Genomic DNA, 175,734 nt, shown 5'->3' on the forward strand with positions numbered 1-175,734 from the left:
GCTCGCTCGCGTGCGGGGTGGAGCGGCCGCACATCCGCTGGTCGAGGAGCACGATCCGATACTTCTCCGGGTCGAACAGGCGGCGGTGGGTGGCCGAGGCGCCGGCGCCCGGTCCGCCGTGCAGGAAGACGACGGGCTTGCCCTCGGGGTTGCCCGAGGCCTCCCAGTAGATCTCGTGGCCGTCGCCGACGTCGAGCATTCCGGTGTGGAAGGGCTCGATCTCGGGGTACAGAGTGCGCATGGGCCGCACACTACTGACGATCAGGGACGGGGGCCGCGATTTCGACCGGCCCGGCCCCGGATGCGCGCGGGGGGTTGCGCTTCCGGGACAGCGTCAGGCCTGCTCGAGGACCGCCTCGGCGCGCTGGTCGTCGCCCTCGGCCAGGCCGCGGTCGATGGCGCCGCGGGAGGCGAGCCAGAGCACGGCGCCGGCGACCAGGACGAGCGCCTCGGTGACGGTCAGCGCCCAAATGATGCCGCCGAGCCCGAACCAGAGGTTCCCGAGCAGCACGACCGGGACGAAGAGGACGCCCTGGGTGAGCGACATGGTGGTCGCCGCGAGCGCGCGGCCGGTGGCCTGGAACAGCGAGGTCAGGAGCCCCGCGAAGCCGTTCGCGATCATCGCCACGAGCTGCGCCGCGAGCACGATCGCGCCGAGGGTCAGCACGGCGGGGTCGTCGGCGAAGATCGCCAGCACCGGCTCGTGCAGCAGCCAGAGCGCGGCGGCCGCGAGCACGGTGACCGTCCCGACCGCGACGGCGGCGCCGCGGACGGCCGAGCGCAGGCGCCCGCGGTCGCCCTTGCCGTAGGAGTAGGCGAGCAGCGGCAGCACGCCGAGGGTGATGCCCATCACCAGGAACTCGGGGACCTGGGCGATGCGGACCGCGACGCCCATGGCCGCGAGCGGTCCGTCGCCGTAGGCCGCGGCGAGGTTGTTGAGCACGAGCGCGGTCACGATCAGGAAGCCCGACTGCAGCAGCTCGCCGGCACCGACGCCGAAGACGGGCTTCAGCACGCTCGCGCGCAGGGTGAACCAGCGCGGCGAGAGGTCGATGTGCTCGCTCCGGCGCTGCAGCCAGAGGGCGAAGTAGCCGACGACGAGGAGGTTCGCGAGGCCGACGGCGAGCGCCGCCCCGGCGACGCCGAGGTGCAGCACCAGGATGAAGAGGACGTCGAGGACGAGGTTCGCGACGGTCGAGAGCAGCAGGCCGATCATGACCTGGCGGGCCGCACCCTCCGCCCGCACCAGCTGCTCGAGGCAGAACGAGGCGGCGAGCACCGGCACGAAGGCGAGCGTGACCGCGGTGAAGGCGCCGGTCGCGGCCGCCGTGGTCGGGTCGGCGCCGAGGAGCGCGACCAGCGGACCGAGCAGGAGCAGGCCGACGCCGCCGAGGACGGCGCCGGTGAGGATCGAGCCCCAGAGCGCGAAGGAGGCGACGTGCTTGATCTCGCCGGCCTGCGCGGGGTCGCGCTCGGAGGCGCCGAGCAGGCGCGAGATGAGCGCGCTGCCGCCGACGCCGAAGACTCCGCCGACGGCCATCACCAACCCGAGCAGCGGGGAGCCGAGGGTGATCGCGGCGAGCAGGGTCGCGTCGTGCAGCGAGCCGACGACGCCGGCGTTGATGACGCTGTAGACGGCGGAGACGATCATCGCGGCGGCCATCGGCACGCAGAGGTGCACGAGGGCGCGGACGATCGGGGCGGAGGAGAGGTACCAGCGGTCGGAGCCGGGGGCGGCGGGGCGCGAGGTGGGGGTGATGGACGTGTCGGTGCGGGGGTCGTCGGTGCTGGGGGTGTCGGTGCTGGACATGGGCGGGCTTCTTCCGGGCAGGGTCGAGCGCGCGCCGAGGGTCGCCGGCACGGCGCGAGGAGGGAGGGCGCGGTCGGGGCACCGCGAGGGCGCGGTGAGGAGGCGCGCGAGGGAGCGGCGCGCGCGGAGGGGCGGAGCAGGAGGCGGGGCTGAGCGCCCGATCGCCTAGCGGGTGGGGGGCGGGAGGACCGCGGTGATCTTGGTCAGGAGCGCCTGCAGGGTGGCGCGCTCCTCGGGGTCGAGGGGGGCGAGGAGGGTCTCGTCGGCGGCGAGCATGGCCTCCTCGAACCCGGCGATGAGCTCGGCGCCCGCGGGAGTCGCGTAGACGCGCTTGCGGCGGTCGTCGCCCCCCTCGGTGCGGCGCTCGACGAGGCCGCGGCGCTCGAGCCCCTGCAGGAGGCTCGTGACACTCGCGGGGCTCGTGCGGCTGACCTCGGCGATCTCGCGCTGGATGACGCCGGGCGTCTGCGCGAGGTAGCCGAGGACGAAGGCCTGCTCGTGGCTGAGCTCGCGCGCGCGGATCCAGTCCTCGCCGGCCTTGCGCTGCGCCCACGCGAGCCAGCGGACGAGCTCGAGTCCGGAGGTGGGGCGGTCGCGGGGTTCCTGCATGCTCAGAACTCTAATGGTTAGGTATCTAACGGTCAAGGATCGAAGGGGTGGGGTCTCGATACGCCGCGTGCCGCGGCTACTCGACCGACATGTACGGGCAGCGCGGCGGCGAGGGAGAGCGACGGCATGCACGGGCACGAGAGGAGAGCGCGGCGACAGCCGCTCCCTTGCTGATCGAGTAGCCCGCGGAGCGGGCGTATCGAGATCCGCCAGCGTCAGAACGGGAGTCTGCAGAGCTGACCGCGGACGACGGTGGGTCTCGATACGCCCCTGCGGGGCTACTCGACCAGCATGACGCGGCGCAGCCGCCTCCTTTCCCTCACCACCGAGACGCGAAGCGGCTTCCGCGCTCGAGACGCCGCGTACCGCGGCTGCTCGACCGGCATGCGCGGGCGCGAGAAGGAGAGCGCGGCGACAGCCGCTCCTTTGCTGATCGAGTAGCCCTCCCTGCGACGGTGGTGCCGCGGCTGCTCGACCGGCATGCGCGGGAGCGCCCCCGACCCCGGAGGGTCGAGGGCGCTCCCCCGGTCGGCCGTGCGTCAGGAGCAGGGGCGCGCCGCGTAGGGGGCGCTCACCTCCGCGGTGGCGGGGGTGCCGTCGATCGTCGCCGTGGCGCCGACCGTCACCGCGCCGGCGGGCAGGTCCACCTGCCGGGTGGTGAAGGCGTGCGAGACGGTCTTGCCGGCGGCGACCGACGCGAACGTCTTCGTGCCGTAGGCGGTCGTCATGGTCACCGCGGCGGTGGCGTCGGACTCGTTCGTCGCCTGCGCCGTGATGACCGCCTTGCCCGCGATGCAGCGGGTGGTGGCGCTCGCCGCGAGCTCGAGGGCCGGAGCCGCCTCGCCCTCGGTGAAGGCGAAGGTGTCGAGCTCGAACAGGTCGCCGCTCGGGCCGGAGTAGCTGAAGTACACGTCGTGCACTCCGGTCGCTCCGGTCAGCGTCGCGCTCAGCTCGGCCCACTCCCCCGTGGCGCCGGTCACCGCGAGCGTGCCCGCGACGGGCCCGGTCTCGGAGTCGAGGCGCACGGTGATGCTGCCGCCGGCCTGCAGGGCCTTCGCGCGGGCCGAGAACGTCGCCGCTCCCGTGTCGCCGAAGTCGACGGCCGACAGTGCGGTCCAGTCGCCGCTGTCCAGGTCGCGCAGGGCGAGGTTCTGCGTCGCTCCGGCGCTGGGGGTGCCCAGCGGCGCGGTCGCGATGCCCTTGCTCCAGCCGATGGTCTCGGCCGGGAAGGTGCGGAACGGGTCGAAGTCCTTCACCTGGTCGACGCCGGCGTAGTCGCCGACGACCTGCTGGACCGTGCCGTCCGCGTTGAACTGCAGCTCCTGGATGTGCGGGCTGCGGTAGCCCTGGGTGGTGTCGCCGTTGATCCGCTTGTTCAGCGTGGGCGCGTGGTAGGTGAAGTAGTACTTCCCGCCGAGCTCGAAGACCGACTGGTGGTTGTTGCCGCCCGTCCCCGCTCCGAAGAAGCGGCTCTGGTTCGGGAACATCACTCCGGCGTACGCCTCCTTGGGCCACGACATCGGGTCGTCCGAGATCATGTAGCCGATCTCGCCGCCGCCCGGGTAGCCGGGCTCGCGGGTCTGGTTGCCGCCGAAGTCGGTGCCGCCGAAGTGCGACGAGTAGGAGAGGTAGTACTTGCCCTCGCGCTCGAAGACCTGCGCCGCCTCGAACGCCACCGGGGCGTCGACCACGGCGGCCGTGCCCTCGGTCGAGATCATGTCGTCGCCGAGCTCGATCACGCGGATGTTCTTCGGGTTGTTGAAGCGCTCGGCCGCGGGGAGGGCGGTCGAGGCGGGTCCGCCGCCGAAGAACAGGTAGCCCTGGCCGTCGTCGTCGATGAGCGGCGCCGGGTCGAACTTCCACGACACGTTCGCACCGGGGGTGCTGTCGTTGATCAGCGTGCTGGTGCGCTGGCTCGTCCACGGGCCGACCGGCGAGTCACCGGTGATCACGTTGCTCGAGCCGCCGCCGTTGGCGTAGTAGAGGAAGTACTTGTCGACGCCGTTCACGGTCTTCTTGGCCATGCCGGGTGCCCAGGAGTTGCCGGTGAAGGGCGCGACTCCTGCCGAGCCGGCGACCTGGATCTCGCCGTGGTCGGTCCAGTTGACGAGGTCGTCGGAGGAGATCACGGTGATCTGGTTGATCTTGCCGTAGTCGATCCCCGCCGAGACGCCCGTCGACGCGTTCGGGGCGTAGCCCTGGGTGTCGTTCGTCATGTACATGTACACGCGGCCGTTCTCGACGAAGCCGAAGCCGTCGGCTCCGAACTTCCAGCCGATGAGCGGGTTGTGGTCGCCCGGCAGCTTGCCGACGACCTCGATGGTCTTCGACGCCGGCGCGGGAGGCGCGGCGCCGACGAGCGAGACGTCGTCGAGCTTGTAGTCCATCAGGTGGGTGTCGGGCGCTGCCGACGGGGTGGCCGTCCACGGCGTCTCGAAGAAGAGCCGCGCGGTGGCGACGCTCTGCCCCGCGGGGATGGTGAAGGAGCCGGTGATCGACGCCCACTGCCCCTTGGTCGCGGTGACGCTCGCGAGGTTGGTGTAGGTGCCTCCGCCGTAGTGCATCGTGGCGAAGAACTGCTTGGTCGCGGGGCCCGCGGCGTTCTCGTACTTGATCTGCGCCTTCACCTGGTAGGTCTGACCGGCGGTGACCTTGCCGGTCAGGTCCTGCATGGCTCCTGCGCCGGTCGTGGTGCGCCCGGTGACGAGCGCGGCGCTCGCCCCCGTCTTCGCATCCGCCGTCGTGGCGATGCTGCCGGCGTCGGCGGCGTTGCCGTTGTTGACGAACCAGTTCGCCACGCCGTTCTCGAACCCGCCGTTGACGATGAGCTCCTGCTCGGCGGCGGACGAGGTCTGGGCGGCGAAGGGCGCCACCAGCAGTGCAGTCAGGGCCGCTGTGGCCAGCAGCCTCAGCCGCAGCCGGCCCTTCGGGGCGGCTTCTTGTCGTGATCTCACGAATCCTCCTTGATCGCGTCGTTCTGGGTGTCGTCGTCGGCGGCGAGCGCCGGCGACGGGTCGGGGGTCGCGGGCGGCCGGTCGCGAGGGCCGGCCGCCCGCGAGCATCAGCCGCAGGTCGCCGCCGGGTGCGGCGCGCGGACCGTTGTGCTGACGGGAGCGCCGTCGACGACGGCGGTCGCGGTGACCGTCGCCTCGCCGGCCGGGATGCTCGTCGCGCGGGTCGTGAACGCGTGGCTCGCGTTCCTCCCGGGAGCGACGGCGTCGAACGACCTGCTGCCGTGCAGGGTCGTCATCGCGATCGCGACGGGCACCTGCTCGCGGTTGGTCGCCTTCACGGTGACGACGACCTTCCCGGCGATGCAGCGGGTGGTCGCCTCGGCGGTGACGTCGAGCGCCGCCGCCCTCTGCGTCCCGAGGCGGGCCAACTGGTAGCTGAGCGCGCGCTCGGGGGCGTCGAGCCGGTTCTGCGTGCCCGCGGTCGTGACGGCCTGCGCCTTCACGAGCACCGACCGCATCGCGGACCACGCCTCGGCCGGGTAGTCGGCCTCGCGGAGGGTCGCGGCGTGCGCGATCGCCGCGTCGAGCCGCGAGCGGTCGAGCGCCTTCCCCTCCGAGGAGAGCGTGTCGCTGAGCAGGAACTCGTCGACGTCGACGTGGCCGCCCGTCGTCTGCGTGGCGTAGCTGAACAGGCCGAGCCGGTGGCCCATGAAGTGGGTGAGCGTCCCGTCCAGCGTCTGCGGGCCCACGCGAGCACCGAGCCTCGTCCACGCCGTGCCGTCGAGGCTGTAGGAGAAGGTCGTCCAGAGCTGGCCAGCAGGGTTGTTCAACTCGAGGTCGGCCTTCAGGTGCACCTCGGCGCCGGCGGGCAGCACGGCGGTGGACCCGGGGAGGAACGCCTCCACGGCCGCCTGGTCGAAGGTCTGCGCGAACGGCTGGCCGCGGTTCACCACTCCGACCGTGTTCACGCCGTCCACCCGCTTCACCGCGACGTACGAGAAGCCGCGGTTGTAGGCGGCGAGGCCGGCGACGTCCCCGTCCTTCATCCCCGACACGTCGAGCATCGCCTCGGCCGACTGCTTCGGCGCGACGATGCGCTGCGAGAGCGTGTTGCGTGCCTCCTCGAGCCAGGTCAGCTCGGGCGAGTTCGAGAGCTTGGTGTGCTGGTACGCGCCCGTGACGACCTTGCCGTTGGTCAAGCGGAGCCAGCCCTCGCGCTCGGTCAGCGACCAGTAGCGGTTGTCGGGGGCGTGGTTCCACTGCCAGGCCGGGTCGAGGCGCGAGCCGTTGGGCTCGATCTCGGCGGCGGTCGGCTGCTCGGTCGTCGGAGCGGCGCCGATCATCGACACGTCGTCGAGCAGGTACTCGACGCTGGAGGACGCCGGCTGCGGGCTGCCCCACGGCGTCTCGACCGCGAACTTCACGCTCGAGACGCTCGCGTTCTGCGGCACGGTGTAGCGGCCCGTGATCGTCGTCCACTGCCCCTGCGGAACGGCGGCCGTGACCATGGTCTGCGGCCCGGCGCCGAAGTCGGCGCAGAGGTTGAAGCGGACCGAGGCGGGGCCGCTGGTGTATCTCACTTTCGCCGAGACCGTGTACGTCACTCCGGGCTGGAGCTTCGCGGCCAGGATCTGGCTGGGTCCGGAGCCGTTCAGGGTCCTCGTGCCCACCTTCAGCGCCGCGGCGCCCGAGGCGGGATCCGTGCTGTCGGCCGTGAGCGTCGCGCCGAACTGGCCGGCCCACGGCGCCGTGCCCGACTCCGCCCCCGGGTTCTGCAGCAGCTCGACGCCGATCAGCGCCGGGTCGATGCTCGGGGCGGCCGGGATCGTCCACTCCTCGTCCTGGTAGGCCTTCGCCGGCGCGTCGTTATCGAAGTCGTCCGAGACGACGAGGCTCTTCTGGCTCTCGAACAGCTCCTCCTCCGGGCTGAGGCGGATCGGCTTGGGGAAGCTGCCGCCGACCGGGACCGAGCCGTTCGTGCCGAAGGTCGGCCAGCCGTCCTTCCAGGTCGCCGGGATCAGGCCCGGAATGCGGCCGGTCGGGAAGCTGTCGCGGAAGAACATCCCGTGCCAGTCGGTCGTCCCGTCCGCGCGGGCGATCGGCACGAGGCTGCCCTGCGCGAAGCCGCTGGAGTTCAGCACTCCGCGGCCCTCGTAGGGGTTGCTGCCGTCGGCGGTCGCGTAGCGGCCGAGCAGCTCGGAGGAGCGGAACAGCGCGACCTGCCGGCCCTGACCCGAGGGCCAGGTGATGATCACGATGTAGTACTGGCCGTCGATGTACTGCACCTGCGCGCCCTCGAACAGGCCGCCGAGGTAGCCGGCGCCCGGGTAGTCGGCGGTGCGGAGGATGTTCGGGTACTCCGCGACGACGGTGGTGAGGTCGTCGCTGAGCTTCACCGCGCTGGTCGAGCCGGAGCCGTAGAAGATGTACGGGGTCCCGCCGTCGGCGTCGTCGAAGAACAGCGACGGGTCGTGGAAGGCGCGGCCGAGCGCCGTGCGGGTCCACGCTCCGTTCTCGACGTCGTCGGTCGAGTAGAGGTAGGAGCCGCCGAGGTTGTTGGTGTTGAAGACGACGTAGTACCGGCCGTCGTGATATCGGAGCGACGACGCCCACTGGCCGTTGCCGTACGAGCTCTGGCCGTTGCGGAGCGAGAAGCGGTCGCCGATCTCGAGCCGGTCGAAGACGTAGTTCACGATCTCCCAGTTCACGAGGTCGTAGGACTTCATGATCGGGGCCCCGGGGCTCAGATGCATCGTCGTCGAGATCATGTAGTAGAGGTCGCGGCCCTCGTCGTTCTCGGCCGCGGGAACCCGCTCGACGCTGACGTCGGGCACGTCCGCGTTGAGCAGCGGCACGCTGTAGCTGCCGTCGCCCCTGTCGGTCGAGGTGTACGAGGGCTTCGGCGCCCAGGCGTCGGCGGCGCTCGCCGGGGCGGCGGAGGCGAGCAGCCCCGTCGCGAGCAGGGCGCCGACCGCGGTCGCGGCGAGCGCCCTCCTCCCCGTCGATCCGCTCATTCGAAGAGCGAGAGGGTCAGCACGGAGGAGTAGTCGCCGGGAGCGACGTCGGCCTCGGTCTTGAGCGTGAGGCCGGCCTTGACGGTCCAGGAGCCCTCGGCGGCGACGCCCTGGGAGTCGAGGGCGATCGCGAGCAGCTCCTGGTCGACGAGGCCGACCGCGTCGGGGCCCTCGTCGAGCACGGTGTCGACCTGGTCGCCCTCGGCGACGAGGCCGGAGTCGCCGCCGTCGACGAGCTGCGGCGTCCAGCCGAGGTGGTCGGCACCGATCGGCTCCTGGCCGGTGGCCCCGACGAAGTCGCTCGACGAGCCGAGCACGTACCAGCCGGCGCCGTCGGGGATCTCGTCCGCGGCACGGGTGTCGGTGACGGTGACCTCGGGCAGCTCGCCGGTGAACTGCCGCACGGTCGGCGTGGACCCGGCCTCGGTCAGCGCCGCCGCGGTGCCGTCGACGGTCATCGCCAGCACGCCGGGCTGCTCGAGCCCGGCGATCGAGACGCTCACGTCGACCTCGCCGTCGCCGTACTCGGTGTCGGCGAAGGCGGCCGCAGAGCCGACTCCGGTCAGCAGCAAGCAGCCGGCCAGGGCCGCTCCGGAGCGGACGAGCCAGGGAGTGGAAGGACGTCGCTTGTCCATGGGGTCTTCCTCCTCGATCGGCAGCGTCGCCGATCAGTTCGAGCGCCGGGAGGGCGCGAGTGCGGAGCACCGGGAGCGGTGCGGGAGGACAGCGCGAGAGGGCGTCCGAGAGGCGGGCGCCGCGGCTGTTCCGACGATGAGGGCGGCGTCGTGCGATCGGCTCCTGCGCAGCAGCTTCCACAGCGTGCCTGCGCGAGCAGCAGCCGTCGATCCCCGTCAGCACTGAGGGGAAGGAGGCTGTTCCGTCGCTTGCCGTCCTCGACCGCTGAGTGGATGTTCAGCTAGTCTTGCCGCAATGTTACCGGGAACATTCGGGAGCGCAAGGGTGCGATCCGGATCCCGGAGCGGGGTGGGCGGGGCCTTCGACGGCGCCCACCGCGCGACGAGCAGCACGCGGCCGGGACGATCCGGACCAGCGGGAAGGGTGACCCACGTGCCCAGGGGGAGACTGCCGAGCTCGGGCTCGGCGACGGTGCTCGACGACGGAGAGGGCGGCAGCGCGGCGGCGGCGGTGCGGCCCGGGCTGATCGGCGTCGTCCTCGCCGACGTCGAGCCGTTCAGCGCCGAGGTGCTCAAGGGCGTGGCGACGGCGCTGCACGGGACGCGCTTCGACCTGCTCGCCAGCACCGGATCGAGCCACCAGGACTCGCCGGGCTGGGAGCGCGACTCGCTGCTCCGGCTCCGCGACGCCCGCGTCGAGGGCGCGATCCTGGTCACGCCCGCCTCCGTGATCGACTGCCCCGGGCTGCCGCTGGTCGTCATCGACCCCCTCACCGCGCAGACCGAGCTGCACTCGGTCGGCTCGGACGACTTCGGCGGCGCGGTGCTCGCCGTCCGGCACCTGATCGAGATCGGGCACCGGCGCATCGGCTTCGTCGCCGGCCGCCCGGATCTCGAGTCGTCGCATCGGCGCGAGGCCGGCTACCGGCGGGCGCTCGCCGAGGCGGGGATCGCCTTCGACGCCGGGCTGGTGCGGGTCGGCTGCTACCACTACGAGCCGTCGGTGCTGGCGGCGACGGAGCTGCTCGCGCTCGCCGATCCGCCCACCGCCGTCTTCGCGGCGAACGACGTCTCGGCGATCGCCGTCATCGAGGTGGCCCGCGGGCGCGGCGTCGCGGTGCCGGAGAGGCTGTCGGTGGTGGGGTTCGACGACGTCCCGGAGGCGTCGCGCCTCGTCCCGCCGCTCAGCACCGTGCGCCAGCCGATGCACAAGGTCGGCCGCGCGGCCGTGCGCGTGCTGCTGGCGCTGATCGACGGGCGGCCGGTCCCGGAGCGGCAGCAGCACCTGCGCAACCGCCTGGTGCTGCGCGGCTCGACGGCGGCGCCCGCCGCGGACTGAACCCCACCGCTTCATGCTGGTCGAGCAGCGCGGAGCGCGTATCGAGCGGCGAAGCCGCTTCGCGTCTCGGTGGCGGGGGGAAGGACTTGGCGGTGCCGCGTCATGGTGGTCGAGTAGCCCCGCAGGGGCGTATCGAGACCCGCCACCACCAGCAGGGCGGGTCTGCAGACTCGCGTTCTGACGGTGGTGGATCTCGATACGCCCGCTCCGCGGGCTACTCGATCAGCATGATTTCCCCATACGTACTAGGTGATCTTTCCTAGGAGACCCGCCCACCGAACGACGGGGGATCTCGATGCGCCCCCTGCGCGGGCTGCTCGATCAGCAGGGAGCGTCCACTGTCCGCAGAGCGCTTCCGATGCGGCGCGCAGGCGTCCGGACTAGCGTCGGCCGCATGAGCATGCAGCGCGTTCCCGTCACCGTCGCCGTCACCGGAGCGGGAGGCGCGATCGGCTACGCGCTCCTGTTCCGCATCGCCTCCGGGCAACTCCTCGGGCCCGACGTCCCGGTCCGGCTCAGCCTCCTCGAGATCCCCGCCGGCCTCCGCTCCGCGGCCGGCACCGCGCTCGAGCTGCAGGACGGCGCGTTCGGGCTGCTCCGCGGGATCGAGGTCACCGACGACCCCGCCGCCGCTTTCGACGGCGCGAGCGTCGCCCTACTCGTCGGCGCCCGCCCGCGCTCGGCCGGCATGGAGCGCGCCGACCTCCTCGCGGCGAACGCCGGCATCTTCGGCCCGCAGGGCGCCGCGCTCAACGCGCACGCCGCCGACGACATCCGCGTGCTCGTGGTGGGCAACCCGGCCAACACCAACGCCTGGATCGCCCGCGCGAGCGCCCCGGACATCCCGGCCGGGCGCTTCACCGCGATGACCCGGCTCGACCACAACCGCGCCGTCGCGCAGCTCGCGGCGAAGCTCGACGCTCCGGTCGACGCGATCTCCGGCGTCACGATCTGGGGCAACCACTCCGCCTCGCAGTACCCGGACGTCACCCACGCCGTCGTCGACGGCCGGCCCGTCACCGAGCTGATCGACGCCGCCTGGCTGCACGAGGAGTTCGAGCCGCGGGTCGCCAAGCGCGGCGCCGAGATCATCGAGGTGCGCGGTGCCTCCTCCGCCGCCTCCGCCGCGTCCGCCGCTATCGACCACGTGCACGACTGGGTGACCGGCACCGAGTGGACCTCCGCCGCCGTCGAGTCCGACGGCTCCTACGGCGTGGAGGAGGGGCTCATCTCCTCGTTCCCTGTCCGCTCCGTCGACGGCGAGTGGCGGATCATCCCGGACCTCGAGATCGACGCTCACTCCCGCGCCAAGATCGACGAGTCCGTGCTCGAGCTGCGCGCCGAGCGCGACGCGGCGCTGGCCTTCCTGGGGCGCTGACGCCGGCCGCGAGATGCCACTTGTGCACGCGTTTCACGGCGTGTCGCGTGCACAAGTGGCATCTCGCGGAGGGGGTCAGCGCTTCGGCGACTTCTCGGGGGTGGGGAGGGTGCCGGCGGCGCGGGCGGCCTCGTACCAGGCGTGCGCCTCCTCCTGGCGGGTCGCCTCGGCGCCGCTCGCGATCGACGCGCGGATGTGCTCGGGGCGGTAGCCGAACGCGGCGACCAGGTCGCCGGCGTGCGGGCGCAGGCGCGCGAGCAGGCGGTCGATGTAGGAGGTCACCGCGAGCGCCCGCTGCGAGGAGAGCCGGCCGTGGATCAGGTGCCAGTCGAGGTGCTTCTCGATCAGCTCGAGGCCGAACAGGTCGCGGAGCCAGGTCAGCACCGTGCGCGTCCCGTCGTCCTCGATCGCGGCGAGCGCCTCGGTGAACGCCTCCCACTGCAGCAGCTCGGCGTGCGCGCGGGCGGCCTCGATCAGCTCGCTCTGGTGCGCGTTGAAGAGGCGGGCGGCCTCGTCGGCGGGCAGCTTCGACGCCGAGCGCAGCCGCGACGCGACTCCCGAGACCATGCTCTCGACGCGGTCGGTCAGCAGCTCGCGCTGCTCGTCGCGGAGCTGGCCGACGGAGCGGGCGGTCGAGCCGCGGTCGGCGACGACCTGCGCGAGCCGTCGCAGTCCGGAGTTGTTGACCGTCGCTCCGGCGACCTGGCCGACCGCGTAGCGGGCCAGCTCCCCCGGCTGCGCGTTCTTGAACCGGCGGCCGACGTCGGTCAGCAGTCGCTTGGCGACGAGCTGCAGCAGGACGGTGTTGTCGCCCTCGAACGTCGCGTAGACGTCGAGGTCGGCGCGCAGCTGGGTCAGGCGGTTCTCGGCGAGGAAGCCGGCGCCGCCGCAGGCCTCGCGCGCCTCCTGCAGGGTGTCGAGGGCGTGCCAGGTGGACAGCGCCTTGAGACCCGCGGCGAGCGTCTCGAGGTCCTGCCGCGACTCGTCGGTGTCGTTCTTGCCGGAGAAGACGTCGTCGAAGGCGCGCAGCAGCCTGTCGTGCGCGAAGCCCGCCGCGTAGGTCGTCGCCAGGCGCGGGAGCAGTCGGCGCTGGTGCCGCTGGTAGTCGAGCAGCACCTCCTCGCGGTCGCCACCGCCGGTGAACTGCCGGCGCTGGTCGCCGTAGGTGATCGCGATGGTCAGCGCGATCTTCGACGCGGCGACCGAGGCGCCGTCGAGCGAGACGCGCCCCTGCACGAGGGTGCCGAGCATGGTGAAGAAGCGGCGGCCCGGGCTCGCGATCGGCGAGGAGTAGCTGCCGTCGGCCGCGACGTCGCCGTAGCGGTTGAGCAGGTTCTCGCGCGGCACGCGGACGTGGTCGAAGTGAAGGCGGCCGTTGTCGATGCCGTTCAGCCCGCCCTTCAGGCCGTCGTCCTCACCGCCGACGCCGGGGAGGAAGGCACCCTCGTCGTCGCGGATCGGCACATAGAACGCGTGCACGCCGTGGTTGACCCCGCGGGTGACGAGCTGGGCGAAGACGACGGCGGCCCGGCCGTCGACGGCGGCGTTGCCGAGGTAGTCCTTCCAGGCGGCGCGGAACGGGGTGGTCAGGACGAAGTCGCCGGCCTCCTCGTCGAAGGTCGCCGAGGTCGCGATCGAGGCGACGTCGGAGCCGTGCCCGGTCTCGGTCATCGCGAATGCGCCGGGGATCTCGAGGCTCATGATGCCGGGCAGCCACTTCTCGTGGTGCGCCTGCGTGCCGAGGTGCAGGACGGCGGCGCCGAAGAGCCCCCACTGCACGCCCGACTTGATCTGCAGCGACGGGTCGGCGGTGACCAGCTCCTCGAAGCCGGCGATATTGCCGCCGTGATCGGCGTCGCCGCCGAGCGCGACCGGGAAGGCGCGGTGCACGCCGCCCTCCGCCGCGAGGATGCTCATCTGCTGGGTGACCCGGGCGCGGTGCTCGGCCATCGGCAGGCCGTCGGTCCGGTGCAGCTCGGGTCGGGAGGTGAGGGCGCGGGTGGCGAGGCGCTGCTCGCGCCAGTCGCCGAGGAGCAGCTCGCAGAGGGCCGCGACGTCGACGCCGGGGGCGCCGTCCTCGTCGAGCCGGGCGTCGACCTCGCTGCCGAGCACGTCGACGGGCGGGGTCGGGGTGATCGGGCCGGAGCGGGAGCGGCGGACCCGGGAGCGCGATCCGGCGCGATCGGCGGCGTCGGCGGCGGAGTGGGGGCGGGGCGCTGTGGTGCTCATGAGGAGGATCCCTTCGACCGTCTTCGGCTCGGACCGCTCGCGATCGGCCGGAACGGAGGATCGAGCGGTCGATCCCGTCGCTGCAGTGCGTCGGGAGGCGGTGCTCCTGCACGGTAGGTCGGGCCGGTGGATCGCGGAAACGTTCCGTCGCGCGACGACAAAGGGCGCCGGGCGCGGGCGGGGGCGGGTTGTCGGAAGGGACCAGCGGGGGGGATGCTGGATCGGTCTCGGGCCTCGGGTCTGCAGACATGGCCTGCTGACGGGGGTGGGTCTCGATACGCCGCCTGCGGCGGCTACTCGACCAGCATGTGGAGACGCCACTGCAGGATCACGGGAGCAGCATGGAGGGGGCCGATCATGCTGATCGAGCAGCCCGCGGAGCGGGCGTATCGAGATCCGGTGGCGCCGACCGGCTGGTCTGCAGACCCGGCCTGCTGGCTGCGGTGGGTCTCGATACGCCGCCTGCGGCGGCTACTCGACCAGCATGAGCCGGATCCCATCATGCTGATCGAGTAGCCCGCGCAGCGGGCGTATCGAGATCCACCCGCATGCGGGGTGGTGCTCCTTCGTCTCCACCGCTGCCCTGGGGTGGCGGGAGGGGCGTGGCTAGGCTCGGGGCATGAGCGAGCCGCAGCTGCCTCCGCCCCTGCCGCCCCGCCGCGAGAGCCGGCCGGACTGGCGGCCGCCCACCTCGATGGAGTCCGTGCAGGCCCTGGAGTCGGCGCGGCCCTCGGGGCCCGGCACGCCGTGGACCGCGGCGCGGCAGCGACGCCCGGTGCGCGTCTGGGACCTCGTGCTGACCATGACGCTGATCCTGTGCGCGCTCGGGGCGACGCTGCTGCTGTCCTACTTCGGGCTGTTCTTCGCGATGGCGAGCGACGCCTGCATGGGTGCGAACGACTGCAACGGCGACCTGATCGGCTGGGGCGTGCTCGTCGCGGCGGGCGGGGTGTGGGTCCCGTTCCTGGCGGCGATCGCCGTGTCGATCGTGCTGCTGGTGGTGCGGCGGATCGCCTTCTGGGTGCCGATCGCGGGGCTCGCCCTGTCGTTCTGCTGCACCCTGCTCGGCGGCTGGATGGCCTCGACCGGCGCGGACGGCTGAGCGAGGGCGCTCAGGCCGACCCGCGGGGTCGTCGCCGACGCGGGGTCGTTGCCGACGTGGGGGTCAGCACCGCCGCTGAGTCAGCGGGCGGTGTTCGAGAGCCGCCGCGGCTCAGTAGCTGTCCCAGCCGGGGTCCTCGTCGGGCTCCTCCGGCGGGACCCAGTCGTCCTCCGGCGGGGCGGAGGAGACCGGCGGGCCGGAGCGCTCGCCGCCGAAGGACGGGCGTGCGCCGGGCGATCGGCCGGCCGTCGCCCGGGCGGCGGGCTGGCGACGCGCGGGAGCAGCCTCCTGGTTCGCGTCGGGCTCGGCGATCTCGGGCGTCTCGCCCGCGACCACGGCGAGCACCGCCGCGCCGTAGGTGATCAGCTTCTTCTGGCCGACACCGCCGATGACGCTGAGGGCGTCGATCGTGGTCGGCTCGACCGTGGCGATCTCGCGGAGGGTCGCGTCGTTGAAGACGACGTAGGCGGGAACCGACTGCGCGCGCGCCTGGGCGACGCGCCACTCCCGGAGCCGCTCGAACAGGGGCTGCGCCTCGGCGGAGAGGTCGGAGACGGTGGAGCGGCCGGACCGCGACGAGCCGCTCGAGCGCGCGGGTCGCTCGGGTTCCTGCCGCAGCTCGACCTTGCGCTCGCCGCTCAGCACCGACGCCGACTCCGGCGTGAGCACGAGCGTGCCGAAGCCGTCGTCGTTCACGCCGAGCAGGCTCTGCGCGAGGAGCTGGCGGGCGACGCCGCGCCACTGGGTGTCGCTGAGGTCGGTGCCGATCCCCCAGGTGGCGATCGAATCGTGCTTGTGCTGGGTCGTGCGCGGAGTGGTCTTGCCGCGCAGGATGTCGATGATGTGGCCGGCGCCGAACTGCTGGTTGCGCTCGCGCTTGAGCCGGACCACCGTCGAGAGGAACTTCTGCGCGGCGACCGTGCCGTCCCACGAGGCGGGCGGCTCGAGGCAGGTGTCGCAGTTGCCGCAGGGGGTGCTCTCCTGGCCGAAGTAGGCGAGGAGGTTCACCCGGCGGCACTGCACCGTCTCGGAGAGGGCGAGCATCGCGTCGAGGTGCGCGGACATCCGTCGCCGGTGCGCGAGGTCGCCCGGGGACTCGTCGATCATCCGGCGCTGCTGGACGACGTCCTGCAGGCCGTAGGCGAGCCACGCCGTGGAGGGGAGGCCGTCGCGGCCGGCGCGACCCGTCTCCTGGTAGTAGCCCTCGACCGACTTCGGCAGGTCGATGTGCGCGACGAAGCGGACGTCGGGCTTGTCGATGCCCATGCCGAACGCGATGGTGGCGCAGACGATGACGCCCTCCTCGCGGAGGAAGCGCGACTGCGCGGCGGCCCGGACCCGGGCGTCGAGACCCGCGTGGTAGGCGACCGCGTCGAAGCCGGCGGCGCGCAGGGCCTCGGCCGTCGCCTCCACGCTCTTGCGAGAGAGCGCGTAGACGATGCCCGCGTCGTCGGCGTGCTCGCGCTTGAGGAAGTCGATCAGCTGCTTGCGCGGCTCGACCTTGTTGACGATGCGGTACTGGATGTTGGGGCGGTCGAAGCTGGAGATGAAGTGGCGGGCCGCGCCGAGGTGCAGGCGGGTGGTGATCTCGCGGTGCGTCGCCTCGGTGGCGGTCGCGGTGAGGGCGATGCGCGGGACGTCGGGCCAGCGCTCGGCCAGCTCGCCGAGGGCGAGGTAGTCGGGGCGGAAGTCGTGGCCCCACTGGCTCACGCAGTGCGCCTCGTCGATCGCGAACAGCGCGATGCGGCCGCGGGCGAGGAACTGCTTGGTGCCCTCGTTGCCGAGGCGCTCGGGGGCGACGTAGAGGAGGTCGAGCTCGCCGTCGAGGTAGGCGCGCTCGACGCGCTGGCGCTCACCCATGTCCTGGGTGGAGTTGAGGAACTCGGCGCGGACGCCGTTCGCGCGGAGGGCGTCGACCTGATCCTGCATCAGGGCGATCAGCGGCGAGACGACGACGCCGGTGCCCGGCCGGACGATCGAGGGGATCTGATAGCAGAGCGACTTGCCGCCGCCCGTGGGCATGAGCACGACCGCGTCGCCGCCGCCGATCACCTGCTCGACGATGGCCTGCTGCTCGCCGCGGAACGAGCCGTAGCCGAAGACCCGCTCGAGGATCTCCTGGGCCGCGGCGGAGGAGCCGGCCGGGGCGTCCGCGGTCGGGCGCTCGGCGGTCGAGAGGGCGGTCGCGGTCGGCTCAGTCACCCGTGGAACTCTACCCGCCGCCTCCGACGCGGCCCCGGGCGAGCGGCGTTCTGGGGAGGGTCGCGGCAGGTGCGGGGCTGGGGAGGAGGGGCGGGCGCGGTGGCGCGGCGGCTGCTCGGGCACCTCCGGCACGCGGATCGATCCTCGGCTCGCCGGAATCCGTCGGTCTCACGAGCCGAAGGTGGAATCGCGAGCCGGACGTGCGGGGAAAGCACCCCCGGCTCGCGGAAGCACCTCGGGCACGCAGAAACGCGGCGATTGCGCGAGCCGGAGCCGACATCGCAAGCCGAACCTGGTGGGAGAGACCTCCGGCGCGCGGGAACACCTCGGGCACGCAGCAACCGACCGAAATCACGAGCCCGAGCCGACATCACGAACCGAACATGAAGCCGGAGCACCCCCGGCACGCGGGGACACCTCGGGCACGCAGAAACCGACCGAAACCACGAGCCCGAGCCGACATCACGAGCCGGAGATGGAGCCGGAGCACCTCCGGCGCGCGGACAGACCCTCGGCACGTGGGGTCCGGCCGGATTCGCGAGCCGGGGGTGGAATCGCGAGCCGAGGGCGCCGGCGTCGGGCGGGTCGAGGTGGGGCGGGCGGGTCAGAGCTCGGTGATCGTCTTGGTGTCGCCGTTCCAGAAGCGGATGCCCGCGAGGCCGACGGTGAAGGGCTCGCCGAGGAGCGGGACGGCCTGGCCGAGCTGCTCGGCGCGGAGGCGGCGGGAGATGCTGACGTGCGGGGTCCACGACTCGCGGAGCGAGGTGGGCACGGCGCCGGGCATCAGCCCGGTCGCGCGGGCGTGCAGGGCGTCGAAGGCGGGTGTGCGCACCGCTCCCCAGGCGAGCACGAAGCGGCCGGCGTGCGGGAACAGCAGGACGGCGCTCAGCTCGACGGAGGCGGGGAGCGGGCCGAGCGCACCGGTTGGCGGCGGTGTCAGCTCGGGGCCGGCGAGGAGGGTGAGGTGCGGGCGGTTGCTGGCTGAGGTGTGCAGCGCGAGGCTCGGGATGCCGGCCGCCTCGAGCGCCTCCCACTGGCCGCGGATCCGGGCCTCCGACTCCGGGTCGAGGAGGACTTCGAGGCTGCGCATGCCCCCATCCTGCCGCGCCGGCCGGCTCGCTCTCGGCCGCTCGCCCGGCCCGCGCCCGCGCGGCCGCGCCACCCTCCAGAAGTTGCGGTAGTCGACGCCGAGTACCGCAACTTCCGCGTACTCGACGCGCCCCGACGGTCCCGGGCGCCCGGCGCGCTCCGCCACCCTCCAGAAGTCGCGGTAGTCGACGCCGAGCACCGCAACTTCTGCGTACTCGATCAGCTCACAGCGCGCGGGCCACCGGAGGTCGTCGAATGCGCAGAAGTCGTCGTACCAGACGTGCGAACACGACGACTTCTGGAGAGCGGGAGGGCGAGGCGATCCGGCCCGCGTGCGCGCGACTCTCCAGAAGTTGCGGTAGTCGACGTCGAGTACCGCAACTTTTGCGTGCTCGACCGGCTCGCAGCGCGCGCGCCGAGGAGGGGGCGAGTGCGCGGAAGTTGTCGGACCGGACGGGCGAGGACGACGACGTCTGAAGAGCGGAAGACGTCAGACGGGTGTTCCGTACCCGTGCGGCCGCGATTCTCCAGAAGTTGCGGTAGTCGACGCCGAGTACCGCAACTTCTGCGTGCTCGAGGGGCTCGCAGCGCGCGCCGAGGAGGGGCGAGTGCGCGGAAGTCGTCGTACGGGGCGCGCGAGTACGACGACTTCTGGAGAGCGGGAGAAGGGACGCGGGACGGGCCGTGCCCGCGCGGCCGCGACCCTCCAGAAGTTGCGGTAGTCGACGTCGAGTACCGCAGCTTTCGCGTCGTCGACGCGCGCCCGCCCGGCCCGGGGCCTTGGGGGCCGCGCGAGCCTCCAGAAGTTGCGGTAGTCGAGCGCGACTACCGCAACTTCTGGAGGATGGAGGGGGGATGGGCGGGGGGATGGAGGGGGGGATGGGCGGCGGCGGGCGACGGCAGCCGCGCGCGTCAGCCGATGGTCACCAGGGCGGCGAGCAGCTCCGGGGCGCGGCGGTCGAGGATGCGGCCGCCGACGCGGACGCCGACGAGGGTGAACGCCGTACCGAGCACCAGGGCGGCGGCGAGCGCGCCGAGACCGAGGCCGACGCTCCCGCCGACCAGCGAGATCGTGCCGAGGACGAGCGAGGGCAGCGACAGCGCGGCGGTTGCGGCCATGCTGCCGAGCATCACGACGCTCGAGATCATCCCGGAGCCGGGCGGGGTCTTCAGCGGACTGTCGCCGGGGGCGGGCACCGGGTACACGACCAGCGCGGAGGCGACGCTCGAGACGCCGAAGCCGCTGAGCACCAGGGCGAGCGCCATCCCGAGGACGGCGGGGATCGACTCCGGCCGAGCCGCGTAGAGGCAGGTGCCGACGGTGACGATCAGGACGGCGGGCACGCCGATCAGCCCGGCGGCGATGACGCGGCCGGCGCGGTCTGCCGAGCCGGCGACTCCGGAGCTGACGTGCGCGGCCCAGGCGGTGCCGTCGTAGGAGACGTCGGCGCAGAGGGTCACGCCGAAGATCAGCGCGATGAAGAGGGAGGAGAGGACGACCAGCATCGAGCCGCCGCCCTGCAGCGCGCTGTAGAAGACGGCCAGCACGACCACGGCGGGGATGACCAGCAGTCCGCGGCTGTAGCGCGGGTCGCGCCACCAGTAGCCGAGGGCCCGCGCGGCGATCGCGCCGGTCGGGGTGCCGGGGAAGCGGCCTAGCAGGCCGATGCCCTGCGCGCCCGAGGCGGCCTGCGAGGAGGACGCGGCCGGCTCGGCCAGTGCATGCCGCAGCGCGCGGGCCCAGAGCCACACGACGGCGGCGAGGGTGGCGACTCCGATCGCGAAGCGGCCGAGGGCGACCGCCCACTCCCCCGCGACGATCGCGCCGGGGACGCCCCAGATCGCGCCGAGCGGTGACCAGCCGAGGGCGGAGGCGACGACCGGGAGCACGTCGAGGCCGTCGCTGATGACGTTCGTCAGCCCGATGACCAGCGGCCCGAGCAGGATCACGACGACCAGCACGACGCCGCCGATCACCTCGCGGTAGCGGCGGCTCGAGCCGAGGCCCGTGGTCAGGGCGCCGATGAGGCGCGAGGCGACCACGCAGGTCGCGACGCCGATCACCGCCGAGACGAGGCCGGGGAGGATGCCGACCGGGTTGCTCCACCAGGCCGCCGCGGAGGCGAGCGCGCCCAGCGAGGTGACGATCCCGGGGATACCGGCGAGGCCGGCGGCGGCGAGGCCGAGCATCAGGGTGCGCAGCGGGATCGGGAAGGTCGCGAGGGTCGGCAGGTCGAGGCTCTGGTCCGAGCCGGAGACGAAGATCGGCCCGAGCACCCAGCCCAGCAGCAGGGCCGAGCCGGCGAGGATCAGGGCGACGTTCGCGAACGCCGGGTCGGAGGCGCCGAGCGCGACCAGCCCGACGACCACGAGACCGAGGACGACCACCGCGTAGAGCCCGCCGACGATCACGCCGATCAGCTGCCAGACGTTGCGGGTGAGCGTGTTGCGCAGCAGCAGCAGGCGCAGCCTCAGGAGATGCGCAACCATGCCGGGCCCTCCTGGTGGGTGCGGCCGCCGACGAGGTCGACGAAGCGCTCCTCGAGGCTGGAGCCGGCGCGGACCTCGGCGAGCGTCCCGGCCGCGAGGACCCGGCCGTCGGCGATGACGGCGACGCGGTCGCACATCCGCTCGACGAGGTCCATGGAGTGGCTCGAGACGATGACGGTGCCGCCGGAGGCGACGTAGCCGGTGAGGATGTCGCGGATGTTCGCGGCCGAGACCGGGTCGACGGACTCGAACGGCTCGTCGAGCACCAGCAGGCGCGGGGCGCGGACCAGGGCGCAGGCGAGCGCGATCTTCTTGGTCATGCCGGCGGAGTAGTCGACGACGAGGGTGCGGTCGGCCGGATCGAGGCTGAGCAGGGCGAGCAGGTCGTTCGCGCGCTCGAGGACCGTCGGGCGGTCGATGCCGCAGAGCAGTCCGTAGTAGGTGATCAGCTGCAGGCCGGTGAGGCGGTCGAAGAGCTTGACGCCGTCGGCGAGCACGCCGATCAGGCGCTTGGCGGCGAGGGTGTCCTGCCAGACGTCGACGTCGTGGATGGTGACGGTGCCCGCGTCGGGGCGGAGCAGGGCGGTCGCCATCGAGAGGGTGGTCGTCTTGCCGGCGCCGTTGGGGCCGACGAGGCCGAAGAAGGAGCCGGCCGGGACATCGAGGTCGATGCCGGCGACGGCCTCCTTGTCGCCGAAGTGCTTGCGGAGGCCGCGGATCCGGAGGGCGATCTCGTCCTGGCGGCCGGTGGCGTCCGGGGCGGCCCAGGCGGGGGCGGGGGCGGCGGTGGCCGGGGTCGCGGTACTCGGGCTCGCGACGGCCGCGGTCGTGTCGTGCCGATCGACGCCGTCCTGCGGGGAGTCGGTCGCGTGCTGCGGGGTGCCGGTCGGCGTCGTGCCGTTCGTCCCGTCCATGGGAGTCCCTTCGGTGCATGTGTCCTCGGGGCCGCGGTGGGCGGCCGCTCCTCCACGGTAGCGACGGGCGGGCCGCACGGCATCAGTCGCGGGGAGGAGCGAGCGGGGCCGCCGGGCGGAGGACCTTCGGCTCGTGGATTCGCGCTGGGCTCGCTGGAATCGGCGGATCCCGCGAGCCGGAGGTGGGGCGGGCGGCGCGGAGGAGGGGCGGAGGGGGCGTGTCTAGGCTGAGCCGCATGCCCACGCTCCTCCTCGTCCGTCACGGGCGCACCACGGCCAACACCGCGGGGATCCTCGCCGGACGCACCGCCGGGGTCCGCCTCGACGACGTCGGACGCACGCAGGCCGCGCGCACCGGGGAGCGACTGGCCGCGGTCCCGCTCGCCGCCGTGGTGTCGAGTCCGCTCGAGCGCTGCCGGCAGACGGCGCGGTACCTGCTCGAGCGGCAGGACGGCTCGCCGGCGACGCCGATCGAGAAGGGGATCACGGAGTGCGACTACGGCGAGTGGCAGGGGCGCTCGCTGCGGGACCTCGCGAAGGAGCCGATGTGGTCGGTCGTGCAGAACCAGCCGTCCGCCGCGGTGTTCCCGGGCGGCGAGGGGCTCGCCGGGATGCAGGGTCGGGCGGTCGCGGCGATCCGGCGGCACGACGCGGCGGTGGCGGAGGAGCACGGGGCGAACGCGGTGTGGGCGGCGGTCAGCCACGGCGACATCATCAAGGCGGTGCTGGCCGACGCGCTCGGCATGCACCTCGATCTCTTCCAGCGGCTGTCGGTCGGGCCGGCGTCGGTGTCGATCATCCGCTACGGCGCGGGGCGGCCCGATGTGATCGCGATGAACACGGAGGCCGGCGACCTGGGCTGGCTGCGGGCACCGGCGCCGGTCGAGGCCGAGGCGCCGGTCGGCGGCGGGGCGGGGCACGAGTAGCGGCGCAGAACATCAGCTGAGAGGGGTGGGCCTCGGCTGTGGGGGGAGGGACACCACTCTCAGCTGATGTTGTGCGGGGGTGGATCTCGATACGCCCGCTGCGCGAGCTACTCGATCAGCATGCAAGTGCCCGCTGTCGGCACATGCTGGTCGAGTAGGCGCGGAGCGGCGTATCGAGACCGGACGTCGGCGGACGTGGATCTCGATACGCCCGCTCCGCGGGCTACTCGATCAGCATGCAGCGCCCGCTGCGCGGGCTGCTCGATCAGCATGCAGGCGCCCGCTGCTCGATCGGCATGCAGCAGTCCGCGTGCAGGGGCGGGCCAGGCGGGCGCTCGTAGACTGGGGGCATGCCCATCGTGCACGGATTCGACTGGCCCGACCGCGTCGTCGTGGGGACGATCGGCTCCCCCGGCTCGCGCTCCTTCTACCTGCAGGCCCGCACCGGGCCGCGCGTCGTCAGCGTCGGGCTGGAGAAGCAGCAGTCGGCGCTGCTCGCGGAGAAGATCGACGAGATCCTCGACCAGCTGATGTCGGCGGAGGGCAACCCGGCGAGCGTGCCGCCCGGCACGCCTCCCGAGCTCGTCGACAACGAGCCGCTCGACCAGCCGGTCGCGGCCGAGTTCCGTGTCGGCAGCCTCAGCCTCGGCTGGGACCCGTCGACCGCGCAGGTCGTCATCGAGGCCTACCCCGTGGTCGAGGGCGACGACGAGGACGACCTCAGCATCGACGACTCCCCCACGCTGCCCGACGAGATGCTGCAGGTGCGCATCCCCGTCGGCACCGCCCGCGCCTTCGCCAAGCGGACGCTCGAGATCGTCGGCGCCGGCCGTCCGCTCTGCCCGCGCTGCGGGGAGCCGATGGACCCCGACGGGCACGACTGCCCGCTGACATGACCGACGCGTCCGAGCCGGCCGCCGAGCACGAGCTGCCCGGCGCCGAGCTGTCGAGCACCGAGCAGCCGGCCATCGAGCTGCCCGTCGACGCGGAGCTGCAGAGCGGCGAGCTCGAGCTCACCGGCCGGATCACGGTCGCCTCCAACGCGACGTTCCTCGGCAGCATCGGCGGCACCTCCGTCGTCTACAAGCCGGTCGCCGGGGAGAAGCCGCTCTGGGACTTCCCGGACGGGCAGCTCGCGGGCCGCGAGGTCTCGGCCTACCTCGCCTCCGAGGCGCTGGGCTGGAACGTCGTACCGCGCACCTGGCTCCGCGAGGGTCCGCTGGGCGTCGGCATGGTGCAGCTCTGGCAGGACATCGATCCGGAGCAGGACGCCGTCGACCTGGTGCCCGCCGACGCGGTGCCCGAGGGCTGGCGGCACGTCCTCGACGGCAGCGATGCCGAGGACCGCGACATCTCGCTCGTGCACGAGGACTCGGCGGCGCTGCGGCGGATGGCCGTCTTCGACGTCGTGGTCAACAACGCGGACCGCAAGGGCGGGCACGTGCTCGAGATGCCGGGCGGGCACCGCTACGGCGTCGACCACGGCCTGACCTTTCACGTGGAGCACAAGCTGCGGACGGTGCTCTGGGGCTGGGTCGGCGAGCCGCTGACCGGCGACGAGCTCACGGCGCTGAAGCGGCTGCGCTCGGCGATCGACGGTCCGCTCGGCGCGGCGCTGTCCGAGCTGCTGCTGGAGGAGGAGATCGCGACCTTCGCGAAGCGCTGCGACCGGCTCCGCTCCTCCGGCCGCTTCCCCGGGCCCCGCGGCGGGATGCCCGCCGTGCCGTGGCCGCTGTTCTAGCCGTGAACGGCGGAGCGGGCTACCGGCCGCACCAGGCGACCGGACACCAGACCCTCTAGAAGCCCCAGCCGCGGCCGAACAGCTCGTCGCCGGGCGGTCGCCCGCCCGGAGCCGCCCCGCGCGCACCGAGGTACGACGACACGACGGCCGCGCCGAGGTCGTCCGCCTCGGGGTTCACGACCGAGCCGCCCACGCGCCGCGCCAGCGAGTCGATGAAGCGGGCGAGCCCCGGGTCGTCGCCCAGCCGGAAGAACGTGGTGTGCGCGCCGAGCCGGGTGGAGGCGTCGAGCTCGCGGACGGAGACGGCGACCGTCACCGGGTCCGGCGGGTAGTCGAAGTAGATCTGCCCGTCCGGCTCGAGGTGCGCGGTCGGCTCGCCGTCGGTGACGATCAGCAGCACCGGCTGCGCGCTGGGGTGCTTGCGGAAGTGCCGGTTGGCGAGCAGCAGGGCGTGGTGCAGATTGGTGCCCTTCTCCCACTCGGCGTCGAGGCCGACGAGCTGCTCGACGTCCATCACCTCGGCCTGGCGGCCGAACGCGATCAGCTGCAGCTCGTCGCCGCGGAACCGGCTCGAGATCAGGGTGTGCAGGGCGAGCGCGGTGCGCTTCATCGGCACCCAGCGGCCGTCCATCGCCATCGAGAACGAGGTGTCGACGAGGAGGGCGACGCAGGCCTGGGTCCGCGCCTCCGTCTCCTGCACCTCGACGTCGCCGATCTCGATCCGGACGCCGGAGCCGGTCTCGCGGCCGTCGCCGGCGGTGCGGGTCAGCGCGTTGGTGAGCGTGCGGGTGACGTCCCACGCCTCGGTGTCGCCGAACTCCCACTGCCGGGTCGCGCCGGAGCGCTCGCCCGCGGCACCGGCCCGGCGCACGTCGCGCGCACCCTGGCGGCCGGACATCGTGTCGGCGATGTCGCGCAGCAGCGCCTTGCCGAGCTGGCGCATGGCCTTCGGAGTGAGGGTGAGCGCGCCGTCCGAGCCGCGGCGCAGGGTGCCGGAGTCGCGCAGCGCCTTCTCGAGGCGCTTGAGGGTCTGCGCGTCGACCGCCGCGTCGTCGCCGAGGCGGCGGGCGAGCAGGTCGAGGTCGAGGTCGTCGAGGTTCGAGCGCTCGTGCGGCTGCGCGAGCTGGTCGGCGAGCGCGTCGAGGTCGGCGAGCTCCTGGAAGACGCCGGTGCCGTCCCCGAGGCCGAGGCCCTGCTCGCCGTCCATCCGCTCGGAGCCGCCCCAGTCCTCGCCGGGGCGCAGGCCCCGCAGGGTCTCGTCCAGCTGCCCGAGCGACTGCATCAGCTCCGGCGTGCCGAAGGCCTGCTGGGCGAGGGCGTCGAGCTCGTCGCGCTGCTGCTGGGTCATCGAGTTGCGCATCCGCTGGGCCGCGGCGGCGCGAGCGGCCAGGGCATCGATCAGCTCGTCGACGGTCTCGGGCCGCTCCGGGAAGTACTCGCCGTGCTGCGCCATGAACGCGTCGAACTGCTCGGGGGTGTCCTCGCCGCGGGCGTGCGCCTCGAGGAGCTGGTTGAGGTCGCGGAGCATCGCGTCGATCGCCGCGCGGTCCTCGTCGCTCGCGTTCTCGAGGGCCTGCTTCATGCCCTCGAAGCGCTGCTCGAGCATCTCGGCGCCGAGCAGCTCCTTGATCTTCTCGAAGTCGGCGCGCGCCTCCGGACTCTGCCAGCGGTAGTCCGAGAGCTCGGAGACCGCGGCGGCGGGCGAGGGCGGGAGGCTGTCGAGCTGGATCTCGGCGAGGGCGCGGTCGCCGTCGTCCATCTGCGTGTCGCGGGCGAGCTGCTTGCGCTCGGCGAGGACGGCGCGGTCGAGCAGCTCGCGGACCTCGCGGAGGGTGCCGTCGAGGCCGTGCTTCTGCGTCAGCTCGCGGCGGCGCTCGGCGACGCGGGCGGCGAGGTCGTCGAGACCCTGGCCGTCGCGGCCGCCGCGGCGGAGGAACTCGCGCATCGCGCGCTCGGGCGAGGTGCCCGCCATGACGTCCTCGCCGATGGCGTCGAGCGCCTCGGCCAGGTCGACCGGCGGGGCGAGCGGGTCGGGGCCGCCGTCGTAGCGGGAGTAGCGGGCGTCGCGCCCGAGGCGGCGGTTGGACCTAGGCACGGGCGGGCCCACCGGTGAGAGTCGACGAGCCGGTCCGAGCCGACAGGCCGGTGCGCAGCGGCTCAGCCATAGACGGCCTCGCCCCCGCCCGTCTCCTTGCTGAGCTTGCGCGAGAGGTAGAGGCCCTCGAGGGCGAGCTCGACGGCGCCCGCGCGGCGGCCGGCGCCGACGGCCTCGAGCCGGTCGGCGATGTCGTCGTAGAGGGTCGACTCGCCGAGCAGCGGCAGCGCGGCGAGGAACTCCTTCGCGGTCACCTGCTCGCCGGTCGTGATCATCGCGCCGTTCTCGACGGCGGTCACGAGGGGGGTGAGGTCGAGTCCGCGGAGGTGCGCGCGGACCGTCTCGGCGGTGGCCTGGCGGAGGAGGTGGTCGAGGATCTCGTCCTCGCGGCCCTCCTCCCCCGACTCGAACTCGATCTTGCCGCCGAGGACGTCGACCGCGGTCTCGAGGTCGATCGGGCGGGCGACCGCCTCCTCCTCGCCGCGGCGGGTGGCCCGGTGCAGCGCGGCGGCGGCGATGGTCTCGGCGCCGGCGATGGCGAAGCGGGCGCTCACTCCGCTGCGCTGGTCGACCGAGGACGACTCGCGCAGGGCCCGGGTGAAGCGGGCGAGGATCTCGATCAGCGTGTCCGGGACGGTCGCGACGAGATCGGCCTCCTGGCGGATCACGGCGATCTCATCGACCAGCGCGGTCGGGTAGTGGGTGCGGATCTCGGCGCCGAAGCGGTCCTTCAGCGGGGTGATGATCCGGCCGCGGTTCGTGTAGTCCTCGGGGTTGGCGCTGGCGACCACGAGCACGTCGAGCGGCAGGCGCAGGACGTAGCCGCGGATCTGGATGTCGCGCTCCTCCATCACGTTGAGCATCGCGACCTGGATGCGCTCGGCGAGGTCGGGCAGCTCGTTGATGGCGACGATGCCGCGGTGGCTGCGCGGGATGAGGCCGAAGTGGATGGTCTCCGGGTCGCCGAGGCTGCGGCCCTCGGCCACCTTCATCGGGTCGACGTCGCCGATGAGGTCGGCGACGCTCGTGTCGGGGGTGGCCAGCTTCTCGACGTAGCGCTCCTCGCGGCTGCGCCAGGCGACGGGCAGCTCGTCGCCGAGCTCCTCCGCCCGGCGTTTGCTGATCGAGGTGATCGGCTCGTAGGGGTGCTCGCCGAGCTCGGAGCCGTCGATGACGGGGGTCCACTCGTCGAGCAGGCCGTTCAACGTGCGGAGGAGGCGGGTCTTGCCCTGGCCGCGCTCGCCGAGCAGCACGATGTCGTGCCCGGCGATCACCGCCCGCTCGACCTGGGGGATGACGGTGTCCTGGAAGCCGTGCAGGCCGGGCCAGGGGTCGCGGCCCTCGCGGAGGGCGTCGAGGAGGTTGTCGCGGATCTCGGTGCGGAGGGTCTTCTGCACGTGCCCGGAGGCGCGCAGCCGGCCGAGGGTGCTGATCTGGGGGCGCATCACCTCTGCAACGCTACGCCGCGGGTGCGACATGCGGTGGGGGTGCGCGGGATCCGCGGGGGTGCTAGCGGCGGCGGGGGGTGGGGGCGATCATGCGGCCAGTGCCCGGCAGAGCTCGGGTCTCGAGACGCCCCTCCGGGGCTGCTCGACCAGCATGGAGGCCCCGAGTCCGATTCATGCTGATCGAGTAGCCCTCGTAGAGGGCGTATCGAGATCCACGCATCGAATGACGGCGGGTCTCGATACGCCCCTTCGGGGCTACTCGACCAACATGAAAGCCACCGGTCCCTGCGAAGGAAGCAGCCCGCGCAGCGGTCCTTCATGCTGATCGAGTAGCCCTCGCAGAGGGCGTATCGAGATCCACGCACCGAGTGACGGCGGGTCTCGATACGCCCCTCCGGGGCTACTCGACCAGCATGCAAGGCACCGGTCTCTGCCGATGGAGCAGCCCGCGGAGCGGTCCTCTCCGGCGGAGCGCGGGTCTCGAGACGCCCCCTCGGGGCTGCTCGACCCATGGAAGTGAGAATTCTCGAAGGTTCGGCGGGCAGCCTGGGGCGATGACCGGTTCCGTCCTCCGCTCCGCCCTCGTCGGCGCGACGCTCGCGCTCGGCGTGGGGCTCGCCTCCTGCAGCACGACTCCCGCCGCTCCCGGCCCCGATGCGCGCGAGCTCGTCGGCGCGAGCAGTGTCGCGGAGGGGCTCGAGGCTCCGTGGTCGGTCGTCTTCGTCGACGACGGCACGGCGCTCGTCAGCGAGCGCGACAGCGGACGGGTGCTCGAGCTCGCGGCGGACGGCAGCACCCGTGAGGTCGGCGTCGTCGAGGGTGTGGTCGCCGAGGGCGAGAGCGGGCTGCTCGGGCTGGCCGTCGACGGCCGGACGCTGTTCTCCTACTCGACTGCGGCCGACGGCAACCGGATCCAGCGGGTCGCGCTCACGGGCGAGGCCGGGTCGTACGCGCTCGGCGAGCCGGAGACGATCCTCGACGGCATCCCGGCCGCTCGCACCCACGACGGCGGGCGGATCGCGATCGGCCCCGACGGCATGCTCTACGCGACCGTCGGCGACGCCGGGCGGCGCGAGGCGGCGCAGGACCTGCGCGAGCTCTCCGGCAAGATCCTCCGGATGACGCTCGACGGCGCCGTGCCCGACGACAACCCGTACCCGGGATCGCTGGTCTGGAGCAGCGGGCACCGCAATCCGCAGGGCCTCGCCTGGGCGGAGGACGGCACCCTCTTCGCGAGTGAGTTCGGGCAGGACACCTGGGACGAGCTGAACGTGATCGAGCCCGGCGCGAACTACGGCTGGCCCGAGGTCGAGGGGATCGCCGGCGAGGACGGCTTCGTCGATCCGGTGCAGCAGTGGGAGCCGAGCGCGGCCAGCCCGAGCGGGATGGCGCAGCTGGACGGCGTGCTCTACCTGGCGAACCTGCGCGGCGAGGTGCTGCGCGCGGTGCCGGTCGCGGATCCGTCGGCCTCGACCGACTACGCCGTCGGCGAGTACGGACGGCTGCGCGACGCGGTGGCGGCTCCGGACGGCGACCTGTGGTTCGTGACGAGCAACACGGACGGCCGCGGGTCGCCGCGCGAAGCGGACGACCGGATCGTGAGCGTGCCGCCGCCGGGTTGACGCGCGCGCGAGACGTCCCGCTCCGGTCGAGGCGTCCCGGTGCTGCGGGACGCCTCGACGGTTCGAGGACGCCTCGGCGGGCGCGTCACGCGCCGGGGGTCAGCAGGCCGCTCTCGTAGGCGGCGATGACGAGCTGGGCGCGGTCGTGGGCCGAGAGCTTGGTCATGATGCGGTTGACGTGGGTCTTGGCGGTGTGCGGGGAGATGACGAGGTCGTCCGCGATCTCCTGGTTGGAGCGGCCGCGCGCGACGAGCAGCAGGACCTCGCGCTCGCGGTCGGTGAGCTGGGCGAACTCCGGCGGCTCGACGAGCGGCGGCGATGCCTGCGGGGCGAGGACGTAGCGGGTGATCAGGCTGCGGGTCGCGGCGGGCGAGAGCAGGCTGTCGCCGGCGTGCACGGCGCGGACGGCGGCGGCGATCTCCTCCGGCTCGGCGCCCTTGCCGAGGAAGCCGCCGGCGCCCGCGCGCAGGGCGGCGATCAGGTACTCGTCCTCCTCGAAGGTCGTGAGGATGAGGACCTTCGTCGCGGCGAGCTCCGGGTCGGCGCAGATCAGGGCGGTGGCGCCGATGCCGTCGAGCTCGGGCATGCGGATGTCCATCAGGACGACGTCGGGGCGCAGGCGGGTCGCCAGCTCGACCGCCTCGCGGCCGGTGCGCGCCTCGCCGACGACCTCGATGCCGCTCTCGCCGCTCAGGATGTCGGTGACGGCCTGGCGGATCAGGGGCTGGTCGTCGACGACGAGGACGGTGGTCATCGCGGGTCCACCTCCGGGGACGATGGGGTCGGCGGGAGTGACGCCGCTGGCACGACCGCCGCCTGCGGCAGCGGCAGCGACGCCGCCACCCGGTAGCCGCCCGGTGTCGCTCCCGTCACCACCGTGCCGCGGACGGAGGCCACCCGCTCGCGGAGGCCGAGCAGCCCGTGCCCGCTGCCGCGCTCGCGGTCCGGACGCGCGACGGCCGCGACGGGGTTCGCCACGACGATCTCGACGCGGTCGTCCGCCACCGCGACGAGGACGTGCGCGCGGTGCTCGGCGCCGTGCTTGTGCGCGTTGGTGAGCGCCTCCTGGACCACGCGGTACGCGACGAGATCGGCCGCCCCCTGGACGCGGTCGAGCGCGCCCTCGGTGCGGACGGTCACCTGCAGGCCGTCCTCGCCGAAGCGGCGGACGAGCTCGCCGAGCCGGTCGAGGCCGGGCTGCGGCGCCGTGCCGTCCGCCTCGTCGGTGCGGAGGACCTCGAGGAGGTCGCCGATCTCGCCGAGGACCGAGCGGGCCGCGCTGCGGATCGTGCTGAGCGCCTCGCGCGCCTTCTCGGGCCGGGAGTCGAGCGCGGAGGTGGCGACTCCGGCGTTGAGGCTGATCACCGAGATCTGGTGCGCGACCGCGTCGTGCAGGTCGCGGGCGATGCGCAGCCGCTCCTCGCTGACGCGGCGCCGCGCCTCCGACTCCCGGGTCTGCTCCGCCCGCTCCGCCCGCTCCGTCACCGCGACGATGTACTCGCGGCGCGAGCGCGTCGCGTCGCCGGCGGCCGCGGCGAAGAGGACCGTGACGGCGTACTGGACCGCCCGGGCGTCGAGGGGGCTCACCGCCGCGCCGATGACGCTCAGAAGCACCACCGCGACCACCGTGACCGCGGCCACGACGAGACCGACCCGGCGGGGGCTGCGGTTCGTCACCGCGAACATCGCGATCGCCGTCGCGAGGACGACGCCCGGCGCGAGCAGACCCAGGACCGCCGCGGCGGCGGACAGCACGACGATCGCCGCGAGCACCGGGATCGGCCGGCGCCGCCGCAGTGGCAGCAGGACCGCCGGCGCGAGCACGATCGCGAACTCGAGCAGGCCCGAGGGCCGCTGAGCGGACCCCTGGAACGGCGCGAACGCCGCGGCGACGATGATCGCGGCCGCGAGGGCGTCGCCGAGCCCCGACCGCAGCCGCGGGTGGGCCTGCATCCGCGGCGTCATCCCCACATCCTGGCGGAGTGCGCGCACCGCGGCGTCACCCCGCCGCGGTGCTCCGCCTACCGCGACCGCGGTACGGCGGGGACACCCTGCGAGGGACGCGCGATCGAGCGGCGCCGCCCAGGCTGGAGGGGCCGCCCCGGAACCCGCCGGGCGGCGGAGGGAGTCCCATGAGCACGCCCATCATCTCGGTGAGAGACGTCCGCAGGTCGTACGGCCGAGGCCAGAACCGCTTCGAGGCGCTGAAGGGCGTGAGCTTCGACATCCAGGAGGGCGAGAGCGTCGCCATCGTCGGCAAGAGCGGCTCGGGCAAGTCGACCCTGATGCACCTGCTCGCGCTGCTCGACGCCCCCAGCACCGGCGTGGTCGAGCTCGAGGGAGTGGACACGAGCACGCTCAAGGGGCGCCGGCTCGACGTCACCCGCAACCGCACCTTCGGCTTCGTCTTCCAGCAGTTCTTCCTCACGCCGAACGCGTCGGTGCTCGACAACGTCGTGCTGCCGATGAAGATCGCCGGGATCGGCCGGGCGGAGCGCAAGCGCCGCGGCCTCGCCGCACTGGCCCAGCTCGAGCTCGACGACAAGGCCGGCAGCAAGGCCGTCGACCTCTCCGGCGGACAGAAGCAGCGGACGGTCATCGCCCGCGCGCTCGTCAACAACCCGCGCATCCTCTTCGCGGACGAGCCGACCGGCAACCTCGACACGACGACCGGCGGGGTGGTCGAGGACATCCTCTTCGCGCTCAACCGCGAGAACGGCATCACCCTGATCGTGGTCACCCACGACGAGGAACTGGCCGCGCGCTGCGACCGGCGCCTGATGATCCGCGACGGCTTGCTGGTCGAGGACTCCGCGGCGGTGGCCGCATGAAGACCGTCGACCTGATCGGGACCGCGATCGCCAACACCTTCCGCTCCCGGACGCGCACGCTCCTGACGATCCTCGCGATCTTCGTCGGCGCGTTCACCCTGACCCTCACCAACGGGCTCGGCACCGGCATCAACGCCTACATCGACGACACGGTCGACGGAGTCGGCGCCTCGGACGTGATGACCGTGTCGAAGACCTCCGAGTCGGCGACGGGCCTCGGCTCCGGGCCCGTCGAGTACGACCCCGACGCAATCGCGAGCGGGGCGGCGGGGCCTCCCGGGCAGACCGTCGTCGCGCTGACCCCGGCCGACCTCGACACGCTCGCCGGAGTCGAGGGCGTGCTCGACGTGCAGGCGGTGAAGTCGATCTCGGCCGACTACGTGGCGGCCGGCGACGACGGCGCGAAGTACGTGATCGGGATCGGCAGCCTCGTGGAGGGGCAGACCGTGCAGCTCGCCGCGGGGGCCGGCCTCGACGACGCGTCGACGCAGCTCCAGGCGGTGCTGCCGGTGTCCTACGTCGAGCCGCTCGGCTTCGCGGACGATGCGGCGGCCGTCGGGACGACCGTGTCGATCGGCATCACCGACGCGCAGCGGACGCCGCACGTGGTCGAGGCGACGATCGTCGGCGTCGCGGAGGAGAGCATCGCGGGAGCGGGCGGGGGCCTCGTCACGAACGACGCGCTCACCGACGCGCTGTTCACGACGCAGAGCATCGGTGTGCCGGCGGACCAGGTCGACCGCTTCGCCCAGGCCAGCGTGCGCTTCGACGCCGCGGCGGACGACGAACAGGTCACCGCGCTGAAGGACCGCCTCGCGGACGCCGGCTACACCGGCACCACGGTCGCGGACCAGCTGGGCACCATCAAGGCCGTCGTCGACGGGATCGTGCTGGTGCTCAACGCCTTCGCGGTGATCGCACTGCTGGCGGCGAGCTTCGGCATCGTCAACACGCTGCTGATGAGCGTGCAGGAGCGGACCCGCGAGATCGGCCTGATGAAGGCGATGGGCATGGGCAGCGGACGGGTGTTCGCGCTCTTCAGCATCGAGGCGGCGTTCATCGGCTTCCTCGGCAGCGCGATCGGCACGCTGCTGGCGGTGGTGGCGGGGACCGGGCTGAGCGGGGTGCTCTCGGGCTCGCTGCTCTCGGACCTGCCGGGGCTGACCCTGATCGCGTTCGACCCGGTGTCGATCCTGACGGTGGTGCTCGTGGTGATGGTGATCGCGTTCGTGGCGGGGACGCTGCCGGCCGCGCGGGCGGCGCGGGCGGATCCGGTGCAGTCGCTGCGCTACGAGTAGCGCGCTGCCGAACCGGCCTGCGTCACTGCAGAACATCGGCTGAGCGTGCGGCTCATCGCCGATGGGCGATGACCAGGCGTCTCAGCTGATGTTCTGCGGGCGTCAGCGGTCCTCGGCACCGCTGCCCTCGTAGTCCGCGTCGGTGATGTGCTCGGCCCAGGCCGTGGTCGTCGACGGGTCGTCGGCGGCCTCGAGCACGGCGAGGTGCTCCATGAAGACGCCGGGCGCGGAGGCGTGCCAGTGCTCCTCGCCGGGCGGGGTGTAGAGGGTCTGGCCGGCGTGCACCTCGAGGATCGTGCCGTCGCGGCCGCCGAAGCGGGCGACGCCCTGGGTCACGTGCAGGTACTGGCCGCGGGCGTGCGAGTGCCAGGCGGTGCGGGCGCCGGGGGCGAACCGCACCCGGGCCATCGTGGTGCGCTGGTCGGCGTCGTGCGGCATGACGATCGTGTCGAGCCAGACGTCGCCGGCGAACTGCTCGGGCGGGTTCTTGACGGAGGGGGTCGTCGGTTCGATGTTCACGGGGTCCTTCTTCCGGAATGGCGGGGCCGGCGCGCGCGGGCCGGGCGGGCGGGCCGGGCGTCCGCCTCCGTCGCCACGCTAGGCCGGAGTCGGCGCGCGGGACAGGCCCTGGCGGTACACCTTCCAACGAGGCCTCGCTCGCGCGGGCGCCGCTCGTAGGGTGGTCCCGGAACGACCTCGACGAGCGGAGACGATGATGACCCACGCGCACGACGACGAGCGCCGCCAGGCGGTGGCGGGCCCGACCCGCTTCTTCGGCGACGAGGCGTTCGAGGACGACGGTGGCACGACGCTGCGCTGGCTCGGCATGGCCGGGTTCCTGCTCACCTCGCGCGGCACCTCGCTGATGATCGATCCGCTGCTCGGCGGCTTCGACATGCCGGTGCTGATCGACTTCCCGATCGCCGCGGCCGCCGTGCCACGCCTGGACGCGGTGCTGGTGACGCACAGCGACAACGACCACTTCAGCCGGCCGACCTGCCGCGAGCTCGCGCCGGTCACAACCGCGTTCCACTCGACGCGCTACGTCGCCTCGGAGATGACCGCCGAGGGGCTGCCGGCGCACGGGCACGGGATCGACGACGCGTTCGAGGTCGGCGGCGTCGGCGTCCGGCTGACCCCGGCCGACCACGCCTGGCAGAACGCGTTCCCCGAGCCGGGGCAGCGCTTCTTCGAGGAGGAGGACGCCTGCGGCTTCTGGCTCGAGACTCCCGACGGCACGGTCTGGGCGCCGGGCGACTCGCGGCTGATCCGCGAGCACCACCTCACCGGGCCGAGCCCCGACGTGATGCTCTTCGACTTCTCGGACAGCGAGTGGCATTTCACCTTCGAGGGCGCGACCGAGATGGCGGACGCGCATCCGACGTCGCAGCTGCTGCTGCACCACTGGGGCTCAGTCGATTCGCCGGACTTCGCGCCGTTCAACGGCGACCCGGCGGACGTGCTGCGCGCGGTGTCGCATCCGGAGCGGGTGCACGTGCTGGCGCCCGGGGAGCCCTTCCGGCTGGGCTGAGGGGTCCGGCTGGGCTGAGCAGCGGCTCGCGGTCGGGGTCGCCGCGCTCAGACCGCCGGCTGCGCCGCGGGGAGCACCAGGGCCGAGCGGCGGCCGAGCAGCCAGACCGTGAGCGCGAAGCCGCTCAGCACGGCGCCGGCGACGCAGACCGCGCCCCAGCCGCCGTGGGTCCAGAGGAAGGACGCGAGGGCCGAGCCGATCGCTCCGCAGACGAAGTTGGTCGTCACGAACGCGGTGTTCAGCCGGCTGCGCGCGGACGGGTCGACCTGGAACATCCGCGACTGGACCAGGATGTTGTGGCCCTGGATCGCGACGTCGAGCACCAGGATCGCGACGATGACCGCGACGATCGAGCCGCCTCCGACGCCGGCGATCACGAACGACAGCAGCACGGCCGCCCAGGCGACGCCGATCGTCGGGAGCGCCAGGCCGCGGTCGTGCAGGTGCCCGGCGCGCTGGGCGGCGATCGCGCCGGCGAGGCCGATCAGGCCGAAGAGCCCGATCGTGCCGACGTCGAAGGAGAACGGCGGGGCGCTGAGCAGGAAGGTCAGCGAGGTCCAGAATATCGTGAAGACGGCGAAGGACGTGCCACCGAGGGCGAGGCTCCAGCGCACCGAGCGCTCGCGCCGGACGATGGCGAAGACGGAGGCGATCAGGGCCGGGTAGCGCAGGCGGGTGCGCGGCGGGAGCGACGGGATCGCTCGGGCGAGCAGGACCGCGAGCACCACGCCCGCGACCGCCGCGACCACGTAGACGGTGCGCCAGCCGGCGGCCTGCGCGATGAGGCCGCTGATGGTCCGCGAGACGAGGATGCCGGTCAGGATGCCCGAGACGACGGTGCCGACGACCCGGCCGCGGGTGGCGTCGTCGGCGAGGTCGCCCGCGAGCGGGGCGAGGATCTGGCCGGCGACGGTGGTCAGGCCGACCAGCGCGAGGGTGGCGACGAGCACGGCGAAGGTCGGGGCGAGTGCGCAGGCGAGCAGGGCGAGGGAGGCGCAGAGCATCGCGGCCGGGACGAGGACGCGGCGGTCGAGCACGTCGCCGAGCGGGACGAAGAGGAGCACGCCGAGGGCGTAGCCGAGCTGCGTCGCGGTGACGAGCCAGCCCGCGGATCCGGTGCTGGTGCCGAGGTCGGTGGCGAGGAAGTCGAGCAGCGGCTGGGCCCAGTAGAGGTTGCCGACGGCGACGCCGCCCGCGATCGCGAAGAGGAGGGTGGTGCGGCGGTTCACTCGGCGGTCCTGTCGGCGGGGGCGGGGTGGTGGGCGGCGGGGCTGGTCCGGGTCGTCTGCGCGGTCTGGGTCGTCTGCGCGCTCTGCGTCGCCGACCAGCTCGCGAGCAGCTTCAGGGCGTCGTCGCTCGGCGAGCCGGGGTCCGCGCTGTAGATGAGGAAGTCGAGACCGGGGTCGCCGAGCGGCTCGAACGCCTCGTAGCTGAGATGCAGGTCGCCGACGATCGGGTGGTGGAAGAACTTGCTGCCGCTGGCGTGGTGGCGCACCTCGTGGGCGCCCCAGCGGGTGCGGAACTCGTCGCTCCGGGTGGAGAGCTCGCCGACGAGCGCCTGGAGGTCGGCGTCGTGCGGGGCGCGGCCGGCCTCGGTGCGGAGGATGCCGACGGTGATGTCGGCGGCGGTGCTCCAGACCGGGTAGAACGCCTCGGCCAGCTCGCGCTGCAGGAAGGCGAAGCGGGCGAGGTTGACCGGGCGCTCCGGGAGCGCGTAGAGGTCGGCGTAGAGCGCACGGAACAGGTCGTTCTCGACCAGGACGTCGAGGCGGCCGTTGCGGACGAAGGCGGGGGCCGAGGTGATCGACTCGACCGCGAGCCGCATGCTCGGGCGGACGGCCGCGGGCGCACGACGGCGGGAGCGCAGCGGCGAGCGCTCGGCGGCGCGGGCGAGGTCGAAGAGGTGCTCGCGCTCGGCGCGGTCGAGGCGGAGGGCGTCGGCGAGCGCCGTCAGCACCGATTCGGACGCCCCGCGGAGGTCGCCGCGCTCGAGCCGCGAGTAGTACTCGATGCTCACGCCGGCCAGCTGGGCCACCTCGCTGCGGCGCAGGCCCGGGACCCGCCGGTGGCCGCCGGCGGGCAGCTCGACCTGCTCGGGGGTCAGCCGGGCCCGGCGGGAGGTCAGGAAGTCGCGCGCCTCGGGGTCGTTCGTCATGGTTGTCACGCTACGGCGCGGAAGCGCGGCGAGGGATGCCCTGCGGGGGCACCGGTGCCGCGGGCGGGGGCGACCTGGGGAGCGGCGGCGAGCTTGCATGCTGATGGAGTAGGCCGCGAAGCGGGCGTATGGAGATCCACCACCGTCGGAAGACCGGTCTGCAGACACGCCCTGCTGGGATGCGTGGGTCTCGATACGCCCCTGCGGGGCTACTCGACCAGCATGTTCTGCGGGCGTCTCTTCCAAGTAGATCCACCCGCATGCGGCACCACTGCTGGAGGACGTGGGTCTCGATACGCCCCTGCGGGGCTACTCGACCAGCATGGGAGGGCCTGCGGGCACACGCGCGGAGGGAACCGCCCCATGCTGATCGAGTAGGCCGCGAAGCGGACGTATCGAGATCCACCACCGTCTGAAGACACGCCCTGCTGATGACGGCGGGTCTCGATACGCCCCTGCGGGGCTACTCGACCAGCATGCAGGGGGCATGGGCGGCCTCCGCCGACGTCGTGCGCCGGCGAAGGCGTCAGGGGCGGTCGAGGCGGGGGGCGGCGGCCAGCAGGCGGCGGGTGTAGGCCTCGCGCGGGGCGCCGAGGACGGCGGCGGCCGGGCCGGACTCGACGAGGCGGCCGTCGCGCATCACGGCGATGCGGTCGCTCATGTGCGCGATGACGCCGAGGTCGTGCGAGATCAGGAGCAGGGCGAGGCCGTGGCGGCGCTGGAGGTCGTCGAGCAGGTCGAGGATCTGCGCCTGGACGGAGACGTCGAGGGCCGAGACCGGCTCGTCGCAGATCAGGACGTCGGGGCGGGTCGCCAGGGCGCGCGCGATCGAGACGCGCTGGCGCTGCCCGCCGGAGAGAGTGCGCGGGGAGCGCCGCTCCAGCGACGGCGCGAGGCAGACGCTCTCGAGCAGCGCCGGCACCGACTCCGCGCCCGCGTCGCGCAGCAGCCGGCCGACGCTCCAGCGCGGATCGAACGACGACAGGCTGTCCTGGTAGATCGCGCCGATCCGCGGGCGGAGCGGTCGCCGTGCGCGCTCGGTGGCGGCCGACCACGGGCCGCCGTCGAACTCGACCGAGCCCGCATCCGGGCGCCGCAGCGCGAGCAGCAGCCGGGCGACCGTGCTCTTGCCCGAGCCGGACTCGCCGACGAGGCCGAGGGTCTCGCCGCGGCGCAGCTCGAGGCCGACGCCGTCGACGGCCGTGCGGGTTCCGCCGCCGGGGCGGGGGAAGCGGGTGACGAGGTCCGTCGCCCGCAGCAGCAGCTCGCCGGGTGCCGCGGGCGGGACGACAGGCGCGTCCGGATCCGTCAGCTGCGACCCGCGCGGCCGCCCGGCCGGGACCGCGGCGACGAGCGTCCGCGCCGGGACCGACTCCGGCGCGCGCAGCACCCGCGCCGCCGGGCCGTCCTCGACGACCCGGCCGTCCGCGAGCACCAGGATCCGGTCGGCGAGCCCGGCGACGACGGCGAGGTCGTGCGAGACCAGCAGCAGCGCCCGGCCGCGCGCCTTCTGCTCGGCGAACAGCTCGAGCACGCGCGCCTGCACGGTGACGTCGAGGGCGGTGGTCGGCTCGTCGGCCACCAGCAGCGGCGGGTCGAGCGCGATCGCGGCGGCGAGCAGCGCCCGCTGGCGGAGCCCCCCGGAGAGCTCGCCGGAGCGGTCGCGCATCCGCTCCTCCGGGTCGGGCATGCCGACGCTCGCGAGCACCTCGGCCACCCGCGCCGACGCCTCCGCCGCGGACAGCCGCGAGTGCAGGCGCAGCACGTCGCCGATCTCGCGGCCGACCGGGCGCAGCGGATCGAGCGAGAGCAGCGCGTCCTGCGGCACGAAGCCGACGCCGGCACCGCGGAGGCGGCGCAGCGAGCGCGCGCCCGCACCGATCACCTCCTGGTCGCCGACCCGGACGCTCCCGGTCGCCGCTCCCCCGCTCAGACCCAGCAGCGCCCGCGCGGTCACGCTCTTGCCCGAGCCCGACTCGCCGACGATCGCGACGCACTCCCCCGGCTCGATGCGGAAGGACACCCCGTGCACGACCTCGACGCCGTCGAAGGTGACGCGGAGGTCCTCCACCACGGCGACACTGCCCGCACGCGCGGCGCTCATCGCGCACCCCGCAGCCGGCCGCCGAGCACCGTCGTCGCGAGCGTGGTCAGCACGATCGCGAGCCCCGGGAAGACCGTCAGCCACCAGGCGCTCGAGAGGTAGGTGCGGCCCGCGGAGAGCATCGCGCCCCACTCCGGCGCCGGCGGCTCGGCGCCGAGGCCCAAGTAGCTCAGCGCCGAGGCCCAGACGATCGCCTGCCCGACGCCGAGCGTCGCCAGCACCGCGAGCGGGCCGAAGGTGTTCGGCAGCACGTGTGCGAGCAGGATCCGCGGCGAGGAGTGGCCGAGCACGCGCGCCGCCTCGACGTAGCCGGAGTCGCGGATGCCGAGCAGCTGCGTCCGGAGGATGCGCGCGTAGCCGGGCGCGGTGGAGAGGCCGACCGCGACCGTCGCGGGAACGACTCCGGGGCCGGTGACCACGATGACCAGCAGCGCGAGCAGCAGCGCGGGGAAGGCGAAGAGGACCTCGAGGACGCGGCCGATCACGCCGTCGACGAAGCGGCCGCCGAACGCCGCGGCGACGCCCAGCACGGCGCCGAGCACCAGGCCGATCGCGGTGGCGCTGACGCCGATGAGGAGGGAGGCGCCGGCGCCGGAGATCAGGCGGCTGAGCACGTCGCGGCCCGACTCGTCGGTGCCGAGGAGGTGGCCGGCCGAGGGCGGGTCGAAGGCGTCGCGCGGGGCGATCGCGAGCGGATCGAAGGGGGCGAGGAGGTCGGGGGCGACGGCCGCGAGCAGCAGGAGGACGACGAAGGCGAGGGCGAGCAGCTCGCCGACGCGGAGGCGGCCGGCGGCCCGGCGCGAGGGGCGGGCGGCGCGCAGCTCGAGCTCGCTCACGCGCGGGCCTCCTGCGGGCGGGCGGCGGCGAGGCGCGGGTCGACGAGGCGGGCGACGAGGTCCGTCGCCAGGGTGACGACGATGTAGGCGAGGGCGGTGACGAGGACCACGCCGGTGACGACGGGCACGTCGCGGACCGTCACCGCGGCCAGCAGCGTCCGGCCGAGGCCGGGCCGGGCGAAGATCGTCTCGACCACCACCGCGCCGCCGATCAGGTAGCCGAACGCCCAGCCCGAGAGCGAGACGCCCGGCAGCACCGCGTGCCGGAGGGCGTGCCGGAGCCGGATGCCGAGCTCGCCCTCGCCGCGAGCGCGGGCCGCGAGCACGAACGGCGACTCCAGCGCGTCGAGGAGGGAGCGGCGCATCACCTGACCGAGGAAGCCGGCCAGCGGGATCGCGAGGGTCAGCGCGGGCAGGACGAGGCCGTTCGCGGAGCCGGTGCTGACCGGCGGGAACCAGCGCAGCGCGGTCGCGAAGACGGCGATCAGCACGGTGGCGAGCCAGAAGTGCGGGAGGGCGGCGGCGGTCAGCTCGAGTCCGGAGCCGATCGCGGCGGCCACGCGGCCGCCGCGGGTCGACCAGAGCGCGGTGGCGAGGGCGAGGACCCAGGCGAGGGTCAGCGCGAGCGCGGCCAGGAGGAGGGTGCCCGGCAGCTGCTGGGCAAGCAGGTCGGCGACGGGGGTGCGCAGGGAGTAGGAGGTGCCGAGGTCGCCGCGGGCCAGGCGGCCGAGCTGGGTGAGGTACTGCACGAGGAGCGGCTGGTCGAGGCCGTACTGCTCGCGGACCGCGGCGAGAGCCTCCGGGGACGCCTGCGAGCCGGGGCCGCCGAGGATCGCCTGCGCGGGGTCGCCGGGGATCAGGCGGATGAGGAAGAACACGGCCGTCGCGACCGCCCAGAGCACCACGAGCGCGCCGCCGAGGCGCAGGAGGAGGCGGCGGATCATCGGGGGCTCCTTCCGGGGTGCGGGTTCTGGCGGGTGGGTCTCGATACGCCGCTTCGCGGCTACTCGACCAGCATGCGACCCATGTCGATCGAGTAGCCCGCGGAGCGGGCGTATCGAGATCCACCACCGTCAGGACGCTGAGTCTGCAGACCCGCCCTGCTGGTGGTGGCGGGTCTCGATACGCCCCTGCGGGGCTACTCGACCAGCATGGTGGAGGAGGCTGCGCCGCTCCTCCGCCAGCGGGCGATCCATGCTGATCGAGTAGCTCGCGGAGCGGGCGTATCGAGATCCACCGTGATCAGGACGGTGGGTCTCGATACGCCGCTCCGCGGCTACTCGACCAGCATGCAGGGCCACTCCGCGGCTACTCGACCAGCATGCAGGGCCACTCCGCGGCTACTCGACCAGCATGCAGGGCCGCTGCGCGGCTACTCGACCAGCATGCTCCGGGCGCGAGCCTCGGAAGCAGAGCGGGCGCCGAGGGTCAGAGCCAGGCGTCCGCGAACCAGGGGGTCGAGACGGTGGCCAGTGCGGCGACGCCCTGGACGGCGGAGCGGTGCAGGTAGTGGTTCTGCTGGTCGTAGAGCGGCAGGATCCAGTAGCCCTCGAGCACGATCCGCTGGGCCTGCGAGTAGAGGTCGGCGCGCTCGGTCTCGTCGACGGTCGCGCTCGCCTGCTCGAGCAGGGCGTCGAGGGCGGGATCGTTCACCTGGGCGTGGTTGGCGAAGTAGCCGCTCGGCGCCGGGGTGATGCCGGAGGACGCGTAGAGGGTGCGCAGCACGTCCGGTCCGACCTTCGTGTACGGCGCGCTGACCAGCTCGTACTCGTTCGCCGCGAGCGCGGTGTACCAGCTGGAGAGATCGAGCAGGCTGATCTGCACGTCGAAGCCCGCGACCTTCGCCGACGCCTGGATCTGCTCGAACAGCGACTGCTCGGCCGGGATCGACTGGTTGGTGCTGACCGGCAGGCGCAGGACGAGCGGCGCGCCGTCCTTCTCGCGGATGCCGTCGCCGTCGGAGTCGGCCCAGCCCGCGGCCGTGAGGAGGTCCTCCGCGGCGGCGATCTCGTCGTCCGAGCCGGCGTCCTCGAAGAGCGACGGGTCGGAGTAGGCGGTCGCCTCGCTGCTCGACAGCGGCGAGTACGAGCGCTCGGCGGTGCCGAAGAAGAGGGAGTCGATCGCGTCGTTGACGCCGACGGCGCGGATGAACGCCTCGCGCACGCTCTGGTCGTCGAAGGGCGCCTGGCCGGAGTTGAGCTCGAGGCGGTTCACCGAGCCGGGGCGGGGCGCGTCGATCTCGACCAGGTCGGAGGCGTCGGTGGCGGCCGCGAGAGTGTCGGGCTGAGCGTTGTCGATCACGTCGACCTCGCCCGCCTGCAGTGCCGCGTAGCGGGTGGCGGAGTCGGGGATGAAGCGCCAGGTGATGCTCGAGAGGTAGGCGGGGCCGTCGTGTCCCTCGCCGGTCGGGCCGGTCGCGGCGTCGTAGTCGTCGTTGCGGGTGAGGGTCACGTGGTCCTGCTTGACCCACTCCGTCACCGTGAACGGGCCCGTGCCGACGGGCGCCTCGCAGTTCGCCTCCTCGCCGCGGGCGATGCCGGTGGGCGACTCGATCGCGGTCCACGGCTGCGAGAGCGACTCGAGCAGCGCGCTGTCGGGGGCGCTGAGGGCGAAGCGGGCGACGGTCGGCGAGACGGCGGTGACCGACTCGACCTTCGCGACGGCGAGGTAGCCGGTGGAGGACTTGGTCGCCGGATCCTGCAGGTGCGCGATGTTCGCGGCGACCGCGTCGGCGTCGAGCGGGGTGCCGTCGGTGAAGGTCAGGCCCTCGCGGAGGGTGAAGTCGTAGCTGAGCGCGTCGTCCGAGACGGTCCACGACTCCGCGAGCCACGGGGTGATCGTGCCGTCGTCGCTGCGCGAGACGAGCGACTCCAGCACCTGGGTCGCGAGCAGCGCCTGCGGGTAGTTGCCGCCGACGTGCGGGTCGAGGCAGGTGGGCTCTGCGTCGCCGGTCGCGTAGGTGAGGACGCCGTCGGCGACCGGGGTGCTGGAGCCTCCCCCGGTGTCGCCGCCGTCGGCGGTGCAGCCGGTCAGCAGGAGGGCGGAGGCAGCGAGGGCGGCGAGGGCGGAACGGCGCAGAGTCATGGCGGCTTTCGTCAGGAGGGGGAAGCCGCGTTTCTTGGACCCGGCCCACTAAACGCTACCAGCGCGCTCAGCCTCCGGACGGAGGTCCCCCGTTCTGCCTCCCCTCCGCGAGATGCCACTTATGAGCGCGACACGCCGAGAAAAGCGTGCACAAGTGGCATCTCGCAGAAGGGGGCGGACGGGTGGGTCAGCCGGCGGTCGAGGCGCGGACGACGAGCTCGGGCTGGAAGACGACCTGGCGGGGCTCGGACTCGAGGAGCAGCTCGACGGCGGTCGCGCCGATCAGGGCGCTCGGCTGGCGGATGCTCGACAGCGGCACGATCGTCGCGGTCGCGAAGGCGATGTCGTCGTAGCCGATCAGCGCGACGTCCTCCGGCACCCGCAGCTCGCCGAGCAGCATCAGCCCCTGCAGCACGCCGACGGCGAGCAGGTCGTTCGCGCAGAAGACGGCGTCGGGGCGCTCGGGCGCGTCGCGCTCGGCGAGCGCCCGCCCCGCGGCCCGGCCGTCCAGCACGGTCAGTCCCGGCGTCGGCAGCACCTCGAGCGTCGCGCCCGGCACCGCCGCCACGGCCTCGCGCGCGCCGGCGAACCGGTCCGCGACCTGGCGGATCGACTCCGGCCCGCCGACCACGGCGATCCGCCGGCGCCCGAGCCCGAGCAGGTGCTCGACCGCGAGCCGCCCGCCGGCGACGTCGTCGACCGCGACCGACGAGAACGCGCTGTCCCCCGACTCCCGGTCGACCAGCACGCAGGGGATGCCGTGCGCGCGGAGCCGGTCCAGCCGCGCCGACCCCTCCCCCTGCGGCGAGATCAGCACCCCGCTCACCCGTTGCTCCTCGAAGAGGTCGAGGTAGGAGTCCTCGCGGTCGGCCTCGGCGTCGGTGCTCGCCAGGAGCACGGAGAGCCCGGCCTCGGCGGCGCGGGCCTGGGCGCCGCGGGCGAGCTCGGCGAAGAACGGGTTGCCGGCGTCGAGCACGACGAGGCCGATGCTGCGGCTGCGGCCGGCGCGGAGCTGGCGGGCCGCGTCGTTCCGGACGAAGCCGAGCTCGGCGATCGCGGACTGCACCCGGCGGACGGACTCGGCGCCCACCTTCTCGGGGCGGTTGAGCACGTTCGAGACGGTGCCGACCGAGACTCCGGCGCGAGCGGCGACCTCGCGGACACTGATGGACGCCACATCGTCTCCTCTGGTCGTCGCGGATCGCAGGGCTGCGCGCGATCCGGGAATCATCTCATCCGGCGGCACCGCGGCGGGTGTCCCCCTCAGCAGGCCTTTGACAGCCCGGGAAGCGGAGCGATACGCTCGCCCCACGGCGCTGTGAAACGATTCATACGGTGCCGCCCGGTCGGCGCCACTCGCGCTCGGCCGGATCGCCCCGCACAGAAGGACCCCCACCGTGACCGACCTCAGCCCCGACGTCCTCCGCCAGCTCGAGCAGCAGGCGATCGAACTGCCCTCGTGGGCGTTCGGCAACTCCGGCACCCGCTTCAAGGTGTTCAGCACGCCGGGCACCCCGCGGACCATCGAGGAGAAGATCTCGGACGCCGCGAAGGTCAACGAGCTGACCGGCCTCGCCCCGAGCGTCGCGCTGCACATCCCGTGGGACAAGGTCGACGACTACGCGGCGCTGGGCGAGTTCGCCGCCTCGAAGGGCGTCGCGCTGGGCACGATCAACTCGAACACCTTCCAGGACGACGACTACAAGTTCGGCTCGCTCACGCACTCCGACCCGGTGATCCGCCAGAAGGCGATCGACCACCACCTCGCCTGCATCGACATCATGGACGCGACCGGCTCGCGCGACCTCAAGATCTGGCTCGCCGACGGCTCGAACTACCCGGGCCAGCAGGACATCCGCGGCCGCCAGGACCGCCTCGCCGACTCGCTCGCCGCGATCTACGAGCGCCTCGGCACCGAGCAGCGCCTCGTCCTCGAGTACAAGTTCTTCGAGCCCGCGTTCTACCACACCGATGTTCCGGACTGGGGCACCTCCTACGCCCACGTCGCCGCGCTCGGCGACCGCGCCCTGGTCTGCCTCGACACCGGACACCACGCGCCGGGCACCAACATCGAGTTCATCGTCGCCCAGCTGCTGCGCCTCGGGAAGCTCGGCTCGTTCGACTTCAACTCGCGCTTCTACGCGGACGACGACCTGATCGTCGGCGCGGCCGACCCGTTCCAGCTGTTCCGCATCCTCTTCGAGGTGGTGCGCGGCGGCGGTTACGGCCCGGACTCGCCCGTCGCCTTCATGCTCGACCAGTGCCACAACGTCGAGGACAAGATCCCCGGCCAGATCCGCTCGGTGCTCAACGTGCAGGAGATGACGGCGCGCGCGCTGCTCGTCGACCGCGCGGCCCTCGAGGAGGCGCAGCTCGCCGGCGACGTTCTCGGCGCGAACGGGATCTTCATGGACGCCTTCTACTCCGACGTCCGCCCGGCCCTCGCAGCCTGGCGCTCGGAGCGCGGGCTGCCGGCCGACCCGATGGCGGCATACGCGGCGTCGGGCCACGCGCAGGCTCTGGCGGAGGAGCGCGTCGGCGGCACGCAGTCGAGCTGGGGCGCGTAGGTCTCGGCGGGTGCGCGTGCACAGCTGAGGCTGGAAGGGCCGATCCGAACCGTTTTTGACGGATTCGGGATTGCAGCCTGAGTTGTGCACGGCAGCGGGGTGTGATCGGCCTGCGAGCGGGGTCCTGAGCGCCGTCCGGAGCGGACTCCGGGGGCCGATCGGGCCGTTCGGCTGACAGAGATGCACTCCGGCACGCGGAATCGCGGCGTTTCGACGAGCCGAAGGTGCTTCCGCGAGCCCGACGTCGCTTCGGCATGTTCCGGCACGCAGAAGCAGCTCCGGCTCGTGGAATCGCGCCGTTCTCGCGAGCCGGCAGCGATTCATCGAGCCGGAGGTCGCGTCAGGGGTCAGAGCGCCGCCCGGAGGCCCTCGACCAGGTCGTGCTGCGCCTCGTGGCCCGCGCGGGTCGGCACCAGCGGGTAGACGTGCAGCTGGCCGACCGCCTCGTGCAGCTCGAACGGGACACCGGCCGCCGCCGCCTTCTCGGCGAGGACGTGCGCGTCGGGGTTCAGGACGTCGCGGGTGCCGGTGTAGACGCTCAGCGGTCCGAGGCCGGCGAGGTCACCGAAGAGCGGACTGACGATCGGGTCGAGCAGATCGAGCCCGCCGCGCCACTTCTCGGCCAGGACGCGGCCACCGGGGGTGCCGAGCCACGGATCGGTCGGCTGCACCTCGGGGATGCGCGGGTTGCTCCACGACAGATCGAGCGCGGGCGAGATCAGCGTGGTCAGCGGCAGGACGACACCCTCGTCGCGGAGGGCGAGGGCCGTCGACAGCGCGATCTGACCGCCCGCCGAATCGCCGGCCAGCGCCGTGGCGCCGTACCGGTCGAGACTCCGGTGCACCAGCGCGCGGACGCCGTCGCGCGCCTCGAGGGCCGTGCCGAACGGGACGAGCGGGTAGATCGGCAGGGTGACCGCCGCGGACGCCTCGTCCGCGATCCGCGCCGCCAGCCACCAGTGCTGCGGCGCGATCTCGTTGACCCAGCCGCCGCCGTGCGCGTAGACGACCCCGCCGCGGATGCGCTGCGGGCGGATCGTGTAGACCGGCCAGCCGCCGACCTGCTCGACGTCGACGCGCACTCCGGGTCGCAGTCGCGGGGGCGGGCCGTAGCGGGCCGGGCGGAGGGCGTTCTCGCGGATCCGGCGGCGAGCGCCGTCCGCGCTGACGAACGTGCGATTGGCGCGGGCCAGGCGCAGGGCGAGCGGGACGAGGGCGTCGGGAACGGCGAGGGGCATGCCCCAGCATCTCCCGCGGGGATCAGCGGAGCCTGGGCGCTCCGGCGCGCGGCGGATGCGGTCGCGGCTCCCCTCGGCCAGGGTGGTGCGATGGACACTGCACCGCTGCTCACCTGGACCCTCGCGCAGGAGATCCCGGTCCCCGCCGACGTCGACTCCCTCCTGGTGGAGGGGGAGAAGGCGGTCGCGTCGTTCCGCACCCTCCGCGACTCCGCCACCTTCACCACGAAGCGGCTCATCGTGCGTGACGCCCAGGGGCTGACCGGCAAGAAGGTGGAGATCTACTCGCTGCCGTACAGCTCGATCAACATGTGGTCGAGCGAGAACGCGAGGACGTTCGACCTCAATTCGGAGGTCGAGCTGTGGACGCGCGCCGGGCACATCAAGGTGAAGCTCGGGCGCGGAGCGGACATCCGGCGGCTCGACTCGTTGCTCGCCTGGGCGGTCCTGCACCAGCACTGACGCGGGCGGGCGCGCGTCAGTCGGCGCCGCCGCCCCCGCCGCCGTCCGCGCCGCCCCCACCATCGGAGCCGCCGCTGTCCGACGAGCCGCCGTCCGAGGAGCCTCCGTCCGGCGAGCCGCCGTCGTCGGCGCGGCCGTCGCGGGTGTCCGAGCCACTCGAGGTGCCGTCGCCCGTCGCGGCGGTCGAGCCGCCGTCCCGCGAAACGGGACGAGCACCCGGTGCGCCCGCGCGCATCCGCAGGACGGTCGCGATGACCGATCCGACGACCGCGATGGCGACGACGAGGGCGACGAGCGCCGCGATCTGCTGGTTCTCCACGTCCGGCTCCTGACTACGTGAGTGAATCCTCAGCTTCACCGTAGCGAGCAGGGCTGGACGAGGGCGACGGGACGGAGGCCGCGCAGAACATCGGCTAGGAGTGGCTCTCATCGCCGATGGGCGATGAGGGACGCTCTCGGCTGATGTTCTGCCGAGCGGCGGGTCTCGATACGCCCCTGCGGGGCTACTCGACCAGCATGACGGGACGCCGCCGCATCCTTGCGTTCCGGATTGATCACCCTGGCGGTGCGGGGCTGTCCATGCTGATCGAGTAGCCCGCGCAGCGGGCGTATCGAGATCCACCAGCATCAGAACATCGGTCTGCAGACCTGTCCTGCTGGGGACGGCGGGTCTCGATACGCCCCTGCGGGGCTACTCGACCAGCCTGTGAGGGCCGCCGACGCTTGCGTTCCCTCATCACCGAGACGCGAAGCGGCTTCGCCGCTCGATAGGCTGCCGGGCTGCTCGGCCAGCAGGGTGGGCCGCCGCGGGCGCGCGCGCCGGGCGCTACGGTGACCCCATGCCGAGACAGCCGACGATCCGCGACGTCGCGGTCAGCGCGGGCGTCTCGTATCAGACCGTCTCGCGCGTGCTCAACGACAGCCCGCAGGTCCGGCCGCGCACCCGCGACAAGGTGCTCGCGGCCATCGACGACCTCGGCTTCCGCCGCAGCGCCGCCGCCCGCGCGCTGGCGGCCGGCCGCTCCGGGCTGATCGGCATCCTCGCCGCGGAGAGCCACAGCTTCTACGGCACCGCCACGGCGATGGCCGCGATCGAGCAGGCCGCGCGCGACGCCGGATACCGGGTGCCGGTGGTCAACGCGGCACCCGACGCGGAGTCGCTGGCCGCCGCGCTCGAGCACCTGCAGCGCGAGGCGGTCGAGGCGATCGTCGTGCTCGCGCCGCAGGAGCGCGCGCTCGAGGCGATCGAGAGCCTCGCGATCCGCGTGCCGTTCGTCACCCTCGGGGCGGCGGGGCGCGGGGCAGACCCGCGGCTCCTCGTCGACCAGGCCGCGGGTGCCCGGCTCGCCGCCGAGCACCTCCTCGCGCTCGGCCACACCCGCATCGCGCACCTCGCCGGTCCGCAGCACTGGGTGGAGGCGCACGCCCGACTCGACGGGTTCACCGCGCGGATGTCGGAGGCGGGGCTGGAGCCGGCCGCGGTGATCAGCGGCGACTGGACCGCGGAGTCCGGCTACCGGGCGGGGCTGCGGCTGCTCGACGAGGTCGCCGACCTCACCGCCGTGGTCGCCGGCAACGATCAGATGGCGCTCGGACTGCTGCACGCCTGCGCGGATCGCGGCGTGCACGTGCCCGAGGACCTCAGTGTCGTCGGCTTCGACGACGTGCCCGAGGCCGCGCACTACCGGCCGCCGCTGACGACGATCCGGCAGGACTTCGCCGAGGTCGGGCGGCGCACGATCGGGGTGGTGCTGGCGGAGCTGCGCGGCGAGCCGGCCGCCGTCGACCGGCCGGTGCCGCCGGTGCTGGTGGAGCGGGCCTCGACGCGGGCGATCTGAGGCGGGGCGCCGGCGACGGCGGGTCTCGATACGCGCCCTGCGGGCGCTACTCGACCAGCATGAAGAAGGTGGATCTCGATACGCGCCCTCCGGGCGCTACTCGATCAGCATGAGCACGACGCGGGGCAGAGCGCGCGATCGAGAATCGCGTGCCAGCGATTCGAGACAGCGCGACGCGACCCGCCCCATGGAACGCACCACGCACCCGAGCCGACCGCACCGAGCCGCACAGGGGGCGGCTCGGAAGTGCGCACCGCAGAGCGCGCGATCGAGAATCGCGTGCCAGCGATTCGAGACAGCGCGACGCGACCCGCTCCACGTGACGCACCACGCGCCCGGCCGACCGCGCTGAGCCGCGCGGGGAGCGGCTCAGAAGGAGGCACAGCTTGCCGTCCGCAAGACACTTCGCCTACGCTGGCCCGTGGCTTTGTGAACGGTCACATCGCCCTCAGCGAGGAGTGCCATGGACCAGCGACGGCCCCCCGCCGAGGCGATCACGAGCGGCGCGACCGCCCTCGGGATCGAGCTCGGCTCCACCCGCATCAAGGCGTGTCTCGTCGACGCGGCCGACCCCTCCGTGGTCCTCGCCGTCGGCAGCCACGAGTGGGAGAACCAGCTCGTCGATCGCCGCTGGACGTACTCGCTCGACGCCGTGCACGAGGGGCTCCAGGCCGCCTACGCCGACCTCGTCGCCGACGCCGAGAAGCGCCACGGCGCGCGCCTCACCACGGTCGGAGCGCTCGGCGTCTCCGCGATGATGCACGGCTACCTCGCCTTCGACGAGGCCGGCGAGCTGCTCGTCCCGTTCCGCACCTGGCGCAACACCAGCACCGGCCCCGCGTCGGCCGAGCTGACCGAGCTGTTCGGTGCGAACATCCCGCTGCGCTGGTCGCTCGCGCACCTGCACCAGGCGGTCCTCGACTCCGAGCCGCACGTCGAGAGGATCGACTTCCTCACCACCCTCGCGGGCTACGTGCACTGGCGCCTCACCGGCGAGAAGGTCCTCGGAGTCGGCGACGCCTCCGGCATGGTCCCCACCGACCCGGCGACCCGCGACTACGACGAGACCGTCCTCGAGCGCTACGACGCCCGCGTCGCCGGCACCCTGCCGCCGCTGCGCGAGCTGCTGCCCGCCGTCCTCCCCGCGGGTGCCGCGGCCGGCGAGCTCACCGCCGAGGGCGCGCTCCTGCTCGACCCGACCGGCGCGCTCCAGGCCGGCGCCCCGTTCTGCCCGCCCGAGGGCGACGCCGGCACCGGCATGGTCGCCACCAACTCCGTCGCCCCGCGCACCGGCAACGTCAGCGCCGGCACGAGCATCTTCGCGATGGTCGTCCTGGAGCGCCCGCTCGAGAGCGTGCACCACGAGCTCGACCTGGTCGCCACTCCGGCCGGCGACCTCGTCGCGATGGTGCACTGCAACAACGGTGCGAGCGAGCTCGCCACCTGGGTCGGCCTGTTCTCGCGGTTCGCCGCGGCCTCGGGCGGACCCTCCGACAGCGACGCCGTCTACGGCACGCTCTTCGCGGAGGCGCTGGCCGGCGAGGCCGACGCGGGCGGGCTCCTCGCCTACAACCACCTCGCGGGTGAGCCGATCGCCGGACTCGTCGAGGGCCGCCCGCTCGTCGTGCGCACCCCCGACTCCCGCCTCACGCTGGCCAACTTCATGCGCGCGCAGCTCTACGGCGTGTTCGGCACGCTCGCGCTCGGCATGCGCGTGCTGGCCGGCGAGGGCGTCGTGATCGACGAGATGTTCGCGCACGGCGGCATGTTCCGCACGGCCGGAGTCGCCCAGCGCTTCCTGGCCGGTGCGCTCGACGCCCCGGTCTCGGTCGCCGCGACCGCCTCCGAGGGCGGCCCCTGGGGCATGGCGGTGCTCGCCGCGTTCCGCCTGCAGGAGGGGACGACCCTCGACTCCTACCTGACCGAGCAGGTCTTCGGCGACACCGGCTTCGAGACGGTGGCGCCGGACAGCGCCGACGTCGCCGGCTTCACCGCCTACCTCGAGCGCTACCGCGCCGGCCTCGCCGTCGAGCAGACGGCCGTCGACACCCTCACCACGCAAGGAGACACCGCATGACCGACAGCACGACCGCTGCACCCGCCGGCACTGCGCCCGCCGGGTTCGGCCCCGACGTCGAGGCCGCGATCGCCCGCGTCCGCGAGGACGTCGCCCGCCTGCACGCCGAGCTCGTCCGCTACGGCCTCGTCATCTGGACCGGCGGCAACATCTCCGGCCGCGTGCCCGGCGCCGACCTCTTCGTGATCAAGCCGAGCGGCGTCTCCTACGACGACCTCGCGCCCGAGAACATGATCCTCTGCGACCTCGACGGCACCGTCGTCCCGGGCAGCCTGGGGTCCGAGCGCAGCCCCTCCAGCGACACCGCCGCGCACGCCTACGTCTACCGCGAGATGCCCGAGGTCGGCGGCCAGGTGCACACGCACTCCACCTACGCCACCGCCTGGGCGGCCCGCGCCGAGGCGATCCCCTGCGTCATCACCGCGATGGCGGACGAGTTCGGCGGCGAGATCCCGCTCGGCCCGTTCGCGATCATCGGCGACGACTCGATCGGCCGCGGCGTCGTCTCGACGCTCACCGGGCACCGCTCGCGCGCCGTCCTGATGCAGAACCACGGCGTCTTCACCATCGGCAAGGACGCGAAGGACGCCGTCAAGGCCGCGGTGATGACCGAGGACGTCGCCCGCACCGTGCACATCGCGCGCCAGGGCGGCGAGCTCGTCCCCATCCCGCAGGAGTCGATCGACGCCCTGTTCGACCGCTACCAGAACGTCTACGGACAGAACCCCACCGGAGCACTCGCATGACCCGCAGCATCATTCCCGACCTCGCGACCCGCACCGTCTGGTTCCTCACCGGCAGCCAGGACCTCTACGGCGAGGACACCCTCCGCCAGGTCGCCGAGCAGTCGCAGGCCGTCGTCGCGCAGCTGAACGAGTCCAGCGACATCCCCGTCACCATCGAGTGGAAGCCGGTGCTGAAGAGCTCCGACGCGGTCCGCCGGACGATGATCGAGGCGAACTCCGACGACTCCGTCGTGGGCGTCATCACCTGGATGCACACCTTCAGCCCCTCGAAGATGTGGATCCACGGCTTCGACGCGCTGGCCAAGCCGCTGCTGCACTTCCACACCCAGGCGAACGTCGCCCTGCCGTGGCAGGACATCGACTTCGACTTCATGAACCTCAACCAGGCCGCGCACGGCGACCGCGAGCACGGCTACATCCTCAGCCGGATGAGCGTGCCGCGGAAGACGGTCGTCGGCCACGCCAGCGACGCCCGCGTCACCGAGTCGATCGGCATCTGGTCGCGCGCCGCGGCCGGCTGGTCGGCCTCGCAGAGCATGAAGGTCGCCCGCTTCGGCGACAACATGCGCAACGTCGCCGTCACCGAGGGCGACAAGACCGAGGCCGAGATCCGCCTCGGCGTCAGCGTCAACACCTGGGGCGTCAACGAGCTCGTCGAGCGCGTGGACGCCGCGACGGACGCCGACATCGACGCGCTGGTCGCGGAGTACGTCGAGAGCTACGACGTGGTGCCCGAGCTGCTCCCCGGCGGCGAGCGCCACGAGTCGCTGCGCTACGGCGCGGCGGTCGAGATCGGCCTGCGCTCCTTCCTGGAGGAGGGCGGCTTCGAGGCGTTCACCGACAGCTTCGAGGACCTCGGCGGACTGCGCCAGCTGCCGGGTCTCGCCGTGCAGCGCCTGATGGCCGACGGCTACGGCTTCGGCGGCGAGGGCGACTGGAAGACCGCCGTCCTCATCCGCATCGCCGCGGTGATGGGCGCCGGCCTGCCCGGCGGCACCAGCCTGATGGAGGACTACACCTACGACATGACGCCCGGCGAGGAGCTCATCCTCGGCGCGCACATGCTCGAGGTGTCGCCGTCGCTGTCGTCGAAGCGCGCGTCGCTCGAGATCCACCCGCTGGGCATCGGCGGCCGCGAGGACCCGGTGCGCCTGGTCTTCACCGCCGACGCCGGCGACGCGGTCGTCGTCGCGCTGAGCGACGTGCGCGAGCGCTTCCGCCTGGTCGCGAACAAGGTGACCACCGTCGAGCCGCCGCAGACGCTGCCGCACCTGCCGGTCGGCCGCGCCGTCTGGCAGCCCGCCCCCGACTTCGGCACCAGCGCCGCGGCCTGGATCACGGCCGGCGCCGCGCACCACACCGTCATGACGACGCAGATCGGCCTGGAGGCGTGGGAGGACTTCGCCCGCATCGCCGGCGTCGAGCTCCTCGTCATCGACGAGTCGACCACCCTCCGCGGCTTCGAGGCCGACATCCGCTCGAACGCGGCGTACTACCGCCTGGCGCAGGGGCTGTAGGCACGACTGCACGACCGACGGCCGGCTCCCCGCGGGGGGCCGGCCGTTCGTGCGTTCGCGGGGTCGCCTGATCAGCGGAGGTCACCCTTTCCTGCTGGTCGAGTAGCCGCGGAGCGGCGTATCGAGACCCCGCTTCGCCAGTGCGGCGGGACTGCAATGCCGACGTCTCGGCGGCGGTGGATCTCGATACGCCCGCTGCGCCGGCTACTCGATCAGCATGAAGGACCCGCTGCGCGGCCTGCTCCGTTCGCAGGGAGCGCTCGGGCGCTGCACAACATCAGCTGAGAAGGGGTGGCCTCCGCTGACGGGCGAGGGACCCTGGTCTCAGCTGATGTTGTGCGGACCCCATGCTGGTCGAGTAGCCGCGGAGCGGCGTATCGCGACCCGACGTCGTCGAGAGGGCGGGTCTGCAGGCCCCGTGTCCTGGCGATGGAGGATCTCGATACGCCCGCTCCGCGGGCTACTCGATCAGCATCAAGGACCCGCTGCGCGGACTGCTCCGTCCGCAGGGAGCGCTCGGGCGCTGCACAACATCAGCTGTGAAGGGGTGGCGTCCGCAGTCAGGCGATGCCCCCTGCTCTCAGCTGATGTTGTGCGGACCCCTTGCTGGTCGAGTAGCCGCGGAGCGGCGTATCGAGACCCGCCCACCGTCAGCACGGTGGGACTGCAGACCGAGCTCTCGGTGACGGTGGATCTCGATACGCCCGCTGCGCGGGCTACTCGATCAGCATGGAAGAGGAGCGCGGCGTCAGCCGCTCGATCGCCCCGCTCAGCGGGAGGTGGAGAAGGCCGCGTCGAAGGCGTCGGCCGGGGGCGTGATGGCGTTGAGCTTGCGGACGAAAGCCAGGGACTCGGGGGCGCCGTCGAGGCGGTCCATGCCGGCGTCCTCCCACTCGACGCTGGTGGGGCCGGTGTAGCCGATCGCGTTGAGGGCGCGGAAGACCGGCTCCCACGGGACGGCGCCGTGGCCGGTCGAGACGAAGGTCCAGCCGCGGCGCGGGTTGGCCCAGGGCAGGTGCGAGCCGAGGACGCCGTTGCGGCCGTCGAGGTTCGCGATCGACTCCTTCACGTGCACGTGCAGGATGTGCTCGGCGAAGTCGAGGATGAAGGCGACGCTGTCGAGCTGCTGCCAGACGAAGTGCGACGGGTCGAAGTTGAAGCCGAAGGACTTCCGGTGGCCGATCGCCTCGAGGGTGCGCTTCGCGGTCCAGTAGTCGTAGGCGATCTCGCTCGGGTGCACCTCGAGGCCGTAGCGCACGCCGACCTCCTCGAAGACGTCGAGGATCGGGTTGAACCGGTCGGCGAAGTCCTGGTAGCCGGCGGCGATCCACTCGTCGGAGGCGGGCGGGAACATCGCCACGCCCTTCCAGATCGACGAGCCGGAGAAGCCGTTGACCTGCTTCACGCCGAGCGCGGCGGCGAAGCGGGCGGTGTCCTTGAGGTCCTGCGCGGCCCGCTGGCGGACGCCCTCGGGGTCGCCGTCGCCCCAGACGCGGTCGCTCAGAATGTCGCGGTGGCGCGCGTCGATCGGGTCGTCGCAGACGGCCTGACCGGTGAGGTGGTTCGAGATCGCGAAGACCTGGAGGCCGTTCTGCTCCAGGATGTCCTTCCGGCTCTGCACGTACTCCGCGTCGTCCCAGCGGGCGACGTCGATGTGGTCGCCCCAGCAGGCGATCTCGAGGCCGTCGTAGCCCCACTCGCCGGCGAGACGGGCCACCTCCTCGAACGGGAGGTCTGCCCACTGGCCGGTGAAGAGGGTGATCGGTCGCGTCATCGCGGAGTCCTTACTCTCGACTCCCGTGCGCCGTCGCACCGGGAGAGGTAATTTGAAGTTCCAGGCAACATATCAGGCGCTCCCTCGAGCCCGAAAGGAACCGATCATCTCCTCGATCGACAGCGCATCGTCGCGCACCGACCTCCTCGTCACCGCCACCGCCGCTCCCACCTGGGAGGAGGGGCTGATCGTCGGCAGCGGCCGCGTCGGCGCCGTCGTCCACGGGCCGGCCGACGCGCTCACCGTGTCCCTGGCGCACGAGCGGTACTTCCTGCCCGTCAACGCGCGGCCTGCCGCACCTGATCTCGCCGGGGTGCGAGAGGAGCTGCGCAGCGCCCTGCTGGCCGGCGACGCCGATGCGGCGAGCGAGGCCCTGACCCGCGGGGCGCGCTCCAGCGGCTACGACGGCGGACTGATCTGGACCGACCCCCTAGGGATCTGCGCGACCGTCTCGATCCGCACGGCCGGCGGAGTCGCGTCGAGCCGCCGCCTGATCGACCCGCTGCTGGGCGAGGTCGCGGTCGAGTGGACCGACCTCGACGGCGGGCGGCACGCGGTGCGGCTGCTCGCCCCGCACGGCGGCGAGAGCGTGCGGCTGTGCGTGGAGTCCGACCGCGACGGCGAGAGCGTCGTCGAGCTCGGGCTGGGCGCGGGCGACGCGACCTCGTTCGACACCGGGGTCCCGGACGCGTCGGCGGTCGTCGAGGCGAGCGTCGAGGGCGGGGTGGTCGGGCGGCTCGTCGCCCTCGCCGGGACCGGCAGCGCGGAGACCGGGGGCGAGCGCGTCCGCGCGGTCGTCACCGCCGCCACCGGGGCGCCGTGGGAGGTCGACGGAGCCGTCACGCGCTCCGTCGCGCCCGTCGCGGCCGGCGCGGCCCGGCTCCTCCGCCTCGACCTCTCGCTCTCGGACGAGGAGCCGGTGGCGGACGACCTGTCGTGGACCGACCTGCGCGCGGCGCAGCGCGACGGCCACGGCCGCCTCGTCGGCGCCTCCGCCCTCGACCTGGCCGGCGCCTCCTCCGCCATCCTCACCGAGGACCTCTGGGACGAGGCCCGGGCCGGCGACGAGGGCGCGCGCCGCCGCGTCGTCGAGCTCGCGTACCTCAGCGGCCGGGCGAACATCGTCGCCTCGACCGGCGAGCTGCCGCCGACGCTGCAGGGCGTCTGGCAGGGTACCTGGCGACCGGCCTGGTCGGCCGACTACACACTGAACGGCAACGTGCAGAACGGCGCGATGGCGGGGATGATCCCGACCGGCACGCCCGAGCTGGCGCTGTCGATCCTGGAGCTGGTGCTGCCGCACCTCGACGACTACCGCGAGAACGCGCGCCTCGTCTACGGGGCGGAGGGGATGCTGCTGCCGTCGCGGATGTCGACGCACGGCCGCGCGGACCACTTCACCGCGAGCTACCCGCACCTGTTCTGGACCGGCTGCGGCGGCTGGGTGCTGCGCCTCGCCGCCGACGCCGTCGCCGCGACGGGCGACCGCGCCATCGTCGACGACCGGCTGTGGGAGCTGGCCGAGGGCGTGCTCCGCTTCGCCGAGACCGGCACGACCGTGGTCGACGGGGTCCGGCGGATCGTGCCCTCCTACTCCCCCGAGAACACCCCCGGCGGGGCGCGCTCGCCGCTGGCCGTCGACGCGACGATCGACGTCGCAGTGCTGCGCGACGCCGCGCGGGCCACCGCGCTGCTCGGGCGGGCCCGCGGCGACGACTCGCTCGACGAGCGCTGGGCGCGTCTGGTCGCCGAGCTGCCGGAGTACCGCGTGGCGGAGGACGGCACGCTCGCGGAGTGGATCGACCCGCGGTTCTCGGAGGAGATCGCGCACCGGCACGCCTCGCAGCTGTATCCGCTCTGGTACGGGGGCGACGCGGCGTTCGAGGGGGACAGTGCGGCTGCCGGGCGGCTGCGGGCGGCCGCGGCGGCGACCGTGGCGGCGAAGATCGCGTGGCGGGCCGAGGCGCCGACCGCTCCCCCGGGGCGGATGGAGATGGCATTCGGGCTGGTGCAGGTGGGCACGGCGGCTGCGGCGCTGGGCGATGCGGAGGCGGCGCTGACCTGTGCCGAGTGGTTGGCGGTCGAGCACTGGTCGCCGACGCTGACGACCCGGCACGACGCGGGGCGCATTTTCAACCTCGACGCGAGCGGCGGGCTGCCGGGACTGGTGGCGGCGATGCTGCTCGGCTCGGACGACGAGTCGCTGACGGTGCTGCCGGCACTGCCCTCGGTGTGGGCACGCGGTGCGGTGACGGGGCTGCGGGCGCGCGGCGGGCTCGTGGTGGACCGGTTGGAGTGGTCGCCGGGCCGCGCGTCGCTGTGGGCGCGGCGGCTGCCGGGCGCGGAGTGGCTGGCGCCGGCGGCCGGGACGCGGCTGCGGACGCTGCGCGACGCGGTGCTGCGGGTCGACGGGCGCGAGGTGTCGGGCGGGCTGCCGCTCGGCGCGGAGGCCGTGCGCGTGGACGTGGAGTGGCGCGGCTGAGGCCGCGGGGGGTGACCTCCGGCACGGGGAACGCGCCTGGGCTCGCTGAACCGGGCGGATCCGGCGAGCCGGACGTGAATCCGCGAGCCGGAGGTCCGCCGGAGTGACCTCCGGCAAGCTGAACACGCCACGGCACGCCGAAGCGGGCCGATTCGGCAAGCCGGACGCGGAATCGCGAGCCGGAGGTCGGCCGGGGTGACCTCGGCACGCGGAACACGCCTCGGCAAGCTGAACCGGGTGGATTCAGCGAGCCGGACGCGGAACCGCGAGCCGGAGGTCCACCGGAGATCACGACGAGCCGGCGGAGTTCTCCGGCACGAAGGTCATGCGGTCCGGCGCCGGCGCGCGAGCTATCGGCCCGGTTCGACGCCGAGCGCAGCGCTGCACAAGCGGGCTTGCAGGTGGTGGACAGTCCCGACTGGTGGGAGCGCGCGAGCGTCCAGGACATCGCGAAGATCGCGGAGACGGCGCATGCGTGGAAGGGTCACGACCCGATCGCAGAACGGGCCGCTGCCGTCGTGCAGCGCGAGGTGCTCGAGCGCTACGGCGCAGGGCGCCGCCCGCGGAGATCTCAGCCGCTGACCGGCGTCCACAGCGAAGAAGGGGGAGTACTAGTCGGTGCTCCCCTTCTTCGCGCTTAGGGTGCCTGTTGCCTGGAGGCGTTCAGACGCGGCAAGCGACCGCAGCTCGAAGATCACGGTAGGGGCCGCGCTCCGCCAGGATGCCGCAGCGCGGCAAGACCCGCGCGACCTCTCCGGTATCGCAGATGAGCGCGACCGCCGCGCGGGTGAGTACGAGCGCGACGCGGACGGCGGCTGCACGCCCACGCAGACCCCGATGAGCTACGCGGGCTCGCCACCGACGCGCGAGCGCAGGCCGCGTTTTACCGCGACGACAGCGCTGCACACCGCCGCGTCGTGAAGGTTCTTGACGTCGGTGCTCAACACACGTCGCGAAAAACGTACGATGTCGAGCCCTCATTTTGGAAGTGGGATCCACCCTGTGCGTACTCCACCGCTATAGATCTAAAAGAACCTTCACTTGCAGAGGTTCTTTTAACAAGGAGCACGATATTCGTAGCGGCACCGGCGGTCAAAAAGGCTCCGTCTGCCGATTCTCTATCGGACCAAGCAGTATCGGAACTCGGGGGATAATTTGATGTACCAATAGCATCGGCGGAAATGGGCAGAAAGTATGCTGCTTCAAGCGACACGCCAGAGGCATCAGTAAGTGTCACGGAACTTACTGTGACGTCTTCCTCTTCTGGTGTGAGCACGTCACCCAGTAAGACTTTTTCGTCTTCCAAGGTCGATGTGCATTGTTCGCCGGGCTGTCCACCAAAAGTCATTTTCCCCGGAGACGGCTGCGCCGCGCAGCCCGCCAGAAGCAGCAGGCTCAGTGTGCACGCTACGAGGCGCAGCCGCGACGTCACGGCTTAGCGACCAGACGCGCCGGGGAGTTGCCGGGGTAGGCGTTCGATCCGCACAGCTTGTGCGTGGCTGAGAACGAGAAGGTCAGAGCCGTCGACGTGGAGAACCCGGTCTGTGCAGACATGTTGATTCCAAGACCGACCGCAGCTCCTGCGGAGAAGGTGGTGGCACTCGTGGAGTTCTTCGTGAAAGAAGAGCCAGCAGCCTGGGTGACGCAGTATGTCGCCGAGGGCGGAGAAGCAGCAGTCGACCAGGTCGATCCGCCCGCGAAGCTCGTCGCCTTGGTCTGGTAGTTCTGGTAGCCAGAGCCGGCGCAGGCGTACCCGAACTTGCCGTAGTTGAACTGCGTCTTCCACAGCCTGCCGGACGCGCCGCTGACCGTAGGCATGCCGACGCTGGAACTACTTGACACGCTGTTTGTCCCGCTGGCACTCCAAGTTCCAGCGTTTCCACTCTGTGAAACACCGACGCCGAGCTGCGATGAAGCAGATGACGTGTAGTTGAACGAAGCGGAAGTCCCGATTGCTGTGTAGGCCTCACCGACCTGAACCCACTTGGGACCGAGGTTCTGGACGAGTGCCCAGCCGCAGCCAACCTGTCCGGCCGCGACCTGAGGATCTGCCTTCGCGTTGCTCGACTCGGCCGAAGCTGAATTGTTGGTGCCTGGGTCCGATTGGGCCTCAAGAGGAGCAACAGTGGGAGCTGCTGATGCTGACAGCGAGGACGGGAGCTTTCGTGACAGATCGAAGGTCGTAACCGAACCACCGACGGCGGCCTGTACTACGAAGTTGACCGTTCCCGTCGAATCCGCGTATGCGGGAAGCTGAGACGGGTCATCGAAGGAAATCGAATACTCGCCGTTCGGTCCCGTGATGTCAGCGCCGGCAGTGTAGGTGTTGACAGGGTCGCCGGTCGACAGCGCTCCGAGCGAGGCTCCCGCAGGCCAAGCCTCAAGGCTGACGGAGGTTCCGACGACAGGTGAGCCATCGGGCAGGGTGAGTGTTCCCGTTACGACTGTCGATTCACTTGCATCGGCTACAGCGGGTTGGGCAATCGCTCCCGCCAAAACAAGCCCGACACATAGTGCAGCCATATAGCTTTGCTTCATATCTTCTCCCAAAACGTCAGTGTTAGTGGTGTAGACGAGAAGTTAGGGGAACGGGTACTGACTTCGCTTGAGAGATCCCTCGGAGAGGTACCCCCATTCAGCCGCCTGCATAGTTTAGACATGTTGATGTCCGGAATGTCAGTAGGGTAATTTTACGAATTGCGTCGCGGCAGGGTTGCAGGCGCAGGCGCTCGCGTACGGGGCCGCAGCGGCCCGCGGCGGGGGCGAGCAGGGGCGCGCCTCAAAGCAGTTGCAGGAGCTGGCGAGCGACGCCCGCGACCAGGCGCAGCTCCACCGTGATACCCCCGCGAGCGAGCCAGCGCGGCCAAGCCCGCCGTGGATGCGGGGGGGCCGTTAGAACAGCGCCGAGCAGCGCGAAGCGATATCCGATAATCGACGTTATGCCAGTTAACCCGTACCAAACCGTGCTTCGCTTACTTGCCGTTCCAGGTTTACGCGAACAGCGTGTTTACGGACACCGTCGGACATGCCTACTCCAACGGCACCGACCTCAACGCCGGACTCGAGGCGTGGCAGAAGAACCTCGCGAGCTACGGCGAGTCGTAGGGCTTCAGCGTCGACAAGTGACCCTCGGAAGGTCCGGGTGGGACGTCCTCCATGCGGGCCTTCCGCGTGCCCGCGGCGATCACCGCGCTCCTCGCTGATCGTCGACGCCCCGACGCGAGGCAGGGCGATCCTCGCGGAAGGTGTCCTGGGAGTCCGGTGGCTGCACTATGCCGAGGCCATAAGCTTGAAGCGCTTCACACCTTCGACGACTCAATGACGAGGAGCAGGACATGCAGACGAAGACGCAATCGGCGCGGGTCGCGCGCTTCAGGGCGAGGGGCTCCGGCGCGCGATCGTCGGGGTCGGGAGGCCGACGCGGAGTTGGCCGTGCCGCACTCGCGGTCGGCGCACTCTGTGTGGCGATCATCGGGGCGGGCTGCGTGCCCGTGTCCGCGGCCGGGGCCAGCGCCGCGGTGACATGGACTTCGGACGACGGCGCGCACCGCCTCGAGACGCGACCTGCCAAGACCCTCTCCGCCACCGACACTTCGACCACGGACGCCACCATCAACGTCGATCCGGCCGCGACGTACCAGGAGATCCTCGGGCAGGGCCAGTCACTCGAGAGCAGCAGCGTGGCGAACATGATCGGCCTGTCGCCGGAGAAGCGCGAGCAGCTGCTGAAGCAGCTGTTCGACCCGGCGACCGGGAACGGCTACAGCATCATCCGCCTCGCGATGGGATGCCCCGACTTCTGCTCGCAGGAGTTCTACACCTACGACGACGTCCCCGCGGGGCAGACCGACGAGAGCCTCTCGAGCTTCTCGATCCAGAAGGACATCGACTCCGGCATCATCGCTCTTGCGCAGCGGGCGAAGCAGATCAATCCGGCCATCACCTTCTACCTGTCGATGTGGTCCGCTCCCGCGTGGATGAAGACCAACGGCAGCCTCAGCAACGGCGGCTCGGTGAAGCCCGAGTACTACGACGAGCTGGCGCGCTACCAGCGGATGGCGATCCAGGCCTACGAGGCGCAGGGCATCCCGATCACCGCGATGACCCCGCAGAACGAGCCGCGGGTCATCACGAACTACCCCACCGGTGAGTGGACCGGCGAGCAGATGCGCGACTACGTCCGCGACCACCTCGGGCCGGAGCTGCAGCACAGCGGGCTCGCGACCGAGATCTGGGTCGGTGACGATAATCCGCCGCGGCTGAAGGACTTCGTTCCTGCGATCCTCGACGACCCGCGGGCCGCGCAGTACGTCGACGGCGTCGCGATCCACGATTATAGCGGAGACGACCCGACGGTGCTGTCAGAGTTCTCGGTGAAGTACCCCGGCATCCCGCTGCACCTGACCGAGCGCACGTACTACGGCGTGACCGGCGAGCGGAACAAGGTCGACGGCAGCCAGCAGGCCGGCGTCACCCGCGTCATGGACTTCTACCGCAACGGACTCGCCAGCTGGACCTACTGGCTGAGCTTCTTCGACACCGCCGGGGAGCCGAACACCGGCCCACTGCGTGCCGAGTGCTGCGCGATCCCCGTCACCGCCGAGCCCGGCGCACTGGACGCCTACACGCTGAACCGCGACTACTACCTCTACGGGCAGTTCTCGCGCTTCGTCACGCCCGGGTCCGTGCGCATCGGCTCCGACCAGACGTCGAAGGACGTCACCAATGTCGCCTTCCGCACCCCGTCGGGACAGGTCGTCGTCGTCGTCGCGAACGCCGCCGCGAGCCCCCGCTCGGTAAAGGTGGTGTCTCCGGATGGCGTCCTCACCGACACGCTGCCCGCCGCGGCAGTCGCCACCTACCGCTGGGCGGGCACGACACCGCAGGCGGATGCGCGCCTGGGCTCGTTCCAGCTGGTGAACCGTGCCCACTCGGATCTCGCCGTGCATACCACCCGGGAGAACTACCTCCGCAACCCCGACGCAAGGAACGCCGTCGCCACACCGACCGCGTGGAACCTGCTCGAGCAGCGGTGGTCGATCACGTCGGCCGGGGATGGCTACTACCGCGTGACCAGCCGTAGCACTCCATCGACCGTGCTGCACACGACCGGCGAGCACTACCGCGGGAATGCGGCGCTCTGGAATATCGCGAGCGTGTCCGGCGCGCTGAACTGGGACGAGCAGCTCTGGCGGATCGAGCCCGCCGGCGACGGCTACTACCGCCTCGTCAACAAGGCGCGAGCGACAGTGCTGCAGGTCACCGGCGATGCCTACAGCGAAGCTAGCGCCGCGCGTGAGCTCGTCGGCTCGCCTGCCGGCTGGAACACCACCGAGCAGCAGTTCCGGCTCGTGCCGGTAGCCTGACCCCTCGCCCGCGAGAAAGGGCGCCGCCCCCCCCGTGGAAGATGCGGCGCCCATTGTGGCCCCCAGGTGCTGTGCTGTGGTGCGCGCCGGCACGTCTGCACCGGAGCAACCCGCGCACTCCCGCGGGCTTCGGTGCCGACCGGAGCGCCCGGGGAGCTGGGCAGCGCGGTGCCCGGACCGTCCGCCTCAGCCTCCCGTAGTCGTTATGGTTCGCGCCCGCCACGGCGAGCAGGACAGAGGGGGCACGGATATGGCGATTCGTTGCTGAGTTCCCTCGAAGGAAGTCTGACCGCCAACCGGAGGAAGGTAAGCGTAGGCGGTTGTTTAGCTATGAAGTCATCCGCACCATGTCCTGGTGCAGCTCTCTCACAGAGGACTCCTGCTTCCTCTCTCATGTCTTTTCGCGCCGCGCCTCCTCTTTTGCGTGCTGGACGAGGGCGGCGATGCGGCGGCGCGAGCGCGAGCGCCCGGCCAGCAGCGCGGCGAGCATCAGCGCGATCCCGAGCAGCACCAGCAGCTGTGGCAGCGGCCCGGCCAGCACGGTGGCGGAGGAGGTGACGGGCGCGACCGACACAGGGTCGACTCCGTCGGGGGTCACCACGGTCGGAGCGACGGTCACGTCGGTGCCGATTGCGAACAGCGGCCAGACGCCGTCGAGCGCGACCGAGATCGTCCGCCGGTCGCCGGGCAGCAGCTCCTGGGCGGCCGCATCCTCGGCGACGAGCGGTGCGAAGGCGCCCTGGGCGCTCACCGTGCCGTCGAGCAGCAGGCGGACGTTGCCGGTATTGACGATCTCGGCGTCGACCGACAGCGATCCCGGCGCGAACGGGTTCCACGAGAGGCGGTAGTCGCTCGCAATGTCCTCGACGGCGACGGAGGGAGCGACGTCGCCGGTCACCCGGGTCATTACGCGGAAGCCGATGCGGCTCTCGACCCCGACGGACGAGCCGCCGGCGTCGGCGCCCACCGAGACGAGGGAGGCGGCGATGCCGGCCGCATGGTCGCCGGGCTCGGCATTGTCGGGCACGGTCACCGAGAAGGGGACGATGCCGACGGCTCCGGGTTCGACAGTCACGGTCTCGGGCGCGGTGATCCAGGTGCCCGCGTCGACCGACTCCTGGTCGGAGGGGAGCATATTGAAGCGGCCCTTGTCGGTGAAGTACCCGTCGGCTGCGTCGATCCGGAAGGTCACGGTCCGGTCGCTGAGGTTGCGGACCGCGGCCTGCTCGTCGGCGTTCTCTCCGGGGTTGAGGTCGAGCTCAGCCCAGGAGCGCTTGTCGACGGCGCCGTCAGTGGCAGGGCTGACCATCCACGTGACCTGGTTGGTCGCGGCTACGGCGGCGGGAGCGGCCCCGAGGGAGAGCACGCCCAGGAGAAGTGCTAGAGAGGTCGGTAGCACGGTGGAAGGACGGCGGGCTTCGTACATGCGGGCTCCTGTGGGTCGCAGGTTTCCTGACGGAATCCGTTTTCGCATCTGAAAGTCGATGAGCTGAGTTACGAGCCACACGAGGACCCGGCTGATGCAGCCACCCGTCGTTCGGCGAGAAGCTTTCGGATCGAGGAGTAAGGGAGCGAGTCCTGCATCAGTGCGGGTCCATCCAGGATGATCTCGCCGGGTGACGTGTGTCGATCGTTGACACGAGGATGGTGAAGCCTTCCACCAGCGGACACGAGCGTGGAGTCGATGGATTCTGCGATCGCAGCGGTGCCGAGAGCGGCGGGCATCCTCGATGGGGCGAAACGCATCTTTGGGGGACGGCGCGGGTCACCATGCCTGCCACTGCTCGAAGCGGATCGAGTCGAAGATCGCCGAGAATTCGGGGATGCCGCCGTTGCCGGTCGGCCAGTCGGCGAGATTGACGTCACCGCTCGCCCAGGATCCGACGGTGACGACGAGTTGGACGAAGAAGGCCTGGTCGAACGGCCAGCCCGCGGAGGCGCGAGGATCGCTGGGTGTGGCGGAGTGATAGACGGTGCCGTCGATCGACCAGGTGATTGACCACGGGGACCAGTCGAGGACGTGATCGACCCATCGGCCCGCGAGAGTGGGTAGAGGGCCCGAGTAGGTGTTTGCGATCGGGCTGCCGCCCGAGTAGCCCGGCCCGTGGATCGAGCCGAAGGGCGAGCCGGGGCGGCCAAGTGCTATCTCGGTGGCGTCGATCTCCCCGCAGGAGGGCCAGCCGACGCTGTCGATGTTCTGTCCGAAGAGGCAGACCCCCAGGCCGGCTCCGGTACCCGGGGTGAGGAACTGCCGAGTGGTCAGGCGCCCGTGTGGACCGAGTACTCGTTTGTTGCGTGTTGTGATGCTTCCGGCGCGGTAGGCGAAGCCGTTCAGTGGTTCGTGTCGGGCTTTGAGGACGAGATTTTGGCCGTCGATGCTGACCATTCCGGGGTCGTTGTACTGCTGGTCTCGAAGGTCGGTCTGGCCGGGGCCGGACATTGTTGACCAGCTCGTGAGGTCCAGTGCGGTGCCGGCGAAGTCGTCTTGCCAGAGGGTGACCCACCGGCCGTCCTCCGCGGACGCCTGTGGTGAGACGGAGCCGGCGGTGATTCCGGTTGCGGCTGCGGCGGCGAGAAACTGGCGCCGGGGGAATCGAGGACCGTTGGTGGGGACTGCGAACGTCATGGCGAGCTCCTTTGCTCGGCGGCTCGAGCGCCGCAAGGTGTGACGGGGAGAGAAGGGGCCGAGCTAGCTTCTGCGTGACTCGGCCCCTTCTGGTATCGATCGGCGCCTAGTGGTGGGAAATCACTGCACAGGGCGTCGTGTAGTGCCGATGGCTGCCCTCTCCTTCATCGTGAACCCCTGAGGGGGTGGGAGGGTCTGCCAAGTGGTGCATGTCTCGATCGATGCGTTCGAAGGTGAGCGTTTCTATTCGAAGAGCGAGAGGGTGAGCACGGAGCGGTAGTCTCCTGCGATCACGTCCGGTTCGGTCTTGAGGGTGAGGTCGGCCTCCACAGTCCAGCTGCCTTCCGCATTGACGGCTTGAGAGTCCGCCGCCAGTGCCAGCAGCTCTTGGTCGACGAGGCCGACGGCGTTGGGGCCGGTGTCGAGGACGGTGCCGACCTCGTCGCCTTCGGCGACGAGTCCGGAGTCTCCTCCATCGAGCAGACGCGGGGTCCATCCGAGGTGGTCCGCGCCGATGCTGGGTTGGCCGGTGGCCCCGACGAAGTCGCTGGCGGAGCCGAGAACGTACCAGCCCGCTCCCTCCGGAACCTCGTCCGCGTCGCGGGTATCGGTGACCGTCACGGTGGGAAGGGTGCCGATGAACTGACGGACGACGGGGGTGCTTCCTGACTCGGCCAGGGTGGTCGAGTCAGCGGCGACGGTCATCGCCAGGACGCCCGGTCCCTCGATCTCGGGGATGGTGACGGAGACGTCGACGTCGTTGTTGTCGTACTCGGTGTCGGCGAATGCCGCGGCACCGCCGACTGTGGCCAGGATCAGTCCCCCGGTCAGGGCGATGGTCGTGCGGGCTAGGAGGGGGCGTCTGATGATCATGGTTTTCTGCTTTCTCCGGCGGGTGTCGCCCGGATGTGAAGGAGATGTCGAGTCGGTGGAGCGAAGAGGTCGAAGGGGCGGGGAGCCGCTCCGACCTCTTCGCGTCAGCAGGTGATGGCGGGGTAGTCCGCGGTCGTCGTCCCGCTGCGGTCGCCGGTCGCGGTGGACTTCACCGTGACTGAGCCCGCAGGAATGGTTGCTGCTCGAGTGGTCTGAGCGACCGTCGTGTTCTTACCCGGTGCGAGAGCCGTGCTGCTCTTCGTTCCCCAGGAGGAAGAGATCGTGACATCCACCGGCACGGTGTCGCCGTTGGTGGCGACCGTGGTCAGCGTGACCTTGCCTGCGATGCAACGGGGAGTCGCTTTCGCGGTCACCGTCAGGGGCGGCACCGGCTGACCGACGAAGGCGTAGACCTCGGCGACGGTCCAGTAGCTGGTCGGTGCGGCCTTAGTCAGCTCCACCTTGAAGTAGCGGGCCTGAACCGCGGGGAAGGTGATGTTCGTGAATCGGTTCGCACCGCGGCCGGTCGCGATCGGCTCGCTCCAGGTGGTCCCATCAACAGAGCTGCGCAGGGTGTAGCCGCGTGGCCAGTCGTTGGCGCTGGCGCCGCTCTCCAGCGTTCCGGAGTCGAGGGTGAGCTGGCCGAAGAGCTGCGCGGTCCCCGTGTCGATCGTGATGCTCTGCCCCGCTGCTTGAGCGGTGAAGTTGCGCCACGCGGTGTTCGTGTTCCCGTCGAGCATGGACGGGGATCCCCAGTCCTGCAGGCTCGCGGAGGCGGCCCAGCCGGCCCGGTCGACCGGAGCGGTGTCGGAGCGCCAGGTGTAGGTGCCGACGGTCGCTGCGGGGAGGGTGTCGGCGACCTGGCCGTCGAAGTCGACGAGGCGGAACGCCTGGTCGTAGTCGGTCTGGTTCACCACGATGGCGACGTACTCGCCGTCGGGGTTGCGGAAGACGACGTTCGTGACCGTGCCGGTCGATCCGTAGTCGCTGTCGATGCGGACGGCGCCGCGGTCGAGGTAGCGGGAGAACTGCGCGTAGAGGTAGTAGTCGCGGTCGAGGTACCACGCGTTGAGGTCGTCGTGCGGCGCGCCGATCTGCTGAGGGAAGGAGTCGCCGTCCAGCGGGCCGGCGTTGGGCAGGCCGTCCTCGTCGAGGAAGGTCAGCCAGTAGGTCCAGCTGCTCACGTCGTTGCGGAAGAGCTGGACGAGACGGTCCATGCCCTTCACGTCGTAGTAAGAGCGCTCGGTCAGACGGACGGTGATGTCGGGGTACTGCTCGACGAGTCGCGCGGCCTGAGTGACGTCGCCGTCGTCGTAGTCGTGCACACCGACTCCGTCGACCATCGGCCCGACGACCGGGTCGGCGAGGATGTTCGCGAACTGGGAGGTGGTCCACCAGTTGTCGTCCTGGATCCAGATCTCGGTGTCCAGGCCGGCGGAGTCGAGGGCGCCGCGGAGGAACGGGATGAAGTCGCGCTCCTGCTCCCAGGTCCACTGCGAGGAGGGGTAGTCCGGCACGACGGTGGGCTCGTTGGCGACGGTGACCGCCTTGATCGGGATGCCCTGCTCGGCGTAGGCGAGGATGGCGAGCTTGTAGTACTGAGCGAGGACGGGGTAGTACTCGGGGAGCACCGTGCCGCCGTTCTTCAGACTGTTGTTGTCCTTCATCCAGGCGGGCGGGCTCCATGCGGAGGCGAAGAATTCGACGTCCGGATTGATCGCGAGGGCTTGCTTGGCGACCGAGATGATCTGCCCGTCGATGTCCTTCTGGATCGAGAAGTTCGTCAGGTCGGGATCGGTCTGCCCGTCGGGCAGATCGTCATAGGTGTAGAAGTCCTCGGCGCAGAAGTCGGAGCAGCCGAAGGACAGCCGCATCAGGTCGTAGCCGTTCCCCGTCGTCGTGTTGAAGAGGGCGTTCATCAACTCGGTCCGGTTCTCCGTGATGAGCTGGGCGATGTTGTAGACGCTCGAGGACTCCAGCGACCCGCCGATGCCGTCCAGCGTCTGTCCCGTGCTGGTCGTGTCCACGCCCAGCGTCGTCGGGTTGGAGCTGCTGATCGGGCCGAACGCCAGATCGTTCTGCTTCTCCAGCTTCTGGCTTCCGTCGGACGAGCTGTAGACGACGGACACCGGAATGGCCGGCGTCGTCGCCGCTTCGGCAGTAGCGGGTACCGACGCGAGGAATGCGCCGCCCAGCAGGCTGAGGGTTGCGGCGCTGGCGATGCCCAGCCGCGCTCGTGTTCGCAAGGGGACCACAATTCTCCTTTGAATGAGACCGAGCACTGTTGCTTCGGCCGTGGTTTGCACTGGCCCGCCCCGGATTGAAGCGCTTCAGCGTTAAGGAGGCTATGGACGGAGATCGCCTGGCACAAGACCATGGCGCGAATGGACGCTCGATCTCGGCGATCCCGGGAGCGAATGATCGGACCCGCGATCGCCGTCCAGTCCGTAGTGTCGCTGCCGGAGACGGCGAAAGGCCGCCGGATCCCCGTGAAGGGGACCCGACGGCCGTCCGTGGGTGGGAGCGTCAGCGGTAGGTGCCGACGGCGCTCACGTTCCCGGCGACGTCGGTCGCGCGGTACTCGACCTTGACGTACTGCGGCAGACCGAACAGCACGGGGCTGCGGTAGGTGAGCCACGGGGTCATCCGCATCTTGCCCTGGTAGCGGATCTGGTACCGGTATTGCACCTTGTCTACGCCGGAGGTGGCGTCGGTGGACGTGAGCGTCAGGCGGTAGCGCGCCTTCTGCTCGGTGGCCACGACGGTCGGAGCGGTCCGATCGATCTTGCCGTTCCACTGCACCGTCTCCGAGACGTTGCCGGAGGCGTCCGTGGCTCTCGCCACCACCGAGTGCTCACCGTCGGCGTCGAACACGATCGGGCCGGTGACCGGCGCGAAGTCGCCGCCGTCGATGCTCGCCTCGACGCTCGGGGACGCGTCGACGTCGTCCGTCGCGGACACCGTCACTGTCACCGGGTCGCGGTACCAGCCGGCCTTGCCGGTGGGCTCGGCCGGATCGATGGCGAGCAACACGGTCGGAGCGACGTCGTCGACCACGGGGGTCGTGACGGAGACCGTGTCGGTGAGGCGGATGTCACGCGAGGAGGCGCCGACAAACAGGTCGGTCTCTCCCTCGGGCGTCACCCAGGCGTCGGACTCCACGTCCCAGTAGGCGAGACGGTGGGTGGAGTCGTAGAGCGGGATCGGGATCTCGACGGTCCCGGTTGCTCCGGGCTCCAGCGTGATCTGGCCCCAGCCGAGCAGCTGGCGCTCGGGCGTGACGACGCTGTCGGTCGGCAGCGCTCCGTGGTACAGGTTCACGGTCTCGGTGCCGGCGACGGCCCCGGTGTTCCGGACCTGGACCCGGGCGACGCCGGCCTGGTAGGTGTCGTCACCCTCGCCCGCGCGGGCGATCGGGTCCTGTACCTCGACGCTCGAGTACTCGAAGTCCGTGTAGGAGAGGCCGTAGCCGAACTCGAACAGCGGGTCGAGGTCGGCCGCATCGAAGCCGCGGTACCCGACGTTGAGGCCCTCGGTGTACTCGACGGTGAGGTTCGGGTTGTTGACGTCGTAGACGGGGTTTTCGAGGCCGAGCTCGTCGGTGACCTGCGAGGCCGACTTCGGCCAGGTGATCGGCAGCTTGCCCGAGAAGTTCTCGTCACCGAAGATGAGAGCGGCAACGGCGCGTCCCTGCTCCTGTCCCGGGTACCAGGACTCGAACACGGCGGCCACGTCGTCCACCCACGGCATCTCCACGCCGGTACCCGTGGAGAGCACGACGATCGTGTTCGGGTTTGCAGCGGTGACGGCCGAGATCAGGAGGTCCTGGTTCTGCGACAGCGCGAGGGTGCCGCGGTCGAGCGACTCGCCCATGTAGTCGTTCGCCACGACCACCGCGACGTCCGAGCGCTGCGCTGCAGCGACGGCTTCCGCGATCTGGGGTGAGGCGGCCGCGCTGGGCGGCGTCCAGTCGAGCCGGATCGCCGTTCCGAGGTTGCCGCCGGTCGAGCAGCACTGGCTCGGCGCATCCGGAACGTAGTCGATCCGGATGTCGTAGCTCTCGCCGGCCTGGAGCACCTGGTCGACCGAGAAGGTCTGGAGCTCGTCGGCGTCGGCGGTGAGGACCTCTTCGCCGTCGACCGACAGGGTGGCGGAGCCGAGGAGGGTGAAGCCGAGGCCGTAGGTGCCGGTCTCGGTCGGGTTCAGTGAGCCGGTCCACCGCGTCGAAGTGGGGGCTCCGGCGAAGGTCGCGACCGGCGGCAGCTTGGGGGCGGGCGACGGGTCGTAACCGAAGGTGGCGAGGAGGGCGACGAGGCCCTGGCCCCAGTTCAGCTGGTCGTCGACGCGGGTGGTCACGGCGGGACCGGTGAAGTCCGGCGAGCCGAACCACTCACCGGTGATGCCGGTGCTCGCGCCGTCGGCGGAGCGGAGGACGCCCGAGGGGATTGGCTGCGCGCCGGGGAGCAGGTCGCCGGGGCGGACCGGGTCCCAGCCCTCGACGTGCTCGACGGTCGCTCCGGCGCCTGCGCGCGCGGTGATGCCGTCGAGGATCGTCGACGTCTCGGTGGGGTTCACGACGATGTCGCTGCCGAAGCCGGTCATGTAGCGGTCCGCTCCCTCGCCGATCACGGCGATGGAGTCGAGCTCGTCGGTGTCGAGGGGCAGAGCGCCGTTCTCGTTGCGGAGCAGGACAGAGCCGTCGACGGCCATGCGGTAGGCAGCGTCACGGCCCGACTGGACCACGGACGCGGGCAGCGGCGAGGCGGAGGGGGCCGGGTTCTGCAGGCTCCCGGGCGGCGGGTTGTCGATCAGCCCATGCTCGAAGTAGGTGCGCAGGACGCGGTGCACCATGTCGTCGAAGCGCTCGGCCGAGATGGTGCCGTCCTCGACGGCGGTACGGAGGGTCGCCGAGTCGGGGAAGTTGGGGCCGCAGACGTCCGCGCCGGCGTTGTAGGCCTGCAGCGTGACGCAGGCGTTGAAGTCGGAGGAGACCCAGCCGGGGAAGCTGAGCTCGCCCTTCAGCGTGTCGGTCAGCAGAGACGGGCTCTCGCAGGCCTTGGTCCCGTTGATCTTCGGGTAGGCGCACATGATCGCGCCCGGGTCGGCCTCGATGATGGGTTCCCACTGGCGCGTGTAGAGCTCGCGCAGCGTCCGCTCGTCGATGATCGTGTCCATCGTGCCGCGGGCGGTCTCCTGGTTGTTGCCGATGTAGTGCTTGGGGAGGGAGTAGACGCCCATGGTGTCGTTCGTCTCGTTCACCCCCTCGATCGCGCCAGCCGGCATCAGGCCACCGAGCAGCGGGTCCTCACCGTAGGTCGCGAACTGGCGGCCGTGAAAGAAGGAGCGGCGCAGGTCGGCCGCGGGGCCGGCCCAGCCGGAGAAGCCCGTGAGGTGGGCCTCCTCACCGGCCTGGCGGCCGAACTCTCGGGCGAGCTCGAGGTTCCAGGACGAAGCGATGGCCTGGCCCGCGGGGAACGCTGTCGTGGGCACGCCTGCGGCGATGACACCGCTCGCACCATCGATCTCCCGGCGTGCGGGAATGCCCAGCTCAGGGATGGCCACCGCGCCGCTACCGCTGCCGGTGAAGAGGGTGAGCTTCTGATCGAACGTCATGGCCTCGGCGAGGAGGTCGGCCCGTTCGTCGGAGGAGAGGGTCGTGTCCATCCACGGGTCGCCCTCCGCCGCGGCGGCCGGCACGGCGGCACCGGTGGCGACCAGGGCTCCGGCGAGTGCGACGGCGACCAGGCCCCGCAGCCAGGGGCGGCGGGAGTGATGGGGCGAGGGGGTTTCTCGCAGTGGATCGGGTCTGAACAGCGACATCGCTGGCCTCCTGGCGGTGAGAGTGCGCCGCGGTCAAAAGGGGGGTGCCGTAGCGCTCGCTCAATGTGGCAGTTGAAGCGCTCCAGGTCAACGCCGTACTGGAGTGGTTGACCCGAAGAACGGCCTGTGAACACACTGCCGAATACCTGTAAAACTCACTCCGGCTCTTCGAGGACACCCAGAAGTGCGGAGGGTCAGCTCGCCGGCGCGGAGTCGGTGCGCTGCTCGAAGCGGATCAGTTCGACGACGGCGTACGGGTCCTGCGCGGCCCCGCTCTCGTCGCGCGGCCAGGTGGACTCGTCGACGTCGCCGGAGAGGTACGACCCGACGGTGAGCACGATCGTGACGAAGAACGGCTGATCGAACGGCCATCCGCCTGCGGCCCGCGGATCGGACGCTTCGGCGACGTGGTAGACCGTCCCGTCGATCGCCCAGCTGATCCGTCCGGGCTCCCACTCGAGGACGTGCTCGGCCCACCTGTTTACGAGCGAGGGGACGGAGCCGGTGGTCGAGATCGGCGAGCCGCCGGAGTATCCCGGTCCGTGGATCGACGCGAATGGCGACTCGGGTCGCCCCAGCGCGATCTCCGTCGCGTCGATCTCCCCGCATGCGGGCCAGCCGACCGAGTCGATGTCGACACCGTAGAGGCAGACGCCGAAGCCCAGGCCCTGCCCCGGACCCAGGAGCTGTCGCGTGGTGAGGCGCCCGTGCGGTCCGACCTGGAGCTTGTCCTTCGAGGAGATGCTCCCCGCGACGTAGGGGTACCCGTCCCGCTCCTGGCGGCGGGCCTGGAGGACGAGGTTGCCGTCCTCGATCGCGACCATGGCCGGGTCGTTGAAGTGCTTCTCGTTCAGGTCGCGGTTGCCGCCGTAGTCGGCGGCGGTCCACACCGCGGTGTCCAGCACACCTCGGGAGAAGTCGTCTTCCCAAACGGTCGTCCATTTCGACGAGGCGGCCGGAGCGCCCGCCGGCTCTGTGGGCTCCGAAGACTCGACGGGTTCGGCCGGCGACGATGTCGGCGGCGACCGGATCGGCTGTTGGGCGCACCCCGCCGATACCCCCGCGACGCCGAGTGCACCGCCGACGGCCAGGAGCGATCGGCGGGTGATCCGCCCTTCGCCGGAACCCGATCCACTCATGTGCCTCTCCCCCACTTCTCGGTGACGCCGCTCCTTCGGTGGAGGACGTGCGCTGAAAGCTCGCCCACCCTCATCGCGCGTTCCGAACTGCCACAAGAGGAGAAGCGTCCGTCGAGGTGGACCAGAATGGTGGCGCGGACCCTACGACGATGGTCCACGATACGGGGGTCGGCATGAGCGAGAGACACGTCGTTCGCGCTTCGGCTCCACGGATGGAGGACGTGGCGCGGCGAGCCGGCGTGGCGCTGGGCACCGTCTCGAACGTCATCAACCGGCCGACGCTCGTCTCGGCCGCGACGCGATCCAGGGTCCAGCAGGCGATCGACGAGCTCGGCTTCTCGCCGAACCGTGCCGCCCGCGCCCTCGCCGCAGGTACGAGCAGCACCTTCGGCTTCGTGGTGATCGATCTCAGCAACTCCTTCTTCCTCGACATGACGCGGGGCGCGGAGCATGCTGCCGAGTCCGCCGGGATGACGGTGGTGCTCGGGAACACCGACATGCGGCCGGTCAAGCAGCGCACGTATCTCGACCTCTTCACGGAAGAGCAGGTCGCGGGCATCCTTCTCGCGCCGCTTCCCGGCAGCGCTGGCGACGCGATCGCGAAGCTGCCGCGCGGGCGCAGGCTCGTCTTCCTCAACGACTCGGCCGTCGATGGGGCCTGCACCGTGAGCGCGGACGATGAGCACGGCGGCTACCTCGCTGCCCGCCACCTGATCGACCTCGGTCGTCGTCGCCTCGCGTTCGCGGGAGACCCCGCGATCGCCGTGCCCGTGCGCGACCGACTCCGCGGGGTCGAGCGTGCGGTCGCAGAGTCGAACGGCGCCGTCTCGCTCGAGCTCGACCTCACGGCCGAGGTGCAGATCGAGGACGGCAGACGCTTCGGCCACCTCCTTGCCGGTCGCGCGGCAGCCGATCGCCCCGACGGCGTCATCGCAGCCGCTGACCTCCTCGCGCTGGGGATCCTGCAGTCGCTCCTCGCTCAGGCCGACCTGCGTGTCCCCGAGGACATCGCTGTTACCGGGTACGACGACAACCGGTCCGCCTGGGACAGCGTCGTGCCGATCACCACCCTTGCCCAGCCCGGCGAGGCGATGGGCGAGGCCGCGATGCGCCTCCTCCTCGACGAGATCTCGAACGCGCCCGCCCACGAGCACCGGCACGAGGTACTGCGTCCACGGCTGATCGTGCGTGGCAGCACCGTCCCCCGCTGACCCCTCCGATACCACTGCGACTTCTCTCCCCGTCCTGGTCGACGACGGCGCCTTCCGCACCGCGAGAAAACCTTCTGTACATGCCGTGCGTCGCGTTGAACTCAACCAGGGTGCACTGACTCGAGCGCTCCTGCGTGAGCCGGCAGGACGATCGAGAATGAATGCTCTCCTGGACCGACCTCGAAGAGCTCCTGCCCCGGTAGTACGACCTCCGCCGTGGTCCCCACCGGGACGACCAGAAGGACAGTGAGGCCGCTGCCAGTGCTGACCCAATCGATGGCTGCGTCGCCGTAGGGGGTGCGGTGCGTCGCACCGGCGGAGATCAGACCTCCACCCGGTCGCGGTGCGAAGCGCAGCCGCCGGTAGCCGGGCGCTGCCGGCGCGAGTCCTGCGACGACGCGGTGCAGCCAGTCCGCCACCGCGCCGAGGGCGTAGTGGTTGAAGGAGGTCATGTCTCCGGGGTTCACCGTCCCGTCGGGGAGCATGGAGTCCCAGCGCTCCCAAATCGTCGTGGCACCCATCGCGACGGTGTACAGCCAGGAGGGGCACTCGTCGGTGAGCAGCATCCGGTACGCCTCGTCGAGGTGGCCGGTCAGGGCGAGGGCGTCGGAGATCACCGGCGTTCCGGCGAAGCCCGTGGCGACGCGCCCCTGAGCCCCAGTGACGAGGTCGGCCAGGCGCTCTCCCCCGGCGTCGCGGGTGGCGGCGTCGGGCCAGAGGTCGAAGACCGTGGCGAGGGAGTGCGCCGTCTGGGTGTCCTCGAGCAGGCGACCCGAGGGGTCGAGATAGCGGGCCGCGAACGCGCGCGCCACTCGCTCGCCGAGGTCGCCGAAGTAGTCGGCGTCCTGCACGGCGCCGACGAGTCGGGCGATCTTCGCCATCGCCCGCGCCGAGCGCGCGAAGTAGGCGGTGGCGACGAGGGCGGGGTCGGTGGTGGCGAGGGCGGGGTCCTCCGGCGGCGCGGCGGGATCCAGCCAGTCGCCGAGCTGCATCGTGCCCTCGCAGATCAGGTCCTCGCCGGCCCTCTCCTCGACCTGGAGCACCCACGCTCGCGCGCTGTCGTACTGGCGGCGCAGCAGATCGACGTCGCCGGTGCGGTCGTAGAGCGCTTCCGGGGTGAGCACGGCGGCGTCGCCCCAGATCGCGACGGGATCGACGGGCGCCTCGGCCCACACTCCGAGAGGGAGGTAGGGGACGTAGAAGGGGACCGTGCCGCGGTCGTCCTGGTCGTGGGCGAGGTCCTGCAGCCAGGAGGAGAGCATGCCGGTGACGCCGTAGAGGAACGCGGCGGTCGGCGCGAACACCTGGATGTCGCCGGTCCAGCCCAGGCGCTCGTCGCGCTGCGGGCAGTCGACGGGGAGGTCGACGAAGTTCGACCGCGCGCTCCACACGACGTTCTCGTGCAGCCGGTTCACGCCGGCGTGGCTGCTGCGGAACCAGCCCGTGCGCTCCAGATCGGAGTGCAGGACGCGGGAGACGACGGCGCCGACATCCAGCGGTCCCCGCCATCCGGAGATCTCGGCGTACCGGTACCCGTGGATGGTGAACCGGGGCTCCCAGCTGAAGTCGCCGCCGGCCAGGACGAGCCGGTCGGTCGCATCGGCGGCGCGCAGCGTCCGCGTGTACAGCTCGTCGTTCTGGAGCACCTCGGCGTGGCGGAGGACGAGGAGGTCGCCCTCCTCGCCGTGACCGGTGATGCGGAGGCGGCCGGAGTGGTTCTGCCCGAAGTCGAGCAGCCACCGGCCGTTTCCGCGATCCTGCACGGAGACCGGTCGCAGCTCGCCCGTGCAGCGCACCGGTGGCCCGGTCGGGGCGACCAGGATCGACGCGTCGGCGGGGAGCACGCGCACGGGGCTCTCGTCCCCGGACCAGCCGGCGGTGGACCAGGCGGGGGCGTCGAGGCGGGCGTCGACGTGCTCGCCCTCGTAGAGCCCGGTGGTGAGGATCGGTCCGACTCCTGCGGTCCAGTCGGGTCCGCTGACGATCGTCGTGAGGGAGCCGTCGGAGCGGGTCAGCTCGATCTGGGCGAGGGCGCTCTGGTCGGTGCCGTAGAAGTCGGTGAGACCGCCGTCGAAGCCGACGAGTCCGCGCCACCAGCCGTCCGCGAGCCAGATGCCGATGGCGTTCCGGCCGGTGTGCAGGTGCTCGGTGAGGTCGAAGGTCGCGTAGCGGAGGCGGTGGCGGTAGGTCGTCCAGCCGGGGGTGAGCTCCTCGTCGCCGACCCTGCGCCCGTTCACCTCGGCCTGCGCGAGGCCGTGCGCGGTGAGGTAGAGGCGGGCGCGCACGACGTCGGAGGGGACGTCGAAGTCGGCCCTGACGCGCGCCGGGCGCCGGAGGTCGGCGTTGTCATCCCAGGCGGGGCCGACGAACGAGGCGGACCACTGCTCGGGTTCGAGGAGCCCGACCTCGACCCGCGCGGGTGCACTCCACGTCCCGTGGTCGCCGTGAGGGCGGACCCGGACGGCGACGCGCTCGCGGGAGCGCAGCGGCCGGGCGGGCCAGGGGACGAGCACCTGGTCGGGACCCTCGAGGTGGTGCCGGCTCACCTCATCGGCCGAGCCGGGGTGCTCGATTGAGACCTCGACGTCGACGGCGGTCTGGACGAAGCCCGCGGGGGCTTCGAGGTAGCGCCAGGAGAGTCGTGGTGTGCTCTCGCCGATGCCCAGGCGGTCGTCCTCGTGGTGCTCGAAGCGGACGCGGGAGATGCTGATGCCGACAGTCATCCCTTGACGGCTCCAGCGGCCAGACCGCGCATGACCTGCTGGTTCAGGAACAGGTAGAGCACGAGGATGATCAGCACGTTGATGCAGATCGCGGCGAAGGTGGGACCGTAGTCGACGACGCCGAACTGGCCGGTGAAGTTCAGCAGTCCCACCTGCACCGTGCGCAGGCTCTCGTCGGTGGTGAAGGTCAGGGCGATGAGTAGGTCGTTCCACATGAAGAAGAACTGCACGAGCGCGATGGTGAAGACGGCGTTGCGCATCATCGGGAACGCGACGGACACGAATGAGCGGACGATGCTGGCGCCGTCGAGGGTCGAGGCCTCGAAGATCTCCCGGGGGATCGCGCGGAAGTAGGTCGCCATCATGAACACTGTCAGGGGCAGCGCGGTCGCGGTGTAGGTGATGATCAGCGGCCACAGCGAGTTGCTCAAGCCGAGGTTGAAGTACACCGAGAACAGCGGCAGGAGGATCATCTGCCCGGGGATCATGATTCCGACGAGGAAGAGCAGCAGGGTGGTGCGGCGGCCCTTGAAGACCATGATCTCGAGGGCGAAGCCGGCCGCGGTGCCGATGACGAGGGTGATCAGCAGGGCCGGGAAGACGGCGAGCACCGAGTTCAGCAGGTAGCCCGCGACCGAGCTCCAGGCCGTCGTGTAGTTGGCGAAGTTGAGCCAGTTCTCCGGCAGCGCCCAGGTCGGGTTGTTGAGGAACTCGTCCTGGGTCTTCAGCGATCCGAGCAGGAGCCATACCAGCGGGTAGACGAAGACCACGAGGAGCACGGCGACGACGAGGTAGAGGGGGAGGCGCTTCAGGAACGCGGCCCCGGTACCGCGCCCGGATCGAGGGGCGCGCTTGGGCAGGGTGGGGCGAGCTGCGGTGGCCGCGGCAGCGGCTGCGGTGGTGGTCATGCGCGTCACGCCTTCTTCTCGGTGGTCATGGAGCCGCGGAAGATGACCGCTGTCACCAGCAGGCACATCACGGTGAGCAGGAGGGCGATCGTCGCGCCGTAGCCGTAGTCGCCGCCGGCGAACGAGGTGCGGTACATGTACAGCGTGAGGGGGGTCGTCGAGGTGCCGGGCCCGCCGCCGGTGAGGGCGTAGATCGAGTCAAAGACCTTCAAGGTTCCGTTGATGCTGAAGATGGCGGAGGAGATCACGATCGGCAGGGACAGCGGCAGGATCACGTGGCGGATCAGCTTCGTGTTCGAGGCGCCGTCCAGGCTCGCGGCCTCGATGACGTCGTCCGGGATGTCGAGCAGCCCGGTGTAGAGCAGGACTCCGTAGAAGCCCATCGCGCGCCAGATGTCCATCAGGGCGATGACGATGAAGGCGGTGTCGGCGTTGCCCAGCCAGTCGATCGAGGGGATGCCGACCGTGTTGAGGACCGAGTTGACGAGACCGGTCTGCGGGGCGTACTCGAACAGCTTCTGGAAAAGAAGGGAGACCGCGACGGTGGGGAGGACGACGGGGAAGAAGATCAGCGTCCGGATGACGCTCGAGGCGCGCTTGAGGAAGAACTGGTACAGCAGCGCGAGCAGGTAGCCGGCGACCACCTGGCCGACGGTGACCAGGAGCGCGTACTTGATCGTGAAGAGCACGGCCGGTCCGACGGACGGATCGCTGAAGAGCCGCTCGAAATTGCTCAGGCCGGCGAAGCTGAAGCCGCTGAGGACGCCGCCGGTGAAGAAGGTGTAGCCCAGGGACCAGACCATCGGCAGGAGCATCACGGCGGTGTAGACCACGAGCGCGGGGCCGAGGAGGAGGGCGATGGCGCGCTTGTCCGCGAGCACAGAGTTCATGGTGTCCTCAGGGGGAGAGGGTGGAGAAGAAGAGGGGCTCGAGGGCGGGGCCGGAGCCCCGCCCTCAAGGGAGGTGGTGCGTGCTACTGCCCCAGCGAGGACTGCACGGTGTTCATGAAGTCCGAACCGGAGAGCTGACCGGCGCCGAGGGGGCCGCCGTTGCTCTGGCTGGTGGTCGTGGCGTTCGCGGAGAACAGGGCCTCGAACCAGGCGACGCTCTCCTTGGTGGCGGCGATCTGGTCCTGCACCTGCTGGGTGAGCGCCGGAATCTCGACGTCGCCGTTCACGGTGAAGCCGGTGATCTGGCCCGCCTCGCGCAGCGCCGCGGCGGCGTAGTTCTCCGAGATACAGCTGGCCCAGTTCTGGACCTTCTCGTCCTCGTAGGCCGACTTCGAGAAGGCGATGCTGGTGCCGACGTTGGCCGGGGTCTGCTCGGTGGTGCCGACGCCGCCGTCGACGGTCGGGAAGGGCATGAAGCCGACGTTGTCGACGCCGATCTTGTTCGCCTCCTCGTCGTTGAAGCTCGAGACGGCCCAGGAGCCCATGTAGTAGAAGCCGGCTCCGCCGGTCAGGAACGTGTTCAGCGCCGTGGCGTAGTCGATGGCCGAGGGCGAGGGGCCGAAGTCGCCGGCCGCACCGAGCGCCGCGACGGCCTCGGCTGCCTCGACGTACTCGGGATCAGTGAGGGAGGCGTCGCCGCTCTCGATCGCGGTCATGGCGTCCGGTCCGAGCTCGCGGTAGAGGTACGCGCCGACCCAGCGGGTGACACCCCAGCCGTCGCCGCCCTTGCCGGCAGCGGAGATGGGCTGCACACCGGCGGCCTTGAGGGTGTCGAACGCGGCAACCAGGGAGTCCCACGAGTCGGGCGTGGTGATGCCGTTCGCCTCGAGGATCTGCTTGTTGTACCAGACGCCCTCGATGTTCAGCTCGGTCGGCATGACCATCGTCGTGTCGCCGTAGATGGACGCGATGCTGGACGCGGCGACGGGCACATAGCCCGCGGCGATGTCCGACCCGGTGAGGTCCGCGACCTTGTCGGCAGCGAAGAGCTCCTTCATCAGGTCCGGCGAGTTCGCGGAGACGAAGGCCGACGGAAGGGCGTTCTGGCCACCGAGCAGCTGGAGCTGCTGGTCGAGGGAGGACTGCGCCTGCTTGTTGATCTTCAGGGGCAGTGCCTCGTTCTCGGCGGAGCACTCGTTCTCGCTGAGAGAGGTGAGGACGGTCGGGATCGTCGTGTTCTCATTGATCGCGAGGAACGTGAATTCGTTCGCGGCGCTCGTGGCACCACCTCCGCCGCTGCACGCGGTGAGGGCGAGAACGGTGACGGCCGCCGCGCTGAGGACGGTGACTGCACGTCGGGACTTCATGCTGCTGCGCATGGGTTCCTCCTTGAACCTAGAATGGGATTGAAGCGCTTCACTTGGGATGCGTGGACACCGTAGCATGAACGCTGCCGCCCGCTCGCGAGTGGTGCACGCGAGGTTGACGGGCCCGCTCGTGCGAGCAGCGGCAGCAGGACCTCGACGCGTGGGCGTAGGCAGATGCCGGTCGTACTCACGACCCGAGCCGTTCGCTTCGTCGTGAAGAGAGATGGATCTTCTGTGACGAGCCTTGACGGGGACGATCGCTCCGTGACGATAATGGACGTCGCCGCGCATGCGGGGGTCTCTCGCGCCGCTGTCTCGAAGGTCCTGCGCGACGCCTACGGAACCAGCGACTCGATGCGCACGCGGGTCAACGCCGCGATCGATGCTCTCGGGTACCGGCCCTCGCGCGCTGCTCGATCATTGCGCGGGGCTGGTCGTACCGTCGGGATCGACCTGCCCACCATCGGCGACCCGTCTCACCCAAGCATCGTGAACGGGATCCTCTCTGTTCTTCGACCGGCCGGATACCACCTGATGATCGTGCCGGTCCACGGGCCTGATGAGCTGGCGGTAACTGCTCCCGTCTCGGTCGCCGACTTCCAGGTCGACGGCATCATCGGGCTCTCTCCTGTCATCGACCGGCCGCAGCTCGAGAAGGTCGCACGACGTGTCCCTACCGTGGTGCTCGGTCGTCACGAGCCTGCGACCGCCTATGACACCGTCGTCGGCGACGACGTCGAGGGCACCCGGCTGGCGATGAACCATCTCTTCGAACTCGGCCACGAGCACATCGCGCACGTCACCGGACCGGAGACCTCGACGGTCGCAACCGGCAACAACGCGCACTCGGTCCGTCTCTTCGAGTACGAACGCCTGATGAGAGAGCGCGGCACGGCGGAAGCGCCCCCCATCGTGCACATCCAGGCCGACGCCGACGAGAACGAGTCCCACGCCGACGCCGTCCGGCTCCTTCAGTCCTGTCCGGCACTGACGGCGATCTTCGCTGCGAGCGACGCGCTCGCGATGCCGGTCCTGCACGCGCGCACAGATCTCGATCGGACCCCTCTCGCAGTCGTCGGCTACGACGACACTCCGCTGTCCCGCCACCGCGGAATCGGGTTGAGCTCCATCGATCAGCGGCAAGAGGAGATTGGTCGGACCGGTGCGCACCTACTTCTTGAGCGGATCGCAGGACGCACAGCCCCCGTGCATCACGTCGTGCGGCCAGAGCTGCATGTACGCGCGTCCAGCATGAAGTCACTGCGTTTGGTCTAAGACCGCTCCTTGGGAAAAACGACGCGACCATTTCTATACCAACCAATCCCGATAATAGAGATTATGTCAGCTTGATCCGAGAGTGCTTCGACTGCCGGCCCGTGAGTCGCAGCTCATCACGGTTTCGGCACGACAGTGCTTTGCGACGGCTGCGTTGATGCCCTCGGCGCTGTCGCCCTCTCAAACATGACGAATGCGACTCCGCCGGTTCTATGGAGTCGATGCGGCCCCCTCCGACCCGAACGGAGAGGACCGCAGCGCAGAGCCGGGCCGGACGATCCGATCGTCCGGCCCGCGAGCCTCATGCGGCAGGACTCAGAAGACCTGCCACTCCTTGATGCCGACGCTCCCCTTGCCGGAGACCGTGCCCCGCGGGGTGAGCAGGAGGCGCAGGCGCGTCGTCGTCACGGGCGCGAAGGTCACGGTGTTCCACCCGTTCGCCGCGGTCGAGAACGCGCTCGGCGACGGGACCGGCTTCCAGGCTGCGCCGTCCCAGTATTCGGCGGTCCAGGAAGCCGGAGTCGTGATCCCCGTGCCCGACGAGTCGAGGTTGTCGACGAAGTACGTCGCCAGGCGACGGACGGTCGTGGCTGCCGGCCAGCTGTACTGCACCGACTGCGCCGAGACCTGCGGCCAGGCTCCCCACGTCGTCGCGTTGTCGTCGGGGACGACGTCGCGGGAGGTGGTCGGCTCGGATCCGTCGTTCAGGCCCGTCACGCGGTTCCAGGCGGCGGTGAACGACGCGGCAGCGGTCGCTGCTGTCGCGAGGTTCTGGTCGCGCAGGATCCGCACGACCGGGGCGGCAGCACTCGTGGCCGGCACCGCTACCCGCACCGGGGAACGGCCGTCGCTGCGGACGGTGCCCGCGGCCCCGCCGTCCACCGTGACGGAGTAGCTCCCGGCGGGCAGATTGACGAGGTCGATCAGCGGTGCGAAGCCCGCGCCGCCGGTGTTGCGCAGGGTGAGGCGGATGTCCGCACCCGCCTGCTGGATCTCGGCCCGCGTGTAGGTGCCGCGCTCGATGCGGATGTCGAGCTTGCCGAGGGTGAAGAGGGTGATCCTGCGGCGGACGCCGTCCTTGGGCACGAGGACGAGGCCGGTCGAGGTCGTCGTCATGTCCGCGCCGTAGGCGTAGGGCCCGACGATCGGGTCGTCGATCACCGTCGCCGTCGCGGAGCGCAGCCCGCCCCAGAAGCCGAGTGCGGCCTCTCCCGACCACGCCCACCAGCCGTCGAGGATCGGCATGAACCCGTACTCGTTGGTGCCCTTCTCGCTCTGGTAGATCCAGGACGCCGCGCCGATGTTGCCGGCGAGAGGACTGATCTGCCCGGAGTTGATGTTCGCCCAGCCGGAGAGGTAGGCGCCGTTGGTCGAGCGGACGGAATCGGCGAAGTCCCGGCCCGCGGGATCACCGTAGGTGAGCAGGTAGTCGTGCTGCTGCCAGGCGCCGAGCTGGCACTCGTAGCCGAGGTTCCACCACGACTCGCCCATGTGGCGGTTGTCGGAGCCGTAGAAGTACCAGAGCGGCTGCATGCCGCGGCAGGTGAGCGAGGCCTTCTGCACCTTGTCGGCGAGAGCCCGGTTCCCGTACTTCTTGGCGAGCGTGTACGACACCTCGAAGCCGGTCGTGTCGATGCTCATCTCGGAGCCGAACGGGTACTTCTCGGCAAAGAAGAAGTCGCGCTTCGGGAGCAGGAACCGCTCGAGGGAGTCGGCGTCGGCCGTCATCCCCTCGGCGCGGAGCGCGTTCAGGATGTCGGGGTAGGTGTGCTCCCCCATCATCCCGTGCTTGATCGCGCCGTCTCCGATCGGGCTGGGGAGCGGGATCTTCGTGAACATGGCCTCGAGCGTCTTGAAGGTGAGCCTGAGGTAGTCGGTGGCGGAGCGCTTCGTCAGAGCCGGCGTGATCTGCGCGATGCGGTACATTGCGTAGTAGGTGTTCGCGATGTGAATGTAGTTGTAGGTACGCCAGACACCCTGGTCGTTCGGAGTGCCGTCGCGGCCGTCGTACCAGCGGTACACCTGGTAAGTCGGCTGGCCGGCCGAGTCCTTCCTTCCCTGCAGGTAGCCCAGGAGGAACGTGTCGATGTAGGTGTCCACCGCCGCGATCTCGGCGGCGACAGGGGCGTCGATGTTCTTCTCCGCGAGGAAGACGGCCGGTGCGAGGCCGAGGTCGTCGGCGCCGCCCGCCATCCACTCCTTCCAGCCGCCGCCGGGGTAGTCGTCCCAGGTGACGAGCTTCTGGTTGCTCATGTCCCACTGGAGGAACGCGCCGTTGTAGCCGCGGGTGGTCTTCGCCTGCTGCTTGGTGGCGATGAAGTTCGCGTGCATCCCGATCAGCTTCTCGATCGGCTCGATGGCGTAGTACTGCAGGACGGAGGTCTTCGACCCGCCGTAGGTGACCGTGACGGTGCTCGCGCCGAGCTGCGGCAGGGAGACCTCGTACAGCGAGTAGCCGTTGCGGGTCCCCTTGGCGACGACGGAGACTCCGCGGCCGGACTGGCCGATGACGGAGGTGATCCCGGCCTTCGCGCGCACGGCGAGCGTCGCCTTGGTGTCCGTCGGTACGACCATCCCGGGCAGCGACACGACGTCGACGACCCCGGCGTCGAACAGCACGTCCCGGAGATCGGTCGCGTCCGCGGCCCAGCGGAAGGTGAAGCCGTAGGTCTTCTCCTGCCCGGGCGCGAGGGTCAGCGAGCTCGTCGGCAGGTAGGTGCCGGCCTGGTTCCGACGCTGCGGGACGGACGCCGCCGAGTGGAGGTAGAACTCGACGAGACCCTCCCAGGACGGGTCCTGCTCCGCGAACGGCCCCTCGCCGGGGCGGGCCTTGTTCTTGAACTCCAGCGACGTGCCGTCCTGCGGGACGAGCACGAGGGTCGAGCCGTCGCCGTTGGGCCGCTGCCAGGTGATGTAGGAGCCGTCGCGGCCGACGAAGGAGTGCCGGGCGACGTTCTTCTCGTAGATGCCGGTCTGGTTGCCGCCGTCCCACCACGCGTTCATGAGGAACGGGATGCCGACGTCGAGGAACTCGAGCGACTCGGTCGACGTGTTGCGCAGGGTCATGGTCCAGCTCACGCGGTCGCGCTGGGCGCCTGTCAGCTGGTAGCGCTGCGTGAGGGCGAAGTCGCGGATGCCGTTCGCATCGGCGGCGCGGCCGGAGTAGGCGACGGTGACGGTGTCGGCCGAGGTCGAGACCGTGCGGATGTCGTCAGAGCGGCCGGTGACCATCGCGGTCCCGCTCGTGGCCGCCCCCTTGCGGACCGAGAAGACGGCGTCGCCGGTCCAGCGCGAGTCGTCGACGGAGAAGATCGGCCGGATGTCGGGGTTGGCGACGTAGTTCGTGCCGTAGCCGTCGCGCGGGTCGGAGAGCACGAACACGCCTCCCGTGGCCCGGTCGACGCGGAAGTCGAAGGCCGGCGAGGAGAGGTCGGCGGTCGGCCCGAGGGCGAACGCGGCGGACGGGGCGGCGGAGGCGACGAGAGCAGCGCTGCCGGCGACGCCCGCCGCTCCGAGGAGGACGGATCTGCGGCGCAGTCCGGGAGCGGAGGACTCCGGGTCGACCGGCGAGGACGGGGAGGGGACGGTCATGAGCTCTTCTTTCACGTCGATGGGAAAGGTGTGCCCGCGGACGCGGCTGATCGAGCAGCCGACGATCCACGAAATCTTTCTTCGCGAAAGCCCGGGGATTCGGCTCGAGCAAAGAAACAGGCGAAAGGCCTTTCGCTAGTAAAGCTCGTCGATCGCCGTTTCGTCAAGACGGGGACGCCGACTCCCGGCGACAGCCGAGCTCGCCGGCCGTCGACGAGGGCAATGTCGAGGGCGCGTCAGGCCCGTCGCCCTTCCGCGTGGACGAGGCCTCAGCGGCGGGCGATGGTGGAGCCGCGGATGACGAGCCGGGTCGGGAGGTGCTCAACGCCGGAGGCGGGTGCTCCCCCAATGGCCTCGAAGACGCGGTGCGCCGCGGCGCGTCCGAGCTCCTGCAGATCGGCGTCGATGCTCGTCAGCTGGGGTCGGGCGTTGGTGGCGAGGACGAGCCAGTTGTCGAAGCCGACGACGGCGACGTCTTCGGGCACCTTCCGCCCGAGGTCGCGGGCGCTGTCAAGGGCGCCGCGGGCGATCTGGTCGGAGCCGCAGACGATGCCGTCGAGATCGGCGTGCCGCTCGAGCAGCACGGCGGTGCCGTCGCGTCCCCACGACTCGGACCATTCCGAGAACATCACGTCGCTGACGAGCTCGAGGTCGGCGTCGCGCATCGCGTCCCGCACGCCGCGGGCCCGGTCCTGCGCGGCCTGATAGCTCGGGTCGCCGGTGAGGTGCGCGATTCGCCTGCGGCCCAGCCCGAGGAGGTGCTCGGTCGCGAGGCGTCCGCCCTGGTAGTTGTCGGCGGCGAGAGAGACGTCGGTCGGATCCTCGGACGGCGCGTAGACGTAGACGACGGGGACGGGGAGGTCGTGCCCGAGGGACGGGCGGGGGTTCGTGCTGCTGCCGACGACGAGGATTCCGTCGACGCGGCGGTTGAGCAGCGCCGCGAGGTGGTGCTGCTCGCGGATCGCGTCTCCGCGGGCGTCGCAGAGGAAGACGTTGACCGCTCCGGCTCCGAACGCGTCCTCGGCTCCCATCAGGATCGGGATGACGAAGCGGCCCTCGAGGTCGTTGGTGAGGATGCCGACGGTGCCGGTGCGGCCCTCTACGAGGCTGCGGGCGAGCGCGTTCGGCGTGAAGGACAGCTCACGCGCGGCCTCCATCACCTTGACCCGCGTGGCCGGTGCCACGCTCCGGCCGTTGATGGCCTTGGATGCCGTGGCCATCGACACGCCGGCGAGCTTCGCCACATCGCTCAGGGTCGAGGTCCTGGATCCTGACGATCGTGCTTGCGCCATGTTTTCGCCTCCGTTACGCAACGGTAACAGTGCCCGCTCTTGACGGCGGTTCGCGGTTGCGTCTTTACTGAGCGAAACGCATTTCGGTGTTTTCGTTCGATCCGGTACCAGCCCCCGCCGGATCGGCTCAAAGAAGAGTCATGGAGAGAAAGATGAACCCCACTCATCGCCCGTTCCGCCGCCTGGCGGTCGCCGCACTCGCCGGCGCGATGGCCCTGTCACTGGCCGCCTGCTCGGCGTCGTCCAGCGGAGGGAATGCCGACCCGGCCGCCGGCGGCGCCGAGGGCACGGACGACGGCACGACGCTCACGCTGTGGACCCGCGCCCCGCTGGAGAAGCAGGCCAAGGCGCTCGTCGAGGCGTACAACGCGAGCCACGAGAACCAGGTCGACCTCACCGTCGTCCCGAACGACGACTACGTCGCCAAGGTCGGCGCCGCCGCCGGCTCCGACGGCCTCCCGGACCTGTTCGCGGCCGACATCGTCTACATGCCGAACTGGACCTCGCAGGGCCTCTTCCAGGACATCAGCTCGAACATCGACGGTCTGGACTTCAAGGACTCGATCAACGAGGGCCACCTGGCCGCCGGCACCTACGAGGACAAGGAGTACGCGCTCCCCTTCGTACTCGACCTCTCGATGCTGTTCTGGAACAAGGAGCTCTTCGCCGAGGCGGGACTCGACCCCGAGCAGGGCCCGACCACGCTCGCCGAGTTCGCCGAGGACGCGAAGGCGATCCAGGCGCTGAACAAGCCCGACACCTACGGCACCGCGACCGGCCTCAACTGCGGCGGCTGCCTCGTCTTCACCTGGTTCCCGACCATCTGGGCCGGTGGCGACGAGGTCATGAACGAGGAGGGCACGGAGTCGCTGCTCGCCAGCGACACCGCGAAGGACGTCTACTCCACCTGGAAGGACCTCTGGGACTCCGGAGCCGTTCTCCCCTCCTCGCAGGACGAGGCGGGACCGACCTGGACCGCCGGCTTCACCGAGGGCAAGGTCGGACTGCAGTTCTACCCGGCGACCCTCCTCGCCTCCACCCCCTTCGACGCGGGCGTCTCCGGCATCCCGGGCCCCGACGGCGGCAGCTCCACCTTCGTGGGCGGCGACGGCATCGGCATCTCGAAGGACTCCGAGAAGTCCCCCCAGGCCTGGAACTTTCTGAACTGGATGATGTCGGAGGACGCGCAGGTCGGCGTCCTCGCGAAAAACAACGACGTCGTCTCGCGCTCGGACCTCGCCAGCAACCAGTACTCGGAGCTCGACCCGCGCCTGGTCACGATCAACGAGGTCGCGTCCGAGGGTGACACCCCGTTCTCGACGAACTTCCAGCAGGCCTTCAACGCGCCGAGCAGCCCCTGGCTGACCCTCGTGCGCGATGCGGTCCTCGGCGACGGGTCGACCGTCGACGCGGACAACGACGCGATTACGTCGATCCTCGGCCAGTAGGCCGTCCACCTACCGCGCGGGTCGCAGCTTTCCCCAAGGACTGCGGCCCGCGCGCCCACCAGAAAGCGTCAGCACACGATGACAGCCACCGCCAGCGACGTCGGCCGCACGAAGCCGCGCCGCCGCCCGCCCCACCTCCTCGGCTGGGCCTACGCCGCCCCGACGGCTCTGTTCGTCGCGCTGCTCTTCCTTCTTCCCCTCGGACTCGTGCTGCAGATGTCAGTCTCGGACTGGCCCCTGCTGGCCGGGAACCGCGGCGTGAACTTCCCCAGCAACTTCGGCGACGCCGTGACCGACCGCTTCTTCTGGGCGTCCGTCCGCTTCACGCTGCTCTACACGGTCATCACGACCGTGATCCTGCTCTCGCTGAGCCTCGCGCTCGCGCTGATCGTGCAGGAGTCGACCCGCTGGAAGACCTTCCTCCGCACCGCGTTCCTCATTCCGACCGCGCTGGGACTGGCCTCCGCCTCACTCCTCTTCTATGTCCTCTACTCCCCCCTCGCCGGCCCCTTCGCCGGTCTGATGGAGAGCTGGGGCATCACCTTCCTCGGCACCCCCGAGGGAGCGCTCTGGTCGACGGTCTTCCTCATCGTCTGGCGCTTCGCCGGCTTCTACATGCTGCTGATGATGGTGGGCCTCCAGGGGATCCCCGAGGAGGTCTACGAGGCCGCCCGGATCGACGGCGCCTCGCGCCTGCAGACCTTCACCGGGGTGACGCTCCCCCTGCTGAAGCCGACCCTCGCGCTGACCACCGTCCTCTGCGTGACGGGCTCGCTGCTCGCGTTCGAGCAGTTCTACATCCTCACCAAGGGCGGCCCGGACAACTCCACCATCACGGTCGTGCAGCTGATCTACAGCGTCGCCTTCCAGGGCCAGAACGACCTCGGCGTCGCCGGCGCGCTCTCGGTGATCGTGCTGCTCGCGCTGGTCGTCTTGAACATCGTGCAGATCCGCTCCTTCGGCAAGAAAGACGACTGATGACCAGCTCTCTCGAAATCGACCGCCTCTCGACTCGCGCGATCGCCACCGCGGACTCGAGCACGCCGTCGCCGCGCCGGCCGCGCGGCTCGCGCCTCGCTGGCATCGCCGTGCAGACCCCGTTCTACGTCCTCACCGGCGGTCTCGCCGTGATCTTCCTCTACCCGCTGATCTGGACCGCCGTCTCCTCGGTCGCCCCGCGCGCCGGTACCGGCCAGACCGACGGCTGGGGCCTGGGCAACTACGGGACCCTCGTCGACTACCAGGCGGGGATCTGGGTCTACCTCGGCAACTCGCTGCTCGTCTCGGGACTCACGGTGATCCTCACCCTCGGCACCTCGCTGCTGGGCGGCTACGCGTTCTCGCGGTTCTCCTTCCCGGGGAAGGACCTGCTCTTCCTGTCCACCCTCGCGATCCTGATGGTCCCCTACGCGACCCTCCTGATCCCGCTCTACGTGCTGCTCAACCTCGTCGGCCTCTCGAACTCTCTCGTCGGCGTCGCGCTCGTCCTCACGATGTTCCAGCTGCCGCTCGCCACGTTCCTCATGCGGATCGGCTTCGACGCGGTTCCGAAGGAGCTCGACGAGGCGGCGAAGATGGACGGCTGCACTACCTGGTCCGTCCTCTGGAAGGTGCTGCTGCCCGCCGTGAAGCCCGGCCTCATCACCGTCGGCCTGTTCGCGTTCCTCGCCGCGTGGAACGACTTCATGGCGCCGCTGATCCTCATCACCGATTCCGATCGGATGACGCTGCCGCTCGCGATCTCCAACCTCCGCGGGCAGGTCCAGGGCGTCGTCGACTACGGCGCCACCGAGGCCGGCGTCGTCGTCCTCGCGCTGCCGTGCATCCTCCTGTTCCTGCTCCTGCAACGCCACTACGTCCGCGGCTTCATGTCCGGCGCCTTCAAGGGATGACCATGACCATCGACACTCACCCCCGCACCCCCTCCTCCCACGACCGCGACGCGCTCTCGCGCACCATGGCTCCCGCCGTCCCCGCCGCCGGCGCCCTCACTCCGCTGGGCCTGGACGAGGTCGAGCTGACCTCGGGCTTCTGGGCCGACCGCCAGCGCACCAACGGATCCGCGACCCTCGACCACATCGAGTACTGGCTCGAGCGCGAGGGCTGGCTGCCCAACTTCGACCACGCCGCCGCAGGCACCCTCGCAGGGCACCGCAGCGGACGCGAATTCGCGGACTCGGAGATCTACAAGTACCTCGAGGCACTCGCCTGGGAGATCGGACGGACCGACGACCCCGCACTCGAGCTGCGACTGCGGCACATCGTCTCGCGGGTCGGAGCGGCCCAGGAGCCGGACGGCTACCTCAACACGCGCTTCGGCCGAGAAGAGCAGGCGAAGCGCTGGTCGGACCTCGAGTGGGGCCACGAGCTCTACTGCCTCGGACACCTCTTCCAGGCCGCGGTGGCCCGCGAGCGCACCCGACCCGGCGCTGACGACGGGCTGCTCGTCATCGCCCGACGGGCCGCCGACCTGATCTGCCTCGTCTTCGGCGAGGGCGGGATCGAATCGGTCTGCGGCCACCCCGAGGTCGAGACCGGGCTCGTCGAGCTCTCCCGGGTGACCGACGACGACCGCTACCTCGAGCTCGCCCGCCTCTTCGTCGAGCGCCGGGGCCACGGCGTCCTCGCCGACATCGAGTGGGGGCGCTCCTACTACCAGGACGACGAGCCGGTCCGCTCCTCCAGCGTGCTGCGCGGGCACGCGGTGCGGGCGAACTATCTCGCCTCGGGCGCGGCCGACCTCGCCGTCGAGACTGGCGACGAGGAGCTGCTCGACGCTCTCGGCCGTCAGTGGCACGCCACCGCCTCCCGCCGCACCTACATCACCGGCGGCCAGGGCTCGCACCACCAGGACGAGGCCTTCGGCGACGACCACGAGCTGCCGCCGGACCGCGCGTACTCCGAGACCTGCGCCGGGATCGCGTCGGTGCAGTTCAGCTGGCGGCTGCTGCTGGCCCGCGGAGGCTCGGAGTACGCCGACCTCATCGAGCGCACGCTCTTCAACGTCGTCGCGACCTCGCCCTCCCGCGACGGCCGCGCGTTCTACTACGCGAACACGCTGCACCAGCGCCGCCCCGGCGCTCCCGCCGACCCCTACGAGGCCTCCGTGCGCGCCTCCTCGTCGCTGCGCGCGCCGTGGTTCGAGGTCTCGTGCTGCCCGACCAACGTCGCACGCACCTTCGCCAGCCTCGCGGCCTACCTCGCGACGAAGGACGCGCACGGCATCCAGCTGCACCAGTTCGCGTCCTCGCGCATCACCACCGTCCTCGCCAGCGGCCAGACGATCGACCTGTCGATCGAGACCGCCTACCCGGACGCCGGCAGGATCGCGATCCGCGTGCTGGAGAGCGGACCGGCGCCGTGGACTCTGAGCGTGCGCGTGCCGAGCTGGGCCGCCGAGCCCGAGATCGCGCTGCAGCGCGCCGACGGAACGGCGAAGCCGTCCGAGAAGCGGATCCGCGACGGCTACCTGGAGCTCAGCGCGACCTTCGCCCGCGGAGACGAGATCGTGCTGGACTTCGCTCTCCCCGCACGCTTCGTGCGCGCCGATCCTCGGATCGACGCGGTACGCGGCTGTCTCGCCGTCGAGCGCGGCCCCCTCGTCTACGCGCTCGAATCGACCGACGTGCCCGAGCAGCTGCACGCCGCGGACGTCTCGACCCTGCGCCTGGACGCAGGCGTCGAGCCGCGCGTCGTCGGCTCGGACGTCCAGGTGCGGCTGATCTCCCTCACGCCGACCGAGGGCGCCTGGCCCTACTCGTCCGGACCGTCCGGGACCGGTCGCGTCGAGGGGCACTGGCCAGTCGCGCTGACGCCGTACTACGACTGGGCCGAGCGCGGCCCCTCGACGATGCGGGTCTGGATCCCCGTCGCCGGCTGACCAGGATCGCGATCGACAGGAACGACGAGCCGTCGTGGAGCTGTGCTTCGCGGCGGCTCTTCGCTGTCTCCCGCCGGAGCGGTGCCATCGCGCAGGTCGACAGACTTTCGCTTCTTTCGTTCGCTCATCATCGGATCGCCCACCTGATCCGCAGGGTTTTTCGTCATTTTGCGGTGAGGGGGAGCGAAACCATATTAAAAGGCTTTCGCTTCTCTCAGGAGATTGTTAGCGTGCTCGTGGTCCCTCCCGCCTCCTCGGTTCGGCGAGACCGGTTCCTTCCTTCAGAGTCGAACAGAACGGGAGCGTCCGCGACGATGCGAACACCCACAAGAGCCCGAGCGGTCACGACCGCACTCGCCACCGCCCTCACGGCGGTCCTCGCCGGATCGGTTCTCGTCGCTGCGCCCGCGTCCGCGGCCACGACGTGGGACCCGTACGACGAGGGCCTGCAGAACAGCAACCAGAGCCTCGGCTATCCCACCTTCACCAACGGCGACAAGGCCATCCCGTCGACGACGGCGACCTACGACCCCACCGTCTCCCATCTCGGGAAGATCTACGCCGCGGACCTCGCGGCCGGCGCCGGCTCTGCTCCGGGCAAGGACTTCTGGCTCGACCGGATGCTCTCGCGCGACGGCGTCCAGCCCGACGAAGCGGGCGGACTCGACTTCGTCTCGGACCAGCCCGCGAACATCGACTACGACAACAACGGCGTCTTCTTCTCCCGCGGACGCGCCGTTTACATGCAGAACTCGGACGCAGGGCTGGGCTTCCGCGGCCGCATCGCCTACATCGAGGACCTCGGCCAGAGCGGCTCGACCCTGACCGCGAGCGTGAACGGCGCCGCCGTCGCCCTCCAGGAGAACCAGGCGAAGCGCCACAACACGCCCAGCTACTGGTACTCCGAGTACACCGGCGGCGGCCTGCTGGTGAAGCAGACCAAGTTCATCTCGCGGCAGAACGTCGCGGTCGAGCGGCTGCAGGTCAGCACCACCGACGGCTCCACGAAGACGGTCGCCCTCCGTGCCGAGTCCGGCTTGGCCCGCACGGCGGCCGGCAGCGAGCTGACCGGCTCGGTCACGACCGCGAACAACGTCACCCAGGTCGCGACCCGCTTCTCGGGCGACGGCTTCGGGGTCGACGGGACCGCGCTCACGCGCACCGTCTCGGCATCGACCACCCCGGCCGACGTGAAGCTGCAGCTCGGCTTCACCACCGCCGAGATCCCCGAGAGCACCACCGAGTTCCAGTCGATCGCAGCGGCGACCCCGCAGGCGGCCTTCACGACGCAGACGACGAGCTACAACACGTGGTGGGTCGAGAACATCCCCTACCTCGAGACGCCTTCGGGCGAGATCGACAAGACGCTCTTCTACCGCTGGTGGCTGCTGCGCACGAACTTCCTCGACGCGCAGGTGCCCGGCAACGACTACCAGTTCCCCACCTCGATGGAGGGGGTCTTCGGGCAGGCCTACAACAACGCGATCGTCCTCACGGCGGGCATGTTCATCGAGGACATGAAGTACTTCCGCGATCCCTCCAGCGCCTACGGCACCTGGCTCTCGGCCGGTGAGACTGCCCGCCAGAGCCGCTACATCGACAACCCCGGCAACCCGGTCAACTGGAACAGCAGCTACACCAACTACATCTCCGAGGCCGCGTGGAACTCCTACGCCCTGCACGGCGGCGACTCAGCGATCGCCGACAAGCTCGCGACCTACGCCGAGGACGACATCACCGGCCAGCTGGCCGAGTTCGACTCGAACAAGAACAACCTCCTCGAGTACTCGAACCCCGCCCTCACCGGCAACGACGTCGACGCTGTCTCGTTCTCGTGGCGCAACAAGGACGCGTGGAACTCCTACCCGATGGACCGTCCCGAGAGCGCCTACCTCTACTCAGGTGCCGTAGCAGCCGCCGAGGCCTACCGCCTCGCCGGCGACACCGCGGGCGCCGATCGCATGACAGCGCAGGCCGAGGCGATCAAGAAGTCGGTCCTCGACGTCCTCTGGGAGGACAAGCGCAGCACCGCCGACGAGGCCGGCTTCTTCGGCAACATGATCAAGGCTTCCTACTCGGACGGCTCCTCGGGCCTTCCCGCCGGATCGAAGATCCCGTGGAAGGAGGTCAACATGTACTACCCGTACACCGTCGGCCTCATGCCCAAGCCGGGCGACGCCGACTTCGACCAGAAGTACCTCGACGCCTTCCGCCTCTTCGTCGACAGCGAGCAGTACGCGCCCTTCCCCTTCTACACGGCCAACCAGAAGGACGCGAAGGCTCGCGCCATCCGCGACGCCGGGTCGGGCAAGCACTACTCGAACAACTTCTCGACCATCAACTCGACGGTCATGTTCCGCCTGCTCTCCTCGACACTGCGCGACTACCCGAACTCGTACCTGACCAGCGACTACTACAAGAAGATGCTCTACTGGAACGCCTGGGCCAGCTACGAGAAGGGCGACGTCACCCGCCAGAACGAGAACGAATTCTGGTCGCACGGCTCAGCCGCCGACGGCGGATCGATCAAGTACCGCTCCTGGATCCACCAGACCCAGCTCGGCACGACGAACTTCACCGTCGTCGAGGACGCGATGGGCCTGCAGGCCCGCACCGACTCGGTCCTCGAACTCTCGCCCATCGACATCGACTGGGACCACTTCACGGCCAACAACCTGAAGTACCACGACAAGGACCTCACGATCGTCTGGGACGAGCCCGGAGGAACCCGCCACTACGGCGACACCCCCGAGGGCTACTCCGTCTACCTCGACGGAAAGCGCGCCTTCACGATCGACAGCCTCGTGCCGGTCGAGTTCGACACCGTCACCGGTGCCGTCACGACCGATGCGACCGTGCTCTACTCGGCCGCGAACGCCGTGAAGCCCGCGCAGGACGTGCGCTTCGCCGCCACCGACCGGGTCGTCGACCTGCTCGGCAAGGCCGGCGTCGACGTCGACCCGACCACCAGCGCAGCGCCCGACCTCGCCCAGGGCAGGACCGCCACGGCCTCCTACTCGGCCGGCGGCAGCACCCCCTCGGGCAAGAACCTCGTCCCGGCGAACGCCGTCGACGGCTCCACCGTCAACGAGCCCTTCTGGGGCACCGCCGGTTCGCCGAACGCCAGTGACTGGCTCGAGATCGACCTCGGCACCGCGCAGAAGGTGAATCAGGCGGGGATCTACTTCTACCGCACCTCCTCGGGCACAACCGTGCAGGGCTACTCCGCGCCGAAGTCGTACTCGGTGCAGTACTGGGACGGCGCAGCCTGGAAGTCGGTGACAGCCCAGGCCCGCACACCGAAGGTCCCGACCGGCAACGAGAACACCGTCCGGTTCGCCGACGTGACGACCCAGAAGATCAGGGTCCTCGTCGCGCACCAGCAGGGCCAGAAGACCGGCATCAAGGAGGTGCAGCTGAAGAACGTGACGGCCGCCTACACGCCGGCCGAGAACGCGCCACCCGTCGTGTCGATCCAGCGCCTCACCGTCGCTGACCCGAGCATCGCCCGGTTCGTCGGCACCGCCTCGGACGACGGCCTGCCGATCGGCGAGCTCAGCCAGGCGTGGACCGTGGTCGCCAAGCCCTCGGACTCGACGGCGACCTTCACCGACGCGGCCTCCGCGGCGACGACGGTCCGCTTCTCGAAGCCCGGCTCGTACACCCTGCGCTTCACCGCCTCGGACACCGTGAAGGAGACGACGCTCGAACAGGTCGTCGAGGTCTCGGACGTCCGACCGCTGGGCTCGGAGGTCGGGTCGTACGCGACTCCGTCCGCCTCTTACATCGCTCCGTGGAACCGCCTCGCCTCGATCAACGACGGCGAGACGGTGGCCGGTGCGCAGACCGAGCAGACGAAGCTCTGGGGCACGTACGCCGACGGCACCCGCCCGGCGAGCCAGACGCTCACTTATACCTGGTCCACCCCGACGCGGGTGGCCGGCGCCGGGGCCTCGTTCTGGAACGACGCGGAACAGGGCAGCGGGGGCGGCGTCGCCCTTCCCGCCTCCTGGTCGCTCGAGTACCTCGACGGCACCACCTGGAAGCCGGTCGCCCTGCGAGCCGGCACCCAGTACCCGGTGAACGCGATCGGCACACCCAGCGAGGTGGCCTTCACCCCGGTGACGACCACGCAGCTGCGCGCGACCTTCCAGGCCAGCCGCTCGACGAGTGGTGCCTACTCGGCGATCGCCGCCTCCGAGTTCGACGTCTACGCCGACTACGCGGGCTCCTTCGAGGCCGTCGCGAAGCGCACCACCGTCAACACCCCGGTGACGCTGCCCGCGACCGTCGTCGCCGTCTACTCGGACGGCTCGCGCGGCGAGCTGCGCGCGACCTGGGACGCGATCCCCGCCACCCGCTTCGCGACACCCGGCGTGATCACCGCGACCGGCGTGCTGACGGGATCGACGCAGGCGGTCACCGCGACCATCAGCGTCGGCGACAGCGGCAGCGACATCTCCTCGATCGAGCAGCAGACCGCGACCACCGCCCTGGGCAAGGCGCCCGTCCTCCCGCGCACCGCGGTCGCCGTCTTCAGCGGCGGCACCGGAGCGAAGGAGTCGCGCACCGTCACCTGGGACGCCGTCCCGCCGGCGTCCTACGCCACCGCTGGCACCTTCACGGTGCTCGGCGCGATGGCCGGAACCACGGTCCGGCCCAGCGTGACCGTCACGGTCGAGCCGGGCGCCGCAACGGCTCCGAAGGCACCGGCGGCACCCACCGTCGCCGTCGCCGGCGACGCGGCGACCCTCCTCTGGACCGCCCCGGCCGACGGAGGGGCGGCGATCACGGGCTACACCGCCACCGTCACCCCGACCGGGGGCGCGGCGATCACGAAGACCGGCACGACCACGAGCGCCGTGTTCGCAGGCCTGCCTGCAGGGACCTACACCGCGAGCGTCGTCGCGACCAACTCGGTCGGAGCGTCCACCGCGTCGCCCACCGCCTCCTTCACCATCGCCGCGGCCCCCGCGCTGAAGGTGACGGCGTCGGCGAGCTCGCGGTGCATCAACGGCAAGGTCGTGCTCACCGTCACCGCGAAGAACGAGGAGGCGACGCCGATGGGCATCACGCTCCGCACCGCCTACGGCACCAAGGTCTTCACGGGCGTGAAGCCCGGCTCCTCGGCGACGCAGGCGTTCACCACGCGCCTCGGCTCGATCCCGGCGGGCACCGCCACCGTCGACGCGACGGCGACCGTGAACGGGAAGGCCCTCAGCCGGACCGTCGACGCGCCGTACACAGCTCGCAGCTGCTGAGCACGGGAGGGAGGGGAGCGGGACGACCCGCTCCCCTCCCTCCGCTCCCCCCTCCGGCCGCCGGCCGGATCCCCACCCTCGCTCGTCCGCGAGTCAGACTCGAAAGAAGAAGCAATGACGCATCGCACCCTCCTGGCCCGCTCCGCGGTCGCCGCCGCCGGCTGCCTGCTCCTCACCGCCGTCGCCGGCCAGGCGGTCGCCGCCGAGCTCGGCGACGACTCCGTCTCGGTCGACGTGACCATCACCCCGCTCACCACGCCCGGGGTCCTGTCCATGAGCGTCGCCGGGACCTCCACCGCCCTCACCGAGACGGGATCGACACCGGAGCTGCGCCGCTTCGCCGGCACGCTCCCGACCGTCACCGTCACCGACACCCGCGCGGCCACCGACATCCCTGACGGGGCGGGCTGGTACGTGCTCGGCACCGCGTCCGCGTTCGTCGGCAGCGCGGGTCAGGAGGCGATCCCGGCGACGCAGCTCGGCTGGTCGCCCCGGCTGATCGACGGCGGCGACAGCGGGATCGTCTCGGCCGGATCCGATGTCGGGACCGTCTTCGACGACGCCCCCGGCAACGTCGGACTCGTCGACCAGGAGTTCCTGGCGATCACCGACGACTCCGCCGGCGTCGCGACCGAGGGCAGCTGGACCTCGACCGCCGAACTCGTCCTCGAGACACTCCCCACGACCGCCGCGGGCGACTACAGCTCGACGCTGACGCTGACGCTGATGGAGTAGCGGCCCCGCCCCGAACTCCCCTGCGGCCCGCGCGGAGCCCTCGCGCGGGCCTGACTCACCACCGCTCGATGAGGAGCCACCCGTGACCGATCCGCACCCCCACTCCGGCGCCTCCAGGCGCGCACTGCTCGGCGGCGCACTCGCCGGCGGAGCGGCCCTGCTCGCCGGCCTGCCGGCGCAGGCCGCACCTCTCGCCGCCACTCCCCCGCAGATCCTCCTGCGCGACGGATTCCTGCCGATCCCGGGGTGGGAGCGGCGCGGCGTGATCCTGGAGAAGGACCTCCCCTGGGAGAGCGACCTCCTCCAGGACCCCTGCTGCGTCTACGACTCAGGGTCGGGACCACTGTTCAAGACCTGGTACGGCTCGCTGCACGGCATCGGCTACGCGACCAGCGAGGACGGTCTCACCTGGACGAAACGGCCCGAGGCACTCCTCCTCCCCACCCTCGAGACTGAACGCGGCTACCTGAACCAGCCCAGTGTCGTGCTGAGGGACGGCCTGTGGCACATGACCTACTTCGGCATGGACACCTCGGGTATGGGCCGGATCCACTACGCGGTGGCGACGCAGCCGGACGGGCCCTTCGAGAAGAAGGGCGTGGTGCTCGCGCCGACCGCGGCGTGGGAGGACGGCTTCCTCTACAACTCGTCGCTCCTATACGACGCCACGGCCGGCCTCTGGAAGATGTGGTACACCGCCGGCAAGATCGCCTCGGCCGGTGGCGAGCCCGAGTTCATCTGCTACGCCACCGCCGTTCGCCCGGAGGGACCCTGGACGAAGCACCCCGCCAACCCCCTCGTCCGGCCGATGGAGGACGGCGGCTGGGCATCGCTCGGAGTCGGCGGTCCGAACGTCCGCAGGCTCGCCGACGGGACCTACGAGAGTCGCGTCATCGGCTGGCAGGCCGACCACCCGTCGCGCGCGGGCCGCATGACCTCCCCCGACGGCCTCGCCTGGACCCTCGACCGCTCGCGCCTCGACCTCGACCTCGGCGTCGTCGGCGGCCCGGAGGACTCGATGATCTACCGCTCCTTCGCTGTCGAGCACCAGGGCCGCAGCCACCTCCTCTACAACGTCAAGAACAACCGGCCCGGCTGGAACGAGACGATCCAGCTCGCCGTCTGGAGCGCTTCCGTCGCCGTCATCGACCCCGCGAAGTGGGCGATGACGCACGCCGCGGTCGTGCCCACCGGAGCGTCCTTCGAAATCCGTGACGGAGCGGCCCGCAGCCTCGGCAACGCGCCGAGCACCTCACCGCAGGCCCTCCAGGGCAACGCGCTGCTGCCGGCGCCGGACTACGCCGTCGCGGTCGCCGTCACTCCCACGGGATCGACGCCCGAGGGTCGCGACACGGTCGTGATCGCGCGCAGCACGACCCGGGGCGACCACTACTACGCCGGGATCTCGGCGTGGGGGAACCGATACGCCATCGGCCGCTTCGCGAACGGGCAGAACACGAAGCTCGCCGGAGTCGGCTCGGCGAGCGAGATCATCGCGGGAGTGGAGCACCGCCTGCGCTTCGAGGTCGAGGGTGCGCAGCTGCGGCTCTTCGACGACGGCGTGCTCGTGCTGTCGGCGTCCGACTCGACGCACCGCCCCGCGGCGAGCTACGTGGGTCTGCAGAGCAGCTACGGCTTCGGCACGGCCGAGTTCCGCGACCTCTCGGTCACACGTCTCGGCGCCGCTCCCGCGCAGTACGTCGCGACGACCACCGTCAGCACGCGGTGCGCGGGCAGCAGCGTGTACATCACGGCGACCTGCCGGAACCAGGAGTCGGTGCCGCTGCGGGTCCTTTTCCAGACGGCCTTCGGGTCGCGCACCTTCGCGAGCGTCGCACCGGGGACGAGCGCGACTCACGCGTTCACCACGCGGAGGACGTCAGTGGCGGCCGGGTCCGTGACGGTCTCGCTCGGCGAGGCGGGCGCGGTCGAGCAGCGCGTGCTCGGCTACGCCCCGAGGACCTGCTGACGAAGGGGGTCAGCGAGGCGCCGCGGCAGCCGCCGCGGCGCCCATCCGCGTCACGGCCGTCGTGAGGATCTCGGTCGATGTGGCGAAGTTCAACCGGATCCAGCCGGCGCCGCCGCGGCCGAAGATGTGCCCGCTGTTGACCGCGACACCCGCCTGCTCGGCGAAAAGCTGCGCGGCTCCGTCGAGATCGGTGGCGACGGCGAACGAGTCGCGCGGCCCGGTCTCGGGGAGGGACAGGGCGCGGCAGTCGATCCAGGCCAGGTATGTCCCCTCCGGCTCCCGCCATGTCAGCTGCGGCAGATGCTCGGCGAGCAGCTCGCCCGTCAGCGTGCGCTTGCGGTCGAGGGAGGCGAGCAGGGCATCGAGCCAGTCGCCGGCCTCGCGGAACGCGGCCGCGTGCGCGAGGACTCCGAGGTGGCTGGGCGCGTAGTCGATCTCGGCGCGCACGCCTGCCAGGTCGCGAGCGGCCGCCGGGCCCGCTGAGGCGACTGCCGCCTTGAGTCCGGCGAGGTTCCACCCCTTCGAGGCGGAGGTGAACGCGATCGCGTCGTCGGCGCCCGCGACGGACAGGTAGGGGGTGAACACGGCGCCGGCCAGCGTCAGAGGCCCGTGGATCTCGTCCGCCAGCACCCGCACGCTGTAGCGCTGCGCCAGGGTCGCCACACCTTCGAGCTCGGCTCGGGTCGGCACGGTGCCCGTCGGATTGTGCGGGTTGCACAGGAGGAGGACCGTGCGGCGCCGCTGATCCCGGAGGCGCCGCAGCGTCTCCTCGATCGCGTCGAGGTCGAGTCTGCCCTCGGGCGAGAGCGTGGTCTCGACGACCTCGCGCCCCGAGTGGCCGATGTACGAGAAGAACGGGGCGTACACGGGCGAGGTGACCACGACCGCGTCGCCGGGCGACGAGCTGACCTCGAGCACCTCGACGATGCCCGTCATCACGTCGCTGAACACCCGGGTCGCGCCGACAGGGAAGCCGTCCCAGTGCCACCGCTCCGCGGCGAACGAGGCGACGGCCTCGGTGAGGGCCGAGTAGCCGGCCCCGGAGGCGTACCCGGTATCACCGGCCGAGAGCGCGGCGTGCAGAGCCTCCTCGATCGGCGGAGCGAGGCGAACGTCCATCTCGGCCACCCAGAGGGGGAGGACGACTCCCGCATGGCCGCGCCACTTCTGGCTCGTCCTGCGGCGCAGGTCGGAGAGGGCGAGCTCCTCGAGCGGATCGAACGGAAGGGTCACGGGGTCTCCTCGGGTGGAAGGTTGGTGGCTGGCGCACCCTACCGAGGCGCTTCTCGGGCGGCGAACGCTCGGGAGGGGCGCCGACCGCGGTCGACGCCCCTCCCGGTGATCTACATCCCGTCGGCGATCATCGCCTCGGTGACTTCCACGTGGCGCTCGAAGGCGAGCTCGCTGAACTCGTTGTCGAAGTTCAGCCCGTAGGGGTAGATGTGGATGCCGGCGCAGCGGAGCTCGGCCTCGGGGCCGTCCCACGACTTGACGAGCGCGGTGGCCTGGGGGCCGGACCAGATGCCGGTCGAGCACTTGTCGTAGAAGGCGCCTGTCACTCCGACTCCCACCGTGTGCGAGATCTCGTGGAGGGCCGTGCCCTCCACCTGGTAGCGGCGGTCGGCGCCGAAGCGGATGGTGCCGTTGCCGTTGCCGTCCGCGTCAGCGGTCGGCACGGACGGCTCGTAGTAGACGTTCAGCACCTTCGTGATGTCGGTCTGCGCGTTGAAGCGGGCGACAGCGGCGTCCATCGCGGCTGTGATCCGGGCGTACGCGTCCGCCTGATCCGGCGTCGGGTTCGCCTCCTGGTAGAGCGTGTAGGTCATCTCGCCTTCGGCGGCGACAGCCGGCGCGGCGGTCGTGCCGACAGCGGTGAGGGCGAGGCCCGCAGTCGCGGCGGCTGCGAGCAGGGTGCGGAGGGAGTGGCGGGTGCGGCTCTGCATGGTCGTCTCCTTCGATGTGTTGACGTGGACATCACGTCGACGAGCTCCACGCTAGGACGCCTCTTCTCTCTCGAACGACACTGGTAGCGAAAACACAGAAAGGCATTTCCCTCCTGCGTAGTCAATGATCCAGACCACTGCGCCGATGTGATGAGATGTGACTTTCGCTCTTCGCTCATCGGCGCTCGACTGAGCTTCGGTCGGGTTCCGCTCACCCTTCGCGTCACGTCCGGTCGGTCATCGTGCGGCCTCGAGGATTGCGAGCAGGTCGCGCTTCATGGCTTCGCCGTTCTGCGGCAGCCTGGATGCGAGCGCGCCGAGCGGCAGATCCCCCATGTGGCTGCCGGCTGCTTCGACGGGGACACCCGGGAAGTACGTGCGCATGACGTCGAGGACGGCCTGCCAGAGTGCGTCGTGCTTCATCACGTCCTTGATCGGCGTCTCGAGCGAGAGCACCGCCTCCTCGCCGAAGCCGGCGGGCAGTGGGTAGCGCCAGGAGTGGGCGCCGGGGCCGACCTCGATGCTGAGGCGGTCCGGGTGCAGTGGCGGCACGACCGTCGCGGTCGCGCCCTCGGGGACGACGACGTCGAACAGCATCTCGCCGCCCTCGGCCCGCCAGTGCGACTCAGCGCGGCCGAGGACGGTGTCGTGCGCGGCGCGGGCGGATGTCAGGTCTCCCCCGGGCTGCGGCGCGATCGTCAGGGTGCGCCAGCCTGCGGAGGTGCGGGTGAGCCCGCCGATGACGCGGTGCATCCAGTCGGCGACGGCGCCGAGGGCGTAGTGGTTGAGCGAGGTCATGCCGGTGGCGTTGATCGTGCCGTCGGGGAGGACGGAGTCCCAGCGCTCCCAGATGGTCGTCGCGCCCATCGTCACGGGGTAGAGGAAGGAAGGGCTCTTCGTCTGCAGCAGCAGCTCGTACGCCTCCTCGAGGTGACCGGTGCTGCTGAGCGCATCGGTGATGAGCGGGGTGCCGGCGAATCCGGTCGAGATGGTGAAGCCGGACTGCGCGACGATCTCGGCGAGCTTCGCACCGGCCCTCCGCTTCTGCGCCGCGTCGAGCAGGTCGAACATGATCGGCAGGGCGTAGCCGGTGGCCGACTCGCTCACCACCCGGCCGGTCTCAGTGACGAACTCCCGCCGGAACGCTGCGCGAACGCGCTTCGCGAGCGCGATGAAGTGCTCGGCATCGGCGCCCTCGCCGAGGAGCCTGGCGCTCTCGGCCATCTGGCGGGTCGTTCTGCAGAGGTAGGCGCAGGCGACGAGATAGCGGTCGGTCTTTCCTCCTGCGGGGTTGTCGGCCGGAGCGTCCGGGTCGAGCCAGTCGCCGAACTGGAAGCCGCTCCCCCAGAGGTCGTTCTCGTCGAGGGCGGCCTCGACCTCGCGGACGAACGCAGTCATCGAGGGATAGGCGGAGCGGAGGATCGCGAGGTCCCCGTACTCCTGATAGAGCTCCCACGGCAGGCTCACCGCGACATCGCTCCACAGCGCGGTCGCCGACGAACCGGTCGGCAGCACGTCCGGAACCGTCCACGGAACGGTTCCGGTGTCGGCCTGCTCGACCGCGAGGTCCTGCAGCCAGGAGCCGAGCACGCCCCGCACGTCGTAGAGGTAGGTCGCGGTCGGGGCGAAGGCATTGAGGTCGCCGGTCCAGCCGAGACGCTCATCGCGCTGAGGGCAGTCGGTGGGCACGCCGACGAAGTTGTCGCGCATCGACCACACCGTGTTGTCATGGAGCTTCGTCACGAGGGGGTTCGAGGTCTCGAACCAGCCGGTGCGGACCATGTCGGTGTGAACGACCACCGCGCGCAGATCGTCGGGCGCGAGTTCGCCCGGCCAGCCGTCGACCTCGGCGTAGCGGAAGCCGTGGAAGGTGAAGCGAGGCTCCCACGATTCCGGTCCGCCGCCTCGGAGGGTGTACCTGTCGGTGGCGGCAGCGCTGCGCAGGGTCTCGATCTCGAGCTCTCCGTCAGGAGTGAGCAGCTCGGCGTGGCGCAGGGTGATGACTGTGCCCTGTTCCCCGGTCACCCTCAGACGGACCCACCCCGAGATGTTCTGGCCGAAGTCGACGATGCGGCGGCCTGAAGGACTCGTCGTGATCGCGACCGGGAGGAGTTCTTCGATGGGGCGGATCGGCGGAGTGTCGTCCTCGGTCACCGTCGCGACGTCCCACGGCACTTCGCTCACCGCCGACCACGAGGAGTCGTCGAATCCAGTTTCGGCCCAGCCGTGCTGCTCAGCGCGCGCGTCGTAGCTCTCGCCGGCGTAGATACCGGAGGAGCGCACCGCGCCTGTGCCGACGCGCACCTCGCCGTCAGTGCCGACGGTCTCGGTGCGGTCGTCGTAGACGAGCTCGAGTCGGGCGTAGAGCGCGGGCCGGTCGGCATAGTTGTGCCGATTGTTCTCCCACGTCAGCGCGCCGACGGCCCAGCCTTCGCCGACGACCGCGCCGAGGATGTTCTCCCCCGTGACCAGAAGTTCGGTCACATCATGACGACGGGCCACCACGCGGTGCCGGTACGAGGTCCAGCCGGGAGCGAGCACCTCGGTGCCGAGACGAGTGCCGTTGACGTACGCCTCGACGACTCCCAACGCGGTGACGATGAGCTCGGCTCGGCGGAGCTCGTCGTCGACGGTGAAGCCTCGACGGAAGTACACCGCGGGGTCGCCCTCCTCTGACGGGCGGTCGGCTCCTACGAAGGCGGCGGGTTCACTGTGCGTGGTCATTGCATGGGTCCTTCCGGCCGGATCCGGCCGATTCTGCGGGTGGAGAGCGAGGGAGTGGTGACGTGCGACGCGCCTAGTACACGGACTCGCCGCCATCGGACGGCAGGATCGCACCGTTGATGTTGACGCTGTCGTCGCTCAGCAGGAACGTGATCGACGCCGCCAGTGCCTCCGGGATCGAGATGGGCACGTCGGCCCGCTGGCTGTCGATCCGCTGCTGGCCGAACGTGCTCGTGTTCACCGGCCGCATTCCGGTGAGCGTGCCGCCGGGAGCGACGCTGTTCGTGCGGATCCCGTGAGGCTCGTACATGAAGGCGGTGCTCTTCGTGATGCCGACGACCGCGTTCTTGGACGCGGTGTAGACGAGCCCGGACGAGGAGCCGCGAAGCGCCGCCTCCGAGGCGATGTTCACGATGGATCCGCGGCCGGCCGCCATCATCAGCGGCAGTACTGCGCGTGTGAGCCTGATGACTCCGAACACGTTGACAGCGAAGACCCGCTCGAGCACGGCGTCGCTCACCTCGTGCAGCGGGGCGAAGTCGTCACTCAGCCCGGCGACGTTGGCGAGCGCGTCCACGCGCCCGCCGGCTGCAGCGATGATCGCGGCGACCCCCTCCTCCGACGTGATGTCGCCGGCAACCGGGACGACGTCGTGACCTGCGACCTCCTCAGTGAGTCCGGCCAGTCGGTCGGCTGAGATGTCGACGGCGATGACCCGTCCGCCTTCACGGGCCACTCTCGAGGCGACGGCGCGACCGATCCCGGAGGCCGCGCCCGTCACGATGACGGTCGAGCCCTCGAAGCGTCCGGGAGTGATCTTCTCCACCCAGGCGAGACCCACCGCCTCCTCGTCGGAGGGCACGCGCCCGCCGTTGACTTCCGCGACGAGCGAGTCGGCGAGTCCGGCCGGCGCGTTCGGCGACGATGCGATCAGGCGACCGAGGGTCACCTTTCGCAGCACCCTGAGCGCGTGATCATCCATACCCGCCTGTTCCGCGATGCCGCGGACGATCGCGGCACCCGCGGGGTGATCGAGCCATGCCCCGATGGTGCTGTTGGCGGTCAGGGCGGTCCTGTCGTCGTTCATGCTGTGCTCTTCCACTGTCGAGGTCGGAGGATGTCGGACTCGCGATGGCTCAGGAGCCGAGCGAGATTGCGGTCCGGCCGAGCCAGGCGAGGCTCGGCTTGGGGTGCCGCTCGAAGGTCGTGCGATCGACTGAGATCAGGCCGAAGGTCGGCTCCCAATGCCCCCACTCGAAGTTGTCGAGCAGGCTCCAGTGCAGATAGCCGCGAACGTCGATGCCGTCGTCGACGGCCTCGACGAGGTGCCGGAGAGCCTCCTCCGTGTAGGCGATTCGTCGGGCGTCGTCGGGCGTCGCGATGCCGTTCTCGGTGACGAGGAGCGGGACGCCTCCGCTCACCTCCCAGGCGTGCCGAAGGGCGATGCCGAGCGCGTCCGGGCGGTACGGAGTGCCGACCATGGTGTTCTCGGGGCTCGGCGGGTTGGGCACGAGGCCGTTCGCGTCGATGCCCTGGGTCGAGTAGGCCTGCACACCGAGGAAGTCGTCGCCGCGCGCCGCCTCGAGGAACACGTCCTCGCGGACGAGCTGCTCCTCGGCGTGCCTCGACTCACCGCCGGCCATCGGGTGGAGCGCGAGGTTCGCGACGGTCCAGCCGACCTTCGCGTCAGTCAGCTCGCGGACGATGTCCCGGGCGGCGTGATGCGCCTCGATCAGTCGGCGTGTCGTCTCGGGAGACGGAGACGGCAGTGTGAAGCCGCCCTCCGGCTGGATCGTGGGTGTCTCCATCGGTGGCACCGCATCGGAATTGATCATCCGGCTCATCAGGATCATGAACGAGAACATGTTGGGCTCGTTGATCGTGCAGACCCACTCGACGCCGTCGAGGATCCCGCACACCTCGCGCACGTACGCGCTGAAGCGTTCGATCGCGGTCTCACCCAGCCAGCCTCCCTCCTCGACGAACCAGCGCGGGCTCGTGAAGTGGTGCAGGGTGACGACCGGCGTGAGCCCGAGACCCAGAGCGGTGTCGATCATCCGCCGGTAGTGCGCGAGCTCGGCTCGCGAGAACTGCCCGGGTAGCGGCTCGATCCGCGACCACTCCACGCCGAAGCGGTAGGCGGTGAGCCCTGCGTCGGCGAGCAGGCGCATGTCCTCCTCGTAGCGGTGGTACGAGTCGACACCGTCCCCACTCGCTGCGAAGTGCGGGGAACGCTGCTCGTACACCCACCAGTCGCTGTTCACATTGCCTCCCTCGGTCTGGTGCGGGGCGGTGGAGGCGCCCCAGAGGAAGCCGGGACGGAGTGCTGTCATTTTGCGCTTCCTTCGAGGTCGGGTTCGAGCGGGTACGGCTCAGCGAACCGAGCGGACGCGAAGGACCACGAGCCCGCCGAGGAGCGTGAACACCGCCGCGAGGATGTAGAGCATCGAGTAGTCGCGAGCGCCGTCCGAACCTGCGCCGATCGCGAGGATCACCGAAGCCAGCAGCGGAGCGAGCGCCTGCGGAATGGTGGTCGCGAACTGCGTGAGGTTGACGAAGCGGCCCGCCTCCGTCGCGCGCTCGGGAAGCACATCGAGGAACAGCGCCTGGTCGACGGCCGAGAAGACGCCGATTGCGAGGTTGCCCATGAACGCGCCGACGATGAGGAGCGGCAGGTCGTTGGCGAGGAGCATCACCAGGGAACCGGCGGCGAAGAGGATGCCGGAGCCGAGGACGAAGGCCTTGCGCCGGCGCAGCTTGTCGCTGAGGAAGCCGCCCGCGAAGACTCCGATGATGGTGCCGACGATGCCGAGCAGTCCGACGGTGGCGACGGTGCCGCCGATCTCGTCGACGGGGATGTCGAGTCTCGAGGAGAAGAAGAACGCGGTGTAGGAGGTGTTCAGCGTGAGGCCGAAGAAGAAGAAGAAGCGGCCGAGCCAGTTCCAGGAGAAGTCCGGGTACTTGCGCGGGTTGAAGACGTACTTCGAGAGCACGATCCCGGCGGTGAGTGTCTGCTCGGTCGGGGCGTTCCGGCTGTCGTCCTCTTTCATGAAAGCGACGAAGACCAGGACGAGGACCAGGGCGATCGCGCCGGGTACCAGGAAGAGCAGGAACGGCTGGCTCGCGAGCGTTCCTCCGATGACGGCGCCGAAGACCGGTGCGACCATCGTCGCGAAGCCGGTGATCGCTCCGACCTTGCCGCGCTGGCTCTCGGGGAGCTTGTCGGCCTGGAGCGTGGTGAAGTTGTTGACCGTCTGGCTCCAGCCGATCTGCGCGATGACCCAGCCGATGCCGAGCACCAGCACGTTCGGCGCTGCTGCCATCAAGGTCAGGCCGACGAGGCCGACGAGCGTGCCGATCAGGATCCACGGCCTCCTGCGTCCAAGGCGAGTTCGCGTTCTATCGCTGAGCTGACCGCCGAGGGGCCCGACGAGCAGTGCGGCGAGCGAGCCGACTCCGAGGAGGATGCCGAGGTACTCCTCGTTCCCGGGCGCGAGTGCCTGCACCTGGATGGCGAGCGAGATCGCGATCGGGGTGACGAACGCGAGGTAAGCGCCGAAGAGACCGAGCGCGAGAAGGGTGATCCACCCCGCACTGACCTTCGGCGGCTCGGGGGCGCTTCCGAGGTCGGCCGCGGCCTTCTGCTGGGCGGCGTCCTCCGGGGCGAGGGCCCCCGGGATCGGGAAGGCTCCTCCGCTCGGGAGGGGGTGCTGGGCGTCCTGGTCGTTCATGATGACTCCTTCGTCGTTGGTTCAGTGATCAGTGGTCGTGGTGTGGCGGTCTAAGCAAGGTCGAGCGGGACGGTCGCTGCGGCGGGATCACCCGAGAACGCTGCGGCCTCGACGAGCACTCGGGATGCCGCGGGACTCCATCCGGTCGACGTCCACCGGCGCAGCGGCGCGACCGATCCGGTGATGCGGACGCGTTGCGTCTCGCCCGCACCGACGGCGATGGGGTCGAATCCGAGGAGTACGCGCTCGGGGAAGTCGTCGGCGTCGACCACTCCGTAGAGCTGCACCACGTGCCGCCCCGCCCGGTCGCCGATGTTGATGACATCGACCGTCGCTTGAAACGAGCCCGACTCCTGATCGACAGGTCCCACCTCGAGGTCCCGGATGGCGAATCGTGTGTAGGAGAGGCCGAATCCCAAGGGGTACGCGGCTTCGACGCCATCGCGATCGAGGAGTCGCTGACCGTGCCAGCGGTCGTACACGATGGACGTGGCGGCCACGTCGAAGAAGGGCAGATGCGACTCGTTCCGCGGTATCGAGTAGGGAAGCCGACCGGAGGCGTCCACTTCGCCGAGCATCACGTCCGCGAGTGCATCCCCACCTTCGCTGCCTGCGTACCAGCTGATGAGGATCGTGGGGACGAGGTCCTTCCACTCCTCGATGATCACGGCGCCGGCGGTCACGATCACGACCACCGTCCGCGGGTTCGCCGCGGCGGTCGCTCGGATGATCTCCACGTCGATGGGGCGGATCCTGAGCGACGCCCGGTCACCTCCGGCCGCCGAGCCCATGAGGTTCTCGTTGCGGTCGTCGCCGGTCGGCATCGTGACCCCGGGTGGCAGCGGGGGGAAGACCTCGAGAAGACCTGGAGCAGAGAGCATGGTGTCGCCGAGGTACTCGCCCTCGTCGGCAGCCGTGTAGCCGACGACCACGACGGCGATGTCCGCATCGGCGGCGATGTGCGCGGCGGCGATCGGATCGTCGTCGACGCTGCTGAGGACCATCGTGGTGGGGAAGGCGCGGCGAACACCCTCGAGTGGCGTGATCACCCGTGGCGAGTGCACGTTCGAAGAGCCCTTGTCACCCGTGTTGGCCAGGTCGGCGAGTCGTCCGATCACGGCGATCGACGAGACCGCTGTGCGGTCGATCGGCAGGAGAGGGGCCTCGTCGAGTGCGTCGTTCTGGAGAAGGACCATCGACTCGGCGGCGGCGCGGCGAGACAGTGCACGATGTGCTCGCGAGAAGACGACCGAGAGCTCGGGTTCCGGGTCGAGATCGGAGGCGGCGAAGCGCAGCTGCGTCGCGATGATCCGTCGTGCCGCTCGTCGGACGTCGTTCCACGATGCGCGACCCGCCTCGAGGTCCCCGGGGAGGGCTCTGGCCCTCTGCTGCCGGAACGGCGCTTCGACGTCGAGACCTGCCCGGAGCGACATCGCGGGGTCGCGGAGCCCGAAGATGAAGTCCGAGAGGGTGATGCCCTCGAAGCCCCACTGCTCGCGCAGCACGCCCTCGAGAAGCGCTTCGTTCTGGCCGGCCCACTCGCCGTTCACACTGTTGTAGGAGGTCATGATCCCGGCGACCCCCTCCTCGACGACACGCTTGAAGTGCGGCAGGTAGAGCTCGTGCAGCGCGGCGTCATCGGCTCTCACATCGACTGCGAATCGGGCGTTCTCCATGGAGTTGAGGGCGTAGTGCTTGGCGACCGCCATTCCGTGACGCTGCACCCCGCGTACGAGGGCGGCGCCGAACTCGCCGAGGAGGACGGGATCCTCGCCGTAGGTCTCCTGCGACCGACCCCATGCAGGATGCCGCGGCAGATTGATGCAGACTCCGCCGAAGAAGTTGCCGCCCTGCGCCCGCATCTCAGCACCGATCGCCCGGCCGACCTCCTCCTCGAGGGCGAGGTTCCACGTCGCGCCGCGAGCCATGGACACCGGGAAAGCGGTCGACTCCCCCATCACGACGCCGCGCGGTCCGTCGCTGAAGCGCAGCCCGGGAATGCCCAGGCGCGTGACCTCACCCATCACGATCGGGCGGGCGTTGTACTGCCGACCCATCTCGCTCATGCCCGACCAGAATTCGCTGTCGCCATCCAGCAGGCCGAGCATCTCCTCGTTGGAGAGCTCATCGACCAAGGCCTCGGTCGCGTCGTAGAGCGAAGCGCCGGCGACGACGCGCGTCGTCGCGGCCGCGAAGGCGGTCGGCGCAGAGGCGTCGTCCGCCAGTGCCGGTCGGTCGCTCACGTGATCCTCCTCGAGGCCATGCGGGTCGGGTGCGTTCTGCGGTCGACGCCGGGATTGTCGTGGAGCGCGGCGGACGCCCGCGGTCGTGTCGTGGGCACCATCGGTCAGCGGGCGACGATCGTCGTGACGGCAGGCGCGAGGCCCTCGGCTGAGACGGTGACGGTCACGACACCGGGGCCGGTCGGCCGAATGATCGCGAGAGCGCGGCCGTCGGAGGTCGTGCAGTGATCCGCTGTGAACGGCTCGCTGGTCGAGGTGGCGCCGGTGCCGAGTGCTTCGAGGACTGCAGGGCCGTCCACGGCCAGCATCACGACGTGCGACTCGACGTTGTGCACCGTCCCGGACTCGTCGACGAGTGCGATCGCGAGGAAGGCGAGGTCGGAGCCATCGGCGCGCATGTCCGCACGATCTGCGACGACACTCAACTCGACTCGAGCTCCGGCGGAGCGGAGAGCGGAACGGCCGACCTCTGCTCCGCCGGCTGAGGCCACGGCGACGAGCTCGCCGGGCGCGAACGAGGTCTCGAACACCGCGCGGAACGGCAGCTCTGCGCCGACCTCCGCGACTCCCAGCGAGGAGCCGTCGAGCAGCAGCTCGACCTGCTCGGCGTCGCTGTACACCTCGACCCGGATCGGGCGGCCCTCGAACCCGGGCCAGGACCAGCTGCCGAGCGAGTCGGTCCACGCCCACGGCGTGGCGACGGCGAGCTCCTGCCCGTGGCGCTCAGGGCGGCTCACGGCGATGTACGGCGTCGAGGTGAGTCCGAAGACGATCTCGCGGAAGTAGGAGACGGGCAGGCGCTCCCCCGTGATGTCGATGTCGCCGCAGCCCGCGGTGAGGGCCGGGAAGGCTCCGCTGAAGCCGCTCTGCGCTTCGCCGTCCTCGACGTAGCGGTTGACGCCGATGCCGACCTCGCCGAGGTAGTCCCACCCGGTCCAGGTGAAGTCGCCGATCACGCGGGAATCGGCCTGCACAAGAGCCCAGTTGGCGACGATCGACGACGGCCAGGTCTCGCTGCCGACGATGATCCGATCGGGGAACTGCTCGCGGTCGAGCTCGTAGCGCGCGTCGGCGTAGTTCATCCCGGCGACGTCGAGGACGGCGAACGACTCCTCGGTGCGCTGGGTCGCCTGCTCGGAGGCCTGGATCCGGCCCATCATGGCGCCGAAGCCGGCCATCATCGTGTTCACGCCACCGCCGGGCTGCTCGGCGGCCGCGGAGCGCTGCGCCTTCATCTGCGGCACGATCGTGTCGATCATCGAGACGAAGGGGTTCACCCCGTTGGTCACGTAGCGGGTCGAATCGAGCGAGCGGACTTTCTCCGCGAGACGGCGTCCCCAGATCGAGCCGATCGGCGACCCGGTCTCGGGGATCTCGTTCCCGATGGAGTAGAAGATCACGCTGGGGTGATGGCGGTCCTTCGCGACCATCGCCTCGACGTCGCGCTCCCACCAGGTGGGGAAGTCGAAGGCGTAGTCGTTGTCGGACTTCGCCTGGGTCCACACGTCGAAGGTCTCGTCCATCACGAGCATCCCGAGCCGGTCGCAGGCGTCGAGCAGGGCCGTGCTCATGGGTGCGTGCGAGCTGCGGATCGCGTTGAACCCGGCTTCCTTGAGGATCGCGATCTTCCGTTCCTCTGCGGGACGCATGGACACCACGCCGAGCGGACCGTTGTCGAGATGGATGCAGGCGCCGCGCAGCTTCACGCTCTGGCCGTTGATGCGCAGGCCGTGCGTCGGGTCGAGCTGCAGCGAGCGAATGCCGAAGGTCACGTGCTCGGTGTCGACGATCTCGTCGCCGTCGTGCAGGGTGACGCGGGCGTGGTGCAGTGCTGGGTTCTCGACGCTCCACAGGGCCGGGTCCTCGAGGTGGAGACGGCGGCGGACGGTGCCGGTCGTGCCGGGGAGGAGGGTGATGGGCGAGCCGCTGCTGCCGACGGGAACGCCGGCGTCGTCTCGGAGAGCGACGTCCAGCCGGTAGGTGCGGGTGAGCGGGCCGGCGTTCTCGACGAGGGCCTCGATCTCGACGAGCGCCTCATGAGCGGTGACCTCGGGGGTCGTGATGCGCAGTCCGTCGGGGACGATGCGACCTGTCCGCTTCACGACGAGGTGGACGTCGCGGTAGATGCCGGCGCCGGCGTACCAACGGCTGTCGAGGGAGGTTCGGCACTCGACGCGGATCTCGTTGTCGGCGCCGAACTGCAGGAACGGGTCGATCCGGACGGTGAAGCGCGAGTAGCCGTAGGCGTGCGTGCCGGCGAGGTTCCCGTTCACGAAGACCGCGGCGTCGCGGTAGACGCCGTCGAACTCGAGGAGGACGAGCGACCCGGCGTCCTGCTCCGGCGCCGCGAACGTGCGGCGGTACTCGAAGGCGCCGCCGGGGAAGTAGCCGTTGGTCTCGCCACGCGGTGCATCCTGGCGGCGAGTCTGCCCGATCAAGGCGTCGTGCGGGAGGTGCACGTCCGTCCAGTCGGCACCGCTCGAGCCGCCGAGCTCCGCGAACGCCGTGACCTTCGTGCGGAAGGACCATCCCTGGTTGAAGAGCGACCGGTTCGAACGTGCGGTCATCCGCTGCGCGGCCACTCGATCGTCGTCGCGGGTGGCGGGATCGGTCAGGCTCGTCATCGAGGGCTCCACTTCGTTGCGGGGTAAGCGCGATGGTATCGCGCGTTACGAAGCTAAACACAGCGGGTAACGCGCGTCAACAAGCGTCCTAGAATTGGTGAGCAGCATCGGTCGGCGACGTCAGAAGGGGGAGCCGCGTGATCGTGAAGAGCGAGGACGTCGCCCGGCTCGCGGGAGTCTCGCGCGGCGCCGTGAGCCAGATCCTGAACGGGCGGGGCGAGCGCTTCTCCGCCTCGACCATCGAGCGCGTCAAGGAGGCGGCCCTCGAGCTCGACTACCAGCCTTCAGCCGCCGGCCGTGCCCTCGCCATGGGTTCGAGCGATTTCGTGATCGCCCTCATTCCGAACACCACGTTCGGTGGCAACTTGCAGGACATCTTCGGTGCCGCGACCGAGCAGCTCGCAGAGCAGGGCCTCACCCTCGTCCTTCGGCTTGCAACGACGACGACCGCTGCGCTGGGGCGGTTGGTGGGCAGCATGGCTCCGCGGGCGATCCTCTCGCTGACGCCGTTCTCCGACGAGGAGCGAGAGCTGCTCGAGCGCCGAGGGGTGCGCGCGTTCGACCCCCACCTCGCGTCCGAGGATCAGTTCGACCGCGAGATCGGCCGCCTTCAGGCACGCCATCTGATCGAGCGGGGCAGCACCCGCCTCGCGGTCGCTCGCCTTCAGGACGCGCGGCAGGACCCGTTCGGGCAGGGCCGCGAGGAGGGCGTCCGCGAGGAGTGCCGCCGTGCCGGCCTCGCCGATCCTGATGTGGTGCACCTCGGGGTCGATCTGGAGCAGGCGGTCGCCGCGCTCGACAGTCTGAATCCTCCCGGGATCGGGATCGCCTGCTACAACGACGACATCGCGACATGCCTGCTCTCGGCCGCCAGCATCCGGTCGCTCGAGGTCCCCGAGCAGGTCTCGATCATCGGCATGGACTGCACCCCGCTCTCTCAGGTCACCGTGCCCCGGCTGACGACGATCTCCTACGACGTCACCGCGCCGACGAAGAACATGATCGCCAACTTCCTCTCGGTCCTCGGCGAGACGCCGGCTCCGGACGGCCCGGTCAACGCCCTCGAGCTCGAGCTGGTGGTCGGCGGCACGACCTGACCGGGCGACTCTGAGGGACTGCGTTCAGTGGCCGACGACGAGCTTGAACCCCGCGGTCGCAACTCCCGCCGTCGCCAGTGCCACACCGGTGCCCACCGTGCGCCACGAACTCTGAGTGCCGCGGAGGTGGCCGATCGTGAAGCCGAGAAGCAGGAACCTCGTCACTACGGAGAGTGCGGCGAGCGAGAAAGCCGCAGTACTGCCGAGAAGCCCAGCGACCGCGGCGATCAGGAGCACCACGGGTATCGCGCCCGAGCTGAGCACGGGCAGACCGTCGCGCAGCGAGTGCCGAAGTGCCGCCCGGTCAGGCCGATGATTCGTCCGGATCCGTGTCGCGTACGACTCCGCGACGACATGGGCGATGAACGTCGAAACCACTGTGCCGATCAGCAAGAGCAGGTTCTCGGCGGTGCCTGCTTCGGCGGGACCGATGACCGCCAGGGTGCCTAGGACGACGATATTGCCGTAGATGTAGGCCTGGGCGCGGGCGGCAGCGGTGTCGACATCGATCGAGCCGCCTTTCGCGGCCTGGACCACTTCATCACCGACCGCAGGGTTCTGATCCATCGGTTCTCTCCTTCAGACGGTGATGCACCGGGATCAGCGGACCTCGGCCAGGTTCAGGTCGACGCGGACGGTCAATCGAAGAGCGCCGATACGTCGGCATCGACCGGCTCGACGACAACCTGACGCGCCGAGAGCGAGCCGAGAAGCTCGGTCGCCTGGGAAACGGCGTCGCTCGAGATCTCGAACACCACGGCGGACTCGCCGAGCTGAATTGTCTCGCCGAGCTCCTGCAGCTGCGAATTCTTGAAGCCGACGTCACGGAGGCGACTGGCAAGAATCCCGACACCACTTCCCGCCAGGACACCGAGCGGTCCGCCGATGAGGCCGATGGCCCCGCCGACGAGAGCGCCGCGCCCCGCACCCCAGTCCTTGGTCTCGGTGAACGTGGGCGTACCGTCGGCCTTGACGTGGAGGACTGCGGTGTTGGCGATCTTCTCGGGGGCGGCACCGACGACCGCCGCGGCGGCTCGCGCTGCACCGTCCGGTGTAGCGAAGGCCGCGGCGAGGATGGTTCGGGTGGGGGCTGTTGCGGTCATGATGTGCTCCTCGGTCAGGCCCTGCGCTTGTCGCCGGGCGATGTAGGTCCACTCTCCCGGGTCGCCATCGCGCTGCCGTCCTGCTTCAGGAGCGGCCTGTGTAGTCCATCCGCAGTAGGTGCAACGAGCCCACCAGTGGCGATGGTCAGCGTGAAGGCTGCGCTTCCGGTCGCCATGGGCGGCTCAGGGGTGATGTGCCCGTGCCGAGCTGGTGTTCGCTGCCGGCTACGCCGACCGCCTCGCGGTTCCCCTGGACCGTCGCGCCGGCCGACGCGAGCGAGTGTGTCGACGGTTCAGCGGTTTCTCGGCGTCACCGCGAGGGAGGCGTGTCGAACGCGGTTCCCAGCAACTGCTGGATCTCCATCAGGTTCTGACCCGTGAGCCGTCGGATTGCGTCCTCGACCGCCGCGCCGAGGTCGAACGTCGGGTCCGAGATCCAGAACTGGTTGAGGCCGTCCCACACTGCGATCACCTGACGGGCGGTGATGCGAGGGTCCGCGGCAGGGTGAGCGAGGCCACTCCGCTGGCTGTGCTCGATGAGGTGCGCGAACACCTCGACCAGCCTGGCGTTGCGCACGGCGAAGTACTCGGCAGCCGGATGCTCCGGTGACGCCGCTGCGCCCCTCAGCACAGTGAGGAGCCGAAACCGGGGATCGGCGGAGTCGGGGTTCGGCAGTCGACGGAAGGCGCGGGCGTCGATGACGGTGTCGTCCAGGTCCAGCTGGGATTTCGCGCCCTGCTCCTCCTCGATCGCTCCCAGGGCGGCGACGAGCAGGTGGTCCTTCGAGGGGAAGTGGTAGAGCACTGTGGTCTCGCTCACCCCCGAGCGCTGGGAGACCAGCGCCGTCGTCACGCCTTCGTGGCCGAGCTCGTCGACGAGCGCCACCACCGCGGCGACGATCGTCTCGCGGCGCTTCCGCGTCGAGGCGTACGGTCCGCGCTTCGTCGGTGCAGTCGAGGTCACATGATCAGCCTAGGCGAGGACAATCTGAGTAAGTTCCAGTTTTCGGCAGTGGGAAGCGCGACTGATCGCTTGATTCTCGTTCCAACACTGTGATTCACTCTGTTTTCAGATCCGGCGCCGCGAGACGCCGTCCCTCCCGATCTCCGCGCTCCTCCTCCGAAGGACCCCCGATGACGACGACGTCACGACCGACCAGCGCCCGCGCCACCCGCAGAGCCGACCGACGAAACGACCCCGACCGACTCTCCGCCGCGGCGGGCCTGGCGTGGACCACCACAGGGCTCTCCGGAGCGGTCAACTACCTCTTCCTGGCGATGTGGGTGTTCTACGGCACCGACGTCCTCGGCCTGAATCCGGCCGTCCTCGGCACGCTCGCCCTGGTGAGCAAGCTCCTCGAGGCGGCGGTCGTCGTCCTCGCCGGATGGCTCATCGACCGCACCCCCGAGACCCGCTGGGGTAAGGCCCGGCCCTATGAGCTCGCGATCATCGGGGTCTGGATCTCGACCTGGTTCCTCTTCTCGACCCCCGATCTCCCCGACGCCGGCAAGACCGCATGGCTCTTCGTCTGGCTCCTCCTGGCCAATGTCGTCTTCACCTCCCTCCTCGGAGCGAACGACTACCTCTACCTCGCCCGCGCATTCAACTCCCGCCTCCTCGTCGCCAAGGTCGCCACCCGCACCGGCTTCTTCACGACCGTCGGAGTCGTCGCCTTCAACGTCGCCCTGCCGCTCTTCATCGCCCAGGCGGGCACGAGCACCTCGGCGTGGTCGATGCTCGCGCTCTTCCTAGCGATCCCGCTGGCCCTCATCGGACTCGGCCGCTTCCTCTTCTTCAAGGAGAAGTACCAGACCGAGGCCGCGGACGCCCCGAAGGTCACCTTCCGCGACATCCGCGAGGTTCTCGTCTCGAACCGCTACATCTGGATCGTCGCCGGCATCAGCTTCGTCGGAGCCCTCGCCGGTGGGACCGGGATAGCCGTCTACTACTTCAAGTACGTCGTCGGCGACATCTCCCTGATGAGCCTCACCGGTCTCGTGCCCGTGCTGATCCTCCCGCTGATGCTGTTCTTCCCCCGTCTGATGAAGCGCTTCGCCATCAGCACGATCATCACGGCTGGAGCCGTCTGCGGAGTCCTCGCCGGGGTCCTCATGATCGTCGCGAACGGGAACCTGGCGGTGATCCTCCTCTCCAGCGCGCTGAGCGGCCTCGGGACCCTCCCCATCACCTTCCTCCTCCAGGTGCTCGTCATCGACAACGCCAGTTACAACCAGTGGAGCGGCCGCCGACGGCTCGAGAGCACGATGGGCGCGATCACGGCATTCGCCGTCCGGCTCGGCGGTGGTCTCGGCGGCGCGGCCACCGGCTGGGTCCTGGGCGTCGTCGGCTACGACGGCACGGCCGCGGCGCAGACGCCGGAGGCGCTCACCGGCATCGTCCTTCTCGCCGGCGCGTTCCCCGCGGTGCTCTGGATCGGTGTCGCCCTCGCCATGCGCCCCTACCGGACCTTCGAAAAGCTGCTCCCCACCATCACCGCGGGCCTCGCTGTGATCACCCCCGACCCGAAGGATCACCGATGACTGCCCCTTCCCCTGTCACCGCCGACTCACTCGCCGGACGACCGCTCGACCGCGACCCCGTGGACGGCGCCTTCGCCCTGCCCTACGTCGACATCGACGAGTGGCGCGACGAACCGGTGCGCCACCGCTACCTGCACGGTGGGTTCCACGACAGCGACACGCGCTTCTCGATCTACCTCCCGACCGCCGATCAGTTCCAGGGACGCTTCTTCCAGCACGTCACCCCTGTCCCGCAGAGCGAGAATCTCGCACAGCAGCGCCTCGACGACGAGAACCCGATCCCCTTCACGCTCGCCAGCGGCGGCTACTACCTCGAGACCAACAGCGGCGGTCCTGCTGCATCGGGTGGTCCGATGTCCAGCGTGGACCCGACGATCGGCGCCTATCGCGCCAACGCGGCCGTCGCCCGGCTCTCGCGTCGACTCGCGAGCGCGGTCTTCGGCGAGCAGCGCGTCTTCGGCTACCTCTACGGCGGGAGCGGCGGCGGCTACCGCACGATCGGCGCCTCCGAGAACACCGACGGCGTCTGGGACGGCTTCGTGCCCTACGTCATCGGCAGCCCGATGGCGATCCCGAACGTCTTCGCCGTCCGCATGCATGCTCAGCGGATCCTCCGCGATGTGCTCCCCCGAATCGTGGACGCCTACGACGCCGGCGGGGATCCGACTGAGCTGGAGCTCACCGACGAGGAGCGCGCGACCCTGGACGAGGTGACCCGCATGGGCTTCCCGCTCCGCTCCTGGTTCGGCTGGGAGACCATGGGGATGCACGCGTTCGGCGTCCTCTACCCCGGGATCATGGCCGCCGACCCGAGCTACGCCACCGACTTCTGGAGCGCGGAGGGCTACCTCGGCAGCGACCCGGACGCCTCCGTGCACCGCGACCGCATCCGGCTCGACACCACCGTCGTCGAGCTGCTCACCGCCGACCCCGACGCGGCGACCGTCACGGGAGGTGTCGACGAGTCGTACAAAGCCACCGTCTCCGGTGACCGCTCGGTCATCGGCGTACGGCTCGCGGACGTACCCAGCGGCTGGACTCTGGGCGCCGAGCTCGTGATCCGCTCCGGCCACTCGACCGGTCGTGTGCTGCGCGTCGCCGGCGTCGACGGCGACGAGGTGCTCCTTGAGCCGGGCCAGGGCGACGCCGTCCTCGCTGTCGGTGACGCGGTGACCCTCGATAACTCGAACTTCCTCGCTGCTCAGACCTACCACCGCCACCAGGTTCCGTCCGCTGACTACCTCGTCTGGGATCAGTTCCGAGACGCCGACGGCGAGCCTGCCCTCCCCCAGCGCCCCCTGCTGCTCGGTCCGCTCTTCGCGCAGGGCGCCTCCGGCACCGTCCCGACCGGGCGCATCAGCAGCCGGATGATCGTGGTCGCCTCCCTCCTCGACCGTGAGGCCTTCCCGTGGCAGGCCGACTGGTACCGCTCTCGCGTCGCGGAGTTCCTCGGCGACGCCGCAGACGACCGCTTCCGCCTCTGGTACACCGACAACGCGCTGCACGGCGACGAGAGCGGCGTCCAGGAGCACGAAACGCTGACGGTCAGCTACGCCGGCGCCCTGCAGGCCGCTCTTCGACAGCTGAGCGCCTGGGTCGAGGAGGGCGTGGAGCCGTCGCCGTCGACCGTTTACGAGGTCGTCGACGGCCAGGTAGAGGTGGCCGTCGACGATGCTTTGCGCGGTGGCGTCCAGCCCACGGTGACCGCCACGGTCGGCGGTGCCGATCGGGTCGAGGTGCGCGTTGGCGAGGCGGTCGACGTCCATTTCACCGCCGAGGCGACCACCGCCGGCGGCCTGATCGTTGCCGTGGCGACGGATCTCACCGGAGCAGGCCACTTCCATGCGGCCGAGCGGGTCTTTCCCGAGCGGAAGATCGACGACGTCCGACAGTGCGCATTCGACGACGCTGGAACCTATTTCCTCGCCATCCGCGTCACTGCACAGACCACCGGAGATGCAGACGATCCCTATGCGCGCGTCGACAACATCGCCCGAGTCAGGGTGGTCGTCCGCGCCGATTAAGCGCTGCGAACGTGCAAAGCCTGCTGCTGCACGCGAAAGCGGATCCGCCGTGCCTCGCCGACGACGTCTCCATCCACCTCGACCGGTACCGGCACAGAACTGCGGATGTCGATCTCCCGGCCGTGCACGTGCGGCATGCGTCGACTACCGCGCTGGTCGTGGGCGGCGACGCTCCAGAGGGTAGACAGCCAGTCCAACGGGGTTCGCTGCAGAAGGACGACAGCGTCGAGCCGGCCGTCGTCGCAGGCCGCCTCCGGCAGCAACGACAGTCCCATCGTCAACGATCCATGATTACCGACGACGATGCCGTGTGACTGCGCAGCGTGACGAGTGACTCCATCGACCGACACCGTCGTTTCGACCATCGGGTCTCGGCTGGCGAGTGCACCTGAGAGGACGTACGCGGCGGAGCCTAGCCTCCGCTTGAGCGCCGATGACGCACCCGCCATCGTCGCCGCATCGAAGCCCGCGCCACCCATCACGAGGAAGGCGTAATCCTCGAGCAATCGCCCGTCACCGTGACGGTCGATCCGCGCCCAGCCGACGTCCATCGCCTGGTCCGTACCGTGCACGGCGATGTGCACTGCCACGTCGACCTCGTTCCGCGGGATCCCGAGATTGCGGGCTAGAAGGTTGCCGGTCCCGATCGGAAGGAGCGCGAGGGCGACGCCCGTTCCCGCGAGCTCCTGACCGACCGTGCGGATCGTGCCGTCCCCGCCGGCCACGAGGACGAGATCAGCGCCACGTCGAATAGCTTCATGAGCCTGCGCGGCTCCCGTCGAATCCGCCGAGGTGGGCAGCCAGAACGGGGCGACCAGGCCGCGGGCGATGAAGGCACGATCGACGGCGGCGCGGAACCGACCGAGGGATCCCCCGTCGAACTTGGCCGCATTCACGATCACAGCTGCTACAGCGACCGGCGGGCGGGGGGCCAAGGGCAGCGTGGTCCGCAGAGAGCCGCTGACGAGAGCGCTGGTGGTCATGACCTCAGCCTCGCGGGACCCGTCTCTTCGGACGTCGTACGTTGAGCGCGGCCCGTCTACTGCAGATGAAGCAGGCTCCGGAAGCCGCCACTCGGCATCCGGAGGCGTGAAGAGGGGGTCAGCACCACCGGTGCCGACCCCCTCTTCACGCCTGGTCACGCGTTCTCGAGCTCACGCTCCTTGACACCCTGGTGGGGCTGCTCCGCGAGCGAATGGCCCTCGGTGTCGATCCTGGGGACGATGCGGTCGAGCCACTTCGGCATCCACCAGGCGGACTTCCCGAGCAGGCTCAGCAGGGCCGGCATCAGGACGAGGCGCACGATGAATGCGTCGGCCATCACGCCGACCATGAGCCCGAAGGCGATGGACGCGCCGATCGCGAACTCGCCGGTCGCGAAGCCGCCGAAGACGACCGTCATGATCGCCGCGGCTGCAACGAGGACCGGGCCCGAGCGAGCGAAGCCCTCACGGATCGCGTCCTTCGGCGCCATCCCCTTGTCGTGCATCTCCTTGATCCGCGAGACGAGGAACACCTGGTAGTCCATCGCCAGGCCGAAGAGGACACCGACCAGCAGTAGCGGCAACAGGCTCAGCATCGGGTCACCCTGCGGAGCGGCGATCAGCGGATCGAGCCAGCCCCACTGGAAGACGGCCGTGCTCGCGCCGAACGATGCGCCCACCGAGAGCAGGTAGCCGAGGGTGGCGATCAGAGGGATGAGGAGAGAGCGGAACATCACGATCAGCAGCAGCAGAGAGATCGCGACGATGACGATGGTGTATTTCACCAGCGCGCTCATCAGTGCCGCATCCTGATCGATTCCGATCGCCGTCTCCCCCGTGACTTCGAGGTGTACGCCGGGAAGCGTGTCCGCGTCCTCGCGCAGCGTGTGCACGATGTCCTTGGTCTCCTGATCGATGGGGCTGCCCTCGGGGATCACGACGAGACGGGCCATCGTGCCGTCCGCAGAGATCTCGGCGGGTGCGACCTGCGTCACACCCTCGAGCTGCGCGATCCGGGCCTGGACGCTGTCGGTGTGAGAGGCGACGTCCGGGCCCTCGGCGAGGACGATGAGGGGACTCTGGATGCCGCCGAACTCGTCGACGATCAGGTTGTAGGCGGTGCGCTCCGTCGATTCCGGGTCGGCGCCGCCGGGAATGTTGAAGGCGGTCTTCATGCTGAACATCGGCAGGGAAACGATCACCAGGATGACGATGCCGGCGAGAGCGGAGATGACGGGGCGGTTGACGACGACGCTTCCCCAGCCGCGCATGATGCCGCGCTTCTGCGTTCCGCCTTCGACAGCGAAGTGCCCGGCGAGGACCTCGGCGCGCTGCTTCTTCGACAGCGCGCGCAGCCCGAGCGTCTTCAGCAGAGCGGGGAGGAGCGTCAGCGACATCAGGACCGCGACCAGTACTGCAGCCGCCGCGGCGATGCCCATCTCGGTGACGAAGCTCAGATTCGCGACGAGCAGCGCAACGAGGGCGACGATGACGGTGAGTCCGGCGAACACGACCGCGGTACCGGCGGTAGGTCGCCCGAGCGACGGCGTCCTCGACGCTCTTGCCGGACCTCACCTCGATCCTGAATCTCGAGAGGATGAACAAGGTGTAATCGATGCCGACGGCCAGACCCAGCATCGAGGCGAGGATGATCGCGTTCTCACCGAGGGGGAAGAGAGAGCCGTAGGCGAGAACCCCGACGATGCCCACGCCTACGCCGAATACCGCGATCAGGAGATTGAAGCCCGCTGCGAGGAGCGAGCCGAAGGTGAGGATCAGCACGAGGAACGCGATGATCACGCCGACGGCTTCACCGACCCCGGGAGCGGGGGCCCCGATCGGCACCAGGTTGCCGCCCAACTCCACCCCGAGATCGGCAGGGGCGTTCGCTCGCAGATCGAGAGCCGCGGCGTAGTCCGCTTCCTGGTCTGCGTCCGAGAGCTCGCCGTAGCTGAGCGTCGCGACGGCGACGCTCGCGTCCTGGGAGATGGTCGGGCGGACAGGATCGAACGGATCGGTGACCGAGTCGACTCCGGGCAGAGCGCTCGCGTCGGCGAGCACCGTGGCGATCTGCGCCGACACTGCGGGATCGGTGACCGGCCCGTCCGGCTGGAACACGAGCTGCAGGGTCGCCGCTGACCCATCGGGCGTGCTCGGGAACTCCTGATCCATGCGCTCGAGCGCTTGGGACGCGGCGGAGTTCGGGACGGAGACCTCGGCGGCCTTCACCCCTCCGATGTTGGTTCCGATGATCAGAGTGGTGATCAAGCCGGCGAAGACGACGAGCCAGGCGCCGCTCACCACCAATCGATGGCGGGCGCTGTACCGCCCGAGGCGGGCGAGAAATGTGGACACGGTGACTCCTCGGGGAAGGGGGAAGATCGAACACTCCGAGAGTCGCCTCCCGCCGATCGGGGGGAATCATCTGCGCGGATCGCTAGCCCTACTGCGGCGGCAGTACAAGCCAAGGAGGACTGCCGAGAAGAATGGACGCATGATCTCCTCCGTCGCGCCGCCCATCACCGCGGCCGAGCTGTCCCTCGGCGCGGGAGTCTGGTCGCGGCGTGTCCGCTTCCTCGATCTCGGCTGCCTGGTCGTCTCTCTCCTCGCTGCCGCGACCGAGACGTACCTGCTGCTCCAGGACGGAGGTGCGCTCGGCGACTGTGTCGGACTCGCCTTGATCCTCATCGGGATCGGCCTCATCCGCATCCGCCTCCGAATCGGGCCTCATTCCCCCGCAACGCACTTGTGGCTGGGAACGGCGCTTGTCGCTCTCGGGCCGCTCTCGGCGACAGCGTTGGGGGGCGATCCGCTCGTCTCGTGGACGATCGTCGTGTTCACGGCCTTCTCGATCACTCTCCGCGGGCTGCCCGGCGCGCTCGTCGGCGGGATCCTCGGGGCGGCCGCCTACCTCGCGGTCATCGGATCCGACGGGCTCGGCGCCGTCGACCCGACCGCTTTCATCGCACTGACATGTACTTTCACTGCCGCCGCTACGGGGAGCGCCCTGCGCAGCTACGTCCGCTACCGGACCGAGTTCGCCGAGCGCACCCGGCAGACGCTCGCCAGCAGGGACGCCGAGACGCACCAACGCGTCGCAGAGGAGCGCCTGCGCATCGCTCGCGACCTGCACGACATCGTCGGGCACGAGATCGCGGTGCTCAACATCCATCTGAGCGTCGCCCAGGTGAACCTCCCCATCGACGCTGTCCGGGCGAGAACGTCGTTGGAATCGGCGAGAACAAGCGTGCAATCGGTGCTTGGCGAGACCCAGCGGATCCTGCACGTCCTCCGGACGGAGCACGGCGACGGGAGCCTCGGCACACCGAACGCTCAATTCGACCGCATTCCCGATCTCCTCGGCGGCTTCCAACGGGCGGGAGCCGACATCGACGCCGACTTGTGCGCTGTCCCCGCGCAGCTTGACCCCGAAGTGAGCACCGCGGCGTACCGCCTGCTGGAAGAAGCGCTCACGAACTCCCAGAAGCACGGCGAAGGCCCGGTCGAGGTGGTGACATCCACACGCGGGCCTGACCTTCGGATCACCATCACGAACGCGAAACGCGTGGACGCCGCACCACCGGTCCGTCGCGGGTACGGTCTGGTGGGGATGCGGGAGCGCGTCACCTCCGCGGGTGGACGTCTCGTCCTCCGTGATGAAGAAGCCACGTTCGCCGTCGAGGCGACTCTCCGGATCGATGGGAGCGCGCACTCATGATCCGCATCATGATCGTCGATGATCAGGCCATGATCCGCGAAGGATTGCGCGCCGTCCTCGCACCCGCCTCCGGCATCGACGTCGTCTCGGTCGCCGCCGACGGCCTCGAGGCACTCGCGGTGCTGGAAGACGTCGATGTCGACGTCGTCCTGATGGACATCCGCATGCCCGGCATCGACGGAGTCGAGACGACCCGGCGCATGCGGGAGCGGATTCCCGCAGAACGGCTGCGGATCATCGTGCTCACCACCTTCGACACCGATGAGAACGTGCTCGCCGCGCTGCGCGCCGGAGCGAACGGATTCCTCAGCAAGGGGGTGGGCCCCGATGAGTTAGCGGACGGCATCCGCGAAGTGGCGGCAGGAGGCGGTGCTCTCTCGGCCGCAGCCAGCGCCGTGCTGATCGGCCAGGTGTCGCAGACACCCGCGCCCACCGTCGATCCCGCGATCCTCGACCGCTTCACCGCCCTCACGCCCCGGGAGCGAGCCGTCGTCATCGCCATCGCCACGGGCGCCGACAACACTCAGATCGCCGCACAGATGTTCGTGTCACCCTTCACCGTCAAGACGCACGCCAACCGGGCGATGGCCAAACTCGGAGCCCGCGATCGCGCCCAGCTCGTCGCCCTGACCTACCGCGCCGGCCTCGCCGGCTGAGACCGAGAGCACCCCTCTCGAGTACGGACTACTGCGCTGGGACCAGCCGATCAGTCCCGTGGGATGACGACTCGGCGCTCCTTCGCCGGAATCGTGGAACCCATCGCAGCGCACCCGGCGCCGCCCTCGAGGAGGTCCTCATGTCCGTCGCCACCCACACGGTTCCGCGCTCCCCCGGCTCCGGTGCGCTCGGCGCACTGCTCCACGCGGGCTACGTAGTCTCCGTAATTCTCAGCAGCGTCCTCACGAGTCTGGGTCTCCTCGCGACGATCGGCCTGCGCCGAGTCTCGGCGGCTCGCTCATGACCGCGAACGACCCCCTGCTGCTCCCGCTCGACCCCTCACCGGTGCTGACCTCGATCGCACTCGGCGACAGCATCGACCTCTACCTGGCGATGATCGGCCGCGGAGCGGAGCACCCGCCAGCCTGAGTCTCCCTGGGCGAGAGCGGACCGCCGCGAGGCATGTCGACCTGGCGACTACTGCGAACGGACGACACCGGTCGATCCGACCGGACGACGGCCATCGCATCCGGATCGACGATTCTCGAAGGACCGGAGCACACCCGCTCCCGTCCCGCCAGACGGCGAGGATCACCAGACAGGAACCCGCCATGTCCCGCTCCGCTCTCCTCCCTCTCGCCGCCCTCGCCGCCGCTGGCGCGCTCCTGCTCGGAGGATGTGCGGCCACGGCCGAGCCCGCCGCACCGGCCCCCGCAGCGGACCCGCACTGGTCGTACGAGGGCGCGTCCGGCCCCCTCGGCTGGGGCGCTCTCGACCCCGGTTTCGCCGGCTGCACGACCGGCACCCGCCAGTCGCCCATCGACCTGCCGACCTCGACCACAGCGACCGGCGTGCCCATCCAGGTCACGGCCGAGCCTTCGAAGGGCGAACTCGAGGACACCGGCCACACGGTCCAGCTCGGCGACGAAGGCGACGCGTCACTCGTCACGTACGACGGCTCGACGTTCGAGCTCGCGCAGATGCACGTGCACACGCCCTCCGAGCACACCATCGACGGAGTCGCCGCTGCCGCCGAGTTCCACTTCGTCCACCAGAACGACGCCGGCGACAGGCTCGTCATCGGCGTCCTCGCGAAGGAGGGCGCAGCCTCAGCCGCCTACGACTCCTTCGCCAGCGGCGCCGCCCAGGCGGCCGAGGCCGGGGAGGACGCCGCCCTCGACCTCGACGTGGCCGCCCTGCTCCCCGGGTCTCTCGACCACTTCGCTTACGAGGGCAGCCTGACCACACCTCCCTGCACCGAGAACGTGCAGTGGATCGTGCTCACCACTCCCGTCGAGCTCTCGGCAGAGCAGCTGGACGACCTCGATTCGGCGCACCCCGGCAACACCCGACCGACTCAGCCGCTCGGTGACCGCAGCCTCACGCGCGGATCAGGGACTCTCGAGAACGACTGATCCTTCCGCTCAGCCTCCGTTCGACTGCGGAATCCCTTCGGCGAGAGCGTCGAAGCGGTAGACGAAACCGCCGTCGGGGCCGCTGATCGTCGCGTAGGCGTCGGTGGTCCCGGGGGCGATCGCGACATTGGTCGCAGAACTGAGACCCGCCGCCTCCTCCGTCGGCACCTCCACTGTCGTCAGGAGAGCGCCTTCGACGTCGTAGATCAGGATCTCCGGACGGTTGTGCACTCCGACGTAGAGGTTGCCGTTCGCGTCCACCGCGATCGAGTCGACTTGACCGACGCCCGCCGAGGCGTAGATCGCGGGGTGAGCCGTCGCGACCTCCGAACCGTCCGGGGACAGCGTGAAACGATCGATGCGGTTGCCGGTGTTCAGCCCCACCCAGAGTGCGTCGTACTCGGGTGAGAAGCCGATGCCGTTCGGCGAGGGCAGCTCGGAGGCCAGCACGGTCGCCTGCGCTGTCACCGGATCGATGTGGATTACACGACCGCTCGCCTCCCAGTAGGGCGCCGTCGCACCTGCCGCATCGGTGACGTATAGAGCGCCGTCGCGACCGAACGCGATGTCGTCGGGCTGCATGGGCGCCCCGTCGATCGGGCCGGCGAAAACTTCGCGGACATCGGTGCCATCGGTGGTCATGCTGCGCACCGCGCCGCCGGCGAAGTCCGTCACGTAGAGGCGGCCGTCCGCCGGACCGAACTGCGCGGAGGTCAAAACGCTCGTGTCATCGGTATAGACGGTCTCGACGGTCTCGTCCTCGACGTCCACGCGAAGAACCTTGCCCTCCCCCGCCGGCGCCACCACGTCGACGACATACAGGCTCCCGTCGGGGCCGAAGGTCGGCCCCTCCAAGAGGGTCATCCCGGTTGCCTCGTGGACGTCTGACACCTGCATGACGCGTTCAGCGATCTGTTCGGCTGCTATCGGCGCGTCGGTGTTGTCCGGGGTCGCGGCCGCCGTGCATCCCGTGAGTAGCAGCACGGACGGCACCGCCAGGGAAACGAACACGCGCCTCATCGCGATGCTCCGACCGTCGCGCCGACGAGGACGTCCCGCATGCCGTCTTCGCGCCACTCGCGCAGAAGCCGGTGGAACGCGATCGGGCCCGGGCTGTACGCGGCGCCGGCGATCGAGCGTGTGCCCTCGCCGTTGTAGTAGCCGGGCGTGCACTCGGCCTGGAACGCGCGGGTGTCGCTCGCGGTCTCGCGCACGGTGCGGACCCACGCCTCCTCCGCCTCGGCGCTGGGCTCGAGGTAGCGGGCGCCGACCTCCCGCCCGCGGGCGATGACGGCGGCGATGTGCTCGGCCTGCTCGAGGAGGATGTGCGCGAAGTTGACGGAGTTGGCGTTCTGGATGCCGCTGAGGTGGAACAGGTTCGGGAAGCCGTGCGTCGAGAAGCCGTGCAGGGTGCGCGGGCCGCGGGCCCACGCCTCCAGCAGCGTGCGGCCGTCGCGGCCGACGACGGGCAGGGTGCCGGACATCACGCCGGAGATGCCGACCTCGAAGCCGGTGGCGAAGATCACGCAGTCGACCTCGTAGGCGGTGTCGCCGACGACGACCTCGGTCTCGGTCATCCGGGTGATGCCGCCGGTGTCGGCGGTGTCGACGAGGCGGACGTTCGGGCGGTTGAAGGTGGGGAGGTAGGTGTCGCTGAAGCCGGGCCGCTTGCACATGTAGCGGTACCAGGGCTTGAGCGCCGCGGCGGTCGCGGGATCCTCGACGACGGAGTCGACGCGGGCGCGGAGGCGGTCCATGGTGTCGAGGTCGGCGAGCTCGTCGCGCAGCTCGCGCTCCTCGGCCGGGAGCGAGGTGTCGACGGCGCCGGAGAGGATCTGGCGCTGCAGCTCGACGGTCTTCGTCCAGCCGTCCTGCACCAGCGACTCGTCGACGCTCTCGCCGGCGAGCACGGCGAGGAAGTTCTCCATCCGCTCGCGCTGCCAGCCCGGGCGCAGCGAGGCGACCCACTCCGGGTCGGTGGGCCGGTTGTCGCGGACGTCGACGGTGGAGGGGGTGCGCTGGAAGACGATTAGCTCCTGGGCGTCCTCGCCGACGTGCGGGATCACCTGGAGGCCGGTCGCCCCGGTGCCGACGACGGCGACGCGCTTGTCGGCGAGGCCGGTCAGGCCGCCGTCCGGGGTGCCGCCGGTGTAGCCGTAGTCCCAGCGCGAGGTGTGGAAGGTGTGGCCGCGGAAGCTCTCGATACCGGGGATACCGGGGAGCTTCGGCTGGGTGAGGGTACCGGAGGAGGTCACGACGAAGCGCGCGCGGAAGGCGTCGCCGCGGTCGGTTTCCACGAGCCATTCGTCGGCGTCCTCGTCCCAGGTCAGCGCGGTCGCGCGGGTCTGGAAGAGCGTGTCCCGGTAGAGGCCGTAGTGCTCGGCGATCGCGACCGCGTGCCGGCGGATCTCCTCCCCCGGCGCGTAGCGCTCGGACGGGATCGTGCCGACCTCCTCCAGCAGCGGGAGGTAGACGGAGGACTCGATGTCGCAGCGCACGCCCGGGTAGCGGTTCCAGTACCAGGTGCCGCCGACGTCGCCCGCCTCGTCCATCAGGCGCAGCGACTCCACCCCCGCCTCGCGCAGCCGCGACGCGGTGAGCAGACCGCCGAAGCCGGCGCCGATCACGAGCGCCTCGACCCGGTCGGTCACCGGCTCGCGCTCGACGCGCTCCGTGTACGGATCCTTCGCGTAGTAGCCGAACTCCCCCGCGGCACGGCGGTACTGCGTCGCCGCGTCGGGGCGGGCCCGGCGGTCCCGCTCGGCGCGGTACCTCTCGCGGGCGGCCTCGAGGCGGCGCTCGTCGTCGGGGGCCAGGGCATCGGAGGTCAGGATGCTGTCGATCATGCGGGCTCGCTCTCGTCACGCGCATCGGCGCGACGGCGGACCCCGGGACGGGGCGACGGCGGGACTCCCCCGCGGGCGCCGACACGACTCCGGATCGGATTCTTGCTGTCCGATAAGGTTAGCCCGGCACTAAGTAATTGTCCTGGGTATCCGCCGAGTCCTACGGTGGATTCATGGATCCCCGCGCCCGCGCACTCTCGGACATCGAGCGGCTGTCGATCGCGATCACGGTGCGGTCCATTCCCCGCGTGCTCGCCCCGCTGCTGACGACCGACCTCACGATCCAGCAGCTGAAAGCCCTCTCGGTGATCGTCACGACCGAGGAGGGCGCGACCGGCGCGGGCCTCGCGCAGAGCTTCGGCGTCTCGATGCCCTCGATGTCCAAGCTCGTCGACCGCCTCGCCGTGAGCGGTCTGGTCGTCCGCGAGACCGACGCCGCCGACCAGCGCGTCCGCCGCATCCACGCCACCGACCTCGGCCGCGCCGTCGTGCGCGAGCTGATGGCCGCCCGCCCCGAACTCGGCGAGGACGTGCTCTCGCGCCTCTCGCTCGAGGAGCTCGAGGCCCTCGAGACCGGCCTGCGGGCGATCAGCCGCGAGCTGCGCAGCGCCCGCGACTGACCCCCGCGGAGGTCACTGGACCGACCAGCCACCGTCCGAGGCGAGGACCACGCCGTTGACGTTCGCGGAGTCGTCGCTCAGCAGCCAGGTGATCGACGCCGCCATGGTGTCGGCCGCGACCACCGGCGGGATCAGCGCCATGAACGGGCTCAGCCGCTCGCGGGCGAAATCGCTCGACATCGTGCCCTCGATCGCCGTGGCCGTCGGGCCGGGAGCGACCGCGTTGGTGCGGACACCCGAGGGACCGTAGAGGAACGCCGCGGACTTCGTGATGCCGACCACCGCGTGCTTGGACGCCGTGTAGGCGGTGCCGGCGGCGTTGCCGCGCAGCGACGCCTCGGACGCGACGTTGACCACGGAGCCGCGGCCCTGCGCGAGCATCAGCGGGAGCACCGCGCGGCTGAGCGCGAACGTGCCGTCGACGTTCACCGAGAACACCCGGCGCCAGAGGCCGTCCTCCGTCTCGTGCAGCGGCGTCATCCCGTCCATGATCCCGGCGATGTTCGCGAGGCCGTCGACGCGCCCGCCCGCGGCGGCGACGATGGCCTCGATGCCGTCGGCCGCCGTGATGTCGGCGGTGACGGTCACGACCGAGCCCTCGGGCGAGGCGGCCGCGAGCGCCTCGATCCCGGCCGGCACCACGTCGACGGCGATCACACGTCCCCCCTCGCGCACGAGGCGACGGGCCGTCGCCCGTCCGATGCCGGAGCCAGCTCCCGTCACGATCACGGTCCTGCCGGCGAAGCGGCCGGAGCCGTCCGGCGCCTCCTCCTCCGTCTCCTCCGGCGGCACGACGCCACCGTTGGCCTGCTTCACCAGGGTGTCGACGAGTTCCTGCGGGAACGCGCCGCCGCCGAGCTCCACCATCGCGCGGAGCGACAGCTGCCGGGCCGGGCGCAGCGCCTCCTCCGACTGGCCGCCCTGGGCGAGGATCCCGCGGAGGATCGGTCCGCCGACGGCGTCGTCGAGCCACTCCTGCAGGGTGTTCTCCGAGGTGAGGGTCATGCTGTCTCCTTCGATCCGTGTGAGAGTCAATATCGCACATGAGACCAAGTCTCGACCGTGAGCTTTAGGCTGGTCGCATGACCGCCGCTCTCCGTGACCGCACCCGAGTCCTCCTCCGTGCCGAGCTGGCCGGCGCGGTTCTCGCGGTGTTCCTCGAGCGCGGCTACTCCGAGGTGACCGTCGAGGAGGCGGCTCGGGAGGCGGGTGTCTCGCGCGCCACCTTCTTCCGCTACTTCCGAAGCAAGGAGGACGTGGTCGTCGCCGCCGTCGAGCAGCACCGGGTCGACTACGCGGCTGCCGTCCGCGCACTGCCCGCCGACGCGGACCTCTCGGGCTGGGATCTCGTGCGGACCGCGGTCGAGCCGGTGGTCGTCGCGGCAACCCGCGATCCCGACCTCCACCGCGCCCGGCTCCGGCTGATCGCGAGCGAGTTCACCCTGAAGGCGCGCCTCCGTGAGCACCGCGCCGACGGCGCCGTCGCCCTCTCCGACGCCCTCGTCGAGAGGGGGCTAGGCGGCTCCACCGCCCGGGTCCTCGCCGCGGCCGGACTCGCGGCCGTCGACGTGGTGTGGGAGGAGTGGGCCGCGGAGGAGGGCGCCGACTTCCGCGCGATGGTCGACACCGCCTTCACCCACCTGAGCAATGGCGGCTGACGCGGTCCAGGGACTCTCCTCGGACGCCTTTTCCGACGGCCCGCTCCTTGGGCTCGTCTTACTGAACCCGACGAGCTGAGAGGCGGGCCGGCGTCGGGCTTCGCCGACTCGTCACGAGGAGGCGTAGACGACGGGAATCGCCCCATCCGGGCGACGATTAGAGGTCTTCAACCGCTAGCCGGCCCTCCACAACGCAAGTAGGGGAGCACCGGTCGGTGCTCCCCTTTTTGCGTTCCCAGATCGCCGCCTCAGGCGGATTCCTTGCCCGGGCGTTGCGTGTATAGCGGCGGTTGCAGGTCGGGTGGGAACGCGCCCTCGACCGGCGGCTCGTAGGGCAGTGCCTCCCCGATGCGGTTCTCGTCCGTGGAGTCGGCGAATGGTCCGTCCGGGGAGAGTAGGACGCTCATGTGCGGGTCGCAGTGATTGATCCACCACGCGCTCATTCCGGCTTTCGGGTCGGCTCGTGCGGCCTCCCATGCCCGCCACAGGGCCTCGATGCGCTGCTGCGCTTCCTTGGATTCCCACCAGGCCGCCTTCCACCGTGAACCGCCGCCGGAGCCTTGCGCCATGACTCGGCGCCGGTAGGTGCCGATGAGCTGCTTGCGCACGAACTCGTCTGCCGATCCGAAGTGCGTCGTCGGCTGCTCCCCCGCCTCGACATCGACGCTCACCGCCGCGGTGGCAGGCTCGTCGGCGCCGAACGGGTCGTCGTCGTAGCCGCTCATGCGTCAGTCACCGGCGTGAGGTCGTGTCCCTGCTCGGAGGCCAGCGTCGGCGCCGGTGCTGCACCTGGTCGGTGGTTCGCGAGAGAAGCGTAGATCGCGGCGACGAGCGGCTTAGGGCCGTCGAACCACGGCACCGTGCGCAGGATGGCGGCACGGGAGCCGGAGGACATGAGGATCGCCCGCCCGATCTTGCGGCCCTTCTTCGGTGTGGGGAGGTTCGCGAGCTCGGCGATGTCGAGGATCAGTTCTCGCTTCAACGCGCTGGTGGTCGAGCGCACACCCTTGTTCATGCTCGCGGAGGTCGTCTCTCGGTCGTAGGTGCCGATCAGCTCCGACACCATCCGCAGGAAGCCTGTCTCGGAGATTCCGCCGGCGTAGATCTTCGCGTTCGCGGCCGACCAGAGCTTGTCCATGCCCTCTCGCCCGAACACGCTGACGCCCTGGGACCAGGACTGGAACACCGACATGATCGGGATGCCCCGGGAGCCGTAGTGGCTGTAGAGGTCGGGGAGGTCTCGCCAGCGGCAGACGTTCGCGGCCTCATCGAGCACGCCGAGCATCTTGGTCTGCATCCGGACGCCGGGAGAGACGGCCGCCGGCTCCTCCGCAGCCTCGACGGTCGCGGCTGTCAGTGCGAGGACGAGGGAGGGCGCTGCCGGCAATCACGAGCCGGAGGTCGGCCGACGTGACTCCAGCACGTGGACCACGCTTCGGCACGCTGAAACCGCCGAAGCCAGCGAGCCGGACGCGGAACCGCGAGCCGGAGGTCGGCCGGGGTGACCTCCGGCACGTGGAACGCGCCTCGGCACGCGGAAACGGCCGGTTCCAGCGAGCCGGAGGCGGTTTCGCGAGCCGGAGGTGCACCGAAGCTGCGAGCCGGAGGCGCCGCCGCACGCCGCCCGCCGTCAGGCGCCCCGCCGCCCGTAGCGGTCGTAGATGCGGTTGCGGGCCGCCAGCACGGCCGGGGGCAGGCGCTGGGCGTCGGCGATCTCGTAGACGCCGAAGGTGTCGCGCAGGCGGGAGGACGGGTCGACCTCGACGAAGGTGCACCAGGGCAGCCAGTGGTGGTGGCTGCGCAGCGTCTGGCTCGCGAAGTCGCCGCTCTCGTGGCCGAGGCCGGGCATCGCGTAGCCGACGCTGCCGTCGACGTCGGTGGACTGCCGGGTGTTGCGGTGCAGGAACTCCGCGACGTCGCGGTAGTGGTCGTCACCGGTGATCAGGGACAGCCGGTAGTAGCTGTAGGAGCAGGCCGCCATGTACACATCCGCCCCGCCGCCGAGGGTGATGATGCTCTGACCGCTGATCGAGTAGCGGTTGAACGGATGCGCCCAGGGCGCGACCACCGGGAAGGACCAGGCGTAGGTCCAGGTCTCCGTGTAGTCGGCGGCGCGGACGGCGCCCTCCAGCCAGCGGTGCTCCTCGGTCAGGTCGTAGAGCGCGAGGAAGCCGAACAGGCCGTAGATGCCCGCCTCCTTGTCCTGGATGTCGGCGTTGTCGCAGGTGCCGCCGCGGTACTCCAGGGTGCGGTGGATGTTCGCGAACGACCACTCGCCGGCGCGCACCGCGGACTCGCGGTAGCGCGCCTCGCCCGTCACCAGGTGCAGCTGCACGAGGAAGCGGATGACGCTCGGAGTGTTCGAGCGCGAGTCCATCCGCACCGAGCCGTCGGCGTTGTAGGCGCGGTGGAAGCTGCCGTCCTCGTCATGCACCTCGAGCAGCCAGTCGGCGGTCCGCCGGCAGAACTCGAGCCAGGTCGCGCGCTCGTCGCCGAGGCCGCGCAGGTGCAGGTAGGCGTCGAGGATCGCCTCCACGCCGTCGGCGAGCATCCGCAGGTAGTGCGGGTACGGCTCGAAGCCGCCGAGGGAGGGGTTGAAGCACATCCGCGGCGGGCCCGACTCGGGCAGCGCCGTCCGCGCCCAGAAGTCGACGATGCCGACCCCCTGCTCGAACGCCTCGGGCACGCCCTCGCGGTCGCCGTAGCGCAGCAGCTGGTAGCCGATCCCGGGCTGCTGCCCGACGAAGCCGAACTGGAACGAGACGCTCGAGACGTCGAGGTCCGGCAGCTGGCAGGCGAACGGGAGGCCCCAGGCGTCGCCGTAGCGGCGGGTGAGCCGCTGCAGGATCGCCATGCCGTGGTGGAAGTGCCGCTCGTTGTCGACTTCGAACAGGTCGTCGCGGAGGCGGGCGTAGGCGCTGCGCCAGGTGGCGCGCATCATCGACGCGAAGTCGTCGTGGCGGCCGAGGTCGACGGCCACGGCGTAGTGCTGGCGGAAGCCGACCTCGACCGGGTGGTTCACCCGCGTCAGCGCTTTCGGCGCCGCGTCGTAGTCCAGGCCGGAGTAGGGGTTGTCGACCGGGCGCTCGCCGTCGGCGCCGGGGTAGACGTAGTCGATCGAGAGGCCGGCCGGCTCCTCGTCGAGCGGCGTCCGCACGCCGAAGCCGTAGTAGAGGTAGTTCAGCGTCGTGCCCTGCGGGCGGCTCAGGCCGATCGAGCCGACGGTGCAGTCCGGGTCGGTGAAGTTCTCCGAGCGGACCACGTCCAGGCGCGGCAGCGTGACGTCGGCCGCCCAGCGCGAGAGCGCCACGGTCTCGCCGGTGGCGAGGCTCTGCGCGGCGAACAGCGGCAGCGCGTAGTGGGTCTCGGTGCGCCAGAAGTACTCGCTGCCGGGGTCGCGGCCCATCGCGTCGGCCGGGCCGAAGGCGTTGTCGCGGTACCAGGCGCCGGGCGCGAAGCACTCGTAGTCGCGCAGATCGTCGGACCCGGTCAGCCCGAGCGAGATCGCCGTCGAGAAGCCGAGGTCGCCGCCGGCCGCGAGCACCTCGACCTCGCGGTGCACGGAGAAGCCGGAGCCGACGACGCGCCAGACGTCGGTGACGGCGAAGGACGAGCCCGAGCGCACGGTGATCGTGCCGGTCGCGGTGAGCGCGCCGTCCGCGATCGAGACGTCGTCGTAGGGCGCGCCGGAGTACTCGCTGATCGCGGTGACGGTCTTGACGGTGACGCGCAGCGGGCGGTCGTTGGCGTAGAGGACGTGCTCGCCGATGAGCACCTCGAGGCCGCCAGCGCGGGCGCGCAGGGTGTAGTCGCCGGAGCGGAGTTCCACGGTGGTTCCTTCCTGGAGGGTCATGTCAGTGCTTCTCGTCGTGCGTGCGGAGGTCGGGTGCGGGCGCGTCGGCCGGCCCCGGCTCGTCCTCGAGCCGCCGCGCGCCCGGATCGAACCGCCGCGAGCCCGGCCGGAACAGCAGCGCCACCCCGCCCTCGACGAGCGCCGCGACGAGCAGCAGGATCGCGAACGGGATCAGCGAGATCTCGGCCCACGCGCCCATCACCGGCATCACCAGGCCGGCCGCCGTGAAGCTGACCGTGCCGAGGATCGCCGTGACGCTGCCCGCCTCGCTCGACGGGCCCTGGAGCGACAGGTACTGCACCGGAGCGAAGCCGAGCGAGCGGCCCGCGAGCGCGAAGGTCAGCGCGCCGACGACCACCAGCAGCGGCTGCGTGCCGCTGAGGGCGAGCACCGCGACCACCACGGCGCCGACACCCGTCACGATCGCCGACGCGAACATCGCGAACCGGGGCCCGAACCGCGGCACGATCACCCGGCCCGTCGTCTGCCCGACCGCGATCGTGACGAGCGAGGTGACCAGGAACAGCAGCCCGTAGAGGTCCGGCCCGACCGCGTAGACGTTGGTGTAGAGGAACGGCGCGGTCGCGAGGTAGGCGAAGCCGACCGACCAGCCGGCGGCCGAGGCGGCGGCGAGCGCCAGCACCCGTGGCCGCCTCAGCATCCCGAACGAGTTCCGCAGCGACGGTCCGAGTCCGCCCTGGTGCCGCCGCTCGCGGGGCAGCGTCTCGGGCAGCACCAGCAGCGCGATGACGGTGGCGAGCGCTCCCCAGGCGGCGACCGCGAGGAAGGAGCCGCGCCAGTCGATCACCTTGGTCAGCTGCGCGCCGACGGAGGGCACCAGGATCGGGAAGACCGAGACGATCACGGCGAGGTTCGCGAGCATCGTCACGAGCCGCTTGCCGCTGTAGAGGTCGCGGACGATCGCGGTGACGACCACTCCGGCCGCGGTGCAGGCGGCGCCCTGGACGAAGCGGGCCGAGAGCAGCACCGCCGTGTCCGAGGTCAGCGCCGCGACGAGGCTCGCCGCGATGTGCAGCGCCGCCGAGACGCCGAGCGGCCACTTGCGGCCGACCGCGTCGCTGAGCGGACCGGAGATCAGCTGGCCGGCCGCGAAGCCGAAGGTCGCGCCGGTGACCACCAGCTGGGCGGTCGCGACCGAGACGCCGAGGTCGTCCTGCAGCGTCGGCAGGAAGGGCAGCACCAGGTCGATGGTGAGCGGCCCGAAGCCGACCAGCATCGCGAAGATCGGCAGCAGCAGCCGGCCGCGGGGCATCGCCCGGGTGGCGGAAGCGGCGGTGGTGGAGGCGGTCATGAGCGCGGAGCGCAGGTCACGGAGGGGGTCCTGTCCATCAGCTCCCGGCCGAGACCGGGAAGTAGAGCGAGAAGGGTTCGTCGACGACCTCGTGCAGAGGCCGGAAGCGGATGGCGGCGGGCTGGCCGAGGGTGCGGTAGCCGCGGAGCCACTGGGTCCACTGCCGCTCGTTGTCGGGGGCGAGCAGGGCGGGGGCGTCCTCGAGGCGGCCGCGGAGGCTCACCTCGCGGTCGACGAGGCCGGCCAGCACGACCGGCCCCTCGACGAACGCGACGGTGCCGGGCTCGTCCGGGATCGGCACCGCGCGGATCTCCGTGCCGAAGGCGAGGTCGACGACGGTGCGGCCGCCGGGGTGCGTCAGCAGGAGCTCGCCGTCGAGGCGCTCGACGTGTGCGCTGTCGCCCGCGACGCCCGGCTCGCCGACGGTCCACTCCGGCACCCGGATCCGCACCTCCAGCGCGACCCCCTCCGCCGACTCCACCGAGACCCGGATCCGCGAGGCGGAGGGCCGGTGCGCGTCGCCCGCCTCCCCCGCGTTCGCATCGGGCCCGACGTAGCCGGCGTTGTCGAGCACCTCGACCCGCACGGCCACCTCGCCCGCCGCGGTCGCCACGCAGACACTCGCGTCGACGTGCTGCGCGATCGTCAGCTCGGCGTCGCCACCGCGGTAGAAGACGAGACCGGAGTGGCGGGTGTGCGCCTGCACCAGCGTGCCGTGGCAGCACCAGAAGTCCTCGGTCGGGCTGCCCCAGTCCTTGCGTGCGCCGCCCTCCAGCGGGAGGAAGTAGGCGACCATCCCGGTCCTCGGGTTCTGCTGGGCGAGCAGGCCGTTCCAGAGGTTCCGCTCGATGTAGTCGGCGTAGGCGAGGTCGCCGGTCCAGCGCAGCAGCACATCGGCCAGCCGGATCATGTTGTAGACCGTGCAGTGCTCCTGCGTCTTCTCGCCGCGGCGGGCGGCGAACTCGAACGGCGGCGTCCAGATCTCGCCCGAGGTCTGGCCGCCGGTGCAGAAGGTGCCGCGGAGGACGACCGCCTGCTCCCAGTAGGCCTCGACGATCCGCCGCCAGCGCTCGTCGCCGGTGACCTCGTGGGCGCGGGCGGCGCCGAGCACCTCGGGGATCGTGGTGTTGGCGTGCATGTTGGTCAGCACGTCGCGGCCCTCGAGCAGACCCTCGAAGAGCGAGCAGCGGTCGTAGCGCTCGAGCAGCTCGGCGTAGACGGGGTCGCCGGTGATCGCGAGGAGGTCGGCCCAGACCTCGAGCATGCCGCCGGTCTCGACCTCGAGGATCTCCTGGAACGCGTCGTCGTCGAAGCCGCGGACCCACTCCAGCAGCGGGGTCGTCGCGTCCCGGGCCATCCGGAGCGCCCGCTCGTCGCCGAGGTCGAGGTGCAGGTCGACCAGGCCCATCAGCAGCTTGTGCATCGCGTACTGCGGCGCCCAGATCGGGCGACCGGTCGCGAGGCGGTCGAGGTAGCCGCGCGGGATCGCCCAGATCCAGCCGCCGCCGTTCTCCTCCTGGCAGCGCTCGAGGCCGTCGAGCACGGAGTCGATCCGGACGCGGAGCAGCGGGTCGCCGGTGACCGCGACCTCGCGCGCCGCGGCCGAGAGCCAGTGGCCGAGGAAGTGGCCGCGCAGCTGCGAGCCGGGCGTCTCCCAGCCCCAGTGCCGGTCGAGACCGCGGGCCTCGCGCGACTCCTGGGACGGGTGCAGGTGCCAGCCCTGGTCGCCGATCCCGGCCTCGATGCGGAAGTTCTGCAGCAGCCCCTCGTCGGTCAGCGAGAGCAGGTAGTCGCGGTTGAGCCGCCGCCGGGCGTCGAGCACCCCGCGCTCCAGGCGGGTCTCGTGCGGGGCCGGGTGGGTCAGCGGCATGGGTGCTCCTCGTCGTCGAGTGGGTGGGGTGTGCGGACCGGCGCCCGGCGGAGGGAGGCGGTGGTCGAGATCGATCTCTCACTGTACTCAGACCAGGATCGACGGTAGGAATGTCATCATGCAATCCCCGAGAGTGATCCATCTCGTCGCCGATGACGTGTCCGCCCTCCTCACTCAGTCGGGAGGCGACCTGCCCGTGCTGCTGCACTGGGGTCCGCGGATCGACGCGAGCGACGACGACCTCGCCGGTTTCGCAAGAACCCCCGAGAGGACGGGGATGGACGGCGGTTCGGACGTGCCCTACGAGCCCGGGATCCTTCCCGCGCACACCTTCGGCTGGGCCGGCCTGCCCGGTCTCCGGGTGCACCGCGAGGGCGCCGGCTGGTCGCCGCGGCTCACCGTGGACGCCGTCTCGGTGGACGGCGAGGCCCTCGCGGAGGGCGCCGTCGTGCAGCCCGGGAGCGCCGCCGTGACGGTCGAGGCGCAGGACGCGCAGGCCGGAATCGGGGTCGTCCTGGAGATCGTTCTCTCGCCCGCCGGCCTCCTCCGGACCCGCGTCTCCGTCCGCAACGACGGCGCCGGGAGCCTCGAGGTGATCGGCGTCGACCCCGCCCTCCGGATCCCCACCGAGGCCCGCGAGATCCTGGACTTCTCCGGCCGCTGGGGCACCGAGAAGATCCCGCAGCGCCACCCCGTCGTCACCGGCAGCCACTCGCGCTCCTCGCGGCGCGGCCGCACGGGCCTGGACGCGACGACGGTCGTCGCGATCGGCACCCCCGGCTTCGACGCGGCCGACGGCCGGGTCTGGCTCTGCCACGTCGGCATCGGCGGCAACCACGAGCACGCCGTCGAGCGCGGCGACGGCTGGCTCGCCTTCCGCGGCGGCGAGCTGCTCCTGCCCGGCGAGGTCCGCCTCGCGAGCGGCGAGAGCTACTCCTCCCCCTGGATCTCCGGCAGCTTCGGCCACGGCCTCGACGCCGCGGCGGCCCGCTTCCACGCCCACCTCCGCGGGCGCTCCCGCTCCTCGCTCCGCCCGCGCCCGGTCACCCTCAACGTCTGGGAGGCGGTCTACTTCGAGCAGGACTTCGCGACCCTCGCCGAGCTCGCCGACCGCGCCGCCGCCCTCGGGGTCGAGCGCTACGTGCTCGACGACGGCTGGTTCCTCGGCCGCAGCGACGACCGCGCGGGCCTCGGCGACTGGACGCCCGACCCCGTCTCCTGGCCGGACGGCCTCCTCCCCCTGGCCGAGCACGTCCGCGGCCGGGGCATGGAGTTCGGCCTCTGGGTCGAGCCCGAGATGATCAACGAGGACTCCGACCTCGCCCGCGCGCACCCCGACTGGATCCTGCGCGCCCGGGAGGAGCTGCCGCCGCAGTTCCGCTTCCAGCAGGTACTCGACCTGACCAATCCGGACGCGTTCGCGCACCTCCTCGGCGTGCTCGACGGGCTGGTCGCCGACCTCGGCGTCGCGTACCTGAAGTGGGACCACAACCGCGATCTGATCGACGCCGGGCACCCCGCCACCGGCACAGCCGCCGTGCACGAGCAGACGCTCGCGCTCTACCGGCTGATCGACGAGCTGCGCGAGCGGCACCCGGAGCTCGAGATCGAGAGCTGCGCCTCCGGCGGCGGCCGCGTCGACCTCGGGATCCTCGAGCGCACCGACCGCGTGCACACCTCCGACAACCAGGACCCGCTGGACCGCTCCAGGATGCTGCGCTGGACCGGGCTGCTCGTGCCGCCGGAGATGCTCGGCTCGCACGTCGCCTCGCCGGTCAACTCCGTCACCGGCCGCACCAGCGACCTGCACACCCGCTGCGCGATCGCCTTCCTCGGCCACTTCGGCATCGAGTGGGACCTCCGCGAGCTGGACGCCGAGGAGGAACCGGTGCTGGCCGGCTGGATCGCGGCGTACCGCGAGCACCGCGGGCTCATCGCCACCGGGCGGGTCGTCGGCAGTGGCGACTCCGACCCCGACGCACCGTCGCTGCGCGGTGTCGTCGCGACCGACGGCTCCGAGGCGCTCTACACCTTGGTCACGCCGTCACTGACGGCGGACTCGCGCCGCCGCGTCCGCCTCCCGGGCCTGGACCCGCGGGCCCGCTACCGCGTCGAGGCCGCGCGCCCCGGCTCGCTCGGCCCGCCCTGGCAGAGCCCGCGCTGGCTGGAGGCGACCGTGCCGCTCGACTCCGACGCCCCGGCCCCCGCCTACTCGGGGAGCCTGCTGGGCGAGGCGGGCCTGGACCTGCCGACCTTCCACGCCGACCGCGCGATCGTCCTGCGGCTCGTCCGCGTCGACGCGTGAGCACCGCCACGTGAGCGCCGCCGCCCCGACCACTGCCGACTCGCCCGCCACCACCCTGGAGCACCCCGTGAACACCACCGTCACCGTCGACCTCGACCGGCCCGGCGCCACCATCAGCAAGCACGTCTACGGCCACTTCGCCGAGCACCTCGGCCGCTGCATCTACGACGGCTTCTGGGTCGGCGAGGACTCGCCCGTCCCGAACGCCGGCGGGATCCGCCTGGACGTCGTCGAGGCCCTGCGCGCCCTCGACATCCCCAACCTCCGCTGGCCCGGCGGCTGCTTCGCCGACCGCTACCACTGGACCAACGGCATCGGCCCGCGCGAGGAGCGCCCCGGCCTGATCAACACCCAGTGGGGCGGGGTCGCCGAGGACAACTCCTTCGGCACCCACGAGTTCATGGCGCTCTGCGAGCTGCTCGGCGCCGACGCCTACATCTCCGGCAACATCGGCTCCGGCACCGTGCAGGAGATGGCGGACTGGGTCGAGTACCTCACCGGCTCCGGGAAGTCGCCGATGGCGGACCTCCGCCGCTCGCACGGCCGCGAGGAGCCGTGGACCGTCCGCTACTGGGGCCTGGGCAACGAGACCTGGGGCTGCGGCGGCAACATGCGCGCCGGCGCCTACGCCGACCTCGCCCGCCAGTTCGGCACCTTCGTGCAGAGCGGCAACGACGTGCCGCTGCACCGCATCGCGGCCGGCGCCGACGGCGCGGACACGCACTGGACGCAGACCCTGATGGAGGTGATCCCCGAGATCGAGGGGCACCCCTTCTCCTCCGTGCCGTGGGAGTCGGTCTCGGTGCACTACTACACGATCGGCGGCAGCTGGCACGCGAAGGGCAGCGCCACCGACTTCGACGCGGACACCTACTGGAGCACCATCGTCGCCGCGCAGGGCATCGAGGAGCTGCTGCGCTCGCACGCCGCCGTGATGGACGTGCACGACCCCGAGAAGAAGTACGGGATGGTGCTCGACGAGTGGGGCACCTGGTGGGACGTGGAGCCGGGCACGCACCCGGGCTTCCTCTTCCAGCAGAACACCATCCGCGACGCGATGGTCGCCGGGATCCACTTCGACGTCTTCCACGCCTTCGCCGACCGGCTCTCGATGGCGAACATCGCGCAGACCGTCAACGTGCTGCAGGCGATGCTGCTGACCGACCCCGACGGCGGCGAGATGGTGCGCACCCCCACGTACCACGTGTTCGAGATGAACAAGGGGCACCAGGACGCGACGGTGCTGCCGACCACGGTCGCCGGGCCGACCCACGCGGTCGACGGGCGCGAGATCGCGCTGGCCTCCGCCTCCGCCTCGGTGAAGGACGGGCGCGTGCTGGTCTCGATGACCAACGTCGACCTGGACGAGCCGCTGGAGATCGAGCTGTCCTTCCGCGGCGGTGCCGTGACCGGAGCGACGGGGCGGCTCCTCACCGCCGACTCGCCCCAGGCGCACAACCGGCCGGGCGACGCCGACGCGGTCAGCCCGATCGCGCTCGAGGGGCTGGAGACCACGGCGACGGGGCTGCGGGTGACGCTGCCGCCGCACTCCTTCGCGACGGTGTCGCTGGAGCTGGCCGGGGAGGCGGCGGGCTCGCTCGTGGCAGGGTCGGACGTGGCAGGGTCGAAGGCATGATCGCCGCACGCACCGAGGCCGCCCGCCGCCCGCCGATGGGCTGGAACAGCTGGGACTGCTTCGGCTCCTCCGTCACCGAGGACGAGGTGCTCGCCAACGCCGAGTACCTCGCCGAGCACCTGCTGCCGCACGGCTGGGACACGGTCGTCGTCGACATCCAGTGGTACGAGCCGGACCCCGGCACGAGCGACTACCAGGAGGTGTCGGAGCCGGTCCTTGACGACTGGGGTCGGCCGCAGCCCGCGGTGGGGCGCTTCCCCTCCGCTGCGACCGGAGGCTTCACCGCGCTGGCCGCGCGCGTGCACGCCCTCGGGCTGCGCTTCGGCGTGCACCTGATGCGCGGCGTGCCCCGCCGGGCGGCCGAGCTCGGGCTGCCGGTGCTCGGCTCCGACGCGACCTGCGCCGACATCGCCGACCGCGGCAACGTCTGCCCCTGGAACCCGGACAACTACGGCGTCGACATGACGGTGCCGGGCGCGCAGCAGTACTACGACTCGGTGATGGCGCAGCTGGCCTCGTGGGGCGTCGACTTCGTCAAGCTCGACGACGTCCTCTACCCGCCGATCCAGGCCGACGAGATCGCCGCGCTCTCCCGCGCGATCGACGCGACCGGCCGGCCGATGGTGCTGAGCCTCTCGCCGGGCAAGCAGCTCTCGCTGGAGAACCTGGACCTGCTGCGCGACACCGCGCAGATGTGGCGGATCTCGGACGACTTCTGGGACGACTGGGGGCACCTGCAGGAGCAGTTCCAGCGCGCCGCGCGCTGGGCGCCGCACCAGCGCCCCGGTGCCTGGGCCGACGCCGACATGCTGCCGCTCGGCCGGATCGGAGTGCGGGCGCACGTGGGCGAGGACCGCCTCTCGCGGTTCACCCCCGCCGAGCAGCGCACGCTGGTGACGCTCTGGTGCCTGCTGCGGTCGCCGCTGATGATGGGCGGGCACCTGCCGGACACCCCGCCCGAGACGCTCGCGCTGCTGAGGACGACGACGTCCTCGCACTGCTGTCCAGCGAGGGCAGCCGCGAGATCGTCCGCGACGGCGACCTCGTCGTCTGGAGCGCCTGGCAGGGCGACGTGCAGTGGCGCGGCGTCTTCTGGCTCGGCGACGCCCCGCGCGAGTACTCCGCGCACCTCGCCGACCTCGGCTGCACCGGCACCCCCGTCGACGTCTGGACGGGCGAGCCCCTCCCCGTCGCCGACGGCGCCGTCGCCCTGACCCTCGAGCCCCACGGCGCCCACCTGCTCCGCTTCGCCTGACCCGCCGGCCCGCCCGCCCACTCCTCGTTCTCGGGAGAAGCGGGGCGCGGCGCTGCCCATGCTGATCGAGTAGCGACCGCAGGGCGCGTATCGAGATCCACCGTCACCGAGACGCCGGGTCTCGATACGCCGCTCCGCGGCTACTCGACCAGCAACAAGGGAGCCGCTGCGCGGCTGCTCGGCCGGCGTGAGGGGCCGCTCCGCGGCTGTTCCATCAGCAGGAGCAGGGCGCCGCTGCGCGGCTCCACGACCTCCATGGCAGCTCGCGCGCACTCCCCGATGATTCGACCAGCACCCGAAGGGCACGGATCGAGTGCGACCTCACGCCGGAAAGTCCTCGCTCAACCACGGTGTGAGGATTTCCACACAGAGCCCGACTGTGCACTTTTCCTCACAGAAGCGTATTGTGAGGAAATACCCACAGCTGAAGTGCGACACGACTCGCACTCGAGACCTCAGGAGGAGCCGTGCCGACCATCAAGGCTCGCAAGGCGAGCGATCTCGCCTCGATCGTCCGCGCTGTTCGCGAGGAGTCCGGCCTGAGCCAGACCGAGCTCGCAGAGCGAATCGGCCTGTCGCGCGAATACGTCGTGAACCTGGAGACCGGGCAGCCGACGCTCTACGCGCGAAGACTGTTCCGCATCATGCACGAGCTCGGTATCGCCGTCTCCCTCGAGTACCGAGACTCCGCTCGTGATGACGACGGCGTCACCGCTTCGAACAAGCACAAGTGATCTTGGCGAGGATCGACGTCGGGCGACTTCGAACACGTGGGTCTCGATACGCCGCTCCGCGGCTACTCGACCAGCAAAGAGGGGCACCGCTCCGCACCTCCTCGAACGCAACCGACCAGCGCCGGCGCATCAGGCTGATCGAGTAGCGCCCGCAGGGCGCGTATCGAGATCCGGCGTCACCGGGAGGGTGGGTCTCGATACGCCGCTCCGCGGCTACTCGACCAGCATGGGGGGCCGCTCCGCGACTACTCGACCAGCATGCGGGTCCGCTCCGCGGCTACTCGACCAGCGAAAAGGGAGCCGTTGTGCGGATAGTCGACCAGCATGCGGGAGCCGCTGCGCGGCTGCTCGGCCGGCATGCGGGGCCGCTGCGCGGCCGCTCGACCGGCGTGCTGCCGCGAGTGCGCAGAAGTTGCGGTAGTCGAGCGCGACTACCGCAACTTTCGCGTTCTGGGGGCGGGTCAGGACTCCGTGTCGGTGAGGGCGTCGAGGCGGGCGACGTCGTCGGCGGAGAGGTCGAAGTCGACCTGGGCGTTCTCGCGGATGCGCGAGGGGGTCGTCGACTTCGGCAGCGGCAGCACGTCCTTCTCGAGGAGGTAGCGGATGCAGAGCTGCGCCACGGAGACGCCGTTCGCCTTCGCGATGTCGGCGAGGTCGGAGTTCTCCAGCAGGCCGCCGGTCGCCAGCGGCGAGTAGCCCTCGACGAGGATGCCGTTGGTGCGGCAGTAGTCGGTCGTCTCGTCCTGGGTGTTGCCGACGAACCAGCGGATCTGGTTCGCGTGCGGCTTCACGTCGGTCGCCGCGATCAGCGACTCCAGGTCGTCGACCGAGAAGTTGGAGACGCCGATGGCGCGGGCGCGGCCGGAGTCGTAGATCTCCTCCATCGCCTTCCAGGCCGCGATGTTGCCGTCGCGGTGGTCCGAGCCCATGTCCGACCACGGCCACGGCGCGTGGATCAGGTACAGGTCGACGTGCTCGAGCTCGAGCGCCGCCATCGTCGTCTCGAAGCTGTCCTTCGCACCGGCGTGGTCCTTGACCTCGGCGGGCAGCTTCGTGGTGATGAAGACCTCGTCACGCGGGATCCCGCTGTCTCGCAGGGCCCGGCCGACGCTCGCCTCGTTGCCGTAGCCGCGGGCGGTGTCGATGTGGCGGTAGCCGGCCTCGAGCGCTGTGGTCACCGCGTCGTAGGCGTCGGCGCCGTCCTCGATCTGCCAGGTGCCGAAGCCGATCTTCGGGATCTCGACCCCGTTGGACAGGGTGAAGGTGTCGGTCAGTGCAGGCATGTCTCTCCTCGAGAAGTCCGGCCCCGCGCGCGTCCTCGCGCCGGGGGTGCTGCTGTTCACGGTAGGCGCGCGGGGCGCGGCGCGCAGGCCCCTTGCGGACCCGCCTCCTGCTGATCGAGTAGCGCTCGACGGGCGCGTATCGAGATCCGCCGTCGCCGGGGACGTGGGTCTCGATACGCCGCTGCGCGGCTACTCGACCAGCATGAAGGACAGGAAGGAGGCGCCGCTCCGCCCCATGCTGATCGAGTAGCCCGCGGAGCGGGCGTATCGAGATCCACCGGCGTCAGAAGGCGAGTCTGCAGGCCCGTCCTACTGGGGACGGTGGGTCTCGATACGCCGCTGCGCGGCTACTCGACCAGCATGGTGGGGGGGGCGGGTCAGCCCCGGGTCACCGACCACGGGGTGCGGAGGGCGCGCTCGGCGAGCACGCGGCGCGCGCCCGTCAGCGCGACGTCGGCGGTCTGCGCGGCGGCGGCCGCGGACGGCCCGGCGATCAGGCGCAGCGGGCCCGGGTCCACGCTGAGCGCGCCGTCCTCGCCGGTCGCCGCGAGCCGCGCCGCCTCGACGCGGAAGTGCACGGTCAGCGACTCCCCCGCGGCGATCGGCACGCGCGCGTAGCCGAGCAGCTGCACGGCCGGCCGCACCACGGGCGCGGTCGGGTACGCGGCGTACAGCTGCACCACCTCGACGGAGTCCTCCCCGCTGTTGCGGATGGTCACCGCGGCATCGAGCGCCCCGTCCACCGCCAGCGCGGCCGGCGCCGTCAGCGCCTCGTAGGTGATCGCGCCCCGCGTCAGCCCGAAGCCGAACGGGTGCAGCGGCGTGTTGTCGAGCGCCGTGATGCCCGGATTCGACAGCCCGAGCGACGGCTGCAGGTAGGTCGTCGACGCCGACGGGAGCCGCGGGATCTGCACGGGCAGGCGCCCGGTCGGCGAGACCCGCCCCGAGAGCACGCCGGCGACCGCGGCCGCCCCGTCCGCCCCGGGGAAGAACGCCTGCACGATCCCGCGCGCCGCTCCGTAGGCGCCGAGCGCGTAGGGCCGGCCCGAGAGCACGACGAGCACGGTCGGCACGCCGGTCGCGAGCACCGCCGCGACCAGCTCGTCCTGCGCACCCGGCAGCCGCAGGTCGGCGGCGTCGCAGCCCTCGCCCGAGGTGCCGTCGCCGAACAGCCCGGCCACGTCGCCGACGACGACCACGGCCGCGTCGCTCGAGCGCGCCGTCGCGACGGCTTCGGCGATCGAGGAGGTGTCCGCGGAGGTGATCGACCCGCCGGCCGCGAAGCGCACCCGCTCCTCGCCGAGCTCGGCGCGCAGGGCGCTCAGCACGGTCGGGATCGCGATCCCGAGGTCGTGCCCCGGGTGCTTCGAGAGCACGTGGTTCGGGAAGGCGTAGCAGCCGACGAGGCTGCGGAACTGGTCCGCCGCCGGGCCGACCACGGCGACCGTGCCCGCGGCGAGCAGCCCGGTCACGTCGTCGTCGCGCAGCAGCACGACCGACTCCTCCGCGATCCGGAGCGAGATCGCCCGGTTGCGCGCGCTGTCGAGGTCCACCGACTCGGCCCCCTCGGGCACGAGCGGCCCGCCGTCGAGCAGCCCGGCCTCGAACTTGTGCCGCAGGTGCCGCTCGACCGAGCGGTCGAGGTCGCGCTCGTCGACGACGCCCTCGCGGATGAGCCGCGGCAGCTCGCCGTAGGCCGCGGTCTGCGGCAGCTCGACGTCCACGCCGGCGCGGATCGCCAGCCGCCCCGCGTCGGCGGTGTCGACCGCGACGTGGTGCATCGCCTGGAGGAACGGCACGGCCCAGTAGTCGGCCACGACCGTCCCCTCGAAGCCCCACTTCTCGCGCAGGATCGTGGTCAGCAGGTGCCGGCTCGCGCTGCTGGGCACGCCGTCGATGTCGGTGTACGAGGTCATCACGCTGCGCGCGCCGCCGTGCCGCAGCGCGGCCTCGAACGGCGGCAGCACGGTGTCCGCGATCTCGCGCGGCCCCATGCTGACGGGAGCGTGGTTGCGGGCGCCGCGGGAGGCCGCGTAGCCGGCGAAGTGCTTGAGCGTCGCGATGACGCCGGTCGACTCGAGCCCGGCCACGTACGCCGTGCCGAGCTGCGAGACCAGGTACGGGTCCTCGCCGAGAGTCTCCTCCACACGGCCCCAGCGGTAGTCCTTCACCACGTCGACCACGGGCGCGAGCCCCTGGTGGATGCCGAGGGCGCGCATGTCGGAGCCGATCGCCTCCGCCATCTCGCCGACGAGGTCCTCGTCGAAGGTGGCCGCCCAGGCGAGCGGCGTCGGGAAGGCGGTCGCGCCGTACGCGGCGAGCCCGGTCAGGCACTCCTCGTGCGCGATCGCCGGGATGCCCAGGCGCTGCGAGCCGACGACCCGCTCCTGCAGCTCGCGCAGCCGGCGCACCCCCTCCGGCACCGAGACGGGCTCGGTGCCGAAGACGCGGGTGAGCTGGCCGAGACCGCCGGCGAACGGATCCGCCGCGGTCTCGGGTCCGCCCTCGAGCTTCGGCGCGAAGTCGTCGGCGGAGTCGGTGAGCCAGACGGAGCCGAGCTGGGCCGCCTTCTCCTCGAGCGTGAGCTCGGCGGTGAGGAGGCGGGCCCGCTCGCCCGCGGAGAGCGAGCGGTCCCGCCAGCCGCCGTGCTCGACGCTCTCGCCGGCCGTGCCGCCGCTCTCGCCGCTCCGGTCGTCGCGGGGCTCGCCGGCCCGGTCGGAGGGGACGAGCGTGGTGGAGGCGTCGCGCATCAGCCCTTGAACGCCCCGTCCATGATCCCGGACACCATGCGGCGGCCGACGAAGAAGAACGCGATCAGCAGCGGCAGCGTGGCCATGAACGAGCCGCCCATCGCCAGCGCGACGTCGATCGAGCGGTTGGCCTGCAGCTGCTTCAGCGCGATCTGCACCGTGAACAGCTCCGGCGACTTCAGCACGATGAACGGCCACATGAAGTCGTTCCAGACCGCCGTGAAGGTGATCAGTCCGAGCACGAACGCCGCCGGGCGGACCACCGGGAAGGCGATGCGCCAGAACAGCTGCCAGGAGTTGGCGCCGTCGATGCGGGCCGCCTGGATCAGCTCGTCGCTGACCGTGGTGGACATGTGCTGGCGCATCCAGAAGATGCCGAAGGCGCTGGCCAGACCCGGGACGATGATCGCCTGCAGGGTGTCGACCCAGTCGAGGGCCGAGACGATCAGGTACTGCGGGATGATGCTCAGCTGCGCCGGCACCGTCATGGTCAGCAGCACGATCAGGAACAGCACGTTGCGGCCCGGGAACTGCAGCTTCGCGAAGGCGAAGCCGGCCATCGCGCAGAGGATCGCGGAGAGGACCGCGATGCTCAGCGAGACGATCAGCGAGTTGAACAGCGACGCGACGAACGGCACGGTGTCGAACACCTTCTCCGCGATCGCGAAGAAGTTCGTGCCCGGGTACAGGCGCGGCGGGATCGACGTGACGGCGGTCGCTCCGACCGACGCGATGACGAACATGTAATAGAGAGGGAACACCGAGACGAGCACGGCGACGACGAGGAAGACGTACGTCGGCCAGCCGACTCCGCCGCCCTTGCCGCGGCGCTTCGGGAGCACCTTCGGAGTGGTGCCGGTGGCCACGGCGCGGGCCTGCGGCAGGGCCTGATCGATCACATCGGACATCAGACGGCCGCCTTCCGGGTGCGGGTGGACAGGTAGAAGTTGATCAGCGAGACGACCACGACGATCACGAACAGCACGACGCCGATGGCGGAGCCGTAGCCGAACTTGAACTGGCCGAAGCCCTGCTCGTAGAGGAACAGCGCGAGCGTCTGGCACTGCCGGCCGGCCCCGCAGGTGAGGCCCGATTCGGGAGCCACCAGGAGCGCCTCGGTGAAGATCTGCAGACCGCCGATGGTCGACATGATCACGGTGAAGACGATGATCGGGCGCAGCGCCGGGATGGTGAGGTGGCGGAACTGCTGCCAGCTCGAGGCGCCGTCGACCGAGGCGGCCTCGAACATCTCGCGCGGGAGCGACTGGAGCCCCGCCAGATAGAGGAGCGTGTTGTAGCCGAACCAGCGCCAGAAGACCATCGTCGAGATGACGATCCAGGAGCCGTAGTTGGTGGCCAGGAAGTTGATCGAGGGCAGTCCGAAGATGCCGAGGAACCAGTTGATCAGGCCGAAGTTCTTGTCGAAGATCTGCGCGAAGACGATCGCGGTCGCCGCGACGGAGGTGATGTAGGGCACCAGCAGCGCCATGCGCCAGAAGTTCGCCCAGCGCAGTCGCGCGTGGTTGAGCAGGTGCGCCAGGAAGAGCGCGAAGAGCAGCTGCGGCACCGTCGAGATGATGAAGATGCCGAAGGTGTTGACCAGGGCGTTCCAGAACCGGCTGTCCGCGAAGAGCTGCTGGAAGTTCGCGAGGCCGACGAAGGTCTGCTCGCCGATCGGGTTCCAGTCGAAGAGCGAGACGTAGAACGTGAAGAGCAGCGGGAAGAGCCCGAAGACGATGAAGATGAGGAAGAAGGGCGCGACGTACGCGTAGGGGGCGATCCGCTCCGAGAGGGAGTTGCGGATCTTCGCGGCCTTCTGGACCGGGACACTGGGCTGCTTGCGCTGCTTGGGGGGACGTATGGCTGTCGCCGTTGACACGTGGGTTACCTCCGTCGAAGGGGCGGCCCGGCGCACGAGGCGCCGGGCCGCTCGGGTGGGTGGGGCGATCAGCCGCCGATGGCCTGCTTGGCCGTGTCGAGGGCCGTCGTCCACGCCTTGTCGGAGGTGACGTTGCCCGCCTCCAGCTCGACGAGGGTGTTCAGCAGGGCGCCGTTGATCGGCGTCGTGTCAGGACCGTTGTAGAAGGAGGGGAACTGCTCGACCGAGGTGGCCATGACCTCGCCGATCTTCGAGTCGCCGAAGAACGGGTCGGTGTAGTTGCGGACCTCGTCGCTCGCGACCGCCTCGGTGGCGGCGGGCAGGGTGCCCGAGGCCGCGAAGTGGTCGGTCTGGCCCTCGGCGGACATCATCGTCTCGATGTACTGCCAGGCGGCCTCGGGGTGCTCGGCGCGGGCCGGGATGGCGATGACGCTGCCGCCCCAGTTGCCGCCGACGCCGGGGACGCTCGTGACGCGCCAGTCGCCCGCGGTGTCGGGGGCGTCGGTCTTGATTCCGGCGAGGATCCACGACGGCGCGATGGTCACGGCGAAGGCGCCGTTGGCGCGGCCGGGGGCCCAGCCCGAGGACCAGGCGGCGATGCCGGCGCTGATGCCCGCGTCCTTGGTGTCCACGGCGACCTGGAACGCGTCCTTCACCTGCGGGTTGGTGTCGTAGACGAGCTCGCCGTCGGGCGAGTAGTACTTCTCGGAGACCTGGTTGACGGTCGAGAAGAAGACGCTGGTCTCGATGTTGTCGATGAACGGCTTGCCGGTGGCCTCGGTGTACTTCTCGCCCATGGCGATGAAGGACGGCCAGTCCTTCCACATCTCGGCGACCTCGGCCGGGTCGGTCGGCAGGCCGGCGGCCTCGAAGAGGTCGGCGCGGTAGGCGAAGCCGAGTCCGCCGACGTCGGTGGGCACGCCCACGACGGAGCCGTCGTCGGCGGTCGCCGCGGAGGCGGCCCACGGGAGGTAGGCGGAGGCCACGTCGTCGCCGCCGAGGGTGCGCAGGTCGAGGAAGTTCGAGCTGTTGGCGACGAACTGGGGCAGGTCGTCGTTCTGGATCATGACCAGGTCGGGCACCTTGCCGCCGGCGAGCGCCGCGGTGAGGGCGGTCGCGGTCTCGGTGGTGCTGCCGACCTCGGAGAGCTTGATCTTCGCGTCGGGCATCTTGGCGAGGTACTCGTCGACGCTGTCCTTGGCGTTGATGCCGGTGAAGGACCAGAAGGTCGCTTCGGCGTTCGGGTCGTCGGACGCGCCGCCGCCACTGCCGGATGAGCATCCGGTGAGGGCGAGGGCCACGGCGGCGGCTGCTGCGGCGACGGCCGTCAGTCTTCTGTTCACGATTGTTCCTCTTCGTCGGGGATTCGCGGTGGGCGGTCTCGCGGTGGAGACCCAGGGGGCAGAGAACGATCTCTTGGACGCCAAGGTAGCTCGCCTTCCACACTCGTGCAAGCGCGATCTTCGAGTCGTTATCGCAGCGTGAGATATCGATCTCCCCTAGTATTCAGAAGAACTTTCGCAAATCGGACCGCTTCGGCCCAGGGGGAGGCGTCCCCGTGGGACTCTGGAGATCGAGCACCCGGCGCCCCGGCCCGCTCCCCTCCTCGTTCAGAAGGATGCAGCCATGACCCGACCCACGCTCGTGGACGTCGCCCTGGCCGCGGGCGTGTCCCGCGCCACCGCCGCCCGGGTCCTCGCGGGCGGCACGAACGTCGACGTCCGCATGTCGGCCGCCGTCGAGCACGCCGCCAAGCAGCTCGGCTACGAGGCGAACAGCGCCGCGCGGATGCTGCGCGGTGGCCGCTCCGGGGCGATCGCGCTGATCGTCGCCTTCAATGAGCTCGACAGCCTCACCGGCACGTTCTTCACCTCGGTGCTCAAGGGCGCCGCGAAGGGCCTCTACGCCGCCGAGGTGCAGCCGGTGCTGCTGCCCGCCGACCACGACGACGGCGACCGCATCCCCAAGTTCCTCCGCTCGCGCGCGGTCGACGGAGCGATCGTGATCCTGCAGCACGAGATCACCCACCTGGCACAGGCGCTCGCCGACTCCCCCGTGCCGATCGCCTGGGTCGGCCGGCCGCGGGTGGCCCTGGCCGAGGACGCGATCGTGATCGACTCCGACAACTACGGTGGCGGCCGGCTCGCTGCCCGCGCGCTGGCGGACTCCGGCCGGCGACGGCTCGGGATCATCGCGGGCCCGCACGACATGGAGCCCGCCCGCGACCGCATCCGCGGCTGGCGCGACGAGCTGGCCGAGCTCGGCCTCGACCACGGCCCGATCGTGCACGGCGAGTTCACCCTCGAGAGCGGCTCGGCGGCGATGGCTCGGCTGCTGCAGCGCCACCCCGAGCTCGACGGCGTCTTCGCCTCCTCCGACCTGATGGCCAACGGCGCGATCCGCGTGCTCCAGGCCTCGGGCCGGCGCGTCCCCGACGACATCTCGGTGGTCGGCTTCGACGACGTGGTGATCGCGACCACGTCGAGTCCGACGCTGACCACGATCCGCCAGCCGCTGGAGGACATGGGGCGGGTCGCCGCCGAGACCGTGGTCGCCGTGGTGGCCGGCCGCGAGGTCGACCGGCAGCCGATCCTCGCGACGACGCTCGTGCAGCGGGAGTCGGCGTGACGCCGCCGCCGCACCGGCTGATCGTCAGCACCGACGCCGCGAACGAGGCGGACGACCAGTTCGCGATCGTGCAGGCGCTGCTGACCCCGACGCTCGATGTCCGAGCGCTGGTGGCGGCGCACTTCGGCCGGCCCGGCAGCATGCGGGAGTCGCGGGCGGAGATCGATCGCGTGGTGGCGCTCGCCGGGGTCGACGTGCGGGTCGTGGACGGGGCACCGGCGGCGCTGGACGGCGGCGGTTCCGCGGAGTCCGTGGCGTCGGACGGCTCGCGGGTGATCGCCGAGGAGGCGCTGCGCGGCGAGGGCCGGCTCTGGATCGCCGTGCTCGGCCCGCTGACCGACGTCGCCGCGGCCCTGCTCGCCGAGCCGTCGATCGCCGACCGCGACGTCGTCGTGGTCTGGGTGGGCGGCCCGCCCTACGAGGGCATCGCCGCGTACCACCCGGAGTTCAACCTCATCAACGACGTCGCCGCCGCGAACGTCGTGCTCGCCTCCGGAGTCGCCGTCTGGCAGATCCCGATGCCCGTCTACACGATGGTCGGCGTCGGCCACGCCGAGCTGCGCACGCGGCTGGGCGGCACGAGCCCGCTCGGCGACTACCTCGTCGACCAGCTGATCGCCTTCAACGCGACGATCCCCTACGGCCCGCTCGACTTCCGCTCCCTCGGCGACAGCCCCGCGATCGGCGCCGTGATGAACCCCGCCGGCGGCCGCTGGCGCGCCGTCCCCGCCCCGCGCTTCACCCCCGCCGGCGACCTGCAGCCCGGCGTCGGCCCGCACCCCATCCGGGTCTGCGAGTCCTTCGACACCCGCTGGCTCCTCGAGGACCTCTTCGCGAAGCTCCTCGAGTTCGGCCGCGCCCGCCGCTGATCGGCCCGCGAGGCGTCCCCGAACCGTCGAGGCAGCCCGCTACGGCAGGACGCCTCGACCGTTCGAGGACGCCTCGCCGTCAGAGCACCAGCCGGGAGCGCTGTTGATCGCCGCGGGGAGTCGAAGGCGTCGCGTGGCTGATGCTCCGCGCTCCAGGGCGAGCAGCGGCGAGGTCGCGGCTAGGCGCGGGCCGCCTTGACGTACGCGACGAGGGCGTTCGCGTGCCCGTGTCCGAGGCCGTGCTCGGCCTTCAGCCAGGCGACGACCTGCATGTGGGTCTCGGTGTCGAGCCGCTCGTCCACCAGGTCGAGCCACTCCTGAACGGGGCGGCCGTAGGTGGTCTCGATGCTGGGGAAGTACGACGCCGGGCCCTTGGGCTTCGAGCCGTCGGCGGGAGGGTCCGGAGCGAGGACGCGCGAGGGGGTCATGCCGGTCACTGTAGCGGCGCCGGGGCGGCGGGTCTCGATACGCGGCTGCGCCGCTCCTCGACAAGCATGAAGGGGACGCCGCCCTGCGATGCCGGGCCGGCAGAGCCATGCTGATCGAGTAGCCCTCGCAGAGGGCGTATCGAGATCCACCCGCCTGGAGACGTGGGGTCTCGATACGCGGCTGCGCCGCTACTCGACCAGCATGGATGGCCCGCCCCACCCCACGGCAGCCCGCGGGCCGCAGCATGCTGATCGAGTAGCGCCCCCAGGGCGCGTATCGAGATCGCGCTTCTCCGGCGGAGCGGCGTCGACGCCGGTCGTCAGCGCTGCTGTTCGACCCGGCCCTCTCCCGGCGCGGGCTCGAGGTCGTCCGACGACGGTTCTGGAAGGGCGCCGGCCGCCGGCGGCTCCGCGCGCAGGTACTGCGCCGAGATCGTGCGGTACGAGCGGGTGAGCATCGCGGCGCCGGCCGCGACCACCATGATCACCCCGCCGATCAGGAAGACGAGCGCGATCCCCCGCCCGACCCCGTCGCCGAGCAGCCAGCCGTAGGCCGCCCGCCCGTCCGCCGACTCCATGTACGGGATCAGCGCGAACTCGGCGATCGGCGCGATGAGGAACGCGGTGATCGGCGCCGCCGCCGATTCCAGCGCGGCGGCGAAGCCGAAGACCCGCCCCTGCGTCTCGAACGGGACCACCTTCTGCACGACCGTCTGCTCCGCCGCCTCCACCGCCGGGATCAGCGTCATGTAGACCCAGATGCCGCCGGCGTAGAGCCACCACCAGTCGCGGAGGGTGAAGACCGCCCCGATCACGCCCATCACCATCACGAGCAGCAGCATCGTCCGGATCGGGTTCCGGCCGAGCCCGAGCCTCGCCACTAGCAGCCCGCCGATGATGAAGCCCGTCGCGGTCACGCCGAGCACGACGCCCCAGAGCTCCACCGGGAACAGCTCGAGCCCGTAGGGATCCATCAGCGCCAGGTACACGCCGCCGATCAGATTGTTGAAGGTCGAGAAGACGATCAGCGCGAACAGGCCGGTCGCCGCGCGCACCGCCGTGATGCTCCCCCGCAGATCGATCAGCGGGGCCCGCGAGCCGGCCGCCGCGGGCACGGCCTCGGCGATCCGCAGGAACAGCAGGTGCACGAGCGCCGCAGCGGAGACCCCGATCGCGATCAGCAGCGTCCAGCCCATGCCGAGCAGGCCGATCGACAGCCCGCTGAACACGCTCGTCACCACGAACGCGAGCCCCTGCACCGTGCCGACCAGGCCGTTCGCGTTCGCGTGGCGCTCCACCGGGACCATCAGCGTCACCGTCGTCGACAGCGCGATGTTCCGCATGTTCTCGATGACCGCGCCGAACAGGACCGTGCCGGAGAAGACCCAGAACCAGGGCCCGCCGAAGTCCAGCAGCGTCGCCTCCGGCAGCGCGAGGTAGAGGCCGCCTGCGACGCCGAACGACGCCAGCGTCACCGCCCCGGCGAACAGCATCACCCGGTGCTTCCGGTGCCGGTCCACGATCGTCCCGAACGCCATCGCGAAGACCGCGACGAGCAGCATGTACGCGCCGCCGATGATCCCGGTGGCGAGCACCGAGCGCGTCTCGAGGTACACCCAGAAGGTCAGCGCGAACCAGAGGAAGCTCGTCGTCACGTTCGCGACGGCGGTGTTGACGAGGATCCAGCCGAAGGTGCGCAGGCTCGCGGCGCTCGGCTCCGGAGTGCCGGAGACGGGGACCGATCCGGGGGCGTCGGTCGAGGACATGGCTTCCCTCCGCTCGAGGACGGCCGGTCCGGAGTCCTGCCAGAGCACCGTCGCAGCCACTGTAGGCCCGCGCCGCCGACCGGTCGAGAGCCGAGCGCGGACGCGGCGTCACCGCGGACGCCGTCGCGTCACTCCGCTCGCGGCAGCGCCACCCCCATCCGGTAGAACCGGTCCGCCGTCCCCGCGAACACCGCGAGCCGCTCAGGCGGCGAGAGCTGCGCCGTCAGCGCGTCGAACGCCGAGTACAGCTCGGTGAAGGAGCTGTAGAGCCCGTCCACGGGGAAGTTGCTGCCGAACATCGACCGGTCCGGACCGAAGACCTCCAGAGTCTCGAGGACGAACGGCGCGATCGACTCCCGAGTCCAGGAGTGGTCGTTGGTCCCGAGCGCCGAGATCTTGACGACGGTGTTCTCCTGCGCGGCGACCGCCGCCAGGCCCGCGCGCCACTCGGCGACCGACTCCGGATCGCGCCCGATCGGCATGCCCAGGTGATCGAGCACGATCGCCGTCCCCGGGAAGTCCGCGGCGAGCGCCGCCGCCTCCGCGAGCTGCGAGGGGAACACCTGCAGATCGAACGAGAGCCCCACCCCCTGCAGCCGGCCGAAGTTCGCCCGCCAGACCGGATCGCCGAGGACGTCGCCCCGGTCCCGGTGGCTGAAGACCGGGTCCGGATGCCAGTTCAGGATGTCGCGGACACCGCGGGTGACCGCGAACGCGGCGTGCTCCTCGAGCAGCCGCGGCGCCTCCGGATCGAGCAGCGACACGTGCGCGACGTGCACGGTCGGCACCGTGCTCTCCCGGGCGAGCGCGTCGATCCACGCGGTCTCGGCGAGCGCGTCGGCGGCTCCGTTCTCGACGTGCACGGAGGCGAGCAGCGTCACGTCGCGGGCGTCCGCACGGTAGTCGTCGACGCGGTAGGAGCGGCGGAGCGGGCGGTCGTCGCCGTGGTAGCGGAACGGCTCGGCGGGTCCCTCCAGCCACGGGTACGAGCGGCGCAGGTCGGTGAGGTGGTGGTGCGCGTCGATGACGACGAGATCAGGCATGCGGCTCCTCCGGTCGGTGAGCGAGCCCGGCGAGCGTGCGGTGCACGCCGGTGTGGTCGAGGTCGCCGTCGCCCTCGGCGATCATCCTCTCGAACAGCGCGGTCACCGCGGCGGTGGCCGGCAGCACGACGCCCTCCGCGGCGGCGGACTCGGCGATGAAGCGCAGGTCCTTGAGCTGGTTGCGCGCGCTGCCGCCCTCGGCGAAGTCCTCGTCGAGCCACTTGCGGCTCTTCTGCTCCAGGACCTCGGTGCGCGCCAGCCCGCCCTGCAGGAGCTCGACGACAGTGGCCGGGTCGAGACCGGAGCTCCGGGCGAGCAGCAGGGCCTCCGACACCACGGCGACCGTGCCGGCGACGACGATCTGGTTGCAGAGCTTGGCGGTGGCACCCGCTCCGCTCGGCCCGAGGTGGCGGACCGTGCGCCCGAGCCGCTCGAAGACGGGGAGCACGCGGGCCACCGGCTCGTCGGCGCCGCCGACCATGATGCTGAGCGTCGCGTCGCGGGCGCCGACCGTTCCGCCGCTGAGCGGGGCGTCGACCACCTGCACACCGTGCTCCGCGGCGAGGCGGCGGGCGAGCCCCGCGACCGCGATCGGCGAGACGGTGCCGTGCACGACGAGCACCGGAGCGGCGATCCCCGCCGCGCGCCAGCCCGCGAGCAGGCCGTCCTCGCCCTCGAGCAGCGACTCGACCTGCACCAGATCGGGCAGCACGGTCAGCACGACGTCGCCGGCCGCCGCCGCAGGGGTCGGCGCGACCACGGCGCCGAGCTCCGCGAACGGCGCGGCCCGCGACGCCGTCCGGTTCCACACCGTGAGCGCCCCGCCCGCGAGCAGGTTCCGCGCCATCGGCGCGCCCATCGGCCCGAGGCCGAGCAGCGAGAGACTCACGCGCCGGACCCCGCGGGCGCCACGTCGGCGAGCTCCTGCGGCGCGACGTCGTCGAGCAGCACCCGCGCCTCGAAGCCGAGCAGCTCGCGGGAGCGGGTCAGGTCGAGCCCGACCGCGCGCCCCTCGAGCCGCCCGCGCGGGACGTCCGGGGCGATCGCGTCGAGCACGTCCGCGGTGCTCCCTCGCAGATAGGTGAGCGGAGCGGCCACCAGGATCCCCGGCGCCGGCGGCGTCTCGTGCAGCAGCGCCGCGAGCACGGCCCGCGCCGAGTCCGCGGCGTCGAGATAGCTCCAGCCCTCCGCCGCCTGCCGTCGCGGGTCGGCCGCCAGCACCGCCCGCAGGTGCGCGCCGAACACGCGGCCGCTCTCCACGGTGATGTCGCGGACCAGCGGGTAGCGCAGCCCGGTGAGGCTCAGCCCCCAGGTCGCGTGCGCCATCCGCGCCGCGTCCTCGGTCGCGAGCTTGGACAGCGAGTACTCGTCCGAGATCCGCGGCTCCGCATCCTCGGAGTAGGGGAAGACCGGCGGCAGCACCTGCTCGGCGCCGAGCGGGTAGCCGTTCGCGTTGATGCTCGAGGCGTAGACGACCTTCGCGACCCCGGCCGCGGCGGCGGCGGCGAACACCGCGAAGCTGCCCACCGCGTTCACCCGGTAGGTCTCGACCGCGTCCGCCATGCCCAGCCCGGCGTAGCCGCCCAGGTGCACCACCGCGTCCTGCTCGGCCACCGCCTCCGCCAGCACGGCCGGATCGGTCACGTCGCCGACGATCGAGCGGACGTCCGCGTCCGACGCGACCCGGTCCAGGACGGTGACCACCGCCCCCTCCGCCTGCAGCGCCGCGACCGTGGGCCGGCCGATCAGGCCGCAGCCGCCCGTCACCAGGACGCGGGCCCCGTCGAGCGTGGTCAGCCGCGCCGTCGCGCTCCACCTCGCCGTCATGCGCGCACCGACGGCGTCGACTCGGTGGGCGGGGCGGCGACGTCCTCGCGCTGCTTCTTTCTTCCCCGCGAGAGCATCGGCCAGCCCTTGCTGCCCTGGTCGAGCGTGACCGCGATGAGGACGACGAGTCCGGTCACGATCTGCTCGTAGAAGCTCGGCACGTTCAGCAGCACCAGGCCGTTGGTGAGAGCGCCGAGGATCAGCGCGCCGACCAGGGTGCCCGCGATGCGGCCCTCGCCGCCCATCAGGTTCGCGCCGCCGATGACCGCGGCCGCGATCGCGGTCAGCTGGTACGGGCTGCCCGCGTCCGGCTGCGCCGCGTTGATCCGGGCGACGATCACCAGGCCGGCCAGCGCCGAGAGACCGCCGGAGATGCAGTACACCGCGATCTTCACCCGGTGCACCCGCACACCCGAGAGCCAGGCGGTCTCCTCGCTGCCGCCCACCGCGATCACGTTCTGGCCGAAGACGGTCTTGCGCAGCAGCAGCCAGGCCGCGATGCCGACGACCGCCACGATCAGCACGACGACGGGCACGCCGCCGACGTAGCTGTTGAGCAGCAGGATGAACTCCTTCGGCACGTCGTAGACCGGCTTGCCGTTGGTGGCGACGTACGCGCCGCCCTGGAAGACGCTCATCGTGCCGAGCGTCGCGATGAACGGCGGCAGGTTCAGCTTGGTGACCAGCAGCCCGTTGATCCCGCCGCAGACGAGGCCGAGGACGATGCCCGCGGCCAGCCCGAGCAGCGGCGGCACCCCGCCGTTGACCAGCAGCGACGCACTGACGATGCCGACGAAGCTCGCCATCGCGCCGACCGCGAGGTCGATGCCACCGGTGATGATGACGAAGGTCAGCCCGATGCCGATGATCGCGTTCACGCTCGCCGACACCGCGACGTCGCGGAGGTTGCCGAGGGTGAGGAAGTTGGGGTTCAGGACGCCGAGGACGACGAAGAGGACGACCGCGGCGAGGTAGATGCCGAAGGCCTGGAGGTTGAAGGAGCGGCGGGGCGGCGTGGCGACGCCCCCGGTCTCGGGGGAGGTCATGAGATTCCTTTCGCGACGCCCATGGCGTTGGTGACGATGCTGTGCTCGGTGATGTCGTCGCCGATGTGCTCGGAGACGAAGCGGCCCGCCCTCATGACGAGGACCCGGTCGCTGAGGGAGATGATCTCGGGCAGGTCGCTCGAGACGACGATCACCGCGTGCCCCTCGGAGGCGAGCTGGTCGATGAGCTCGTAGATCTCGACCTTGCCGCCGACGTCGACGCCCTTGGTCGGCTCGTCGAAGAGGAAGACGCTCGCGCCGAGCCAGATCCACTTCGCGATCACGATCTTCTGCTGGTTCCCGCCGGAGAACTGGCGCGCGTTCAGCCGGACGTCGGCCGGGCGCAGCGACATCCGCCGGCCCATCTCCTCCGCCGTCGCGATCTGCCGCTTCGTGCTGATGAACGGACCGAAGCCGTTGAGCTGCCGATCGGAGGTGAGGGCGACGTTCGCGTAGGCCGGGGTCTGCAGCACGAGTCCCTGGTGCTTGCGGTCCTCCGGGATGAAGGCGATCCCCGCGTCGCGGCTGTCGCGCGGCGAGCGCACCTTGAGCGTGCGGCCGGCGAGCCGGACCGTGCCCTCGCTGCCCTCGTCGGCGCGGATCAGCGCGCGGAGGAACTCGGTGCGCCCCGAGCCGACCAGGCCCGCGATGCCGACGACCTCGCCGCGCCGCACCTGGATCGACTCCGGCCCGACGCCGCTCGGGTGCGTGACGCCGGAGGCCTCGAAGTGCACCTCGGCGTCCGCGGCGACCGGGTGCCGCCGCTCGAACGAGAGCAGCTCGCGCCCGACCATCCGCCGGACGATGTCCTCGGAGGACGTCTCGGCGATCGGCGCGTCGTAGGCGGGCCGCCCGTCGCGGAGGACGACGACCGTGTCCGAGACGCTCATCACCTCCGGCATCTTGTGCGAGACGTAGATCACGCCGACGCCCCGCCCGTGCGCGATCTCGCGCACCCGGGTCAGCACGCCCTCGACGTTGTGCTCGAGCATGCTCGTCGTCGGCTCGTCCAGGGCGACGATCTTGGCGCCGAAGGCGAAGGCCCGCGCGATGGTGAGCGCGTGCCGCTGCGCCGGGCTCAGCCGGCCGACGGGCGTCCGCCCGTCCATCGGGAAGCCCATCCGGTGGACGTCCTGGAGGGCCTGGTCGATGTCGTCCTGGGCGGAGGCGCGCTGCGCGCGCGTGCGCCCGAGCAGCAGGTTCTGCGTCACCGTGAGCTGGGGCACGATGGCCGGCTCCTGGTGCGCGATCCGCACCCCCTCCGCGAGGGCCTGGCGCGAGGTGTACTCCATCCGCCGCACGCCGTCGATGGTGATCGAGCCGCGATCGGGGCGGAGGGCGCCGCCGAGGATGTTGAGCAGGGTGCTCTTCCCCGCGCCGTTCTCGCCCGCGAGCGTGCGGATCTCACCGCGTTCGAGGGTGAAGCTCACGCCGTCCAGGGCGCGGACGCCGGGGAACGACTTCGCGATGCCGCGGACCTCGAGCAGATGCTCGGCCATGTTCCGTCTTCTTTCCTGATCGAGAGGGGCCTTGCCGGGAGTGCGCCCCGCCGGAGGGGTCTCCGGCGGAGCGCGGTGGTCAGCCGCGGGTCACGGCATCCCGGTCTCGTAGTCGGCGACGTTCTCGCTGTCGATGATGAAGGCGGGCACGTCGATCCAGGCCGGCACCTCCTTGCCTGCGAGGAGCCAGAGCGCGGCGTCCACGCCGGTCGCACCCTCGGTCGTCGGCAGCTCGCTGACGGTGGCGGTGTAGTCGCCGGCCAGGATCTGCTTCTTGGCCTGCGGGATGCCGTCGGTGCCGACGAGGATCACCTTCCCGGTGAGGCCCTTCGCGTCGATGGCGGCCTGCACGCCGAGTGCCATGCCGTCGTTCTGGGAGTAGAACGCCTTGATGTCGGGGTTCGCCGTGAGCATCGTGGTCGCGATCTCCTGCGCCTTGGTCTGGTCCCACGAGGCGGTCTGCGAGGCGACGAGCTCGAGGTTCTCGTGCTTCGCGAGCGCGGCCGTGAAGCCGTCGCCGCGGTTGATCGCGTTGGAGGAGCCGGGGTCGCCCTCGATCATCGCGACCTGGCCGCCGTCCGGCAGCAGGTCGGCGATGTAGTCGGCGGCCGTGGCGCCGATGGTGGTCGCGTCGGGGCCGACGTAGACGACGCCGGGGACGTCGCTCTTCGCGTCGTTCAGCACGACGGCCGGGATGCCGTCGGCGAGGGCGGACTCGAAGACCGAGTCGAGGCCGGTCGCCGAGATGGGCGAGGCGAGGATCGCGGTGCAGCCCTGGTTCATCGCGCTCTTGGCCTTGTCGAGCTGCTCGGTGATCGAGGACTCGTCCGTGACGTCGAAGGTCTGGTAGTCGACGCCGAGCTCCTTCGCGCGGTTCTCGAAGCCGTCGCGCTCGTAGCCCCAGAACTCGTTCGAGAGGGTGCGGGTGATGTAGCAGAGCTTGGCGCCGTCGGGCACGGCCGGGTCGCCGAGCGAGGAGGTGACCTCGTCGACCGGGGTCTGCGCGGAGGAGTCGACGAGCGACACGATGTCGGCGCCGGAGCCGCCGGCGGCGGCACCTCCGCCGTCGCCGTCGGGCGAGGCCGAGCAGCCGACGAGGAGCGTCAGTGAGGCGAGCCCGGCGAGGGCGGCGCCGGTGGCGCGGGTGGGGAAGGACATGGGAGGGGGCCTTTCGTCATCGGAAGGTGGGGCGGGGTCGTGCGGAATCGCTGATCGCGAGGGTGGTGCGGAGGCGGGCCGGGCGGACGCGCCCGGCCCGAGGGGGTCAGGAGGCGAGCAGCGCCTCGGTCTCGCGGCGCAGCTCGAGCGCCTCGGCGAGCGACTCGTCGATGATCACGTCGTCCCAGCCGACGGTCGCGCCCTGCGCGACGTCGTGGCGGAGCTCGACGTGGTGGGCCAGGGCGACGGGGAGCGCTCCGATGGCGACGGAGTGCTTCGCGGAGACGAGCTTGCCGTAGACGGTGAAGCCGCCCTCGCCGTCGAGGAACTCGCCGGCCTTCAGGTCCTTCTTCGCGGTCGCGACGACGTCGCCGTAGAAGCCCTCGGGGTGCCCGGTCGAGATGCCGCGCAGCGCAGCGTTGGCGATCGACACGTTCAGCTCGAGACCGACGTAGTGGTACGGCCGGTAGAGCGCCGCGTACTGCTTCGTCGGGTCCGGGTGCCACGGGTATTCGTCGAAGCAGGTGGACACGTAGGGGTTGGTCGCCTTGACGACGACGTAGACGCCCTCCTGCGTGTTGTGCGGGATGAGGGAGCCGTCGCGCTGGACGCTCGACATCACGTCGACCGTCCCCTCGTGGTCGAGGGCGCCGCCGATCGAGCTCGGCCGGCTGATCGTCGCGATCTCCTCGACGTCGCCCGGCGTGAAGGTGAGGCCGGAGTCGGAGGGCACCAGGCCCGCCGCGTTGGCGACGGCGGCCATCTCGATCGCGGCCTTCGTGCCGTCGCGGAACGAGGTGTGCATGTACGGGTTGAGCTGTCCGGAGTCGGTCAGCTCCTTGCTGAACTCCCAGTTCTCCCAGACGTTGTCGGGGTTCATCTGGTGGTAGTGCTCGAGGTACTTGGCGCCCTTGCCGGCGCAGACGACGTCGAAGCCGCTGGTGCGGGCCCAGTCGACGAGCTCCATGATCAGGGCGGGCTGGTCGCCGTAGGCCATCGAGTAGACGATGCCCGCCGCCTCCGCGCGCTTGGCGAGGGCGGGGCCGGCCAGGGCGTCGGCCTCGACGGTGACCATGATGATGTGCTTGCCGGTCTCGATCGCCCGCAGCGCGTGGTGCACGCCGACGATCGGGTTGCCGGTCGCCTCGACGATGACGTCGATGTCGTGCTCGAAGAGGACGGCGGCGTTGTCGACGATCGTGGTCGTCCGGTTCGCGAGCGCCTCGGGGATGTCCGCGGCCATCGCCTCGGCCGGCCAGTCGACCAGCTCGAAGGCCCCTCGGGCCCGGGCGACGTTGACGTCGGCGATGGCGACCACGTGGACGCCGGGGATGTTGCGCGCCTGCGAGAGGTACATGGTGCCGTAGCGCCCGGCACCGATCAGCCCGATGCGGATGGGGCGGCCCTCTCGTTCGCGATCGCCGAGGAGTTTGTACAGGTTCACGGTGGCCTCTCTGGTCCGGGGGCGCACGGACGCAGAGGGCCGCCTCGGGGGCGGAGGACGTCGTCGTCGTGCGCAGTCTTCGTGGGGAAGTGCTGCTCGCCGGCTCCCAGTGGAACCGGTACCAGTTTTGTACCAGCAACGATTAGAGTGTGTCAACAGCAGGCGCGGCGGGCCGACCGCGCGCCGATACGATTGCCCGACACCCGGGGAGGAACCGTGCAGAAAGCACCCACGATCCGCGACGTCGCGCGCAGTGCGGGCGTCTCGGTGTCCGTGGTGTCGCGCGTGCTCAACGACGGGACCGGCCCGGTCGCCGTCGACACCCGACGCCGCGTGGTCGAGGCGATCGAGCAGCTCGGCTTCCGCCCGCGCGCCGCGGCCCGCGAATTGAGCCACGGCCAGACCCTGTCCATCGGCCTGGTGCTGCCCGACCTGACGAACCCGTTCTTCGCCCGCCTGGCCGACAGCGTCGTCTGGGAGGCGCGCGCCCGCGGCGCCCAGGTGCTCCTGATGACGACGCAGGAGGACTCGCACGTCGAGGGCGAGTCGCTCACCAGCCTGCTCGACCGCTCGGTCGGCGGAGTGATCGCGACCCCGTCCGGCGAGAACCTCGAGAAGTGGTCGCGGCTGCGGCGAGCGGGGATCGACGTCGTCTTCGTCGACCGCACCACTCCCGGACTCGACGACGTCGACGTGGTCAGCATCGGCAACTCCGCCTCCGCCGCCCGGGCGACCGACCACCTGCTCACGCTCGGCCACCGCCGGATCGCGATCGTCTCGGGGCCGCTGCGCACCTCGACCGGCCAGGCGCGCGTCGCCGGCTACCGCGCCGCCCTCACCGCCGCCGGGCTGCCGATCGACGGCACGCTGATCCGCGAGGTCCCGTTCCGCGGCGACATCGGCGGCGAGGCCGTCGCCGCGCTGCTCGCGCTGCCGGAGCCGCCGACCGCCCTGATCGTCGCCAACACGGCGCAGGTGCGCAGCGCCGTGCACCGCCTGTTCCAGCTCGGCGTCGCGATCCCCGAGGCGCTCTCCGTGGTCGTCTTCGACGACAACCCGTGGAGCGAGCTCGTCACCCCGCCGCTCAGCGTCGTCCGCCAGCCGATCGACATGCTCGCCCGGCACAGCGTCGACCTGGTGCTGGCCCGGATGCAGGGCCGGATCCCCGACACCCCCCAGCACATCGAGGTCCAGGCCGACCTCGTCATCCGCTCCAGCTGCGCCGCCCCGGCGCAGCGCTGACTCCGTCCCATAACCCCTCCACGAAAGGCACTGCCATGTCCGACCCCGTCGTCGTCACCGCGATCTTCACCCCCGCCGAGGGCAAGCATGACGCCCTCGTCGCCGCCCTCACGCCCGCCATCGCCGAGGTCCACGGCGAGGAGGGCTGCGAGCTCTACGCGATCCACGACTCCCCCGACGGCACCATCGTCATGCTCGAGAAGTGGACCAGCGCCGAGGCCCTCGACGCCCACGGCGCCGGCGACCCCGTCGTCCGCCTGAACGCCGCCATCAAGGGCCTCGTCGCCGCGCCCCCCGTCGTCACCCGCCTCTCCCCGATCCCCGCCGGCACCGCCACCCAGGGCGCCCTCTAGCCCCCGCCCCGCACGGAGTCGCCCCCTTCATGCTGGTCGAGTAGCCCCGCAGGGGCGTATCGAGACCCACCGCCCTCCGAGCATCCAGCCTGCAGACCCATTGTCCGGCGCAGGTGGATCTCGATACGCCCGCTCCGCGGGCTACTCGATCAGCATGGGGCCGCCCGCACCGAGTCGCCCGAGAAGGCTCGTTCTCCACCGCGAGAACGCGCCTTCTCGGGCGACTCGGCGCGCTCCCGGCACTCAGAGAAGAATCGGCCCGGGCGAGGGCGGCTTGTCCGGCAGCCCCGCCTCGAGAATCCGGGTCGGCCCGCGATGATGTCGTCGCGGTCGAGCGAGACGGCCACGGTCACACGCTCGCGAAGGTGTCTCGCCAGACGTGCACGCCGCGCCGCAGGAACTCCTCGGGCACCTCCGATTCGGGCGGCGCCGGATCCGCGGGGTCGATCTCGAGGACGACGGCGACAGGGAGGTAGCGCTCGGGCCGGGCCACCCAGGCCGGAAGAGGCAGCCCCTCCTCGCCCAGGCGCCACGCCACGAGCGCGGCGATCGCCGCGTCCCACGCCCGGTTCCGCGTCGGCTCGGGCTCCGCCAAGCCCAGCACACCTCGGAGGAGTCCGTGCTCAGCGACGAGGTTGTCGTTGAGCTGCAGGAGTGCCCGCAGGGCGCGATCCCGATCCTCCACCCGCAGCCGTCCGCGGATCTCGACAGCAGCGGCCGCGGCATCGTCCCGCTGGAGGGGCAGCGCGTAGAGCCGGTGCCCCGCGCCTGCCAGGACGCGCTGCACCGTGCTGAAGTCCGCGTCTCGGCCGTTCTCGATGCGCGAGATCCGGGCCTGATCGACATCGGTCAGGTCCGCCAGCTGCTGCTGCGTGAAGCCGCGGCTGGCGCGAGCGGAGCGCACGGCGGTGGAACTCTCCGTCATCGACGCATCTCCCCGATCATGTCTCCAGACACATAATCTACTCGCCTCGACGGGCGGTGCGGAGAACGGCGCGGTTCCACTCCTCAGAGGAGCAGTACGCAGCCCACCCGGCGGACCGCCGTCAGCGCGGCGCGGCCACCGACGCGCGCTCGATCAGGCGGGTCTCCAGCTCCAGCCGCGTCGCGCTCGAGGACAGCGGCCGGGCCGCGCGGTGCGCCTGGTGCAGCATCCGGAAGGCGGCGGCGCCCATCTGGGCGATCGGCTGCTGGATCGTGGTCAGCGGCGGCGTCGCCCAGGCCGACTCCTGCACGTCGTCGAAGCCGATCACGCTGAGGTCGTCCGGGATGCGCAGGCCCGCCTGGTCGGCCGCGTCGTAGACGCCGAGCGCCATGGTGTCCGAGAGCGCGAAGAGCGCCGTGGGCCGGATCAGCGCGTCCGCGAGCATCGCGGAGGCGACGACCCGCGAGCGGTCGCGGTTCCAGCCGCCGTAGACCACGCGCTCCCGGGGCAGCGGCACCCCCGCGTCGCGCAGCGCCGTGCCGAAGCCGTCGAGCCGTGCGCTGCTGTAGAGCTGGCCCCGGGCGCCGGCGATCACGCCGATGCGGGTGTGGCCGTGGCCGAGCAGGTGCTCCGCCGCCATCCGGCCGCCGTCCCAGTTGGTCGCACCGATGCTCGCCACGTCGGCGGGCGGGCGGGTGATCGGATCCACGATCACCACGGGCAGCTCGGCCGTGGTGAGCAGGTGCAGCTGCGCCGCCGTCACGTTCACGAGGACGACGATCGCGCCGAGGGAGGAGCGGCGCAGGAGGCGGTTGACCCACTCCCCGTCGGGCCGCGCGCGGGTGAGCACCAGGTCGACGCCGGCCGCCGCGGCCTCCTCCTCGATCCCGCCGAGGACCGGACCGATCCAGCTGCCGTCGAGGTGGCCGACGACCACGTCGACGATGTGCGCGACGTGCGGGTCCTCCGCCGGCGGACGCAGCCGCGGCCGGCGCCGGTAGCCGAGCTCGTGCGCGGCCTCCATCACCCGCAGTCGCGTCGCCTCCGACACGTCGGTGCCGCCGCTGAGCACCTTCGAGACCGTCGGCACGCTCGTCGCCGCGCGCTCCGCGATGCGGGCCATCGTCGGGCGGGGAGCGGCACCGGTGTCGTCCATGCCCCCACTGTAGAGCAGAACGAGTTGCGAAACCCAGCCGCAGAACGAACACCACGGGAGCCCGGATCACGCCTTGCCCGCGACTCACCCGGGGTGCAGACTGGTCGGACGCGGGCGGCGGCAACGACACGAGTTGCGCAAGTACCGTTCGACGACGAACCGCGGAGCGATCCGCCGAGCACCCCGAGGACACCGATGACCGACCTCCCCCCGACCACTCCCGCCAAGAGGGCGCTCGTCGTCCGCGGCGGCTGGGACGGCCACCAGCCCGTCGAGGCGACCGAGCTGTTCCTCCCCTTCCTCGCCGAGAACGGCTTCGAGGTGCGCGTCGAGGAGTCGACCGCCGTCTACGCCGACGAGGACTACCTCCGCACCGTCGACCTGATCGTGCAGTCCAACACCATGACCTCGATCGAGTGGCCCGAGTTCCTCGGCCTGCGCGCGGCCGTCGAGCGCGGCACCGGCCTGGCCGGCTGGCACGGCGGCATCGCCGACTCGTACCGGAACAACTCCGACTACCTGCAGCTGATCGGCGGCCAGTTCGTCTCGCACCCGGGCAAGCACCCGGACGAGCGCACCGGCGAGCAGTCGGACAACTACGTCCCGCACACGATCGAGATGACGCCCCTCGCGGCCGAGCACCCGATCACGCAGGGCATCAGCGACTTCGAGCTCACCACCGAGCAGTACTGGGTGCTGCACGACGACTACAACGACGTGCTCGCGACCACCACGCAGGCCGTCCGCGAGTGGGACCCGTGGCACCGCCCGATCACCTCCCCCGCCGTCTGGACCCGCCAGTGGGGCGAGGGCCGCATCTTCGTCTCGACCCCGGGCCACCGCGTCGAGATCCTCCAGGACGCCAACGTCCGCACCATCATCGAAAGGGGACTGCTGTGGGCCTCCCGCTGAGAGTCGGCATCATCGGAGTCGGCAAGATCAGCGAGCAGTACCTCGCCAATCTCCCGACCTTCCCCGGCCTCCGCCTCGTCGCGGTCGCCGACCTGAACACCGCGCGCGCGCGGGAGGTCGCCGACGAGCACGGCGTCCGCGCGCTCTCGGTCGACGAGCTGATCGCCGACCCCGAGGTCGACGCCGTGCTCAACCTGACCATCCCCGCCGCGCACGTCGAGATCGGCACGCGCGCGCTGAAGGCCGGCAAGCACGTCTTCGCGGAGAAGCCGCTCGGCCTGAACCCGGCCGAGGCCGCGCCGATGCTCGACCTGGCCGAGGAGCTGGGGCTGCGCTTCGGCAGCGCCCCCGACACCGTGCTCGGCACCGGCGTGCAGACCGCGCGGCAGACGCTCGACTCCGGAGTGATCGGCACGCCGATCGCCGCGCAGGTGCACTGGGCGGCGCCCGGCCACGAGCGCTGGCACCCGGCGCCGGAGTTCTACTACCAGCCCGGCGGCGGCCCTCTGCTCGACATGGGCCCGTACTACCTGACCGCGCTGGTGCACTTCTTCGGCCCCGTCGTCCGGGTCACCGGGCTGGCGACCCGCTCGGACCGCCCGCGCACCATCGAGTCCGGCCCGCGCGCCGGCACGCCGATCCCCGTCTCGATCGACACGCACATCAGCGCGCTGCTCGAGCACGAGAACGGCGTCACCTCGACCGTGATGGTCAGCTTCGAGGTCTGGCGCACCCGCGCGCCCAAGTTCGAGATCTTCGGGACCGAGGGCACCATCGCCGTCCCCGACCCGAACATGTTCTCGGACCCCGTCGAGGTCGCCGTCCGCGACGAGGACTGGCGGGTCGTCCCCGACTCCGCCGGCGTCGTCGACACCGGGCGCGGCGTCGGCCTCGCCGACATCGCCGAGGCGATCGAGGAGGACCGGCCGCACCGCGCCTCGGGCCGCCTCGGGCTGCACGTCCTCGAGATCATGGACGCGATCCTGCGCTCGAGCGCCGAGAAGGCGGTCGTCGAGATCGAATCCACGGTGGAGCGCCCCGAGCTGCTCCCGCTGCGGACGGCCGCCGGCGAACCGGTCGGCGACCCCGTCCGCGCCTGACCCCGCCGCCCGACCCGACCGACCCCGCGCCGGTCGCGACCGATCCCCGGTCGCGGCCGGCGCGCCCTTTCCGAGGAGACCCCGATGACAGCACCCCTCCGCGTGGCGATGATCGGCCACGCCTTCATGGGCCGCGCCCACGCCCAGGCCTGGCGGACCGCGCCGCGCTTCTTCGACCTGCCGCTGCAGCCCGAGCTCGCCGTCGTCGTCGGCCGCGACGAGGGCCGCGCGCGGGCCGCCGCCGAGAACTTCGGCGCGGCCGAGTCGTCGATCGACTGGCGCGCGGTGATCGCCCGCGACGATATCGACCTGATCGACATCTGCACCCCGGGTGACCAGCACGCCGAGATCGCGATCGCCGCCCTCGAGGCCGGGAAGCACGTGCTCTGCGAGAAGCCGCTCGCGCGCTCCGTCCCCGAGGCGCGGACGATGACCGAGGCGGCCGCCGCGGCGACCGGCTTCGCGATGTGCGGCTTCAGCTACCGCCGCACCCCGGCGCTCGCCCTCGCCAAGCGCTTCATCGAGGAGGGCCGGCTCGGCGAGATCCGGCACGTCCGCGCGCAGTACCTGCAGGACTGGCTGAGCGACTCCGAGGGACCGCTGACCTGGCGGCTCGACAAGGAGAAGGCCGGCTCCGGCGCCCTCGGCGACATCGGCGCGCACAGCATCGACACCGCGCAGTGGCTCACCGGCCAGACGATCGACGGCGTCTCGGCGATGCTGCGCACCTTCGTCACCGAGCGCCCGGTCCTCTCCGCGCAGGCGGGCCTCGGCGGTCGCGCCGAGGAGGGCGCCGAGCGCGGCCCGGTCACCGTCGACGACGCCGCCCTGTTCACCGCGACGCTCAGCGGAGGCGCCGTCGGCGTCTTCGAGTCGACCCGCGTCGCCACCGGCCGGAAGAACGCCAACCGGATCGAGATCAACGGCGAGACGGGCTCGATCGCCTTCGACTTCGAGCGGCTGAACGAGCTGGAGTACTACGACGCCCGCGACCCCGAGGACGCGCAGGGCTTCCGCACCATCCAGGTGACGGAGCCCGTGCACCCCTACGCCGCCGCCTGGTGGCCGACCGGGCACGGCCTCGGCTACGAGCACGTCTTCAGCCACCAGGTCGTCGACCTCGTCACCGCGATCGCGGAGGGCGTCCAACCCACGCCATCGTTCGCCGACGCGCTGCAGGTGCAGCAGGTGCTCGACGCCGTCGAGCGCAGCGCCGCGGACGGCTCCCGGCTGACCGCGACCCGCTGATCGGACCCCTCGGACGGCCGCCCCTCGCGAGGCGGCCGTCCGTCGTGCGCGGGACCCGCGAGATGCGGCGGACCCGTCTGCTCCGCAGGGTCGGCACTCCCCCGATCCCCGACAGGGGCGCGGGCCCCGTTCGGGGGGAACGAGGCCGGAGAACCCCGTAAACTGGGGACGAGGGGGACGTCGACGCTCGTCCCGGGTGCGAGAGGGACAGCAGTGGGGATCGGTTTCCGAACCGCGGGGGAATGGCGGGTCCTCGCGGGCGCGCGCCTCCATCCGGTTCTCGGGCCCACGCTCAGCCGCTCGCGCGATCGCTCACGGATCTCGGCCGGCCTGTCGATGCCGAGCGGTCCCGGTCTCGTGCGGCCCTCGCCGCTGGCGCAGCCGTGGGAGGCGCCACTGATCCGGCTGATCCGCGCGGGCGCCCCCGCGGCCGAGCTGCACGAGGCGACCGCCGCCTCCCCCGACGGCTCCCGGCTGGCCGCGGTCGTCGAGCTGGTCCGCGACGCGCTGTCGCGCCGCGAGGACGACCGCGCCCTCCGCCTGGCGGGCTGGCTGGTGCGGACGCGCTACGACCCGTCCGCCGACCCGTTCCTCCGCCGCTACGGGATCGTCCTGACCGCCCGCCTGCCGCTCAGCGCCGGCCTCGACATCGACGTCCCGCTGGACACGACCGCGCTGCGCCTGCTCTTCGCCGAGCTCGCCGCCGCGGACGACCCGGCCGGCGCGACGGCGGCCGTCGAGTCGCTGCCGCCCTCGACGCTGGCCGCCTCGACCCTCGCCTCGCTCTACTCCGCCCGGCGGCGGTGGGGCGACCTGGCGCAGTTCTCGGCCCCGGTGATCAACGTCGACGCCCCGTCCGCCGCGGTCCTCATCCGCCGGGGCGTCGCCCTGCGCGAGCTCGGCCTGATCGAGAGCGCCCTCGAGGCCTTCGACCGCGTGGTGCGCCCGAACGTCACGACCGCCCGCCCCGTCGAGCTCCGGATCGAGGCCCTCTACGAGCGGGCCAGCACCCACCTCGCCGACGGCCGCCGCGCCCCCGCCCGCCGCGACCTCGAGCGCGTGCTCGCCCAGTACCCCGAGAGCACCGAAGCCCACGAGTTGATGTCCGCCGTCAGCCGCTGACCCGGCTGTCGTCGCCCCCCCCACCCCATTCCTCAAAAGTTGCGGTAGTCGCACCCGACTACCGCAACTTCTGCGGAATGAACCGTCGTGCTGATCGAAGACGCCGCGCCGAGGGCGTCTCGCCGTCATGCTGATGAGTAGCCCTCGCAGAGGGCGTCTCGCGGTCATGCTGATCGAGTAGCCCGCGCAGAGGGCGTCTCGCGGTCATGCTGATCGAGTAGCCCGCGCAGACGGCGTCTCGCGGTCATGCTGATCGAGTAGCCCGCGCAGACGGTGTCTCGCGGTCATGCTGATCGAGTAGCCCTCGCAGAGGGCGTATCGAGATCCGCCCACCTGCAGACGCGACGGAGGGGCGCCCCGTCACCGGGAACGCCCCTCCGCCTCGCTCTGCGAACTCAGCCCTCGGCCTTCGACGGCTTGCCCTCGGCGGGCAGCACCTCGACCGGGGTGTCGCGCGGATCCTCGCCCTCGGCCTGCGAGGGCTTGTCGGCCTGGTCGTCCGGGTCCTCGACGGGGCTCGGGGTCTGGTCGCTCATCGCAGTCCCTCCGGCTCGTCCGAGGTGGCGGACGGCTCGGGGTGCGCCTCGAACTCCATCCACGCCCGCTCGAGGCCGGCCTGCGCCGAGGCGGGCTCGCTGGCGAAGTAGCCGTCGTAGATGGCGCGTCCGCCGTGCTCCGGCAGGTCGCCGCGGGCGGCGTAGGTCTGGGCGAGCTCGCCGACCTCGTCGTCCCTCTTCTCCTGGTCCCGCAACCACGCGGGGAAGGTCTGCGTCATGGTGACACCTCTCTTTCCTCCGTCCAGACAATCCCTCCGATCGGCCGCCTGCAAGCCCTTGCCGCACGCGTTCGCCCGCCGCGATCACGGGCCGCGCATCACTGCGAGGATTCCGACATGCACAGCAGCGAGCACTCCCGGCCGGACGTCACGACCGTCGAGATCGTCGGCGGGGCGGAGCGGCTCTCCGTCGGGCTGCACGAGCACGACGACCGCTGGGCGGAGTCGTTCCGCGAGCACGAGCGGCGGATCGCGGCGGCCCTCGCGTCGGTCGACGTCGCGATCGAGCACATCGGCTCCACCGCGGTGCCCGGCCTGGCGGCGAAGCCGATCGTCGACATCGTGGTGGCCGTCCCCGACATCACCGCGGAGGAGGACTACCTCGCCCCGCTGCTCGCGGCCGGTTACCGGCTGCGCGTCCGCGAGCCCGGCCACCGCCTCGTCCGCACCCCGGAGCGCGACGTGCACGTGCACCTCTACGGCCGCGGTGACCCGGCGATCGACGAGTACCTCCTGCTCCGCGACCACCTCCGCCGAGACCCCGCCGACCGGGAGCTGTACGAGGCGACCAAGCGCTCCCTGATGGAGCGGAGCTGGGCCGACATGAACGCCTACTCGGACGCCAAGACCGAGGTGATCGAGGCGATCAAGGTGCGGGCGCGAGCCGCGGGAGTCGGCCCGGCATCGGCGGACGCGGGACCCGCCTGAGAGCCCCGAGGCGTCGCCTCGCGCCGGTTCGCCGAACGGCGTCGCCCCGCGTGCCGCCGTCGCGTGAGGCTGGACAGATGCACGCCGACGAGTACCTGTCCCCCGAGGAGCTCCCCGAGCCGCCGACCCTGGACGTCGTGACGCAGTTCTTCCATGGTCCGCTCTTCACCCTCACACCCCAGCCGTCCCTGGAGGAGTGGCTGTCCTCGGCCTCGGCGCGCGATTCGGGCGGGGTGATCCTCTTCGACGAGGCCTCGATCGGCTACACCTTCTGGCACAATCCGGCCGACCACGACGACCCCGCGAATCTCGAGGAGCTCGACGGCGAGCCGGAGCCCTCTCTCGGTGCCTCGCCGACGCGGCCCGTGCCCGAGTGGATGGCGGAGATCGCCGCCCGGATGCCGTACCCCCGCCTCTGGGACGCGGTGCGGACGAGCGTCGCGGAGGAGCACTCGCCGTGGCAGAGCATCGAGTTCGCGCTGATCGAGCACGTGGACCGCATCCGGAGCAGCCGCGCCCGCGCCGAGCGCGCCCGTGGCAGCGACCCCGACGGTCACCTCGGCCCCGCGACGGACCTCGGCATCGAGCACGACGTCCCGCTCCTCCTCGACGGCCGCCCGGTCCCCGGCATCCGGATCGACACCGACCCGCACGTCGTCGGCGTCGGCGCCCAGATCGGCGACCGCTTCCTGACCGCCGTCGTCGACCGCGACCGCCTCCCCCTCCTCGACTTCACCTTCGTCACCCGCCGCGCCCCCGCCTGAGCCCCCACTGGTCGAGCAGCAAGCTGCGCGAGCCCCCTTCTTTGCTGGTCGAGTAGCCCGCCCCGCGGGCCCCCTTTGCTGGTCGAGTAGCCCGCCCCGCGGGCCCCATTTGCTGGTCGAGTAGCCCGCGAAGCGGGCGTATCGAGACCCACCATCACCAGAAGCCCGGTCTGCAGACCCACCCGCTGACGGGGTTGGGTCTCGATACGCCCCTCCGGGGCTACTCGACCAGCATGCTTCCGCCGAGCACCGCGGAGAGACCCGCCCTCCTCCGCCCTTCGAGCAGCCCGCCCCTTTGCTGGTCAGCAGCCCGCGCAGCGGGCCCCTTCGCTGGTCAGCAGCCCGCGCAGCGGGCCCCTTCGCTGGTCAGCAGCCCGCGCAGCGGGCCCCTTCGCTGGTCAGCAGC

At 71.1% G+C, this 175,734-nt stretch carries 130 protein-coding genes and 1 pseudogene (1 of these 131 cut by a window edge); 52 read left to right on the forward strand and 79 right to left on the reverse strand.

Features of this window, described 5'->3' with window-relative positions; all coding sequences use genetic code 11:
* From pip to HQQ86_RS11745, 6 genes are all read right to left on the reverse strand, one after another.
* A protein-coding gene (pip, locus tag HQQ86_RS11720; protein ID WP_173288232.1) for a prolyl aminopeptidase crosses the window boundary here: on the reverse strand, positions 1 to 241 show its 5' end (the start). 716 nt of this gene lie to the left of the window's left edge; 241 of the gene's 957 nt are visible here — the first part of the coding sequence; its start codon is at positions 239 to 241; the stop codon falls past the left edge of the window.
* A gap of 93 nt (positions 242 to 334) precedes the next feature.
* On the reverse strand, positions 335 to 1,810 hold the full coding sequence (locus HQQ86_RS11725) for an MATE family efflux transporter (RefSeq protein WP_173288233.1): 1,476 nt from the start codon (positions 1,808 to 1,810) through the stop codon (positions 335 to 337).
* 165 nt (positions 1,811 to 1,975) lie between these two features.
* Complete coding sequence (locus HQQ86_RS11730) at positions 1,976 to 2,419, reverse strand: MarR family winged helix-turn-helix transcriptional regulator (protein WP_123446820.1); 444 nt, start codon at positions 2,417 to 2,419, stop codon at positions 1,976 to 1,978.
* 539 nt (positions 2,420 to 2,958) lie between these two features.
* The gene (locus tag HQQ86_RS11735; RefSeq protein ID WP_216845327.1) at positions 2,959 to 5,373 is read right to left on the reverse strand and encodes a family 43 glycosylhydrolase; all 2,415 of its coding nucleotides are present in this window, start codon (positions 5,371 to 5,373) and stop codon (positions 2,959 to 2,961) included.
* A 107-nt stretch (positions 5,374 to 5,480) separates the two neighbouring features.
* Positions 5,481 to 8,387, reverse strand: a complete 2,907-nt coding sequence (locus HQQ86_RS11740; protein WP_173288235.1) for a family 43 glycosylhydrolase — start codon at positions 8,385 to 8,387, stop codon at positions 5,481 to 5,483.
* Complete coding sequence (locus tag HQQ86_RS11745; protein ID WP_173288237.1) at positions 8,384 to 9,022, reverse strand: hypothetical protein; 639 nt, start codon at positions 9,020 to 9,022, stop codon at positions 8,384 to 8,386. The genes HQQ86_RS11740 and HQQ86_RS11745 overlap by 4 nt, the downstream gene beginning before the upstream one ends.
* Before the next feature lie 433 nt (positions 9,023 to 9,455).
* On the opposite strand from HQQ86_RS11745, the gene HQQ86_RS11750 reads away from it, so the two are divergent.
* Positions 9,456 to 10,361: a substrate-binding domain-containing protein gene (locus tag HQQ86_RS11750; RefSeq protein ID WP_173288238.1), complete on the forward strand. Its 906-nt coding sequence runs from the start codon at positions 9,456 to 9,458 to the stop codon at positions 10,359 to 10,361.
* A 400-nt stretch (positions 10,362 to 10,761) separates the two neighbouring features.
* A complete protein-coding gene (locus tag HQQ86_RS11755; RefSeq protein WP_173288788.1) occupies positions 10,762 to 11,739 on the forward strand; it encodes a malate dehydrogenase in 978 nt (325 codons plus the stop codon).
* 75 nt (positions 11,740 to 11,814) lie between these two features.
* Here HQQ86_RS11755 and HQQ86_RS11760 read toward each other — a convergent pair whose 3' ends face one another.
* Positions 11,815 to 13,968 (reverse strand): acyl-CoA dehydrogenase, encoded by a 2,154-nt coding sequence (locus HQQ86_RS11760; protein WP_173288240.1) that lies wholly within the window; start codon positions 13,966 to 13,968, stop codon positions 11,815 to 11,817.
* 357 nt (positions 13,969 to 14,325) lie between these two features.
* Here HQQ86_RS11760 and HQQ86_RS11765 point away from each other — a divergent pair, with 357 nt between their 5' ends.
* Together HQQ86_RS11765 and HQQ86_RS11770 are read left to right on the forward strand one after the other, a co-directional pair.
* On the forward strand, positions 14,326 to 14,484 hold the full coding sequence (locus HQQ86_RS11765) for a hypothetical protein (protein ID WP_173288241.1): 159 nt from the start codon (positions 14,326 to 14,328) through the stop codon (positions 14,482 to 14,484).
* Between the two features lie 103 nt (positions 14,485 to 14,587).
* The gene (locus HQQ86_RS11770; protein WP_173288243.1) at positions 14,588 to 15,070 is read left to right on the forward strand and encodes a DUF6264 family protein; all 483 of its coding nucleotides are present in this window, start codon (positions 14,588 to 14,590) and stop codon (positions 15,068 to 15,070) included.
* A 111-nt stretch (positions 15,071 to 15,181) separates the two neighbouring features.
* On the opposite strand, the gene recQ is transcribed toward HQQ86_RS11770, so the two are convergent.
* From recQ to HQQ86_RS11790, 4 genes are all read right to left on the reverse strand, one after another.
* Entirely contained in the window at positions 15,182 to 17,185 is a 2,004-nt protein-coding gene (recQ, locus tag HQQ86_RS11775; protein ID WP_367948657.1) for a DNA helicase RecQ, read from the reverse strand.
* Positions 17,186 to 17,876: 691 nt separating this feature from the next.
* Positions 17,877 to 18,362: a 2'-5' RNA ligase family protein gene (locus HQQ86_RS11780; protein WP_173288245.1), complete on the reverse strand. Its 486-nt coding sequence runs from the start codon at positions 18,360 to 18,362 to the stop codon at positions 17,877 to 17,879.
* A 911-nt stretch (positions 18,363 to 19,273) separates the two neighbouring features.
* Positions 19,274 to 20,851, reverse strand: coding sequence for a transporter (locus tag HQQ86_RS11785; RefSeq protein ID WP_173288246.1), 1,578 nt, complete (start codon positions 20,849 to 20,851; stop codon positions 19,274 to 19,276).
* Positions 20,833 to 21,765 (reverse strand): ABC transporter ATP-binding protein, encoded by a 933-nt coding sequence (locus HQQ86_RS11790; RefSeq protein WP_173288247.1) that lies wholly within the window; start codon positions 21,763 to 21,765, stop codon positions 20,833 to 20,835. The genes HQQ86_RS11785 and HQQ86_RS11790 overlap by 19 nt, the downstream gene beginning before the upstream one ends.
* A gap of 236 nt (positions 21,766 to 22,001) precedes the next feature.
* Between HQQ86_RS11790 and HQQ86_RS11795 the strand changes: the two genes are divergently transcribed.
* The 3 genes from HQQ86_RS11795 (at position 22,002) to HQQ86_RS11805 (ending at position 24,432) form a co-directional block, all read left to right on the forward strand.
* Entirely contained in the window at positions 22,002 to 22,691 is a 690-nt protein-coding gene (locus HQQ86_RS11795; protein ID WP_173288249.1) for a histidine phosphatase family protein, read from the forward strand.
* 350 nt (positions 22,692 to 23,041) lie between these two features.
* Positions 23,042 to 23,587 (forward strand): DUF3090 domain-containing protein, encoded by a 546-nt coding sequence (locus HQQ86_RS11800; protein ID WP_123732666.1) that lies wholly within the window; start codon positions 23,042 to 23,044, stop codon positions 23,585 to 23,587.
* A 77-nt stretch (positions 23,588 to 23,664) separates the two neighbouring features.
* A complete protein-coding gene (locus HQQ86_RS11805; RefSeq protein WP_254072087.1) occupies positions 23,665 to 24,432 on the forward strand; it encodes an SCO1664 family protein in 768 nt (255 codons plus the stop codon).
* A gap of 55 nt (positions 24,433 to 24,487) precedes the next feature.
* Here the strand turns inward: HQQ86_RS11805 and HQQ86_RS11810 are convergent, their stop codons facing one another.
* Positions 24,488 to 26,527 carry a VWA domain-containing protein gene (locus HQQ86_RS11810; RefSeq protein ID WP_173288252.1) on the reverse strand — a complete coding sequence of 680 codons (2,040 nt, stop codon included), beginning with the start codon at positions 26,525 to 26,527 and terminating at the stop codon, positions 24,488 to 24,490.
* 62 nt (positions 26,528 to 26,589) lie between these two features.
* On the reverse strand, positions 26,590 to 27,972 hold the full coding sequence (locus tag HQQ86_RS11815; protein WP_173288790.1) for a magnesium chelatase: 1,383 nt from the start codon (positions 27,970 to 27,972) through the stop codon (positions 26,590 to 26,592).
* Between the two features lie 557 nt (positions 27,973 to 28,529).
* On the opposite strand from HQQ86_RS11815, the gene HQQ86_RS11820 reads away from it, so the two are divergent.
* Positions 28,530 to 29,597 carry a sorbosone dehydrogenase family protein gene (locus tag HQQ86_RS11820; protein WP_173288253.1) on the forward strand — a complete coding sequence of 356 codons (1,068 nt, stop codon included), beginning with the start codon at positions 28,530 to 28,532 and terminating at the stop codon, positions 29,595 to 29,597.
* 85 nt (positions 29,598 to 29,682) lie between these two features.
* Here the strand turns inward: HQQ86_RS11820 and HQQ86_RS11825 are convergent, their stop codons facing one another.
* Together HQQ86_RS11825 and HQQ86_RS11830 are read right to left on the reverse strand one after the other, a co-directional pair.
* Positions 29,683 to 30,351, reverse strand: coding sequence for a response regulator transcription factor (locus tag HQQ86_RS11825; protein WP_173288254.1), 669 nt, complete (start codon positions 30,349 to 30,351; stop codon positions 29,683 to 29,685).
* Positions 30,348 to 31,562, reverse strand: coding sequence for a sensor histidine kinase (locus HQQ86_RS11830; RefSeq protein ID WP_173288256.1), 1,215 nt, complete (start codon positions 31,560 to 31,562; stop codon positions 30,348 to 30,350). Before HQQ86_RS11830 ends, HQQ86_RS11825 begins: the two co-directional genes overlap by 4 nt.
* Before the next feature lie 167 nt (positions 31,563 to 31,729).
* Between HQQ86_RS11830 and HQQ86_RS11835 the strand changes: the two genes are divergently transcribed.
* Together HQQ86_RS11835 and HQQ86_RS11840 are read left to right on the forward strand one after the other, a co-directional pair.
* Positions 31,730 to 32,428: an ABC transporter ATP-binding protein gene (locus HQQ86_RS11835; protein ID WP_173288258.1), complete on the forward strand. Its 699-nt coding sequence runs from the start codon at positions 31,730 to 31,732 to the stop codon at positions 32,426 to 32,428.
* Entirely contained in the window at positions 32,425 to 33,726 is a 1,302-nt protein-coding gene (locus HQQ86_RS11840; protein WP_173288260.1) for an ABC transporter permease, read from the forward strand. The genes HQQ86_RS11835 and HQQ86_RS11840 overlap by 4 nt, the downstream gene beginning before the upstream one ends.
* 102 nt (positions 33,727 to 33,828) lie before the next feature.
* Here the strand turns inward: HQQ86_RS11840 and HQQ86_RS11845 are convergent, their stop codons facing one another.
* Positions 33,829 to 34,245 (reverse strand): cupin domain-containing protein, encoded by a 417-nt coding sequence (locus tag HQQ86_RS11845; RefSeq protein WP_173288262.1) that lies wholly within the window; start codon positions 34,243 to 34,245, stop codon positions 33,829 to 33,831.
* 196 nt (positions 34,246 to 34,441) lie between these two features.
* Here HQQ86_RS11845 and HQQ86_RS11850 point away from each other — a divergent pair, with 196 nt between their 5' ends.
* Positions 34,442 to 35,257, forward strand: a complete 816-nt coding sequence (locus HQQ86_RS11850; protein ID WP_173288264.1) for an MBL fold metallo-hydrolase — start codon at positions 34,442 to 34,444, stop codon at positions 35,255 to 35,257.
* A 47-nt stretch (positions 35,258 to 35,304) separates the two neighbouring features.
* Here HQQ86_RS11850 and HQQ86_RS11855 read toward each other — a convergent pair whose 3' ends face one another.
* From HQQ86_RS11855 to HQQ86_RS11885, 7 genes are all read right to left on the reverse strand, one after another.
* Complete coding sequence (locus tag HQQ86_RS11855; RefSeq protein WP_173288265.1) at positions 35,305 to 36,486, reverse strand: MFS transporter; 1,182 nt, start codon at positions 36,484 to 36,486, stop codon at positions 35,305 to 35,307.
* A complete protein-coding gene (locus HQQ86_RS11860) occupies positions 36,483 to 37,412 on the reverse strand; it encodes a helix-turn-helix transcriptional regulator (protein ID WP_173288266.1) in 930 nt (309 codons plus the stop codon). Before HQQ86_RS11860 ends, HQQ86_RS11855 begins: the two co-directional genes overlap by 4 nt.
* Before the next feature lie 526 nt (positions 37,413 to 37,938).
* Positions 37,939 to 39,516: an ABC transporter ATP-binding protein gene (locus HQQ86_RS11865; protein ID WP_173288267.1), complete on the reverse strand. Its 1,578-nt coding sequence runs from the start codon at positions 39,514 to 39,516 to the stop codon at positions 37,939 to 37,941.
* Positions 39,513 to 40,352: an ABC transporter permease gene (locus tag HQQ86_RS11870; RefSeq protein WP_173288268.1), complete on the reverse strand. Its 840-nt coding sequence runs from the start codon at positions 40,350 to 40,352 to the stop codon at positions 39,513 to 39,515. Before HQQ86_RS11870 ends, HQQ86_RS11865 begins: the two co-directional genes overlap by 4 nt.
* On the reverse strand, positions 40,349 to 41,296 hold the full coding sequence (locus HQQ86_RS11875) for an ABC transporter permease (protein WP_173288269.1): 948 nt from the start codon (positions 41,294 to 41,296) through the stop codon (positions 40,349 to 40,351). Before HQQ86_RS11875 ends, HQQ86_RS11870 begins: the two co-directional genes overlap by 4 nt.
* A 484-nt stretch (positions 41,297 to 41,780) precedes the next feature.
* Positions 41,781 to 43,436: an ABC transporter substrate-binding protein gene (locus tag HQQ86_RS11880; protein ID WP_173288270.1), complete on the reverse strand. Its 1,656-nt coding sequence runs from the start codon at positions 43,434 to 43,436 to the stop codon at positions 41,781 to 41,783.
* Between the two features lie 187 nt (positions 43,437 to 43,623).
* Positions 43,624 to 44,613, reverse strand: coding sequence for a LacI family DNA-binding transcriptional regulator (locus tag HQQ86_RS11885; RefSeq protein WP_367948629.1), 990 nt, complete (start codon positions 44,611 to 44,613; stop codon positions 43,624 to 43,626).
* 220 nt (positions 44,614 to 44,833) lie between these two features.
* On the opposite strand from HQQ86_RS11885, the gene rhaI reads away from it, so the two are divergent.
* On the forward strand, positions 44,834 to 46,003 hold the full coding sequence (gene rhaI / locus HQQ86_RS11890) for an L-rhamnose isomerase (protein WP_173288272.1): 1,170 nt from the start codon (positions 44,834 to 44,836) through the stop codon (positions 46,001 to 46,003).
* Positions 46,004 to 46,350: 347 nt separating this feature from the next.
* On the opposite strand, the gene HQQ86_RS11895 is transcribed toward rhaI, so the two are convergent.
* Positions 46,351 to 47,241, reverse strand: coding sequence for an alpha/beta hydrolase fold domain-containing protein (locus HQQ86_RS11895; protein WP_173288274.1), 891 nt, complete (start codon positions 47,239 to 47,241; stop codon positions 46,351 to 46,353).
* A 90-nt stretch (positions 47,242 to 47,331) separates the two neighbouring features.
* Here HQQ86_RS11895 and HQQ86_RS11900 point away from each other — a divergent pair, with 90 nt between their 5' ends.
* Positions 47,332 to 47,703: a PH domain-containing protein gene (locus HQQ86_RS11900; RefSeq protein ID WP_173288276.1), complete on the forward strand. Its 372-nt coding sequence runs from the start codon at positions 47,332 to 47,334 to the stop codon at positions 47,701 to 47,703.
* 16 nt (positions 47,704 to 47,719) lie between these two features.
* On the opposite strand, the gene HQQ86_RS11905 is transcribed toward HQQ86_RS11900, so the two are convergent.
* Positions 47,720 to 48,022, reverse strand: coding sequence for a hypothetical protein (locus tag HQQ86_RS11905; RefSeq protein ID WP_216845332.1), 303 nt, complete (start codon positions 48,020 to 48,022; stop codon positions 47,720 to 47,722).
* 520 nt (positions 48,023 to 48,542) lie between these two features.
* Between HQQ86_RS11905 and HQQ86_RS11910 the strand changes: the two genes are divergently transcribed.
* The 4 genes from HQQ86_RS11910 (at position 48,543) to araA (ending at position 53,881) form a co-directional block, all read left to right on the forward strand.
* Positions 48,543 to 49,541: a substrate-binding domain-containing protein gene (locus HQQ86_RS11910; protein WP_173288278.1), complete on the forward strand. Its 999-nt coding sequence runs from the start codon at positions 48,543 to 48,545 to the stop codon at positions 49,539 to 49,541.
* Positions 49,542 to 50,004: 463 nt separating this feature from the next.
* Positions 50,005 to 51,618 (forward strand): xylulokinase, encoded by a 1,614-nt coding sequence (locus HQQ86_RS11915; protein WP_173288280.1) that lies wholly within the window; start codon positions 50,005 to 50,007, stop codon positions 51,616 to 51,618.
* Positions 51,615 to 52,364, forward strand: a complete 750-nt coding sequence (locus tag HQQ86_RS11920; protein WP_173288282.1) for an L-ribulose-5-phosphate 4-epimerase — start codon at positions 51,615 to 51,617, stop codon at positions 52,362 to 52,364. Before HQQ86_RS11915 ends, HQQ86_RS11920 begins: the two co-directional genes overlap by 4 nt.
* Entirely contained in the window at positions 52,361 to 53,881 is a 1,521-nt protein-coding gene (gene araA / locus HQQ86_RS11925) for an L-arabinose isomerase (RefSeq protein ID WP_173288284.1), read from the forward strand. Before HQQ86_RS11920 ends, araA begins: the two co-directional genes overlap by 4 nt.
* A 769-nt stretch (positions 53,882 to 54,650) precedes the next feature.
* Here the strand turns inward: araA and HQQ86_RS11930 are convergent.
* Entirely contained in the window at positions 54,651 to 55,655 is a 1,005-nt protein-coding gene (locus HQQ86_RS11930) for a sugar phosphate isomerase/epimerase (protein WP_173288286.1), read from the reverse strand.
* 25 nt (positions 55,656 to 55,680) lie between these two features.
* On the opposite strand from HQQ86_RS11930, the gene HQQ86_RS11935 reads away from it, so the two are divergent.
* Positions 55,681 to 58,137, forward strand: a complete 2,457-nt coding sequence (locus tag HQQ86_RS11935; protein WP_173288288.1) for a glycoside hydrolase family 95-like protein — start codon at positions 55,681 to 55,683, stop codon at positions 58,135 to 58,137.
* A gap of 1,428 nt (positions 58,138 to 59,565) precedes the next feature.
* Here HQQ86_RS11935 and HQQ86_RS11940 read toward each other — a convergent pair.
* Entirely contained in the window at positions 59,566 to 60,675 is a 1,110-nt protein-coding gene (locus HQQ86_RS11940) for a hypothetical protein (protein ID WP_173288290.1), read from the reverse strand.
* A 947-nt stretch (positions 60,676 to 61,622) separates the two neighbouring features.
* Here HQQ86_RS11940 and HQQ86_RS11945 point away from each other — a divergent pair.
* Positions 61,623 to 63,503 (forward strand): glycoside hydrolase family 30 beta sandwich domain-containing protein, encoded by a 1,881-nt coding sequence (locus HQQ86_RS11945; RefSeq protein WP_173288291.1) that lies wholly within the window; start codon positions 61,623 to 61,625, stop codon positions 63,501 to 63,503.
* Positions 63,504 to 63,894: 391 nt separating this feature from the next.
* Here HQQ86_RS11945 and HQQ86_RS11950 read toward each other — a convergent pair whose 3' ends face one another.
* The 6 genes from HQQ86_RS11950 to HQQ86_RS11975 form a co-directional block, all read right to left on the reverse strand.
* Entirely contained in the window at positions 63,895 to 64,869 is a 975-nt protein-coding gene (locus HQQ86_RS11950; protein ID WP_173288293.1) for a DUF916 domain-containing protein, read from the reverse strand.
* Positions 64,870 to 65,268: 399 nt separating this feature from the next.
* Positions 65,269 to 66,129, reverse strand: a complete 861-nt coding sequence (locus HQQ86_RS11955) for a family 16 glycosylhydrolase (RefSeq protein ID WP_173288295.1) — start codon at positions 66,127 to 66,129, stop codon at positions 65,269 to 65,271.
* 243 nt (positions 66,130 to 66,372) lie between these two features.
* Entirely contained in the window at positions 66,373 to 67,002 is a 630-nt protein-coding gene (locus tag HQQ86_RS11960; RefSeq protein ID WP_173288297.1) for a hypothetical protein, read from the reverse strand.
* A gap of 104 nt (positions 67,003 to 67,106) precedes the next feature.
* Positions 67,107 to 69,248 (reverse strand): discoidin domain-containing protein, encoded by a 2,142-nt coding sequence (locus tag HQQ86_RS11965; protein ID WP_173288299.1) that lies wholly within the window; start codon positions 69,246 to 69,248, stop codon positions 67,107 to 67,109.
* A 280-nt stretch (positions 69,249 to 69,528) separates the two neighbouring features.
* On the reverse strand, positions 69,529 to 72,822 hold the full coding sequence (locus HQQ86_RS11970) for a glycoside hydrolase family 3 protein (RefSeq protein WP_173288301.1): 3,294 nt from the start codon (positions 72,820 to 72,822) through the stop codon (positions 69,529 to 69,531).
* Positions 72,823 to 73,016: 194 nt separating this feature from the next.
* On the reverse strand, positions 73,017 to 73,727 hold the full coding sequence (locus HQQ86_RS11975) for a glycoside hydrolase family 16 protein (protein WP_173288303.1): 711 nt from the start codon (positions 73,725 to 73,727) through the stop codon (positions 73,017 to 73,019).
* Between the two features lie 455 nt (positions 73,728 to 74,182).
* On the opposite strand from HQQ86_RS11975, the gene HQQ86_RS11980 reads away from it, so the two are divergent.
* Positions 74,183 to 75,172: a LacI family DNA-binding transcriptional regulator gene (locus HQQ86_RS11980; protein WP_173288305.1), complete on the forward strand. Its 990-nt coding sequence runs from the start codon at positions 74,183 to 74,185 to the stop codon at positions 75,170 to 75,172.
* A gap of 101 nt (positions 75,173 to 75,273) precedes the next feature.
* On the opposite strand, the gene HQQ86_RS11985 is transcribed toward HQQ86_RS11980, so the two are convergent.
* The 4 genes from HQQ86_RS11985 to HQQ86_RS12000 all read right to left on the reverse strand — a co-directional run bounded on the left by HQQ86_RS11985 (position 75,274) and on the right by HQQ86_RS12000 (position 81,072).
* Positions 75,274 to 77,895 (reverse strand): alpha-L-rhamnosidase, encoded by a 2,622-nt coding sequence (locus HQQ86_RS11985; RefSeq protein WP_173288307.1) that lies wholly within the window; start codon positions 77,893 to 77,895, stop codon positions 75,274 to 75,276.
* The gene (locus tag HQQ86_RS11990) at positions 77,892 to 78,803 is read right to left on the reverse strand and encodes a carbohydrate ABC transporter permease (protein WP_173288309.1); all 912 of its coding nucleotides are present in this window, start codon (positions 78,801 to 78,803) and stop codon (positions 77,892 to 77,894) included. The genes HQQ86_RS11985 and HQQ86_RS11990 overlap by 4 nt, the downstream gene beginning before the upstream one ends.
* A gap of 5 nt (positions 78,804 to 78,808) precedes the next feature.
* Positions 78,809 to 79,693 (reverse strand): carbohydrate ABC transporter permease, encoded by an 885-nt coding sequence (locus tag HQQ86_RS11995; protein WP_173288311.1) that lies wholly within the window; start codon positions 79,691 to 79,693, stop codon positions 78,809 to 78,811.
* 83 nt (positions 79,694 to 79,776) lie between these two features.
* Entirely contained in the window at positions 79,777 to 81,072 is a 1,296-nt protein-coding gene (locus tag HQQ86_RS12000; protein ID WP_173288313.1) for an ABC transporter substrate-binding protein, read from the reverse strand.
* A gap of 261 nt (positions 81,073 to 81,333) precedes the next feature.
* On the opposite strand from HQQ86_RS12000, the gene HQQ86_RS12005 reads away from it, so the two are divergent.
* Entirely contained in the window at positions 81,334 to 82,335 is a 1,002-nt protein-coding gene (locus HQQ86_RS12005) for a LacI family DNA-binding transcriptional regulator (protein ID WP_254072093.1), read from the forward strand.
* A gap of 315 nt (positions 82,336 to 82,650) precedes the next feature.
* Here the strand turns inward: HQQ86_RS12005 and HQQ86_RS12010 are convergent, their stop codons facing one another.
* The gene (locus tag HQQ86_RS12010) at positions 82,651 to 85,926 is read right to left on the reverse strand and encodes a DUF5695 domain-containing protein (RefSeq protein ID WP_173288317.1); all 3,276 of its coding nucleotides are present in this window, start codon (positions 85,924 to 85,926) and stop codon (positions 82,651 to 82,653) included.
* 269 nt (positions 85,927 to 86,195) lie between these two features.
* Positions 86,196 to 87,170: a LacI family DNA-binding transcriptional regulator gene (locus HQQ86_RS12015; protein ID WP_367947741.1), complete on the reverse strand. Its 975-nt coding sequence runs from the start codon at positions 87,168 to 87,170 to the stop codon at positions 86,196 to 86,198.
* Positions 87,171 to 87,370: 200 nt separating this feature from the next.
* Here HQQ86_RS12015 and HQQ86_RS12020 point away from each other — a divergent pair, with 200 nt between their 5' ends.
* From HQQ86_RS12020 to HQQ86_RS12050, 7 genes are all read left to right on the forward strand, one after another.
* Positions 87,371 to 88,666 carry a sugar ABC transporter substrate-binding protein gene (locus HQQ86_RS12020; protein WP_173288318.1) on the forward strand — a complete coding sequence of 432 codons (1,296 nt, stop codon included), beginning with the start codon at positions 87,371 to 87,373 and terminating at the stop codon, positions 88,664 to 88,666.
* Between the two features lie 78 nt (positions 88,667 to 88,744).
* Positions 88,745 to 89,644, forward strand: a complete 900-nt coding sequence (locus HQQ86_RS12025; protein ID WP_173288320.1) for a carbohydrate ABC transporter permease — start codon at positions 88,745 to 88,747, stop codon at positions 89,642 to 89,644.
* Positions 89,644 to 90,558, forward strand: coding sequence for a carbohydrate ABC transporter permease (locus HQQ86_RS12030; RefSeq protein ID WP_173288322.1), 915 nt, complete (start codon positions 89,644 to 89,646; stop codon positions 90,556 to 90,558). Before HQQ86_RS12025 ends, HQQ86_RS12030 begins: the two co-directional genes overlap by 1 nt.
* Before the next feature lie 2 nt (positions 90,559 to 90,560).
* Positions 90,561 to 92,546, forward strand: coding sequence for a glycoside hydrolase family 127 protein (locus HQQ86_RS12035; RefSeq protein ID WP_173288324.1), 1,986 nt, complete (start codon positions 90,561 to 90,563; stop codon positions 92,544 to 92,546).
* A gap of 314 nt (positions 92,547 to 92,860) precedes the next feature.
* Complete coding sequence (locus tag HQQ86_RS12040) at positions 92,861 to 97,807, forward strand: Ig-like domain-containing protein (protein ID WP_173288326.1); 4,947 nt, start codon at positions 92,861 to 92,863, stop codon at positions 97,805 to 97,807.
* A gap of 114 nt (positions 97,808 to 97,921) precedes the next feature.
* Positions 97,922 to 98,542 carry a hypothetical protein gene (locus HQQ86_RS12045; protein WP_173288328.1) on the forward strand — a complete coding sequence of 207 codons (621 nt, stop codon included), beginning with the start codon at positions 97,922 to 97,924 and terminating at the stop codon, positions 98,540 to 98,542.
* A gap of 82 nt (positions 98,543 to 98,624) precedes the next feature.
* Positions 98,625 to 100,511, forward strand: a complete 1,887-nt coding sequence (locus tag HQQ86_RS12050; protein ID WP_173288330.1) for a hypothetical protein — start codon at positions 98,625 to 98,627, stop codon at positions 100,509 to 100,511.
* A 9-nt stretch (positions 100,512 to 100,520) separates the two neighbouring features.
* Here the strand turns inward: HQQ86_RS12050 and HQQ86_RS12055 are convergent, their stop codons facing one another.
* From HQQ86_RS12055 to HQQ86_RS12090, 8 genes are all read right to left on the reverse strand, one after another.
* Positions 100,521 to 101,744, reverse strand: coding sequence for an aminotransferase class I/II-fold pyridoxal phosphate-dependent enzyme (locus HQQ86_RS12055; RefSeq protein WP_173288331.1), 1,224 nt, complete (start codon positions 101,742 to 101,744; stop codon positions 100,521 to 100,523).
* A 110-nt stretch (positions 101,745 to 101,854) separates the two neighbouring features.
* Positions 101,855 to 102,454 carry a hypothetical protein gene (locus HQQ86_RS12060; RefSeq protein ID WP_173288333.1) on the reverse strand — a complete coding sequence of 200 codons (600 nt, stop codon included), beginning with the start codon at positions 102,452 to 102,454 and terminating at the stop codon, positions 101,855 to 101,857.
* A 237-nt stretch (positions 102,455 to 102,691) separates the two neighbouring features.
* Complete coding sequence (locus HQQ86_RS12065) at positions 102,692 to 105,178, reverse strand: alpha-L-rhamnosidase (RefSeq protein ID WP_173288335.1); 2,487 nt, start codon at positions 105,176 to 105,178, stop codon at positions 102,692 to 102,694.
* A gap of 73 nt (positions 105,179 to 105,251) precedes the next feature.
* Positions 105,252 to 106,265, reverse strand: coding sequence for an SDR family NAD(P)-dependent oxidoreductase (locus tag HQQ86_RS12070; RefSeq protein WP_173288337.1), 1,014 nt, complete (start codon positions 106,263 to 106,265; stop codon positions 105,252 to 105,254).
* Positions 106,266 to 106,314: 49 nt separating this feature from the next.
* Complete coding sequence (locus HQQ86_RS12075; RefSeq protein WP_173288339.1) at positions 106,315 to 107,511, reverse strand: glycoside hydrolase family 1 protein; 1,197 nt, start codon at positions 107,509 to 107,511, stop codon at positions 106,315 to 106,317.
* A 39-nt stretch (positions 107,512 to 107,550) separates the two neighbouring features.
* Entirely contained in the window at positions 107,551 to 108,909 is a 1,359-nt protein-coding gene (locus HQQ86_RS12080) for an MFS transporter (RefSeq protein ID WP_173288341.1), read from the reverse strand.
* A 50-nt stretch (positions 108,910 to 108,959) separates the two neighbouring features.
* On the reverse strand, positions 108,960 to 111,152 hold the full coding sequence (locus HQQ86_RS12085) for a glycoside hydrolase family 3 C-terminal domain-containing protein (RefSeq protein WP_367948630.1): 2,193 nt from the start codon (positions 111,150 to 111,152) through the stop codon (positions 108,960 to 108,962).
* 104 nt (positions 111,153 to 111,256) lie between these two features.
* Positions 111,257 to 113,776 (reverse strand): glycoside hydrolase family 2 TIM barrel-domain containing protein, encoded by a 2,520-nt coding sequence (locus tag HQQ86_RS12090; protein WP_216845334.1) that lies wholly within the window; start codon positions 113,774 to 113,776, stop codon positions 111,257 to 111,259.
* 137 nt (positions 113,777 to 113,913) lie between these two features.
* On the opposite strand from HQQ86_RS12090, the gene HQQ86_RS22050 reads away from it, so the two are divergent.
* Complete coding sequence (locus HQQ86_RS22050) at positions 113,914 to 114,873, forward strand: LacI family DNA-binding transcriptional regulator (protein ID WP_173231076.1); 960 nt, start codon at positions 113,914 to 113,916, stop codon at positions 114,871 to 114,873.
* Between the two features lie 24 nt (positions 114,874 to 114,897).
* On the opposite strand, the gene HQQ86_RS12100 is transcribed toward HQQ86_RS22050, so the two are convergent.
* From HQQ86_RS12100 to HQQ86_RS22055, 3 genes are all read right to left on the reverse strand, one after another.
* Entirely contained in the window at positions 114,898 to 115,440 is a 543-nt protein-coding gene (locus tag HQQ86_RS12100) for a hypothetical protein (RefSeq protein ID WP_173288343.1), read from the reverse strand.
* 71 nt (positions 115,441 to 115,511) lie between these two features.
* Complete coding sequence (locus tag HQQ86_RS12105; protein WP_173288345.1) at positions 115,512 to 115,976, reverse strand: DUF1269 domain-containing protein; 465 nt, start codon at positions 115,974 to 115,976, stop codon at positions 115,512 to 115,514.
* Between the two features lie 310 nt (positions 115,977 to 116,286).
* A complete protein-coding gene (locus HQQ86_RS22055; RefSeq protein WP_367948631.1) occupies positions 116,287 to 116,865 on the reverse strand; it encodes a TetR family transcriptional regulator in 579 nt (192 codons plus the stop codon).
* A gap of 245 nt (positions 116,866 to 117,110) precedes the next feature.
* On the opposite strand from HQQ86_RS22055, the gene HQQ86_RS12115 reads away from it, so the two are divergent.
* Together HQQ86_RS12115 and HQQ86_RS12120 are read left to right on the forward strand one after the other, a co-directional pair.
* On the forward strand, positions 117,111 to 118,517 hold the full coding sequence (locus tag HQQ86_RS12115; RefSeq protein ID WP_173288349.1) for an MFS transporter: 1,407 nt from the start codon (positions 117,111 to 117,113) through the stop codon (positions 118,515 to 118,517).
* Positions 118,514 to 120,541: a hypothetical protein gene (locus tag HQQ86_RS12120; protein ID WP_216845335.1), complete on the forward strand. Its 2,028-nt coding sequence runs from the start codon at positions 118,514 to 118,516 to the stop codon at positions 120,539 to 120,541. Before HQQ86_RS12115 ends, HQQ86_RS12120 begins: the two co-directional genes overlap by 4 nt.
* On the opposite strand, the gene HQQ86_RS12125 is transcribed toward HQQ86_RS12120, so the two are convergent.
* The 3 genes and pseudogenes from HQQ86_RS12125 to HQQ86_RS21295 form a co-directional block, all read right to left on the reverse strand.
* On the reverse strand, positions 120,538 to 121,524 hold the full coding sequence (locus tag HQQ86_RS12125; protein ID WP_173288351.1) for a diacylglycerol kinase family protein: 987 nt from the start codon (positions 121,522 to 121,524) through the stop codon (positions 120,538 to 120,540). The genes HQQ86_RS12120 and HQQ86_RS12125 overlap by 4 nt on opposite strands.
* A gap of 155 nt (positions 121,525 to 121,679) precedes the next feature.
* Positions 121,680 to 123,035, reverse strand: a complete 1,356-nt coding sequence (locus HQQ86_RS21290) for an MMPL family transporter (protein WP_367948632.1) — start codon at positions 123,033 to 123,035, stop codon at positions 121,680 to 121,682.
* Between the two features lie 79 nt (positions 123,036 to 123,114).
* A pseudogene (locus tag HQQ86_RS21295) lies at positions 123,115 to 123,696 on the reverse strand (MMPL family transporter); the annotation flags it as partial.
* Positions 123,697 to 124,018: 322 nt separating this feature from the next.
* Here HQQ86_RS21295 and HQQ86_RS12135 point away from each other — a divergent pair.
* From HQQ86_RS12135 to HQQ86_RS12145, 4 genes are all read left to right on the forward strand, one after another.
* Positions 124,019 to 125,242, forward strand: a complete 1,224-nt coding sequence (locus HQQ86_RS12135; RefSeq protein ID WP_173288353.1) for a sensor histidine kinase — start codon at positions 124,019 to 124,021, stop codon at positions 125,240 to 125,242.
* Entirely contained in the window at positions 125,239 to 125,898 is a 660-nt protein-coding gene (locus tag HQQ86_RS12140) for a response regulator transcription factor (protein ID WP_173288355.1), read from the forward strand. The genes HQQ86_RS12135 and HQQ86_RS12140 overlap by 4 nt, the downstream gene beginning before the upstream one ends.
* Before the next feature lie 301 nt (positions 125,899 to 126,199).
* A complete protein-coding gene (locus tag HQQ86_RS21785; protein WP_301952293.1) occupies positions 126,200 to 126,328 on the forward strand; it encodes a hypothetical protein in 129 nt (42 codons plus the stop codon).
* Between the two features lie 182 nt (positions 126,329 to 126,510).
* Complete coding sequence (locus tag HQQ86_RS12145; RefSeq protein ID WP_173288357.1) at positions 126,511 to 127,314, forward strand: carbonic anhydrase; 804 nt, start codon at positions 126,511 to 126,513, stop codon at positions 127,312 to 127,314.
* A 9-nt stretch (positions 127,315 to 127,323) separates the two neighbouring features.
* On the opposite strand, the gene HQQ86_RS12150 is transcribed toward HQQ86_RS12145, so the two are convergent.
* Together HQQ86_RS12150 and HQQ86_RS12155 are read right to left on the reverse strand one after the other, a co-directional pair.
* Positions 127,324 to 128,325 (reverse strand): SMP-30/gluconolactonase/LRE family protein, encoded by a 1,002-nt coding sequence (locus HQQ86_RS12150; protein ID WP_216845337.1) that lies wholly within the window; start codon positions 128,323 to 128,325, stop codon positions 127,324 to 127,326.
* Between the two features lie 5 nt (positions 128,326 to 128,330).
* The gene (locus HQQ86_RS12155) at positions 128,331 to 130,160 is read right to left on the reverse strand and encodes an NAD(P)/FAD-dependent oxidoreductase (RefSeq protein ID WP_173288361.1); all 1,830 of its coding nucleotides are present in this window, start codon (positions 130,158 to 130,160) and stop codon (positions 128,331 to 128,333) included.
* A 173-nt stretch (positions 130,161 to 130,333) separates the two neighbouring features.
* On the opposite strand from HQQ86_RS12155, the gene HQQ86_RS12160 reads away from it, so the two are divergent.
* Positions 130,334 to 130,780 carry a MarR family transcriptional regulator gene (locus tag HQQ86_RS12160; RefSeq protein ID WP_173288363.1) on the forward strand — a complete coding sequence of 149 codons (447 nt, stop codon included), beginning with the start codon at positions 130,334 to 130,336 and terminating at the stop codon, positions 130,778 to 130,780.
* Between the two features lie 12 nt (positions 130,781 to 130,792).
* On the opposite strand, the gene HQQ86_RS12165 is transcribed toward HQQ86_RS12160, so the two are convergent.
* Positions 130,793 to 131,785: an SDR family NAD(P)-dependent oxidoreductase gene (locus HQQ86_RS12165; protein ID WP_173288365.1), complete on the reverse strand. Its 993-nt coding sequence runs from the start codon at positions 131,783 to 131,785 to the stop codon at positions 130,793 to 130,795.
* Positions 131,786 to 131,862: 77 nt separating this feature from the next.
* On the opposite strand from HQQ86_RS12165, the gene HQQ86_RS12170 reads away from it, so the two are divergent.
* Positions 131,863 to 132,438 carry a TetR family transcriptional regulator gene (locus tag HQQ86_RS12170; RefSeq protein ID WP_173288367.1) on the forward strand — a complete coding sequence of 192 codons (576 nt, stop codon included), beginning with the start codon at positions 131,863 to 131,865 and terminating at the stop codon, positions 132,436 to 132,438.
* A gap of 248 nt (positions 132,439 to 132,686) precedes the next feature.
* Here the strand turns inward: HQQ86_RS12170 and HQQ86_RS12175 are convergent, their stop codons facing one another.
* The 5 genes from HQQ86_RS12175 to HQQ86_RS12195 form a co-directional block, all read right to left on the reverse strand.
* Entirely contained in the window at positions 132,687 to 133,163 is a 477-nt protein-coding gene (locus tag HQQ86_RS12175) for a DUF4913 domain-containing protein (protein ID WP_173288369.1), read from the reverse strand.
* A complete protein-coding gene (locus HQQ86_RS12180) occupies positions 133,160 to 133,825 on the reverse strand; it encodes a TraG/TraD/VirD4 family protein (RefSeq protein WP_254071995.1) in 666 nt (221 codons plus the stop codon). Before HQQ86_RS12180 ends, HQQ86_RS12175 begins: the two co-directional genes overlap by 4 nt.
* Before the next feature lie 243 nt (positions 133,826 to 134,068).
* Complete coding sequence (locus HQQ86_RS12185; RefSeq protein WP_216845339.1) at positions 134,069 to 136,291, reverse strand: hypothetical protein; 2,223 nt, start codon at positions 136,289 to 136,291, stop codon at positions 134,069 to 134,071.
* A gap of 1 nt (position 136,292) precedes the next feature.
* A complete protein-coding gene (locus tag HQQ86_RS12190; protein WP_173288371.1) occupies positions 136,293 to 137,603 on the reverse strand; it encodes an MFS transporter in 1,311 nt (436 codons plus the stop codon).
* A 37-nt stretch (positions 137,604 to 137,640) separates the two neighbouring features.
* Positions 137,641 to 139,473 (reverse strand): beta-L-arabinofuranosidase domain-containing protein, encoded by a 1,833-nt coding sequence (locus tag HQQ86_RS12195; RefSeq protein ID WP_173288373.1) that lies wholly within the window; start codon positions 139,471 to 139,473, stop codon positions 137,641 to 137,643.
* Positions 139,474 to 139,591: 118 nt separating this feature from the next.
* On the opposite strand from HQQ86_RS12195, the gene HQQ86_RS12200 reads away from it, so the two are divergent.
* From HQQ86_RS12200 to HQQ86_RS12215, 4 genes are all read left to right on the forward strand, one after another.
* A complete protein-coding gene (locus HQQ86_RS12200; RefSeq protein WP_173288375.1) occupies positions 139,592 to 141,778 on the forward strand; it encodes an alpha-galactosidase in 2,187 nt (728 codons plus the stop codon).
* A 67-nt stretch (positions 141,779 to 141,845) separates the two neighbouring features.
* Positions 141,846 to 143,414: an alpha-L-arabinofuranosidase C-terminal domain-containing protein gene (locus HQQ86_RS12205; protein ID WP_173288804.1), complete on the forward strand. Its 1,569-nt coding sequence runs from the start codon at positions 141,846 to 141,848 to the stop codon at positions 143,412 to 143,414.
* Positions 143,411 to 144,628: a glycoside hydrolase family 27 protein gene (locus HQQ86_RS12210; protein WP_254071996.1), complete on the forward strand. Its 1,218-nt coding sequence runs from the start codon at positions 143,411 to 143,413 to the stop codon at positions 144,626 to 144,628. The genes HQQ86_RS12205 and HQQ86_RS12210 overlap by 4 nt, the downstream gene beginning before the upstream one ends.
* Before the next feature lie 508 nt (positions 144,629 to 145,136).
* Positions 145,137 to 145,403, forward strand: coding sequence for a helix-turn-helix transcriptional regulator (locus HQQ86_RS12215; RefSeq protein ID WP_173288377.1), 267 nt, complete (start codon positions 145,137 to 145,139; stop codon positions 145,401 to 145,403).
* 461 nt (positions 145,404 to 145,864) lie between these two features.
* On the opposite strand, the gene HQQ86_RS12220 is transcribed toward HQQ86_RS12215, so the two are convergent.
* Positions 145,865 to 146,686 carry an aldo/keto reductase gene (locus tag HQQ86_RS12220; protein WP_173288379.1) on the reverse strand — a complete coding sequence of 274 codons (822 nt, stop codon included), beginning with the start codon at positions 146,684 to 146,686 and terminating at the stop codon, positions 145,865 to 145,867.
* Between HQQ86_RS12220 and HQQ86_RS12225 the strand changes: the two genes are divergently transcribed.
* Positions 146,685 to 146,936 (forward strand): hypothetical protein, encoded by a 252-nt coding sequence (locus HQQ86_RS12225; protein ID WP_173288380.1) that lies wholly within the window; start codon positions 146,685 to 146,687, stop codon positions 146,934 to 146,936. The two genes, HQQ86_RS12220 and HQQ86_RS12225, sit on opposite strands and share 2 nt — an antisense overlap.
* A 127-nt stretch (positions 146,937 to 147,063) precedes the next feature.
* Here the strand turns inward: HQQ86_RS12225 and HQQ86_RS12230 are convergent, their stop codons facing one another.
* From HQQ86_RS12230 to HQQ86_RS12245, 4 genes are all read right to left on the reverse strand, one after another.
* A complete protein-coding gene (locus HQQ86_RS12230; protein ID WP_173288382.1) occupies positions 147,064 to 149,436 on the reverse strand; it encodes a glycoside hydrolase family 3 N-terminal domain-containing protein in 2,373 nt (790 codons plus the stop codon).
* Complete coding sequence (locus tag HQQ86_RS12235) at positions 149,436 to 150,344, reverse strand: carbohydrate ABC transporter permease (RefSeq protein ID WP_173288384.1); 909 nt, start codon at positions 150,342 to 150,344, stop codon at positions 149,436 to 149,438. Before HQQ86_RS12235 ends, HQQ86_RS12230 begins: the two co-directional genes overlap by 1 nt.
* Positions 150,344 to 151,315 (reverse strand): carbohydrate ABC transporter permease, encoded by a 972-nt coding sequence (locus HQQ86_RS21300; protein WP_367948633.1) that lies wholly within the window; start codon positions 151,313 to 151,315, stop codon positions 150,344 to 150,346. Before HQQ86_RS21300 ends, HQQ86_RS12235 begins: the two co-directional genes overlap by 1 nt.
* Positions 151,316 to 151,383: 68 nt before the next feature.
* Positions 151,384 to 152,658: an extracellular solute-binding protein gene (locus HQQ86_RS12245; RefSeq protein ID WP_173288388.1), complete on the reverse strand. Its 1,275-nt coding sequence runs from the start codon at positions 152,656 to 152,658 to the stop codon at positions 151,384 to 151,386.
* A gap of 283 nt (positions 152,659 to 152,941) precedes the next feature.
* Here HQQ86_RS12245 and HQQ86_RS12250 point away from each other — a divergent pair, with 283 nt between their 5' ends.
* Both HQQ86_RS12250 and HQQ86_RS12255 read left to right on the forward strand, forming a co-directional pair.
* Positions 152,942 to 153,943, forward strand: a complete 1,002-nt coding sequence (locus tag HQQ86_RS12250) for a LacI family DNA-binding transcriptional regulator (protein ID WP_173288390.1) — start codon at positions 152,942 to 152,944, stop codon at positions 153,941 to 153,943.
* Positions 153,940 to 154,812, forward strand: a complete 873-nt coding sequence (locus tag HQQ86_RS12255) for a nucleoside hydrolase (RefSeq protein ID WP_173288392.1) — start codon at positions 153,940 to 153,942, stop codon at positions 154,810 to 154,812. The genes HQQ86_RS12250 and HQQ86_RS12255 overlap by 4 nt, the downstream gene beginning before the upstream one ends.
* Before the next feature lie 179 nt (positions 154,813 to 154,991).
* Here HQQ86_RS12255 and HQQ86_RS12260 read toward each other — a convergent pair whose 3' ends face one another.
* From HQQ86_RS12260 to HQQ86_RS12300, 9 genes are all read right to left on the reverse strand, one after another.
* Positions 154,992 to 155,240: a DUF4287 domain-containing protein gene (locus HQQ86_RS12260; protein WP_173288394.1), complete on the reverse strand. Its 249-nt coding sequence runs from the start codon at positions 155,238 to 155,240 to the stop codon at positions 154,992 to 154,994.
* Between the two features lie 320 nt (positions 155,241 to 155,560).
* The gene (locus HQQ86_RS12265) at positions 155,561 to 157,006 is read right to left on the reverse strand and encodes an MFS transporter (RefSeq protein WP_173288396.1); all 1,446 of its coding nucleotides are present in this window, start codon (positions 157,004 to 157,006) and stop codon (positions 155,561 to 155,563) included.
* A 128-nt stretch (positions 157,007 to 157,134) separates the two neighbouring features.
* On the reverse strand, positions 157,135 to 158,049 hold the full coding sequence (locus HQQ86_RS12270) for an amidohydrolase (protein ID WP_173288398.1): 915 nt from the start codon (positions 158,047 to 158,049) through the stop codon (positions 157,135 to 157,137).
* The gene (locus HQQ86_RS12275; RefSeq protein WP_367948634.1) at positions 158,042 to 158,938 is read right to left on the reverse strand and encodes an NAD(P)-dependent oxidoreductase; all 897 of its coding nucleotides are present in this window, start codon (positions 158,936 to 158,938) and stop codon (positions 158,042 to 158,044) included. The genes HQQ86_RS12270 and HQQ86_RS12275 overlap by 8 nt, the downstream gene beginning before the upstream one ends.
* Positions 158,935 to 159,876: an NAD(P)-dependent oxidoreductase gene (locus tag HQQ86_RS12280; protein ID WP_173288400.1), complete on the reverse strand. Its 942-nt coding sequence runs from the start codon at positions 159,874 to 159,876 to the stop codon at positions 158,935 to 158,937. The genes HQQ86_RS12275 and HQQ86_RS12280 overlap by 4 nt, the downstream gene beginning before the upstream one ends.
* Positions 159,873 to 160,922, reverse strand: coding sequence for an ABC transporter permease (locus HQQ86_RS12285; RefSeq protein WP_123446898.1), 1,050 nt, complete (start codon positions 160,920 to 160,922; stop codon positions 159,873 to 159,875). The genes HQQ86_RS12280 and HQQ86_RS12285 overlap by 4 nt, the downstream gene beginning before the upstream one ends.
* The gene (locus HQQ86_RS12290) at positions 160,919 to 162,421 is read right to left on the reverse strand and encodes a sugar ABC transporter ATP-binding protein (protein ID WP_173288402.1); all 1,503 of its coding nucleotides are present in this window, start codon (positions 162,419 to 162,421) and stop codon (positions 160,919 to 160,921) included. The genes HQQ86_RS12285 and HQQ86_RS12290 overlap by 4 nt, the downstream gene beginning before the upstream one ends.
* Positions 162,422 to 162,511: 90 nt before the next feature.
* Positions 162,512 to 163,579: a substrate-binding domain-containing protein gene (locus tag HQQ86_RS12295; protein WP_123446900.1), complete on the reverse strand. Its 1,068-nt coding sequence runs from the start codon at positions 163,577 to 163,579 to the stop codon at positions 162,512 to 162,514.
* Positions 163,580 to 163,685: 106 nt separating this feature from the next.
* On the reverse strand, positions 163,686 to 165,023 hold the full coding sequence (locus HQQ86_RS12300; RefSeq protein ID WP_173288404.1) for a Gfo/Idh/MocA family oxidoreductase: 1,338 nt from the start codon (positions 165,021 to 165,023) through the stop codon (positions 163,686 to 163,688).
* A 216-nt stretch (positions 165,024 to 165,239) separates the two neighbouring features.
* Here HQQ86_RS12300 and HQQ86_RS12305 point away from each other — a divergent pair, with 216 nt between their 5' ends.
* Positions 165,240 to 166,265 (forward strand): LacI family DNA-binding transcriptional regulator, encoded by a 1,026-nt coding sequence (locus tag HQQ86_RS12305; protein ID WP_173288406.1) that lies wholly within the window; start codon positions 165,240 to 165,242, stop codon positions 166,263 to 166,265.
* A gap of 35 nt (positions 166,266 to 166,300) precedes the next feature.
* Complete coding sequence (locus HQQ86_RS12310; protein WP_173288408.1) at positions 166,301 to 166,618, forward strand: putative quinol monooxygenase; 318 nt, start codon at positions 166,301 to 166,303, stop codon at positions 166,616 to 166,618.
* Positions 166,619 to 166,967: 349 nt separating this feature from the next.
* Here the strand turns inward: HQQ86_RS12310 and HQQ86_RS12315 are convergent, their stop codons facing one another.
* Positions 166,968 to 167,543 (reverse strand): helix-turn-helix transcriptional regulator, encoded by a 576-nt coding sequence (locus HQQ86_RS12315; protein ID WP_173288410.1) that lies wholly within the window; start codon positions 167,541 to 167,543, stop codon positions 166,968 to 166,970.
* Positions 167,544 to 167,664: 121 nt separating this feature from the next.
* The gene (locus HQQ86_RS12320; RefSeq protein ID WP_216845342.1) at positions 167,665 to 168,699 is read right to left on the reverse strand and encodes a LacI family DNA-binding transcriptional regulator; all 1,035 of its coding nucleotides are present in this window, start codon (positions 168,697 to 168,699) and stop codon (positions 167,665 to 167,667) included.
* Positions 168,700 to 168,894: 195 nt separating this feature from the next.
* On the opposite strand from HQQ86_RS12320, the gene HQQ86_RS12325 reads away from it, so the two are divergent.
* The 4 genes from HQQ86_RS12325 (at position 168,895) to HQQ86_RS12340 (ending at position 173,081) form a co-directional block, all read left to right on the forward strand.
* Positions 168,895 to 169,611, forward strand: a complete 717-nt coding sequence (locus HQQ86_RS12325; RefSeq protein ID WP_173288412.1) for a ThuA domain-containing protein — start codon at positions 168,895 to 168,897, stop codon at positions 169,609 to 169,611.
* Entirely contained in the window at positions 169,596 to 170,711 is a 1,116-nt protein-coding gene (locus HQQ86_RS12330) for a Gfo/Idh/MocA family protein (protein WP_173288415.1), read from the forward strand. The genes HQQ86_RS12325 and HQQ86_RS12330 overlap by 16 nt, the downstream gene beginning before the upstream one ends.
* A gap of 84 nt (positions 170,712 to 170,795) precedes the next feature.
* Positions 170,796 to 171,959: a Gfo/Idh/MocA family protein gene (locus tag HQQ86_RS12335; RefSeq protein ID WP_173288417.1), complete on the forward strand. Its 1,164-nt coding sequence runs from the start codon at positions 170,796 to 170,798 to the stop codon at positions 171,957 to 171,959.
* 336 nt (positions 171,960 to 172,295) lie between these two features.
* Positions 172,296 to 173,081: a tetratricopeptide repeat protein gene (locus HQQ86_RS12340; RefSeq protein WP_173288419.1), complete on the forward strand. Its 786-nt coding sequence runs from the start codon at positions 172,296 to 172,298 to the stop codon at positions 173,079 to 173,081.
* Positions 173,082 to 173,476: 395 nt separating this feature from the next.
* On the opposite strand, the gene HQQ86_RS12345 is transcribed toward HQQ86_RS12340, so the two are convergent.
* Positions 173,477 to 173,617, reverse strand: a complete 141-nt coding sequence (locus tag HQQ86_RS12345; protein WP_159421935.1) for a hypothetical protein — start codon at positions 173,615 to 173,617, stop codon at positions 173,477 to 173,479.
* Positions 173,614 to 173,856 carry a hypothetical protein gene (locus HQQ86_RS12350; RefSeq protein ID WP_173288421.1) on the reverse strand — a complete coding sequence of 81 codons (243 nt, stop codon included), beginning with the start codon at positions 173,854 to 173,856 and terminating at the stop codon, positions 173,614 to 173,616. The genes HQQ86_RS12345 and HQQ86_RS12350 overlap by 4 nt, the downstream gene beginning before the upstream one ends.
* Positions 173,857 to 173,973: 117 nt before the next feature.
* Here HQQ86_RS12350 and HQQ86_RS12355 point away from each other — a divergent pair, with 117 nt between their 5' ends.
* Both HQQ86_RS12355 and HQQ86_RS12360 read left to right on the forward strand, forming a co-directional pair.
* Positions 173,974 to 174,564 carry a GrpB family protein gene (locus HQQ86_RS12355; protein WP_173288423.1) on the forward strand — a complete coding sequence of 197 codons (591 nt, stop codon included), beginning with the start codon at positions 173,974 to 173,976 and terminating at the stop codon, positions 174,562 to 174,564.
* A gap of 77 nt (positions 174,565 to 174,641) precedes the next feature.
* Positions 174,642 to 175,328 carry a hypothetical protein gene (locus HQQ86_RS12360; RefSeq protein WP_173288425.1) on the forward strand — a complete coding sequence of 229 codons (687 nt, stop codon included), beginning with the start codon at positions 174,642 to 174,644 and terminating at the stop codon, positions 175,326 to 175,328.
* The last annotated feature ends 406 nt before the right edge of the window (positions 175,329 to 175,734 follow it).

It is taken from the genome of Rathayibacter sp. VKM Ac-2857 (genome assembly GCF_013205025.1).
Lineage (GTDB): Bacteria > Actinomycetota > Actinomycetes > Actinomycetales > Microbacteriaceae > Rathayibacter.

Coding starts and splice junctions, on each gene's coding strand:
- HQQ86_RS11860 (WP_173288266.1), bottom strand. CDS start 37,412: ATGACGAACGACCCCGAGGCGCGCGACTTCCTGACCTCCCGCCGGGCC.
- HQQ86_RS11825 (WP_173288254.1), bottom strand. CDS start 30,351: ATGACCACCGTCCTCGTCGTCGACGACCAGCCCCTGATCCGCCAGGCC.
- HQQ86_RS11875 (WP_173288269.1), bottom strand. CDS start 41,296: ATGATCCGCCGCCTCCTCCTGCGCCTCGGCGGCGCGCTCGTGGTGCTC.
- HQQ86_RS12260 (WP_173288394.1), bottom strand. CDS start 155,240: ATGACCCCCTCGCGCGTCCTCGCTCCGGACCCTCCCGCCGACGGCTCG.
- HQQ86_RS12100 (WP_173288343.1), bottom strand. CDS start 115,440: ATGGATCAGAACCCTGCGGTCGGTGATGAAGTGGTCCAGGCCGCGAAA.
- HQQ86_RS12320 (WP_216845342.1), bottom strand. CDS start 168,699: ATGGACGACACCGGTGCCGCTCCCCGCCCGACGATGGCCCGCATCGCG.
- HQQ86_RS11785 (WP_173288246.1), bottom strand. CDS start 20,851: ATGGTTGCGCATCTCCTGAGGCTGCGCCTGCTGCTGCTGCGCAACACG.
- HQQ86_RS12080 (WP_173288341.1), bottom strand. CDS start 108,909: ATGAACGACCAGGACGCCCAGCACCCCCTCCCGAGCGGAGGAGCCTTC.
- HQQ86_RS11840 (WP_173288260.1), top strand. CDS start 32,425: ATGAAGACCGTCGACCTGATCGGGACCGCGATCGCCAACACCTTCCGC.
- HQQ86_RS12185 (WP_216845339.1), bottom strand. CDS start 136,291: ATGACCCTCCAGGAAGGAACCACCGTGGAACTCCGCTCCGGCGACTAC.
- HQQ86_RS12000 (WP_173288313.1), bottom strand. CDS start 81,072: ATGCGCAGCAGCATGAAGTCCCGACGTGCAGTCACCGTCCTCAGCGCG.
- HQQ86_RS11780 (WP_173288245.1), bottom strand. CDS start 18,362: ATGCGCAGCCTCGAAGTCCTCCTCGACCCGGAGTCGGAGGCCCGGATC.
- HQQ86_RS11830 (WP_173288256.1), bottom strand. CDS start 31,562: ATGACGCCGCGGATGCAGGCCCACCCGCGGCTGCGGTCGGGGCTCGGC.
- HQQ86_RS12290 (WP_173288402.1), bottom strand. CDS start 162,421: ATGGCCGAGCATCTGCTCGAGGTCCGCGGCATCGCGAAGTCGTTCCCC.
- HQQ86_RS11955 (WP_173288295.1), bottom strand. CDS start 66,129: ATGACGTTCGCAGTCCCCACCAACGGTCCTCGATTCCCCCGGCGCCAG.
- HQQ86_RS12355 (WP_173288423.1), top strand. CDS start 173,974: ATGCACAGCAGCGAGCACTCCCGGCCGGACGTCACGACCGTCGAGATC.
- HQQ86_RS12030 (WP_173288322.1), top strand. CDS start 89,644: ATGACCAGCTCTCTCGAAATCGACCGCCTCTCGACTCGCGCGATCGCC.
- HQQ86_RS11930 (WP_173288286.1), bottom strand. CDS start 55,655: ATGACGCGACCGATCACCCTCTTCACCGGCCAGTGGGCAGACCTCCCG.
- HQQ86_RS11770 (WP_173288243.1), top strand. CDS start 14,588: ATGAGCGAGCCGCAGCTGCCTCCGCCCCTGCCGCCCCGCCGCGAGAGC.
- HQQ86_RS12325 (WP_173288412.1), top strand. CDS start 168,895: ATGACCGACCTCCCCCCGACCACTCCCGCCAAGAGGGCGCTCGTCGTC.
- HQQ86_RS11760 (WP_173288240.1), bottom strand. CDS start 13,968: ATGAGCACCACAGCGCCCCGCCCCCACTCCGCCGCCGACGCCGCCGAT.
- HQQ86_RS12280 (WP_173288400.1), bottom strand. CDS start 159,876: ATGACGGCGAGGTGGAGCGCGACGGCGCGGCTGACCACGCTCGACGGG.
- HQQ86_RS12025 (WP_173288320.1), top strand. CDS start 88,745: ATGACAGCCACCGCCAGCGACGTCGGCCGCACGAAGCCGCGCCGCCGC.
- HQQ86_RS12210 (WP_254071996.1), top strand. CDS start 143,411: ATGATCGCCGCACGCACCGAGGCCGCCCGCCGCCCGCCGATGGGCTGG.
- HQQ86_RS11990 (WP_173288309.1), bottom strand. CDS start 78,803: ATGACCACCACCGCAGCCGCTGCCGCGGCCACCGCAGCTCGCCCCACC.
- HQQ86_RS11725 (WP_173288233.1), bottom strand. CDS start 1,810: ATGTCCAGCACCGACACCCCCAGCACCGACGACCCCCGCACCGACACG.
- HQQ86_RS12195 (WP_173288373.1), bottom strand. CDS start 139,473: ATGCCGCTGACCCACCCGGCCCCGCACGAGACCCGCCTGGAGCGCGGG.
- HQQ86_RS12075 (WP_173288339.1), bottom strand. CDS start 107,511: ATGACAGCACTCCGTCCCGGCTTCCTCTGGGGCGCCTCCACCGCCCCG.
- HQQ86_RS11880 (WP_173288270.1), bottom strand. CDS start 43,436: ATGACTCTGCGCCGTTCCGCCCTCGCCGCCCTCGCTGCCTCCGCCCTC.
- HQQ86_RS12010 (WP_173288317.1), bottom strand. CDS start 85,926: ATGACCGTCCCCTCCCCGTCCTCGCCGGTCGACCCGGAGTCCTCCGCT.
- HQQ86_RS12250 (WP_173288390.1), top strand. CDS start 152,942: ATGACCCGACCCACGCTCGTGGACGTCGCCCTGGCCGCGGGCGTGTCC.
- HQQ86_RS12020 (WP_173288318.1), top strand. CDS start 87,371: ATGAACCCCACTCATCGCCCGTTCCGCCGCCTGGCGGTCGCCGCACTC.
- HQQ86_RS12165 (WP_173288365.1), bottom strand. CDS start 131,785: ATGACCCTCACCTCGGAGAACACCCTGCAGGAGTGGCTCGACGACGCC.
- HQQ86_RS11755 (WP_173288788.1), top strand. CDS start 10,762: ATGCAGCGCGTTCCCGTCACCGTCGCCGTCACCGGAGCGGGAGGCGCG.
- HQQ86_RS12335 (WP_173288417.1), top strand. CDS start 170,796: ATGACAGCACCCCTCCGCGTGGCGATGATCGGCCACGCCTTCATGGGC.
- HQQ86_RS12120 (WP_216845335.1), top strand. CDS start 118,514: ATGACTGCCCCTTCCCCTGTCACCGCCGACTCACTCGCCGGACGACCG.
- HQQ86_RS11985 (WP_173288307.1), bottom strand. CDS start 77,895: ATGACTGTCGGCATCAGCATCTCCCGCGTCCGCTTCGAGCACCACGAG.
- HQQ86_RS12070 (WP_173288337.1), bottom strand. CDS start 106,265: ATGAACGACGACAGGACCGCCCTGACCGCCAACAGCACCATCGGGGCA.
- HQQ86_RS12155 (WP_173288361.1), bottom strand. CDS start 130,160: ATGATCGACAGCATCCTGACCTCCGATGCCCTGGCCCCCGACGACGAG.
- HQQ86_RS11765 (WP_173288241.1), top strand. CDS start 14,326: ATGCTGATCGAGCAGCCCGCGGAGCGGGCGTATCGAGATCCGGTGGCG.
- HQQ86_RS12115 (WP_173288349.1), top strand. CDS start 117,111: ATGACGACGACGTCACGACCGACCAGCGCCCGCGCCACCCGCAGAGCC.
- HQQ86_RS11915 (WP_173288280.1), top strand. CDS start 50,005: ATGGACCAGCGACGGCCCCCCGCCGAGGCGATCACGAGCGGCGCGACC.
- HQQ86_RS11800 (WP_123732666.1), top strand. CDS start 23,042: ATGCCCATCGTGCACGGATTCGACTGGCCCGACCGCGTCGTCGTGGGG.
- HQQ86_RS11835 (WP_173288258.1), top strand. CDS start 31,730: ATGAGCACGCCCATCATCTCGGTGAGAGACGTCCGCAGGTCGTACGGC.
- HQQ86_RS12225 (WP_173288380.1), top strand. CDS start 146,685: ATGTCTCTCCTCGAGAAGTCCGGCCCCGCGCGCGTCCTCGCGCCGGGG.
- HQQ86_RS12230 (WP_173288382.1), bottom strand. CDS start 149,436: ATGCGCGACGCCTCCACCACGCTCGTCCCCTCCGACCGGGCCGGCGAG.
- HQQ86_RS11815 (WP_173288790.1), bottom strand. CDS start 27,972: ATGCGCCCCCAGATCAGCACCCTCGGCCGGCTGCGCGCCTCCGGGCAC.
- HQQ86_RS12295 (WP_123446900.1), bottom strand. CDS start 163,579: ATGTCCTTCCCCACCCGCGCCACCGGCGCCGCCCTCGCCGGGCTCGCC.
- HQQ86_RS11865 (WP_173288267.1), bottom strand. CDS start 39,516: ATGAGCGCCGCGCGTGCGGGCAGTGTCGCCGTGGTGGAGGACCTCCGC.
- HQQ86_RS12035 (WP_173288324.1), top strand. CDS start 90,561: ATGACCATCGACACTCACCCCCGCACCCCCTCCTCCCACGACCGCGAC.
- HQQ86_RS12285 (WP_123446898.1), bottom strand. CDS start 160,922: ATGACCTCCCCCGAGACCGGGGGCGTCGCCACGCCGCCCCGCCGCTCC.
- HQQ86_RS21785 (WP_301952293.1), top strand. CDS start 126,200: ATGACCGCGAACGACCCCCTGCTGCTCCCGCTCGACCCCTCACCGGTG.
- HQQ86_RS11850 (WP_173288264.1), top strand. CDS start 34,442: ATGACCCACGCGCACGACGACGAGCGCCGCCAGGCGGTGGCGGGCCCG.
- HQQ86_RS11900 (WP_173288276.1), top strand. CDS start 47,332: ATGGACACTGCACCGCTGCTCACCTGGACCCTCGCGCAGGAGATCCCG.
- HQQ86_RS12270 (WP_173288398.1), bottom strand. CDS start 158,049: ATGCCTGATCTCGTCGTCATCGACGCGCACCACCACCTCACCGACCTG.
- HQQ86_RS12140 (WP_173288355.1), top strand. CDS start 125,239: ATGATCCGCATCATGATCGTCGATGATCAGGCCATGATCCGCGAAGGA.
- HQQ86_RS11745 (WP_173288237.1), bottom strand. CDS start 9,022: ATGGACAAGCGACGTCCTTCCACTCCCTGGCTCGTCCGCTCCGGAGCG.
- HQQ86_RS12005 (WP_254072093.1), top strand. CDS start 81,334: ATGGACGTCGCCGCGCATGCGGGGGTCTCTCGCGCCGCTGTCTCGAAG.
- HQQ86_RS12175 (WP_173288369.1), bottom strand. CDS start 133,163: ATGAGCGGCTACGACGACGACCCGTTCGGCGCCGACGAGCCTGCCACC.
- HQQ86_RS12200 (WP_173288375.1), top strand. CDS start 139,592: ATGCAATCCCCGAGAGTGATCCATCTCGTCGCCGATGACGTGTCCGCC.
- HQQ86_RS11740 (WP_173288235.1), bottom strand. CDS start 8,387: ATGAGCGGATCGACGGGGAGGAGGGCGCTCGCCGCGACCGCGGTCGGC.
- HQQ86_RS12345 (WP_159421935.1), bottom strand. CDS start 173,617: ATGAGCGACCAGACCCCGAGCCCCGTCGAGGACCCGGACGACCAGGCC.
- HQQ86_RS12310 (WP_173288408.1), top strand. CDS start 166,301: ATGTCCGACCCCGTCGTCGTCACCGCGATCTTCACCCCCGCCGAGGGC.
- HQQ86_RS11795 (WP_173288249.1), top strand. CDS start 22,002: ATGCCCACGCTCCTCCTCGTCCGTCACGGGCGCACCACGGCCAACACC.
- HQQ86_RS11995 (WP_173288311.1), bottom strand. CDS start 79,693: ATGAACTCTGTGCTCGCGGACAAGCGCGCCATCGCCCTCCTCCTCGGC.
- HQQ86_RS12160 (WP_173288363.1), top strand. CDS start 130,334: ATGGATCCCCGCGCCCGCGCACTCTCGGACATCGAGCGGCTGTCGATC.
- HQQ86_RS12125 (WP_173288351.1), bottom strand. CDS start 121,524: ATGACCACCAGCGCTCTCGTCAGCGGCTCTCTGCGGACCACGCTGCCC.
- HQQ86_RS11895 (WP_173288274.1), bottom strand. CDS start 47,241: ATGCCCCTCGCCGTTCCCGACGCCCTCGTCCCGCTCGCCCTGCGCCTG.
- HQQ86_RS12105 (WP_173288345.1), bottom strand. CDS start 115,976: ATGACCGCAACAGCCCCCACCCGAACCATCCTCGCCGCGGCCTTCGCT.
- HQQ86_RS12235 (WP_173288384.1), bottom strand. CDS start 150,344: ATGTCCGATGTGATCGATCAGGCCCTGCCGCAGGCCCGCGCCGTGGCC.
- HQQ86_RS12090 (WP_216845334.1), bottom strand. CDS start 113,776: ATGACGAGCCTGACCGATCCCGCCACCCGCGACGACGATCGAGTGGCC.
- HQQ86_RS12040 (WP_173288326.1), top strand. CDS start 92,861: ATGCGAACACCCACAAGAGCCCGAGCGGTCACGACCGCACTCGCCACC.
- HQQ86_RS11940 (WP_173288290.1), bottom strand. CDS start 60,675: ATGAAGCAAAGCTATATGGCTGCACTATGTGTCGGGCTTGTTTTGGCG.
- HQQ86_RS11970 (WP_173288301.1), bottom strand. CDS start 72,822: ATGTCGCTGTTCAGACCCGATCCACTGCGAGAAACCCCCTCGCCCCAT.
- HQQ86_RS12360 (WP_173288425.1), top strand. CDS start 174,642: ATGCACGCCGACGAGTACCTGTCCCCCGAGGAGCTCCCCGAGCCGCCG.
- HQQ86_RS12350 (WP_173288421.1), bottom strand. CDS start 173,856: ATGACGCAGACCTTCCCCGCGTGGTTGCGGGACCAGGAGAAGAGGGAC.
- HQQ86_RS12060 (WP_173288333.1), bottom strand. CDS start 102,454: ATGCAGAGCCGCACCCGCCACTCCCTCCGCACCCTGCTCGCAGCCGCC.
- HQQ86_RS12265 (WP_173288396.1), bottom strand. CDS start 157,006: ATGTCCTCGACCGACGCCCCCGGATCGGTCCCCGTCTCCGGCACTCCG.
- araA (WP_173288284.1), top strand. CDS start 52,361: ATGACCCGCAGCATCATTCCCGACCTCGCGACCCGCACCGTCTGGTTC.
- HQQ86_RS11910 (WP_173288278.1), top strand. CDS start 48,543: ATGCCGAGACAGCCGACGATCCGCGACGTCGCGGTCAGCGCGGGCGTC.
- HQQ86_RS12315 (WP_173288410.1), bottom strand. CDS start 167,543: ATGACGGAGAGTTCCACCGCCGTGCGCTCCGCTCGCGCCAGCCGCGGC.
- HQQ86_RS12190 (WP_173288371.1), bottom strand. CDS start 137,603: ATGACCGCCTCCACCACCGCCGCTTCCGCCACCCGGGCGATGCCCCGC.
- HQQ86_RS12145 (WP_173288357.1), top strand. CDS start 126,511: ATGTCCCGCTCCGCTCTCCTCCCTCTCGCCGCCCTCGCCGCCGCTGGC.
- HQQ86_RS12135 (WP_173288353.1), top strand. CDS start 124,019: ATGATCTCCTCCGTCGCGCCGCCCATCACCGCGGCCGAGCTGTCCCTC.
- HQQ86_RS11820 (WP_173288253.1), top strand. CDS start 28,530: ATGACCGGTTCCGTCCTCCGCTCCGCCCTCGTCGGCGCGACGCTCGCG.
- HQQ86_RS12065 (WP_173288335.1), bottom strand. CDS start 105,178: ATGACCACGCACAGTGAACCCGCCGCCTTCGTAGGAGCCGACCGCCCG.
- HQQ86_RS12340 (WP_173288419.1), top strand. CDS start 172,296: ATGCCGAGCGGTCCCGGTCTCGTGCGGCCCTCGCCGCTGGCGCAGCCG.
- HQQ86_RS12170 (WP_173288367.1), top strand. CDS start 131,863: ATGACCGCCGCTCTCCGTGACCGCACCCGAGTCCTCCTCCGTGCCGAG.
- HQQ86_RS12045 (WP_173288328.1), top strand. CDS start 97,922: ATGACGCATCGCACCCTCCTGGCCCGCTCCGCGGTCGCCGCCGCCGGC.
- HQQ86_RS12220 (WP_173288379.1), bottom strand. CDS start 146,686: ATGCCTGCACTGACCGACACCTTCACCCTGTCCAACGGGGTCGAGATC.
- HQQ86_RS11790 (WP_173288247.1), bottom strand. CDS start 21,765: ATGGACGGGACGAACGGCACGACGCCGACCGGCACCCCGCAGCACGCG.
- HQQ86_RS11960 (WP_173288297.1), bottom strand. CDS start 67,002: ATGATCATCAGACGCCCCCTCCTAGCCCGCACGACCATCGCCCTGACC.
- HQQ86_RS11730 (WP_123446820.1), bottom strand. CDS start 2,419: ATGCAGGAACCCCGCGACCGCCCCACCTCCGGACTCGAGCTCGTCCGC.
- HQQ86_RS11920 (WP_173288282.1), top strand. CDS start 51,615: ATGACCGACAGCACGACCGCTGCACCCGCCGGCACTGCGCCCGCCGGG.